General features: G+C 70.8%; 187 protein-coding genes, 4 tRNA genes and 5 pseudogenes (2 of these 196 only partly in view). 96 read left to right on the top strand and 100 right to left on the bottom strand.

The window, feature by feature from the left end:
- Positions 1-166, top strand: the final stretch of a protein-coding gene (locus tag ACH4DZ_RS07915) for a DUF1707 domain-containing protein (RefSeq protein ID WP_398286068.1). The gene continues 578 nt to the left of window position 1, outside the view; 166 of the gene's 744 nt are visible here — the last part of the coding sequence; the start codon falls outside the window, past its left edge; its stop codon occupies positions 164-166.
- 243 nt (positions 167-409) lie between these two features.
- Here ACH4DZ_RS07915 and ACH4DZ_RS07910 read toward each other — a convergent pair whose 3' ends face one another.
- Complete coding sequence (locus ACH4DZ_RS07910) at positions 410-1,732, bottom strand: SGNH/GDSL hydrolase family protein (protein WP_398286067.1); 1,323 nt, start codon at positions 1,730-1,732, stop codon at positions 410-412.
- A 196-nt stretch (positions 1,733-1,928) separates the two neighbouring features.
- Here ACH4DZ_RS07910 and ACH4DZ_RS07905 point away from each other — a divergent pair, with 196 nt between their 5' ends.
- The 3 genes from ACH4DZ_RS07905 to ACH4DZ_RS07895 all read left to right on the top strand — a co-directional run bounded on the left by ACH4DZ_RS07905 (position 1,929) and on the right by ACH4DZ_RS07895 (position 5,756).
- The gene (locus ACH4DZ_RS07905) at positions 1,929-3,380 is read left to right on the top strand and encodes a DUF445 domain-containing protein (RefSeq protein ID WP_398286065.1); all 1,452 of its coding nucleotides are present in this window, start codon (positions 1,929-1,931) and stop codon (positions 3,378-3,380) included.
- A 240-nt stretch (positions 3,381-3,620) separates the two neighbouring features.
- Positions 3,621-5,087 carry an MFS transporter gene (locus tag ACH4DZ_RS07900; RefSeq protein WP_398286064.1) on the top strand — a complete coding sequence of 489 codons (1,467 nt, stop codon included), beginning with the start codon at positions 3,621-3,623 and terminating at the stop codon, positions 5,085-5,087.
- 132 nt (positions 5,088-5,219) lie between these two features.
- Positions 5,220-5,756 carry a hypothetical protein gene (locus ACH4DZ_RS07895; RefSeq protein ID WP_398286063.1) on the top strand — a complete coding sequence of 179 codons (537 nt, stop codon included), beginning with the start codon at positions 5,220-5,222 and terminating at the stop codon, positions 5,754-5,756.
- 3 nt (positions 5,757-5,759) lie between these two features.
- Here the strand turns inward: ACH4DZ_RS07895 and ACH4DZ_RS07890 are convergent, their stop codons facing one another.
- Entirely contained in the window at positions 5,760-6,269 is a 510-nt protein-coding gene (locus tag ACH4DZ_RS07890) for a protease (protein WP_398286062.1), read from the bottom strand.
- 165 nt (positions 6,270-6,434) lie between these two features.
- On the opposite strand from ACH4DZ_RS07890, the gene ACH4DZ_RS07885 reads away from it, so the two are divergent.
- From ACH4DZ_RS07885 to ACH4DZ_RS07865, 5 genes are all read left to right on the top strand, one after another.
- Positions 6,435-7,478, top strand: coding sequence for a GlxA family transcriptional regulator (locus ACH4DZ_RS07885; RefSeq protein WP_398286061.1), 1,044 nt, complete (start codon positions 6,435-6,437; stop codon positions 7,476-7,478).
- 447 nt (positions 7,479-7,925) lie between these two features.
- Positions 7,926-8,219 carry a lactococcin 972 family bacteriocin gene (locus ACH4DZ_RS07880; protein ID WP_398286060.1) on the top strand — a complete coding sequence of 98 codons (294 nt, stop codon included), beginning with the start codon at positions 7,926-7,928 and terminating at the stop codon, positions 8,217-8,219.
- 151 nt (positions 8,220-8,370) lie between these two features.
- Positions 8,371-10,461 carry a bacteriocin-associated integral membrane family protein gene (locus ACH4DZ_RS07875; RefSeq protein WP_398286059.1) on the top strand — a complete coding sequence of 697 codons (2,091 nt, stop codon included), beginning with the start codon at positions 8,371-8,373 and terminating at the stop codon, positions 10,459-10,461.
- The gene (locus tag ACH4DZ_RS07870; RefSeq protein WP_398286058.1) at positions 10,458-11,129 is read left to right on the top strand and encodes an ABC transporter ATP-binding protein; all 672 of its coding nucleotides are present in this window, start codon (positions 10,458-10,460) and stop codon (positions 11,127-11,129) included. Before ACH4DZ_RS07875 ends, ACH4DZ_RS07870 begins: the two co-directional genes overlap by 4 nt.
- Positions 11,126-11,254, top strand: coding sequence for a hypothetical protein (locus ACH4DZ_RS07865; RefSeq protein ID WP_398286057.1), 129 nt, complete (start codon positions 11,126-11,128; stop codon positions 11,252-11,254). Before ACH4DZ_RS07870 ends, ACH4DZ_RS07865 begins: the two co-directional genes overlap by 4 nt.
- A 58-nt stretch (positions 11,255-11,312) precedes the next feature.
- Here ACH4DZ_RS07865 and ACH4DZ_RS07860 read toward each other — a convergent pair whose 3' ends face one another.
- Positions 11,313-12,176, bottom strand: a complete 864-nt coding sequence (locus ACH4DZ_RS07860; RefSeq protein WP_398286056.1) for a rhamnogalacturonan acetylesterase — start codon at positions 12,174-12,176, stop codon at positions 11,313-11,315.
- Positions 12,177-12,266: 90 nt separating this feature from the next.
- A complete protein-coding gene (locus tag ACH4DZ_RS07855) occupies positions 12,267-12,983 on the bottom strand; it encodes a hypothetical protein (protein ID WP_398286055.1) in 717 nt (238 codons plus the stop codon).
- 191 nt (positions 12,984-13,174) lie between these two features.
- On the opposite strand from ACH4DZ_RS07855, the gene ACH4DZ_RS07850 reads away from it, so the two are divergent.
- Together ACH4DZ_RS07850 and ACH4DZ_RS07845 are read left to right on the top strand one after the other, a co-directional pair.
- Positions 13,175-14,593, top strand: coding sequence for an RICIN domain-containing protein (locus ACH4DZ_RS07850; protein WP_398286053.1), 1,419 nt, complete (start codon positions 13,175-13,177; stop codon positions 14,591-14,593).
- Between the two features lie 813 nt (positions 14,594-15,406).
- Positions 15,407-15,688: pseudogene (locus tag ACH4DZ_RS07845) on the top strand (SAM-dependent methyltransferase); the annotation flags it as partial.
- 394 nt (positions 15,689-16,082) lie between these two features.
- On the opposite strand, the gene ACH4DZ_RS07840 reads toward ACH4DZ_RS07845, so the two are convergent.
- Positions 16,083-16,292, bottom strand: coding sequence for a DUF397 domain-containing protein (locus ACH4DZ_RS07840; protein WP_398286052.1), 210 nt, complete (start codon positions 16,290-16,292; stop codon positions 16,083-16,085).
- Positions 16,292-17,137: a helix-turn-helix domain-containing protein gene (locus ACH4DZ_RS07835; RefSeq protein ID WP_398286051.1), complete on the bottom strand. Its 846-nt coding sequence runs from the start codon at positions 17,135-17,137 to the stop codon at positions 16,292-16,294. Before ACH4DZ_RS07835 ends, ACH4DZ_RS07840 begins: the two co-directional genes overlap by 1 nt.
- A 213-nt stretch (positions 17,138-17,350) precedes the next feature.
- Here ACH4DZ_RS07835 and ACH4DZ_RS07830 point away from each other — a divergent pair, with 213 nt between their 5' ends.
- Positions 17,351-17,968, top strand: coding sequence for an ATP-binding protein (locus ACH4DZ_RS07830; RefSeq protein WP_398286050.1), 618 nt, complete (start codon positions 17,351-17,353; stop codon positions 17,966-17,968).
- A 23-nt stretch (positions 17,969-17,991) separates the two neighbouring features.
- Here the strand turns inward: ACH4DZ_RS07830 and ACH4DZ_RS07825 are convergent, their stop codons facing one another.
- Positions 17,992-18,726 (bottom strand): hypothetical protein, encoded by a 735-nt coding sequence (locus tag ACH4DZ_RS07825; RefSeq protein ID WP_398286049.1) that lies wholly within the window; start codon positions 18,724-18,726, stop codon positions 17,992-17,994.
- Positions 18,727-18,962: 236 nt separating this feature from the next.
- On the opposite strand from ACH4DZ_RS07825, the gene ACH4DZ_RS07820 reads away from it, so the two are divergent.
- The 4 genes and pseudogenes from ACH4DZ_RS07820 to ACH4DZ_RS07805 all read left to right on the top strand — a co-directional run.
- Entirely contained in the window at positions 18,963-19,643 is a 681-nt protein-coding gene (locus ACH4DZ_RS07820) for a hypothetical protein (RefSeq protein ID WP_398286048.1), read from the top strand.
- 97 nt (positions 19,644-19,740) lie between these two features.
- A complete protein-coding gene (locus tag ACH4DZ_RS07815) occupies positions 19,741-21,162 on the top strand; it encodes a transcriptional regulator (RefSeq protein WP_398286047.1) in 1,422 nt (473 codons plus the stop codon).
- Positions 21,159-22,982 (top strand): DEAD/DEAH box helicase, encoded by a 1,824-nt coding sequence (locus tag ACH4DZ_RS07810; RefSeq protein WP_398286046.1) that lies wholly within the window; start codon positions 21,159-21,161, stop codon positions 22,980-22,982. The genes ACH4DZ_RS07815 and ACH4DZ_RS07810 overlap by 4 nt, the downstream gene beginning before the upstream one ends.
- Positions 22,969-23,496, top strand: a pseudogene (locus tag ACH4DZ_RS07805) (DUF3883 domain-containing protein); the annotation flags it as partial. The gene ACH4DZ_RS07810 and the pseudogene ACH4DZ_RS07805, both read left to right, overlap by 14 nt.
- Before the next feature lie 113 nt (positions 23,497-23,609).
- Here ACH4DZ_RS07805 and ACH4DZ_RS07800 read toward each other — a convergent pair.
- Complete coding sequence (locus ACH4DZ_RS07800) at positions 23,610-24,701, bottom strand: DNA cytosine methyltransferase (RefSeq protein ID WP_398286045.1); 1,092 nt, start codon at positions 24,699-24,701, stop codon at positions 23,610-23,612.
- 145 nt (positions 24,702-24,846) lie between these two features.
- On the opposite strand from ACH4DZ_RS07800, the gene ACH4DZ_RS07795 reads away from it, so the two are divergent.
- On the top strand, positions 24,847-25,554 hold the full coding sequence (locus ACH4DZ_RS07795) for an HNH endonuclease (protein ID WP_398286044.1): 708 nt from the start codon (positions 24,847-24,849) through the stop codon (positions 25,552-25,554).
- Positions 25,555-25,648: 94 nt separating this feature from the next.
- Positions 25,649-26,896 carry a DNA cytosine methyltransferase gene (locus ACH4DZ_RS07790; RefSeq protein ID WP_398286043.1) on the top strand — a complete coding sequence of 416 codons (1,248 nt, stop codon included), beginning with the start codon at positions 25,649-25,651 and terminating at the stop codon, positions 26,894-26,896.
- Here the strand turns inward: ACH4DZ_RS07790 and ACH4DZ_RS07785 are convergent.
- From ACH4DZ_RS07785 to ACH4DZ_RS07770, 4 genes and pseudogenes are all read right to left on the bottom strand, one after another.
- Complete coding sequence (locus tag ACH4DZ_RS07785) at positions 26,807-27,286, bottom strand: very short patch repair endonuclease (protein WP_398286042.1); 480 nt, start codon at positions 27,284-27,286, stop codon at positions 26,807-26,809. The genes ACH4DZ_RS07790 and ACH4DZ_RS07785 overlap by 90 nt on opposite strands.
- 135 nt (positions 27,287-27,421) lie before the next feature.
- Positions 27,422-30,325: a Z1 domain-containing protein gene (locus tag ACH4DZ_RS07780; protein ID WP_398286236.1), complete on the bottom strand. Its 2,904-nt coding sequence runs from the start codon at positions 30,323-30,325 to the stop codon at positions 27,422-27,424.
- A 92-nt stretch (positions 30,326-30,417) separates the two neighbouring features.
- The gene (locus ACH4DZ_RS07775) at positions 30,418-31,965 is read right to left on the bottom strand and encodes an ATP-binding protein (protein WP_398286041.1); all 1,548 of its coding nucleotides are present in this window, start codon (positions 31,963-31,965) and stop codon (positions 30,418-30,420) included.
- Positions 31,966-32,171: 206 nt separating this feature from the next.
- Positions 32,172-32,558: pseudogene (locus tag ACH4DZ_RS07770) on the bottom strand (SEC-C domain-containing protein); the annotation flags it as partial.
- Between ACH4DZ_RS07770 and ACH4DZ_RS07765 the strand changes: the two are divergent.
- Positions 32,474-32,824: an HD domain-containing protein gene (locus ACH4DZ_RS07765; RefSeq protein ID WP_398286040.1), complete on the top strand. Its 351-nt coding sequence runs from the start codon at positions 32,474-32,476 to the stop codon at positions 32,822-32,824. The pseudogene ACH4DZ_RS07770 and the gene ACH4DZ_RS07765 sit on opposite strands and share 85 nt — an antisense overlap.
- Here ACH4DZ_RS07765 and ACH4DZ_RS07760 read toward each other — a convergent pair.
- Positions 32,756-33,667, bottom strand: coding sequence for a formylglycine-generating enzyme family protein (locus tag ACH4DZ_RS07760; RefSeq protein ID WP_398286039.1), 912 nt, complete (start codon positions 33,665-33,667; stop codon positions 32,756-32,758). The genes ACH4DZ_RS07765 and ACH4DZ_RS07760 overlap by 69 nt on opposite strands.
- A gap of 12 nt (positions 33,668-33,679) precedes the next feature.
- Complete coding sequence (locus tag ACH4DZ_RS07755) at positions 33,680-34,462, bottom strand: aminotransferase class IV (protein ID WP_398286037.1); 783 nt, start codon at positions 34,460-34,462, stop codon at positions 33,680-33,682.
- 251 nt (positions 34,463-34,713) lie between these two features.
- Between ACH4DZ_RS07755 and fxlM (ACH4DZ_RS07750) the strand changes: the two genes are divergently transcribed.
- From fxlM (ACH4DZ_RS07750) to ACH4DZ_RS07720, 7 genes and pseudogenes are all read left to right on the top strand, one after another.
- On the top strand, positions 34,714-35,922 hold the full coding sequence (fxlM, locus tag ACH4DZ_RS07750) for a methyltransferase, FxLD system (protein ID WP_398286036.1): 1,209 nt from the start codon (positions 34,714-34,716) through the stop codon (positions 35,920-35,922).
- A 64-nt stretch (positions 35,923-35,986) separates the two neighbouring features.
- Positions 35,987-36,169 carry an FxLD family lanthipeptide gene (locus tag ACH4DZ_RS07745; protein ID WP_398286035.1) on the top strand — a complete coding sequence of 61 codons (183 nt, stop codon included), beginning with the start codon at positions 35,987-35,989 and terminating at the stop codon, positions 36,167-36,169.
- Positions 36,170-36,252: 83 nt separating this feature from the next.
- Positions 36,253-39,156, top strand: a complete 2,904-nt coding sequence (locus tag ACH4DZ_RS07740) for a lantibiotic dehydratase (RefSeq protein ID WP_398286034.1) — start codon at positions 36,253-36,255, stop codon at positions 39,154-39,156.
- Positions 39,153-40,436 (top strand): lanthionine synthetase C family protein, encoded by a 1,284-nt coding sequence (locus tag ACH4DZ_RS07735; RefSeq protein ID WP_398286033.1) that lies wholly within the window; start codon positions 39,153-39,155, stop codon positions 40,434-40,436. Before ACH4DZ_RS07740 ends, ACH4DZ_RS07735 begins: the two co-directional genes overlap by 4 nt.
- A 21-nt stretch (positions 40,437-40,457) precedes the next feature.
- Positions 40,458-41,291, top strand: coding sequence for a thiopeptide-type bacteriocin biosynthesis protein (locus ACH4DZ_RS07730; protein ID WP_398286032.1), 834 nt, complete (start codon positions 40,458-40,460; stop codon positions 41,289-41,291).
- The gene (locus ACH4DZ_RS07725; RefSeq protein WP_398286031.1) at positions 41,275-42,462 is read left to right on the top strand and encodes a hypothetical protein; all 1,188 of its coding nucleotides are present in this window, start codon (positions 41,275-41,277) and stop codon (positions 42,460-42,462) included. The genes ACH4DZ_RS07730 and ACH4DZ_RS07725 overlap by 17 nt, the downstream gene beginning before the upstream one ends.
- Positions 42,416-42,820, top strand: a pseudogene (locus ACH4DZ_RS07720) (adenylyl cyclase); the annotation flags it as partial. The gene ACH4DZ_RS07725 and the pseudogene ACH4DZ_RS07720, both read left to right, overlap by 47 nt.
- A gap of 71 nt (positions 42,821-42,891) precedes the next feature.
- Here ACH4DZ_RS07720 and ACH4DZ_RS07715 read toward each other — a convergent pair.
- A complete protein-coding gene (locus ACH4DZ_RS07715; protein ID WP_398286030.1) occupies positions 42,892-43,908 on the bottom strand; it encodes an SEC-C domain-containing protein in 1,017 nt (338 codons plus the stop codon).
- Between the two features lie 177 nt (positions 43,909-44,085).
- On the opposite strand from ACH4DZ_RS07715, the gene ACH4DZ_RS07710 reads away from it, so the two are divergent.
- Positions 44,086-44,889, top strand: coding sequence for a class E sortase (locus ACH4DZ_RS07710; RefSeq protein WP_398286028.1), 804 nt, complete (start codon positions 44,086-44,088; stop codon positions 44,887-44,889).
- Positions 44,890-44,896: 7 nt separating this feature from the next.
- On the opposite strand, the gene ACH4DZ_RS07705 is transcribed toward ACH4DZ_RS07710, so the two are convergent.
- The 3 genes from ACH4DZ_RS07705 to ACH4DZ_RS07695 are packed head-to-tail and all read right to left on the bottom strand — an operon-like array spanning position 44,897 to position 50,423.
- The gene (locus ACH4DZ_RS07705; protein ID WP_398286235.1) at positions 44,897-47,221 is read right to left on the bottom strand and encodes a bifunctional serine/threonine-protein kinase/ABC transporter substrate-binding protein; all 2,325 of its coding nucleotides are present in this window, start codon (positions 47,219-47,221) and stop codon (positions 44,897-44,899) included.
- A 35-nt stretch (positions 47,222-47,256) separates the two neighbouring features.
- Positions 47,257-49,551 (bottom strand): bifunctional serine/threonine-protein kinase/ABC transporter substrate-binding protein, encoded by a 2,295-nt coding sequence (locus ACH4DZ_RS07700; protein WP_398286026.1) that lies wholly within the window; start codon positions 49,549-49,551, stop codon positions 47,257-47,259.
- Entirely contained in the window at positions 49,548-50,423 is an 876-nt protein-coding gene (locus ACH4DZ_RS07695) for a hypothetical protein (RefSeq protein ID WP_398286025.1), read from the bottom strand. Before ACH4DZ_RS07695 ends, ACH4DZ_RS07700 begins: the two co-directional genes overlap by 4 nt.
- A gap of 228 nt (positions 50,424-50,651) precedes the next feature.
- Between ACH4DZ_RS07695 and ACH4DZ_RS07690 the strand changes: the two genes are divergently transcribed.
- From ACH4DZ_RS07690 to ACH4DZ_RS07680, 3 genes are all read left to right on the top strand, one after another.
- Positions 50,652-50,966, top strand: a complete 315-nt coding sequence (locus ACH4DZ_RS07690; protein WP_385838299.1) for a DUF6412 domain-containing protein — start codon at positions 50,652-50,654, stop codon at positions 50,964-50,966.
- Between the two features lie 213 nt (positions 50,967-51,179).
- Positions 51,180-51,974, top strand: a complete 795-nt coding sequence (locus ACH4DZ_RS07685) for a YidC/Oxa1 family membrane protein insertase (RefSeq protein ID WP_398286234.1) — start codon at positions 51,180-51,182, stop codon at positions 51,972-51,974.
- 178 nt (positions 51,975-52,152) lie between these two features.
- A complete protein-coding gene (locus tag ACH4DZ_RS07680; protein ID WP_398286024.1) occupies positions 52,153-53,010 on the top strand; it encodes a fumarylacetoacetate hydrolase family protein in 858 nt (285 codons plus the stop codon).
- Between the two features lie 159 nt (positions 53,011-53,169).
- On the opposite strand, the gene ACH4DZ_RS07675 is transcribed toward ACH4DZ_RS07680, so the two are convergent.
- Both ACH4DZ_RS07675 and ACH4DZ_RS07670 read right to left on the bottom strand, forming a co-directional pair.
- Positions 53,170-53,652: a heme-degrading domain-containing protein gene (locus tag ACH4DZ_RS07675; protein ID WP_398286023.1), complete on the bottom strand. Its 483-nt coding sequence runs from the start codon at positions 53,650-53,652 to the stop codon at positions 53,170-53,172.
- Complete coding sequence (locus ACH4DZ_RS07670; protein WP_398286022.1) at positions 53,649-54,785, bottom strand: Gfo/Idh/MocA family oxidoreductase; 1,137 nt, start codon at positions 54,783-54,785, stop codon at positions 53,649-53,651. The genes ACH4DZ_RS07675 and ACH4DZ_RS07670 overlap by 4 nt, the downstream gene beginning before the upstream one ends.
- Positions 54,786-54,912: 127 nt before the next feature.
- Here ACH4DZ_RS07670 and ACH4DZ_RS07665 point away from each other — a divergent pair, with 127 nt between their 5' ends.
- From ACH4DZ_RS07665 to ACH4DZ_RS07640, 6 genes are all read left to right on the top strand, one after another.
- Complete coding sequence (locus tag ACH4DZ_RS07665; RefSeq protein WP_398286021.1) at positions 54,913-56,028, top strand: ROK family protein; 1,116 nt, start codon at positions 54,913-54,915, stop codon at positions 56,026-56,028.
- Positions 56,029-56,654: 626 nt separating this feature from the next.
- Positions 56,655-57,497: a hypothetical protein gene (locus tag ACH4DZ_RS07660; protein ID WP_398286019.1), complete on the top strand. Its 843-nt coding sequence runs from the start codon at positions 56,655-56,657 to the stop codon at positions 57,495-57,497.
- Between the two features lie 172 nt (positions 57,498-57,669).
- Positions 57,670-58,449 carry an HAD-IIA family hydrolase gene (locus tag ACH4DZ_RS07655; protein WP_107016032.1) on the top strand — a complete coding sequence of 260 codons (780 nt, stop codon included), beginning with the start codon at positions 57,670-57,672 and terminating at the stop codon, positions 58,447-58,449.
- A 133-nt stretch (positions 58,450-58,582) separates the two neighbouring features.
- Entirely contained in the window at positions 58,583-59,224 is a 642-nt protein-coding gene (locus ACH4DZ_RS07650; protein WP_398286018.1) for a hypothetical protein, read from the top strand.
- Positions 59,225-59,230: 6 nt separating this feature from the next.
- Positions 59,231-59,950, top strand: coding sequence for a class F sortase (locus ACH4DZ_RS07645; protein WP_398286017.1), 720 nt, complete (start codon positions 59,231-59,233; stop codon positions 59,948-59,950).
- Between the two features lie 428 nt (positions 59,951-60,378).
- Positions 60,379-61,398: a glycoside hydrolase family 6 protein gene (locus ACH4DZ_RS07640; protein WP_398286016.1), complete on the top strand. Its 1,020-nt coding sequence runs from the start codon at positions 60,379-60,381 to the stop codon at positions 61,396-61,398.
- A gap of 116 nt (positions 61,399-61,514) precedes the next feature.
- Here the strand turns inward: ACH4DZ_RS07640 and ACH4DZ_RS07635 are convergent, their stop codons facing one another.
- The 4 genes from ACH4DZ_RS07635 to ACH4DZ_RS07620 all read right to left on the bottom strand — a co-directional run bounded on the left by ACH4DZ_RS07635 (position 61,515) and on the right by ACH4DZ_RS07620 (position 66,785).
- Positions 61,515-63,452 (bottom strand): galactose oxidase-like domain-containing protein, encoded by a 1,938-nt coding sequence (locus tag ACH4DZ_RS07635; protein WP_398286015.1) that lies wholly within the window; start codon positions 63,450-63,452, stop codon positions 61,515-61,517.
- Between the two features lie 100 nt (positions 63,453-63,552).
- On the bottom strand, positions 63,553-65,580 hold the full coding sequence (locus ACH4DZ_RS07630) for a glycosyltransferase family 2 protein (RefSeq protein WP_398286014.1): 2,028 nt from the start codon (positions 65,578-65,580) through the stop codon (positions 63,553-63,555).
- A gap of 312 nt (positions 65,581-65,892) precedes the next feature.
- A complete protein-coding gene (locus tag ACH4DZ_RS07625) occupies positions 65,893-66,603 on the bottom strand; it encodes a FadR/GntR family transcriptional regulator (protein ID WP_398286013.1) in 711 nt (236 codons plus the stop codon).
- A gap of 108 nt (positions 66,604-66,711) precedes the next feature.
- Positions 66,712-66,785: transfer RNA gene (locus ACH4DZ_RS07620), tRNA-Lys, on the bottom strand.
- Positions 66,786-67,095: 310 nt separating this feature from the next.
- Between ACH4DZ_RS07620 and ACH4DZ_RS07615 the strand changes: the two genes are divergently transcribed.
- From ACH4DZ_RS07615 to ACH4DZ_RS07595, 5 genes are all read left to right on the top strand, one after another.
- Positions 67,096-68,505: a peptidoglycan-binding protein gene (locus ACH4DZ_RS07615; RefSeq protein ID WP_398286233.1), complete on the top strand. Its 1,410-nt coding sequence runs from the start codon at positions 67,096-67,098 to the stop codon at positions 68,503-68,505.
- A gap of 75 nt (positions 68,506-68,580) precedes the next feature.
- A complete protein-coding gene (locus ACH4DZ_RS07610) occupies positions 68,581-69,804 on the top strand; it encodes an SPFH domain-containing protein (protein WP_398286012.1) in 1,224 nt (407 codons plus the stop codon).
- Entirely contained in the window at positions 69,791-70,498 is a 708-nt protein-coding gene (locus tag ACH4DZ_RS07605) for a nucleoside/nucleotide kinase family protein (protein WP_398286011.1), read from the top strand. The genes ACH4DZ_RS07610 and ACH4DZ_RS07605 overlap by 14 nt, the downstream gene beginning before the upstream one ends.
- A gap of 159 nt (positions 70,499-70,657) precedes the next feature.
- Positions 70,658-71,278 carry a lytic polysaccharide monooxygenase gene (locus ACH4DZ_RS07600; protein WP_398286010.1) on the top strand — a complete coding sequence of 207 codons (621 nt, stop codon included), beginning with the start codon at positions 70,658-70,660 and terminating at the stop codon, positions 71,276-71,278.
- 124 nt (positions 71,279-71,402) lie between these two features.
- Positions 71,403-73,079: an AMP-binding protein gene (locus ACH4DZ_RS07595; protein WP_398286009.1), complete on the top strand. Its 1,677-nt coding sequence runs from the start codon at positions 71,403-71,405 to the stop codon at positions 73,077-73,079.
- Positions 73,080-73,135: 56 nt separating this feature from the next.
- Here the strand turns inward: ACH4DZ_RS07595 and ACH4DZ_RS07590 are convergent.
- From ACH4DZ_RS07590 to ehuB, 6 genes are all read right to left on the bottom strand, one after another.
- A tRNA-Lys gene (locus tag ACH4DZ_RS07590) sits at positions 73,136-73,209 on the bottom strand.
- A 98-nt stretch (positions 73,210-73,307) separates the two neighbouring features.
- Positions 73,308-74,066, bottom strand: coding sequence for an IclR family transcriptional regulator (locus ACH4DZ_RS07585; RefSeq protein WP_398286008.1), 759 nt, complete (start codon positions 74,064-74,066; stop codon positions 73,308-73,310).
- Positions 74,067-74,339: 273 nt separating this feature from the next.
- A complete protein-coding gene (gene ehuA, locus ACH4DZ_RS07580; RefSeq protein ID WP_398286007.1) occupies positions 74,340-75,158 on the bottom strand; it encodes an ectoine/hydroxyectoine ABC transporter ATP-binding protein EhuA in 819 nt (272 codons plus the stop codon).
- Positions 75,148-75,798 carry an ectoine/hydroxyectoine ABC transporter permease subunit EhuD gene (gene ehuD / locus ACH4DZ_RS07575; protein WP_267028919.1) on the bottom strand — a complete coding sequence of 217 codons (651 nt, stop codon included), beginning with the start codon at positions 75,796-75,798 and terminating at the stop codon, positions 75,148-75,150. The genes ehuA and ehuD overlap by 11 nt, the downstream gene beginning before the upstream one ends.
- A complete protein-coding gene (ehuC, locus tag ACH4DZ_RS07570; RefSeq protein ID WP_398286006.1) occupies positions 75,795-76,514 on the bottom strand; it encodes an ectoine/hydroxyectoine ABC transporter permease subunit EhuC in 720 nt (239 codons plus the stop codon). The genes ehuD and ehuC overlap by 4 nt, the downstream gene beginning before the upstream one ends.
- Positions 76,511-77,464, bottom strand: a complete 954-nt coding sequence (ehuB, locus tag ACH4DZ_RS07565; RefSeq protein ID WP_398286005.1) for an ectoine/hydroxyectoine ABC transporter substrate-binding protein EhuB — start codon at positions 77,462-77,464, stop codon at positions 76,511-76,513. Before ehuB ends, ehuC begins: the two co-directional genes overlap by 4 nt.
- 97 nt (positions 77,465-77,561) lie before the next feature.
- On the opposite strand from ehuB, the gene ACH4DZ_RS07560 reads away from it, so the two are divergent.
- Positions 77,562-78,062, top strand: a complete 501-nt coding sequence (locus ACH4DZ_RS07560) for a DUF3830 family protein (protein ID WP_398286004.1) — start codon at positions 77,562-77,564, stop codon at positions 78,060-78,062.
- Positions 78,063-78,266: 204 nt separating this feature from the next.
- Here the strand turns inward: ACH4DZ_RS07560 and ACH4DZ_RS07555 are convergent, their stop codons facing one another.
- Both ACH4DZ_RS07555 and ACH4DZ_RS07550 read right to left on the bottom strand, forming a co-directional pair.
- A complete protein-coding gene (locus ACH4DZ_RS07555; protein WP_398286003.1) occupies positions 78,267-79,673 on the bottom strand; it encodes an amidase in 1,407 nt (468 codons plus the stop codon).
- Positions 79,674-79,725: 52 nt separating this feature from the next.
- Positions 79,726-80,712, bottom strand: coding sequence for a D-2-hydroxyacid dehydrogenase (locus ACH4DZ_RS07550; RefSeq protein ID WP_398286002.1), 987 nt, complete (start codon positions 80,710-80,712; stop codon positions 79,726-79,728).
- A gap of 283 nt (positions 80,713-80,995) precedes the next feature.
- On the opposite strand from ACH4DZ_RS07550, the gene ACH4DZ_RS07545 reads away from it, so the two are divergent.
- The 3 genes from ACH4DZ_RS07545 (at position 80,996) to ACH4DZ_RS07535 (ending at position 83,936) form a co-directional block, all read left to right on the top strand.
- The gene (locus ACH4DZ_RS07545; protein ID WP_398286001.1) at positions 80,996-81,817 is read left to right on the top strand and encodes a decarboxylase; all 822 of its coding nucleotides are present in this window, start codon (positions 80,996-80,998) and stop codon (positions 81,815-81,817) included.
- On the top strand, positions 81,814-82,545 hold the full coding sequence (locus tag ACH4DZ_RS07540) for a decarboxylase (protein WP_398286000.1): 732 nt from the start codon (positions 81,814-81,816) through the stop codon (positions 82,543-82,545). Before ACH4DZ_RS07545 ends, ACH4DZ_RS07540 begins: the two co-directional genes overlap by 4 nt.
- Before the next feature lie 275 nt (positions 82,546-82,820).
- Positions 82,821-83,936, top strand: a complete 1,116-nt coding sequence (locus ACH4DZ_RS07535; protein WP_398285999.1) for an LLM class flavin-dependent oxidoreductase — start codon at positions 82,821-82,823, stop codon at positions 83,934-83,936.
- Positions 83,937-83,946: 10 nt separating this feature from the next.
- On the opposite strand, the gene ACH4DZ_RS07530 is transcribed toward ACH4DZ_RS07535, so the two are convergent.
- Entirely contained in the window at positions 83,947-86,004 is a 2,058-nt protein-coding gene (locus tag ACH4DZ_RS07530) for a putative bifunctional diguanylate cyclase/phosphodiesterase (RefSeq protein ID WP_398285998.1), read from the bottom strand.
- Positions 86,005-86,400: 396 nt separating this feature from the next.
- On the opposite strand from ACH4DZ_RS07530, the gene ACH4DZ_RS07525 reads away from it, so the two are divergent.
- Positions 86,401-87,807: a M6 family metalloprotease domain-containing protein gene (locus ACH4DZ_RS07525; RefSeq protein ID WP_398285997.1), complete on the top strand. Its 1,407-nt coding sequence runs from the start codon at positions 86,401-86,403 to the stop codon at positions 87,805-87,807.
- 79 nt (positions 87,808-87,886) lie between these two features.
- On the opposite strand, the gene ACH4DZ_RS07520 is transcribed toward ACH4DZ_RS07525, so the two are convergent.
- From ACH4DZ_RS07520 to ACH4DZ_RS07490, 7 genes are all read right to left on the bottom strand, one after another.
- Positions 87,887-87,960: transfer RNA gene (locus ACH4DZ_RS07520), tRNA-Lys, on the bottom strand.
- A complete protein-coding gene (locus ACH4DZ_RS07515; RefSeq protein ID WP_398285996.1) occupies positions 87,951-88,601 on the bottom strand; it encodes a bifunctional DNA primase/polymerase in 651 nt (216 codons plus the stop codon). The genes ACH4DZ_RS07520 and ACH4DZ_RS07515 overlap by 10 nt, the downstream gene beginning before the upstream one ends.
- A gap of 289 nt (positions 88,602-88,890) precedes the next feature.
- The gene (locus tag ACH4DZ_RS07510; protein WP_398285995.1) at positions 88,891-89,256 is read right to left on the bottom strand and encodes a hypothetical protein; all 366 of its coding nucleotides are present in this window, start codon (positions 89,254-89,256) and stop codon (positions 88,891-88,893) included.
- Between the two features lie 145 nt (positions 89,257-89,401).
- Complete coding sequence (locus ACH4DZ_RS07505) at positions 89,402-90,736, bottom strand: AAA domain-containing protein (RefSeq protein ID WP_398285994.1); 1,335 nt, start codon at positions 90,734-90,736, stop codon at positions 89,402-89,404.
- Entirely contained in the window at positions 90,733-92,358 is a 1,626-nt protein-coding gene (locus ACH4DZ_RS07500) for a hypothetical protein (protein WP_398285993.1), read from the bottom strand. The genes ACH4DZ_RS07505 and ACH4DZ_RS07500 overlap by 4 nt, the downstream gene beginning before the upstream one ends.
- Positions 92,355-93,704 carry a hypothetical protein gene (locus ACH4DZ_RS07495; RefSeq protein WP_398286232.1) on the bottom strand — a complete coding sequence of 450 codons (1,350 nt, stop codon included), beginning with the start codon at positions 93,702-93,704 and terminating at the stop codon, positions 92,355-92,357. Before ACH4DZ_RS07495 ends, ACH4DZ_RS07500 begins: the two co-directional genes overlap by 4 nt.
- Positions 93,628-94,623, bottom strand: coding sequence for a phosphatase PAP2 family protein (locus ACH4DZ_RS07490; protein WP_398285992.1), 996 nt, complete (start codon positions 94,621-94,623; stop codon positions 93,628-93,630). The genes ACH4DZ_RS07495 and ACH4DZ_RS07490 overlap by 77 nt, the downstream gene beginning before the upstream one ends.
- Before the next feature lie 207 nt (positions 94,624-94,830).
- Between ACH4DZ_RS07490 and ACH4DZ_RS07485 the strand changes: the two genes are divergently transcribed.
- Positions 94,831-95,427 (top strand): histidine phosphatase family protein, encoded by a 597-nt coding sequence (locus ACH4DZ_RS07485; RefSeq protein WP_398285991.1) that lies wholly within the window; start codon positions 94,831-94,833, stop codon positions 95,425-95,427.
- Positions 95,428-95,434: 7 nt separating this feature from the next.
- On the opposite strand, the gene ACH4DZ_RS07480 is transcribed toward ACH4DZ_RS07485, so the two are convergent.
- Positions 95,435-96,922, bottom strand: coding sequence for a hypothetical protein (locus ACH4DZ_RS07480; protein WP_398286231.1), 1,488 nt, complete (start codon positions 96,920-96,922; stop codon positions 95,435-95,437).
- A 247-nt stretch (positions 96,923-97,169) separates the two neighbouring features.
- Between ACH4DZ_RS07480 and ACH4DZ_RS07475 the strand changes: the two genes are divergently transcribed.
- Positions 97,170-97,580, top strand: a complete 411-nt coding sequence (locus ACH4DZ_RS07475; protein ID WP_398285990.1) for a hypothetical protein — start codon at positions 97,170-97,172, stop codon at positions 97,578-97,580.
- A gap of 274 nt (positions 97,581-97,854) precedes the next feature.
- The gene (locus ACH4DZ_RS07470) at positions 97,855-98,715 is read left to right on the top strand and encodes a spermidine synthase (protein WP_398285989.1); all 861 of its coding nucleotides are present in this window, start codon (positions 97,855-97,857) and stop codon (positions 98,713-98,715) included.
- 80 nt (positions 98,716-98,795) lie between these two features.
- Here the strand turns inward: ACH4DZ_RS07470 and ACH4DZ_RS07465 are convergent, their stop codons facing one another.
- On the bottom strand, positions 98,796-99,353 hold the full coding sequence (locus ACH4DZ_RS07465; RefSeq protein ID WP_398285988.1) for a hypothetical protein: 558 nt from the start codon (positions 99,351-99,353) through the stop codon (positions 98,796-98,798).
- A 110-nt stretch (positions 99,354-99,463) separates the two neighbouring features.
- Between ACH4DZ_RS07465 and ACH4DZ_RS07460 the strand changes: the two genes are divergently transcribed.
- The 3 genes from ACH4DZ_RS07460 to ACH4DZ_RS07450 all read left to right on the top strand — a co-directional run bounded on the left by ACH4DZ_RS07460 (position 99,464) and on the right by ACH4DZ_RS07450 (position 103,258).
- On the top strand, positions 99,464-100,195 hold the full coding sequence (locus ACH4DZ_RS07460; RefSeq protein WP_248778995.1) for a response regulator transcription factor: 732 nt from the start codon (positions 99,464-99,466) through the stop codon (positions 100,193-100,195).
- The gene (locus ACH4DZ_RS07455; protein WP_398285987.1) at positions 100,192-101,634 is read left to right on the top strand and encodes a sensor histidine kinase; all 1,443 of its coding nucleotides are present in this window, start codon (positions 100,192-100,194) and stop codon (positions 101,632-101,634) included. Before ACH4DZ_RS07460 ends, ACH4DZ_RS07455 begins: the two co-directional genes overlap by 4 nt.
- A gap of 136 nt (positions 101,635-101,770) precedes the next feature.
- Positions 101,771-103,258 (top strand): cellulose binding domain-containing protein, encoded by a 1,488-nt coding sequence (locus ACH4DZ_RS07450; RefSeq protein WP_398285986.1) that lies wholly within the window; start codon positions 101,771-101,773, stop codon positions 103,256-103,258.
- Between the two features lie 212 nt (positions 103,259-103,470).
- Here ACH4DZ_RS07450 and ACH4DZ_RS07445 read toward each other — a convergent pair whose 3' ends face one another.
- From ACH4DZ_RS07445 to ACH4DZ_RS07430, 4 genes are all read right to left on the bottom strand, one after another.
- Positions 103,471-104,901: a GH1 family beta-glucosidase gene (locus ACH4DZ_RS07445; RefSeq protein ID WP_398285985.1), complete on the bottom strand. Its 1,431-nt coding sequence runs from the start codon at positions 104,899-104,901 to the stop codon at positions 103,471-103,473.
- Positions 104,902-105,126: 225 nt separating this feature from the next.
- A complete protein-coding gene (locus ACH4DZ_RS07440) occupies positions 105,127-106,044 on the bottom strand; it encodes a carbohydrate ABC transporter permease (protein WP_398285984.1) in 918 nt (305 codons plus the stop codon).
- Positions 106,041-107,069: a carbohydrate ABC transporter permease gene (locus ACH4DZ_RS07435; RefSeq protein WP_398285983.1), complete on the bottom strand. Its 1,029-nt coding sequence runs from the start codon at positions 107,067-107,069 to the stop codon at positions 106,041-106,043. The genes ACH4DZ_RS07440 and ACH4DZ_RS07435 overlap by 4 nt, the downstream gene beginning before the upstream one ends.
- Positions 107,066-108,388 (bottom strand): ABC transporter substrate-binding protein, encoded by a 1,323-nt coding sequence (locus ACH4DZ_RS07430; RefSeq protein WP_398285982.1) that lies wholly within the window; start codon positions 108,386-108,388, stop codon positions 107,066-107,068. Before ACH4DZ_RS07430 ends, ACH4DZ_RS07435 begins: the two co-directional genes overlap by 4 nt.
- Before the next feature lie 424 nt (positions 108,389-108,812).
- Between ACH4DZ_RS07430 and ACH4DZ_RS07425 the strand changes: the two genes are divergently transcribed.
- On the top strand, positions 108,813-109,868 hold the full coding sequence (locus tag ACH4DZ_RS07425) for a LacI family DNA-binding transcriptional regulator (RefSeq protein ID WP_398285981.1): 1,056 nt from the start codon (positions 108,813-108,815) through the stop codon (positions 109,866-109,868).
- Positions 109,869-109,960: 92 nt separating this feature from the next.
- Here the strand turns inward: ACH4DZ_RS07425 and ACH4DZ_RS07420 are convergent.
- From ACH4DZ_RS07420 to ACH4DZ_RS07405, 4 genes are all read right to left on the bottom strand, one after another.
- A tRNA-His gene (locus tag ACH4DZ_RS07420) sits at positions 109,961-110,033 on the bottom strand.
- Between the two features lie 107 nt (positions 110,034-110,140).
- Positions 110,141-110,743, bottom strand: a complete 603-nt coding sequence (orn, locus tag ACH4DZ_RS07415) for an oligoribonuclease (protein ID WP_398285980.1) — start codon at positions 110,741-110,743, stop codon at positions 110,141-110,143.
- A 246-nt stretch (positions 110,744-110,989) separates the two neighbouring features.
- Positions 110,990-112,222 (bottom strand): helix-turn-helix domain-containing protein, encoded by a 1,233-nt coding sequence (locus ACH4DZ_RS07410; RefSeq protein WP_398285979.1) that lies wholly within the window; start codon positions 112,220-112,222, stop codon positions 110,990-110,992.
- Positions 112,223-112,599: 377 nt separating this feature from the next.
- A complete protein-coding gene (locus ACH4DZ_RS07405; protein WP_398286230.1) occupies positions 112,600-112,875 on the bottom strand; it encodes a hypothetical protein in 276 nt (91 codons plus the stop codon).
- Between the two features lie 652 nt (positions 112,876-113,527).
- On the opposite strand from ACH4DZ_RS07405, the gene ACH4DZ_RS07400 reads away from it, so the two are divergent.
- Positions 113,528-114,052, top strand: coding sequence for a universal stress protein (locus ACH4DZ_RS07400; RefSeq protein WP_107016076.1), 525 nt, complete (start codon positions 113,528-113,530; stop codon positions 114,050-114,052).
- A 432-nt stretch (positions 114,053-114,484) separates the two neighbouring features.
- Here the strand turns inward: ACH4DZ_RS07400 and glmS are convergent, their stop codons facing one another.
- Both glmS and ACH4DZ_RS07390 read right to left on the bottom strand, forming a co-directional pair.
- Positions 114,485-116,302, bottom strand: coding sequence for a glutamine--fructose-6-phosphate transaminase (isomerizing) (gene glmS / locus ACH4DZ_RS07395; RefSeq protein ID WP_398285978.1), 1,818 nt, complete (start codon positions 116,300-116,302; stop codon positions 114,485-114,487).
- Positions 116,303-116,314: 12 nt separating this feature from the next.
- Positions 116,315-116,572 carry a hypothetical protein gene (locus ACH4DZ_RS07390; protein ID WP_398285977.1) on the bottom strand — a complete coding sequence of 86 codons (258 nt, stop codon included), beginning with the start codon at positions 116,570-116,572 and terminating at the stop codon, positions 116,315-116,317.
- A gap of 163 nt (positions 116,573-116,735) precedes the next feature.
- On the opposite strand from ACH4DZ_RS07390, the gene ACH4DZ_RS07385 reads away from it, so the two are divergent.
- Complete coding sequence (locus tag ACH4DZ_RS07385; protein WP_398286229.1) at positions 116,736-118,322, top strand: fibronectin type III domain-containing protein; 1,587 nt, start codon at positions 116,736-116,738, stop codon at positions 118,320-118,322.
- Positions 118,323-118,700: 378 nt separating this feature from the next.
- Here the strand turns inward: ACH4DZ_RS07385 and ACH4DZ_RS07380 are convergent, their stop codons facing one another.
- Positions 118,701-119,558, bottom strand: a complete 858-nt coding sequence (locus ACH4DZ_RS07380; RefSeq protein ID WP_398285976.1) for a DUF4429 domain-containing protein — start codon at positions 119,556-119,558, stop codon at positions 118,701-118,703.
- A 62-nt stretch (positions 119,559-119,620) separates the two neighbouring features.
- Between ACH4DZ_RS07380 and ACH4DZ_RS07375 the strand changes: the two genes are divergently transcribed.
- Positions 119,621-121,222: a beta-N-acetylhexosaminidase gene (locus ACH4DZ_RS07375; protein WP_398285975.1), complete on the top strand. Its 1,602-nt coding sequence runs from the start codon at positions 119,621-119,623 to the stop codon at positions 121,220-121,222.
- 103 nt (positions 121,223-121,325) lie between these two features.
- On the opposite strand, the gene ACH4DZ_RS07370 is transcribed toward ACH4DZ_RS07375, so the two are convergent.
- The 8 genes from ACH4DZ_RS07370 to ACH4DZ_RS07335 form a co-directional block, all read right to left on the bottom strand.
- Entirely contained in the window at positions 121,326-123,140 is a 1,815-nt protein-coding gene (locus tag ACH4DZ_RS07370) for an IucA/IucC family protein (protein ID WP_398285974.1), read from the bottom strand.
- Complete coding sequence (locus ACH4DZ_RS07365) at positions 123,137-123,712, bottom strand: GNAT family N-acetyltransferase (RefSeq protein ID WP_398285973.1); 576 nt, start codon at positions 123,710-123,712, stop codon at positions 123,137-123,139. The genes ACH4DZ_RS07370 and ACH4DZ_RS07365 overlap by 4 nt, the downstream gene beginning before the upstream one ends.
- Positions 123,709-125,010 (bottom strand): lysine N(6)-hydroxylase/L-ornithine N(5)-oxygenase family protein, encoded by a 1,302-nt coding sequence (locus tag ACH4DZ_RS07360; protein ID WP_398285972.1) that lies wholly within the window; start codon positions 125,008-125,010, stop codon positions 123,709-123,711. Before ACH4DZ_RS07360 ends, ACH4DZ_RS07365 begins: the two co-directional genes overlap by 4 nt.
- Positions 124,994-126,460: a lysine decarboxylase DesA gene (desA, locus tag ACH4DZ_RS07355; RefSeq protein WP_398285971.1), complete on the bottom strand. Its 1,467-nt coding sequence runs from the start codon at positions 126,458-126,460 to the stop codon at positions 124,994-124,996. Before desA ends, ACH4DZ_RS07360 begins: the two co-directional genes overlap by 17 nt.
- A 197-nt stretch (positions 126,461-126,657) precedes the next feature.
- Positions 126,658-127,704, bottom strand: coding sequence for an ABC transporter substrate-binding protein (locus tag ACH4DZ_RS07350; protein WP_398285970.1), 1,047 nt, complete (start codon positions 127,702-127,704; stop codon positions 126,658-126,660).
- Between the two features lie 252 nt (positions 127,705-127,956).
- Positions 127,957-128,310, bottom strand: a complete 354-nt coding sequence (locus tag ACH4DZ_RS07345) for a hypothetical protein (protein WP_398285969.1) — start codon at positions 128,308-128,310, stop codon at positions 127,957-127,959.
- Positions 128,311-128,347: 37 nt separating this feature from the next.
- Positions 128,348-128,554 (bottom strand): DUF397 domain-containing protein, encoded by a 207-nt coding sequence (locus ACH4DZ_RS07340; protein ID WP_398285968.1) that lies wholly within the window; start codon positions 128,552-128,554, stop codon positions 128,348-128,350.
- 10 nt (positions 128,555-128,564) lie between these two features.
- A complete protein-coding gene (locus tag ACH4DZ_RS07335) occupies positions 128,565-129,416 on the bottom strand; it encodes a helix-turn-helix transcriptional regulator (protein WP_398285967.1) in 852 nt (283 codons plus the stop codon).
- A 236-nt stretch (positions 129,417-129,652) separates the two neighbouring features.
- Between ACH4DZ_RS07335 and ACH4DZ_RS07330 the strand changes: the two genes are divergently transcribed.
- On the top strand, positions 129,653-130,156 hold the full coding sequence (locus ACH4DZ_RS07330) for an ATP-binding protein (RefSeq protein WP_398285965.1): 504 nt from the start codon (positions 129,653-129,655) through the stop codon (positions 130,154-130,156).
- Between the two features lie 13 nt (positions 130,157-130,169).
- Here ACH4DZ_RS07330 and ACH4DZ_RS07325 read toward each other — a convergent pair whose 3' ends face one another.
- Genes ACH4DZ_RS07325 through ACH4DZ_RS07310 form a run of 4 tightly spaced genes read right to left on the bottom strand, consistent with a single transcriptional unit; the run spans position 130,170 to position 136,016 of the window.
- Complete coding sequence (locus ACH4DZ_RS07325) at positions 130,170-131,330, bottom strand: acyl-CoA dehydrogenase family protein (protein WP_398286228.1); 1,161 nt, start codon at positions 131,328-131,330, stop codon at positions 130,170-130,172.
- An 11-nt stretch (positions 131,331-131,341) separates the two neighbouring features.
- Positions 131,342-132,301 (bottom strand): hydroxymethylglutaryl-CoA lyase, encoded by a 960-nt coding sequence (locus ACH4DZ_RS07320; protein WP_398285964.1) that lies wholly within the window; start codon positions 132,299-132,301, stop codon positions 131,342-131,344.
- On the bottom strand, positions 132,298-134,385 hold the full coding sequence (locus ACH4DZ_RS07315) for an acetyl/propionyl/methylcrotonyl-CoA carboxylase subunit alpha (RefSeq protein ID WP_398285963.1): 2,088 nt from the start codon (positions 134,383-134,385) through the stop codon (positions 132,298-132,300). The genes ACH4DZ_RS07320 and ACH4DZ_RS07315 overlap by 4 nt, the downstream gene beginning before the upstream one ends.
- Positions 134,386-134,399: 14 nt before the next feature.
- Positions 134,400-136,016 (bottom strand): carboxyl transferase domain-containing protein, encoded by a 1,617-nt coding sequence (locus ACH4DZ_RS07310; protein WP_398285962.1) that lies wholly within the window; start codon positions 136,014-136,016, stop codon positions 134,400-134,402.
- A 108-nt stretch (positions 136,017-136,124) separates the two neighbouring features.
- Here ACH4DZ_RS07310 and ACH4DZ_RS07305 point away from each other — a divergent pair, with 108 nt between their 5' ends.
- The 3 genes from ACH4DZ_RS07305 (at position 136,125) to ACH4DZ_RS07295 (ending at position 138,986) form a co-directional block, all read left to right on the top strand.
- Entirely contained in the window at positions 136,125-136,769 is a 645-nt protein-coding gene (locus ACH4DZ_RS07305; RefSeq protein ID WP_398285960.1) for a TetR/AcrR family transcriptional regulator, read from the top strand.
- A 128-nt stretch (positions 136,770-136,897) separates the two neighbouring features.
- Complete coding sequence (locus ACH4DZ_RS07300) at positions 136,898-138,055, top strand: acyl-CoA dehydrogenase family protein (protein WP_398286227.1); 1,158 nt, start codon at positions 136,898-136,900, stop codon at positions 138,053-138,055.
- A 46-nt stretch (positions 138,056-138,101) separates the two neighbouring features.
- Positions 138,102-138,986 carry an acyl-CoA thioesterase gene (locus tag ACH4DZ_RS07295; protein ID WP_398285959.1) on the top strand — a complete coding sequence of 295 codons (885 nt, stop codon included), beginning with the start codon at positions 138,102-138,104 and terminating at the stop codon, positions 138,984-138,986.
- Positions 138,987-138,990: 4 nt separating this feature from the next.
- On the opposite strand, the gene ACH4DZ_RS07290 is transcribed toward ACH4DZ_RS07295, so the two are convergent.
- Positions 138,991-139,788, bottom strand: a complete 798-nt coding sequence (locus ACH4DZ_RS07290; RefSeq protein ID WP_398285958.1) for a phosphatase — start codon at positions 139,786-139,788, stop codon at positions 138,991-138,993.
- Between the two features lie 351 nt (positions 139,789-140,139).
- A complete protein-coding gene (locus ACH4DZ_RS07285; RefSeq protein ID WP_398285956.1) occupies positions 140,140-141,648 on the bottom strand; it encodes a PucR family transcriptional regulator in 1,509 nt (502 codons plus the stop codon).
- 112 nt (positions 141,649-141,760) lie between these two features.
- Here ACH4DZ_RS07285 and ACH4DZ_RS07280 point away from each other — a divergent pair, with 112 nt between their 5' ends.
- From ACH4DZ_RS07280 to ACH4DZ_RS07270, 3 genes are read left to right on the top strand one after another with little or no spacing between them, the layout of a single operon-like run.
- Positions 141,761-143,236 carry a sodium:solute symporter gene (locus tag ACH4DZ_RS07280; RefSeq protein ID WP_398285955.1) on the top strand — a complete coding sequence of 492 codons (1,476 nt, stop codon included), beginning with the start codon at positions 141,761-141,763 and terminating at the stop codon, positions 143,234-143,236.
- On the top strand, positions 143,233-144,201 hold the full coding sequence (speB, locus tag ACH4DZ_RS07275) for an agmatinase (protein ID WP_398285954.1): 969 nt from the start codon (positions 143,233-143,235) through the stop codon (positions 144,199-144,201). Before ACH4DZ_RS07280 ends, speB begins: the two co-directional genes overlap by 4 nt.
- Positions 144,198-145,886 (top strand): thiamine pyrophosphate-binding protein, encoded by a 1,689-nt coding sequence (locus ACH4DZ_RS07270; protein WP_398285953.1) that lies wholly within the window; start codon positions 144,198-144,200, stop codon positions 145,884-145,886. The genes speB and ACH4DZ_RS07270 overlap by 4 nt, the downstream gene beginning before the upstream one ends.
- Positions 145,887-145,967: 81 nt before the next feature.
- On the opposite strand, the gene ACH4DZ_RS07265 is transcribed toward ACH4DZ_RS07270, so the two are convergent.
- The 6 genes from ACH4DZ_RS07265 to ACH4DZ_RS07240 all read right to left on the bottom strand — a co-directional run bounded on the left by ACH4DZ_RS07265 (position 145,968) and on the right by ACH4DZ_RS07240 (position 152,213).
- Positions 145,968-147,386 carry an FG-GAP and VCBS repeat-containing protein gene (locus ACH4DZ_RS07265; RefSeq protein WP_398285952.1) on the bottom strand — a complete coding sequence of 473 codons (1,419 nt, stop codon included), beginning with the start codon at positions 147,384-147,386 and terminating at the stop codon, positions 145,968-145,970.
- Between the two features lie 220 nt (positions 147,387-147,606).
- Entirely contained in the window at positions 147,607-148,410 is an 804-nt protein-coding gene (locus tag ACH4DZ_RS07260; protein ID WP_398285950.1) for an endonuclease I family protein, read from the bottom strand.
- Positions 148,411-148,647: 237 nt separating this feature from the next.
- The gene (locus tag ACH4DZ_RS07255) at positions 148,648-150,933 is read right to left on the bottom strand and encodes an ArnT family glycosyltransferase (RefSeq protein ID WP_398285949.1); all 2,286 of its coding nucleotides are present in this window, start codon (positions 150,931-150,933) and stop codon (positions 148,648-148,650) included.
- Positions 150,934-150,984: 51 nt separating this feature from the next.
- Positions 150,985-151,206 carry a DUF397 domain-containing protein gene (locus ACH4DZ_RS07250; RefSeq protein ID WP_398285948.1) on the bottom strand — a complete coding sequence of 74 codons (222 nt, stop codon included), beginning with the start codon at positions 151,204-151,206 and terminating at the stop codon, positions 150,985-150,987.
- Positions 151,199-151,426, bottom strand: a complete 228-nt coding sequence (locus ACH4DZ_RS07245; protein WP_398285947.1) for a DUF397 domain-containing protein — start codon at positions 151,424-151,426, stop codon at positions 151,199-151,201. The genes ACH4DZ_RS07250 and ACH4DZ_RS07245 overlap by 8 nt, the downstream gene beginning before the upstream one ends.
- Positions 151,419-152,213 carry a Scr1 family TA system antitoxin-like transcriptional regulator gene (locus ACH4DZ_RS07240; protein WP_398285945.1) on the bottom strand — a complete coding sequence of 265 codons (795 nt, stop codon included), beginning with the start codon at positions 152,211-152,213 and terminating at the stop codon, positions 151,419-151,421. Before ACH4DZ_RS07240 ends, ACH4DZ_RS07245 begins: the two co-directional genes overlap by 8 nt.
- Positions 152,214-152,375: 162 nt before the next feature.
- Here ACH4DZ_RS07240 and ACH4DZ_RS07235 point away from each other — a divergent pair, with 162 nt between their 5' ends.
- Entirely contained in the window at positions 152,376-152,702 is a 327-nt protein-coding gene (locus tag ACH4DZ_RS07235; RefSeq protein ID WP_398285944.1) for a hypothetical protein, read from the top strand.
- A pseudogene (locus ACH4DZ_RS07230) lies at positions 152,699-152,986 on the top strand (hypothetical protein); the annotation flags it as partial. The gene ACH4DZ_RS07235 and the pseudogene ACH4DZ_RS07230, both read left to right, overlap by 4 nt.
- A 202-nt stretch (positions 152,987-153,188) precedes the next feature.
- Here ACH4DZ_RS07230 and fxlM (ACH4DZ_RS07225) read toward each other — a convergent pair.
- From fxlM (ACH4DZ_RS07225) to ACH4DZ_RS07205, 5 genes are all read right to left on the bottom strand, one after another.
- Complete coding sequence (fxlM, locus tag ACH4DZ_RS07225; protein ID WP_398285943.1) at positions 153,189-154,400, bottom strand: methyltransferase, FxLD system; 1,212 nt, start codon at positions 154,398-154,400, stop codon at positions 153,189-153,191.
- A 332-nt stretch (positions 154,401-154,732) separates the two neighbouring features.
- Complete coding sequence (locus ACH4DZ_RS07220; protein ID WP_398285942.1) at positions 154,733-155,563, bottom strand: lanthionine synthetase LanC family protein; 831 nt, start codon at positions 155,561-155,563, stop codon at positions 154,733-154,735.
- On the bottom strand, positions 155,560-158,571 hold the full coding sequence (locus ACH4DZ_RS07215) for a lantibiotic dehydratase (RefSeq protein ID WP_398285941.1): 3,012 nt from the start codon (positions 158,569-158,571) through the stop codon (positions 155,560-155,562). Before ACH4DZ_RS07215 ends, ACH4DZ_RS07220 begins: the two co-directional genes overlap by 4 nt.
- A 73-nt stretch (positions 158,572-158,644) precedes the next feature.
- Positions 158,645-158,794 (bottom strand): FxLD family lanthipeptide, encoded by a 150-nt coding sequence (fxlA, locus tag ACH4DZ_RS07210; RefSeq protein WP_327326638.1) that lies wholly within the window; start codon positions 158,792-158,794, stop codon positions 158,645-158,647.
- Between the two features lie 146 nt (positions 158,795-158,940).
- Positions 158,941-159,366 carry an ATP-binding protein gene (locus ACH4DZ_RS07205; protein ID WP_398285940.1) on the bottom strand — a complete coding sequence of 142 codons (426 nt, stop codon included), beginning with the start codon at positions 159,364-159,366 and terminating at the stop codon, positions 158,941-158,943.
- Between the two features lie 334 nt (positions 159,367-159,700).
- On the opposite strand from ACH4DZ_RS07205, the gene ACH4DZ_RS07200 reads away from it, so the two are divergent.
- The 6 genes from ACH4DZ_RS07200 (at position 159,701) to ACH4DZ_RS07175 (ending at position 168,749) form a co-directional block, all read left to right on the top strand.
- Positions 159,701-160,960 carry an XRE family transcriptional regulator gene (locus tag ACH4DZ_RS07200; protein WP_398285939.1) on the top strand — a complete coding sequence of 420 codons (1,260 nt, stop codon included), beginning with the start codon at positions 159,701-159,703 and terminating at the stop codon, positions 160,958-160,960.
- Positions 160,957-161,469, top strand: a complete 513-nt coding sequence (locus ACH4DZ_RS07195; RefSeq protein ID WP_398285938.1) for an NUDIX domain-containing protein — start codon at positions 160,957-160,959, stop codon at positions 161,467-161,469. Before ACH4DZ_RS07200 ends, ACH4DZ_RS07195 begins: the two co-directional genes overlap by 4 nt.
- Before the next feature lie 202 nt (positions 161,470-161,671).
- Complete coding sequence (locus ACH4DZ_RS07190) at positions 161,672-162,727, top strand: esterase-like activity of phytase family protein (protein ID WP_398285937.1); 1,056 nt, start codon at positions 161,672-161,674, stop codon at positions 162,725-162,727.
- Positions 162,728-162,841: 114 nt separating this feature from the next.
- On the top strand, positions 162,842-166,606 hold the full coding sequence (locus tag ACH4DZ_RS07185; RefSeq protein WP_398285936.1) for an ABC transporter ATP-binding protein: 3,765 nt from the start codon (positions 162,842-162,844) through the stop codon (positions 166,604-166,606).
- A 147-nt stretch (positions 166,607-166,753) separates the two neighbouring features.
- Positions 166,754-167,137, top strand: a complete 384-nt coding sequence (locus ACH4DZ_RS07180) for a hypothetical protein (RefSeq protein ID WP_398285935.1) — start codon at positions 166,754-166,756, stop codon at positions 167,135-167,137.
- 160 nt (positions 167,138-167,297) lie between these two features.
- Positions 167,298-168,749, top strand: coding sequence for a S28 family serine protease (locus ACH4DZ_RS07175; protein ID WP_398285934.1), 1,452 nt, complete (start codon positions 167,298-167,300; stop codon positions 168,747-168,749).
- Positions 168,750-168,813: 64 nt separating this feature from the next.
- On the opposite strand, the gene ACH4DZ_RS07170 is transcribed toward ACH4DZ_RS07175, so the two are convergent.
- The 4 genes from ACH4DZ_RS07170 to ACH4DZ_RS07155 all read right to left on the bottom strand — a co-directional run bounded on the left by ACH4DZ_RS07170 (position 168,814) and on the right by ACH4DZ_RS07155 (position 173,943).
- Positions 168,814-169,443 (bottom strand): hypothetical protein, encoded by a 630-nt coding sequence (locus ACH4DZ_RS07170; protein ID WP_398286226.1) that lies wholly within the window; start codon positions 169,441-169,443, stop codon positions 168,814-168,816.
- Positions 169,444-169,732: 289 nt separating this feature from the next.
- Positions 169,733-171,541 carry a glycoside hydrolase family 3 protein gene (locus ACH4DZ_RS07165; protein ID WP_398285933.1) on the bottom strand — a complete coding sequence of 603 codons (1,809 nt, stop codon included), beginning with the start codon at positions 171,539-171,541 and terminating at the stop codon, positions 169,733-169,735.
- Between the two features lie 432 nt (positions 171,542-171,973).
- A complete protein-coding gene (locus tag ACH4DZ_RS07160) occupies positions 171,974-172,774 on the bottom strand; it encodes a sugar phosphate isomerase/epimerase family protein (RefSeq protein ID WP_398285932.1) in 801 nt (266 codons plus the stop codon).
- A gap of 230 nt (positions 172,775-173,004) precedes the next feature.
- Positions 173,005-173,943, bottom strand: coding sequence for a GNAT family N-acetyltransferase (locus tag ACH4DZ_RS07155; protein ID WP_398285931.1), 939 nt, complete (start codon positions 173,941-173,943; stop codon positions 173,005-173,007).
- 132 nt (positions 173,944-174,075) lie between these two features.
- On the opposite strand from ACH4DZ_RS07155, the gene ACH4DZ_RS07150 reads away from it, so the two are divergent.
- Positions 174,076-175,578, top strand: a complete 1,503-nt coding sequence (locus ACH4DZ_RS07150) for an oxidoreductase (RefSeq protein ID WP_398285930.1) — start codon at positions 174,076-174,078, stop codon at positions 175,576-175,578.
- 33 nt (positions 175,579-175,611) lie between these two features.
- On the top strand, positions 175,612-176,448 hold the full coding sequence (locus ACH4DZ_RS07145; RefSeq protein ID WP_398286225.1) for an aldo/keto reductase: 837 nt from the start codon (positions 175,612-175,614) through the stop codon (positions 176,446-176,448).
- 390 nt (positions 176,449-176,838) lie between these two features.
- Here ACH4DZ_RS07145 and ACH4DZ_RS07140 read toward each other — a convergent pair whose 3' ends face one another.
- Entirely contained in the window at positions 176,839-177,891 is a 1,053-nt protein-coding gene (locus tag ACH4DZ_RS07140) for a LacI family DNA-binding transcriptional regulator (RefSeq protein WP_398285929.1), read from the bottom strand.
- Positions 177,892-178,372: 481 nt separating this feature from the next.
- Between ACH4DZ_RS07140 and ACH4DZ_RS07135 the strand changes: the two genes are divergently transcribed.
- The 3 genes from ACH4DZ_RS07135 to ACH4DZ_RS07125 are packed head-to-tail and all read left to right on the top strand — an operon-like array spanning position 178,373 to position 181,550.
- Entirely contained in the window at positions 178,373-179,524 is a 1,152-nt protein-coding gene (locus tag ACH4DZ_RS07135) for a Gfo/Idh/MocA family protein (RefSeq protein ID WP_398285928.1), read from the top strand.
- On the top strand, positions 179,521-180,699 hold the full coding sequence (locus tag ACH4DZ_RS07130; RefSeq protein WP_398285927.1) for a dihydrodipicolinate synthase family protein: 1,179 nt from the start codon (positions 179,521-179,523) through the stop codon (positions 180,697-180,699). The genes ACH4DZ_RS07135 and ACH4DZ_RS07130 overlap by 4 nt, the downstream gene beginning before the upstream one ends.
- A gap of 53 nt (positions 180,700-180,752) precedes the next feature.
- Complete coding sequence (locus ACH4DZ_RS07125) at positions 180,753-181,550, top strand: sugar phosphate isomerase/epimerase family protein (RefSeq protein ID WP_398286224.1); 798 nt, start codon at positions 180,753-180,755, stop codon at positions 181,548-181,550.
- An 89-nt stretch (positions 181,551-181,639) separates the two neighbouring features.
- On the opposite strand, the gene ACH4DZ_RS07120 is transcribed toward ACH4DZ_RS07125, so the two are convergent.
- The 6 genes from ACH4DZ_RS07120 to ACH4DZ_RS07095 all read right to left on the bottom strand — a co-directional run bounded on the left by ACH4DZ_RS07120 (position 181,640) and on the right by ACH4DZ_RS07095 (position 188,500).
- Positions 181,640-182,350: an AAA family ATPase gene (locus ACH4DZ_RS07120; protein ID WP_398285926.1), complete on the bottom strand. Its 711-nt coding sequence runs from the start codon at positions 182,348-182,350 to the stop codon at positions 181,640-181,642.
- Positions 182,351-182,628: 278 nt separating this feature from the next.
- The gene (gene rbsD, locus ACH4DZ_RS07115; RefSeq protein WP_398285925.1) at positions 182,629-183,021 is read right to left on the bottom strand and encodes a D-ribose pyranase; all 393 of its coding nucleotides are present in this window, start codon (positions 183,019-183,021) and stop codon (positions 182,629-182,631) included.
- Positions 183,018-183,917, bottom strand: coding sequence for a ribokinase (locus tag ACH4DZ_RS07110; protein WP_398285924.1), 900 nt, complete (start codon positions 183,915-183,917; stop codon positions 183,018-183,020). The genes rbsD and ACH4DZ_RS07110 overlap by 4 nt, the downstream gene beginning before the upstream one ends.
- A gap of 38 nt (positions 183,918-183,955) precedes the next feature.
- A complete protein-coding gene (locus ACH4DZ_RS07105) occupies positions 183,956-185,914 on the bottom strand; it encodes a substrate-binding domain-containing protein (protein ID WP_398285923.1) in 1,959 nt (652 codons plus the stop codon).
- Positions 185,904-187,463 carry a sugar ABC transporter ATP-binding protein gene (locus ACH4DZ_RS07100; RefSeq protein WP_398285922.1) on the bottom strand — a complete coding sequence of 520 codons (1,560 nt, stop codon included), beginning with the start codon at positions 187,461-187,463 and terminating at the stop codon, positions 185,904-185,906. The genes ACH4DZ_RS07105 and ACH4DZ_RS07100 overlap by 11 nt, the downstream gene beginning before the upstream one ends.
- Positions 187,460-188,500, bottom strand: a complete 1,041-nt coding sequence (locus ACH4DZ_RS07095) for a LacI family DNA-binding transcriptional regulator (RefSeq protein ID WP_398285921.1) — start codon at positions 188,498-188,500, stop codon at positions 187,460-187,462. The genes ACH4DZ_RS07100 and ACH4DZ_RS07095 overlap by 4 nt, the downstream gene beginning before the upstream one ends.
- A 374-nt stretch (positions 188,501-188,874) precedes the next feature.
- Here ACH4DZ_RS07095 and ACH4DZ_RS07090 point away from each other — a divergent pair, with 374 nt between their 5' ends.
- From ACH4DZ_RS07090 to ACH4DZ_RS07075, 4 genes are all read left to right on the top strand, one after another.
- Positions 188,875-189,672, top strand: coding sequence for an SAM-dependent methyltransferase (locus ACH4DZ_RS07090; RefSeq protein ID WP_398285920.1), 798 nt, complete (start codon positions 188,875-188,877; stop codon positions 189,670-189,672).
- 138 nt (positions 189,673-189,810) lie between these two features.
- Positions 189,811-190,986, top strand: coding sequence for a DUF4765 family protein (locus ACH4DZ_RS07085; RefSeq protein ID WP_398285919.1), 1,176 nt, complete (start codon positions 189,811-189,813; stop codon positions 190,984-190,986).
- Positions 190,987-191,077: 91 nt separating this feature from the next.
- Entirely contained in the window at positions 191,078-193,348 is a 2,271-nt protein-coding gene (locus ACH4DZ_RS07080; protein ID WP_398285918.1) for an ATP-dependent RecD-like DNA helicase, read from the top strand.
- 249 nt (positions 193,349-193,597) lie between these two features.
- Positions 193,598-194,887 (top strand): citrate synthase, encoded by a 1,290-nt coding sequence (locus ACH4DZ_RS07075; RefSeq protein ID WP_398285917.1) that lies wholly within the window; start codon positions 193,598-193,600, stop codon positions 194,885-194,887.
- Positions 194,888-195,527: 640 nt separating this feature from the next.
- On the opposite strand, the gene ACH4DZ_RS07070 is transcribed toward ACH4DZ_RS07075, so the two are convergent.
- Both ACH4DZ_RS07070 and ACH4DZ_RS07065 read right to left on the bottom strand, forming a co-directional pair.
- Complete coding sequence (locus ACH4DZ_RS07070; protein WP_398285916.1) at positions 195,528-197,864, bottom strand: heavy metal translocating P-type ATPase; 2,337 nt, start codon at positions 197,862-197,864, stop codon at positions 195,528-195,530.
- A gap of 87 nt (positions 197,865-197,951) precedes the next feature.
- Positions 197,952-198,191, bottom strand: coding sequence for a heavy-metal-associated domain-containing protein (locus ACH4DZ_RS07065; RefSeq protein ID WP_398285915.1), 240 nt, complete (start codon positions 198,189-198,191; stop codon positions 197,952-197,954).
- A gap of 142 nt (positions 198,192-198,333) precedes the next feature.
- Between ACH4DZ_RS07065 and ACH4DZ_RS07060 the strand changes: the two genes are divergently transcribed.
- A complete protein-coding gene (locus ACH4DZ_RS07060; protein ID WP_398285914.1) occupies positions 198,334-199,368 on the top strand; it encodes a zinc-dependent alcohol dehydrogenase family protein in 1,035 nt (344 codons plus the stop codon).
- 144 nt (positions 199,369-199,512) lie between these two features.
- Here ACH4DZ_RS07060 and ACH4DZ_RS07055 read toward each other — a convergent pair whose 3' ends face one another.
- Positions 199,513-199,713 (bottom strand): helix-turn-helix transcriptional regulator, encoded by a 201-nt coding sequence (locus ACH4DZ_RS07055; protein ID WP_398285913.1) that lies wholly within the window; start codon positions 199,711-199,713, stop codon positions 199,513-199,515.
- Positions 199,714-200,038: 325 nt separating this feature from the next.
- On the opposite strand from ACH4DZ_RS07055, the gene ACH4DZ_RS07050 reads away from it, so the two are divergent.
- The 3 genes from ACH4DZ_RS07050 to ACH4DZ_RS07040 all read left to right on the top strand — a co-directional run bounded on the left by ACH4DZ_RS07050 (position 200,039) and on the right by ACH4DZ_RS07040 (position 202,651).
- Positions 200,039-200,707: a TetR/AcrR family transcriptional regulator gene (locus ACH4DZ_RS07050; protein ID WP_398286223.1), complete on the top strand. Its 669-nt coding sequence runs from the start codon at positions 200,039-200,041 to the stop codon at positions 200,705-200,707.
- A gap of 7 nt (positions 200,708-200,714) precedes the next feature.
- A complete protein-coding gene (locus tag ACH4DZ_RS07045) occupies positions 200,715-201,536 on the top strand; it encodes an SDR family NAD(P)-dependent oxidoreductase (protein WP_398285912.1) in 822 nt (273 codons plus the stop codon).
- Positions 201,537-201,610: 74 nt separating this feature from the next.
- A complete protein-coding gene (locus ACH4DZ_RS07040) occupies positions 201,611-202,651 on the top strand; it encodes an NAD(P)-dependent alcohol dehydrogenase (protein WP_398285911.1) in 1,041 nt (346 codons plus the stop codon).
- 54 nt (positions 202,652-202,705) lie between these two features.
- Here ACH4DZ_RS07040 and ACH4DZ_RS07035 read toward each other — a convergent pair whose 3' ends face one another.
- Positions 202,706-203,221, bottom strand: a complete 516-nt coding sequence (locus ACH4DZ_RS07035) for a putative immunity protein (RefSeq protein WP_398285910.1) — start codon at positions 203,219-203,221, stop codon at positions 202,706-202,708.
- A 52-nt stretch (positions 203,222-203,273) separates the two neighbouring features.
- The gene (locus ACH4DZ_RS07030; RefSeq protein ID WP_398285908.1) at positions 203,274-203,882 is read right to left on the bottom strand and encodes a TetR/AcrR family transcriptional regulator; all 609 of its coding nucleotides are present in this window, start codon (positions 203,880-203,882) and stop codon (positions 203,274-203,276) included.
- A gap of 180 nt (positions 203,883-204,062) precedes the next feature.
- Between ACH4DZ_RS07030 and ACH4DZ_RS07025 the strand changes: the two genes are divergently transcribed.
- On the top strand, positions 204,063-204,833 hold the full coding sequence (locus ACH4DZ_RS07025) for an SDR family NAD(P)-dependent oxidoreductase (protein ID WP_398285907.1): 771 nt from the start codon (positions 204,063-204,065) through the stop codon (positions 204,831-204,833).
- Between the two features lie 36 nt (positions 204,834-204,869).
- On the opposite strand, the gene ACH4DZ_RS07020 is transcribed toward ACH4DZ_RS07025, so the two are convergent.
- On the bottom strand, positions 204,870-206,225 hold the full coding sequence (locus ACH4DZ_RS07020; protein ID WP_398285906.1) for a family 43 glycosylhydrolase: 1,356 nt from the start codon (positions 206,223-206,225) through the stop codon (positions 204,870-204,872).
- 279 nt (positions 206,226-206,504) lie between these two features.
- On the opposite strand from ACH4DZ_RS07020, the gene iolC reads away from it, so the two are divergent.
- The 6 genes from iolC to ACH4DZ_RS06990 all read left to right on the top strand — a co-directional run bounded on the left by iolC (position 206,505) and on the right by ACH4DZ_RS06990 (position 217,367).
- Positions 206,505-207,494, top strand: a complete 990-nt coding sequence (iolC, locus tag ACH4DZ_RS07015) for a 5-dehydro-2-deoxygluconokinase (RefSeq protein ID WP_398285904.1) — start codon at positions 206,505-206,507, stop codon at positions 207,492-207,494.
- A gap of 373 nt (positions 207,495-207,867) precedes the next feature.
- Positions 207,868-209,763 carry a 3D-(3,5/4)-trihydroxycyclohexane-1,2-dione acylhydrolase (decyclizing) gene (gene iolD / locus ACH4DZ_RS07010; protein WP_398285903.1) on the top strand — a complete coding sequence of 632 codons (1,896 nt, stop codon included), beginning with the start codon at positions 207,868-207,870 and terminating at the stop codon, positions 209,761-209,763.
- A gap of 34 nt (positions 209,764-209,797) precedes the next feature.
- Positions 209,798-211,318: a CoA-acylating methylmalonate-semialdehyde dehydrogenase gene (gene mmsA, locus ACH4DZ_RS07005; RefSeq protein WP_398285901.1), complete on the top strand. Its 1,521-nt coding sequence runs from the start codon at positions 209,798-209,800 to the stop codon at positions 211,316-211,318.
- 423 nt (positions 211,319-211,741) lie between these two features.
- Positions 211,742-214,570, top strand: a complete 2,829-nt coding sequence (locus ACH4DZ_RS07000) for an alpha/beta fold hydrolase (protein ID WP_398285900.1) — start codon at positions 211,742-211,744, stop codon at positions 214,568-214,570.
- Complete coding sequence (locus ACH4DZ_RS06995; RefSeq protein ID WP_398285899.1) at positions 214,567-215,430, top strand: ABC transporter permease; 864 nt, start codon at positions 214,567-214,569, stop codon at positions 215,428-215,430. The genes ACH4DZ_RS07000 and ACH4DZ_RS06995 overlap by 4 nt, the downstream gene beginning before the upstream one ends.
- A gap of 212 nt (positions 215,431-215,642) precedes the next feature.
- The gene (locus tag ACH4DZ_RS06990) at positions 215,643-217,367 is read left to right on the top strand and encodes a von Willebrand factor type A domain-containing protein (protein WP_398285898.1); all 1,725 of its coding nucleotides are present in this window, start codon (positions 215,643-215,645) and stop codon (positions 217,365-217,367) included.
- A 499-nt stretch (positions 217,368-217,866) separates the two neighbouring features.
- Here ACH4DZ_RS06990 and ACH4DZ_RS06985 read toward each other — a convergent pair whose 3' ends face one another.
- Positions 217,867-219,627 (bottom strand): hypothetical protein, encoded by a 1,761-nt coding sequence (locus ACH4DZ_RS06985; RefSeq protein WP_398285897.1) that lies wholly within the window; start codon positions 219,625-219,627, stop codon positions 217,867-217,869.
- A gap of 143 nt (positions 219,628-219,770) precedes the next feature.
- Between ACH4DZ_RS06985 and ACH4DZ_RS06980 the strand changes: the two genes are divergently transcribed.
- Positions 219,771-221,798, top strand: coding sequence for an AMP-dependent synthetase/ligase (locus ACH4DZ_RS06980; RefSeq protein WP_398285896.1), 2,028 nt, complete (start codon positions 219,771-219,773; stop codon positions 221,796-221,798).
- Between the two features lie 35 nt (positions 221,799-221,833).
- On the opposite strand, the gene ACH4DZ_RS06975 is transcribed toward ACH4DZ_RS06980, so the two are convergent.
- Positions 221,834-222,244: a rodlin gene (locus ACH4DZ_RS06975; RefSeq protein ID WP_398285895.1), complete on the bottom strand. Its 411-nt coding sequence runs from the start codon at positions 222,242-222,244 to the stop codon at positions 221,834-221,836.
- Positions 222,245-222,439: 195 nt separating this feature from the next.
- Positions 222,440-222,853, bottom strand: a complete 414-nt coding sequence (locus ACH4DZ_RS06970; RefSeq protein WP_189775724.1) for a rodlin — start codon at positions 222,851-222,853, stop codon at positions 222,440-222,442.
- Positions 222,854-223,105: 252 nt separating this feature from the next.
- Between ACH4DZ_RS06970 and ACH4DZ_RS06965 the strand changes: the two genes are divergently transcribed.
- The 3 genes from ACH4DZ_RS06965 (at position 223,106) to ACH4DZ_RS06955 (ending at position 225,083) form a co-directional block, all read left to right on the top strand.
- Positions 223,106-223,522 carry a rodlin gene (locus tag ACH4DZ_RS06965; protein ID WP_398285894.1) on the top strand — a complete coding sequence of 139 codons (417 nt, stop codon included), beginning with the start codon at positions 223,106-223,108 and terminating at the stop codon, positions 223,520-223,522.
- Between the two features lie 263 nt (positions 223,523-223,785).
- Positions 223,786-224,043, top strand: coding sequence for a chaplin (locus tag ACH4DZ_RS06960; protein WP_398285893.1), 258 nt, complete (start codon positions 223,786-223,788; stop codon positions 224,041-224,043).
- Between the two features lie 104 nt (positions 224,044-224,147).
- Positions 224,148-225,083 carry a chaplin family protein gene (locus tag ACH4DZ_RS06955; RefSeq protein WP_398285892.1) on the top strand — a complete coding sequence of 312 codons (936 nt, stop codon included), beginning with the start codon at positions 224,148-224,150 and terminating at the stop codon, positions 225,081-225,083.
- Between the two features lie 86 nt (positions 225,084-225,169).
- On the opposite strand, the gene ACH4DZ_RS06950 is transcribed toward ACH4DZ_RS06955, so the two are convergent.
- Both ACH4DZ_RS06950 and ACH4DZ_RS06945 read right to left on the bottom strand, forming a co-directional pair.
- Positions 225,170-226,429 carry an NAD(P)-binding domain-containing protein gene (locus ACH4DZ_RS06950; protein ID WP_398285891.1) on the bottom strand — a complete coding sequence of 420 codons (1,260 nt, stop codon included), beginning with the start codon at positions 226,427-226,429 and terminating at the stop codon, positions 225,170-225,172.
- A complete protein-coding gene (locus ACH4DZ_RS06945) occupies positions 226,429-227,751 on the bottom strand; it encodes an ATP-grasp domain-containing protein (RefSeq protein ID WP_398285890.1) in 1,323 nt (440 codons plus the stop codon). Before ACH4DZ_RS06945 ends, ACH4DZ_RS06950 begins: the two co-directional genes overlap by 1 nt.
- A 158-nt stretch (positions 227,752-227,909) precedes the next feature.
- On the opposite strand from ACH4DZ_RS06945, the gene ACH4DZ_RS06940 reads away from it, so the two are divergent.
- Positions 227,910-229,156: the 5' portion of a glycoside hydrolase family 26 protein gene (locus ACH4DZ_RS06940; RefSeq protein ID WP_398285889.1), read on the top strand. It continues 49 nt past the right edge of the window; the window shows 1,247 of its 1,296 coding nt (coding positions 1-1,247); the start codon lies at positions 227,910-227,912; its stop codon lies off the right edge, out of view.

Genomic DNA, 229,156 nt, shown 5'->3' with positions numbered 1-229,156 from the left:
GGGGGCTCCGCGGGTCGTGGTCACCGGGTTCGCGTTCTGGGGCGGGGTGGGGGTGGAGCGGAAGATCTCGAAGGCGGAGCGGGTCCGTATGCGGGAGGAGCGGAAGCGGGAGAAGCTGGAACGCAAGGCCGCACGGCGGGAGGAGCTGGAAGCGGGGCTCGATTGAGGGGGGGTGCCCCCTCATGGCCCCCTGTGCTCCCGCGGGTTGTGCGTCGCCTGCGGGCGCGTCGTGGCCGGCCGCGCAGTTCCCCGCGCCCCTAGGGGCCTGGGGCCCCTTTAGGGGCGCGGGGAACTGCGCGATCAGCCCCCACCGGGGCGCGGTCGAAGTACGAGCTTTAAGGGGCGCGGGGAACTGCGCGAGCAACCCCCACCGGGGCGCGGTCGACGTGCGAGCTCCGGCCGGGGAGGGCTAGAGCTGGGCCGGGGCTGAGCCCTTCAGGTCGGGCAGGTCGAAGATCTCCGCCATGCGCTTGTAGCCCTTGTCGCTCGGGTGCAGATGATCCCCCGAGTCGTAGTCGGACCGCAGCCGCCGAGGGTTGTAAGGATCGCGGAGCGCCTTGTCGAAGTCGGCGTAGTCGTCGAAGACCTTCCCCGCACGGATCTGCGCGTTGACGGCCTGCCGGGTGTCCTCCAGATACGGCCGGTATCCCCGATGCCCCTGGAACGGCATGAGCGTGGCCCCCACCACCCGCAGCCCCCGCGCATGCGCCAGCCGCTTCAGCTCACGCAACCCCGCGGTGATCCGGTTCGCGTCGGTCTGGTTCGGCGTCCGCAGGATGTCGTTGACGCCGAGGGCGATCACGACCGCCTTGACGTTGGTGCGGCCGAGCACGTCACGGTCGAAGCGGATCAGCCCGCTCGGATTCTCGGCGGGCCGGCCGAGCCCGCTGGCCAGGACGCGGTTGCCGCTGATGCCCTGGTTGACCACGCTGTAGCGGGGCCCGTCGGAGCCGGCCGCGTGCAGCCGTTCGCCGAGGACGTCCGTCCAGCGCCGGTTCTCGCCCACGGTCGAGGTCACACCGTCGGTGAGCGAGTCGCCGATGACGACGACCGTGCCCTGCGACTCGTTGCTCAGCACGTCCAGCGCGGTCAGATACCGCCAGTAGGGCGTCTGCCCGGTGTACGCGACCCCGCTGACGTCCTCCGTGCGGTCGCCCTCCGCGGTGTACGAGATCTGCCGTGCCTGCGGGTGGTAGGTGACGGGCCCCGACGGCGTCGGCGAGTACGTCGTCACCAGCACGTCGCTGCCGTGCGGGACCAGCAGCCGTACGGCGTCGCTGACGACCTGCTGCCCGGCGGGCACCACCACCGAGGGACGGCCGCCGAAGGTGAGGCGCCGCATCGTGTCCGCTGTCGCGGCGGCGTTGTTCGCGGTGGCCGCGACGGCGACCGAGGCGTGCGTGATGCTGAGCGGCTGCTGCCCGTACAGGTTGGACAGGGTGATCCGGGCCGCGGTACCGCCTACGCCGACGTGCACCACGTTGCGTACCGAACGGCCCGCCATGCCGTTCGTCTCGGTGCCCGGCTCCGATCCGGCCGGGGACGCCGACCAGGCGCCCACCCAGGTGCCGACGGACGCGGGGGCCGCCGAGTTGTGCGGGGTCCGGCCGCCGACCACGGCGGTGGTCTCCCCGCCGTCGTCGGCGGCGACTCCGACGTATATGGCGGTCGAAATGGCGACGATCACAGCGACGATCGCGGCCAGCAAGGCATAACCGTGACGCTTGGTCATGCGGTGCGTATCTCCTCGGAAAAATGGGAGCCCGGAGCTCCGGTGTGATGACCCCATGATGAGGCATGGCGCGGGAGGAACCCCTCATGACCCCTCGGCCCCGTGAAATCCCCCGCCCGGACAGACGCGGGGAACTCCTGTTCCGTTCCAGGAGCCGGTCAGGTTGGAACAATGCGTTACGGGGGACGGGGAACGGATGGAGCGGATGGAACGAACGAAAGAGGATGAAGCGGGGGAAACCGGCCCGGAAGGGCAGTCTTCCCGCCCCGGCGGTGTGGCGAACCCCACGAGCGGCACCCGGGCCATCGGAGCCGGCGGGTCCAGCAGGGCCGGCGGGGCGGCTCCGGGCGCCGCGGGGGCCGACCGCGCCGCGCCGAACCGGGCGATGAACTCGTTCAGCCCTGCCGACGAGGAGAAGTTCCGCGCTGTCCGCCGCATGAAGCTCATGGCGACCGGACTGCTGCTGTTCGTCGCCGTCGTCTACGTACTCGCCAAGTGGGCCGGGAACTCCGGCGCGGGCGCCTGGACGGGTTACGTGGCCGCCGCCGCCGAGGCCGGCATGGTCGGCGCGCTCGCCGACTGGTTCGCCGTCACCGCCCTGTTCCGGCGGCCGATGGGCCTGCCCATCCCGCACACCGCGATCATCCCGACCAAGAAGGACCAGCTCGGCGTGTCGCTGGGCGAGTTCGTCGGAGAGAACTTCCTCTCGCAGGACGTCGTACGGCAGCGGCTGCGCGCCGTCGGCATCGGCAGCCGGCTCGGCACCTGGCTGGCCCTGCCCGAGCACGCCGACCGGGTGACCGACGAGCTGGCCACCGCGCTCAGGGGAGCCCTCGCGGTGCTCCGCGACTCGGACGTGCAGGCCGTCGTCGGCGAGGCCATCAACCGGCGGGCCGACGCCCAGGAGATCGCCCCCGGCATAGGGAAGACGCTGGAGAGGGTCGTCGCGGACGGCGGCCACCGGCGGGTCGTCGACCTGATCTGCGTACGCGCCCACGACTGGCTCGTCCTCCACAACGAGCAGGTGATGGACGCCGTACAGGGCGGCGCCCCCGGGTGGACCCCGCGGTTCGTCGACAAGCGGGTCGGTGAGCGCGTCTACAAGGAGCTGCTGCGTTTCGTCACCGAGATGCGCGACATGCCCGCCCACCCGGCGCGTGGCGCCCTCGACCGTTTCCTCACCGACTTCGCCTCCGACCTGCAGTCCGACACCGACACCCGGGCGCGGGTGGAGAACCTCAAGCGCGAGGTCCTCGGCCGGGGCGAGGTCCAGGACCTGATCGCGTCCGCCTGGTCCTCCGTACGGCAGATGATCGTGTCCGCGGCGGAGGACGAGCGCAGTGAGCTGCGGTTGCGTGTGCGGGCGTCGCTGCTGTCCCTCGGGACGCGGATGGCCACCGACGCGCGGCTGCAGGGCAAGGTCGACGGGTGGGTCGAGGGGGCCGCGGTGTACGTCGTGACGACGTACCGGGACGAGATCACCTCGCTCATCACCGAGACCGTCGCGGGGTGGGACGCGGAGCACACGTCGCGGAAGATCGAGGCGCATATCGGGCGTGATCTGCAGTTCATCCGGATCAACGGCACGGTTGTCGGCTCGCTGGCGGGCCTTCTCATCTATGCGGTGTCGCAGGCTTTCGGGGCGTGACTCCGGCGGGTTCGCTTCCGCGGGCTGTGCGGTCGCCTGCGGGCGCGTCGTGGCTGGCCGCGCAGTTCCCCGCGCCCCTAGGTACCTAGGGGCGCGGGGAACTGCGCAATCTGTTGGGCGCGCCCCCACCGGCCCGCAGCCAACCGCACAACCCGCAGACCGCCCCCCCCACCGGCCAGGTGAGAGCGCGGCGGATCGGGGCACTCGGGGAGATGTTCCCGAACCGCAAGGAGGGGTGCCATGGCCGTCACCGATGCCGGGTCCGCGGAGACCGGAGCCGTCACCACCGCCGTGCCCGCCCGACTCGACCGGCTGCCCTGGTCGCGCTGGCACTGGACCATCGTCATCGGGCTCGGCACGGTCTGGATCCTGGACGGCCTCGAAGTCACCGTCGTCGGCAACATCGCCGGCCGGCTCTCCGAGGAGGGCAGCGGGCTGCCCATCTCGGCCGCGCAGGTCACCGGTATCGCCGCCGCCCTGTACGTGGCCGGAGCCTGCTCGGGCGCCCTGTTCTTCGGCCGGCTCACGGACAAGTTCGGCCGCCGCAAGCTGTTCATGGTCACCCTGGCCGTCTATCTCGCGGCGACCGCCATGACGGCGCTCTCCTTCTCCACCTGGTGGTTCCTCCTCTTCCGCTTCCTCACCGGCTTCGGCATCGGCGGCGAGTACGCGGCCATCAACTCGGCGATCGACGAACTGATCCCCTCGAAGTACCGCGGACGCGTCGACCTGATCATCAACGGCAGTTTCTGGCTGGGCGCGATCGCCGGCTCGCTCCTGTCGATCGTCGCGCTGAACACCGACCTCTTCGCGATGAACGTCGGCTGGCGGCTCACCTTCGTCCTCGGTGTCGTCCTCGGCCTGGTGATCCTGCTCGTACGCCGCAACGTCCCCGAGAGCCCGCGGTGGCTGTTCATCCACGGCAAGGGGGAGGAGGCGGAACGCCTGGTCACCGAGGCCGAGCGGCAGATCGAGGAGGAGACCGGCCGCGACCTCCCACCGCCCGCCGGTGAGATCACCATCCACCAGCGCAAGAGCATCGGCTTCGGCATCATCGCCCGCACGGTCTTCACGACGTACCGCAAGCGCGCCGTCCTCGGCCTCTCCCTCTTCATCGGGCAGGCGTTCCTCTACAACGCGATCACCTTCGGCTTCGGCGCGATCCTCACCAAGTTCTTCGACGTACCGACCGGCAGCACCGGTTACTACTTCGCCGTCATCGCGGTCGGCAACTTCCTCGGCCCGCTGCTCCTCGGCAAGTTCTTCGACACCGTGGGCCGCCGGATCATGATCTCGTCCACGTACCTGCTCTCCGGCATCCTGCTCTTCGGCACGGCCTGGCTCTTCGACCGGGGCTCGCTGACCGCGACCACCCTGACCGCCTGCTGGTGCGTGGTCCTGTTCTTCGCCTCGGCGGGCGCGAGCAGCGCGTATCTGACGGTCTCCGAGATCTTCCCGATGGAGACCCGCGCGATGGCCATCGCCTTCTTCTACGCCATCGGCACGGCGGCGGGCGGCATCAGCGGCCCGCTGATCTTCTCGGAGCTCACCAGCACGGGTGTCGTCGGCGACACGGTCCTCGCCTTCCAGATCGGCGCCGGCCTGATGTGCGCGGCGGGCCTCGTCGCGGCACTGCTCGCGGTGAAGGCGGAGGGCCGCTCCCTGGAGGACATCGCCAGCCCCCTGTCGACGGCGGAAGCTTCCTAGGGCCTCCTGGCCGAACCGCCGAACCGCCGAACCGCCGAACCGCCGAACCGCCGAACCGGCGACCTGGCGGCCGGGCGAACTGAGTACGCGTACTCTGTCGGCCGCGTGTGCGGCAGAGGCACCTTTGTTCTCATGACCGAGAAGCTGCTGGGCCCGCTGTCGAAGCGCCCCTGGACGGAACGCTGGGCGACCCGCCTGCTGGGTGCCGCCCTGGCCTCGGCGGCGTACCTCCTCTGCCTTCCCCGGGACCTGCACGACCACCCCGCGTCACCCGGTTCGACCACGGAGGCGACGCCGGTGACCGTCCTCGGCGTCACGGCCCTGGCCGTGCTGCTGCTCCTGCTGGCCGTCTACTTCGGCCACCGTGACGCCCTCGCCTGGCCCCTGCTGCTGGTGGCGGCGCCCCCGGCCGCGCTCATGTACCTCTCGTTCCACACGTACCGCGAGCCGTCCGGGGTGCCCGGGTGGCCCTGGCAGCTGATCTGGGCGTCCTCCACCCTCGTCATCGCCGCGGGCGTGCTCGTCGCGACGTCCGTGGGCCGACGGCTCAGGGCGGACGCGGAGGAATCACTGGACGGATTGGTGGTCGCCCACCAGCCTCAGCCCCAGTCCCAGACCCAGCCCCGGCAACAGCTCCAGCCCCAGTCCCGGTACCAGCAGCGGGTGTGAGTGTCAGGCGCCCGTCGTGGAACCGGGCCGCACGATCATGAGGATCGTGACAGTGGCCCAGAGCAGGTTGAAGATGCCGGTGAACATGGCGAGTCGAACGGTCACCCGGGGGTTCACGGCGACCTCGGCGACCTCGGCGACCTCGGGGGAGGCGGTGGATGTGGCGGACGCGGACCCCACCGCTTCGATGATCTCCTCCTGGCGCGGCAGCACCAGCGCCAGCAGGACGGCCGCCGCGATCCCGGTCAGGACCATCGAGACGATCAGCCAGGTGTCGTGGAGCACGCCCATGCTGAGAGCCGTGGCCATGCCGAGTACGGGAACGGCGATGCCCAGGGCCGCGTACACCCGGCAGATCCGGTGCAGCAGGCGCACGGTCTCCGTGGCCCGTGGATTGTCCGGTTCGGCGAGGGCCCGCCGGGCGCTGGGCGGGAACATGCTCGCCGCGACGGTGACGGGACCGACGGCGACGATCGCGACGAGGACGTGGAGGACGAGGAGGAACTTGGTCACGAGGGGACGGTAGGCGGCGTACCGGATCTCTCGGAAGTGGCGCTATCGCCAGCCTTCAACGGATTCTCGCCAGCCGCGAAAGGGGCGGTCAATCCTCACCGAACAGGCCTCATGCCCCGATGAACACCGCTTGGCCGGAATCCGTGGCCTGCCTATGCTTTTGCCATGCACACCGTGGCCGTACTGGCGCTCGACCAGGTCATCCCGTTCGATCTCTCCGCCCCGATCGACACCTTCAACTGGGCCCGGCTGCCCGACGGCCGCGCGCCCTACCGGATCAAGGTCTGCTCGCCGACCGAGGAGGTGAGCGCGGGGGCCTTCACCGTGCGGGCGCCGTACGGCCTGGAGGCGCTGGCCGAGGCGGACACGATCATCGTGCCCGGCACCACGGACCCGACCGTCCCGCTGCCGCCCGGGGTGGCCGAGGCCCTGCGCGCGGCGGCCGCGAACGGAACGCGCATCGCCTCGATCTGCGTCGGCGCGTTCATCTTCGCCGCCACCGGGCTGCTCGACGGACAGCGGGCGACCACGCACTGGATCGCCGCCGCGGACCTGGCGGCCATGCACCCGGCGGTGGCGGTCGACCCCAACGTCCTCTACGTCGACAACGGCCAGTTCCTCACCTCGGCGGGCGCCGCCGCGGCGATGGACATGTGCCTGCACATGATCCGCAAGGACTACGGCTCGGCCGTCGCCGCCCACGCGGCCCGGATGTCCGTCATGCCGCTCGAACGGGAGGGCGGGCAGGCCCAGTTCATCGTCCACACCCAGCCCCCGGCCCCGGCGGGCACGACGATGGAACCCCTGCTGAACTGGCTGGAGGAGAACGCCGGCCGTGACCTGACGCTGGACGACATCGCAGTCCGGGCCGGCACCAGTGCCCGTACGCTCAACCGCCGTTTCCGCGAGCAGACCGGTACGACACCCCTGCAGTGGCTGCACCGGGCGCGGGTGCGCAGGGCCCAGCACCTCCTGGAGAACACGTCCCACCCCGTCGAACGGATCGCGGTGCAGGCGGGGTTCGGCTCACCGACCGCCTTCCGGGACCGGTTCAAGAGGGTGGTGGGGACGAGCCCGCAGGCGTACCGGAGGGCGTTCCGGGGAGCGCCGGAGGGTGCGGACCCCGACGTCGCCCCGCCCGCGGACACCGACGTCGCCCCGCCCGCGGACCCCGACGTCGCCCGGCTGAGGGTGGCCCGGCGGAGCTGAACCGGGCGGCGCCGGGACCGGGCCTCATCCCTGCCGATCAGCCTCGCCGATCATCCCCGCCGGTCGGCCACGACCCCCGACGCCGGTGCCACGGCCCCGGCCGCCCCGAACACCGCGGGCCACGCCCCGACCTACCGACACCTTCGACCTGCCATGGGTCCGGCTGCCCCCGACCCCACCACCAGCTTCTCACCGACGGAGAGTGGTTCCGAGATGCGACCTGGACCGCCCCGCGCCCGCCGCCGGCCGTCGCGGCGCCGGTCCGTGATGACGGGCGGCCGGGTGCACCGCACGTGTCGGCGTGCACACGTCACGTGACGATCCAAGATCATTTCACGTCAGTGTCCGTCTTGATCTTTACTTACCCTTCCCTTCTGTCCACAGTGATCATTCTGTGTGTTCGACGTTCGTTGCCATCGCACATACCCACTAAACAAAGGTGAGTTGATGATGATGAGGCTCAAGCGCACAGCCAAGATCGCGCTCGTGTCCGGTGCACTGGTCATGGCGGCTGCCACTCCCGCGCTGGCGACGGTGATAAGCATCGGCGGCGGAACCTGGGACTACGGGGCCGGCACGTCCTACGTGTGGTCGGACTACTACCACGGGTCCAAGTGTCACGGCTCGACCTCGGTCGGTTCCAGCATCGACAGCGACGAGGCGTCCGCCGGGAACTGGTCCATCACGCAGGCCCCGGCCGCGCTGTCCGGCAACGAGACCTACTACAAGACCACCTGCTGACCGGTCAGCAGCACGCGTAACATGCCCCCGAAGGGGCCCGCGCACCGCGGCCCTTCGGGGGCATGCGTGCTTTCCGTCATGGCCGGTCGATCCTCCACGATCGAAGTCTTCACGGCCGGTCGATCCCCCCTCAAAGCCTTGTAGGACACGCATGCTGCATCGTGGCGTCAAGTTCGCCCACGCCGTCATCCTGGCGTTCTCCGCCTTGTTCTCCTTCCTGTTCCTCAAGAGTTTCGAAGACCAGTGGGTCCTGGGCCACGAGGCGGTCGCCCAGGTCACCGAGTCGCGGGACACCAGCTCCGGCCGAGTCATCGAGCAGGCCATCGAGGCGTTCGCCCGCGACCACGACGTCACCGTGGGCCGGCAGGAACTCGACCTGGAGCATCCCGACCGCAGCCGCGACCTCTACCTGACCCCGACCGGCCCCCGTGCGGACTGGCTCGAAGGCGGCTACCCGGCGTTCAGCCCCGGCCAGGCCACCACCACCCGACCGCTCGCCGACATCTCCGAGCGCGATCCCCGCGGTCTGTACTACCTCTTCGGCGATCCCGACGCCGTCGGTCCGTTCCTCGAACTCCTGGAACAGCACGGCCTCACCGCATGGCACGCCCAGCCGGCCTCCCCCGACCAGCTCTCCTACGCCTACGGCGGCAGCGCCCTGGCCGGTTCCCTCGTCGTCGTCGCGCTGGTCTGCGTCACCATGACCGGCGCCGGCGTGCTCCTCAGCGCCAAGTCCTACGGAGTGCTGCGCCTGCAGGGCATGTCCCTGCCCGCGATCCTCGCCCGTGACCTGCGCCGCCTCGCCCGCTTCTGGACGGTCGCCCTCGCCGTCGTGGCGGTCGCGGCAACCGGGCTGCTGGCCTGGTACAACCACCTCGCCTGGTTCGGCTTGTTCGCCCTGCTCACCACCGCGACGGCAGCCGCCTTCACTGCGCTCGTCCTCGCCGTCCACGCCGCCACGCTCGCCCTGACCGCGCGCACCGGCATCCTGGCCGCCCTCAAGGGGGAGATCCCCGCCCGCTCCACGGCCGTCGCGGCCTACCTCGTGCGAGTGCCCGCTCTCCTTCTCGCCCTGGGTATCGCCGCCGCGGTACTGCAGGCCGGACAGGACCTGGCCCGCCGCGAGGACTCGCTCGGCGTGTACGAGAAAGCGGGCAACGCCTCCTCCATCCGCCTCAACGGGAGCCTGGGAGCCCCGGACGCACTGAAGGAGCTGGAGGCGAAAGTCGGCCCCTGGCTCCGCGCGGCCGATGTCGACGGCCAGATCATCCTCGCCGGTCACAAGGACCTCGCACGCTCACGCGACGCCCGGGGCATCCCCGCCGACGACCTGATGGTCGCCAACGAGACCTTCCTCGAACAGCAGAAGATCCTTGCCCCGGACGGCCACCGCTACCCCGCCACCAGCGGCGGCGACGGCCGCATCCTGCTCCTGGTCCCCGAACACCTCGCCTCCTTCACCGACAGGCTCACGGCCCTGGTGCCGGGCCTGCTCAGCCCGTCCGACCCGGGCCGGATCACACCCGGGCAGATCGACGTGCGCCCCACCGCGGACGGCCAGAAGATCTTTACCTACAACGCCCGCGGCACCCGTGAGGCCGGACAGGACCAGCTCTCGGACGACTCCTTCTTCACCGACCCCGTCGTCATCGTCGTCCCCAACGGCACCGACCACATCAGCGACAAGGGCTACACCGCCTACGCCTCGCAGCGAGGCATCGTCTTCCCGGACCCCGCCGACATCACCGACGGCATCGAGGCCCGCGAGCTGCGCGACGAGGTCGTCGGCATCAGCCCCGTCGCCGCCGACGCCGCCCAGGCCATCCGCGACATCACCGCCGACTTCCGCCTGAGACTGTTCAACCTGGCCATCGCCCTCATGGTTCTGCTCGTCACCGGAATCGGCGTCGTCATCGTCCACACCCGCAAGAACGCGCAGCGGATCTTCGCCCGGCACCTTCACGGCTGGACCTTCACCACCACCCATCGCAGTCTCCTGGCCGTCGAAGCCGCGATCGTCGCCCTGCTCGTCTCCTGGCTCCCCTACCAGGTCCACCAGTACAACCAAGGCCTGGAACAGTACGAGGCCATGGGCATCCCGGCCCCCCGCGACCCCATGACCGTCACCGGCCAGGACCTGACCGTCATCGCCGGCCTCGTCGCGGTCGAGATTGCCACCACCCTGGCCGTCCTGGCCCTCTTCCACCGCCGCATCGTCAAGGAAGGATCGACCGAAGCGTGATCGACCTGACCGGGCTGTCCAAGTCCTTCGGCCCCCGCGCCCTGTGGCAGGACCTGACCTTCACCATCGAAGCCGGGCGGATGCTCGCCCTGACAGGCCCCAGCGGATCCGGCAAATCCACCCTTCTGAACTGTCTCGGCCTCCTCGACACCCCCACGGCCGGCACCATGCGCCACCACGATCAGGACATCACCGAGCTCAGCCCCCGCAAGGCGCGCCTCTACCGCCGCGACACCCTCGGCTACCTCTTCCAGAACTACGCGCTCATCGACAACGCCACCATCGCCGACAACCTCGGCGTCGCCGTCAAGCCCCTCCGCTCACGCCCCACACCCCGGCCCACCCCCGCCCAGGCATTGGAACAAGTCGGCCTGGCCGGCCGCGAGGACGACATCGTTCACCGTCTCTCGGGCGGTGAGCAGCAACGCGTCGCTCTCGCCCGCCTCATCGTCAAGCAGCCCGCCCTCGTGCTGGCCGACGAGCCCACCGGCGCCCTCGATCTCGACAACACCCACATGGTCATCGCCACCCTCCGCACCCTGGCCGACAGCGGCTGTGCCGTGGTCATCGCCACTCACGACCCCACCGTCAGGGACCTGTGCGACAGCGTTCTGCACGTGGGCACCTCCACCCGCCCCACCCTTGTCAAGGAGAGCACCACCGCATGAACATGCGTCTCACCTGGTCCCGCGTCACCGTCGCGATCGTCGTCGCCGTGGCCGCCGTCGTCCTCCTCGTCTACGGCACGCACGCGCTGACGATCATCCAGCGCATCGCCCTCAGGGTGTTCTGACAGCCCGGCTGCCGGAACGCGGACCAGGCCACGGGCGCGCCCCCTGCCCGGGCGCCCCTCACCCGGGCACCACCTCGCCCGAGACCGGCAGCCCCAGCCCGGCCACCGCGCGGGCGACGAGGCGGGCCATCTCGACGGCGCCGCGCTCCTGGAAGTGGGTGTTGTCCTGCACGCCGTTCGGGAAGTTCGGGTACTGCCCGGCGTTCAGCCACAGGAAGATCCCCTTGGAGCCCTCGACGCCGATCCCGTCGAGATAGGCCCGGCTGAGCACCGCGAGATCGACCAGCGGAGCGCCCTCCTCCTGCGCGACCGCCTTCGCGGCATCCACGTACGCGGGGAAGGAGACGTTGAACTTCCCGGTGGTCGCGTTGTAGGAGCGGCGCGAGACGGGCGTGACGACGACCGGTGTGGCGCCCCGCGCCCGGGTACCCCGGATGTAGTCGTTGCGCAGGTACTCCTTGTAGTCGGCGGGGGAGGTGTACCGCTCGGCGTTGCCCACGGTGGCGTCGTTGTGCCCGAACTGCACGAAGAGGTAGTCGCCGGCCTTGATCACCTGATGGATCGCGGCCAGCCGCCCCTGCTCGATGAAGGAACGCGAACTGCGCCCGCCGATGGCACGGTTGGCGACGGTGATGTTCGAGGTGAGGTACGTGGACAGCTTCTGGCCCCAGCCGGCCTGCGGGTAGTAGCCGGAACTGTAGGTCTGCGCGGTGGAGTCACTGGCGATGTAGAGGGTGCCGGTCGCCGCCGCGGCGGCACTGGCGGTACCGGGCAGACCCAGAGCACCGAGGGCCCCGGCACCGACCGCACCGGCGGAACCGACCAGAAACCGCCTGCGACTGCTCACCTGGCGGCTGTTGCTGTCACTGTTGCCGTTGCCGTTGCCGTTGCCGTCACTGTTGTTGTTGCTGTTGCGACTCATCTGACCTTCCCTTTACGGGAGTTGGGGGGTGTCAGAGAGGGGTGGCAGCAGCGGAGGGAAAGGTTGCCGCCGCTCTTCGCTCTTCGCCGCTCACTGCCGCGTGTCCGCCAGCCAGGTCCGCCAGACGAGACGGCTGTTGGGCACCTCGGGCCGGTCGAGAAGCCACAGCACGTACCCGGCGTGCAACTGGGCCCAGGGATTCTCCGAGCGCCGGGCCGCCTCCAGCCGCACGCGCAGCGGAGGCCCGTCGACGATGCGGGCGATGCGCACGTACTCGCGGTCCTTGCAGCGATAGGCCCGCCGCACGACGATCTCCACCAGGTCGATCAGCTTGGTCCGGGCCACCGGATCCCGCCCGACGGAGTCCACGGCCAGTTCCCGGATGAGCTTCTCCTTCGTCCCCCACTCCTTGGCGGCGAGGGTCCACTCATCCGGAAACCGGGCCTCCCATTCCAGGAAGAGCAGGGCGTAGGGCAGCCCCGGCCACTCGACGATGTCCTCGTGATCCAGGCTGTTCCACACACCGTCGGGCAGCGAACGGGCCCCGGCCCGCAGGCGTTCCTCCCAGGCCGACCGCAGAGCCGCAACCTCGTACGGCTCCTCCACCCCCTCTTCCTGCAGCGACATCAACGTCGTGTTGAAGCGCGCCACAGCCTCCGCCGTCGCCTTCTGCGCGGAGGCCAAGTGATCGAGTGCGACGGCCCGCTCGGCCGGATCCTTCGAGATCAGTCCGTACGCCCAGGCCAACCGCTCGTCCCACGCCAGGGCGTCGTCCATGTCCGCCCCGCGCCCTTTCTCATGTCCCATGTGCCCCATGGGACAGATCATCCCCGAGCGGACCGGACACCACCCCTCCGGGCACCGGTACCGGGAGGAAACGCAAGGGAAAGCCGGTGAATCAGGGGTGGATCACGGGCAACCAGCCCCTGCCCCTTCGGGCACCCGCTGTGCCCCGGTGCCTCCTGATCAGGCATCGGGCATACGTGTAGCGTCCGAGAGTGAGCCTTTGGACTTCCCTCGAACCCGCCTCCGCGACCGTGGATCCGGGTGGCAGTACGACGGTGCGGCTGCGTCTTCGCAACACCGGTGACGTCGTCGACGAATACCGTTTCGAGGCCGTCGGAGCTCTGGCGCCCTGGACGGCTGTCGAACCGCAGACGCTGCGGCTGTATCCGGGTACGACGGGTTCGGTGGACCTGACGTTCGCGCCGCCGCGTACGCCGGACGCGACGGCGGGGCCGAATCCGTACGCGGTGCGGATCACGCCGACCGAGCATCCCGAGGCGACGACGGTTCCCGAGGGGAACCTGACCATCACGCCGTTCACTGAGGTGCGGGCGGAGTTGGTGCCGCCCACGGTGAAGGGCCGTTTCCGTGGGCGTCCGAAGCTCGCTGTCGACAACCTGGGCAATACGAAGCTGACGGCGTCGGTGGCCGGCAGCGACAACGGTGATCACCTGTCGTACGACATCCATCCGTCGAACGTGCAGGTCGAGCCGGGGCGAGCGGCGTTCGTCAGGACGACGCTGAAGCCGAAGCAGATAATCTGGTTCGGCTCGAAGGAGGAGTGGCCCTACACCCTCGCGATTCAGCGGTCCGGTGCGAAGCCGCTGGACGTGGAAGGTAGGTACGTCCAGAAGGGCTTCCTGCCGCGCTGGCTCGCCACCTTCCTCGGCATCTTCATGGCACTCGCCATCACCTTCGTGATGCTGTGGATCGCCTACAGGCCCCAGGTCCGCAGCGCCGCCACGGAGAAACTGCAGGCAGCCGACATCAGCACGCTGGCGCCCTCCCCCTCACCGACCCCCGAGGCGCCGAAGGCCCCGTCCGTCGAGCCGGACGCCGGCTGGCCCGCCACGAGGAGTTCCGATGGCGCGGGTGACGGAGGGGCGCCTTCCGCGCAGCCGACGAAGACGGAAGCACCCAAGAGCGTGGTGCCCGCCCAGAACATCCTTCTGCGGAACACCAGCACCAAGAGATGCGCCGACGTCCCGGGGGAGGGGAAAGGCAAGAAGGACGGCCGGGTGCAGCAGTTCACGTGCGACGAGCGCACCGACGACAACCAGCTCTGGGACCTTGAGGTGCGTTATCCGAAGCTCGGCCCCGGTGACACCGCCCTTTTCCAGATCCGCAACGTCAAGGACCAGTTCTGCATGGATCTGCCGGGCACCGGGCCCCAGTCCATCCATGCGGCGATCTCCGAGGCCGACTGCGTCGGCACGACCGACGACAACCAGCTGTGGTGGGCCGACAAGCAGGACAACGGCTCGTACTGGATCCGCAACTTCGCCAGCAAGAACCTGTGCCTCGAAGTGGGCGGAAACAGCCCCAGCACCGACGAGGTACGCCTCCTGATCTTCCACTGCACCAACACGGACGACCAGGAGTGGCAGATCGTCCACCCCTCACAGAACTGACCGCTTCCAGGCCGACTTCCGGTGGTCGCCCCAATCGACCACGCCCCGCCCACTCTCCGGAAGCCGCTGAGCTGACCGGGCGTGCTTGCGAGCGGCGCCCGCGCCCCACGAACCCCGCCCCACAGCCCAACCAACCCGCCCGCATCCCACCCAGCGGGCCCCCGCGTTTCCGGGCCGTGCGCTCGCTTCTCACCCGTGCTGGAGCGGGCCGGGTCAAGGGTGAAGCGCAGCGCAATCGCCGCAGGCGACGGCCGCAGGCCGCCCTTTACACGGCCCGCGGAGGCACGACACTGCCAGGAAGCGTGCGGCCCCAACAGCACTGAAGAAGCAGGGCTCACCACTCCCACCCGCTCCTCCCTGAACTCCGGGTCCAGGGGAGCGCGGGTCAACGGCCGGCATGCGCAGGAGGGCTCTGCTCCCTCACCTCAGCCAAGCGCCGCTGATACAGGGGCCCGGCAGCGAACGTCCCTCTCGCCTCACTCGGCGTGGACAACTCCATGAGGTGATGGGCTACGGCCTTGAGGTGCGCGGACCAGGCCAACACATGCTGCTGAGCGGTCCGCCCGCATTCCCGCGGTTCACCGGGAAGACACAACGGAAGCTGGGGCCCCAGCTTGTTCGCCGCATGCCGGACGTAACGCGCGATCGAGGCCCATTCATCGTCTGTCCGCTGTACGGCGTGGTTGGTGCTCTCCGGACTCCACGGCCCGAAGTCGTCTCCGTGATCGTCCATGCGCGCGCTCCTGGTCATCGCAACGGACCGGCCGGTCCGCTGCGATCGTAGCCGCGCTGTCCGTTTCCTTGGGTTCCTGGGCACAGAGCGCGGTACCCGACGCGCAGTTGGTGAGCGTCGGCGAGACCGTGCAGCTGGTCGACGTCGTCACCGGATCCGCCGCCACCCTCACCCCGGCTGACAGAGGTTGGCGGGTGCGCGAGGGCGGCCCGGTGAAACTGTGGGAGCGCATCGAGCGCGTCCTGGACGCCTACGACTGGGCCGGCGCCCCGGGCCCGGAAACCTTCACCCTGCACGTCCAGGACGGCGGCCAGCACCTGCGACACGAGGAGATGCCCAGCCTGCTGCTGCCTGGGCCCTGACAGGGCCCGCGGGCTTCGGGCGCCAGGGTGGGAGTTCCTTGATCCCGCCCAGGGCGCCCGCCAGCTGGACCGTGCTTCCACCAGGCCCGGACGCCGAGCCGGGCACTTCGCCGATACCCGCGCCCGTGTACGACGCTGCCGGTGCCCTCTCGTCCTCCATAACTGAGCGCGTCATTTCCCTGGGGCCAGGCGCATCGCTTCGGGTTCTGCTCCAGCTGGGCCCGAAGCGACCGAGTGCGGTACGAACCCGGTCGAGACCTTCCCTCCGCCAGTGCTTTCGGTTGGGCATCTGGTCGTCCCTGCGCCAGCGCCAGGCCGAGAACATGGTCCAGTCCAGGGCACGGCAATGGCGGCGATCACCTTTGCGACGGGCGGCGGAACGTACCCATCGAGGCTACGGCGTACGCGTCTCCTGAGCGGCCCCGAGGAACGCGGTCCAGGCGGCAGGGGAGAGGGCGAGGCGCGGGCCGGTCGGCTGCTTGGAGTCACGTATGAGGATGCCGCAGGTGACGAAGGCGGCCTCTACGCACTCCGTCGTGTTGGCACCGCTGTAAGACGACTTGAACCAGGAGTAGTCGTCACAGGACTCGGGCGGGACGGGCATTACAGCTCCTTGCGGACATGGTGGATCAGAGAGGCGGACGCCTCCATGTCCAACGCTTGTGCGCGCAGGTAGTCGAACGCAAGCCGGTATCGCTCCAGCTCCTCTTCCTTCTCCAGGAAGAGGGAACCGGCGTGGTAGTCCACGTACACGACGTCCAGAGTGGCTTCGGTGCCGCCGAGGATGACGAAGCTGCCCATGGCGGCACCGTGCGCGCCCTTCGAGAAAGGCAGGACCTGAAGGGTGATGTGAGGCGACTCCGTCGTCTCCAGGAGACGGTCTAGCTGCTCCCTCATGGTGGCGGGGGAGCCGACGACGCGACGGACCACGGACTCATCGAGGATCGCCCACAGCCGGGGCGGAGCCGGCCGGGCGAGGATCTCCTGCCGCTTCATGCGGATGTCGACGAGACGCTCGATCTCCGCAGGCGCGAGACGGATCTCACTGGCCCGCTGCAAGGCGCTGCTGTAGGCGCGGGTCTGCAACAGCCCCGGCACGTACACACAGGAGAAATGGTCCTCGCGTACGGCTTCGTCCTCAAGTGTGAGCAGCAGGTTCATGCTCTCCGGGATGGAGTCGGCGAAGGAACTCCACCAGCCCTGCTGCTTGGCGTCCTTGGCGAGCGCCACAACGGCCCGCCGCTCAGCGCTGGTTGCGTCGTACTCCCGGCACAGCGCATCCACCACGAGCCACTTGACTGGTCCGGCCTGCGTCTCGTACCGGCTGACCGTGGCCTTGGAGACGCCGACCAAAATGCCGGCCGCCTCCAAGGTGAGGCCCTTGCGTGCGCGGAGCTTGCGCATCATCGCCCCGAGCTGCCGTCGGCGCGTAGTGGTCTGAACGGACATGCGGTTTCCTCCCCGCGCACCGGATTCCTGCCCGGCAACGCCCTGAAGGGTAGGCAGTCGGCGAGCGGCGGGGCCAGCGCGTTCACTCGATAGATACCCGTGAGAAGTTACATGGCGGGAATTCCCTGTGTCATTCTCGTAGTCGTACCGCTACGCAGTGCTGTCGTCCCATGGCGACAGGCGTAGGGCTGTGTGGCTAGGGAGGGAGTGAGCATGTCCTTCTGTGAAGCGCGCGAGCGGCGGCTGCACGAGGCTCTGCCGTTTACGGCCGCGCCGGCGCAAGTTGGTCTGCTGCGGAAGTCCGTGCGCCGCACCATGCGGCAGTGGGGTGCCGAAGCCATCACCGACCAGGTCGAACTGGCGGTCACGGAACTGGCGACCAACGTCCTGAAGCATGTCGGGGATGGCGCGCCGGCGATGGTGGTGCTGGAGCCGAGAGGCGACTGTCTGCGAGTGGAGGTGCACGACAGCAGCCGGAGCGCGCCCGTCCTGAGTGAGATGTGCGCCGAGGCGGAATGTGGCAGGGGCCTGCATCTGGTCGCGGCGATGAGTCAGGGCTGGGGGACCCTCTATACCGCCGAAGGCAAGGCTGTTTGGTGCGAGTTGTCCCTGGAGCCGGCTCGGCAGGGCATGAGTGTGCAGCGCGCGGCGATGGTGCTGGATGAGTACCGGCGTGTAGTGGGTGCGGCTCCGGTGCCGGCCCGTGCGACAGCGGAGGAATCCGTCTCCGATGTCATCGCTGATCTTCTGCACTGGCTGGTGGCCTCGGGCGGTGACGCAGTCGAAACGCTGGGCCGGGCGCGGATGCACTTCGACGCGGAGGCCGCATAAGTACGGCATGCCGAGGCTGTGTCCTACGCGTCGTCGCGCAGGACGTTCAACAGAACCCGCGCGTCAGCTAGATGACCTTCGTCAAGCAAGGCTGCGGCGATGTTGATAGATGCCTGCACGTCACGGTCAGCGGCTGCGTTGAGCATGGTCTCCACTGCCTCTTCCGCCCCGGTCCGCCGATAGGAGGCGACGGCGAGAGGGAACTCGTTTGAAGGCAGCCTGCTGCCCATCACCCAGGCATGAAAGTGGGCATCGCGAACCCTGCCTGCCGCAAGGTGGCGCCCATAAGCGGCGATGTCGGCGGCGTGTGGAGTGACACTGTTGCGCCGGTCCCCCTCGTGAGGGGTGACCGGCGCAACAGTCTGCTCCCCCGGTGGTGCCTCGACGAGATCGCGAATTACAGATTCCACTTCATGCAGCACTGTCGCGGTGGCCTCCGGGGCGCGTTTCTCCAGTTCGGCGCCTGCACGTAGATCAAGCAAGTCGGCCAGCGAGTACGGGAGATCGAATCCCTGATCGACTGCCTCTGCCTCAAGGGCCTTGTAGATGCTTTCGAGCTTCCCAAGTCTGGGTACACGCCTGCCCGTTACGTAACAGGACATACTGGATGTGGCGATGCCCGCTTTCTCGGCAACCCGCCCCTGAGTGCGGTCAGCTGCGGCCAGGGTCAGGCGCAAGGCGGCGGTGAACATTTCCTGGCGTGAGGAGAGGCTCCCGCCACCCTCGATCTCCGTGGCTGCTCTGTGCGCTTCCTTCATGGCCAGGCTTTCCCCTTCGGTATGAGCCACTGGGTGCGGATCTTTCATTGTGGTTCTGCCATGCGCTAGTTGAGAAGGCTTTTCGTGCAGTTGCGGAGCCGCAATTCTTTGCGCTGCCGCAATGTGCCGTCAGGGCTGGATTTGTTGCTGGCGTTCAGGCGAGAGTCGTTCCTGTCGCTCGCAGCCGCCAGGTGAAGGAGCGTCAGTTGACATTCGGACGGACGTAAGGGGAAGCGATGGGCACGCCGTCCTGGACGGACACGAAGCTCGGCACCATGAAGCGCGCGGCCCTGTGGCTCGTCGAGGTGGTGGGGGAGGGGCAGTTCTTCACGAAGGAGCAGGTGAAGGAAGCCTTTCCCGGCGTCAGCCAGGCGGACCGCCGGGTTCGGGACCTTCGTGACTTCGGCTGGCAGATCGATACGAACCGCGAAGACGCGTCGCTGGGCCCGCACGAGCAGCGCTTCGTCAAGCAGGGCGAGGCTGTGTGGGAGCCGGGCAAGGGCAGCCGGCCTGCTTCGTCCATCACCCAGACCCGGCGCCGGGAAGTGCTGGCGAGGGACGGCCACTTCTGCCGCTCATGTGGGATCGCCCCAGGCGAGACTTACGCCGGCACGTACGAGTCGGCGCAGATCGACATCGCCCGGCGTGTGGTGCGGCAGCCGGACGGCAGCAAGACGACGGAACTGGTGTCCGAGTGCAACCGCTGCCGTGTAGGTGGTAGGGGAGCGGAGACGGACCTCGGCTCCATGCTGTCCCGCGCGTCCGCGCTGAGCGCGCTTGAGCGCAGGATGCTTTCGGAGTGGATGGCGCATGACCGGCGTGAGTTCAGCGAGGCCGAGATCTTCTGGGCGGACTACCGGGCCCTGCCCGAGGAGTCACGTGCGAAGATCCGCGCAGCCTTGAACCCGCCGGCTTAGTAGACGGCCGCGGCATGGGCGGGGGCCCGGGACAAGCGGTCGCGGGCCCCCGCGCTTTGAGACACAGCAACGACGACAGACGACACGAGGAGATCTGGTGCGCAAGGAGTTCGGTCGGCCGCCGCTGGCAGAAGAGAACCGGTCGCTGGTTGAACAGCGTCTGAAGGAGCTTTCCGAGGGTGCCGGTGTCCGCGAAACACTGACCGTCGAGTGGCGGACGCAGCCCTTGCATGTGGAAGTCATCGACATGCCCGTCGAGATGCTCTACTACAACCCGGGAACGCATCGCATCCGGGCTCAGCGCAGCTACGACCCCGATCGCGACCAGCTGCTCGATGAATCGCCCTGGATCGGCGAGAGCCAGGATTACCTGCACCACCTGCTGATGGCTCTGCCAGCGGACCCGGGCAGGCCGGACCCCGATTTCACTGAGTTGCTCAACAGCCTGCGCGATTACCGGCAGAACGAGCCTGGGCTGATCACACGCGACGGCATCCTCGTGAACGGCAACACCCGGCGTGCGGCGCTGAAGGAACTCGGCGTCCCGAACATCCGGGTCGGTGTGCTCCCTGAGTCGTGCACCTGGGACGACATCAACGCCGTCGAGCTGGCGTTGCAGCTCCGTCCGGACCAGCGACGCGAGTACTCGTACATCAACGAGCTCATCACGATCGACGAACAGCTGGCTCTCAACCGTCCTCTGGCGGAGGTGGCCAAGTCCTTCCGCCGCCGGACCGACACGGTCGAAGCCGACATGTGGATCCTCGCGACGCTCAACGACCTCCGCGAGCGTTCCGTCGACGGCAAGGCGCAGCTCAAACTGGTGGACTTCGAGGGCGCCAAGGAAAGGCTGCGCGAACTGTGGCGCCGGTACCGGAAGGACCGGGCGGTCAGCGAGGAGAAGGCCGAGCTGGTGAAGGAGCTGCGGCTGGCCGCGATCGTCATGGACTTCTCGAAGACGGACGTCCGCCTCATTGAGGACGACTTCAGGGCCAGATACCTGGACCGGACGCTCCCTGAATCGCTGAAAGCCGAGGTCCGTCCCGAAGCGCCGGCCACGGTGCGGATTCCCGGCCTGAACCGAACGGTGAAGGCCGCATCTGCCTCGGTCGCTGAGGCCAAGGAGCTGACGAACGCCATCCTGAAGGCCAAGGCGGTGGAGAAGGCCGAAGGGGAGAGTGTCTCCGAGCGCGCTGTGACCGCCGCCCGGACCTACGCTGACGCGCGCAAGGCCGTGGAAGAGGCCCTGGAGCCCGCAGGCAAGGACGCCCGGGTACGCAAGCGGAAGCAGGCGGCCCCTGACCGCATCACCGACGCGTGCCAGGACATCGAGCAGTGCATCACCGATCTGACGCTCGCCAAGGCGTCCGGAAGTCTGGACGAGGAGGCGTTTGACGAGGCCATACTCGCCCTGCGGCAGTCGCTGACCAAGCTCGCCGTGGCCACTCAGCGCAGCATCAAGGCCCCGGGCGATGGCGTCTCGTGGCTGCACGACGCGGTCCGGCAGGAGGGCCCGTGACCGAGAGCCCGTCTCTCCGGATCGCCTTCGACGTCACGCGTACCCGGGCCGTCCTGCGGGCGTCCCAGGAACATGCTGGTGACTTCGGCAAGCTGGCCGCCCGCTTCCCGGCTGGCGGCCAGCGCACCTTGACGTCAGTCGAAGTCGATTTGGATGACTTCCTGACGGGTCTCGCTGCGCTGGGTGACTGGCCTGCCGCAGATACCGTGGAGTGGGAAGAAGAGCTCGCCGTGCTGGTGGGCGGTGTCCTGGATGACGCTGACCGTGCCGAGCAAGCGCTGCTCGACCCTTCCGCCGTCAGTTCTGTCGGCGCCAGCGAAGTCCAGGACCGGCTTGGTTCCGACTGGCGCGCTGACCTCACCGATTTCCAGCGGCGGGATATAGCGCGGCTCCTCTCGCTCCAGCACGGAGCCAACTTCTCTGTCCCCGGCGCTGGAAAGACGCGTGTCGGCCTCGCGATGTTCGCCGCGATGCGGGCGCAGGGAGAGGTGCGACGTCTGCTCGTAGTGAGTCCAAAATCGGCATACGAGTCGTGGACGTACGAGAGCGGAGTATGTTTCGCGGAGCCACTCACCGCCCGGGTGATGGAGAAGGGCCCCGAACCCGGCACGGAACTGCTGCTGATCAACTACGAGCGGCTTGACCGTTCGCTCCCCGTGCTGGCCGCGTGGCTCAGGGCGGCTCCCTCGATGATCATTCTGGACGAAGCACACCGCATGAAGCTCGGTGCCGAGGGCATCTACGGGAGTGCCTGCATGGCCCTTGGGCCCCTGGCCCGCCGGCGCCTCATTCTTACGGGCACCCCCGCGCCGAACGGGGCCAAGGACTTGGAGAACCTGCTGTCCTTCGTGTGGCCGGGGCACGGACGCCGGGTAGTGACCCAGGCCGTCGCGGGTGGCGACCTTGCCCACGCCAGCCAGGTGCTCCGCCCGCTGTTTACACGCACCACCAAGAGCGAGCTTGGCCTCCCTCCTTTCGAGACGCGTATCCGTTACGTGGAGCTGCCCGCTCTGCATCGCGAGGTCTATGACGCCCTCGTAGGCAAATACACAGCGCGGGCGGAGTCCGGTCGGGACAACTTCGACGCCCTGGGCAAGGCGATGCTGCGCCTGCTCATGGCGGCGACAAGTCCAGCCCTGCTCGTGGAAGGCGAAAGCCGGTACGCGCCCCTGGACTATCAGGTGCCGCCCCTGGAGGTGCCGCAGACGGACTCGCTGTACGGCCTGCTGGAAAGGCTGCCGGACTACGAGCTCTCACCGAAGTACAAAGAGGCACTGCGCATCGTCGCGGACAACGCGGCACAGGGGCGCAAGACGTTGGTATGGACGACGTTCGTCCGCAGCCTCACCACTCTGGAGCGGTTGTTCTCCGCCTACCAGCCGGCCGTAGTACACGGCGGGACGGTCGACCGGGCCGGTCAGCTCAAGCGCTTCAGAGAAGACCCGGACTGCCATGTGCTGCTCTCCAATCCCGCGACGCTGGGGGAGGGCATCAGCCTGCACCAGGTCTGTCACGACGCCGTCTACGTAGACCGGGACTTCATGGCGGGCCGCTTCCTGCAAAGCCTCGACCGCATTCACCGTCTGGGACTTGCACCTGGCACCGAGACACGGGTCACCGTCCTCGCGGCACAGGACACCATCGATGAAGTGGTGGCTCTGCGACTCGAAGACAAACTGGAGTTCATGGGGCGCATCCTCGACGATCCCTCCGTGCAGCAGCTCGCGGATCTGCAGGAGGAGCCGTCACTCGCGGCTGGGATGGACATGGCCGACATCCGCGCGCTACTGCGCCACATCGAGTCCCATGCCGCCGAGTGAGGGAGCACGCCGCGCGGCATTGCGGTGGCTGGACCTGCTGCCGGTCGCTGACGTGCCGCGTGCTCGCGCTGTGCTCACTCACCACCCGGATTACGCGGATCTCACCCCCGCCCAGTACGCGGAAGGGCTTGCCTGGCTCCGCCGCGTACATCTCCTCGACGGTGGTGATCGGCCGGTGCTGCGTGTCAGCGATCACGAAAGCTCCGACGAGTGGGCGGCTTCCCGTATCGCTCAGGGCCAGTGGAGCGAAGCGGCGGAGGCTGCGCGCCGGGCGACAGGAACGGCGGGGGAAGCGGCCGTAGCGGAGTTGCTGATGCATGGCGGGGCGAGGGAAGTGGTGCACGTAGCTCTTCTCACGGATGCCTGCGGATATGACATCAAGGCCATCTCGTTAACGGATGCGCCCGCGCATATCGAGGTGAAGACCACGACGAACCCCACCAGGCTGGTCATTCACCTCTCGCGGAACGAGTACGACGTGATGTGCCACGACCCGGATTGGCTGCTGGCCGCCGTTCTGCTCGGTAAGCAGGGTGAGGCTCTGAACGTGGTGACCGTGAACACCGAGTGGCTGCGCCAGCACGGCCCCGTGGACCGGGATCGGCGGGCCAGCTGGGAATCCGCTCGCTATCGGGTGCCGGGGCAGGCGCTCACGCTTGGGCTCCGACGAAGCGATGGCATGCATGTCATTCCGAAGAGGGTGTCCCCCGTACTGCCCATCTGGGGGGTGTCGCCCTCGTCGGCATGGTCGGCCTGAGCCAGGGCGTCCGCGATGGCTCGGCCCACGGCTCGTGCGACCGGGGGCGGGAAGGCATTGCCTACCTGCCTGTACACCGACGTCTTCCGCCCGGCGAACCGCCAGTCCGGGGGGAAGCCCTGGAGCAGCGCGAGCTGTTGGACGGTGAGCCGTACCGGCAGGGAGTCGCCGACGGAGGGAGGCTCGTCGGCGATGCTGGAACCGTTCACTCCCATCTCCGCCCAGGCACGCCGTGCGCGGGAGGGGCCCAGGTCGGCTCCGCCATGCTTCCTGGAGCCGCCGCAGACGGTGGGAGCGATGCCCTGAGCCTGAGCGGCCCAGGCGTCGGCCAGTTCCCAGCCGCGGGATGCCATAGAAGAGCGCAGCACGTCGCCCACGGTGCGGGACTCGGAAGCCGGGTGCGTCGCGGGCCAGGTGAACGCGTCGAACGCCTCTGCCTCCAGGGCGACGAGGACCGCGCGAGGGCGGAGCTGGGGAACTCCGAAATCCCGCGCGTAGAGCAGTCTCCATTCGGAGAAATAACCCAGAGAAGACAGGGTGGCGAGAATCTGCGCCCGATAGGTCGCGAACTTCTTCTGGAGGAGCCCTTTCACGTTCTCCAGCAGCACTGCTCGCGGGCAGAGTTCGGAGATCACGGCGAGTGCTGCCGGGAAAAGGTCCCGCTCGTCGTCGCTTCCCAGTTGTGCGCCGGCCAGCGAAAAGGGCGGACACGGTACTCCAGCGGCCAGGAGAGCGGGGCGGTCCCCACTCCACCCGAGAGCCGGGACCGTCTTCCTGATATCCGCTTGTGTGACGTTCCAGTCCGGCCGGTTCAGTCGCAGGGTGTCGCAAGCGTCAAGGTCGAATTCGACGAGCGCCTGATGACTGAAGCCCGCTTGTTCGAGGCCGAGGGCTTGGCCGCCCGCACCGGCGCACAGCTCGACACAGGTGTAGCGGTTGTCCTCTGTGGGCTTGCCAGTCACGTAGAGCCTCCTGGGGCGGATGCGCACGACTATGTCCGCACGCAGTGGGAGCAGCTTGCCGCCACTTGCCGCGGCAAGTGGCGGCAAACTAAGGTCTCCATTCCAAGGGGTTGGGTTGCGAACGTGTGAGCGGATTGGTGGAGCTGTGCAAGAGGAAGAACTGAGCTGGCGGAACACGGACCTGGGCACCCGGATCAGGGTCGCCCTGTGGCTGCGCGATGAAGTGGGCGAAGGCGGCACCTTCTCCAAGGCGCAGCTCCGGGAGGCCATTCAGGGAGCCGAGCAGGTGGACCGCCGGATGCGTGACCTCCGCCCCGCTGGCTGGGTGATCAAGACGTACCGCGACAAGCCCAGTCTTCAGCCGGACCAGCTCTACCTGGAGGCCATGGGGCGGCCGGTGTGGGAGCCGGAACACCGGGCCGCCGGCCTGCGCCAGATCAGCGCTAAGACGAGGCGGTTCGTGTATGAACGCGATCTGCACATGTGCCGCCGCTGCGGCATCGCGGCAGGCGAGGAATACGCGGATGACCCTGGTACGCGCGGGCGCCTCACGCTCGGCCACGTCAATCCGCACAAGTCCGGGAGCGCGGGGAACGCGGAAGACCTGATCACCGAGTGCGCCCGGTGCAATGAGACCGTGGGTCATCTCACCGGCGTGCAGATGACGAAGGAGCAGGTCTGGGACCGGGTGGCCGCCCTGCCCAACCGCGGCAAGCGGGACCTGTTGGAGTGGATGGAAGCCGACCATCGCACCCTGTCGCCGGCGGAGAAGGCGTGGGGCATGTACCGGCAGCTCCCCGCGGTGTTGCGTGAGGCGCTGCGCCAGGACCTTGAGGCGCTCCTGAAGAGCTGACCGCCTGATGTGGCCATCCGGCCATGCCGTGGCTCCTGGGTGCTAAGGGATGCGACACTTGCGTCTCTGCAATCGCCGCACCAGGAGGAGTCGAGTGGGTACCGCCGACGACCGCAAGCTGACCTCGATCGAGATCTGCGCGGGCGCTGGTGGCCAAGCTGTGGGGCTTCACCGTGCCGGCTTCCGGCACCTCGCGCTGGTGGAGATCGACAAGCACGCCGCCGCGACGCTGGAAGCCAACATCAAGGCCCGGCCTTCTTGGAGCTGGGAGAAGGACCACTGCCTCGTCCGTACGGCAGACGTAAAAGAGTTCAAGCCTCTGGAGGAAGTCCCGGATCCTAAGGCGCTGGCGAACGGGATCCCTGCCGACGAGGCCGACCGCATCAAGCCCCGGAAGCTTGACCTGCTGGCCGGCGGAGTTCCCTGCCCACCTTTCTCAGCGGCTGGCAAACAGCTCGGCCGTGACGATGAGCGCGACCTTTTCCCACGCATGCTCGAACTCGTCGAAGAGCTCAAGCCCCGCGCGGTCATGATTGAGAACGTGCGCGGTCTGGTCGAGCCGGAACTCAAGTTCAGGCCTTATCGGAACCACATCAAAAACAGGCTCCGCGACCTTGGATATGTGATCTGCGGTTGGCAGGTCCTTCAGGCACAGGATTATGGCGTTCCGCAACTGCGTCCGCGTGCCATCCTCGTGGCTATTCGTAAGGACGAGTACCGCGGTTTCGACTGGCCTGAGCCGCTGCCGAAGGTGCGCCGAGTGGTGGACGCGCTGGAGGAAACCATGAAGCGGCGGCTGGGCGATGGGTCACCGCGGTATGAGAAATGGTACGACGCGGCGAAGCTCGGGACCGTCGCACCGACCCTGGTAGGCGGCTCGAAGAAGCATGGCGGAGCTGACCTCGGGCCTACGCGGGCGAAGCGGGCCTGGGGCATGCTCGGCGTCGACGCTATGGGGGTGGCCAACGATGAAGACAAGATGGTCGACCCCAAGCGGGACTTGGGTAATCTGGAAAAAGGGCCGATGCTGACCGTTCAGCAGGCCGCGCTCATTCAGGGATTCCCGGACGAGAGGGACCCCGAGGGGGCCTGGGAGTTCGTTGGAGGCAAGACCGCCCGGTACCGTCAGGTGGGCAACGCGTTCCCGCCGCCCGTGGCGGCTGCCGTCGGTGAGCAAATCCGGGAGGCCCTGCTGCGTACGGGTCCTCTTCTGCCCGACCCCAGCCCTGAGCACGAGCCCGAGGACGATCCCTCACTCACCGCGCCCGGACTTTCTGAGCAGCAGAGCATCCCGACGCTTGAGGACGACGCGGAGAACAGTGCTCGCGCACTCCTCGGGTGACTCGTGCTCCCAGAAGCGGAGCACAGTCCAGTTGGCCGCTGACAAGCGCTGATCGGTGTCACGGTCGCGGGCGACATTGCCCGCGACCTTGTCCGACCAGTAACCGGGGTTGGTCTTCGGGGAGACGTAGTGCTCCGGGCAGCCGTGCCAGTAACAGCCGTCAACGAAGACAGCCACCTTAACGGGCCGGAACACGATGTCGGCCGTGCGGCGAAGGTCTGGGAGAGGCTTGGCCGCCACTCGATAGCGCAGTCCCTCAGCGTGCAGGAGACGACGCAGCGCTCGTTCCGGCTTTGTGTCTCTGCTGCGGATCGCCTGCATGTTGCGCCGTCGGGCCGCCGAGGAAGCCCATGACCCTGCGGGGGGAACCCAGTCCTCGGTGTCGGGCATTGCGGTGCCTTCCCTGTGCGCGATCGGTCCGACCGAGGTCGGGGAGGATCAGCTTGCCTTCGTCCATGTGGCCTGTCCCGTTCTCCGGACCGGGACAGGCCACACAGCGCCTCACTTCTCTCAGGGAGCAGGTTTTCAGTCCAGCGCGGGCATGGACGAATCGGCCGCGCGGAACCGTACGTAAGGGCGTGCTGAGCCCGCGCGGTGCACGGCGGGTACGAAGGCCGCGGCCAGTACAAGCTTGGTCGTGTTGACGGAGACGACCTTGGTCGGGCTGTTCGGGACGGACTCCGATTCCAGGACCGGGTACAGCAGGAGTGCCCCCCGGCGCGGCTGGTGGAACTGGGTCGCGAAGGGGTCATCCGGCGCCAGAGCGCGAGCACCGGCGATCCGTTCGGCTGACTGCCTGTGCGCCATACCGGAGATGCGGTTGAAGACTCCGTGAGCGTTCCGGCTTCGCTGGACGAGGCTGAGGGACTGGCTGCCGAGGATGCTGCCCGCCGTAGCAGTCCGGCCGCTGGTCTGCGGCAGGATCACCGCCCAGTCGTCGGTACCGCAACCGTTGTCGCTCGGGTCCCGCAGGTACTCAAGGTGAGGCGCGAAGAGGTCGGGGCGCCCCCAGGTGAGGCTTTCGAAGATACCGAGGAGTTGGGCGTGCGGGATGATCTGTGTTTTCGCGGCGTAGGACACGTAAGTGCCGCGGTCGTCGCTCGGGAGGTACACGAAGGGAACCGGCTCCTCGTCGAGCGAGGTGAGGACGGGTTTCCAGATTTCCGCGTTGTACTTGAGGTCCGCCGCGGCATCCGGGTAAGCCGTGGGCTCCACCCATTCGCCCGGTGAGCGGATCTCCACCAGCTCAGCGTTATACATCTTGTTCCGGGCGGCGGGCTTGAGCCAGGGAAGGTGCTGGGAGACCAGGGGCCGGACCTGCGAAGGCGTCACCTGCGGACGTCCGTCCACCAGCTGCGCGTACCGCGCCAACTGCTCGCGGAACAGTTCCTCGTCCCGGCACACCGCCTCGAACGCCTCGTACAGGTCCGCCGTCTGGCTGCGCCCGTACGCCTCCTCGCGGCCGATATAGAGGCGCACGAGGTCGCGGTAGCCAGGGCGGAAGCCGAACCAGCGGCCCATCTGCATCAGGGTGTCCGCCTGCTGGGTGGTGCGGCGGTAGTAGGTGACCGTCAGGCCCTCCACCGTGAAGCCGCGCGAGAGTTTCGCGCCGCCGACGAGGATCTTCCAGACGTGCGGCGTGCGGTCGAAGTCCAGGTCGAGCTGGTCGAAGTAGCGGTCCGAATCGCCGTTCACGACGATGACGGGACGGCTTCCGGAACCGATGAGCTGGCGGGCGCGGCTGACGTGCGGGCGCAGTTCCTCGTACGAGGCCGGCGAGGGCAGGCCTGCCGCGCGGGCCCCGCTGACCTTCGCGTAGTCCGACTCCCACAGTGCGGCGAGCCGCGTGTGGCCCGCTGTGGACGCGTAACCCGCCTCGTGCCACATGGAGTTGATGCGCAGCGCGAGCTCCGCGTGGTCGTCCTTCTTCACCGACTCGTGCACCAGCATCGTGTGGTGGCGGAACGGGCCTTCCGGCACGCCGTGCGCCGCCCGGTACAGCTTCAGCGCGCCGGACAGGACGAACGCGTCCATCGCCTCCTGGAGGCGGTCGCCCGTGGCGTCGTAGATGCCGCGGACGTGCGCCCTCTCCTGCGAGTTGGTGTACGTCCGCTCCTCGTGCGGCACCGCCGAGTCCAGGTCATGGAAGTCCTGTACGCCCATGTAACCGGCCGGGCGGGGGAGGGAGATGAGGAAGTCGGAGGGGAAGATGTCGTCGCCGTCGCTCGGGTCCACGAAGACGTTGGCGAACGGGGTCGCCGTGTAGCCGACGTACTGGGCGCGCGGCAGCAGGCCGAGAAGCTGGGATATGAGCTTGTTGATCGCGGTGCGATCGGTGCGGCCCTGCTCCCACTTCTTCGGGTTCGACGTGTTAACGGACGCCTGGTCGGACTCGTCGTCGATGATCAGGGCGGGCAGCTCGCCGAGGAGGCCGTGGATCTGCTTGAGGTCCTTGACCAGCTTCTCCAGGACGCTCTTGTTCTTCTTGACCACCATCACGCGGGCCGCCGTGTGGTGCAGGTTCGACGGGTCGTGCAGCGGGCGGGTCGGTTCGCGTTTCTCGAACTCCAGGGCGCGGATGCCCTGCGCGAGGCTCTTGTAGTCGTTGTCGCGCGTGGTGAGGCGTTCTATGTCGAACGCGCCACGGGTCGAGGGGCGCCCACCGTGCCGGACGAACTCCGGCCACTCCTCGTCGTCGCCCACGTAGTCCACGCCGACCAGGCTGTCCACGTCGTCGGGGTCCGCGCCGCGCAGGATGTTCTCCTGCCCGATCAGCTCCATGTCGAGGCGGCGCTGCGTCTGTGCACGCAGCATGTTCAGGGTGCCGCCGAGGACGATGACCAGGCGGTATCCCGCGTCGACGGCCTTCGCGGCCACACCGGTGAAGTTCGCGGTCTTGCCGGACTGCACGTAACCGACGACCAGGCCCTTCGCCTGGCGCGCGGCAGGCTGCTCCGGGTCGGCTAGGCGCTCGACCACCGCGCGGCTCGCCTCGTCGAGACCGGCGACCGCCTCCGGCGACCAGCCCTTGGCGCGCAGCTTGCGCTCGTACGCCCGCCAGTAGAACGAGCGGGCCTCCGCACGCTCCGGGGTGTACCAGGGGGTGAACTCCCGGGTAATGATCGTCGCGCCGGGCACCTCGGACACCCGTACCAGCTCGTCGAGCACCTTGCGCAGGTCCTCGCCGAGCCGCAGCCGGTCGTACGCGGCCGCGCGCCGCTCCGGGGTGCGCGGCGGGACGTCGGGGGCCCAGGGGGCGGACTTGGCGAAGTCCCAGTCGTTGAGGTGACGGCTCCACAGGACGAGGAGCGCCTCGTCGTTGGCGGCGAGCCGGGCGCGGAACGTCTCCTCGGTCAGGTCGGCGTCGGGGTGGTCCTCGTCGGCGGCCAGCGCCGCCCACTTGGCGAAGTGCTTCGGGCCGCTCGTCATGCCGGACAGGGCGGAGGTGTGGATGGCGAGGAGGGCGTCGTCGCTCACGGAGGTCCTTAGGCGATCGGGGTGCCGGTGGCGGGGGAGGGGGGTCAGGAGACGCCGCGTTCGCGGCGCTCGCGCTGGACCCGTACCGACGCCAGCAGGATCGTGTTCCAGTAGTCGACGCGGTCCTGGCGCGTCTTCTCCCAGCGGCCGAGGCCGAAGCAGTCCTCAAGGAGCAGATACAGGAGCGTCTTCGTGACCGGGGCGTCGTTCGTGCCGCCGCGCCGGCCGTCGTTGAAGTCCTCCCGGAACGACCTGTTGAGGAGGACGGCGTTCGCCTCGCGGTCGAGGTCGAAGAAGCGGTCGTCCGGCAGAGGGACCCAGCGGAACTCGATGGGCTCCTCGCCCGGCTTCTCCGGCACCTCCTCCTTGACGACCCGCTTGACCTTCGGATCGAGGCCCTTGCCGGGCGGCGTCACCGGCTTGCGGGTGATCTCGGCGCGCTTCGAGCCGTCGCGGTACGCCGCCTCCGCGTCCAGGAGGTAGGCGTGGAAGGTGTGGCCCGCCGCGTCCACCGCCTCCTCCACGCCGAGCGTGAAGGCGGGGGTCACGGTGACGCCCTCCTTTTTCACGTCGAGGCTGAAGACACCGTTCGGCGTGGCCGGCAGGTCCACCTCCACGCGGGCCAGGACGAGGTGGCCCTCCGGGCTGCGGAGGCCGTTCCAGCCGCCCGCCTGCACGAGCCGGTCGTTGCGGTAGAAGTAGAAGCCCTGCCGCTCGGCCAGGGCGCCGATCTGCCGGAAGCCCGCCTGCTTGGACTTGGCGGGCCAGACGTGCGCGGTGAGCGTCACCGGGCCGACGCCCTCGACCGGGGCCGTGAACGAACGGGGGTAACCCGCCCGCCCCGGCACCTTGTAGCCGAACGGGTCGAGGGGCTCGACGCTGATGTGGTCCAGCTCCTCCCACTGCCCGCCGTCGCCGACGTCCCACACGGCGATGTCCAGCTTCAGGCCCTTGCGCAGGAACCGGTGGAAGTGGAGGCCGAGGTGGGTCTCCAGGCGGGATATCGCCTTCGACAGGTACTGGTCGCTCTGTCCGCGCGCGACCGTCTCGAAGGTCCGCACCCGGTCCCAGCGGACCACCGTGCCCTGCCACTCGATGACGCCGTCGTAGCGGTCGACGAGGTCCTGCGCGTAGCGCGGGTCGACGGTGTCGCAGCGGAAGCCGTCCTCGATGCCCTCGGCCGTGAGGCGGCGGCCCGCGGCGCGGGTGCGCCGGGTGCGGCTGACGACGGTGAGCGAGGAGGCGTGGGAGAGGGAAGCGGCCTTCAGGCCCGTGCCGTACATGCCGAGGGAGTCGTCGTCGTAGTCACGGCGCTTGCCGACCGTCATCGCGGCGTCCAGGCAGGCGTCGTCCATGCCGCGGCCGTTGTCGATGATCAGGAGCGTCAGGATGCGCTCGGCGTCCCGCAGGAAGTGCACCACCATCTCGTCGGCGCCCGCGTCGAGGGAGTTGTCGATCAGGTCGGCGACGGCGACCTCGAAGCCGTACCCCTGGTTGGTGAGCGCCTTGCCGTAACCGGCGTCCGGGGGCAGGTGCGTACTGCCGGTGGTGGGGACGTCGTACTGCCAGGCTGCGCTTGATTCATAGGGCATGGGCTTCCTCGTGCGCACAGGTCGGAGCCTGCGTGGGGGAGGAGCGGCCCGACATACCGATCGATGGTGTGACGGTACTGCAAACGTCGGACACGGGAACCGTCAGTACCGAAATGAGGACGGAGAGTTCCTCCTGCTCTTGCCCGGTGCCGGGGGCTCCCGTCTGAGCCTCCAGCACCGGGGACGGGCGGACAGCGGAAGGCCGCCTACAGATCCGCCCCATGACAAGCCTCGTAAGCCCGCCCCGACCCGCACCAGCAAGCCGCCCCCCGCTCCGGCGGCCAAGCCACGGCCCTGCCCCGTGCCGCCAAGGTCGTCGCGTACTGCGGTAGTAGCGACGGGTCGCCCGGGGAAGCCAGTTCCGAGGCTGCGAAGGCCTCGTACGACGGGACCGTGCCTGTGACGATGCCCAGGTTCGGGGTGCCCGAGGTCGACAGTTCTCGTAGCGAGGCTTCTATCGTCGACAGGTGTTCCTCGTGGGACGGGTACTCCGTGGACAGGGACGGGTATGCCGTCAGGAGTTCGGTCAGTTCGGGGGCCGGCCAGTGGAGGACCGCCACCGGGAACGGGCGCGACAACGCCTCGCGGAACGTGCTCAGCCGTGAACGGACCACTGTCGATGTGGGCGCGCCAAGTGGCCGAAGCGGAGCTTCGTGATCTGCTTCCCCGTCGATGTGCCCACTCGCAAGGCGTCGCGCAGCGTGCGGCCGAATTGGTGGGAGTCCTGGGCGATGACAGTGACCTGCTGGCTTCTGCCGCCGTGCTTCACGATGTGGGCTACGCGCCGAGGCTAGGGAAGGCCCACACAGCGGAAGGATGTGTCGTTGTCCTGCATGTCGGCGTTCGCGGCGTTCCGTAAAAATGGTGCCGCTCGCTCGAACGGGCTGGTGAACGCTGAGCCCTTCAGCTCGTAGCGGCCGGTCTGCTCCTTCGTGGAGCACCACTCCCAGGTGTTCCCGCACAGGTCGAACACTCCGTACAGGCTCACGCCGGACTGGTAGCGAGAGGCGGGAGTCGTTCTCCCTATCTCCGCTTCCGCCACGTTGCACTTGGCGGCCGTGGGATGGTCCCCCCACGGATACACGCGTCCTTTCGTGCCGCGGGCGGCCTTCTCCCACTGCTGGGCGGTGGGGAGCTGTTTTCCGCACCAGCGGGCGTACGCGGTGGCGTCGTGCCACGTAACCCACACCACCGGGTGGTCGAACAGGTCGTCGGGGCAGCGGCCGTTCGGCCAGTGCTGCGGCGGCCGGTGGGCGGTGGCGCGTACGAATCGCGCGTAGTCGAGATTGGTCGTCGGGTAGACATCGATGTGGAAGCCGTTCAGCCAAGTCGGGGCGTTCGCAGGTCCGGACAGGTAAATGCCCTCCTCGACCGGGACCATGACCTTGCCGTCCACGGGGTGCTTGATGGTGCGCGGGTCGCGGCGCAGCAGTTCCTCGGCGCGCTCGTCATGTTCGACGGCGGCCCGTTCGGTGAGGAGCGTCGCGAATCGCTGCTGCGCGGCAGCCCCGGCGCGGGTGAGCAGAGTGTCCAGAGCTTCCTGGTTTCCAGGGCGCAGACGGATGCTTTCACCCCGCCCCTCCCAAGTCGCCAACTGGCGCTGACTCACGGGAACTAAGGCGGCGAAGTCCCGCCCGGTCATTCGCAGGGACGTGCGCAGGAGCAGGACCTCTCGGCCGGTCCACCTTGTGACCCCCGTCATTGCGGTCTCCTTCTAAAGCTCCTCGCCCGGGATGGACAGGTAGGTCTCGCGCAGCGCGCTCAGCACGGGGTGCTCGGTCTGCATGGGTGTGTCGTCGATCGCGGAGAGAGCGCGGAGGCCGATCGAGGTGTTGGTGGCGAAGGCCGCCGTCATGGCTTTGGCTTCATCGAGGGTGACGGGGGCGACCCTGTACTCCGTGCGCTCTTGGAGGAGAGCCGCGGTCACCCCAGGCAGCACCGGGCCCTTCGGCCAGACGATGGTGCCGTTCTCGTCGATGAAGCCCACGTTCCACGTTCCGCCCTCGGTCACGTGGTTGTCCGGGCCGAAGAAGAGGGCGTCATCGAAGCCCTTTAGCCGTGCCTCGCGGCGGGCGTGGAGTGCTCCGAAGAGTCCGCAGTGCTTGACCTCGGGGAGGTCGCGCTCGTACTGCACGCTCCACGCGGTCAGCGGCGGCGGAGGCAATGCGCCGGCTGAGCGCAGGGTCACCATGATCCGCGGTTGGACGGCTTCCTCGGGATGCCCCATGTCCACGGTCGGGTCGAAGTGTGTGACACGGACGACGCAGGCTCCGTCCTGGTCGTCCAGGGCCTTGCCGACCAGCTCTCGGACGTGGCCGGTGTCCACAGGCGTGCCGAACACGATTTCGCTGTCCCGCGCGAGTCGCTCCAGGTGGAGGGAGAGTCCCCGGATGCGGCGATCGGCGTCGACGCGCATGGAGGTGAAGTGCCCGTACGACGTCAGTGCGAGAGGGAGCAAGTCTTCGGCCGTTGCGAGCTGTTCATTCAGTGTCGCCATGTCGCCCAGCATGGCAGGAGGGAGTCGGCGGGCGTCACCCGAAAGCTAGTTACTGACGAGTCAACTTCATCGGGACTTCATTCCCTCTCTCTCCACTCATGGTGTTCGCTAGTAACCAACCGAACACGTGTGGTGACGTCCGGGATGGCGGGGCGTGATCGGTCCTGCCGAAGAGCGTCCAGCGCACCCGGCCATCAAGCCGAGCCCGACCACTGCCAAGTGCCAACCTGCAACAGAAGCCAGGTACCCCAATGACAGTCCCCGATGACTCGGAAGTTCGCGACCCCGGCGCGCTGCGCGCAAGCATGGTCCGGGCACTTCGGGACCAGGACGCGATCACGTCCGAGCGCGTCGCCGCCGCCTTCGCCACCGTGCCCCGGCACCGTTTCGCGCCCGGAGCGCCCCTGGAACTTGCCTATGACCTCCACAGCACCGTGCCGGTCAAGAAGGACGAGCACGGCCTGGACATCAGCGTCATGTCCGCGGCGCACCTCCAGGGCGTGATGCTGGAGCAGGCCGACATCAGGGCCGGTATGAAGGTCCTGGAGATCGGCTCCGGCGGTTATAACGCCGCGCTTGTCCAGGAACTCGTAGGCGGCGAAGGAGCGGTCACCACCGTCGACATCGACCGGGACGTCATCGACCGCGCCCGCCGGTGCCTGGACGATGCCGGGTACGGGCAGGTGAGGACGGTTCTCGCCGACGGCGAGAGCGGTGTCCCTGACGGCGCGCCGTACGACCGGATCATCGTGACCGTGGCCGCGTGGGACATTCCCGCACCGTGGATCGGCGGGCTCACCGGGAACGGCCGGCTCGTCGTCCCGCTCACTGTGCGCTGCACCACCCGCTCGATCGCGTTCGACCGCGACGGCGAGGGTCTGCTGAGCCGCTCCTACCGGCTGGCGCGCTTCGTTCCCATGCAGGGCGAGGGCGCCCCCAAGGAAGAGCGGAAAGTACTGCTGCGGGACGGAGTTGCCCTGCAGACCGACGACGTGCGGGTACGCCTCGACGCGGAGGCGCTGAATCGCGCGCTGGACGAGCCCAGGCTGGTGCGCTGGTCGGGGGCGGCCTACGAGCTGCCTGACGAGCTGGAGCTGTATCTCACGCTGAATCTGTCGAGCGCGGCCCGGCTCCACTCGTCCAAGGATGTCGTCGAGAGCGGGCTCGTGGAGGCGTCAGCCCTGCTTGGTGTGCCGACCCTGGTCAGCGAGGACAGCATCGCGTACCGCACCCGGCGCGAGAACGAGAACACCGGCGGCTTCGAGAGCGGAGTGGTCGCGCACGGCCCGCAGGCCGAGGCCCTCGCGGACCAGTACGTGGAACTGCTCCGACGCTGGGCCCGGAACCACCGCCGTCGGGGCACGGCGACGATCCGGTACCTGCCGGGCCCCGCCGCGTCACCTCTCCCCCAGGTCACCGTGCCGAAGCGGCACGGCGTCGTCGCGGTGACCTGGCACTAAGACTCCGGGGCCCGCTCCCGGGTCCTGGCACCTCGCACCATCACTCACTGCCATGGAGGCACGCATGACCGTTCAGCTGGAGCACGGACTTGTTCAGTCGGTTGTCGAGCAGGAGGAGCCGGGACAAGACGACTTCGAACTGGACATCACGATCGTCGAGGGCGGTCCCGCCGCGGACCAGCTCATCCGCCTCACGAACGACGGCTGCGGCTCAACGTGCGCGTCCGCGTGCACGAGCTGTCCGTAACCGCATCCGATCGCGTCTATCGCGGTGCCTGGCCATGCCTGCTCCCGGGGCGTGGCCAGGCACCGCGGCAACTGGAGGGGTGCGTGTATCACTACATCGATGCAGCGGTGGTACGGGCAGCTGCGCTGTGCTTCGACCGGCCGGTGGTCTGGCCGGAGCTGACAGGTCCGGCCGCCAACATCTCGTCGTGGCGCGCGTGGCTGCAACAGATCTGGCAGGAGGCCGACTTCGCGAACGCCGTCACCGCCGCAAGCCCGGACCTCGCGAGCCGAGTGGAACAGGTCTGTGCCGGCCGGGCGCTGCCGGAACCCGCTGCACGCCGCACGGTGCTTTCCGTACTGCGGTACCTGTTGCGGGCCCGCACACGCGCCACCCCTTTCGGACTCTTCGCCGGAGTCGCAGCAGCGCGGATCGGCACCGTCCCGGCGCTACGCACAGGGACCGGGCACCGGACAGCCGCCAGACCCGACGCGGCATGGACCACGGCAGTCGTCGGCCGCTTCGAGGAACACCGTGGGCTGCGGCCCCGTCTGCTGCTGCTCACCTCCAGCCTCGTCGTTGAGCGCGACGGGTACGTGGTCATTGAGCACCGCCCCAGCGGCACGCGCGATGTGGCTCCCGAACACGTACAGGTACGCCTGACCGGACCGGTCCGCGAAGCACTGGACAGTGCGCGGACTCCCATTCTGTGGAGCGATATCAGCGGCAAGCTGTCCGTCAGTTTCCCGACCGTGCCGCTCGCCACGATCGAGACGCTGCTCGCCGGCCTGGTGAGCCAACGAGTTCTGATCACCAGCCTCCGCGAGCCGATGACAGCCACCGAGCCGCTTGCCGCCCTCGTCACCCGCACACGGTGCCTCGCCCCTAGTGAGACAGCAGAACTTCGGATGGCTCCCAAGACGGCGCTCGACCTGGGAGTGGACTGGGACCTGGTCGTTCCGGAGGCAGTGGCCCAGGAGGCAGCGGACGCGGCCAAGGCGCTCACCCGTCTCGCTCCCCGCGCCGCTCTGACCGGTTGGACTGAGTGGCACGGCCGGTTCCTTGAGCGGTACGGGCCACGGGCGGTCGTCCCCGTCCTGGACGCCGTGGAGGTGCTCGGATATCCACCGGGCTACCTCGGCTCCTCCTCGACGTCGGCACCCTCCCCGCTGCCCGACCGAGACAGTCGACTCATCAGGCTCGCCCACTCCGCCGCATTGCAGCGCCGTCTTACGGTAGAGCTCGACGATGCCGCGATCGAGGAGCTGTCCACCACAGCCCCTGGCCACCCCGTCCAGCCGAGCACCGAGATGACCGTCCGCATTGACGCGGTGAGCGTTCCGGCGCTAGAGCAGGGCGAGTTCACGCTCCACGTCGTCGGGGTCGCCCGCTCGGCCGGAACGACCACTGGCCGCTTCCTGGGCCTCCTGGACGACGAAGACCGCCGTCGCATGACCGAGGTGTACGCCGGTCTGCCGGGTGTGCACCAAGGGGCGCTCATCGCACAGATCAGCTCTACCCCGTTGTCCGTAAGTGCCGAGAACGTCGCGCGTGCCCCGCAGGTGACCGATCTGGTGATCTCGCTCGGCGACTACCACGGACCGGACACCAGCCTCATTCCCCTGACGGACCTCGCGGTGACCGCTGACGCCGAACGGCTGCACCTGGTCTCGCTCTCCCGCCGGCGCCCGGTACACACGCTGCTGCTGAACGCCGTAGACCTGAGCCACCACTCTCATCCGCTGGCCCGCTTCCTGGCCGAGGCACCTGTCGCACTGGCCGTCCCCTGCACCGGGTTCATGTGGGGTACCGCCGCCCACAACCTGCCCTTCCTGCCCGCGCTGCGCTACGGGCGCACGATCCTGTCCCCGGCTCGCTGGCTCCTGAGCAGGGACGACCTCCCCGCCGCATCGGCACCGTGGCCGCTGTGGGACGAGGCCCTGACCGGATGGAGCCGCGACATGCAGTTGCCCGAGCGGATGTATCTGAGCGAGGCAGACCAGAGCATGGCCCTGGACCTGTCGGAGCCCTCGCACCGGGCTCTGCTGCGCACCCACCTGGACCGCGATGGCACGGTGACGCTGCGCCCCGCACCGACACCCCAGGATCTGGGCTGGACCGGCGGTCGCGCGCACGAAGTCGTCATCCCTCTGGCCGCAGAGCAGAAGGTCACTCCTGTCCGGGCAGGTGGCCACGTCGTCAGCCGGGAGCACGGTCACCTGCCTGGTCACGGCGACCGCATCTACCTTCAGCTTTATGGACACCGCGACCGGCAGAACTCTCTCCTGACCAGGCACCTGTCGACAGTACTGAAAGAACTGAGCGGCCCCCGATGGTGGTTCGTCCGCTACCGAACCCCCGTCGACCATCTCCGCCTCCGACTCACCTGCGCACCCGGCACACTGGGTTCCGCCGTCGAGCAGATCGGCGAGTGGACCCGGCAGCTCCAGCAGAGCGGCCTGATCACCGACGTCGGCATGGAGACCTATTACCCGGAGACCGCGCGGTTCGGCGGGCCAGCGGCGATCGACGCAGGCGAGCAGTATTTCGCTGCCGACTCCGAGGCCGTCCTTGCCCAACTCGTCGCCCAGAGCGGGAAGAACGCGCCGGACGACCGCGCGGTCACCGCCGCAAGCATGGTGGACATCGTCACCGGCTTGCTCGGTGACGACGCCGCGGCAATGCGCTGGCTCATCGAGCACACCCGCACCGACCAGGCCGCTCCGCCCCGCACGGTCTACCGACAAGCCGTCGACCTGGCGGACGCCGGGCCGTCAGGCCTGGACGAGCGCGTCACCACGGCCTGGTCCGCTCGCCGCGTGGCGCTGGCTGCCTATGCCCGCGCACTCAAAAGCGCGGGCACGCAACCTCACGACCTACTGCCGGACCTGCTGCATCTCCACCACGTCCGAATGCGCGGGCCAGGACTGCCCGAGGAGCGCACACACCTGCACTTGGCCCGAGCTGCCGCCCTGAGCAGGACGGCCCGCGCGAGGAGGACATCGTGACCACGACAGCCCCCGTTCGGGCCGCGCTGCCGACCGTCGACCGGCTGGCCCGGACCCTGACCGACCCCGGCGCCGTGTGGTCCGGAAACCGGCCCGACGGGGTTCGCGCCTGGCCGCAGTCGCTTGCCGGAGGAGCTACGGGTATCGCCCTGTTGCACATCGAGCGCGCCCGGACGGGACGCGGAGACTGGGACACCGCACACACCTGGCTCGCTACGGCACTGCACGGCGACATCAGCGCGGCGGCCAACGCCAATCTGTACTTCGGCGCTCCCGCCCTCGCATACATCACGCACCGCGCGGCCAGTGCGTCGAGCCGGTACCCGCGCGTCCTGAAACGGCTGGACGCGGCAACTCTCACCGTCACCCGTAACCGTCTGGCCGAGGCCCACCGGCGCATCGACCAAGCCGAGCGGCCTCCCATGGAAGAGGCCGACTTGATTCAGGGCCTGTCAGGGCTGGGCGCCTACCACCTGAGCCGCCACCCCCACCATGAGATCACGCGGGACGTGCTGGCCTACTTTGTGCGCCTGACCGAGCCGCTGACCGAGCCGCTGACCGAGCCTGTGCCTGAGCCCCTGTCTGAGGCGGCCGAACTGCCGCCATGGTGGATGAACGTCGCGCCCACGGGTGCTCCGCACGCCGGCTACCCCGGCGGGCACGGGAACTTCGGGCTCGCCCACGGCATCGGCTCCGCCCTGTCCTTACTGTCCCTGGCCCTGCTGTACGACCTGGACGTGCCCGGTACGGTCGACGCGATCGAGCGAATCTGCGCCTGGACCGACCAATGGCGTCAAGGTGATCAGACCACCCCATGGTGGCCGGGCCACATCTCGATACAGCAGGCAACCAGCAGCCAGTTCCACTCTGCTCCTCGCGCCCGTCCTTCCTGGTGCTACGGAGTCAGCGGCAGCGCCCGCGCACAGCAACTGGCCGGACTCGCCCTACGAGACCCGGTACGCGTACAGGCCGCCGAGAACGCGATCCTCGCGACCTTGCGGGATCCGCTGCAACTGAGCCAGCTTCCTGAGATCGGGCTGTGCCACGGAATGGCCGGACTGCTGCACGCCGCATGGCGGATGGCTACTGAGACAGGCAACGCCGAGATCACTGCGGAGCTGCCCCACCTGACCGACCGCCTGATCACTGCGCTCGACCAGAACGGTGACGACAACCCCGAACTCCTCGACGGAGCAGCCGGAGTAGCCCTCGTCCTTCACACCGTGGGCACGGGCAACGCGCCCACACCGCACTGGGACACCTTCCTCGCTCTGGCGTAAGCGCCCACGGAGGCCCGTCGCATGAAATCGCCCGCCTGGTGCCAGGCCAACGTCGAATTCCCTGACTGGGAGCGCGCCGAGACCATCGCCTTGGCCCGACTCGCCCCGCTCCTACGCACCTCAGAGGATGAAGGCGCCCTCACCGCGTGGTTCATCGTCCGCAAACGCCCCTGCTGGCGGGTGCGCTACCTGGCCGCCGCCGATGGGCAGGCCCGAATGAGCCAGGGCCTTGAAGCGCTGACCGCCGAGGGGCACATCACAGCGTGGACGGAGATCACCTACGAACCGGAGGTCCACGCTTTCGGCGGCACCGAAGCCATGACATCAGCGCACCGGCTCTTCCACCGCGACAGCCGCAACATCGTCGGCTTCCTCCGCAGCGACGTCGGCAGACACCGGCGTGAGACGTCCCTCATGCTGTGCAGCCTCATGCTGCGGTCCGCTGGGCTGGACTGGTACGAGCAGGGACACGTCTGGGCATGCGTCAGCGCCCACCGTGCCTTACCCGCCGCCGGTGTCGAGCAGGCCGGCAACGACCGGCTGCTCGCCGCCGTACACCGGCTAGTCGCCGTGAACGGAGAGGACCTGATGCACGCGGGCGGACCACTGGGCCACGCTGCTGAATGGGCCGGTGCCTACGCCGACGCCGGAAGGGAACTGGCCCACCTCGCCGGCTCCGGACAGCTTCACCGTGGCCTGCGTGACGTCCTGGCCCATCACGTGCTCTTCGCCTGGAACCGGATCGGCCTGCCCTACGCCACACAGGCCACTCTCGCGGCCACCGCGAAGACCGTCATCTTCGGCCCGGACCCCACCGCCGAGAGGAGCACCGCGAACCGTGTGGAGACTTCCTGACGCCATAGCCCAGCGTTTCCCGCTCGTTGCTCGCCCCCGCCCCGCCTGCCTTCCTCTGCCCCAGCGCGTGCACAAGCTGACCGAACTCGCAGACAGCGCGGCGAAGCTGGACGATGCGAGTGTGGCCTCCACGGTGTACAACCAGGCCGCTTTGACCGCCTCCGACGTGGGCGCCTTGGACGTCGCGCGCGAAATGTGCCACCAGCACGCTGCCGCGTACCTGCACGCGACCCCGCTGCCCGCGAGGGCCGCGATCCGCGCTCTCGAACCCGTCGTCAACCTCGCGCGCCTGCAACTCAGCGCCGGACAATCCGACAAAGGCCGCCAATCCCTCCTGGCTCTGTTCGACGCCGTCACCACCGGGAGCGCCATCCGCGTCGAGGGCATCGCTGTGCCCTCGGATCTCGTCGCGAACGCTGCCGACCGCCAAGAGCTCCGCGCCAGGCTGTGGAGCGTCATCCTCGCCGACGGCACGCGGGCCCTGACCGCTGCCGGGCGGTGGGCCGAAGCACTCGCCCACGTCGAGGCGCACCACGGCGTCGGTCACCGCATGCTCGACGGCCGCCAGGTCGCCGTCCTTGCCGCCCTCACCGCAGGCAACAGCCAGGCTGCCGACCAGCTCATAGCTACTACAACGCCTGGTGAGACATGGGAGCGGAGCGTCACCGACGTCCTGGCCGCCCTGTGCCACCGCGTGTCGGGGCGCCCAGGACGAGGCTCGCTACGCGACCTGGCCAACACTTACCTTGAACGCTCCCACCAGGAAGACCTGACCGTCTTCGATACGAGACTCGGACTCGCGGTGCTGGACGTAATCGACTCGGCCGACGCCCCAGCCGCGCGCACGGTGGTCGCGGAGTTGCATCGCCGGACGATGCGGACAACCAACGGCCATGCTGCGCGAGAGACCATCAATCACCCGCTGTTCGCCGCCCTTGCCACCAACCGGCAGACCAAGGACTGCCGTGCGCTCGTTCAGGCTTGCGCACTCGGAAACGGGATGTTTCCGGAAGAAGTGGGCCGCCGACTTTCAGCCGCCGTGCGCATCAGCGACCGCGTCATTCGCCAGAGCGTCGACCACCCGAAGCAAGCAGCGTCGTTGCGTACTGCCGTAGGAGCGACGCGCCACGCAAGAGTTCCCGCGGCTCCTCCTGACGCGCAAGATCTTTGAGAACGACGCACTCGAAGGCGGTGCACGGGCGCGGCTCCGGGACGAGGGCACCCGATCGACGCTCACGATCAAGCAGGTCACGGACGCCACCACGAGCAACGGCACCACCGAGGTCGAGACCGAGGTGACGGATCTGCATGCCATGGCCGACATCGCCTTCGTCGAGATCGAGGGCCCGGATGAGGCATCGGTCCGCCAGGAGGTCGTGCTGGTTGACCTCGACTATTCCGAAGCGCGTTTCGGCAGTGTTGATGAGATCTACAAGAGCGAGGCCGGCAGGGACATCCTGGCCGAACCTACTCTTCTCTTTGCCGACGTCGACGAGCAGGCTTCCCGCAGCGCCTCACGTGCTTCTTGAACCTGGCGGCCCGCAGGCCGAGCAACTCGCGGAGCAGGGCGTCCGTGACCGGCAGGTGCCCATCGCCCCCTTCAGGCCGTGCCCCCATGGCACCCCTCGTAAGCCCGCCCCGACCCACACCAACAACCCGCCCCCCGCTCCGGCGGCCAAGCCACAGCCCGGCCCCTCGCCGCCAGCGTCGTCGCGTACTGCGGTAGTAGCGACGCGTCGCCCGGGGAAGCCAGTTCCGAGGCTGCGAAAGCCTCGTACGACGGGACCGTGCCTGTGACGATGCCCAGGTTCGGGGTGCCCGAGGTCGACAGTTCTCGTAGCGAGGCTTCTATCGTCGACAGGTGTTCCTCGTGGGACGGGTACTCCGTGGACAGGGACGGGTACGCCGTCAGGAGTTCGGCCAGTTCGGGGGCCGGCCAGTGGAGGACCGCCACCGGGAACGGGCGCGACAACGCCTCGCGGAACGTGCCCAGTTCGGCGCGCAGCCGGGAGATCTCCGCCTGCAGTTCCGCCGGGTTGTCGGAGCCCAGCGACCACACGCGCTTCGGGTCGTGCAGCTCGTCCAGGGTGACCGGGGAGGAGTTGAGGGTGTCCGCGAGGGAGTCCCAGTCGTCGTGGGGCAGGCCCAGCATGCGGCGTACGCGATGGCGGCCGAAGAGGACCGGGTGGGTCGCGTACGGAGGCTCCGGGACGTCCGTCAGGAGGTGGACCGCCGCCTCCGTGAACGTCTCCTGCGCCGCCTCCAGCTCGTCGTGGGACTCCAGGGACTCGGCGACGATCACCCATGGGGCCGGGTCTCGCGGTGCCGCCGCGCGGACGCCCTCGATGATCGCCCTGGCCTCCGCCTCGTGGCCGTACTCCCAGAGGTTGGCCGCCTTCAGGGCCCGTACCAGGAACGGGTTCTCCAGCGGGGTCGTGCTGGAGAGCAGGCGGTCGTAGAGAGAGGTGGCTCGCGGGCGGTCGTCGGCCAGTTCGAGGTGGGCCGCTGCCTGCACCAGCAGGTGTTCGGCGTCCTCGGGATACAGGCCGGCTGTCCGCTCCAGGCGTGCTGCTTCGGCGTTGTGGTCGACGTACTCGGCAGACGTGTCGGGGCGCATGAGTGACACCGTACTGCCGACCGCCGACAGAGGTGAGGTAGGTGCAGGCCAGGGGTCAGATCGGCGTGCGGTGTTCGGCTGCGTGTTCAGCTGAGTGTTCATGGGGGTGGTGAGTTGAGGGCTCAGCCCTTATCGTGCGGCCCCGGCTCGGCCCAGCCTCGGAGAGGAGGCGTGCGCGTGCGGGTTCCCATCGTTCATCAGCGGGGTCGACGGCGGCGTGCGCGGTACGCCCGGTTTCTCCGGAACGGTGCCGAAGTTCTCGTGACCCTCGGTGTCGTCCTCCTGCTCCTCGTCGCCCATCAGCTGTGGTGGACCAACCGGCAGGCCAGGGAGGGCGCCGAGCGCAAGGTCCAGGCCCTGGAACAAGAGTGGGGAGAAGAGGGGGAGGGGGAGGAAGAGGGGGAAGGGGGTGGAGAGGGTGGTGGGGCTCGGGCCGCCGCGCCGCGTTTTGGTGCCGGTTCCGGTGCCGGTTCCGGCGAGGGTCGGCCCGGGACCGGCTCCCGGGCCCAGCCCCGGCCCCGGCCCCGTTGGGAGCAGGCCTACGCCGTCCTCGGCATTCCCCGTCTCCGGCTCCGCGTGCCCGTCGCGGAAGGCGTCGGCAAGTCCGGTGTGCTCGACAAGGGGTACGTCGGGCACTACCCGGACACCGCCCAGCCCGGCCGCGTCGGGAACTTCGCTCTCGCCGGGCACCGGAACACCCATGGCGAGCCCTTCCGGTACCTCGACCGGCTGCGGCGCGGAGACCGGGTCGAGGTCGAGACCCGGGACGCCGTCTACACGTACGTCGTCGACCGGACGCTGCCGCGGACTTCGCCCGGGGACGGCGGGACGATCCGTGCGATCCCTCGCAGCACGGTCAGGCCCGCGTACGGGTACACCGACCCCGCGCACTATCTGACGCTCACCACCTGCACACCCCAGTACACCTCCAAGTACCGCCTGGTCGTCTGGGGGAAGCTCCGTTCCGTACGGCTTCGCTAGCCCGCGATCAGGGTTTCCGCACCTTGTCGTAGTGGCCCAGGAAGACCGGAGCGCCGTTCCGCACGCGGTGCAGGAACAGGCTGTTGACCCAGCGGAACTCGTGGGTCACCGGGTCGAACTCGATGGTCTTGGCGAGGCCCCTGTGGGTGGTCTCGCGGAGTCTGCGCACCATGGCACCCCGTTCGGGCTCGACGCTGCCCAGCTCGCGCATGGCCCGGGCGACGAAGAGCAGCGCGTCGTACGCCTCCACCGCGTAGCGCTCGACCGTGCGTACCCCGAAGCGTTTCCGGTACGTCTCCACGAAGCGCGCCGCGGCCGGCAGCTCGGCCGGGTCCACGTAGGTCGTGCTGATCACCCAGCCCTCGGCCGCCGGGCCCGCCTCCTTGAGGAACGCGGTCGTCAGTACGGGTTCCGGGGCCATGCGCGTGCCCCGGAAACCGGCCCGTGCCAGGGCGCGGGCGCAGCGGGCGGCCCGGTGCGGTGAGGTGCCGGCGTAGACGACGGCCTGGGCGTCCGCGGCGAGCACGGCGGCGGCGACCGGGTCGAAGTCCTCGCTGTCGGCGGGGACGGTGTGGGTCGTGGTCGTGCCCTGGGAGGGCGGGTACGCGCTCACGTCCCTGACGATCTGCCAACTGGTCCGGCCTGCCGCCCGGTCGTCGATCAGGGCGGTCCTGCGGCTCTTCTCGGCGTGGGTGAGGTAGTGGATGAAGGGCGTCGACAAGGCGTACTCGTCGGGTCTGAGCTGGAAGTACGCGCGGGTGGTGGTCGTGGAGTACAGAGCGGCGCCGGAGGAGACGGACACGAGGGGCAGCAGGGCCTTCTCGTAGCGGGACACGGCGACCTCGGCCGCGGCGGCGCCGGTCGCGGCGAGGACGGCGTACACGTCGTGGTCCGCGACGAACCCGCCGGCCACCTCCTCGGACCGCTTCGCCTTCCCGGCGTCGTCCAGGACCTTCAGTGCGAGAGCGAAGGGGCGGCCGTCACGCAAACCGCCGTCACGAGAACCGCCGCCATGAGAAAGGGCCCCACGGGAGCCGGAGCCGCTGGACACGGAGTCACGGGAGCCGGAGCCGCTGGATGTGGCGCCACGGGATGCGGAGTCACCGGCGCCCGAGTTGAAGTCCGCCACGGCGATCCGCGCGCCCCGTTCCTGCGCCCGGCCCGTCGCCCTGTCCGGTCCCGACAGGTCCGCGTGCAGGCCGATGACGTACCGGGGGAGTGGTCCCGAGCCTGCCGAGCCGTCGCGGCCGGCCGTGGACCGGGTGGCGGCCCAGGCGGCGAGGCCGCCGCCGGTCAGGACGACCCCGGCCGCCGAGCCCAGCGTCAGGACGCGGCGCCGGGAGAGGGTGGGGCGGGCTGCCTCCGGTACGCCATCGGGCTGTACGAGCGTGACGGGACCGGAGCCCGGTCCCGGTCCTGGGGCGGGGTCGGGGTCGGGGTCCGGCAGGGACAGCGCGGCCGACGAGCGTTCCGCGATCAGCCGGGGGAGCGAGGGCGGCAGCCAGTCGGGCTCCGGGCCGCCCTCGTCGGTCAGCGCGTCCCGTACCTCCTGCGCGGTGGGTCTGGCCTCCGGGTCCTTGGCGAGGCAGCCGGCCAGCAGCGGGACCAGGGTCCACGGCACGGCGTCCAGGTCCGGCTCCTCGTGGACCGTACGGAAGATGACGGCGGCCACGGTGCCGGTGCCGAACGGACGGCGGCCGGTCGCCGCGTACGCGAGGACGCAGCCCAGCGAGAAGACGTCGCTCGGCGGGCCGACGCCGCCGCCACCGGCCCGTACCCGCGCCTGCTCCGGCGAGAGATAGCCGGGCGAACCGATCACCACGTCGCTCGCGGTCAGCGCGGTGGCACCGGTGGACCGCGCGATGCCGAAATCGATCAACCGGGGTCCGTCGAGGGCGAGCAGGACGTTGCCCGGCTTGACGTCCCGGTGCACCAGGCCCGCCGCGTGCACCTCGGTGAGCGCCTCGGCCAGCCGCGCGCCCAGGGCACGTACCGTACGGTCCGGCAGCGGCCCGTGCAGCGCGACGGCCTCGGCCAGCGACGGGCCCGGTACGAAGGCGGTCGCCAGCCAGGGTTCGCGGGCCGCCGGTTCCGCCGCGGTGACCGGTACGACCCACCGCCCGGTGAGCCCGCCCGCCGCCTCGGCCTCGCGGCGGAAACGGGTCCGGAAGTCGTGGTCGGCCGCGTACTCGGCGCGGATCACCTTCAGGGCGACCAGCGTCCCGCCCGCCGAACGGGCCAGGTAGACCACGCCCATACCGCCCGCGCCGAGCCGGCCGAGCAGCCGGTGACCGCCGACGGAGAGCGGGTCGCCGGGTCTGAGCGGGCGCAGTCCCCCGAACCCCTCCACGTGTGGTCCGCTCACCGCTACAGCTCGGAGGGGGCTTCGCCGCGGTAACGGAACCTGCCGCCCTCGACCTGGTGCAGGAAGATGCCCCAGCCGGCGAACGTGCCGTCCTCCGGCTTGAAGGAGAACTCCTTGGTGATGCCCTTGTAGTGGCTCGCGCGCAGCAGCTTCACGAGTTTCTTGCGGCTCGGGGGACGGGCGGAAACCCGGGTGCTCTTGGCGTTCGTGGCCTTCAGCAGCTCCTGGATGACGAGGTTGACGGTGTCGTACGCCTCGGCTGCGTAGTAGCCGGGCGCGGCGTCGTAGCGCTTGCGGAAGGCCGCGGTGAAGGCCTTCGCGGCCGGTACGGCGGCGGGGTCGACGAAGGACGCGGTCATCAACCAGCCCTCGGCGGCCTCCCCGGCCCGCTCCAGGAACTCCGGGTCGATCACGGCCTGCGAGGCGAACCGCGGTCCGTCGAAACCGGCCGCCGCCAGTTCGCGGGCCACCCGGGCCGCGCCCGGCGTGTACCCGGCGTAGACGAACGAGCCGATCCCGGCCCGCAGCATGTCGGCGACGACGGGCCCCATGTCCTCCGTGCCCGCCGGGACCACCCGGGGGTAGGCCGGGCGGCCCAGACTGCGCATCATGGTGGCGTTGATCCCGGCGGACTCCTGGGCGTACGTCTGCGCGGTGCGGTCCTGGAGCAGGCCGGGGCGCAGCGCCGGTGCCCGCTCCGTGGCCTTCGTGGCCTTCGTGTGCTTCTTGAGATAGACGCTCATGGGGAGGGAGAGGGCCGCGTCGCTGGGGCGGCAGTGCACGAAGGACCGGTACTCCTTCGAGGTCAGGAGCAGTCCGCCGGCCGAGACCGACAGCAACGGCAGCAGGGCCTCGTCGTACGTGCCGAGGACCGCGCGGGCCGCCTCGTCGCTGGTGGGGCCGAGCACGGCGAGCACCTCGGTGTCCCCGATCAGCTTCTTGGCCGCGCCCGGCGCCCGCCCCGCGCTGCCACCGTCGTCCACGGTCCGCAGGGCGAGCGGGAAGGGCTTGTTCTTACGGGAGTTGTACTGCTCGACCGCCAGCCGGGCGCCCCGCACCTGCGCCTCGCCCGCCGTCCGGGAGGAACCGCTCAGATCCGCCTGTACGCCGATGGCCCAGCGGCGGGTCCCCGACGTACCCGGGTTCTCGTCGCGCAGGGCCGCCCAGGCCGCCGCTCCGCCCGCGGCCATGAGCACCGCCGCGCCGGAGGCGAGGAGCAGCCGTCGGCGGCCGGGCGACGCCGGTTCCGCGTCCTCGGAGCCTGTGCCTGCGCCCACGCCCGTGCCGCCCGTGTCCGGAGCCGTGTCCGTGTCCGGCGTTCCGGCGGCCGTCGGCTCGATGTCGGGGAGCGCCAGCATCTCGGCGGAGCGGTCGGCGATACCCCGTACGACGTCCTCGGGCAGCCAGGCGATCTGCTCGCCCCGGGGGATCGCGTCCTCGACCAGCAGGACCGTGTCGATCTGTTCGGCGGTCGGACGGTCCGCCGGGTCCTTCGCCAGGCACAGGCGCAGCAGCGTCAGCAGGCCGACACCACCGACACCACCGGCGGGACCGGTTGAGTCGGCGGAGTCGGTGGAGTCGTCAGGGACGCCGGACAGGTCGGGTTCGTCGTGGACCGTGCGGTAGAGCAGGGCGTCCGCCGTACCGGTGCCGAACGGCGGGCCGCCGCTCGCCGCGTACGCCAGCAGACAGCCCAGCGAGAAGATGTCGCTCGCCGGGCCCACCGCCGCACCGCGCGCCTCGGCCTGCTCGGGGGAGAGGAAACCGGGCGTCCCGACGACCAGGTCGGTCGAGGTGATCGCGGTCCCGTCGGTCGCCCGGGCTATCCCGAAGTCGATGAGGCGGGGGCCGTCCATGGCGAGCAGGACGTTGGCGGGCTTGACGTCGCGGTGGACCAGCCCGGCCGCGTGCACCTCGCGCAGCGCGGCGGCGAGCATCCTGGCCAGGGCGAGCACGCTGCGGGTGGGCAGCGGGCCGTGGCGGGCGACCGACTCCTCAAGCGAGGGGCCCGGTACGAAGGCGGTGGCCAGCCACGGCTCGTCCGCGTCCGGGTCCGCGCCGGTGACCGGCACCGCCCACGGGCTGCTCACCCGGCGGGCCGTCTCGACCTCACGGCGGAACCGGGCGCGGAAGTCGGGCTCGTCCGCGTACTCGGACCGGACGACCTTGACGGCGGCCAGGGCGCCGGCCTCGGTGCGGCCGAGGTAGACCACGCCCATGCCGCCCGCGCCGAGCCGGGCCAGCAGCCGGTGACCGCCGATCCGTGCGGGGTCGGTGGGGAGCAGCGGACCGCTCATCGCGGCGCCTCCAGTTCGGTCTCGACCCGGCTCAGCATCTGGCCCGCTCCCTGGCGCAGCGCGGCGTCGATGTCGTCCTGGGAGCGCCCCTTGGCACCCCGGCCGACGACGGCCACGGTGACCTGGCCCAGACGGCTCTGCACCCAGTAGTAGTAGTGGGGGCCGCCGAGTTCGTCGCTGTAGTACTTGCCGCCCTCCGTGAGCGAGTCCTCGGAGGTGAAGTTGGCCAGCAGACCGTAGGCCGCGCCCTGCGAGAGCAGTCCGGCGATCCGCTCGCCCTGGCGGAGCTGCTGGTCGGGACAGCGCAGCGCTTCCTCCAGCATGCCGGCCATCTCCCAGTCGGCGTCCTTGACGGTCCGGTGCACGCTGACGACGGCGGTGACGCGGATCGGGCCCTTGCCGCCTTCGGCGGGCAGTTCACTGTTGCGGGTGAGGCTGGCGAGCACCGTCGCGGGCAACGACTCGCGCTCCCACACACAGTCGGAGTCGAGTACGGGCCAGGAGCCGGGGTCGCTCTCGTACGGGCTGCGTCGTACGAAGTCGGGGCCCCAGTTGGTGGGCGTCGCCGCGACCGCGCGGGCCAGACGCAGGCCCTCCGCGCGGGTCTTCGGCACACGGCCGGGATCGGGGGTGAACCCCAGGGACGTGGCGCTCGCGCTCGCGCCGGGGGCGGGACCGGTGGTGTTGGTGTCGGTGCCGCTGTTGGTGTCGGCGTTGGTGCTGGTGCTGGGGGCCGGGCTCGGGGGTGAGCCGGAGCGGGTGGGTTCGGCGGAACCGTCACCTCCGGTCCCCGAACAACCTCCCAGGCCCCCCAGTAACAGCCCGGTGGCCAAGACACCCGTGAACAACCGCACGGGTCTCCGGTATCCCATCAGCGCCCCCATCCGCACGCGCGTTCCCCGCGCTCCCCGCTGGGAGGGTACCGACTATGCCCCCGGGGTACCACGGGCGTGCTGGAGTCCGTATGGCGGCTCCTGGGGGCGGATCCTGTATAACGGCAGGAGGCCATGGGGCGCGGAGAATCCGCGGATCATGGCGGATCGTGCAGAACAGAGCGGATCATGGCGGGCCGTAGCGGAACAGCGGGGAGGGAGCAGTCGATGACACGGACCTGGGCGCAGTTGAAGCCCGCCGTCCTGCTGCTCGTCCTCCTTCTGCAGGTGGCGCTCCTGGACACCGGCAGCCTCTCCGGAGCCGTCGCCGTCACGTTCGCGGCGACCGCCGCGGCCGGGTCCGCGCTCGCCGCCTGTTCCCTGATCTCCTCGCGCCTCGCGCCCGCCGTGCCCCGGACCCGGGTCCGTACGGCCATGCGCGACCGTGAGCAGCGCACGGCGTTCCTGCCGCAGCGCGATCCCGACGCCCGGGGGCGTAGGCGTCCCCGAGCCCCGGGCCGGTCCCTCCCGACGGCCGCGTAGGGATTTCTCCAGCCGCTTCTCAGCTGCTTCCCAGCCGCTTCTCAGCTGTTCGTCAGCTGTTTCGCCGTGCCCTTCGCGGGTCGTCATGCCGACGCACGTCACGTCTCACCTCGACGCACGTCACGTCACGTCTCATCACCTCGGCATCGACGCACCACGAGACCCACGGAGGGCTCACCCATGTCCGGCTTCTCCTCTCTGTTCTCCCCCTTCATGTCCGCCTTCGCGAGCCTCGTCGAAGGGCTCGCGGATCTGCTCGGCCCGCTCTTCCACGACTCGGCGACGGCCGCCGCGATCGTCCTGTTCACCGCGTTCGTACGCCTCCTCGTGCATCCCCTGTCGCGGGCCTCGGCGCGCGGGCAGCGGGCGCGGGCGGCGCTGCAGCCGCGGATCGCCGAGCTGCGCGAGAAGCACGGCAAGAACCCCGAGAAGCTGCAGAAGGCGGTGCTGGAACTGCACGCCGCGGAGAAGGTGTCCCCGCTGTCCGGGTGCCTGCCGAGCCTCTTCCAGCTGCCGGCCTTCTTCCTCCTCTACCACCTGTTCTCCAACTCCCGGATCGGCGACGAGGCGAACTCCCTGCTCGACCATCAGCTCCTCGCGGCGCCGCTGGGGGAGCGGTGGGCGGACGCGCTGGGCGACGGCGGGGTCTTCGGGGCGCAGGGGCTGGTGTACGTGGGACTGTTCGTGATCGTCGCCGTCGTCGCGACCTTCAACTACCGCCGGACGAAGCGGATGATGGCGGCTGGGGCGGCCACCGGGGCGGTCGGGGCCGCGAACGGCGCTGGCGCGGGTGGCGGGTTCCAGGACGGGCAGCAGCAGGTGCCGGGGCTCGGGGCGATCACCAGGATCATGCCGCTGATGTCCTTCTTCACGCTGCTCACCGTCGCGTTCGTGCCGCTGGCCGCCGCGTTGTACGTGGTGACCAGCACGACGTGGAGCGCGGTCGAGCGGGCGGTGCTGTACCGGGACATGCCGGGGGCTGTGCCGGCCGCCGCGGTGATGGGCTGACGGGCGCGGGCGCCTTGTGGTTCCTTAAGGTTCCTTACGGTTCCTTACGGTTCCTTGTGGTTACGGTCCAGTCCGTGAACCGGGTATTGCGGAGTGGACGCCGACCTTGGAGGATCGACCAGTCCTCCGATGGCTGCACCCATCGGTCGGCTGCCCGCGATCAAGGGAGACACTGCTCATGAAGCTGCTGCGAGTCGGTACGGCGGGGGACGAGCGTCCCGCGCTGCTCGATGCCGACGGAGTCCTGCGGGACCTCTCGGACGTCGTGCCGGACATCGACGGGGCGCTGCTCGCCGACGACGAGGCGCTCGGCCGGATCCGTACCGCCGCCGAGGCCGGGGAACTGCCCGCGCTCGACGCGGACGGGCTGCGGGTCGGGCCGCCGGTCGCCCGGATAGGCAAGGTCGTCTGCATCGGCCTCAACTACCACGACCACGCCAGGGAGACGGGGGCCGAGCCGCCTGCCGAGCCGGTCATCTTCTTCAAGGCCGCGGACACGGTGGTCGGGCCGCACGACACGGTGCTGGTGCCGCGCGGCTCGGTCAAGACCGACTGGGAGGTCGAGCTGGCCGTCGTCATCGGGCGTACGGCGCGGTACCTGGGCTCGCGCGAGGAGGCGCTCGCGCATGTCGCCGGGTACGCGGTGGCGCACGACGTGTCCGAGCGGGAGTTCCAGATCGAGCGCGGTGGGACCTGGGACAAGGGGAAGAACTGCGAGACGTTCAATCCGCTGGGGCCGTGGCTGGTGACGGCGGACGAGGTGCCGGATCCGCAGGCGCTCGGGCTGAAGCTGTGGGTGAACGGGGAGTTGCGGCAGGACGGCAGTACGGGCGATCAGATCTTCTCCGTGGCGGAAGTGGTCCGGTACGTGAGTCAGTTCATGACTCTCTATCCCGGGGATGTCATCAATACCGGGACGCCTGCGGGGGTTGCGCTCGGGATGCCCGAGCCCAAGCCGTTCCTGCGGGCGGGGGATGTTGTGGAGTTGGAGATCGAGGGGTTGGGGCGGCAGCGGCAGGTTCTTGCCCCGGCGTAGTCGTCCACGAGGGCGTTTCACTTGGGGGCGGGGAAATGGGTGCGTTGTCGGCTGCGGCGGCGTCGTGGCTGGTCGCGCCGTTCCCCGCGCCCCTTGGGGGCTGCGCCCCCTCAAGGCAAAAGATTGCGCCGTTCCCCGCGCCCCTGGGGCTGCGCCCCCTTACGCGGTCAGGAAACGTGTCAGGGCCTCTACCACCATGGCGTGGTCCTCCAGTTGGGGGAGGCCCGAGACCACCACCGTGCCGATTACGCCCGCTCCCTGGACCGTGATCGGGAAGGCTCCGCCGTGGGCCGCGTACGTGTCGGGGTCCAGGCGGGAGGAGGCCTCGAACGTGGTGTCCTTGGCTCGGAAACGGGTGCCGACCAGGAGGGACGAGGCGGCGTAGCGTTCGACGACCCGGCGCTTGCGGTCGATCCAGGCGTCGTTGTCCTGGGTCGAGCCGGGGAGCGCGGCGTGGAAGAGCTGCTGGCCGCCGCGGCGGATGTCGATGGCGACGGGCGCGTCGCGCTCGCGGGCCAGCTCGACGAGGAGTGAGCCCAGGGCCCACGCGTCCTCGTGGGTGAAGCGGGGGAGCGTCAGCCGACGCTCCTGCTCCTCCAGTTCGGCGATGGTCGGGGCCGTGGCGGGCGTGGAAGTGCTCACAGGGTCACCGTCACGTTCTCGTGGGCCGAGCGGTACGCGGCCTCCAGGACGTCCAGCGCGGCGGCGGCCTCCAGCGCGGTGACCGGGTTCTCGCCGGTGCCGCGCAGGGCCTCGGCGACAGCGGCGTAGTACGCGGGGTACGCGCCCGGCACGGTCGGGACCGGGGTGCCGCCGCCGGTCAGCGGGGACTCGCCCGAGCCGACCCGGCCCCACAGCTCCTCCGGCTCCACGCCCCACTCCTTCTCGCCGCCCGCGACCGGGCGTCCGCCGTCGCGCAGGGTGGCTTCCTGGGGATCCAGGCCGTACTTCACGTAACCGGCCTTCGAGCCCAGCGCGCGGAAGCGCGGGCCGAGTTGGGCCGTCGTCGCGGAGGCGTACAGGTGGGAACGGACACCGTTCGTGTGCGTGATCGCGATGAACGTGTCGTCGTCGGCCTCGGCGCCGGCGCGGCGGACGACCGACTCCGCGTACACCGTGGCCGCCGGGCCGAAGAGGACCAGCGCCTGGTCGACCACGTGACTGCCGAGGTCGTACAGCAGACCTCCGATCTCTGCGGGATCGCCGGACTCGCGCCAGCCGCCCTTGAGTTCGGGCCGCCAGCGCTCGAAGCGGGACTCGAAGCGGTGGACATCGCCGAGTTCGCCCTCGGTGATCAGCTTCCGGAGTGTCAGGAAGTCGTTGTCCCAGCGGCGGTTCTGGAAGACGGAGAGCAGCAGACCGCGTTCGTCGGCCAGGGCGGCCAGCTCGCGGGCCTCCGCAGCCGCGCCCGCGATCGGCTTGTCGACGACCACCGGCAGACCCGCTTCGAGGGCGGCCCTGGCGATCGGGACGTGCGTCTTGTTCGGGGACGCGATGACGATCAGGTCCAGCTCGTCCGCGCGCTGCCAGAGCTCGTCGGGGGTCGCCGCGAACCGGACGCCGGGGAACTCGTCCCCCGCCTGCCGCCGCCGGTCCGGGTTCGCCGTGACGACCGTGTCGAGGACGAGGCCCTCGGTGGCGGTGATCAGCGGGGCGTGGAAGACGGAGCCCGCGAGGCCGTAGCCGACGAGACCCACGCGGAAGGGGCCCTCCCGGTGGGAGTCCGGTCGGCGGGAGTCCGGGCGGAGAGAGGTGTCAGAACCTGTGCCAGTCATGCCCTCCACTTAAACAACGCTGTTGCCAAAGTGCAAGCGCGGGGGACAATGGGGTGTGGGACGCGACGGGCGCACCAGCGCGGGGAGCGGCGTGGCGAGCAGTGTGTCGAGTGCGGAGGAGTACCGGGTGGCTGGGATCAGGGCCGCGGGATCGAGCGGTGCGGTCAGCGGGGTGAATCTGCTCTCGCTGCGCAGCCACAACGCCGCGCTGCTGCTCGATCTGCTGCGCGGGGCCGGGCGGGCCGGGATGAGCCGTCTCGAACTCGCCGAGCGCACGGGGCTGACCCCGCAGGCCGTCAGCAAGATCACCGCCCGGTTGCGCGAGGACGGTCTGATCGCCGAGGCGGGACGGCAGGCCTCCACGGGGGGCAAGCCCCGGACCGCGCTGCGGCTGGTGCCGGAGGCCGGGCACGCGGTGGGACTCCAGGTCGACCGCGACGAACTGCGCGCCGTCCTCGTCGACCTCACGGGCGAGGTCGTGGCGGAGCGCCGGGCCGCACTCGACCTGGGAGCCGGGTCGGAGGCCGTGCTGGACGTGCTCGTGGACGAGGCCCAGGTGCTGGTGGAGGGGCCCTCCGGCGCCGCCGTCCTCGGTGTCGGTGTCGCCATGCCGGGGCCGCTCGACCACACGCACGGCGTGCTGCACCGGGTGACCGGGTTCCCCGAGTGGGACGGGTTCCCGCTGCGGGACGCCCTGACGCGGCGGCTCGGGGTGCCCGTGGTGCTGGACAAGGACACGAACGCCGCTGCGCTCGGGCTGGCCGTCGGGGGCGAGGCCGGAGCTTTCGCGTATCTGCATCTCGGTACGGGGCTGGGGGCGGGGCTCGTCCTGGGCGGGGCCGTGCACCGCGGGGCCCGTACCGGGGCGGGGGAGTTCGGGCATCAGGTCGTCCAGCTGGACGGGCCGCCCTGCCCGTGCGGCAACCGGGGCTGTGTCGAGGTGCTCTGCCTCGCGGCGGTGGCCCGGGGCGACATCGACGAGGCGGCCCGTGTCCTCGGCGAGGGCGCCGCGAACCTCGTCGGGCTGCTCGACATCGACCTCGTCCTGCTCGGCGGACGTACGGTCACCGCGGAGCCCGAACGCTTCGTACGCGGTGTCGGCGCCGTCCTGGACACCCGTGCCCGGCGCGAGGGCGCGAGCAGCCCCGTACCGGTGCGGATCGCGCCCGGCGGCGCGCGGGCGGTGGCGGAGGGAGCGGCCCAACTGCTGCTGGCCCCGCTGTTCGGCCGGACACAGGACTGACCGCCGGTGCGGAAGCCCCCGCGCTCACCGGCCGGACACGGTGCTGACCGGCGCCGGGTGAGCCCCCGGTCCACCGGCCGGACACAGAACCGACCGCCGGTGCGGGAGCCGTCGCGTTCACCGGCCGGACACGGTGCTGACCGGCGGCGGGTGAGCCCCCGGTCCACCGGCCGGACACAGAACCGACCGCTGGTGCGGGAGCCTCCGCGCCCACCGGCCGGACACGGGGCTGACCGGCGGCGGGTGAGCCCCCGGTCCACCGGCCGGGCACAGAACCGACCGCTGGTGCGGGAGCCGTCGCGCTCACCGGCCGGACACGGGGCTGACCGGCGGCGGGTGAGCCCCCGGTCCACCGGCCAGGCACAGAACCGACCGCCGGTGCGGGAGCCCCAGCGCTCACCGGCCGGACACAGAACCGACCGCTGGTGCGGGAGCCCCCGCGCTCACCGACCGGGCACGGGGCCGGTCGGAAGCTCTCCGGTCCCCCGACCGGACGCACCTCCACCCTCCGACCGGACGAACACCCGCCCCCGAACGGCCCCCGCCCCGCGCGTCGGAGCCGGCACCCCGCAGCCCCGTGGCAGGCTCCCGTGTCCATGCGACTGAGCAAGCCCCTGTCTCTCGCCGTGACCGCTGCAGCCGCCCTCACCTCCGTGCCCGCCGCGCAGGTCTCCGCCCAGGCCCTGCCCGAGGCGGGGCCCACCTGTGCCGCGTCCGGGAAGCGGGAGTTCCCCGTCCGTACCCGGATCCACGGCGGGCCCGACGCCTACGAGGCCGGCGGCGGATTCCGGGTCTGGTACATCGACCTCACCAACACCACCGACGCCGTCTGCGAGAACGTCCACCCGGTCGTCGTCCTGGTGGACAAGAAGCGGGCGTTGCGGCCTGAGCAGCCGCGCCTGGAGTTCTACGACGGGGACCGGCCCCGCCCCGTGGTCTTCGAGCGGACCGACGAGGACGAGCACATCGGCGTGCTCGGTTCCGCCGGACCCCGTTCCGCCGGGCCCCGTTCCCCCGGGCCCGGCTCCTCGGCGCCCGGTTCCGCCGAGGAGGACGACTTCCCGGGGTTCACCGTGGCGCCCGGCAGGACCCTCTCCGTCAAGGTGCGGCTCGCGGTCACCTCGGACGCGGTGGCCAACGACATCGTCGCCAACGCGGCCGTCGTGCAGCGGCACCAGGACGACGGCGCCTGGGTGGGCCAGTCGAACGACTACCGGTTCCGCATCGTCGGGGGCGTGGCCGGGGGCAAGGAGACGGGCGAGACGGGCGAGACGCGCGGTGACACGGGCGTCCGGGAGCGGGACCGGCGGGGTGCCGCCGACGGCGTACCGGACGGGCTGCCGTTCGCCGACGAACTGGCCGGTACGGGGCTTTCCACGCCCCGCGCCCTCCTCGCCGCGGCCGGCGGCGCGCTGCTGCTCCTGGCCGCCGGGGCCGCCGCCCTGCTCGCGGCCCGCCGCAGACGCTGAGCCCACGACGCGCCCCCGCGCCCTCCCCGTCGCCCCCTCCCTCGTCCTCCCGCCCGCCCCTCCTCCAAGATCCAGCGGATGGCTAGGCTGGGGGCGTCGGCACACGGTGGTGACCGGCGACGCCGGCGCACCCGCACGGCTCACGCAGAACGCGTACGGCAGGAGACGGCACATGGCAGAGCGCAAGCCCATCGAATCGTGGCTCACCGACATGGACGGGGTGCTCATCCACGAGGGCGTGCCCATCCCCGGCGCCGACGCCTTCATAAGGAAGCTCAGGGACTCCGGGAAGCCTTTCCTGGTCCTCACCAACAACTCCATCTACACGGCCCGCGACCTGCACGCACGCCTGCGGCGGATGGGCCTGGACGTGCCCGTCGAGAACATCTGGACGTCCGCCCTGGCCACCGCCCAGTTCCTGGAGGACCAGCGCCCCGAGGGCTCCGCGTACGTCATCGGCGAGGCCGGTCTGACCACCGCGCTGCACGACATCGGGTACGTGCTGACCGACCACGACCCCGACTACGTGGTCCTCGGCGAGACCCGTACGTACTCCTTCGAGGCGATGACCAAGGCGGTGCGGCTGATCAACGACGGCGCCCGTTTCATCGCCACGAACCCCGACGAGACCGGCCCGTCCGCCGAGGGCGCGCTGCCCGCCACCGGCGCGGTCGCCGCGCTGATCACCAAGGCGACCGGCAAGCAGCCTTACTTCGCGGGCAAGCCGAACCCGCTGATGATGCGGACGGGGCTCAACACCATCGGCGCGCACTCCGAGACCAGCGCGATGATCGGCGACCGCATGGACACCGACGTCCTGGCCGGTCTGGAGGCGGGCATGGAGACCTTCCTCGTCCTCACCGGTCTCACCACGAAGGCGGAGATCGAGAAGTACCCGTACCGCCCGTCCACGATCGTCGACTCCATCGCGGACCTCGTCGACCGCGTCTGAGCCGCCCGCACGGCCACGCGTACGAGCCCCCGTACGAGCCACGTACGAGCCACCCGTACGGAGCAGTGGGCCCCCCTCCCCGGATGCGCCCGCCCGGCCCGCGGAGGACGCTCCAGATGTCTGGAGGTTCACGATGGGTTCACTGCGACTCGCTCTCTGTGCCGGTGCGGCGGCTGCCGCCGCACTCGTCCCCACGGCGTACGCCCCCTCTGTGTTCGCGGCCGACGGAGGTGTCCGGGTGACTCCGGGGTCCCCGGCTCCCGGCAGCGACATCCGGCTGCGGGTGCGGGGGTGCACCGGCATGACCGGCACCGCCGCGTCCGCGGCGTTCGTCGCCGACGCGCAGCTCACCGGGGCCCAGGGGGACCTCACCGGCGAGACCCGCGTCCGCTCGACGCTCGACCCCGGCACGTACGACATCAAGGTCACGTGTGACGGCTTCGAGCACAAGCTCAAGGGCACCGTCACCGTCGCCGACAAGAAGCACCGCGAGAAGCAGGAACAGCAGGAGAAGCAGAAACAGCAGGAGAAGCAGGAGAAGCAGGAGAAGCAGAGGCAGCCGGACCGTTCGGCCGCCGCTTCGCCCGCCGCGCCCGCGTCCCCCGTCGCCCCCGTGCACGCGGGCGGTGGCGGTACCTCCCGGCTCGCCGCCGCCGAGGCCAGGTCGGAGGGGCCCGGCACCCGGCACGCGGTCGTCGGTCTCGTCCTGGCCGGAGTCGCCGCCGTCGCCGTGGCCGTCAGCAGCGCCCGGCGGGGCCGCCGCCGTACGGACTGAGCGGCCATGTCACCACGCACGCACCCGGACCACCGGGAACACGTGGCGAGCGGCGGCCGGCTCCTGATGGGAGTCGCCTGGGCGCTGCTGCTGCTCGGACTGTGGCTGTGGGGCCGTGAGTTCACCGACGTACGGCAGGGCATATCCTCGCCGACCACCGGAGACGTGGCGGCGGTCGGACGCCCGCTCGGCGTCGAACTGCCGCCCGCCCTCCGGCCGCTGGGCAACGCGCGCCCCCAGCGCGTGGACGTGCCCGCACTGGGCGTACGGGCCCCCGTGGTCAGCCGCGGCCTCGACCCGGGCGGGGCGATCGATCCGCCGCCGTACGGGCGGCCGGGGACGGTCGGCTGGTACGAGGACGGGGTGCGGCCCGGGGCGGCCGGGACCGCGCTGCTCGTCGGGCACGTGGACACCGAGACCCGGCCCGCGGTCTTCTACCACCTCAGCGAGATACGGCCGGGCGCGGTGGTCCGGGTGGTCCGGGACGACGGCACGGTCGCCGAGTTCACCGTCGAGGACGTACAGGTCTTCGCCCGCGACCGCTTCGACGCCCGGAAGGTGTACGGGGTACGGCAGACCGGGCGCGCCGAGCTGCGGCTCATCACGTGCGGCGGCTCCTTCGACCGCGCCAGCCGCACCTACACGGCGAACGTGGTCGTCTCCGCGTACCTCAGCGGCACCGGTCACCACACCGGTCACCACACCGTTCACGGCAGCGCCCGTTGAGCGGTGGCAGGCGGTGGCAGCACCGGCCCGGTCGACGACCCGCTCCCCCCGGAGCCGTCGACCGGGCTGGTCCTCGACCGTGCGCGCACGGGCTGCGGGAGTAACCCGGCGACCGGCACGGGAGGTTCAGGGTCCCATCCGCGGGCAGGCGGACGGCCGGACAGCCGGGGGCCCGGGCCGTCTGAGACGACTCTAGAACGGATGAGCGTTCCGGCCTAGGGGCTGAATGACGCCAAGTCCCGCCGCGGTGGCACTGTGTTATCCGTGCAGGTGGCCGCAGCGTCCGGACAGGTTCCCGGGACCCCGCGGCCACCCGGTCGTTCAGCGCTGTAACAGCTGGCCGACAAGGCGTGACTGTGCTCGTGGGTGGCCCGACACGTATGTCAGGATTGGTGCTTCGGACGGGGCACCCGAGGGGGAGTTTTTCGATGTACGGGAGCAGGGGGGCCGGGGCAAGGGCGTCCGTGGCGGTGGCCGGAGCTGTGCTGCTGCTCGGGGCGTGTTCGTCCTCGGGCGACGGCGGCGACAAGGACAAGTCGGGCGCCAAGGTGAGCCAGCAGCCCAAGGAGAAGGACCCGTTCTGGGTCAACCCGGACGGGAACGCGGCCGAACAGGTCGCCACCTATGTGAAGGACGGCAAGGACGAGGACGCCGAACTGATCCGTACGATCGCCGAGCAGCCCACCGGTCAGTGGCTGACTCCGGAGAACGCAGAGCAGGAGGCGCGCGGCTTCACCGAGGCCGCTGCGGAGGCCGACCGGGACGCGCTCCTCGTCGTCTACAACATCCCGCACCGCGACTGCGGCCAGTTCTCCAGTGGCGGCGCCGCCGACGGCAACGCGTACCGGACCTTCATCGACCAGGTCGCCAAGGGCATCGGCGACCGGGCGACCACGGTGATCCTGGAGCCGGACGCCGTGCTGCACATGGTGGACGGCTGCACGCCGGACGAGTTCCACGAGGAGCGCTACGACCTGCTCCGGGGCGCGGTGGAGAAGTTCAAGTCGCTGAAGAACACGAAGGTCTACCTGGACGCGGGCAACGCGGGCTGGGGCAAGTCCGACGACATCGCCGAGCCGCTGAAACTGGCGGGCGTCGAGAACGCCGACGGATTCGCGGTCAACGTGTCCAACTTCTACAAGACGCCCGACAGCACGAAGTACGGCAAGGAGCTGTCGTCGAAGGTCGGCGGCAAACCGTTCGTGATCGACACCAGCCGCAACGGCAACGGCCCCTACACCGGCGGCGACCCGGAGGAGAACTGGTGCAACCCGCCGGGGCGCGCACTGGGCGAGTCACCCACCACGAAGACCGACGACGACCTCGTCGACGCCTATCTGTGGGTCAAGCGGCCCGGCGAGTCCGACGGCACGTGCAAGGACGGACCGAAGGCGGGCCAGTGGTGGCCGGAGTACGCGCTGAAGCTCGCGAAGGCGAGCAAGCAGTGACTGCTCGCAGGTGACGTGTACGCGGCTTGTGCATGGCTCGTAGGCGGCTTGTTACGTGACTGGGGGCGCCCTCCTCAAGCGGAGGGCGCCCCCAGTCACGTAACAAGCCGCCTACGTCAGGGGATCTTCACCCACTGGGCCTCGCTCGGGGTGCCCTGGCCGTCCGTCACGAACAGCATGTACCAGCCGGACTCGACGAGGTTGCGGCTCTTCGGGACGGTGACCTCGATGCCGTCCTTCGTCTTCTCGAAGTCCAGCGCGATCGACCGCTGGTCGACGTCGGTGACGTGCGTCGAGGCGCTCGGCCTGATCAGCCGGGCCGACTTGATCGACGAGGAGTGCTTCGACGTGAACGTCGCCGTCCCGCCGCGCTCGATGGTCTTGGGGCCGCCGGAGAGCGTCGGCCGCGCACCCTGGAAGAGGTACGGCGGCGTGTAGATCTCCACGCGCTGCTCGAACTTGCCCGGCTTGGTGTTGGCCTTGTCGGCGTAGAGCGAGTCCGAGCCGAAGAACATCACGCGGCCGTCGGGCAGCAGGATCGAGCCCGAGTGGTAGTTGCGGCCCACCAGCGGGTCGGCGACCCGCTGGAACTCGTTGGTCTTCGAGTCGTACATCCGCGCCTGCAGGATGTTGGTGTCGCCGCGCCCGCGGTAGTCCTCCGAGCCGCCCGAGACCAGCACGTCGTCGTCCGGGAGGATCGAGTACTGCGGATAGCGCGTGCCCTTCTCCATCTCGGGACCGTCGACGAACTTCGGGTCGTCGGCCAGCAGGTCGATGATGCGGGTCTTCTTGCTGGACAGCTTGGACTCGCCGACCCCGCCGCCGCCGATCACCATGTACTTCTCGTCCTGCGCGGGCGGCAGCAGCACCGTGCCCGCGGTCTCCAGGCGCTTCGGGTCGGACATGCCCTTGAGCTTCTTGAACTTGTTCGTCTCCAGGTCCCAGACGCCCGGGTCACGGCCGACGTCGTCGGGTCCGTAGCCGGCGTTCGCGCCCGAGTAGAACAGCTTGCCGTTCTGCATGAGCGAGATCGCCGGGTAGGTCGGGAACTGCCGGACGCCGTCGGTGTACGTCCACTTCTTGGTCTTCGGGTCGTACACCTCGTTCTTGCCCGGCACCAGCTGGCCGATCTCGTCCAGGCCGGAGAGGCTGAGGATCTTGCCGTCGGAGAGCGTGGTGAGCGTCGGGTACCAGCGCGCCTCGTTCATCGGGTCGACCTTGATGTACTTCTCGGCGACCGGGTCGAACTCGTAGGCGTCCCTGATGCCCTGGAAGTCCTTCTTGTCCAGGGCGAGCTTCTGCGCGATGCCGTACGTGTTGCGCGCGGCCGTGCCCGACAGGCCCTGCACGCGGTAGTTGTCCTGCGTGCCCGTCTCGTACTTGGAGCCGCTCTTCTGCGCCTCGACGTAGATCCGGCCGAGACCCGGTTCGTTGCGCAGGAACCTGCCGGTCGCCTTGTCGAAGACCTTCTTGGCGCGCTCGACGACGACCGGGTCCTTCGACACGAACGTCTTGCCGTTCTCCTTGCCCGAGAAGCGGGTGCCCGCGGGCAGGGTGATCGGCTCGTCCGGGTTCTCGTTGTGGACGACCATCAGACCGCCGGCCTTGGTGATGTCGCCCTTGAGCTTCTCGTAGCGCTTGGTGCCGCCGGCGATCAGCAGATTGCCGTTGGGCAACTGCGTGTGGCCCGTGCAGAACAGGTCCGCGGGCGTCGGGACCTTCTTGATCGTCTTCTTGACCGGGTCCCAGATACGGGTGTCGAACTTCTTCGCGTCGAAGTTGTCCTGGTTGTTTCCCGAACCGGCGATCAGCAGGATCTTGCCGGTGTGCAGCAGCGCGGCGTGAATGGTGTTCAGCCGGTACTTCTCGGGGAACTCGACTATGTCCCACTTGCCGTTCTCGGCCTTGTACTCAGGTCTGTTGATCTTGTACTCGTGGTACTGCTCCGACCCGAAGCGGTAGAGCGCGGGTCCGTTCATCCCGGCCAGCGCAAGCACCACCGCCGCACCTATCGCGATGCGGCGGGCACGGCGGCGGCTGGAACCGTCTTTCACTTCATTTCCCGTCTAACTCGACTGACTTGGCCGGCTCGGACCAGGCCTCGTCCCTGATCCGGCCCCCGGGGTGGGATACGCGGCGCGGCAGCCGCGTGTCTCAGTTCCCGGACGAACGGTGCTGTCCCCCGAGGGAGATCTGCGCGGTCTGGTCGTTGCCCCCGCCCGACGCCCAGCTCGGCTTGTGCTGGGGCGCGTGCTGCGGCGGGTGCTGCTGCCCGTGCGGGGCGGCGTGCTGAGGCGCCGGGGACTGCTGCGGCTGAAGGGGGATCCGGCTGTCGTACACGGGCGCCGGGGCGGCCGGGGGCTCCTGGGGGGAGCCGTGGCGGTGCTTTCTCCCCTTCTTGTCCTGCCGCATCATCCAGCGCCAGGCGAACATCGGGGAGGCCGTGATGAGCAGCGCGAACGTCGCCCAGATGATCATCGCCGGGTGGGCGTGACCGTAGACGAAGCCCGCGGTGATCGAACCGCTGAAGATCGCTATGAAGTACCAGTGGTAGCGGAACGTCCCGAACCAGGTGTCCGGGCTCGCGGAGTCGCCCTTCGGGGTCACCACGAACTTGCTCTTGCGGCGCAGCATCGAGTCGATGAGGGCCTTCGCGTACAGCGGCGCCGACAGCGCGGACATGATCATGCCCGCCACACCGCCGGAGCCCTCGGGCTCGTGCGGCGAGACGTTGTGGCGGCGGTTCCAGACGTAGAGGCCGATCTGCAGCGCCGAGGCGTTGCCGTAGAGCATCAGCCAGATCGCCGGGTCGATGTTCACACCCGAGGCGCCCAGGCCCAGGAACAGGGCGCAGCTCAGCGCGGCCAGGATCCAGTTGAGCGCCGACATCGGGTAGAAGATGATCATCATCGTGTAGTTGAAGAACTTACTCGGCGGCAGCGAGTAGGCGCCCTTCCAGTACTGCTTGAGGATCGTCTCGTACGTACCCCGTGACCAGCGCATCTGCTGGGTGAAGAAGTCCGTCCAGGCGTTCGGTCCCTCGCCGACCGCGAGGACGTCCGGGGTGTAGACCGAGCGCCACTTCTTGCCCGTCACCGGGTTCTTGTGGCGGTGGATCTCGAAGCCGGTCGCCATGTCCTCGGTGATCGAGTCGTACAGGCCGCCGATCTGCTTCAGCGTCCTGATGCGCACGGCGTTCGAGGTGCCCACGAACATCGGCGAACCGTAGGCGTTGCCCGCCCGCTGGATCAGCGCGTGGAACAGGAACTGCTGCGACTCGGCGGCCTTGGTGATGGGGTTGTCGTAGTTGCCGTAGACCTGCGGGCCGATCACGAAGCCGACGTCCGGGTCGCGGAAGAAGCCCAGCATCCGCTCCAGGTAGTTCGGCAGCGGTACGTGGTCGGTGTCGACGGAGGCGAAGAAGTCGTAGTGGTCGCCGTGCGCGTCGAGCCAGGCGTTGTAGTTGCCGTGCTTGGTCCTGGCGCGGTGCGGGCCCTTCTTCTGGTTCCACTTCGCGACGCCCTTGCGGGAGAAGTGGTGCACACCGAGGCGCTCGCAGACCGCCTTCACCTCGGGGTCGTCGCCCTCGTCGAGCAGCCAGACGTGCATGAGGCCGCGGTGGCGGATCCGCACCGCGGCTTCCAGGGTCTTCGTCACCATCTCCAGCGGTTCCTTGCCGGGCACGAAGGAGGTGAGGAAGGCCACTCTCGTGCCGGTCTCGGGCACCACCGGGATCGGGTCGCGGGCGACCAGCGTGGCGTGCGCGTTCGACAGCACGTTCATGCAGCGGAACAGCTCGATCAGACCGATCGAGACGAGCATCACCATGTCGAGCGCGGGCAGGAAGTCGTACGCGGGATAGTCCCGTTCGGTCCAGTGCGTGGGCTGCAGCAGCCAGGCCAGCAGCACGAGCGAAAGCAGCGGGGCCGCGCCCAGCATCAGGGCGGCGCGCAGCCGGTGCGGCTCCTGCGAGAGGAGCGTGCGGTACTGCACCTTGTACGGCTTGGTCGGGTCCGGCTGTGTGAGAGGGCCCGCGAGCCTGCTGTAGTGCTCGTAGTCGTATCTCGGCAGGTTCTTCTTGATTCTGCGGAAAGTGCCGGTCCGCGTCTGTGACGGCACCCTCAGCTGGGTGGTCTCGGACGGGTCGGAGTTCTGCCGGGCGCCCGTCGGCGTCGACGTCATGAGTCATCCCCCCACACGCGAGTTTCCACGTGCTCGTTGTTCCCTTCGCCGGCCGGTCCCCCTGAACCCGCACTGGCGTATCAACAGCAGGCCCCCGTCACCACATCATCCACACACCTTATAGACATGGCGGAGCGGCCTTCCGGTTGCATGATGCCCCCCTCGACATCCGTTCATTGACAGGGCCCCGATCCCCGCCTTCGCGCGCAACCGCTTTCATGCCCCCAACCGCTCTGTAACCGCAGCCTCTTCTTGCCCAGGGTTCTATGCGGTTCGTCATGATCGCAAGGCGCGAAACACGGTGTTTACCGGTCATACGCGCTCATTGGGGAGCCTGCTGGTCTCGCTCGGGACCGTTGCTGTCAACCGCGTGCGAATGTTGCCGAAGTGTTCTCTTATTGCGCCCTCGGCCCGTCCCGAGTCGCCGGAGCGCACCGCGTCGAGGATCTCCCGGTGCTGCCGGCAGGTGATCCTCGGATCCTGCGGAAGTTCCACGAGATCCGTGCGTACGCGGTGGAAGGCGTCCCAGAACGCCTCCAGGAGCTCGCTCAGGAGCAGGTTGCCCAGCCCCCGGTAGAGGGTCGCGTGAAAGGCGCGGTCGGTCTCGGCGAGACCCGCGCCGGCGGTGGCCTCGGCCTCCATGCGCTCGACGAGTGCGTCCAGAGCGGCCAGGTCGTCCGGCGGGACGTTGCCCGCCACCCGGGAGACCAGGCCGGTCTCCATCGCCTCGCGCAGCTGAAGGAGCTGCAGGAGGCTGTCCTCGCCGCGGTAGTGCCCGGCGACCGTGCGGAAGGCCAGGCCCTCGATCATCGGTGCCATGGACATCGGCCCGACGTAGGTGCCGAAGCCGTGCCGGATCTCGACGATGCCCATCGCCTGGAGAGCCTTGAGGGCCTCGCGCACGGAGTTCCGGCTGGCGCCGAGCAGCTCCATGAGGTCGGGCTCGGTCGGCAGTACGGCGCCCGAGGGCAGCCGACGGTCGATGATGAGCTTCTTGATCTGCTCCTGGAGGTCGCGCGCCATGGCGAGAGGGTAGCGGGCCGTAAGGGTTCGGCCCTACGCGAAGAGGCTCCCCGCTTCTCGCGGGGAGCCTCTTCGCTGCTTCTCTTGCTCTGCTTGTGCCTCTGCTTGTGCGCCGCCAGGGACTCGAACCCCGGACCCGCTGATTAAGAGTCAGCTGCTCTAACCAACTGAGCTAGCGGCGCGTGCCTCGTCAGGAATCCTAGCGGAACCCTGCGGGGGCTTTGACCGTGGTGTTGTCTGCGGGCCGGTGGGGGCCGGCCGCGCAGTTCCCCGCGCCCCTAAGGGCGAAAGGCAGGGGCGCAGCCCCTCCTTTCAGGGGCGCGGGGAACTGCGCGAGCAACCCCCACCGGCCCGCAGCCGAAATCGAACCCGCTCGCCGGAGGCGGTCGATACATCATTCGGACCGTCAACATGCGGCACGAGCGACAAGTTGCGAAACTGACGAACGTGCAGAAGCGCGGAAATCTCCAGCAGGACGACGACGGGAAAAGCATGGCCGTTCCGGCATTCGAGGAATTCGATCCCGAGAGCGACTGCGACTGCCCCGGATGTACACACTGGCGGCGCGTGCTGCCGCATTCCAGGACCGGCGGATTCGGCGGCCACCCGGCGGCCCTCGCCCCGACCCACGCCCCCGCCCACGCCCTCGCCCGGGCGGGGCGGACCCCCATGGCGTTGGCCCTCGCCGCGGCCACCGGCACGGTGCTCGGCGCGGCGGGCGCCGCCCCCGCCGTCGCCGCCGCACACGCCCCGCACCGGCCCGGCGCCCCCGCGGCCGACGACCCCGGCACACCGCAGGGCGGCACGGCCCCGCTGCACGGCCCCGGCGGCGTGCCGGCCAGGATCAAGGCGCCCCCGACGACCCGGGCCGAGATCATCAACCGGGCCAGGGAGTGGGTCGTCGCGCAGGTGCCCTACAACATGGGCGCGTACTGGTCCGACGGCTACCGCCAGGACTGTTCCGGCTTCGTCTCGATGGCCTGGAACCTCGGTGGGAACGAATGGACGGGCAGCCTCGACAAGTACGGCGTCAGAGTCGCCCAGGGCGATCTCCAGCCGGGGGACATGCTGCTCTTCCACAATCCGTCCGACCCCGAGAAAGGGTCGCACGTCGTGATCTTCGGCGGCTGGACGGATTACACGCAGAGCCATTACATCGCGTACGAGCTGACGCGCCCGCACGCCCGCAGGCAGGCCACGCCTTACGCCTACTGGAGCAATTCGGACCGCTATCTCGGCTATCGCTACAAGGGCCTCAAGCCGGAGCCCGGCAAGGGCGGCACGGGCACGGGCGCCGGGACCGGTAGCGGCACGCCCGTCACCTCGCCCGCCACGGCCCGCTATCCCGGCGCGTCCGCCTTCGGGCCCGGTGCGAACAACGCGTACGTCACCCGGCTGGGGCGGATGCTCGTCGCACGGGGCGCGGGGAGCTTCTACACCTCGGGGCCCGGGCCGCGCTGGTCGGACGCGGACCGGCGGGCGACCCGGGCGTTCCAGCAGGCGCAGGGCTGGAGCGGGGCCGACGCCGACGGGCTGCCGGGGCCGGCGACCTGGTCGTACCTCGTGAACGGGAAGGGCCGGGACGTCCGGGCCGCGAGCGGCGGCGGCCCCGGCACCCCCGTGAGGCCCCCGGCCGGCGGTGTCGCCTCGCACGGCGTCCCCGGCTATCCCGGCCGGGCGGTGTTCCGGCCCGGCGCCGACAACGACCACGTCACCCGGCTGGGGAGGCAACTGGTGAAGAAGGGATTCGGCAAGTACTACACGCGGGGCCCGGGACCGCGCTGGGGCGAGGGCGACCGGCGCAACGTCGAGGCGTTCCAGCGCGCGCAGGGGTGGCGCGGCGGGGCGGCGGACGGTTACCCGGGTCCGGAGACCTGGCGACGGCTCTTCGACACGCCCTAGCGCCCGTCTCTCACGGCGGTTCGTTCTGCACGGCGGTTCTTCCTGGCGCGGAGGCGCGGAGGCACGGAGGCACGTATGAGTACGACGACCACTTCACACTCCCCGGAGTCCGAGGGACCGGCCCAAGCGAGCGGACGCGACACCGGCGGACGCGACACCGGCGGACGAGAGGCGGGTGGCCGCGGAGCGCGGGTCATCCACAACGAGGCGACCACCGAGATCCCGGTCCACCTGCTCTTCCGCGACGAGCCCGAACCGGTCTCCGTGGCACTGGCGCCCGCGGTGGTGAGCCGTCGGCGCGGTACGGGCGAGCAGCCGCGGATCGCGCGGCGCGCTCCCGCCCCGCTGCGGCCGAGGCCCACGCCGGAGGTCGACCCCGAACTCGTCGAGCGGCCCGCGCGCGTACTGCCGGGCATGGCCGGAGTGCTGGCCGGCGCCGTCGGTGCGAGCGGTTGCGTCCTGGCGTCGTGGTGGGCGGGCGTCCTGCCGCCGCTCGCCGTGGACGCGCTGGGCCTGCCGGCGCACACCGGTGCCGGGCTCGGCGGACCGCAGTGGGCGGCGCTCGCGGGATGCGGGGCGCTCGCGCTGTTCGGGTTCGGCGGGCTGGCCCGCGGCCGTACCGGACGCGCCTGGGTGCTCGGCCTCTTCGGCCGCTACCGGGGCACGGTCCGGCGCACCGGGCTCATGTGGGTGAACCCGCTGGTGCTGCGCCGCCGTATCGATGTACGGCTGCGGCACTGGCGGAGCGAGGCGATGCCCGCGGTCGACGCGAACGGGGTCGCGCTGCGGGTCGTCGTGCTCGTCGTCTGGCGGGTGCGGGACACCGCCCGCGCCGCGCTCGGCGTCGAGGACCACCAGCTGTATCTGCGCGAGTGCGTGGAGGCGGCGCTCGCCCGGGTGCTCGCACAACTGCCGGCCGATCTCTCACCGAACACGCCCTACGGGCCGAACCCGTCGGGCGCGGCGGACTCGGCGACCCTGCGCAACACGGAGGCCGTCAGCGACTCGCTGACCCGGCTGGTGGCGGCGGAGGCGGCGGCGGTCGGTCTGCAGGTGTACTCGGCGCAGCCGCTCGGGGTGGAGTACGCGCCCGAGATCGCCGCCGTGATGCAGCGCCGCCGGATCGCGGCCCTGGACGCCCAGCACCGCGACAAGGTGCTCACCTCGGTCGTCGACTCGGTCGAGGACACGGTGACCCGGCTGACCGTGCGCGGTCTCGTCGAGCTGGACGACTACGAGCGCAAGGCCCTGGTGAAGGACCTGACGGTGGCGTTCTATACGGGTCATGGAGATCGATGACCCCCGCACCCCCGTCCCGGCCGCCGGCCCCGAAGCCTCCGCCACCGACCCCCGCACCCGCACCGTCGCCGGCCTCGCCGCGGACGCCTGGAGCCTGACCGAGGGCACCCCGCGTGCCGTGCTGGGCCTGGCGGGGCCGCCCGGTGCCGGCAAGTCCACCCTCGCCCGCGCCTTGGTCGCGCACCTCGGGGAGGGCGCCGCCTATCTGCCGCTCGACGGCTTCCACCTCTCCAACGCCCAGCTGGAACGCCTCGGCCTGACCGCCCGCAAGGGCTCCGAGCCGAGCTTCGACGTGTGGGGGTACGTCGATCTGCTGCGCAGGGTCCTCGACGAGACCGTCCGCGACATCTACGTACCGGACTACGACCGCACGCTCCACGAGCCCGTCGCCGCGCGGCATCTGGTGCCGCCGGCCGCCCGGCTCGTCGTCACCGAGGGGAACTATCTCGCCTGCGATCTGCCGGGGTGGCGGGACGCGTACGTGCTCATGGGGGAGTGCTGGTACGTGGAGGCGCCCGGGGACGTGCGGCACAAGAGGCTGGTGGAGCGGCAGTTGGCGGGTGGGAGGGACGAGGCGCAGGCGCGCGACTGGGTGGCCACCAACGACGACCCGAACGGCCGGCTGGTGGAGGAGTCGCGGGACCGGTGCCACCGGGTCCTCTCCACGATTGGTATGGACCCCTCTCGCTTTTGACGTGGACTTGATATGGACACAGCCAAGTCGTGGCAATAATCTGGTACTTGGTCTAGACCTGAATCATCGCCTCAACTTCAGTTTCGTCTTCACCTTCACGCATCGCGATGCGCACGCACGGCTCACGGAACTTCCCCCACGTTCTCCAGGAGCGGCAGCATGCGAGAAACTTCCCCACCCCGAAAGCGGCTCAAGTGGTACGCCGCCGCCGTCGGACTCGCCACCACCGGAGCGATCGTCCTCTCCAGTGGCGGGGCCACCGGCCACGGCTACACCGATCTCCCCGTCAGCCGGCAGAAGCTCTGCCAGAACGGCGCCGTGGCCAACTGCGGTGCCATCCAGTGGGAGCCCCAGAGCGTCGAGGGCTCCAAGGGCTTCCCGGCGGCCGGGCCCTCGGACGGGCAGATCTGCTCCGCGAACCACACCGAGTTCGGCGCGCTCGACAAGGCGACGACGCCCTCGGGCGGTGCCTGGCCGACGACGAAGGTCAGCGGCGGGCAGAGCTACACCTTCCGCTGGCAGTTCACGGCACGGCACTCGACGACCGACTTCAAGTACTACCTCACCAAGAGCGGCTGGAACCAGAACGCTCCGCTGACCCGGTCCGCGCTGGACACCACCCCGTTCCTGACCGTCCCCTACAGCGGTCAGCCCCCGGCGACGCTCTCGCACAGCGGCACCCTGCCGTCGGGCCGGAGCGGACACCACGTGATCCTCGCGGTGTGGACCATCGCCGACACCGGGAACGCGTTCTACGCCTGCTCGGACGTCACCTTCTGAGGGACCGCAGGGCCACCCCCCACGGGTAGGTTCCACGCACGTCGGCATGGAGTGACGGCGTGCGTGGAGCTGTACCGCTGTCGCCTCTCGTCATCTGACGCTCCGTCAATTATGGTGCGCTGCCATGGGAGCCAGGAGCGTGGGTGCCACAGGCGCGGGGGCGGACAGGCGTACCGTCGCCGAACTCGTACAGGAGCGGTGGGGTGACCACCGGCCGGGGCTGTGGTTCGAGGAACGGACCCTGACGCACCACGAGGTGGCCGCCGGCGCGGCGGCGCGAGCCGCGCTGTTCACCGACCTGCTGCCGCCCCGCGCGCAGCCGCATGTGGGCGTGCTGCTCGACAACACCCCCGAGTTCCCACTCTGGTTGAGCGCCGCGGCACTCGCCGGCGCGGCCGTCGCGGGGATCAACCCCACCCGCCGAGGCCCCGAACTCGCCCGAGACATCCTCCACACCGAATGCCGTGTCCTGGTCACCGAGCGGACCCACCTCCCCCTCCTCGACGGCCTCGAACTCCCGGGCGTACGCATCCTGGTGACCGACACGCAGGCGTACGAGGACCTGCTCGCGCCCTACGCGCACGCGCGCCCGGAGCCGGGACCGGCGACCCCGCGCAGCCGCTTCCTCCTCTACTTCACCTCCGGCTCGACCGGTGCGCCCAAGGCGGCGATCCGCTCGCAGGGGCGGCTCGCGGCGGCCGGGCGGTCGCTGGTCGGCCATTTCGGGGTGCGCGCGGACGACGTGCACTACATCTGTATGCCGATGTTCCACGGCAACGCCGTGCTCGCCGACTGGGCACCCGCCCTCGCGGCCGGCGCGGGCGTGGCCCTGCGGCGCCGCTTCTCCGCCTCGGGCTTCCTGACGGACGTACGGGCCTACGGGGCCACGTACTTCACGTATGTGGGACGCGCCGTCCAGTACATCCTGCAGACCCCGGCCCGTGCCGACGACCGCGACAACCCGCTGCGCACGGGCTTCGGGACGGAGGCGGGGGCGGTGGACGCCGCGGCCTTCGAGGAGCGGTTCGGGGTCCGCCTGGTGGAGGGCTACGGATCGTCGGAGGGCGGGGCGGCGATCCAGTGGTCGCCCGGGACGCCGAAGGGCGCCACCGGACGGGCGGCACCCGGCGACGACCTCGCGGTGCTGGATCCGGAGACCCGCGCCGAGTGCCCCGCGGCGGTCTTCGGCCCCGACGGTCTGCTGCTCAACGGACACGAGGCCGTGGGCGAGCTGGTGAACCGCGGCCCCAACCCCTTCGAGGGCTACTGGCGCAACCCGGCGGCGGACGCGGCGCGGGGCAGGGACGGCTGGTACTGGACCGGCGACCTCTTCTACCGGGACGCCGACGGATTCCTGTACTTCGCGGGCCGCACCGACGACAGGCTCCGCGTCGACAGCGAGAACCTGGCCGCCGCGGTGATCGAGAACATCCTCGCCCGCTACGAGGGCGCGGACGCCGTGGCCGTGTACGCCGTCCCCGACCCCGTGGCCGGCGACCAGGTCATGGCCACCGTGGCCGGCACCTTCGACCCGCTCGCCTTCGAGGCGTTCCTGCGCGCACAGCCGGACCTGGGCACCAAGATGGCCCCCCGTTTCGTACGGGTCCTCGACCGTATGCCGGTCACCGCCACCAACAAGATCCACCGGGCCGGGCTGCGCCGCGAGGGCTTCCGGTGCGCGGACCCGGTGTGGTGGCGGCCGGCGGGGGAGGCGCGGTACCGCCTGCTGGGCGGGGCCGACGTCGAGGGGTTGGTGGCGCGGTACCGGGCGCGGGGGCGCGAGGAGCTGCTGCCGAAGTGAGGTGGGCAACGCGAGAAGCCTCCGCTCTCGCGGAGGCTTCTGCTGTGTTCCTCTTGTGCGCCGCCAGGGACTCGAACCCCGGACCCGCTGATTAAGAGTCAGCTGCTCTAACCAACTGAGCTAGCGGCGCGTGACTCTCGCCGACCGCTCTTCGCGGCTGGCGACAGGGAAAATACTACCCGGTCCTCAGGGGTGCTCCGGACCACCGGCGGGGCTGAGGGGTGCTGCTCAGATGGCCAGCGAGAGGAGTACCGGCGCCGCGCCCCGGTTGAGGGTGTCCGCGGCCTCGCGCAGCCGGTGGGCGTGCTCCACCGGGAGGGAGAGGGCGAGGCAGCCCACCGCCGAACCGGCCGTGATGGGGACCGCCGCGCAGACCGTGCCGATCGCGTACTCCTGGAGGTCGAGCACCGGCACGGTGGGTGCCTGGGCGTCGAGCCGGGACAGCAGCACCCGCTCGTTCGTGATGGTGCGCGAGGTGAGCCGGGCCATCCGGTGCCGGGAGAGGTGGTCGCGCCGGCCGTTCAGGTCCAGCTGGCCGAGCAGGCTCTTGCCGATGGCGCTGGCGTGGGCCGCGGAGCGGAAGTCCACCCACTCGTTGACCGCCGGGGTGGCCGGGCCCTCCGCGCACTGGGTGACGCGGATCTCACCGTCCACGTAGCGGCTCATGTAGACGGCGGCGCCGACCGAGTCGCGCAGCCGGTCGAGGTTCCGCTGGAGCCGGCCGCGCAGTGCCTCGTCCCGGTCGCGCACGGAGCCGAGCCGGCCGAAGGCCTCCCCGGTCACGTACGCCCCGTCCGCGAGCTGCTCCACGTACCCCTCGCGGCGCAGCATGCGCAGCAGGGCGGTGAGGCGTTCGGTGCCGAGGCCGGTGTGCCGGGCGAGCTCGACGTCGGTGATGCCGGTGGTGTGCCGTGCCACGGTCTCCAGGACACGCAGGGCGTCCTGGGCCGAGTGGTACGGAGCGGTCGACTCGCGCTTCAGCGCCACGGTGATCCCCCTGCGCTTTTCGGCCCGGCGCGCGGGTCGACGTCACGCGTATCGACCCGCACATCAACGCAGCCCGGACGGCCGGGCCCCCTCCACGATAGCCGTCGGGCCGGGGGCGTGGAGGGGCTGTTGGCGGGATTGGTGGCGTGATCCGATCCCCTCGACAGGGGCGCACGACCTTGGCGTATGCCAAGGGCATGCGCCGCCGGCCCGGCCCCGGGCGCGGCCCACAACCGCGTCACGGCGTCATGGCGTCACGTCGTCGTCACCGCGTCACAGCACCGCGCCGAGGAACTCCCTGGTCCTGTCGTGCTCCGGGTCGCCGAAGATCTTCTCCGGCGGTCCCGACTCCAGGACCCGCCCGGAGTCGAACATCAGGACCTGGTCGGAGATGTCCCGGGCGAAGCTCATCTCGTGGGTCACGCACAGCATCGTGATGTCGGTGCTGCGGGCGATGTCCCGCAGCACGTCGAGGACGCCCACGACCAGCTCGGGGTCGAGCGCGGACGTCACCTCGTCGAGGAGCAGCACCTGCGGCCGCATGGCCAGCGCCCGCGCGATCGCGACGCGCTGCTGCTGCCCGCCGGAGAGCTGGCTCGGGTACTTGTCGATGTGCTCGGCCAGTCCCACCAGGTCGAGCAGCTCGCGGGCCCGCTCCTCGGCGGCGTCCTTGGACATGCCGAGCACGGTGACCGGCGCCTCGGTGATGTTGCGCAGCACCTTCATGTTGGGGAAGAGGTTGAACTGCTGGAAGACCATCCCGATGTTCTTGCGGACCTCGCGGATGTGCTTCTCGCCGGCCGGGACCAGCTTGCCGTTCTTCTCCTCGTGGGTGAGGTAGTCGCCGCCCACCTTGATCGTGCCCTCGTCGGGCTTGAGCAGGGTCATCAGCAGCCGCAGGATCGTCGTCTTGCCGGAGCCGGACGGGCCGATCAGGGTGACGTGCTTGCCGGACGCGACGGAGAAGTCGAGGTCGTCGAGGACGACGTTGTCGCCGAAGCGCTTGGTGACCTTGTCGAACCGGATCAGCTCGCTGCCGTCCACGGCCGGGTTGGCGGCGGAGTCTTCTGTCAGGGGGGTGTCAGCGGACAAGACGTCGCTCCAGGGCTCGCATGAGGAGGGAAGCCGGATAGGAAATGAGGATGAAGGCCACGCCGATGACCGTCAGCGGCTCGGTGAACTGGAAGTTCTGCTGCGAGAACAGCCGTGCCTCACCGAGCATGTCGAGGACGGTGATCGCCATCAGCAGCGGCGTGTCCTTGAGCATCGAGATGACGTAGTTGCCCAGTGCGGGCACCACCCGGCGGATCGCCTGCGGCAGGATCACCGCGGTCCACGTCCGGGTCATGGGCAGGTTCAGTGCCGTGGCCGCTTCCCATTGGCCGGCCGGCACACCCTCGATACCGGCCCGGTAGACCTGCATCGTGTACGTCGAGTAGTGCAGCCCGATGGCGACGACACCGGTGGTCATCGCGGAGAACGTGATGTTCCACTCGGGCAGCACGTAGAAGAGGAAGAACAGCTGCACCAGCAGCGGGGTGTTGCGGATGAACTCGGTGACGACCCCGACCGGCCAGCGCACCCAGCGGGTCGGCGTGCGCATCAGCAGCGCCCACACGAGCCCGAGGACGAAGGAGATCAGCGAGCCGAGCACCAGGGCCTGCAGGGTGACCAGCAGTCCGTCCCAGAAGTGCGGCATGAAGTCGCCGACGGCACTCCAGTCCCATGTCATACGGCACCTCCGCCGACTCCGGTGGTCTCCGGGCGGTGCAGCTCGGCCTGGGACACACCCTTCTCAGGAACCTCTCCGACTCCGGCCTTCAACCGCTTCTCCAGTCCGCGCATGAGCCGCGTGAGCAGGAAGGCGATCACGAAGTAGATCAGCAGGATGTACGTGTAGATCTCCGCGCTCTCCTGCAGCGCGAGCCGCACGAGGTTCCCGCTGAAGGTCAGGTCGCCCATGCCCATCACGGACACCAGGGCGGTGCCCTTGAGCAGCTCGATCAGCAGGTTGGAGAAGGGCGGGACCATCTCCGGCACGGCCTGCGGCAGCAGGATCAGCCGCAGCCGCTGCCAGGGCGTGAAGCTGAGCGCGATACCGCCCTCGACCTGTGCCTTGTCCACGGAGTTCAGGGCGCCACGCACGATCTCGGAACCGTACGCCCCGTACGTCAGACCCAGTGCCAGGGTGCCCGCCCACATCGGGACCAGCTGCCAGCCGAAGGCGATCGGCAGCACGAAGAACACCCAGAAGATCATGATCAGTGCCGAGGTGCCCCGGAACACCTCGGTGTAGAAGCCCGCGAGGAAGCGGACGATCCACAGCCGGTGGACGCGCGCGATGCCCACCACGAAGGAGACGGCCCCGGCCAGCAGCGAGCTGAACACCAGCAGCTGGACCGTGACCCAGATCCCCTTGAGTACGAGTTCCCAGAGTCCCGATGTCATCCGCCGCACAACTCCTTCGCGGTCAGATCGGTCATCTCGTTCTTGGTGAAGCCGAAGGGCCGCAGGATCCGCAGCAGCTCACCGCTGTCCTTCATCTTCTTCAGCTCCACGTTGAAGGCGTCCCGCAGCTTCGTCTCCGTCGGGCGGAACGCGAAGCCGCCGCCGTCCGTGTGCGGCTTGCCGTCCACAAGTGGCGCGAACGGATCGGTCGACTCCACCTTGCTGGACTTCTTGACGACCTCGCGGGTGGTCAGCGCCGTCCCGGCGAAGACGTCGACACGGCCCGCCTCGACGGCGTTCATGCCCGCGACCTGGTCCTGGACGATCAGGATGTCGCTCTCCTTGTACCCGGCCTCGACCGCGTACTGGATCTCCGCGTAGCCCGTTCCGGTCGCGAACTTCGCCCCCGACTTCACGACGTCCTTGTAGTCGCGCAGGTTCTTCGGGTTGCCCTTGCGGACGATGAAAGCGTCGAGCATCTGGTAGTCGGGGTCGGAGAAGATCACCTGGGCGCAGCGCTCGGCGTTGATGTACATCCCGGCGGCGACCACGTCGAACTGCTGGGACTTCAGACCGGGAATGAGCGAGCCGAACTCGGTCGGCACGGGCTGTACGCGGTCCACCCCCAGCCGCTTGAAGATGACCCTCGCGAGTTCCGGGGCCTCGCCCGTGAGCTCGCCGTCCTTGTCGATGTAACCGAAGGGGATCTCACCTGCGATACCGAGGCGTACGACGCCCTGGGCCTTCAGCCGGCCCAGGAGGTCACCGCCGTTCTCGCCCGACGCCGTGGCCACACGGCTGCAGCCGGTGGCACCGAGCGCGCCGAACGCGCCGAGTGCCGTGACACCCGCCAGCAGTGACCTGCGGCTCGTGCCGCGCTCACCGCGCGTGCCGCGGTTCCCGACGTCCGGCGAAGCTTCCTTAGAGTCGTTCCCAATTGGTGGAGCCATGGGCGCGCGGCTACCCCGAGCGATGCAAATTATTCGGATTAATTTGCGCCCCGATCCTCCCGGCGGCGGTATTGACCCCGGGTGGACCATGGAACCCATGGCTGACCGCTACATCGACGTGTCCCTGTCCAAGCGCGGAGTCCACTGCACGGCGAAGCTCCTCGACGACCGCGCACCGATCACCTGCGAAGCCGTCTGGAACGCGTTGCCGCTCGGCGGTGACGTCTACCACGCCAAGTACGCCCGCAACGAGATCTACGCCCTGCTCCCGGCCTTCGCGCCGGCCGAGCCGCCCCTGGAGAACCCGACCGTCACGCCCATCCCGGGCGACCTCTGCTACTTCTCGTTCTCCGGCACGCAGCTGGGTTCCCAGGCGTACGGGTACGGGGGCGCGTCCGGCGTCCGGGCGGGCACACCGGTGATCGACCTGGCCCTGTTCTACGAACGCAACAACCTGCTGCTCAACGGTGACGTGGGGTGGGTGCCGGGGATCGTGTGGGGCCAGGTGGTGGAGGGCCTCGACGCGATGGCGGAGGCGTGCAACGACCTGTGGCGGGCGGGGGCGCTGGGGGAGTCCCTGAACTTCCACCGCTCCTAGCCCTGCCGCGGCCGCGACCCGGCCCCAGGGACCGACGGGTGGTGAGCCCCTGCGGGCCGGTGGGGGTTGCTCGCGCAGTTCCCCGCGCCCCTGACGGGGCGCAGCCCCGCTTTCAGGGGCGCGGGGAACTGCGCAGTCTTTTGTCTTTCAGGGGCGCGGGGAACTGCGCGGCCGGCCCCCACCGGGCCGCACGATGCAGGTGGCCTAGAGGGAAGGCCGCGCGATCCCGGCGATTCCGGCCGCGTACAACGCGTGCGCCGTCCGCAGGACCAGCGCGTCCTGGTGGCGGGCGCCGATGATTTGCAACCCCACCGGCAGCCCGGCCCCGTCCACCCCCACAGGCACGGTCGCCGCCGGCTGCTGCGTCATGTTGAAGGGATACGTGAACGGCGTCCACCCCGTCCACCTGCGCTGCCCCGACCCACCCGGCACCTCCACCCCCACCCCCGCCTCGAACGCGGTGATCGGCATCGTCGGCGTCACCAGCACGTCGTACGTGTCGTGGAAGCGCCCCATCCGCCGCCCCAGCTCCATCCGGACGTCCACCGCCGCGAGATAGTCCAGCGCGCTGAACCGCTCACCCAGCCCGACGATCTCCCGCAGCCCCGGATCGAGCAGCTCCCGTTGCCGCGGCCCGAGCCGCTGCGTCACCCGCGCCGCCCCGCTGAACCACAGCACGTGGAACGCCTCGACGGGATCCGTGAAATCGGGGTCCGCCTCCTCGACGTACGCGCCGAGCGCCGCCAGCCCCTCCACCCCGCGCCGCACGGCCGCCGCGACCCCGGGCCGTACCGCGACCTGCCCGCCGAGGGAGGGCGAGTACGCCACCCGCAGGCCGCGCACACCACCGCCCAGACCGTCCAGGTACGAGCCCGCCGCCGGTCCCAGCCCCGACCAGTCGCGGGTGTCCGGGCCGCTGATGACGTCCATCATCAGCGCCGCGTCCGCCGCGTCGCGCGCCATGGGCCCCACGTGCGCGAGTGTCCCGAACGCGCTCGCGGGATACAGCGGCACCCTCCCGTACGTCGGCTTCAGCGCGAAGATCCCGCAGAAGGAGCCGGGGATACGGACGCTGCCGCCCCCGTCCGTGCCCAGGGACAGCGGACCCGCGCCCAGCGCCACCGCCGCCGCGCTCCCGCCGCTCGACCCGCCCGAGGTGCGGGAGCGGTCGTACGGGTTGCGCGTCACCCCGGACACCGGCGAGTCGGTGACGCCCTTCCAGCCGAACTCCGGGGTGGTCGTCCGGCCCAGGAACACCGCCCCGTGCTCGCGCAGCCGCGCCACGGACGGCGCGTCCTCGTCCCAGGCACCGGCCTCGGACACGGTCCGCGAACCCCGCAGGGTCGGCCCGCCCCGCATCAGCAGGATGTCCTTCACCGAGACCGGCACGCCGTCCACGAGCCCGGCCGGCTCACCGCGCCGCCATCGACCGGTGGACTCCGCGGCCCGCGCGAGGGCCGCCTCCTCGTCGAGACGTACGAACGCGTTCACCGCGGGCTGGATCTCCTCGGCCCTGCGCAGCGCGGCCCGCACCGCGTCCACGGGGCTGAATTCACCCTTGCGGTACCCCTCGACGAGTCGTACGGCCGTCAGTTCGGTGAGCTCGGTCATCCGGTCATCCGCCCCTCCAACGTGTGCCCCAGACATGCGCCCCCGACGGGTGTCAGGGGCCGGGTACGTATCCGCGCCGCTTGTCGACCACGTTCGGCAGGGGTTCACCCGCCTCCCACACCTCGTACAACTCCACGAACTGCGTACCCAGTTCGTCCCGCCAGCCCACCGTGTCACCGCTCATGTGCGGTGACACGATCAGACCGGGGACCTCCCACAACGGGCTGTCGGGGCCCAGCGGTTCGTGCTCGAAGACATCGAGCGCCGCCCCCGCGATCCACCGCTCCCGCAGGGCGCGGACAAGCGCGTCCTCCACGACGAGCTGTCCGCGGCCGACGTTCACGAAGCAGGCCGACGGCTGCAGCAGAGCCAGCCGCCGCGCGTCGAACATCCCGTACGTCTCCTCGGTGAGCGGCGCCGCGGACACCACCCAGTCGGCCCGCGCCATCAGCCGGTCCAGCTCCTCCGGACCGTGCACGCCGTCGCGCGCGGTGCGCCCCACGAGCGCCGTCGTGATGCCGAGCGCCCCCAGAGTCCGCTCGATGGCCCGCCCGATCGGCCCGGAACCCACCACACACGCCCGTGTACCTGCGACGCGTCGCGATTCGCGGTGCCGCCACTCGCGCGCCCCCTGCAGCTCCAGAGTGCGCGGCAGATCCTTCGCCAGGGCGAGGACGAGCGCGGCCACGTACTCGGCGATCGGCTGGTCGAAGACGCCGCGCGCGTTCGTCACCAGCGTCTCGGAGGCGGCCAGTTCGGGGCACATCAAGTGATCCACACCCGCGCTCGCCGTGTGCACCCAGCGCGGCCGAGGGCCCTCGCCCGGCCAGGCCCCGCGCAGCGCGCGCGAGGCGAAGTCCCAGATCAGGAGCGCGTCGGCGGTGGGCAACAGCGCGGCCAGCGTCGTGTCGTCCGCGTACTCGACGCGGACCCGCCCGGCCAGCCGGCCGAGCCGTGGCGGCGGATCGGAGCCCAGCACCAGCAACACCGGCTTTTCGGCCATGTTGGGGAACGGAGGAGTGGTCGGGGAAGTGGTCATCGGGGAGAAACCGTTTCGCAACGAGGGTCCGCTTCTCTGAGTCCGAAGCACTGCTCCGAAGCACTGCCGCGGGACCTGGGGCACGTCGTCTGAGATGGGCGGATTGACCACGCTCGCACCCGAACCTACCTTCGTCAACACGGGCTTGTCTCCCAGGGGTTCCGGGGGCCGTCCGTCTCTGTCCCGACGTCCCGGCACGCGCCGGCTTCCGTCCTCCCCCGGCTGCCAGGCAGGCCTCGCGGCCGATCTCCACCACTCGCTCGATCCGAGTTTGGGGCTGCTCATGGACGTCTCCTTCCTTGGTGGACCTCCCCCACTGCCCGAAGGGCGTGGGAGGGGCCCCCATCCGCAACGGGGTGTCGGCGTCGTCGCTCCCTTCGACTTCGCCCTCGACCGCGAACTGTGGCGATGGGTGCCCGACGAGGTGTCGCTGCACCTCACCCGTACACCGTTCGTGCCCGTCGAGGTCAGCCTCGACCTGGCGCGCCTGGTCAGCGAGCACGAGACGCTCGGCGACGCGGTGCGCGCGCTGAACGCCGTCCAGCCCGAGATCGTCGCCTACGCCTGCACGTCCGGCAGTTTCGTCGGCGGGATCGCCGGGGAGCGCGCCATGTGCGAGGCCATGACCCGGGCCGGCGAGCTGCCGTCCGTGACCACGTCCGGCGCCCTCCTGGAGGCGCTGGAGGAACTGGGCGTGCGCCGGATCGCGCTCGTCACGCCGTACACCGTCTCCGTCACCCAGTCACTGGAGGAGTACGTCGCCGAGGCGGGCATCACCGTCACCGGGCGCGCCTACATGGGTCTGACCAGGCACATCTGGAAGGTCCCGTACCGCGATGTCGTCGACATGGCCCGCGGCGCGGTGTGCGGGGCCGCCGACGCGCTCTTCATCAGCTGCACCAACCTCCCGACCTACGACGTCATCCCGCAGCTGGAGGCCGAGCTGCGCATCCCGGTGATCTCGGCCAACCAGGTCACGATGTGGGCCGCACTGCGTCACCTGGGTACTCGGGCGGTAGGGCCGTACCAGGCGCTGATCGACGCATCGGCGCGAGCGCGGCCCGTACCGCCCGCACTACCGGAAGAACAGGAAGGTTGGGCATGACGGCTCTCGGATTCCTCTACCCGGGCCATTCGGCCGAGGACGACTACCCGCGCGTCGAGCAGCTCCTCGGCAGCGACATCCGCCTCCAGATCGTCCACACGGACATCGGCGAGGACGCCCACCGCGTGGACGCGCTCATGGAGATGGGCTCGGCCGCCCGTCTCGCCGCCGGGGTCGAGGAGCTGCGGCTGTCCGGGGCCGAGGCGGTGGTCTGGGCCTGCACCAGCGGCAGCTTCGTGTACGGCTGGCAGGGCGCCCACGACCAGGTCCGCGCCCTGGCCCTGGCGGCGGGGCTGCCGGCCTCCTCCACGTCCTTCGCGTTCGCCCACGCGGTGGCGGAGCTGGGGGTGAAGCGGGTCGCGATCGGGGCGACGTATCCGGACGACGTGGCCGTGCTGTTCTCGTCGTTCCTGACGGACGGGGGCTTCGAGGTCGTCTCGGTGCGCGGCTCCGGGATCATCACGGCGGCGGAGGTCGGGACCTGGGGGGAGGCGGAGGTGCTCGCGCTGGCGCGCGCGGCCGATCACTCCGAGGCGGAGGTGGTGCTGCTGCCGGACACCGCGTTGCATACGGCGGGCTGTCTGCCCGCGCTGGAGGCGGCGCTGGGGAAGCCGGTGCTGACCGCCAACCAGGTCACCGTGTGGGAGGCCCTGCGGCTCGCCGACCGGCGGGTGAACGCGCCGGAACTGGGCGCACTCTTCACGAGGCAGCGCCCTGTGCAGGCGTAGGAGGTTTCCCTCGCCCCCGCGGCCCCTACCCGTTCCCGTCCACGCAGGGGGGCTGCGCCCCCTCGCCCCCCTTTGTCCTCAAACGCCGGACGGGCTGAGATGTCCCCGGACCGGCGGACATCTCAGCCCGTCCGGCGTTTGAGGACCGGGGGTTCGGGGGCAGCGCCCCCGAGTACGTGACGGGAACGGGTAGGGGCGGCGGGGGCGAGGGAATAAGCGGAGCCAACCTCCTGTTAGGGACTCGCGGACATCGCGAGCAACAACAGGAGGCCCCCGTGGCGGACCACACGCCCACCGAGACCAGCGACATCCGAGCGGAAGCGAAGGGCGCCGCCCCCACCCCCCTCTCCGTCCTGGACCTGGTCACAGTCGGCGCAGGCCACACCGCGACCGAGTCCCTGCGGACCGCGGTCGAGCTGTCCCGCCTCGCGGAGGCCCGCGGATTCCACCGCTACTGGGTGGCCGAGCACCACTCCATGCCGGGCGTCGCCTCCTCCTCACCGGCCGTGATCCTCGCCCACCTGGCCGCCCACACGAGCCGCATCCGCCTGGGCTCCGGCGGCGTGATGCTGCCGAACCACGCCCCTCTGGTCATCGCGGAGCAGTTCGGCACGCTCGAAGCGATGGCCCCGGGCCGTATCGACCTCGGCCTCGGCCGGGCCCCGGGCACGGACGGCGCCACGGCCGCGGCCCTGCGCCGTTCGGACCGGCTGAACGAGGGCGCCGACGATTTCCCCCAGCAGCTCGCGGAACTGACCCGCTTCCTGGACGACGACTTCCCGGACGGCCACCCGTACGCCCGTATCCACGCGGTCCCGGGACCGGTCCAGGCGACCTCGCCCGGCGGTGTCCAGTCCCCGCACCGCCCGCCCGTGTGGCTCCTCGGCTCCTCCGGCTTCAGCGCCCGCCTCGCCGGCACCCTCGGTCTGCCCTTCGCCTTCGCGCACCACTTCTCGGCGCAGAACACCGTCCCGGCGCTCGACCTCTACCGGGAGTCCTTCCGGCCGTCGGCCGTGCTCGACGAGCCCTACGCCCTCATCGGCGTCTCCGCCCTCGCGACGGACGACGAGAAGGAGGCCCGCCGGCAGGTCGAGGCCGCCGCGCTGAACATGGTCCGCCTGCGCACCGGCCGCCCGGGCCTGGTCCCCACCCCGGAGGAGGCGGAGGCGTACGACTTCAGTCCGATGGAGCGGGAGTTCGTCGACTCCTGGAACGCGAACGTCGTCCACGGCAGCGCCAACGAGGTCCGCTCCGGTCTCGACGACCTGCAGAAGCGCACCGGCGCCGACGAGCTGATGCTCACCGCCAACGCCCACAGCGGCGCCGTACGCCTGCGCTCGTACGAACTGATCGCGGACGCGTACGGGCTGCCCGCCCAGGACGTGTCCTAGGCTCCGGGCCCTACGGGACGGCCGCCGCCGACAGGAGCGCGGAGATACGATCCGGCGCCACCGGCCGGGAGTACAGCCATCCCTGGCCGGTGTCGCAGCCGATGCGCCGCAGCCGGGTGGCCTGGCCCGCCGTCTCCACGCACTCGGCGGTGACGGTGAGGCCGAGCCGGTGCGCGAGCTGGATCATCGCCTCGACGACGACCTCGTCGGCGGGGTTGGGCGGCGCTCCCGCGCCGTCCGCGCCCTCGTACTCCCCGCTCTCGTACTGGAAGCCCCGGACGAACGACCCGTCGAGCTTCAGCACCGAGACCGGCAGCCGGCTCAGGTAGGCGAGGTTCGAGTAGCCCGTGCCGAAGTCGTCGATGGCGATGCCCACGCCCATGTCGCTGAGCGCCTGGAGCGCTTGCAGGGGCCGGCCCGCGGAGCCCATCACCGCCGACTCGGTCAGCTCCAGCTGGAGCAGATGCGGGGCGAGGCCGGTCTCCGCGAGGATCGCCGCCACGTCGGACACCAGGTCGGAGTCCCAGACCTGCCGTACCGCCACGTTCACGCTGACGAAGATCGGCTCCGCGTCCGGGCGCTCCAGCTGCCAGCGGCGGGCCTGCCGGCAGGCGGTGGCCAGCACCCAGCGGCCCAGCTGCACGATCGACCCGTCCTCCTCGGCCAGTCCGATGAACCGATTCGGCGTCAGTGTGCCGAACTGAGGATGGTTCCATCGCACCAGCGCCTCGACGCCGCGCACCACGCCGTCCTCCATGCAGACCAGCGGCTGGTACTCCAGGGCGAACTCCCCGCGCTCGACCGCGGGACGCAGCGTGGAGGAGAGCGCCTGGCGGGTCATGCGGTGGGCGTTGCGCTCCGGGTCGAAGAGCGTCCAGCGGGCCTTGCCGTCGGCCTTCGCCCAGTACAGCGTGGTGTCGGCGGCCTGCATCAGACCGGTCGCGGTGGTGCCGGCCGCGTGCCGCTCCACCACACCGATCGAGGCCGAGACCGACAGCCGCTGCCCGGACAGGTCGAAGGGCACCTGCAAGGACTTGAGCACGGAATCGGCCAGGTCCGCGAGTTGTTCCGTGCCCGTCGAGTCCTCGACCAGCAGCGCGAACTCGTCGCCGCCGAGCCGGGCGACCAGCGGGGTGGCGGTTCTCGCGTACCCGGCCTCGTTCGCGCAGCGGGTCAGCCGTTCGGCGACGGCCGCCAGCAGCCGGTCGCCGACGCGATGACCGAGCGTGTCGTTGACGGCCTTGAATCCGTCCAGGTCCAGGTAGCACAGCCCGATCCGGCCGGTGCCGGACTCCTCGTACGCCTCGGCCTCCAGCGCGGCCGAGAGGCGCTCGAAGAACAGGGTGCGGTTGGGCAGCCGGGTCACCGGGTCGTGCATCTGCAGATGCCGCAGCCGGGCCTGGAGCTCCCGGCGGCCGCTGATGTCGGAGACCGAGATCAGCACCGCCCGCTCCTCCTCGGGCAGCGGACTGACCGTCACCTGAGCCCAGAGGGAGTGGCCGTCGGGGTGTTTGAGGCGTCGGGTGCAGCGGAGCCGGGCCTGCCGGCCGCGGAGCACCTCGCGGTACGCGTGCCAGGTACGGGCGTCGGAGGCGAGGTCCACCAGGTCGGCGGCGATCCGGCCGGTGAGGCCGTTCCCGTCGGAACCCGTGCCGAGCAGCGCGGCCAGCGTGTCGTTGGCCGTGACGACCCGGCCCTCGCGGTCCACGACGGCCATCGCGAGGGGCGCGGCGGCGAAGGTGGCTCGAAACGTACGGCCGTCGACGCCCGTACCGGCCCCGGACCCGCCCTCCGGGTGCGACGGGAGTCCGGCCGGGGCGGCGGCCGACAGCCTCGCCGGAAGCCCCGCGGCCAGACCGACCGGGAACTTGGACGAGAGGCCGACCGGAAGTGCGGCCGACAGATCGACGGGGGCGTCGATCAGGGGCTCTACCAGGGGCTCGACACGTCGAGCCCGTTCCTCATGAGAAAGGGTCCCGGCACGAAGAGAGCTCGTTGTGCGACTCTCTGTGACGGCCGACCGCACGAGGTCTGCCGTGGGCGCCGGTCCATCGGACGTTCCGCTCACCGTTCGCTCCCGCTGTGCACTCGTTCGTCGTACAGGTCTCGTCGGGGGTCGGCCGGTGGTGGACGGCCGCTCCAGCCGTGTCCGCGCAGGAAAGTGTGCCGATCATAGAGGCTGGCCGTTAGGCCTTCCAGCTACCGTCCAGTGTCCCGGAAGGGCACCCCTTTCTGACAGATCGTTTCTGCCCGCACCTGGACAGGTTCCATCACTGGTCGATCACTTGTGACGTTCCGTGAGTGCTCGGGGTGTCGGCGCGTCCTGGCGCCCCCCTGATGCTCCCCCCAAGTTCTCGGTCGGGTGTCGGCCCTCTCACTCCTTTGGATCAGATAAACAGGGCGTAGAAGAACAAATCGTCACAGGCTGGTTGCGGTATCCCGAATTCCGCATCCGGAGGTCGACGTGCCGCGTCTGCTCCCCCTCAAGGGGCTCACCCGTGGCGGGGGCCGACCCCGTTGGCGCGGGCAGGTGTGGACCGGTCACGGCTGGCGCGTGCCCGCGGCCGTGTGCACCTCCATGGCGGCGCTCGCGGCCACCTCCCTGGCGGTCCCCACGGCCGCCGTGCCGCTCTCGATGCCGTGCGCGCTGAAACGGACCGCGGCCCACCACTCCGAGGGTGTGGACACCTGGAACGCGGCCTATCCGCGGCCCGCACGCCGCCTGGACGCGGTGATGGTCTTCCTTTCCTTCCCGGACGCCGCACCGCTGACCAGGCCCGCCGAACTGACGGCCGACTACTTCCCGGCCACCAGCCGCTTCTTCGAACGGGCCTCGTACGGAAAGTTCCAGCTGCGCCCGCACCCGCTGCGCGAATGGATCCGGATGCCGCGGCCGTCGACCGCGTACGCCATACAGCGGGACTGGAACGCGGCCTCGCGCTCCGCGTATCTGCGGGACGCCCTCGCGGTGGCGGACAGCCGGGTCGACTTCTCCCGCTACGACGTCGTCTACTTCGTCGCCGATCCCGATGCTCCCGGAGTCGACTCGGACGCGACGAAGGTGGTGAACATGGACGTGCCGCTGCGGGCCGACGGGACGGACATCCGCCGGGTCGTCACGGTGTTCGAGAAGCACCCGCCGGACCGGCTGGTCCTGGCCCACGAGACCGGCCACGTCTTCGATCTGCCCGACCTCTACCACCGGCCCGTCGACGGCAAGGGCGACTGGGACACGTACGTCGGCGACTGGGACCTCATGGGCAGCCAGTTCGGACTCGCCCCCGACCTCTTCGGCTGGCACAAATGGAAGCTCGGGTGGCTGGAACCACGTCAGGTGGCGTGCGTACGGGACGCGGGCGCGCGGGGTACGCGACTGACGCTGGAGCCGCTGGCGGCGGGGTCCGGGGTGGCTGCGGCGGGCGGCATCGCGGCGGGCGCGCCGATGTCCGAGCCGGGCTCCGAGTCGATGTCCGAGCCGATGTCCGAGCCGGGGTGGGCGGGGTTCGGGACGGCGGGCGGGACGAAGCTGGCGGTGGTGCGGACCGCACGGGACAGCGCCCTCGCCTTCGAGGTGCGGGGACCGGCCGGCAACGACGAGGAGGCCTGCTCGCAGGGCGTGCTCGTCTACCGCGTGCGCGGCGGGGCGGAGTCCGGTCGCGGGCCGATCGAGGTGGTCGACGCGCACCCCGGTTCCGGGACCTGCTGGGCCGACTCGGTCTACGCCCCCCTGGCGGACGCCCCGGTCGGCCTCGGGGAGAGCTTCACCGTGCCCGGGGAGGACGTCCGGGTCGAGGTGGTGGACCGGACGGCGTCGGGGGCGTGGACGGTGACGATCTCGACCGGTCGGGACGACGACCGGGACAGCCTTTAGGCGGCGCTGGCATGCGAGCGGGCGTGCGGGCGGGCATGCGAAAAGCCCCCCGCTTCCGCGAGGGGCTTCCCACCGTCTGTGCGCCGCCAGGGACTCGAACCCCGGACCCGCTGATTAAGAGTCAGCTGCTCTAACCAACTGAGCTAGCGGCGCCTGCTGACGTCGTAGACCTTAGCATCCTGATCGGCGGGAGGAAAAATCGATATCGGCGCCGTGGGGGAGGGCTCCGACAGCAGTCGCCGGGCCGCTGACCGGGCCGCTCGTACCGCCGCCCACAGCATGATCTCCGGCCCCGGCAGCCAGGGAGTGCGGGTGTCGGGGGCGACCAGCCAGCGGGAGCCGAGGCGGGTGGCGGCGGCCGGCACCGGCGGGGCGAGGGGGGCCGGGGCGGGGACGGTCACCGCGTCGCCGGTGCCGTGACACAGGAGCGGTGGGATGGCCCGGCCCCGCTCCGAGGCGCCGCCCGATCCCCACTCCTCCCACTCCAGCAGCGAGGGCAGGCGCTGCGCCGTGCCGGGGGCGGCGAACAGGAGCATCCGGCCCCGGTGGGCGGCCACGGGGCCCGAGCCCGGCCCCTCGTCCCACAGCCGGTCCAGCATGTGGCGCCCGAACAGGGCGGGGGCGTTGACGACGTCGAAGGCGGATCCGCAGGCGAGGACCACCGGGGCGGTGGGCCGGTCGTCCCAGAGGACGCGGGTACTACGCGGATACGTTCCTGCCGAGGCGAGCCAGGCCGCGCCCTCGGGGGTGACTCCGGTGACCTCGGACCCGGCGTGGTTCCCAAAGATGCTCATGCCACCCAGGTCTACCCGCCGTGATCACCCACATCCACAGAGTTGCGAAAACCCAGGACAGGAGAGAAAGAAGTGCAGTATCTTGCCCACCTGGCATATGCCAGCCCCGGCCAGGGGCGAGGGAACGGCGCCATCTTGTGTCGTTCAAGGGGCGCGGGGAACGGCGCAGTCTTTCGTCTTTCGAGGGGCGCGGGGAACGGCGCAATCCTGCGGCCTTCAAGGGGCGCGGGGAACGGCGCGACCGGCCACAACGGACCCGCACCCGACGAACACCCCCCGCCGGAGGCGATCAGACGGGATCCGCATACCCCTCCGCATCCGCCCCACGCAACAACTCCCGCCCGAACTCCACCATCTTCCTCGCATAGTCCTCGGTCCACTCGGCCCGCGCAGCGACCTCCGCCGGGGTGAGCCGGTCGAACCGACGAGGATCCGCAAGCTGCGCCGCGGCCATCGCCTGGAACTCCACGGCCCGATCGGTCGCCGCGCGAAACGCGAGCGCCAACTCCGTGGAGCGGGCCAGCAACGCCCGCGGATCGTCGATCGACTCCAGGTCGAAGAAGTGCTCCGGATCGGTCGCCGCCGCCGCGGGCTCGAAGAGCAGCGGCGCGGGGCGAAGCCGCGGCTCGTTCCGACGCGGCGTGGGCTCCGCCATGACTTCTCCTCCTCGTACAGCGGTCGGCCCGTCCTCGTGGGCGGGCCAGCGTCCATTGTCCCTTGACCGCGCAAGAGGGCCACCGGCCCCGACGCACGCCCCTGAACCCCCGAACCCCCGAACACGCTTACGCGTACACGCTCCCTTACGACTGCCACGCCACCCGGTGTTCAGACAGATGCGAGAACACCGCGTGGTTCGCCTCCCAGCCGTCCGGGAACTTCACCGTGACGCCCAGTTGCACCGGCTCCGTCGACGGGTGGTCGTCCAGGAGGTCGGTGACACCGGCGCGGCACACGACGATGCAGGCATGCCGGTGGCGCGAGGCCAGCACGCACAGGCGGCCCGTCTCCAGATGGAAGGCCGTCGCGTCGGGGCGCCCCGACAGGGGGTGCAGGACGACGGTCACGTCGAACTCGCGCCCCTGCAGCCGGTTCGCCGTGTCGACCGTCACCTCCGGGACACCCAGCTCGGCCAGCGCCGCCCGGACGGCCGCCGCCTGGTCGCGATGGGCCGTGCCGACGGCGATGCGGTCGGCCGTCAGCGGCGCCGCGTCGGGAGACCGCTCCGAGGTCGCGGCGCCGCCCCGGTCCAGCAGTCGGCGTACGACCAGGGCGAGGGCCCGGACCGCCTCCGGGTCCGTACGCGGGGTGTGCCGGGCCGGGAGTTCCAGCAGGCCCCAGCCCGACTCGGCCGCCTCGTCGATGACGCGGTCGGGGCCCGAACCGTCCGACGGCACCGCGAAAGTGAGCAGCCGGTCGCCGTGGCCCGTACCGCTGCGGAACGGTGTGAAGGGGTAGAACGCGGCCGAGACCAGCGGCGCCGCGGAGGCGGGAAGCCGCCAGGAGACCGGCAGCCGGTGCTGCGGCAGCTCCGGATTGTGGGCGAGGAGGGTCGTCACGGCCGAGGCCGAGGGGTCGTACGACAGGCCCGCCCACTGCTCCGAGCCGACGATCGCGAACGGGTCCAACTGGCCCGGGTCGCCCACGAACAGCGCCCGCTCGAACAGCCCGGCCACGGCGAGCAGCGCGTCCGAACGCATCTGGTACGCCTCGTCGACGATCGCGTGCCGCCACGGCTCGACCCCCTTGACGTGCGCCCACTTCGCGGCCGTCGAGATGACCACGTCGAGCCCGGCGAGGTCGCCCGCCTTCGCGGACTTGCGTACGTTCGGCAGGTCGTCGAGTGCCTTGTCGTACGGGTCGGAGTCGCTGCTGTGCAGGCGGCCGACGGGCAGCTCCGGGTTCTTCTCGGCGAGCCGCAGCACCAGGTCGTCCACCTGCGCGTTCGTCTGGGCGATGACCATCAGCGGGCGCCCCGCCTCGGCCAGTTCCAGCGCGGCCCGTACGACGAGCGTGGACTTGCCCGCGCCGGGAGGCGAGTCGACCACGACCCCGCGGTGCGCCCCGTGCAGGGTGTCGCGCAGGATCGCGTCGGTGGCGCGGGCGGCCTCGGCCCCCGGGTCGAACACGGTGGTCACAGAACGTCCTCCGGGGTCACGGCGTCGGGCGGCGGGGCGGCGTCGGTCTCTCCCGGCGGCCCGCCATGCGTCCACGGCGTGTCCTCCGGCTCGGGCAGCTTCGCGCCGCCCCGCTGCTCGTGCTCGAAGAGCGTGAAGCAGAGCGGATCGCCCTTCTCCGGTACGGAACCGGGCTCGGGCTCCTTGCCGCGGCCCATCTTGTCCAGGATCCGCAGCACGACGAGGGTGCCGCCGTCCTCCCGGGCGGGGTCGTGCCCCTCGTCCCGCTCGTACCCGACGAACTCGGCCGACTGAGGCTTCCCGCCGAGCGAGCGGTAGACCTTCGCGCGCTCGCCGAGATGCGGCCGGTCGTCCGTCCGCACGGTCACCAGGGGGCGCGGGGCGGCCCGCTTCCCCTCGCTGTACGCCATCACCACATCGGTGACCTCACCCGCGAAGGCCTCACCCCCGAGCCGGCGCCCGGCCATGACAAGCGGGTCGTCGAGGGCCTCCTGCGCCTCCAGCCTGGCCTGTTCGCGCTCGCGCGTGGCGAGCTTGTTCGCCGCCGTGACCGCGTCGTCGCGGCGCGGCTGCGGTGGCTCGCCGGCGAGGACCCGGTCCCGGTGGCCGGTGAACGACCAGCGGTCGCGGGTCCAGCGGTCGGCCGCGCGCGGGCCTTCGGGCAGGGCCCGCAGCAGATCGAGGCCGTGCCACACCGCGTCCCAGGTGGGACGGGTGCGGCTGGCCACCAGCTCGTGGATGTGCCGCTCGGCCGCGGTGAGTTCACCGAGCCGGTCGTCCGCCTCGACACCGTCCTCGGCGGCCGCGAGCGCCGTACGCGCGCGGTCGTAGCGCTCGATGGCGGGGGCGAGCAGCTTGTTGTCGAAGGCCGGGTCGGTGGCCGGCCCGGCGGGCGGGCAGACGAGCTGGCCCTGGGCGTCCCGCAGCAGCTCGGCCCGCACCGCCGCCTCGGCGCCGGACTCGCCCCGCGGCGGGTCGATCCACCCGAGCAGCGCGCCGAGGTGCTGGTCCTCCAGGGAGGACTGGCCGGTGGCCCAGTGCCGGGACAGGGCGTCGGTGAGAGCCGTGAGGAGCGACGAACCCGGCACCCGGGCCCGCTCCCCGTAGTGCGTGAGCCACCTCCCGAGCAGCGGCACGCGCGGCGGCGCCGGATACGGGGTCTCCGGGTCCTGCTCGGCGGTGCGCCTGAACCGCATGGAACGCCCCAGCAGTCGTACGAGTTCGATGCCGGCCCGGCCCGGGACGATCAGCTGCGGTGCGTCCGCGCACAGTTCGACCTCCACCTTGACCCGCTTGCCGGTCTCCGGGTCGGTCTCGTTGCGCTCGGCGGCCTCGACGTCGTCCGCGTAGGCGTCGATGTAGGGCAGGACGATGTCCGCGAGCTCGGCGAGGAACGCGAAGCGGAGGTCGCGGTCGCGGGGCTGCGGCACGACGAGGAGGCGCGGGGCGTCGCGGTCCGTGCCGACCAGTGCGCCGAGCGGGGCGCCGGCCTCTCCCGCGGTGGTGAGCGGGACGAGAACCAGGGGATGGTCGGTGAGGTGGCGGTGGCGGACGGTGGCGAGGGGCTGGGCTCGGCCGGTGTTCACGGCTTCCAGCCGTGCGAGTGTGGTGATCAGGGTCATGACGGCCCCGATCGCCCGGGTTGCGGCAGGGCGCTCCGCTGAGTGGTTCGCTGCGTGGTTCGCTGCGCGGGCGGTGGTGTGTCGCCTGCGGCGCCGTCGTGGCTGGTCGCGCAGTTCCCCGCGCCCCTTTGGGGCGGGGGCTGGGGTTGGTCGTCGGGTGCTGCGGCGTTGTGGCTGGTCGCGCCGTTCCCCGCGCCCCTTGCGGGGCTTGGTGTGGCCAGGGCCTCTGCTCGGAGGGTTGCCGCTCTGCGCAGGGTCTCCACCGTCGGGTCCGTGGGGTCGCCGGTGTGGCCGTGGGCCGCCGAGAGGACGTCGGTGACCGTGCTCAGGGCGCCGAGTTCCGCACGTAGGGAGCGGCCCAGGGAAGTGACCGCGCCCTCGGCGCGGGAGTGGGCGCGGCAGTGGAAGGCCAGTTCGCAGGCGGCGAGGCACTCGGGGGCGTAGGTCGCCGGGACCGACTCCACCGCGGCCGTCAGCTCGGCGGCGGGGAGGTCGGGGGAGAAGCAGGTGCCCTCGGGGAGCGCGTCGGCGATGTCCTCGACACGGGTGAGGCGGTCCAGCTGGCGGCGGGTCACCGAGCACTGCTTGCGGACGTCCACGGCCGACGCGGTGGGCAGGTTGGAGAAGTCCTTCGGGCAGACCAGCAGCACCGTGTGGTGGACCTCGGGCGCGGGGTCGAGCCGGGCCGCGACCTGCTCCAGCGCCAGGACGTACACCGCGGACTGGCGGGCCGCCGCGCCGACCTTGGCCGCGTCCGCCGAACCGTCCAGCATCGGGAAGGACTTGATCTCGACGACCGTCCAGCCGCCGCCGGGGTGCACGACCACCGCGTCCGGCTCCAGGAAGGCGGGGGAGCCCGCCACCTCCAGGGCGAGCAGCGGGTGGTCGAGCAGCGTCCAGCCGCCCGCCGCGGTGGCCTCGCGCAGCGCCAGCGCCGTACGGGCCGTGCGCCCCTCGGGGCCGACGGCGCCGAGGTCGGGAACCGTGCCGCCGGCAGGCGGTTCGGCCCCCGCGTCCAGCTTCTCGTGCACCAGCCGCAGCAGCTCCGCGCCCCCGTCGGCCTTGACCCGCGCCTCGAAGGCGTTGCCCCGCATGAACGCGAACTGCGACTGCCCGAAGGCCGACGGCGAGCCGAGCGCGCTCGCCAGCACCGCCTTGTTCACGCCCGCGCCGTCGAGGATCGCGCGCCGGCGGCACCCCGGGTTCGCCGCGAGCGCCGCGAGGGCGCGCGCGTCCAGCGGCTGCGGTGGGACGGCCGGGCCGCGCAGCTCAGCGAGCCGCTGCCGGAGTCTCGTCCTCCGAGTCGACGGGACTGACTGCCGGTTCGGCTCCCGGCTCGGCGGCACCCGGGGTGGCTGGGACCTTGCGCTGTCGGGGAAGTCGCTCACCCGGCGAAGTCTGGCACCCCGCACTGACAATTGAGGAACCTGTGTCGTGCGCGGCGGCCGGGGGAGCGGCGGGGGAACCCCCGGGGGCCGGTGCGAAGGGGCTGAATCCGAACCGCGTCCGGAACGTGTCCGCGAGCCGCAGCACCGGCCGGACGAGCAGGAATCCGACGCCCATGACCGCGAAGCCCGCGACCGCGTCCAGGAAGTAGTGGTTGGCGGTGCCCATCACCACGATCGTCGTGATCAGCGGGTACAGGACGCCCGCGATCTTGGTGAGCCGCGTGCCGCCGTACATCCAGAGCATCACGCCGCACCACAGGGCCCAGCCGCAGTGCAGGCTCGGCATCGCCGCGTACTGGTTCGTCATGCCGCCGAGTCCGCGGGGTGCGCTCGCCTCGCCGCCCCACCAGCCGTAGTCGCTGTACTGGGCCATCGTGTCGACGAATCCGTGGCTCGCCGACAGCAGCCGCGGCGGGCAGGTCGGCAGCAGGGTGAAACCGATCAGGCCCATGAACGTGGACGTCATCAGCCAGGTCCGGGCGGCCCGGTAGCGCACCGCGCGGGAGCGGAACAGCCAGATGAGGACGGCGGGCGTCACCATGTAGTGCAGCGACGCGTACCAGAAGTCCGCCGGGATGCCGAGCCAGGGTTCGCGGGTGAACAGGCGGTTCAGCGGGTGCTCGGCGTTCAGGAAGAAGAACTTCTCCACCCGCAGGATCGCCAGGCCGTGGTCGACGGCATGGGTCACGTCTCCGCGCGCGAGGAGCCGTCCCGCCGAGTACGCCCCGTACACCAGCAGGATCAGGGGCAGCTCGGTCCACCAGCGGAGGCGGATTCGTGATGCCGCCTCGCTGACTGGTTCATCGGTCCGCAGCATCCGATTCCTCCGCCTCCTGCTCCCCCGCCCGCAGTGCCGCGGACCAATGTACGGTCTGTGCGCTTCCCCTGTGGGGGCGCCCCCGGTGCTCAAAGACGCGGAGATCGGCCCCCGGGTTGCTTCTCGCGCACGTGCGCGATGATGGGAAGTGATCCATCCCTCGTTCTTCCGCGGTTCACCGCCCGAGTTTCCCCGAAAGGCCCTTTCATGGCACCGCGCATCCTGCTGGCCCGGCACGGACAGACGCAATGGTCGCTGTCCGGCAAGCACACCGGCAGGACCGACATCCCGCTGCTGGACGAGGGCAGACGCGGCGCGAAACTGCTCGGCGAGCGCCTGCACCGGGCACCGCTGGACGGGCTCCCCGGTGCGGAGGTCCTCACCAGCCCGCTGGCACGCGCGCGCGAGACGTGCGAGATCGCCGGCTTCGCGGACCGGGCGACCCCCTGGGACGCGCTCATGGAGTGGGACTACGGGGCGTACGAGGGCCTGACCCCCGACGAGATCCGTGCCGACCGTGCCGACTGGCTGATCTGGCGGGACGGTGTGCCCCGGGGCGAGACCCTCGCCGAGGTCTCCGCGCGTGCGGACGAGGTCGTGGAGCGGGTCCGCGCCGGGGAACGTGACGTGCTGGTCTTCGCCCACGGCCACATCCTGCGTTCGATCGGCGCCCGCTGGCTCGGCCTGGACATCGACTTCGCGGCCCGCGTCCGCCTCAACCCCACGTCCCTCTCGGTCCTTGGCTGGGCCTACGGAGAGCCCGCGATCGAGACCTGGAACGACTGCGGCCACCTGATCCCGTAGGCCCGGCCTAGGCCGGTCGCGGCAGGGCCCCGTGCCGTTCCAGGAAGTCCGCCACACCCGACGCGCGGCGGTGCGGCAGCAGGACCCTGGCCGTCCCCGCCAGCATGGTCCGCACCCGGGACGACTGGACCTCGTCCAGCAGGTCCAGGACACGCAGCCCGGCCGCGGCGGCCTCGTCGGGGTGTCCGGCGCGGGCCAGGTCGTCGGCGAGTTCGGCCGTGTACAGCGCGAGGTTGCGGGTGAAGTGCGGGTCCTGGAGCCGGGTCGCCCGGCGTGCCTGGTGGGCGGCGCGCTGCCAGTCGCCGAGCGTCGACCAGCACTGCGCCTCAAGGCCCGCCAGTTCGGCGTCCCCGTAGAAGCTCATCCACTCCGGGTCGGCGTCACAGGAGCCCCGCCCGTACAGGGCCTGCGCCCGGGTCAGTGCCTGCTCGCAGCCCGTCCGGTCGGCCAGCCCCGCCCAGCCGCCCGCCTCGCGCAGCGCGAGCAGCGACAGGAGCCGGGCCGAGCCCAGGGGGCGCGCCGCGTACTGCGCGGCCTGGGCCGCCCGTACCGCCTCGCGGGGCCGTCCCGCGTCCCGGGCGAGGAAGGACGTGTTGCAGAAGGCGTGCGCCTCCAGGGCCGGGTCCCTGGCCACCCGGGCCGTCGCGAGCGCCTCCGCGTAGTGCGAGCGGGCGTCGTCGAACCGCCCCGAGTCGTGTGCCAGCCAGCCGACCGAGATGGCCAGTTCACCGGCCCCCGTGTGCAGCCGCTCGGTGGTCGCCCGCCGTGCGGCGCCGGCGTCCAGCAGGGCGTAGGCGGCCCGCAGCGGAGCCGCCGCCCTCCGGTACAGGCCGTCGGCGCCGTGCCGGTCGTCCAGCACGCGGATCTTGCGGACGGCCTCTTCCAGCGCCCCCGCCTCGGCCTCGCCGGCCCGGCGCACGGAACGTGGCGCGGCCTCGGCGGTGCCGCCGAACACGAGCCCCCAGGGGCCCAGCGAGGCGGCCGTCACCGTGGCGGTGCCGCCGCTCATGAATGCGCGACGTTGCACGTCGCTCTCCTCGTGGTTCTGATCGTCGATCTCGTGCGGGTCGTGAGGGTCGTGCGGGTCGTGCGGCGCATACGAGTCGTGTGTCGTCACATACGGCTCGTACGCCCCGTCCGTCTCATGCGGGGCGGACAGCGGGCTCGTGGTGCGCGGAGCGGGCGCCACCTCGGCGGTGCGCGCCCCCCGTCCACGTACCGCCGAACGGGGCACGAACCCCAGGTCGGTCAGTGTCCGGCCGGGGAACATGTGCAGGAAAACCCGTTCGTACGCGTAGTTGGGACAGCGGATCTCGCCCGCCTCGACGCGCCCGATGTAGCGCGCGTCGCAGCTGACCCGTTCGTCGATCTCCCGGGCCGCCCGCCGCACGGCGGCGGCGAACTCGCCCGGCGAGCGCTGCCCGCGCAGGCGCCGGAAGGCGAGATTCGGCCGAAGTGGGCGTGGCGGCTGAGGTGACTGGGACGACGAGGTCATCGGTGACGACGCCATGGCCGGGCCCTCTCTCGCGAACCGTCGAACCAGGCCGGGATCGGAGCGGGTTGATCATGTGGGCGATCGAGCCGCACCCGCTGTTTCCGGCGGGCACGAACGTACCCGCTGTGACGAGTCCACCACACGGGGTTTGGCTACAAAACGGATATCTCATCCCTGATCCGCCATGAACTGCCATCCTTTGCGGCCGAGTTTCGCCGTAGCCGTTGAGGCTGTGCAGCGTTGAACAATGTGGCGTGCTCGATCGAGGAGGGGTTCCGTGGTGGAGACCAGGCAGAGCGAAGGCCGCGGGGGCCCTTGTGACCTCGTCACCGTGCCCGCCCGGCAGGGGCTGGAGGCCGTCGACATCCTGCGGCGGGGCGCTCCCGCCGAGGCGGTCGGGCCCGTACTGCACGACGACAACTGCGACACCCTGGGGTTTCTGGTGCCGCCCGGTACGGCTTCCGCCTGGGACGTCCCGGGCAGTACGTGTACGCGGACCGACGGGCGGGGGGTCCGGCCGGCGCCCGAGCCGCCCGTCGAGGGGTCGGACTGGCTGCTGCCGCCGGGGGAGGCGGAGCCGGCCACGGATCCTGCGGTGCTGCGGGCGGCGTTGGGGGAGGCGGCTCGGTTGATCGAGGCCGCGGACAACTGCCGTTGAGGGTGGCAGGGGGTTCGGGGGGCTTGGTGTCTCGGGGTCGGGTGCGGGTGCGTCGTGGCTGGTCGCGCCGTTCCCCGCGCCCCTGAAGGCCAAAGATTGCGCCGTTCCCCGCGCCCCCGAAAAGCAAAGATTGCGCCGTTCCCCGCGCCCCTGAAAGACAAAAGATTGCGCCGTTCCCTGCGCCCCTGGGAGCCGAAGGTTGTGCCGTTCTCCGCGTTCCTTGGGTGGGCTGGTGTGCTGGGGTGGGTTCTTTCGCTTGGCCGATAATGGGGGGATGGGTAAGGGGAAGAGTCGGCGTGTGGCGAGTGCGGCCGTTGTCGAAGAGGTCGATGGGGGGCTGGCCGAACTGCTGCCCGATCGGGAGCGGGCCCGGGGGTGGACGCTGCTCATCGACGGGGCTCCGCAGTCGCATGTCGACCTCGACGATCCGGCGTATCTGAGTTTCGAGTACCAGCGCCGCCTCGGGCACGTCATCGACCTCGTCGCCCCGCCCGGCCGGCCCGTGCACGCCGTGCACCTCGGCGGTGGCGCCCTCACCCTCGCCCGGTACGTGGCCGCCACCCGCCCCCGCTCCACCCAGCAGGTCGTCGAACGGGACGCGGCCCTCGTCCAACTGGTCCGGCGTGCGCTGCCGTTGGACCCGAACGCCCGGATCCGGGTGCGGTCCGTCGACGCACGTGAAGGGCTCGCCAAGGTGCCGGACGGCTGGGCCGACCTGGTCATCGCGGACGTGTTCAGCGGGGCGCGAACGCCCGCGCATCTGACGTCCGGAGAGTTCCTCACCGAGGTGCGCAGGGTCGTGAAGGCCGGTGGTCTGTACGCCGCCAACCTCGCCGACGGTCCGCCCCTGGCGCATCTGCGCGGCCAGATCGCCACCGCGGCCGGCGTCTTCCCCGAACTCGCGCTCGTCGCCGACCCCACGGTCCTGCGCGGCAAACGCTTCGGCAACGCGGTCCTGGTCGCCTCCGACCGGCCACTGCCCGTAGCGGAACTGACCCGCCGCGCGGCCTCCGACCCCCACCCGGCCAGAGTCGAACACGGCAGGGCACTACGGGACTTCACCGGCGGAGCGACCCCCGTGACGGACGCGTCGGCAGTGGCGTCCCCGGCACCCCCGCCGTCAGTTTTCCGGTAAGGCGCAACAGTCGGCCCCGTAAAGGGCGCGGGGAGCTTCGCGACCAGCCCCCACCGGGCCGGCAGACAAGACCAGAACCCTCAGTAATCGTTGACTTCGACGCGCGGCGCCGAGTCGTGCCACGTACAGAACACCGACACCCGGTCCGCCCCGGACGAGAACTCCACCCGGATCCACGTCTCCGTCTTCCACACCTGCATCGACCACCCCGACGCGGGCGTCGCGGACACCAGCGACGCCGACGACGTCCCGAGGGCGAAGACGGCCCGCCCCCCGTCGGTGTCGTAACTCTTCACCTCGCCGGAGACCCCCGCGCTCGGCGGAGCGGCACTCACCGGCTTCGAACGCGACGGCGACGGTGACGGCGAAGCCGAGGGCGCGGCCGAGGCCGAACCGCTGGCGCGCGGCGACCGGCTCCTCGACGGCGAGGCCGCCGGCCCCGCCGGGGACTCCGGCCGACTCGTCGAGGACGACAGCGGCTTCGCCCCCTGCGTGGTCCCGTCCGCCGTGATCGGCAGCGCCCGCGGGGGATCGTAGGCCGTCCCGGTCATGACCGTGTGCACACCCCACCACGAGAGCGTGACCGCCGCGCCCGTGGCGAGCGACCAAGCCAGTACGTGTATGAGTCCTCTGCGCATCGCGGGCCATCCTGCCCCACGAGCCCCGTCCGTGTCCCGTGTGTCCACAGGCTTGGAAGTTGTCCACAGGCCCCGGACCGGCCCTCCCCGTATGGCGTACGGTGCCGCTCATGGCAAGTGTGCTCGTGGTCGAGGACGACCAGTTCGTACGCTCCGCCCTCATCCGGCATCTGACCGAGGCCACGCACACGGTGCGCAGTGTCGGTACGGCCCTTGAGGCGTTGCGCGAGGTCGCCCATTTCCGTTTCGACGTCGTGATCCTGGATCTCGGCCTGCCCGACCTGGACGGGTCGGAGGCGCTGAAGATGCTGCGCGGCATCACCGACGTGCCCGTGATCGTGGCGACCGCGCGGGACGACGAGACGGAGATCGTCCGCCTGTTGAACGACGGCGCGGACGACTACCTGACCAAGCCGTTCTCGGTGGAGCACCTGTCGGCGAGGATGGCGGCGGTCCTGCGCCGGGCCCGGTCCTCTGCCTCGGAGCCGCCGCCCTCGCCGCAGCTCAGGGTCGGCGGTCTCGCCATCGACCCGCTGCGCCGCCAGGCCGAACTGGACGGCGTACGACTGGATCTGACCCGGCGCGAGTTCGACCTGCTGGCCTTCCTCGCGGGGCGGCCCGGTGTCGTCGTGGCGCGCAAGGAGCTGCTGGCCGAGGTGTGGCAGCAGTCCTACGGGGACGACCAGACCATCGACGTCCATCTGTCCTGGCTGCGGCGGAAGCTGGGCGAGACGGCGGCCAGGCCGCGCTATCTGCACACCCTGCGCGGGGTCGGCGTGAAGCTGGAGCCGCCGGGCCAGGGCGGGCTGCGCGGACCGGCGGGCACGGAGCCGGCGCGATGAGGTGGGCGCTGGTCAAGGTCTGTGTGGCCGTCACCACGATGGTCGTGGTGGCCTTCGCGGTCCCGCTGGGCCTGGTGATCAGGGAGATGGCGAGGGACCGCGCGTTCTCGAACGCCGAGCGGGAGGCGGCGGCCATCGCCCCCGCGCTCTCGATCACCACCGACCGGGCCGAGTTGGAGCGGGTCGTCGCCTCGGCCGCCTCGGACGCGGGCATGGCCGTGCACATACCGGCCGGCGGGGACAGCGGTGGCTCCGGTGCCACCGGCGGTGCCGGTGGCAGGCAGCAGGCCGTCGACATCGGGCGGCAGCGTGCCGCCGACAAGGACATCGCCATGACCCGGAAGCTGGGCCGGGCCTCCACCACCGAAGTGCCCGGCGGCTCCACGCTGCTGCAGCCCGTCGCGCTCAGCTCGGGCGAGATCGCGGTCGTCGAGGTGTACGTCCCCGAGGCGGAGGTCACCAACGGCCTGGGCACGGCCTGGGCCGTCCTCGCCGGGGTCGGGGTCGCGCTCATCGTCGGCTCGGTCGCGGTGGCCGACCGGCTCGGCGTACGGATGGTGCAGCCCGCTCAGCGCCTGGTGGAGAGCGCGCACGAGCTGGGGGAGGGGAAGCTGGGCGCGCGGGTGCCCGAGGAGGGGCCGACCGAGCTGAGGCTCGCGGCGGTCGCCTTCAACTCCATGGCCGACCAGGTCGTTCAACTCCTGGCCAACGAGCGGGAGCTGGCGGCCGACCTCTCCCACCGGCTGCGTACGCCGCTCACCGTGCTGCGGCTGAACGCGGCCTCGCTCGGTGACGGGCCGGCCGCCGAGCAGACCCGGGCCGCCGTCGCCCAGCTGGAGCGCGAGGTCGACACGATCATCCGCACGGCCCGGGACGCCAAGCCGCAGACCGCCGCGGTCGGCGTCGGTGTCGGATGCGACGCGGCCGAGGTCGTCCGGGAGCGCATGGACTTCTGGTCGGCGCTCGCCGAGGACGAGGGCCGCAAGGTCCGGGTGGCCGGGGTCGACCGGCCCGTACGGATACCCGTGGCCCGCGCCGATCTGGTCGCCGCGCTCGACGCGCTGCTGGGGAACGTGTTCCGGCACACGGCCGAGGGCACCGCCTTCGCGGTCGACGTGCACAACGGCGAGGACGCGGTGATCGTCCTCGTCTCGGACGCGGGCCCGGGGATAGCCGACCCGCGGGCCGCGATGGCGCGCGGTCGCGGCTCCGGCGCCGACGGCTCGACCGGACTCGGCCTGGACATCGTGAGCCGGCTCGCGGAGTCGACCGGCGGGGACGTGCGGATCGGCCGTTCCGTCCTGGGCGGCACCGAGGTCAGGATCTGGATCCAGCTGGACGGGCGCGAGCCCGAACGGCGCGGCCACCGGGGTGCGGTGCGACGCCGTCGGCCCGCCACATTGGTCTCGACCTTTAACCGTTCCCGATCCCTCCCTTAAGCGCACCCTAAGAACCACAAGTCCCGTCCGGATCAGGCGTTTTGCCGGTTTCCGGCTCGCTAGCGTGCTGCCGCACCCCCACCCTCGGTCCCGTTCACGGGAAACCGGGGCCCCGTACAGCGAAGGCAGGCACGCGATGAGCACGCACCGGCGCATGGCCAGTGGCAGGAACAAGGCGATAGGGGGCGTGGTCGCCGCGGCCGTGGTCGGCGGCGGAGCGCTCATGTTCTCCGGCACGGCACAGGCCGCGGGCGTCGGTGCCGCGTACACGAAGACCAGCGACTGGTCGACGGGCTACACCGCGCAGTACGTCGTGGCCAACGACAGCGCCGGTGCGAAGACGGACTGGACACTGGAGTTCGACCTGCCGTCCGGCGCCACGCTCAGCTCGCTGTGGAACGCCGAGTCCAAGGTGAGCGGCCGGCACGTCACCGTGAAGCCCCCGTCCTGGGACGAGGACGGGCTCGCCAAGGGCGAGACGGTGACCGTCGGCTTCGTGGTGCGGGGCTCCGGCGACCCGACCGGCTGTCTCGTCGACGGCGCCAAGTGCTCGGTGGACGACGGCGCGACACCGGAGCCCACCGGCCGCCCGACGCAGACCTCGTCCCCGTCACCGGAACCGACGAAGGCCACCGCGACCCCGACGGCCACGCCGACCGCCACGGCCACCGCGACCAGGAGCCCGAGCGCCACCCCCACGCCCTCCGGGACCACCGGCAGCGGCACGGCCGCCACCGCCGGCTTCGCGCCCTACGTCGACACCTCGCTCTACCCCGCCTTCGACCTGCTGGCCCACTCCGCGGCCACCGGGGTGAAGGAGTACAACCTCGCCTTCGTCACGGACGGCGGCGGCTGCACCCCCAAGTGGGGCGGGGTGACGGACCTCGGCGGCGACGCGGTCGCCGCGCAGATCGGCGCGCTCCGGGCCAAGGGCGGCGACGTCCGGGTCTCCTTCGGCGGCGCGTCCGGCTCCGAACTGGCGCTGAACTGCTCGTCGGCGGACGCCCTCGCGGCGGCGTACGGCAAGGCCGTGGACGCGTACGACCTGACGAAGGTCGACTTCGACGTGGAGGGCGGCGCGCTCCCGGACAAGGCGGCCAACACCCGCCGGGCGCAGGCGATCGCGAAGCTGCAGGCCGAGCACCCGGGCCTGGACGTCTCGTTCACCCTGCCCGTCATGCCGGAGGGCCTCACCCAGGACGGGGTGAGCCTGCTCGCCGACGCCAAGGCGAACGGCGTCGGCATCGCCACGGTCAACATCATGGCGATGGACTACGGACCGGCCTACAGCGACGACATGGGCACCTACGCCGAGCAGGCCGCCACCGCGACCCAGGCGCAGATCAAGGGAGTCCTCGGCCTCTCCGACTCCGCCGCCTGGAAGGCGGTCGCCGTCACCCCGATGATCGGCGTCAACGACGTCGCGTCGGAGGTCTTCAAGGTCGAGGACGCCACCCAGCTCGTGAACTTCGCCGAGTCGAAGGGGCTCGGCTGGCTCTCCCTGTGGTCCGCCACGCGCGACAAGCAGTGCGCGGGCGGCACCAAGCCCTCCGCCGACGCCACCTGCAGCTCGATCCTCCAGGACGCGAACGCCTTCTCGAAGGCCTTCGCCGCCTACAAGTAGCCCACCTGGGAACAGCCCCACAAGCAGCCCCCGAGCTGCGAACCCGAACGCCCCCGCAGGAGGTCATGCCCGCGCGGGGGCCGCGCGCCCCGGCCGGCCTTCCCCCCACCCGGCCGGGGCGCGCGTACACGCGTACGCGGGGCGCGGCACTCCCCTCGACATGTGCCGCGCCCCGCCCCCGCCCGCTTCCCCCAGGAAGGGCGTCTACTCGGTCACTCGACCGGGCTCACCGGCGGCAGCTCCCCGCTGCGGGCCGCCTCGCGGTACCACAGGGCGCTCGACTTCGGTGTGCGCGCCTGCGTCGCGTAGTCCACGTACACCGCGCCGAAGCGCTTGCCGTAGCCGTACGCCCACTCGAAGTTGTCCATCAGGGACCAGAGGTAGTAGCCGCGTACGTCCGCGCCCTCGGTGATCGCGCGGCGGACCGCGCGCAGGTGCCCGTGCAGATACGCGATGCGCTCCGGGTCGTGGACGCGGCCGTCCGGGTCCGGCTTGTCGTCGTAGGCGGCGCCGTTCTCCGTGATGTACAGCGGCAGCCCCGGCACCTCCCGGGTGTAGCGCATGATCAGGTCCTGGAGGCCCGACGGGTCGATCGTCCAGCCCATCTCGGTGCGCTCACCGGGAGTCTGGTGGAAGGCCACGTCGTCCGCGCCCGGCCAGGGGGAGGACGAACTCGCCCCGTGGCCGTCCGCGCGCGGGCCGGACGCGTCCGGGCGCACCGCACCCACCAGTGTCGGCGTGTAGTAGTTCAGGCCGAGCGCGTCCAACGGCTGCTTGATCAGGGCGAGATCGCCGTCCCGCACGTACGACCAGTCCGTCAGCGGGGCCGTCGCCGCGAGCAGGGTCTCCGGGTACGCGCCGTGCAGCATCGGGCCGTGGAAGATGCCGTTGGCCAGGTCGTCGATGCGCTGCACCGCCGCCAGGTCGGCCGGGTCCCGGGTCAGCGGCCTGACCACCGAGGAGTTGAGGCTCACCGCGATGGTGTTGCGCGCGGGCATCGCGGTGCGCAGGGCCTTGGTGCCCAGGCCGTGCGCCAGGTTGAGGTGGTGCGCCGCGCGCAGGGACGCCTCCGGGTCGGTGCGGCCGGGGGCGTGCACACCGGACGCGTACCCGAGGAACGCGCTGCACCAGGGCTCGTTGAGCGTGATCCACTGCTCGACGCGGTCTCCGAGCGCCTCGCCCACGATCTGCGCGTACTCGGCGAAGCGCAGCGCGGTGTCGCGCTCGGGCCAGCCGCCCGCGTCCTCCAGCTCCTGCGGGAGATCCCAGTGGTAGAGGGTGACGGCGGGCTTGATGCCGTGGGAGAGCAGCTCGTCGACCAGGCGGCGGTAGAAGTCGAGACCGCGCTGGACCGCGGGCCCGCGGCCCGTCGGCTGCACCCGGGACCAGGACACCGAGAAGCGGTACGCGGTCAGGCCCAGGTCCGCCATCATCGCCACGTCGTCGCGGTAGCGGTGGTAGTGGTCGTTGGCGATGTCGCCGTTCTCACCGCCCGCCGTCTTGCCGGGCGTATGGCTGAAGGTGTCCCAGATCGAGGGCGTACGGCCGTCCTCCCGCACCGCCCCCTCGATCTGGTACGCGGAGGTCGCCGCGCCCCAGAGGAAGGCGGCCGGGAAGGTCACGGGCGTTTCGGGCTCGGGCATGGAAGCGCTCCCATGGGAGGAAGGTCGTAGGAGACCAGGGTGATGTGACCAGGCATGTGAGGTACCGGAGGGTCATGAGGTACTGGGGTGCTGGGTACCGGGAGGTGCGAGGTACCGGGCGTACGGGGTGCGGGACGGGGGCGAGGCGGCGGCTCGGCCCCCGTCGGGCGTGCGTGTCGGTGTGGGGGCGGGTACGGGTGCGGGCGCCGGTTCGGGCGCGGCGGGTCAGCCCTTGATCGCGCCCTGCATGATCCCGCCCACGATCTGCTTGCCGAACAGCAGGAAGGCGATGAGCAGCGGCAGGGTGCCGAGGAGCGCGCCCGCCATGATCACCGCCTGGTCGGGGACGTAACCCGTGCCGAGCGAGTTGAGGGCGACCTGCACGGTGGGGTTCTGCTGGTTGAGCGCGATGATCGGCCACAGGAAGTCGTTCCAGGCCATCACGAACGTCAGCAGTCCGAGCACGGCCATCGCCGGCCGCGCCGCCGGGAAGACGACGTGCCACACGATGCGCAGACTGCTCGCCCCGTCGACCCGCGCCGCCTCGATCAGCTCACTGGGCAGCGCCTGGATCAGGTACTGCCGCATGAAGAACGTACCGAAGGCGCTGACCAGGGTCGGCAGGATGACCGTCTGCAGCTGGTTCGACCAGCCCAGCTCGCTCATCCACAGATACAGCGGTACGACGGCCAGCTGCGGCGGGATCATCATCGTGCCGATGGTCAGCAGCAGCAGGACGTTCGAGAACCTGAACCGCAGTTTGGCGAAGGCGAAACCGGCGAGCGTGGAGAACAGGACCGTACCGACGGTGATGGTGCCGGCGACGATCGTGCTGTTGACCATCGCGGTGCCGAGGCCCCCCTCCTCCCACGCGCTCTGGAGGTTCTTGAAGAGGTTCCCGCCGATCCACAGCGGTGGCGGCGTCTCGGCGAGCCGCTGATTGGTGCGCGAGGCCGCGACCACGGTCCACAGCAGCGGCGCCAGCGAGACGAGGGCGAAGACCGCGAGCACGACATAGGTGACGGGACCCGCGTGCATCTGCTTGCCCGCGCCCATCAGCCGGCGCCGTCCGGAACCGTCCCGGGCAGCCTTCTCGGCCGCGTCCATCGGCGCCTGAGATGGCGTCAATTCGCTTGTGGTCATTGGGTCTTCCTCAGCCGTCGGGTGACCAGCAGGTTGATCGCGGCGACGATCAGCAGGATCAGGAACATCGTCCAGGCGATCGCGGACGCCTTGCCGAGGTTGCCGATGATCCAGCCCTGGTCGTACATGTACAGGCCGAGCGTCTGGTACTGGTGCTCGGAGCCGCCCTTGGAGCCGCTGACCCCGCCGAACAGGAGCGGTTCACCGAACAGCTGCGTCGCGCCGATCGTGGAGACGACCACGGTGAACAGGATGGTGGGCCGCAGCATCGGGATCGTCACATGGCGGAACTGCTGCCAGCGGCCCGCGCCGTCCAGGGCCGCCGACTCGTACAGGTCGGCGGGGATCGCCTGCATCGCGGCGAGGTAGATCAGCGCGTTGTAGCCGGTCCACCGCCAGATCACGATCGAGGAGACCGCGAACTGCGAACCCCACGTGGACTCACGCCAGTTGATCGCGTCCACCCCGACGAAGTGCAGCAGCCAGTTGATCATGCCGCCGTCCCACGAGTAGAGCAGGACGAACACCAGGGTCGCCGCCGCCACCGAGGTGGCGTACGGGGTGAGCATCACGACCCGCCACAGGGTCGAGCCCCGCAGCTTGTAGTTGAGCAGGTGCGCGATGCCGAGCGCCATGAGCAGCTGCGGCACGGTCGAGATCACACCGATGGTGAAGGTGTTCTGCAGCGCCCCCCAGAAGAAGTCCGAGGACATCAGGTTCTGGTAGTTGTCCAGGCCGACCCAGGTCTGCTGGTCCAGGTTGGACAGCTGCACGTTGTGCAGCGAGTACCAGGCCGTGTACAGCAGCGGGATGAGCCCGAAGGCACCGAAGAAGATGAAGAAGGGGGCGATGAACGCGTACGGCGACGCCTTCATGTCCCAGCGGTACAGCCGGCTGCGCCAGGAGCCGGGGCCCGGGGGCGGTGTACCGCGACCGTGAGCACGGCGCGCCGCGCCCGGCTGGGAGCCGGGCGCGGCGTCGGCGCTCGGCGCTGATCGCGCGAGAGCCTGCTTGGAGCTGGTCACTGGCCGAGCACGTCCTTGATCTCCTTGGAAGCCGCGTCCCAGCCCTGGTCCGGGGTCTTGCCCTTCTGCTCGACCTGCAGGATGCCGATGTCCGAGATGGCGGTGTTGATCGGCTGGTCCTTGACGCCGAAGATCTGCGTCGGGATGGTCTTCGCCGAGTCCGAGAAGATCTGCGTGATCGGCGCGTCCGAGAAGAACGTCGTGGTGGCGGCCTGCGGCTTCAGGCTCGCGTACGCCGACGGGGTGGACGGGAAGCTCGCCTGCTTGCCGAAGACCTTCGCCTGCTGCTCGGGGGCGGTCAGCCACTTCGCCAGCGCGACGGCCTCCTTCTGGTGCTTGCCCGCCGTGGGCACACCGATGAACGAGCCGCCCCAGTTGGCCGCGGTGGGCGCCGCCGCCACGTCCCACTTGCCCTTGCCGGAGTCACCCGACTTCTCCTGGATGTAGCCCAGCATCCACGCGGGGCAGGCCACGGTCGCGAAGCCGCCGTTGGCGAAGCCCTGGTCCCACGGCTTGTCGAACTGCTTCAGCTTCGCCGACATGTTGCTGGTCGCCACCTCCATCGAGGCGTCCCAGGCCTTCTTCACCCCCGCGGACTTGTCCCAGACGACGTTCCCGTCCTTGTCGTAGTACCGCTCGCTCTCGCCACCGAGCGCCGCGTTGTAGACCGAGGAGGCGGAGTCCACGAACTTGGTGCCCTTGGGCGCCTTCTTCATGTAGTCCTTGCCGACGTCGACGTACTTCGACCAGTCGCCCTTCCACTGCTCGGCGAGCTTGACGCGGTCCGTCTCCAGGCCCGCCGCCTTGAAGAGGTCCTTGCGGTAGCAGACCGCCATCGGACCGATGTCGGTGCCGAGCCCGATGGTCTTGCCGTCCTTGGTGGTGGCCTGCGCCGTCTTCCAGTCCAGCCACTGGGACTTGTCGACGTCCTTGCCCAGGTCGACGAACTTGTCGCCCTGCGTCTGGACGGCCTCGGCGACGTTGCCGACCTCGATGGCCTGGATGTCGTCGGTGCCGGCACCGGCCTGCAGACGGGTGAGCGTCTTCGGCCAGTACACGTCCGTACGAGTGGTGACGTTCTCCTTGATCGTGATGTCGGGGTTCTGCTTCATGTACTCGTCGTAGAGGTCGGCCTGCTTGTAGCCGAAGACCCCGAACGTGCCGATGGTCAGCGTGGTCTTGCCACCGCCGCTGCCACCGTCAGAGTCCGACGACCCGTCGTCCGAGTCCTCGGCGCAGCCGGCGAGCAGCCCCGTCGTCAGCGCGGCCACGGCCGCGAGGGCCATCAGCCTGCGGGACCCGCGGGTACTCGTGCGCATTGCGTCCTCCTGTTGCCTGACGTGCCGACCCCCCGGCCAACTGCGTTGTTGGGCCCGTTTGTTCATGCTGCGGCTCGGGCGGGGAACGTGCGGGATGTGTATGTGTCAGGTACTGTGGGAGCGCTCCCACAGGTGATGTGTTGAAGGTTCGTCGCTCGGCGCGGGGGTGTCAAGGGAGAGGACGCAGTGACGTGTCTTCAGTTATCGGGCTGTTAGCTAACGTGGGCGGAGACGGCGAGAGTAGGTCTCCGACGGTTGCGGCACGGCCTCGGGAAGGCTCCGGATCGGCTTCGGAGTGGTCCCGGGGGCGCCGGGGGAGGGCGTCCGGAAAGTGGAGGCACCGTCTCCGCGGGCCCGGTCCCGATCACGGCTGTTAGATTCCAGGCCAAGCGCGGTGTCAACCGTGTCGGACGGGAGGCGGACCATGGCAGTCCACGGAGCGCGGAGCCGGAGCGGCGGGAGGCCGACCCTCGAAGAGGTCGCCGCGCGCGCCGGGGTGGGCCGCGGCACGGTCTCCCGAGTGATCAACGGCTCCCCGCGGGTCAGTGACGCCACCCGGGCGGCCGTGGAGGCGGCGGTCGCGGAACTGGGTTACGTGCCGAACACGGCCGCCCGGGCCCTGGCGGCCAACCGCACCGACGCGATCGCCCTGGTCGTCCCCGAGCCCGAGACCCGCTTCTTCGCGGAGCCGTACTTCTCCGACATGCTGCGGGGTGTGGGCGCGGCCCTCTCCGACACCGAGATGCAGCTGCTGCTGATCTTCGCGGGCAGCGACCGGGAGCGGGCCCGGCTGGCCCAGTACCTGGCGGCGCACCGCGTGGACGGGGTCCTGCTGGTCTCGGTCCACGCGGACGACCCGCTGCCCGACCTGCTGGCCCAGCTGGAGATCCCGGCCGTGATCAGCGGTCGCAGGTCGGCGGAGGAGACGCTGCCGTCCGTGGACTCGGACAACTTCGGCGGTGGCCGGTTCGCCGTCGAGCACCTCCTGGCCCAGGGGCGGCGCACCATAGCCCACCTCGCGGGCCGCCTCGACGTGTTCGGTGCCCAGCGCCGCGTCGACGGCTACCGCGCCGCGCTGCGCGACGCGGGATACGAGGTCGACGAACGCCTCATCGTGCCGGGGGACTTCACCGAGGAGGGCGGCCGTCGCGCGATGACGGAACTGCTCTCCGTCTGCCCGACCCTGGACGCGGTCTTCGCCGGGTCGGACGTGATGGCGGCCGGCGCCCGGCAGGTCCTGCGCGAGGTGGGGCGCCGCATACCCGACGACGTGGCCCTCGTCGGCTACGACGACTCGGCGATCGCCCGCCACATGGACCCGCCCCTGACGAGTGTGCGCCAGCCGATCGAGGACATGGGCCGCGCGATGCTCGGCCTGCTGATGGACGAGATCGCGGACCGCCGCCCGGCGGTCTCCCGGGGCCTGGAGCGACGGCAGCTGGTGCTTCCCACGGAGCTGGTGGCGCGGCACTCGTCGTAGACGCGGGCGGGGGTGGCGGTCGGCGCCCCTGAAAAGGGTCGGGAACGCCAGAGGGCCGAACCGCTTTCGCGGTTCGGCCCTCTGGTCATCAGGGTGAGTGACGGGACTTGAACCCGCGGCATCCTGGACCACAACCAGGTGCTCTACCAGCTGAGCTACACCCACCATGACCGGCAATCCTGCGTGTGGTTCACCTGATGTGGTTCACCGACCGGCCGAGAAAAAGTGTACAGGGTCCGAAGGGGTGCTCGCTCCCGCCTTTACGGCGGGGGCTACCGGGCGGGCAGGACGTGCTTCGAGGCGATCGAACGGGCCGTGTCCGAGTCCGGTCCGGGCTGCGGGACGAAGATCGCCTCGCGGTAGTAGCGCAGCTCGGCGATCGACTCGCGGATGTCGGCCAGCGCCCGGTGGTTGCCGTTCTTGTCGGGACTGTTGAAGTACGCCCGGGGGTACCAGCGGCGGGCCAGCTCCTTCACGGAGGAGACGTCCACGATGCGGTAGTGGAGGTACGCCTCCAGGGTCGCCATGTCCCTCAGCAGGAAGCCGCGGTCCGTGCCCACCGAGTTCCCGCACAGCGGGGCCTTGCCCGGTTCCTTGACGTGCTCACGGATGTAGGAGAGGACCTCCTCCTCCGCGGCGGCCAGGGTCGTGCCCGCGGCCAGCTCGTCGAGGAGACCGGAGGACGTGTGCATGGTGCGCACCACCTCCGGCATCGTCTCCAGCGCGGCGTCCGGCGGACGGATCACGATGTCCACCCCCTCGCCGAGCACGTTGAGCTCCGAGTCGGTCACCAGCGCGGCCACCTCGATGAGCGCGTCCTCCGACAGCGAGAGACCGGTCATCTCGCAGTCGATCCACACCATGCGATCGTTCATGGGCTCACCCTACGGCCCGCTCACCCGCCCGGGCAGGCCCGGGACCTCGGCAGTCACGACCGGTGGGGCGGCGGACCGGCGGGGCGGGGGGCCGCGAACGGCGCCGGCTCCGGGCGGCAGAGGGTTCGTGGCCGGCGTCGCGGCTCCGGCGGCCCTGACCGGCGGGGGCGTGGCGATGGGTGGTCGCGAACGGCGCCGGCCCCGGACCGTAGGGGTCCGGGGCCGGTGTACGGCGTTGCCGATCGGCTAGGGCGCGCTCCGCTGGCCCGGCAGGCTGTGCCGCCCTGCCGCGTACAGCTCAGCGCCCGGGCGGCCCGCGTCCGTGGAGAGGGACGAGGCAGCCGCGCCGACCGCGTGAGCGGCCGCTGTGCGACGGGTCTGGAACGGCACGGGCGCCTCCTGCTGGAGCACCGGCGGCGCCGGTGGTGGCGGCCCGTCCGGGTCGCTCTGCTTCTCACCCTGCGGGCGGCGCGCCCGGTACGCGGCGCGGTACGCCGCCGGGGAGGAGCCGAGCTGGCGGCGGAAGTGCCCGCGCAGCGCCACCGGCGAACGGAAGCCGCAACGGCCCGCGACCTCGTCCACCGAGTAGTCGGACGTCTCCAGGAGCCGCTGCGCCTGGAGCACCCGCTGCGTGATCAGCCACTGCAGGGGAGCGCTCCCGGTGAGCGAGCGGAACCGGCGGTCGAACGTACGCCTGCTCATGTACGCGCGTGCCGCCAGCGTCTCCACGTCGAACTGTTCGTGGAGGTGCTCCAGTGCCCAGGCGACGACCTCCGCGAGCGGGTCGGCGCCGATCTCCTCCGGTAAAGACCGATCGAGATAGCGCTCCTGGCCGCCACTGCGCCGGGGCGGGACCACCAGTCGGCGGGCCAGTGCCCCGGCCGCCTCGTTCCCGTGGTCCGTCCGCACTATGTGCAGACAGAGGTCGATCCCCGCCGCGGTGCCCGCCGACGTCAGCACGTCGCCGTCGTCCACGAACAGCTCGCGGGGATCGACATGCACCGACGGATAGCGCTTGGCCAGCGTCGGCGCGTACATCCAGTGTGTGGTCGCCGGACGGCCGTCCAGCAGTCCGGCCGCGGCGAGCACGAAGGCGCCGGTGCACAGCCCGACTATGCGGGCGCCCTCCTCATGTGCCCGGCGCAGCGCGTCGAGCGCCTCCTCCGGTGGCGGTGAGGTGATCGACCGCCAGGCGGGCACGACAACGGTGCCCGCACGGGAGATCGCCTCCAGCCCGTTGGGCGCGGTGAGTTCCAGGCCTCCTGTGGTCCGCAGTGGGCCATCCTCACCGGCGCACACCAGTAGTCGATACCGCGGTACGCCGGCGTCCTGGCGGTCGATGCCGAACACCGACAGCGGTATGGAACTCTCGAAGATGGGGCCGCCGCTGAACAGCAGCACCGCGACGATCTCCTTGCGGCGTCGCCCGGAAAGTTTCCGGGCCGCGGCTTCCGGCGCGGCAGTGGAGTCGTGGCTCATCCTGCTAAGCCCCCCTCGGTGGTCGCGGCTCCTCGGTTGTGTCGCTCCTGCACGTTTCCCCTCGGTCCTGCACGAGTCCCCCGCCGTAAGACGTCAAGATCGAATCTACTGTGTCGTGTGGTGCCGAGGTGGCCAGTTCAGCACTCGGCAGATTGTCGACATGGCAACTTGGCGTGAAGCATTCGATCACGAAGCGTTGCACTCGTGGGCCGCACAGGGAAGTGCGCCTCGTCCCCGTGGCCGGTCCCAGTAGGGTGCGGGCACCCTACTGGACCCTTTCGGTGCAGGTCGAACGGGGGTTGGGGGGTGGTTCGGCCAAGGGGTACGCAGGGTATGGAAGTTGGCTGAAAAGCAGCGGGCGCGTGCGCACAAACCGGTCAGTCAACCGGCGTATTTCCACCGGCGTGACGGCCTCCGTGGCGGTCGCCGTGACAGTCGCCGGTGTCGGCCCTGCCGTGCTGCACATGATGCGGTGTCCGCTCCGCCGCGCGCAGTTGCGCCGCGCCGCGCTCGGAGCGGCGCAGCAGTACCCGGCAGGCGCCCGTCACCGCGGCGAGGCCCAGGGCCGTGCCGGTCGCGCCCGCCAGTGAGGTCCCGTACCCGACGAGGACGACCGGAACCAGGACGCAGCTGAAGGCCGCCCAGCGGACCACGTCCGTGGCCGTGTCCTGTGCGGTGCCTTTTCCGCTGCTGCTGCTGCCTCTGCCTCTGCCGCTGCCGACGGGAGGGTGGGGTGCGGTCGTGTTGCGGCCGGGCACGGTGGGCTCCTCCCTGGGGGGTGGGGTACCTGGGTTCAACGCTTGTTCGAGCGGGCGGTCACGGGGAGCGTTTCGGTTCCCCTGGGGGGCCGGGCTCCGGGCTTCGGGCTGCGTCTCTGGGGGTGGGTGGCGGGTGCGGGTGCGGTGGGGGCGTTCGCGCAGTTCCCCGCGCCCCTCAAGGGCTCCGGGCCGGGGTGCGGGGCGCGGGGGTCGGGGGGCGGGTGCCGGTCCGGTGGGGGCTGGGCGCGCCGTTCCTCGCGCCCCTTGGGGGCTGTCCCCCTTGAGGATTGCGCCGTTCGCCGTGGTCCTTCCTTGGTGGGCCGGCTGGGGGGACGCTGTGTAAAACGGCTGTACGGGGCAGCAACCATTGCGTTACGGGCATCCTCTCGGGCATGCTCCGGGGAACCCTCCCGCGGCGAGAGCGGGATCTGGGCAGAGGAGGCGTCGCGCCGTACCCTTGGGGGTATGGGGTTGGGAAGATGATTCCCGGACACAGCTCCGCAGCTCCTGTCGGCCCACCCAAGAGGATCCGAACGCCGAGACACCCATGGCCGGTCACGAATTCGAACCCGCGGACCGCAAGCGCCCCGTCGCCGATCACACGGCGGCCGAGCCCTTGGCGGCGGAAGAGACACGCCAGTCCTGCGACCCAGCCTTCAAGCACGGTGTCGTCGTGGGCTTCGACGGCTCGACATCCAGCGAGCGCGCCCTCGCGTACGCGATCGGCATGGCCTGCCGCTCCGGATCCGGCCTGATCATCGTGCACGTCGCGAACCGGCTGCCCACCACGGTGTGGGCCGGCTGCGAGCCGCCCGTCTTCGTCGACGTGCCGGACCACCGCACCGAGGTGCTCGGGCTGGAACTGGCCTGTGCGGAGTATCTGGCCGAGGTTCCGTGGATCCTCGTCGAGCGCGGTGGCGACATCTGCCACGAACTCGAAGAGGTGGGGCGGGAGTACGAGGCCGACGCGATCGTGGTGGGGTCGACCCACGGGATCGTCGGGCGCATCTTCGGGTCGGTCGCGGGGCGGCTCGCCAAGCGGGCGCAGCGGCCTGTGGTCGTCATTCCGTAACTCGGTTCCGTACCAGGTGACATGCGTCCCCGGGGCGCGGCAACTCCCTTTCGTGGCGCGGCAAAACTACTCATGCGTAGATGTGTTTGTGTGCTTGTGAAGGGCATATAGGCAGCAGGTTTGCCGTCGTTGTGCGGCGTGCTGCCGGCCGGAGCGTGACGGTTACCGGTGGTGGGCAGCCGGCCGGGGTTTTGGGCGGCCCCGGCGCGTGAACGGACCCCCGCGTGTCTGGTGGCGACGCGTGGGGGTCCGTTCGGTTGTGCCGCTTCTGTGGGCCCCGGTGGGGGATTGTCGCGCAGTTCCCCGCGCCCCTTAAAAGATTGCGCAGTTCCCCGCGCCCCTGACAAGCGAAAGACTGCGCCGTTCCCCGCGCCCCTTCACGGCGAAAGATTGCGCCGTTCCCCGCGCCCCTATGGGGGCGTCCCTTGTGGGTTATTCCACCGTTACCGACTTTGCCAGGTTGCGGGGCTTGTCGATGTCTCTGCCCAGGGCCAGGGCCGTGTGGTAGGCGAGGAGTTGGAGGGGGATGCCCATCAGGATCGGGTCCAGTTCGTCCTCGTTCTTCGGGACGAGGATCGTCTGGTCGGCCTTCTCCTGGATGTCGTGGGCCACGGCGAGGATCTTGCCGCTGCGGGCCTTGATCTCCTCCAGGGCCGCGCGGTTCTTCTCCAGCAGGTCGTCGTTCGGGACGATGGCGACCGTCGGCAGCGCGGGCTCGATCAGTGCGAGCGGGCCGTGCTTCAGCTCCGAGGCGGGGTAGGCCTCGGCGTGGATGTACGAGACCTCCTTCAGCTTCAGCGAGGCCTCGCGGGCCACCGGATAGCCGCGTACGCGACCGATGAAGAGCATCGAGCGGGCCTCGGCGTACTGCTCGGCCAGCTTCTTGATCTCGTCCTCCTGGCCGAGGATCTCCGTGATCTGGCCGGGCAGCTTGCGCAGGCCCTCGATGATCCGCTTGCCGTCGGAGACCGACAGGTCACGGGTGCGGCCCAGGTGCAGGGCGAGCAGCGCGAAGGCGACCGTGGTGTTGGTGAAGCACTTGGTGGAGACGACGCAGACCTCGGGACCGGCGTGCACGTACATGCCGCCGTCGGCCTCGCGGGCGATCGCGGAACCGACCACGTTCACGATGCCGAGGACCCGGGCGCCCTTGCGCTTCAGCTCCTGCACGGCGGCCAGGACGTCGTACGTCTCACCGGACTGGGACACCGCCACGTACAGCGTGTCGGGGTCGACGACCGCGTTGCGGTAGCGGAACTCCGAGGCGGGCTCGGCGTCCGCGGGGATACGGGCCAGTTCCTCTATCATCTGGGCGCCGATCATGCCCGCGTGGTACGAGGTGCCGCAGCCCAGGATCTTCACGCGGCGGATCTTGCGCGCCTCGCGGGCGTCGAGGTTCAGCCCGCCCAGGTGCACGGTCGAGAACCGGTCGTCGATCCGGCCGCGCAGCACCCGGTCCACGGCCTCGGCCTGCTCGTGGATCTCCTTGTGCATGTACGTGTCGTGGCCGCCCATGTCGTACGAGGCGGCCTCCCACTCCACGGTGGTCGGCTCGGCCGTCGTACGGGTGCCCTCGGTGGTGTACGTACGGAAGTCGTCGGCCTTCAGCGTCGCCATCTCGCCGTCGTCGAGGGTGACGATCTGACGGGTGTGGGTGACCAGCGCGGCGATGTCCGAGGCGACGAACATCTCCTTCTCGCCGATGCCCAGGACGACCGGGGAGCCGTTGCGGGCCACCACGATGCGGTCCGCGTGGTCGGCGTGCATCACGGCGATCCCGTACGTGCCCTCGATCAGCCGGAGGGTCTCGCGGACCTTGTCCTCCAGCTTCTCGGCCTGGGAGCGGGCGATGAGGTGCGTGAGGACCTCGGTGTCGGTCTCCGAGAGGAACTCGACGCCCTCCGCCTCCAGCTTCTTGCGCAGTTCGGAGGCGTTGTCGATGATCCCGTTGTGGACGACCGCGACCTTGTTGTCCGCCGACATGTGCGGGTGCGCGTTCTCGTCCGAGGGGGCGCCGTGCGTGGCCCAGCGGGTGTGGGCGATGCCCGTGGTGCCGGCGAAGCGCTTGGGGACGCGGGCCTCCAGGTCACGGACGCGGCCCTTGGCCTTGACCATCTTCAGACCGGCCGTCTTCGGTGACGTCACGACGAGACCGGCCGAGTCGTAGCCCCGGTACTCCAGGCGCTGCAGGCCTTCCAGGAGAAGCGGCGCCACGTCGCGCCTGCCGATGTAACCCACGATTCCGCACATACAGAGAAGTTCCTAGCCGTAGACGATGCGGCGCACCTGCCGGAGCGTGAGCTCGGGCGGTGCGACCGCGCGGTATTCGAGGTCCGCCGTGATCCGTTCGAAGATCGCCGAGTTGACCAGGCCCTGTGCCTGGAGCTCCCGGTGGCGGCGACGGACGTAGTCCTCCGTCGTCTCGTCGAAGTAGGCGAGCACGTCCTGGATCACCCGCAGCGCCTCGCCCCGGCTGAGGGCCGAGGAGCGCGTCAGGTGATCTACAAGGTCGTCGTGCACCCGTTGATCCTGAGGTAAAGCGCGGGCAATCGCAAGAATCCTGCCCGATTTCGGGCAAGAGGCTGTTGAAACTCTTATGGGAGCCTGTTCGGGGCCTGTTCACCCTGTGGTCCGCGGACAGATGGTTGCCGGGAGCACCTTTCAAGCCATGGACATTCCACGTATGGGGATCCCCGAGCAGCTCGCCGAGAAGATGAGCATGGCCGAGCAGCACGAGTATCTGCACTCCAGATTCTCCCGGCGCACGATGATCAGAGGCGGGGCCGTCACCATGGGCGCCGTCGTGGGTGGCGCGTTTCTGCCGGGGGTGAGCGCGCAAGCGGCCGTGCCGGGGGCCGCCCGCGGGGTCGGAACCGCGTCGGCCTCCGCTGCCGAGAGGGTCGACGGGGCTCTCGTCGCGCCCTTCGGCCGGCACCTCGCGTACGGGGCCGACGCGCGGACCGAGATGACCGTCTCCTGGCAGGTTCCGGTCGCCGTGCGCAAGCCGTACATCCGGGTCGGTGCCCATCCGTGGGACCTCTCCCGGAAGATCGAGGCCGAGGTCCGCACCCTCTTCACCCCCGCCGGGGTGGGGGCGAGCGGCGACCACACGCAGTACTACCTGCACGCCGAGCTGAGCCGGCTGCGGCCCGGGCGCACGTATTACTACGGCGTTGGGCACGAGGGCTTCGATCCGGCGGAGCCGCGGTTCGCGGGCACGATCGGGACCTTCACCACCGCGCCCGCGCACGCCGAGCCGTTCACCTTCACCGCCTTCGGTGACCAGGGCGTCAGCTACCACGGGCTCGCCAACGACAGCCTGATCCTGGCGCAGGGTCCGGCGTTCCACCTGCACGCCGGTGACATCGCGTACGCGGATCCGTCCGGCATGGGCAAGAAGGAGGACACCGGGTACGACTCGCGGACCTGGGACCAGTTCCTCGCGCAGACCGAGTCGGTGGCCAAGCAGGTGCCGTGGATGGTGTCGTACGGCAACCACGACATGGAGGCCTGGTACTCCCCGAACGGCTACGGCGGTGAGGAGGCCCGCTGGCGGCTTCCCGGGAACGGGCCCGACAAGAAGAACCTGCCCGGCGTCTACACCTTCGTGCACGGCAACACGGCGGTCATCTCGCTCGACGCCAACGACATCTCCTTCGAGATCCCGGCCAACCTCGGGATCTCCGGCGGTACGCAGACCAAGTGGCTGGAGGCGCAGCTCAAGAAGTACCGGGCCGCGAAGGGGATCGACTTCGTCGTCGTCTTCTTCCACCACTGCGCGTACTGCACGTCCACCGCGCATGCCTCCGAGGGCGGGGTGCGGCAGGAGTGGGTGCCGCTGTTCGAGAAGTACACCGTCGATCTGGTGATCAACGGGCACAACCATGTGTACGAGCGGACCGATGTCCTCAAGGGGAACGCGGTCGCCAAGGAGTTGCCGATCGGGGGGACCGCGTATCCCGAGACGGACGGGGTCGTGTACGTGACCGCGGGGGCGGCGGGGCGGAGTCTGTACGCGTTCAGTGCGGACGAGTCGTACGAGGGGCATGTGAAGGAGAACGACTCGGTGTCGTCGTTCGTGTGCCTCGCGGACGGTGGGCGGGAGAAGGAGACCGTCGCGTGGTCGCGGGTGCGGTATCTGGACTACTCGTTCTTGCGGGTGGATGTCGCTCCGGCTGCGCGGGGGCGGCTTGCGACGCTGAGGGTTACGGGGATCGCCGAGACCGGGGAGGAAGTGGACCGGTTCACTGTGGCGCGGCGCGTGCGGTGACGGTTCGCTCCGCTGGGTGAGGCTGTTTGTTGGCTGCGGGTGGGTGGGGGCCGGCCGCGCAGTTCCCCGCGCCCCTCGGGGCGGGCTGCGCCCTGCCCTCCGGTGTGTGGCGGGTGCGGGCCGGTGGGGGCTTGTCGCGCAGTTCCCCGCGCCCCTGGGGGGGGTGGGGGGCGGGGGTGTGACGTCGTCCGCGACCCCACGATCATCCGCGGCCCCCGCCCCCAAAGCAGGGGCGCAGCCCCGCTTTAAGGGGCGCGGGGAACGGCGCGGCCGACCCCCACCGGCCCGCACCCGGCCCGCGACATGGGCAGGGGCGCAGCCCTGCTTTAAGGGGCGCGGGGAACTGCGCGGTCGGGCCCCGCCGGGGCCGCAGGTGGGTTACATTCCGCGTAGGATCGCTCGTTTGGCCAAGGTGAATTCCTCCTCCGTCAGGACGCCCGCGCTGCGCAGGTCGCCCAGTTCGCGGAGGCGGCGCAGGAGGGCGTCGTGGTCGACCTCCGTCGGGGTGAGTTGCTTCGCGGGAGCGGACACCGGAGCCGCCGGGTGGGGGAGGCGGGCCTGGACCGCCGCCGCGACCAGCGCCATCAGGGGGTCCTTCTTGAAGCCCCACAGTTCGACGGAGTTGGGGTCGTACTTCGGCGGGGCCTTCGTAGGGGCGCCCCGCACGGTGAAGCGGAGATGCCCGTTCTCCAGGCCGACAGAGGGCTGCCACTCCACGGCCTGGATGTCGGCGAGGGCGAGGGCACGGGCACCCGCGGCCGACTTCGCCTCCTCCGTCTTCCAGTTCCACTCCAGCCGGACCTGCTCCCCGTCGAAGCTCGCGGTGCCGTCACCGGCGGAGACCGACAGCGGCACGGCCGGGCCAGGCAGCAGATAGCGGTCGACGGCGGTGGCCGGCACCTCGTCCAGAAGCAGCGCGTTGCGGATCTCGTCCACGAAGTACTCGGCGACGCCGTAGCGGTCCGAGTCGACGGTCAACTGGTAGGGGTCGGAGGCATCCGTGAGTCTGCCCCCGGTCGCGTGCAGCAGCGGGTCCGCGCCGTCCCGCAGCCGCAGCCTGAGCCGGCCGGACTTCTTGCCGTGCTCGAACGAGATCCCCGCCAACGCGCCCAGCGGTACCGCCAGTTCACCCAGGGACTTGCGCAGCACGCCCACGTTCCTGTCGCGGCCCGGCACCAGTCGCAGGGCGTCGCCGTCGAAGGTCCACGTGCCGTCCCGCTGGATGATTTCCGCCATGAGGGGGATTGTTTCACCGGCTCTGCGGGAGAGTGGTCTATACCCATTCGAAGGGAGCGCATGTGAGACAGCACAGAACGCCCCGCCTGCTCGGTACGCTGCTGCTCGTGGCAGCCGCCGGTATCTCCGTGGTCGGCGCGGCACCCTCCGCGCCCGACCGCACAGTCACTCCGCTCGGCCGGGTCGTCCCGGCGCCCGCCTCGGTCGACCCGGGCGGCTCCCCGTACCGGATCACGAGCGGTACGCGCATCCGCGTGGACCGCTCGAAGAAGGTCCATGACGTCGGCTCGTATCTCGCCGGTGTGCTGCGGCCGTCGACCGGCTACCGGCTTCCCGTCACCGACGACCCGGGCGGCGACGGCATCCGGCTCCGGATCAGCCGGAAGGGCACCGCCGGGCTCGGCACCGAGGGCTACCGGCTGACGAGCGGCAAGGGTGCTGTCACGATCACCGCCCGCGCACCCGCCGGGCTGTTCCACGGCGTGCAGACCCTGCGGCAACTCCTGCCCGCCGCCGTCGAGAGGGACTCGAAGCAGCCGGGTCCCTGGGCCGTCGCCGGCGGCACGATCACGGACACCCCCCGCTACGGCTACCGCGGCGCGATGCTGGACGTCTCCCGGCACTTCTTCACCGTGGACCAGGTCAAGCGCTACATCGACCAGCTGGCCCTCTACAAGATCAACACACTGCACCTGCACCTCAGCGACGACCAGGGCTGGCGCATCGCCGTCGACTCCTGGCCGCGGCTCGCCACGTACGGCGGCTCCACGCAGGTCGGTGGCGGCGGGCCCGGCGGGCACTACACGAAGGCCCAGTACACGGACCTCGTGCGGTACGCCGCCTCGCGGCATCTGGAGGTCGTTCCCGAGATCGACATGCCCGGACACACCAACGCGGCGCTCGCCTCGTACGCCGAGCTGAACTGCGACGGTGTCGCCCCGCCGCTCTACACCGGTACCGAGGTCGGCTTCAGTTCGCTGTGCGTCGACAAGCCGGTGACGTACGACTTCGTGGACGACGTCATTCGCGAACTGGCCGCGCTCACACCGGGCAAGTACCTCCACATAGGCGGTGACGAGGCGCACTCCACCAGCCACGAGGACTATGTGGCCTTCATGGAGAAGGTCCAGCCGATCGTCGCCAAGTACGGGAAGTCCGTGATGGGCTGGCACCAGCTGACCGGGGCGGGTCCGGCGAAGGGCGCGCTGGCCCAGTACTGGGGTCTCGACGGCACGAGCGCCGCCGAGAAGGAGCAGGTCGCGGCAGCCGCGCGCGGCGGTACGGGGATCGTCCTCTCGCCCGCCGACCGCGTGTATCTCGACATGAAGTACACCGCCGACACGCCTCTCGGCCAGGCCTGGGCCGGGCTCGTGGAAGTGCGGCGGTCGTACGACTGGGATCCGGGCAACTACCTCCCGGGCGTGCCCGGTTCGGCCGTCCGGGGGGTCGAGGCGCCGCTGTGGACGGAGACCCTGTCGACCTCGAAGCACATCGAGTACATGGCGTTCCCGCGCCTGCCGGGCGTGGCCGAGCTGGGCTGGTCGCCCGCCTCGACGCACGACTGGGACGCCTACAAGGTGCGGCTCGCGGCCCAGGCACCGAGGTGGGACGCGCTGGGCATCGACTACTACCGGTCACCGCAAGTGCCCTGGCCCGCAGGCTAGTGCCGCGGCACTAGGTGACCGGGTACGACGGTGGGCGCCCCCTGGGACCGTACGTGGGGGCGCCCGCCTGCTTGTGGGGGCCGCGGACGGACGTCGTGGCCGTCTACAGCCCGGCTATGGGGTTCTTCAGGGTGCCGACGAGCTGGAGGGCCCCGGCCGGGTCGGAGAGGTCCACCATCTGCTCGTTGTCGCGCAGCTGCAGCCGGTTGAGGCAGGACAGCGCGAACTCGGGCGCGAACATGTCGTACTGCCGGAACTTGTCCGCGAGTTCGGGCGCGGACGCCTGGTAGTCGCGTACGCAGTCGGCGACGGTCCGCCAGAAGTCGTCCTCCTCGATGACGCCCTCGCCCGCGAGGTTCGCCGCCAGGAAGCGGAAGAAGCAGTCGAAGACGTCCGTGAAGATCGACAGGAGTTTCTTGTCCTCGGGGACGTCCACCCGCAGCCGCTCGACCGTCGGCGGGAGCACCGCGTCCGGATCCATGACGGCGATCTCCTCGGCGATGTCCTTGTAGATCGCCCGCTCGACCACCCCGTCCCCGAGGACGAGGATGACGTTCTCGCCGTGCGGCATGAACACCAGGTCGTACGCGTAGAAACTGTGCAGCAGCGGGGTGAGGTACGCCCGGAGGTAGCGGCGCAGCCACTCCACCGGGGTCAGCCCCGAGCGTTCGATCAGCGCGGCGGCGATCGAGGAGCCGTCGTGGTCCACGTGGACGAGCGAGGCCATGGTGGCCAGCGACTCGCCGTCCCCGAGCGAGGAGACCGGGCTCTCGCGCCACAGGGCGGCGAGCATTTTCCGGTACGGGGAGTAGCGGTCGGTGGCGGCCTCGTACTCCAGGTGCCGGTACCCGACGGCCGCGCGCTCGCGGATGATCGACAGACCGGTCGACCTCAGCACCGGGTCGTTGTCGATGAGCTGCGCCAGCCAGTCGTTGATGGCCGGCGTCGCCTCCATGTACGCGGCGGACAGGCCGCGCATGAAGCCCATGTTGATGACCGACAGGGCGGTCTTCACATAGTGCTTCTCGGGCTCGCTCCTGTTGAAGAACGTCCGGATCGACTGCTGGGCCAGGTACTCGTCGTCGCCCTCGCCCAGGCACACCAGGTGCCGCTGGGCGACCTCGGCGGCGAAGGTGACCGTCAGTTTGTTCCACCACTGCCAGGGGTGGACCGGGATGAAGAGGTAGTCGGCCGGGTCGAGGTCCTGGTCGCGGAGCGTGCCGTGGAAGCGGTCCACGGTCTCCTCGCCCAGTTCGGCCCGCAGGAACGACTCGTACTCGATGCCCACGCCCGCCGTGAACGCGGCCCGAGAGCGGTGTGCGGCCAGCCAGACCAGCCGTACGGGGCTCGCGGTCTCGGGCGCGTACGACAGGTACTCGTGGATTCCGAAGCCGAGCCGGCCGTTGTTGGCGACGAAGCAGGGGTGGCCCTCGGTCATCCCCGTCTCGATCTCCTGGAAGCCGCTGTTCGCGAGCTCGCGGGAGGTGAGCCGGGGCTTGGTGAGCTTGTAGCAGGTGCCGGAGAGGGTGGAGGAGATCTCCTCCAGGTAGACCGGCAGCACCTCGTCGCTCAGGCCGAGTGATTTCTTCAGCTCGATGAAGAAGTCCAGGGCGGCGAGGGGGAGTTCGCCGCCGTCGCGGCTGCGGGTGATCGACTCGGCGTCGACCTGCCAGTGGTCGAGGGCGCGACGGGTGGCGGTGAAGCGGTAGCGGGTCAGACCGTCGTCGCTGCGGACGGCGTACTCGCCTTTTTTGCCGCTGAGGCCGGCGTTGCCGTTCTGACCGTCGGCGCCGTCGACCGGCTCGGGGGTGATCAGCCGCTCGTGGGCGAACTCGGCGAGGGCTTTGCGGATGAGGAGGCGATTGGCCCGGGCCCAGCGGTGGGGGGACAGATGCGCCACGGCGTCGGACAGGGTCACAGGGAAACTCCTCGGCTGGCGGGGCTGCGCCGGTTCAGGAACCGTTCACGCGTGCAGAAGGACAGCAGCGCGCGCTTCTCCGGCTTCTCGATCTCGCGCTCCGGGACGAAGCCGACGGCCTCGTTGAGCGCGTGGACCGCCTTGTTGGTGACATCGGGCTCGACGACGACCCGGCGGGTGCGGGGGTCGGCGAACAGCTCGTCCAGCACGGCGGTGATGACGGCCCGGGTGAAGCCGTGCACGGGCCGGTCGGTGGGGGCGACCAGGAAGTGCATACCGACGTCACCGGGCTCGGGCTCGTACAGCCCGACGAGTTCGATGTACCGGGGGTCGTACTTCTCCATCAGGAACGCGGGCCGGCCGTCGTGCAGGCCGAGATACGCGTGGTGGTGCTCGTTGGCCGCGATGGCCATGTACTCGCGCTCCACGTCCTGGAGTTTCGCGTCCTGCATCATCCAGAACGCGGCCTTGGGGTCGGTCACCCAGGAGTGCAGCAGCTCGGCGTCTTCGAGGGGGTCCAGGGGGCGTAGGCTCAGCGCGCCCACGGTGTGGCCGGTCCCGGCGGCGCTCATACGGCGAACTCCTGGAACGCGATGGACTTCTCCACCGGGTAGTACTCGGTGCCGAGCAGCTCCCGGATGATGTACGCGTTGCGGTACGCGCCCATGCCGAGGTCGGGTGAGGTGACCGAGTGGGTGTGGACGCCGGCGTTCTGCAGGAAGATGCCGCGGCCCGTCGTGTCGATGGCGTAGTTGCGCGCCACGTCGTGGTTGCCGTGCTCGTCGTAACGGATGCGGTCGCGCACGGGCCGGAGGAACGCGGGCTCCACGTACTTGTAGCCGGTCGCCAGGATCAGGCCCTCGGACTGCAGCTCGTAGTCCGTCTCCTGCTCCTCCTGGCGCAGCCCCAGGGTGTACGTGCCGTTCTCGTGACTCGCCTGCTTCAGCGCCGAGTTGGTGAGCAGGCGGGTGGGGACCGGGCCGCTGAGGTTCTTCTGGTAGAGCAGGTCGAAGATCGAGTCGATCAGCTCCCCGTCGATGCCCTTGAACAGGCCCTTCTGCTCGGCCTGGAGGCGGTAGCGGGTCCGCTCGGGCAGCGCGTGGAAGTAGTCGATGTACTCCGGGGAGGTCATCTCCAGCGTGAGCTTGGTGTACTCCAGCGGGAAGAACCGCGGGGAGCGCGTGACCCAGTTCAGCCGGTAGCCGTGGACGTCGATCTCGCTCAGCAGGTCGTAGTAGATCTCGGCGGCGGACTGACCGCTGCCGACCAGCGTGATCGACTTCTTGGCCTGCAGCTCCCGCTTGTGCTGCCGGTAGCGGGAGTTGTGGATGAAGTCCCCGCCGAGTTCCGCGCAGGCCTCCGGGATGTACGGGGGAGTGCCGGTGCCGAGGACGAGATGCCGGGCGCGGTACTCGTCACCGGCGGTGGTCCGGACGGCGTACACCTCGTTCTCGTCCTCGTACGTCACCTCCGCGACCGTCGTGCCGAAGCGGACGCGGGAGAGTTTCGAGGCGGCCCAGCGGCAGTAGTCGTCGTACTCGACCCGCAGCGGGTAGAAGTTCTCGCGTATGTAGAACGAGTACAGACGGCCCGAGTCCTTCAGGTAGTTGAGGAAGGAGTACGGGGAGGTCGGGTCGGCCAGGGTGACCAGGTCCGACATGAACGGGGTCTGGAGGTGCGCGCCCTCCAGGAACATCCCGGAGTGCCACTCGAAGTCCGGCTTGGACTCCAGGAAGACACCGTCGAGTTCGTCGATCGGCTCGGTGAGGCAGGCGAGGCCGAGGTTGAAGGGGCCCAGCCCGATGCCGATGAAATCGTGTGTCCGCGAGGGGGATCCGGCGGACTCAGCGGGTTCAGGAAGCGCGGTCAAGGGACTCTCCAAGGTACTGCTCGGCGTGGCCGGCGATCAGGTCGAGTACGGCGGAGATGTCGTCCGTCGTGGTCTCGGGGTTGAGCAGGGTGAACTTCAGGAAGTGACGGCCGCCGACCTTCGTACCCGCGACGACCGCGTCACCGGAGGCGAACAGGGCCTTGCGGGCGTACAGGTTGGCGCGGTCGATCTCGGCGGGGTCGGTGACGGCGGCCGGGATGTAGCGGAAGACGAGGGTGGAGAGGGAGGGGGCGACCACGACGTCGTAGCGCGGGTCGGCGGCCAGCAGCCGCCAGCCCTGCTCCGCCAGGTCGCAGACCTCGTCGAAGAGCTGGCCGATGCCGTCGGCGCCCATCACGCGCAGCGTCATCCACAGTTTGAGGGCGTCGAAACGGCGGGTGGTCTGCAGGGACTTGTCGACCTGGTTGGGGATGCGCTCGTGCACCATGCGCTGCGGGTTGAGGTATTCCGCGTGGTAGGTGGCGTGGCGCAGGGTGGCCGCGTCGCGGACGAGGACGGCGGACGAACTCACCGGCTGGAAGAAGGACTTGTGGTAGTCCACGGTCACGGAGTCGGCGCGCTCGATGCCGTCGATGCGGTGCCGGTTCTTGAGCGAGGCGAGCAGTCCGCAGCCGTACGCGGCGTCCACGTGCAGCCAGGCACCGAACTGCTCGCACAGTTCGGCGATCTCGGGCAGCGGGTCGATGGAGCCGAAGTCGGTGGTGCCGGCGGTGGCGACGACGGCCATGGGGACCAGGCCGTCGCGCCTGCAGCGCTCCAGCTCGTGGGCGAGCGCGACGGTCTGCATGCGCTTGTCGTTGCCGGTGGGGACGGTGACCACGGAGTCCTGGCTCAGACCGAGCAGTTTGGCGGACTTCTTGACGCTGAAGTGACTCGCCTCGGAGGCGAAGATCCGCAGTTTGGCGTACGAGGGCGTCTCCTCCCACCCTGCCTGCTCCGGCTTGGCCTCCTCGCGGGCGAGCAGCAGCGCCTGGAGGTTGGACTGGGAGCCGCCGGAGGTGAACACGCCGTCGGCGGATCGGCCGAACCCGATGCGCTCGTTGGTCCAGTCGATGAGCCTGCGCTCGATCAGGGTGCCGCCGGCCGACTGGTCCCAGGTGTCCAGGGAGGAGTTGACGGCGGAGAGGACCGCCTCGCCGACCACCGCGGGGATGACCACCGGGCAGTTGAGGTGGGCGAGGTAGCGGGGGTGGTGGAAGTAGACGGCGTCCCGGAGGTAGACGTCCTCCAGCTCGTCGAGCACCGCGGTGGTGTCGTGCAGCGGCTTGTCGAGGTCGATCCGGTCGATGCGGGGGGCGAGGGTGTCGACCGTGACACCCGTGAACGGTCGTTCGGTGGTGGCGAGTTTGGCCGCCACCCGCTCTATTCCTTCGGTCACGGAACGGCGGTACCGATCCGCGGTCGTGTCATTGAGCAGGTGCGAGCGCATGGGGGAGTCCTCCGGGGGGCGGGAGAGGGACGGGCGCAGGTAGGAGCCGTGGGGGGCGGCGCTAACTTAGGTTAGCCTAACCTAAGTTCCTGTGCTTGGGGGTGCCCCTTGCTGCTCCTGTGACGCACGACTCTCGACTGGCTTGTCTGCGGGCCCGGTGGGGGCGGGCCGCGCAGTTCCCCGCGCCCCTGAAGGGGCTAGGCGACCTTCTTGGCCTTTTCGATGGCCTCGGCGAGGTTGTTAAGCATGGGGGTGCACTTGGCGTAGGAGAGGATCGGCTCGGGGGTGCGGCCGATGACCTGGCCGGCCTTCACGGCGGGCAGCTTCTTCCAGGTCGCCTCGGTGATGTCGGCGGGCTGGATGGTCGCGGTGCGGTCGTCCATGATGATGACGTCGGCCGGGTACTTGTCGACGTTCTCCCAGCTCAGGTTCTCGAACCAGCCGCCGCTGGCCTTGAGGACCTTGGCCGGCGGCTCGACGAGGTTCACGCCGAGGGCCTTGAAGTACTCCAGGTCGATGGAGAGGTTCGAGCCGGACACGTAGAAGATGTCCTGGCTGGCGGAACCGGCCAGGACCTTGATCTCCGGGCGGGCCTTGGCGGCGGCGCGCAGGCGCTCGGCGGCCTTCTCGAAGTTCTTCTTCGCCTCGACGGTCTTGGCGGCCTTCACGTCCGCGCCCAGCGACTCGGCGAGCGCGAGCATGCGCTCCAACGGCTTGGGCAGCTGACGGTCGTACACGGAGATGCCGACGCTCGGGGCGAGCTTGGCGATCTTGTCCTTGGACTCCGCGGGGACGTACCAGAGGGTGCCGGCGTCGTCGAACATCGTGGAGATCAGCACGTCGGGGGCGAGCGTCGCATACTTCTCGACGTTGAACTGGCCGTACACGTTGCCGAGGACCGTCACCTTGCTGACGTCCATGTCGCCGGCCTGCACATCGGCCTTGCCGTCCTTCGTCTTGGTCGGGCCGAAGACGCCCTTGACCTCGATGCCGTAGTCGAAGAGGGCGGCGGCGACACCGGTGAACGCGACGATGTTCGCCGGGACCTTGTCGAGCTTCACGGTCTCGTCGCGGTCGTCCTTGAACGTCCAGGGACCGGACTCGGCGGCCTTCGTCCCGTCCGCCGAGCCACCGCTTTTCGGGTCGTCGTCACCGCAGGCGGCCAGCACGGCACCGAGGCCGACGGCCCCGCCGGCGGCGAGGATGCCGCGTCGGGTGAGGTGGGTGGCACGGGCGTTGAACATGGCGTGACTGCTTTCGAACAGGGCGGGAGACCCACCGGACAGACAGATGCGAAGGTAGGTTAGCCTAACCTCAGCTTGTGTCCAGGAGGCGGGTTCCACCTGCTGAAACGCCTGATGCGGCCGGTTGAGTCGCAGTGAGCGGGCTGTGCGGCTACAGCTGCTCCTGAGGCGAAGAAGGCCAGGCCTCCACGCCTCACCGCTTCCGGTCGCCGCGGTACGGCCGGCCGTGCGCGGGCCCACGCCGGTGGCTCACTACGGCGTGAACAACTCCTCCACGCCGGCGGCCGTCACGGCCCGGTCGAACCAGACGCCGAGGGTCTCCAGATCGGTGCAGCCGGTGATGCGCTCCCGGGCGGCTTCGGGGACGTTGATCTCACGGAGGGCGAGGAGGCGGAGGATGTCCTGGGCCCGGCCCCTAGCCTGTCCCAGCGCTTGTCCCTTGATGAGGGTTTCCTCGATGAGGGTGCCGCTGCCGGGGAAGCGACTGGTGTACGTGGTCATCAAGTTCCTCCAGAGTGCGCGCGTCCGGGGGTCGCCCAGACCGATCTCGGTGAATTCCGCCCAGCCCTTCGCGATCTCGCCGCCGGTGTCGACGAGTGCCGTCAATCGCTCGCTGTAGGTGGACTTCCGTCAGGTGGATTGGTCATGGCTGGACCTTCGGATGACTGACCGGTGTGCGCAGGGTGGATATCAGGGCCGCGAGCTGGGGTGGGCTCGTGGTGAGGATGGTTTCCGGGTCGTCGCTCTCGCGGAGGAGGATCGTTCCGGCGGAGGGGGTGGCGACATAGACGCACGAGGAGGCCTCCTCGCTGTAGGTGGACTTCTGCCAGGTGGGTTCCGTCTGCGGCATGGCTCGGCCTTTAGGTGTCTCGGGTGACGTGGTGGATCAGGTCGCGGGAGGCGTCGGGGTCCAGGGCGGCTTCCTCCATGTGGTCCAGGATCAGCCGGTATTTCGACAACTGCGCCGCCGCGTGGATGAGTTCGCTGCCGTGTGCGGCATCGAGCTGCGCCGTGTCGAGTGCGGGGACCGGCCCGTAGGCGTAGTCCAGGCCGTGGCCGACGGTGGGGAACACGGTGCCGTCGAAGGGGATGACCCGGAGTGTGATGTGCGGCTGCTCGCTCATCTTGGACAGGTGCTCCAGCTGGGACCGGGCGACATCGTGGCCGCCGAAACGCATGCGCAGCGCGGCCTCGTGGATGATCGCCGTGTACTGCGGCGGCTGTGCGCGGTACAGGATGCCCTGACGCTTGATGCGGTGGGAGATGCGGTACTCGATCTCGTGCGGGTGGAGCGCCGGAACCGCCAGGCGGAAGAGGGTGCGGGCGTGCTCGGGGGTCTGGAGCAGGCCCGGGATGTTGATGACCTGGGCCATGCGCAGGGCCCGCGCGTGGTGCTCCATCTCCGCGACATCGAGGAAGCGCGACGGCAGTGTGTCCCTGTACTCCTCCCACCAGCCGCGTTCGCGGTATGCCGCCATGGCCACGAGGGCGTCGACCAAGGGCTCGTTGGTGCAGGCGTAGTTGTGGGCGAGTGTGCGGATGCGCTGTTCGCTGAGGCCGAACCGGCCGGTCTCGATGTTGCTGATGCGTGCCTGGTTCGCGCTGATCATCTCGCCGGCCTCGCGGGCGGTCAGTCCCGCCTGCTCGCGTAGCTTGCGCAGTTCAAGGCCCAAACGCAGCTGGCGTGCCGTTGGTGTCTGCCGTGGGGGCATGTTTCCGCTCCTCGCTCTACCTTCCGTGCGGTCACCCACACGAGTGGAGCGTCGGATGTATCCGCAGATTGCGTAGAAACCATTCTACTGCTGCCGCTACGGTGAGACCCGAACCGCTCAACCACCCCCGCCGGTAAGCCGGTAAGCCGGAAGTGCACCGCGTACGTGCTTGTACGCGCCACTGCCACCGCCCGGCCGGGGCAGCGAACCAAGTTCCCCCACCGCAGGCGGCGTTCATGGTCACCGTATCCCCATCGCCGTCGCTCCCGCCGGAGTACGAGGCGTACCTCTCTTGGGTGTACGCCCTCCAACTCCCGCACGATCCTCGCGCGGCGCGCATCGCCCGCGTCACCCTGCGGGCCGTGCTCGCCGGGCACGGGCTGACGCAACTCGTCGACGTCGCCGAACTGTTGGCGTCCGAGCTCGTCACCAACGCCTACCGCCATTCCTCCGGCCCCGCCGCCCTCCGCCTGCGAGGGCTGGCCGGACGCGGGCTGCGGCTGAGCGTCTGGGATACGAACCCGCACATCCCGCCCCCTTTCGACAGGCGGTCGCGGCCCTCTCGGCCCGCACCCGCGCCGGTGGAGGACGACGGAGGGCGCGGGCTCTTCCTCGTATGCCATTACGCGGACGCGTGGGGCGGCTACCGGCTCGGGGACGATCTCTTCGGGGCGAACGGGAAGCTGTTGTGGTGCGAGCTGGGGGAGTCTGCGGCAGGTCGGGCGGGGACTGCCGCGTGAGGGGGCGGGCGGGTCAGCCCGTCAGGCCCAACTCCCGGGCGATCAGCATGCGCTGGACCTCGCTCGTGCCCTCTCCGATTTCCAGGATCTTGGAGTCTCGCCACATGCGGGCCACCGGGTACTCGTTCATGAAGCCGTAGCCGCCGTGGATCTGGGTGGCGTCGCGGGCGTTGTCGACGGCGATCGTGGAGGAGTGGAGTTTCGCCAGGGCCGCCTCCTTCTTGAACGGTTCCCCCGCCACCAGGCGGGAGGCCGCGTCGCGCCAGGCCAGGCGGGCCGTGTACGCCCGCATCTCCATGTCCGCGATCTTGAACTGGATCGCCTGGTTCGCGCCGATCGGGCGGCCGAAGGCGCGCCGTTCCTTCGCGTACTTCACCGACTCGTCCACGCAGCCCTGGGCCAGGCCCGTCGCCAGGGCCGCGATGGCGATACGGCCCTCGTCCAGGATGCGGAGGAACTGCGCGTAACCGCGGCCCTCGGCGCCGAGCAGGTTCGCGGCCGGGACGCGGACGTCCGCGAAGGACAGCTCGCGGGTGTCCGAGGCGTTCCAGCCGACCTTCGAGTAGGGGGCGGCGACCGTGAAGCCCGGGGTGCCGGACGGGACGATGATCGAGGAGATCAGCGGCCCCCCGTCGGGCTTGCGGCCCGTGACCGCGGTGACCGTCACCAGGCCCGTGATGTCCGTGCCCGAGTTGGTGATGAAGCACTTGCTGCCGTTGATCACCCATTCGTTCGTCGCCTCGTCCAGGCGGGCCGTCGTGCGGGTCGCGCCCGCGTCCGAGCCGCCGTCCGGCTCGGTGAGGCCGAACGCGCCGAGCAGCTCGCCCGAGCACAGGCGGGGCAGCCACTCCGCCTTCTGCTCCGGGGTTCCGAAGAGGTGGATCGGCATCGCGCCGAGCGAGACGCCGGCCTCCAGGGTGATCGCCACCGACGAGTCCACGCGCGCCAGTTCTTCGAGGACGATGCCCAGCGCCAGGTAGTCGCCGCCCATGCCCCCGTACTCCTCCGGGAACGGCAGCCCGAACAGGCCCATGCGGCCCATCTCGCGGACGATCTCGTACGGGAACTCGTGCCGTTCGTAGAAGTCACCGATCTTCGGGGCCACGACGTCGTGGGCGAAGTCCGCGACCGTACGCCGCAGTTCGTCGAGCTCGGGGGAGAGGCGGTGGTCCAGGGGCATGAGGGTCACTCCTTGTGGGAGAGGGCGCGGACGGTGCGGGACGGGCTGGGTCGGCCCAGTTGTCCGGCCATCCACACGCTTGTGGCGGTGAGGAGGCCGAGGTCGACCCCGGTGTCGATGCCGAGGCCCGTCAGCATCCACACGAGGTCTTCGGTGGCGAGGTTGCCGGTGGCGCTCTTCGCGTACGGGCAGCCGCCGAGGCCGCCCGCGGACGCGTCCACGGTCGTCACGCCGTGCTGGAGCGCGGCCAGGGTGTTGGAGAGGGCCTGGCCGTACGTGTCGTGGAAGTGCACGCCGAGGGAGGGAGTGGGGACTCCCTCGGCGTTGAGGGCGGTGAGGAGCGCTTGGACGTGGCCCGGGGTCGCCACGCCGATCGTGTCGCCCAGGCTCAACTCGTCGCAGCCCATGTCGAGCAGGGCCCGGCAGACCCGTACGACCTGGGGGACCGGGACCGGGCCCTCCCACGGGTCCCCGAAGCACATGGAGAGGTAGCCGCGCACGTGGGCGTCCTGCGCCCTGGCCCGCGCGACCACCGGCTCGAACATGGCCAGGGCCTCGTCCACCGTCCGGTTGAGGTTGGCCTTGGCGAAGGACTCGGTGGCGCTGGCGAACACCGCGATACGGGTCGCGCCGAGGGCCAGGGCGCGGTCCAGGCCGCGTTCGTTCGGTACGAGGACGGGGAGGGCCGTGCCGGACCGGTCCGCCAGTTCCCGTACGCGGGGGAACAGCTGCTCCGCGTCCGCCAGTTGGGGCACCCACCTGGGGTGGACGAAGCTCGTCGCCTCGATGGTGGTGAGGCCCGCGGCGGCCAGGCGGTGGATGAACTCCGCCTTCGTCTCCGTCGGGACGGTCGTCTTCTCGTTCTGCAGGCCGTCCCGCGCGCCGACCTCGTGGATACGGACCCTCGCGGGGAGGCCTTCGGCGGCTGGTACGGCCATGGGCAGGCCGAGTTCGGGGGTCGTCATGCCTGCTCCTCCGGCGGTTGTTCCTGCGGCGCGATCACGGCCAGGATCTGGTCCATGGCGACCGTCGAGCCCGGGGTGACGTCCAGTTCGGTGACGGTGCCGGCGTGCGGGGCGGAGATGACGTGCTCCATCTTCATCGCCTCCACGACCAGCAGGCTCTGCCCGGCGGTCACCTCGTCCCCCACGGCGACCTTCACGACGGTCACCGTGCCGGGCATGGGGGCGGTGAGGGAGTCCGCACCCGCGTGCGCCGCGCCGGTGAGGGAGGCGGCGACGGGGTCGTGGTCCATGACGTTCCACGCGTCGCCGTCGCGGCCGAGCCAGGTGCCGGAGTGCTGGAAGGTGTGGGTCCGGCCATCCAGGTGGAGGGTGAGGGTGGAGGGGCTTTCTTCTTCCCCAGCCCCGCCCCTTCCCGAAACCGGGGGCAGGCCCCCGGACCCCCACATAATGATGGCCTCCTCGTTCAACCTGACCTCAGTGCCCCGCACCCGGACGGTCACGGGGTCGTGGCCCGGGACCCGTACGTGGTGCACCGTCCAAGCCGTCTCGCCGCCCAGGCGCCAGCCGCTCGGGACCGAGAACGGGTCCGTCCATCCGCCCAGCCCGTCCGGCGTTTGAGGACGAGGCCGTTCAGGCCGATCGGGGGTCTGGGGGCGAAGCCCCCAGGGGGTGAGGGCCGTCTGGCGCAGGATGCCCGCCGCCACGTACACCTCCGGTGGAACCTCCCCCGGGACCAGCCCCTCCACCTCCCGCTCCACCAGCCCGGTGTCCAGCTCGCCCGCGACTACCGCCGGATGCGCCAGCAAGTTCCGGAGGAACCCCGCGTTCGTCTGCACGCCCAGCGTCACCGTCCGGGCGAGGGCTCCGCGCAGGCGGCGCAGGGCCGTCGGGCGGTCGGGGCCGTACGCGATCACCTTCGACAGCATCGGGTCGTACAGCGAGCCGACCTCCGTCCCCTCGCTGAGGCCCGAGTCCGTGCGGATGCCGTCGCCCTGGGGCTCGTACAGGCGCAGGACCGTGCCACCGGACGGCAGGAAGCCGCGCGCGGGGTCCTCCGCGCAGATGCGGGCCTCCACCGCGTGCCCGGTGAGGGTGACGTCGGACTGGGCGAAGCCCAGCGGTTCGCCCGCCGCCACCCGCAACTGCCACTCCACCAGGTCCAGGCCCGTGATCAGCTCGGTCACCGGGTGCTCCACCTGGAGGCGGGTGTTCATCTCCATGAAGTAGTACGAGGCCGGGTCGTCGCCCGGGACGATGAACTCGACCGTGCCCGCGCCCGAGTAGCCGCAGGAACGGGCCGCCTGGACCGCCGCCTCACCCATCGCGGCCCGCGTCCCCTCGTCGAGGAACACGCTCGGCGCCTCCTCGATGATCTTCTGGTGCCGGCGCTGGAGGGAGCACTCGCGCTCGCCGAGGTGCACCACGTTCCCGTGGCCGTCCGCCAGGACCTGGATCTCGATGTGCCGGGGGCGGTCGACCCACCGCTCCACGAGGAGGGTGTCGTCGCCGAAGGAGGCGCGGGCCTCGCGGCGCGCGGCGGCGATCTCGTCCGCCAGCATCGCCGCGTCCCGTACCAGGCGCATACCCTTGCCGCCGCCGCCCGCCGAAGGTTTGAGGAGTACCGGCATGCCGATCTCCCGGGCCGAGGCGGCCAGTTGCGTGTCGGTCAGGCCGCTGCCCGCCGAGCCCGGTACCACCGGGACCCCGGCCGCCTGCACCGTCTCCTTGGCGCGGATCTTGTCGCCCATCAGGGAGATCGCGTCCGCCGGCGGGCCGATGAAGACCAGGCCCGCGTCCGTGCACGCTCGCGCGAAGTCCGCGTTCTCCGCCAGGAAGCCGTAGCCCGGGTGGACCGCCTGGGCGCCGGTCCGGGCGGCGGCCTCCAGCAGGCGCTCCGCCGAGAGGTAGCTCTCGGTCGCCGGGGCCGGACCGATCCGTACCGCCGTGTCCGCCTCGCGCACGTGCCGGGCGTCGGCGTCCGCGTCGGAGTACACGGCCACCGAGCGCACGCCCAGCGACCGCAGTGTCCGGATGACCCGGACGGCGATCTCGCCCCGGTTGGCCACCAATACCGTGTCGAACATCGTTGTGGGTTCCCTTACATCCGGAAGACGCCGAACTGGGGGTCGCCCAGCGGCGCGTTCGCACAGGCGGTCAGGGCCAGACCCAGTACCTGCCGGGTCTCCATCGGGTCGATCACTCCGTCGTCCCAGAGCCGGGCCGTGGCGTAGTACGCGTTCCCCTGGGTCTCGTACTGAGCGCGGATCGGGGCCTTGAAGGCCTCCTCCTCGTCCGTCGGCCAGGACTCGCCGCGGCCCTCCAGCTGGTCGCGCTTGACGGTCGCGAGGACCGACGCGGCCTGTTCGCCGCCCATCACGGAGATCTTGGCGTTCGGCCACATCCACAGGAAGCGCGGGGAGTACGCCCGGCCGCACATCGAGTAGTTCCCCGCGCCGTACGACCCGCCGACCACGACCGTCAGCTTCGGTACGCGGGTGCAGGCCACCGCGGTCACCATCTTGGCGCCGTGCTTGGCGATGCCCCCGGCCTCGTACTGGCGGCCCACCATGAAGCCCGAGATGTTCTGCAGGAAGACGAGGGGGATGCCGCGCTGGTCGCACAGTTCGATGAAGTGGGCGCCCTTCTGGGCCGACTCGGAGAACAGGATGCCGTTGTTGGCGACGACACCCACCGGGTGGCCGTGGATGTGGGCGAAGCCGGTGACGAGCGTCTGGCCGAACTCCGCCTTGAACTCCGCGAAGCGTGAGCCGTCCACCACGCGCGCGATGACCTCGCGTACGTCGTAGGGGGTGCGGGAGTCGACCGGTACCGCGCCGTACAGCCCGGCGGGGTCCACCTTCGGCTCGACGCCCTGCGTGACCGACCAGGGCAGGGGGGCGCGGTCGGGGAGCGTCGAGACGATCGTGCGGACGATCCGCAGGGCGTGCGCGTCGTCCTCGGCGAGGTGGTCGGTGACTCCGGAGATCCTGGAGTGGACCTCTCCGCCGCCCAGTTCCTCCGCCGTCACCACCTCGCCCGTCGCGGCCTTCACCAGGGGCGGGCCGCCGAGGAAGATCGTGCCCTGGCCCCGCACGATGACGGCCTCGTCGCTCATCGCCGGGACGTACGCCCCGCCGGCCGTGCAGGAGCCGAGGACCGCCGCGATCTGGGGGATCCCCGCACCCGACATCCGGGCCTGGTTGTAGAAGATCCGGCCGAAGTGGTCCCGGTCGGGGAACACCTCGTCCTGCATCGGCAGGAACGCGCCGCCCGAGTCCACCAGGTAGACGCAGGGGAGACGGTTCTCCAGCGCCACCTCCTGGGCGCGCAGGTGCTTCTTCACCGTCATCGGGTAGTACGTGCCGCCCTTGACCGTGGCGTCGTTGGCGACCACCACGCACTCGCGGCCCGCGACCCGGCCGATGCCCGCGATGACGCCGGCCGCCGGAGCCTGTCCCTCGTACAGCCCGTCGGCCGCCAGCGGGGCCAGCTCCAGGAACGGTGAGCCGGGGTCCAGCAGCGTGTCCACGCGGTCGCGCGGCAGCAGCTTGCCGCGGGCGGTGTGCCGGGCGCGGGCCCGCTCGCCGCCGCCGAGGCGCGCCGCGGCGAGCTTGCCCCGCAGTTCCTCGACGAGGGCGCGGTGTGCCGCCTCGTTGGTCCGCCAGGCCTCCGACGCGGGATCGGCCGCGCTGTGGAGCTCCGGTGCCTCGTGCATCCTGCGGTCCCCTCACCCGGTGTGCCCGGTCAATGAACCAAGTTAATGAGCGTTAACGCGTTTCGCTCAGGTTAACGAGCGCTAACCATCCTGTCTAGAATTGCGTCCATGGCCACCAGAACCGACGCCCCCACCCGCCGCGAGCAGATCCTCCGTGCAGCCGCCCGCCTCTTCGCCGAACGCGGCTTCCACGGGGTCGGTGTCGACGAGATAGGTGCGGCGGTCGGCATCAGCGGGCCCGGCCTGTACCGCCACTTCGCCGGCAAGGACGCGATGCTCGCCGAGCTGCTGGTGGGGATCAGCGAGCAGTTGCTGACCGGCGGCAAGCTCCGCGTGGCGGAGTCCCACGGGAGCCCGGAGGCGCTTCTCGACTCGCTGATCGAGGGGCACATCGACTTCGCGCTCGACGACCGCCCGCTGATCACCCTGCACGACCGCGAGCTGGACCGCCTCCGGGACACCGACCGCAAGCTCGTACGGCAGCTGCAGCGCCAGTACGTGGAGCTGTGGGTCGAGGTCGTGCGGGAGATCCATCCCGCGCTGGCCGAGCCGGGTGCCCGTTCTGCGGTGCACTCGGTCTTCGGGCTGCTGAACTCCACGCCGCATCTGGGGCGGCCCGGATCGCTGCCCGGACGGGCGGGCACGGCGGAACTGTTGCACCGTATGGCGAGGGGCGCCTTCGCTGCCGCGGGGGCGCCCGGCGCGGCCGGGGCGACCGGGTCCGCCGGAGCGGGCGGAGTCGCCGGGGCGTGACGAGCGTCTCGGGGAGCCTGGGGGTCCTGGTCTGGACGATGGTCGTGACCGGCCGGTAACGTAGACCTGAGCAAGCGCTTAGGTGTGCGCTCGGACATGGAAACTTGAGCCAGGCGGAGGTGGCGGCGGTGCGCCGTACGGTGTTCAGCGAGGATCACGAGGCGTTCCGGGAGACCCTGCGCGCCTTCATCGAGGCCGAGGTCGTACCGGTCTACGACGAGTGGTTCGCGGCGGGCCAGGTGCCCCGCGACTTCTACTACAAGCTCGCCGAGCTGGGCGTCTTCGGCATCCGCGTGGACGAGGAGTTCGGCGGCGCCGGCATCGACTCGTACAGGTTCGAGGCCGTGATGTACGAGGAGACCGCCCGCGCGGGTGTCTCCTTCGGCGGCTCCGGTGTGCACGTGCTGCTGGGCCTGCCCTACATCAAGGCGCTCGCCACCGACGAGCAGAAGAAGCGCTTCCTGCCGAAGTTCGTCTCCGGTGAGGAGATGTGGGCCCTCGCGATGACCGAGCCGGGCACCGGCTCCGACCTCGCGGGCATGAAGACCACCGCGAAGCTCTCCGAGGACGGCACGCACTACGTCCTCAACGGCGCCAAGACCTTCATCACCGGTGGCGTGCACGCCGACCGCGTGATCGTCTGCGCCCGCACCTCCCCGTCCACGACCGAGGACCGCCGCTTCGGCATCTCCCTCTTCGCCGTCGACACCAAGGCCGAGGGCTACTCGGTGGGCCGCAAGCTCGACAAGCTCGGCCTGAAGACCTCCGACACCGCCGAGCTGGCGTTCGTCGACGTGAAGGTGCCCGTCGAGGACCTGCTCGGCGAGGAGAACAAGGGCTTCTACTACCTCGGCGGCAACCTGCCCTCCGAGCGCTGGGGCATCGCCTTCGGCGCGTACGCCCAGGCCGCGGCGGCCGTCCGCTTCGCCAAGGAGTACGTGCTTGAGCGCACGGTCTTCGGCAAGCCGGTCTCGCACTTCCAGAACACCAAGTTCGAGCTGGCCGCCTGCCAGGCCGAGGTGGACGCCGCGCAGGCGGTCGCCGACCGCGCCCTGGAGGCCCTCGACCAGGGCGAACTGTCGGCGGCCGAGGCCGCGTCCGCGAAGCTCTTCTGCACCGAGGTCGCGCACCGCGTCATCGACCGCTGCCTCCAGCTGCACGGCGGCTACGGCTTCATGAACGAGTACCCGATCGCCCGCCTGTACGCGGACAACCGCGTCAACCGCATCTACGGCGGCACCAGCGAGATCATGAAGTCGATCATCGCCAAGAACATGGGCCTGTAGGGCTCGCGAAAACATCCGGGAAACGACTGCACGGTACAACTGACGCATGAGTGAGGCACTTGAGGGACTGCTCGATCTGCTCGACCTTGAGCGGATCGAGCAGGACATCTTCCGCGGCCAGTCGCGCTTCGCCGTCGTCCCGCGCGTCTTCGGCGGGCAGGTCGCGGCGCAGGCACTGGTCGCCGCGGGGCGTACGGTCCCCGCGGACCGGCTCGCCCACTCGCTGCACGCCTACTTCCTGCGTGCCGGAGACCCCGGCGCGCCCATCGTCTACACCGTCGACCGCATCCGCGACGGCCGGTCCTTCACGACCCGCCGGGTGGTCGCCGTCCAGCACGGGCAGCCGATCTTCCACCTCTCCGCGTCGTTCCAGACGTACGAGGAGGGCATGGACCACCAGGCCGACATGCCGCCCGCGCCCGACCCGGAGACGCTGGAGACCACGGCCGAGATGCTGCCGCGGTACCTGGAGGCGTACGGGGACCGGGGTGTCGCCCAGCGGATGCTGGAGGCCCGGGCCGCCGTCGACCTGCGCTATGTCGACGCGCCGCCGTTCGCCAGCGTCGGCAGGCCGCGCGAACCGCGTTCGCAGGTCTGGTTCCGCACCAACGGCAAGCTCGACGGCGCGATCGACGAGCCGTTGCTGCACGTCTGCCTCGCCACGTACGTCTCCGACATGACGCTCCTCGACTCCGTGCTGCTCGCCCACGGGCGCGGCGGCTGGGTCACCGGGGACGTCGTCGGGGCCTCCCTGGACCACGCGATGTGGTTCCACCGGCCGTTCCGCGCCGACGAATGGCTCCTGTACGACCAGGAGTCGCCGTCCGCGTCCGGGGGGCGGGGCCTGGGGCAGGCCCGTATCTACACGCGGGACGGGCGCTTGGCGATCACGGTGATCCAGGAGGGGGTGGTCCGGATCCCACGGGACTAGTCGCCTACTTGTCTGCGCTCAGGCCCGCCGCGTCCAGCAGGTACGCCGTCATCGGGTCGTAGTGGCGGGGGCTCGTGACGTGGTCGTCCATGGGGACGGTCACCTGGACCGTGCCCTCGGCCTCGGCGAGGAACAGGGCCGGGTCGTTGCAGTCCGCGTAGCCCACGGAGTCCACGCCCAGCTGGCCCGCGCAGCCCGCCCAGCCGTGGTCCGCGACGACCAGGTCGGGCAGGGGGCGGCCCTCGCCCTCCAGACCCTTCAGGATCGCCCGCATCGGCTCGCCCGAGTGGGTGTGCCACAGGGTCGCGCCGTGCTCCAGGACCGCGACGTCGGCGAACTGGAAGACGTACCCCTCGTCCGTGGTCAGCCCGTCCGGGATGACGACGATCTCGCAGCCGGCGGCACGCAGGGCGGCGGCGGTGGCGCGGTGCACGTCGAGCAGGCCGCCCGGGTGGCCCGTCGCGAACAGCACGCGCTGTCTGCCGTCGGCTGCCTTGCGCAGGCGGCCCGCCATGCGCTCCAGCGCGTCGACGGTCAGCTCCGGGTCGATGGTGTCCTGGCCGTACCGGTACTCCGGGTCGTCGTTCACACCGCACCGCTCGGCCATCACCGCGAGGACGTCCTGCTCGTCGGTCCAGCGGTCGCCGAGCTCCAGCCCGAGCCAGTAGTTGCGGTCGCCGTTGGCCAGCTTGCGGTAGTGGGAGAGGTTGTTCTCGCGGGGGGTGGCCACATTGCCCGCGATACGCGTCTGTACGAGGTGGTCGAGGAGGTCGGCGCGGTGGGGGGTCACGGGTATCGGCATACCCCCATTCTGCCGGTGCGCTCCGCCGGGTGGTGCCGGGTATCGAACCGTGGGATTTGAGTCACTCGGGGGTTTGGGGGTGGGGTGGGGTGTTTGCCGGCTGCGGGCCGGTGGGGGCCGGCCGCGCAGTTCCCCGCGCCCCTGAGGGGCGGGGCTTCGCCCCGGGCCCCGAGACCGGACGGTTGTCGGCCGCGGGCCGGATGTGGCCGATCGCGCAGTTCCCCGCGCCCCTGGAAAGCGGGGCTGCGCCCCTGCTGGTTTTCAGCCGTCCGGCGTTTGAGGACCGGGGGGCCGGGGGCGGAGCCCCCAGGTGGTGACGGGACGGGTAGGGGCGGCGGGGGCGGAGAACGGTTACAGCTGACTCAGGGCGAACCACAGGTTCATGCGGACGTCCGGGTCGTCCAGGTCTGTGTCCAGGAGGGCCGCCGCGCGAGCGACCCGCTGGCGGACCGTGTTGCGGTGGACCGAGAGCGCCACCGCCGTACGGTCCCAACTGCCGTGCAGGGAGAGCCAGGTGCGGAGGGTCTCCGTGAGGGCGGGGTTCCCGGCGATCGGCGCCAGGACCGCACGGGCGTGCGCGGCGGCCTCGGCCGGCGGGACGAGCCCGGCCAGCCCCGGCAGGTCACCGTGGCGGACCAGGTCCGCGCGGGTGGCCCGCGCCCGCGACAGGGCCCGCGCCGCCTGGACGTCGCCGGTCCGCCACTCGCCCGGGACGACGGCCGCGCTCGCACCGCACGTCCAGCCGGGCTGGGCGACGGGTTCGCGCCGGCCGGCGGGCACGAGGACCCGTACGACGTCACCGTCCACGTCGACCAGCGGAGACCCGAGCGCCGCCCCGAGCGCCGACGCGGCGACGGCGTCCGGCGCGGCCCCGGCGTCCGGCCGCGCGTGCACGACGACCCACCGCCCGCCGGCGTCCAGCAGCGGCGCGACCTCCTCCGGCGCGGCCCCCAGCAGCACGCGTACGAGCGCCGAGGAGCGGGCCGCTCCCGTACCGCTCTGGTGCTCCCCGGTGAGGAGGGAGAGCAGGACCGCGCCGACGGAGGCGATCGTGTGGTCACCCGGATCGCGGCGGGCGGCGGCCACGCCCAGGACGAAGCCCTGGCCGGTGCCGAGGGCGTACGCGGCGAGATGGACACCGGCCACGGTGTCACTCGCGGAGGACGGCGTCGGTCCGCCGGAGCCACCCTCGGTGGCGGGCCGCACCACCGCCGCCAGCCCCGCCAACGCCGCACCCACCTCCGCCCCGGCCCCGGCGCCCGGCAACCGCCCCGCCGAAGCCACCTCGCCGCCGTCCGGGGCGTACAGCGCGGCGCGGCCCCCCACCCGCTGGGCGAGCTGCCGGAGCACCGACGGAACCGGGTCCGGGCGCGCCGCGGCGGCGGCCAGGCTCTGCTGGGCCTCCGTGACGCGGCGCAGCTCGGTGTGCCGGGCCTGGGCCATGAGCTGCCAGACCGCCCGTGCCACCCCCGAGAAGGTCGTACGGGGCGGCACCTCCACGAGCGGCAGCCCGTAGTGGTCGCAGGCCTCGACCAGGGCCCGCGGAACCGTGTCGTGCACCGGCGCCACCCCGAAGCCGAGCGCGGCGCCCCCCGCCTCGACGATCCGCGACACGTACGCGTCGAAGTAGGTGCCGGAACCCGCCGCCTCCGGAATGTGCACCCCCGCCGTCAGCAGCAGCTCCCCGCCGAGCAGATACGGGTACGGGTCCGCCATCTCCGAGGTGTGCGCCCAGTGGATCACCGTGGCCGGCTCGCTCGGGCCCGCGATCTGCCGCAGCCCGAGATCCTCCCGGGCCAGCAGGGCGGCGAGCGCGACCGGCGGGGTGGGCGGGACTGCGGGAACCGCGGAGTCCGGCATGGTGGACGTTTCCTCCATCCGATCCGGTGACAGTGGATGAAACGTACACTTCAGTGCCGCTTTCCGGCCACCTAACGTCATGGTGGCCACCGAGAGAGCGAGGGAGGGCCCCATGGCCGTCGACTACACAGTGATCGTCGTCTATCTCGCCGGGATGCTGGCCATGGGCTGGTGGGGCATGCGCCGTGCCAAGTCCAAGAGCGACTTCCTGGTCGCCGGACGGCGGCTCGGCCCGACGATGTACTCCGGCACGATGGCCGCGATCGTCCTCGGCGGCGCGTCCACCATCGGCGGCGTCGGCCTCGGCTACCAGTACGGGCTCTCCGGCGCCTGGATGGTCTTCACCATCGGCCTCGGACTCCTCGCCCTGTCCCTCTTCTTCTCGGCGCGCATCGCCCGCCTGAAGGTCTACACCGTCTCCGAGATGCTCGACCTGCGCTACGGCGGCCGGGCCGGCGTGATCTCGGGCCTGGTCATGTGGGCGTACACCCTCATGCTCGCGGTCACGTCGACCATCGCGTACGCCACGATCTTCGACGTCCTCTTCGACATGAACCGGACGGTCGCGATCATCCTCGGCGGCTCGATCGTCGTCGCGTACTCGACCCTCGGCGGCATGTGGTCGATCACCCTCACCGACATGGTCCAGTTCGTCGTGAAGACCATCGGCGTGCTGCTGCTCCTGCTGCCCATCGCCGTCGTCAAGGCCGGCGGGTTCAGCGAGATGAAGGCGCAGCTGCCCACCGGCTACTTCGACCCGCTGGGCATCGGCGGCGAGACGATCTTCACGTACGTGCTCATCTACACGTTCGGCATGCTGATCGGGCAGGACATCTGGCAGCGCGTCTTCACCGCGGGCAGCGACCGCACCGCCAAGTGGGGCGGCACCGTCGCGGGCACCTACTGCCTGGTGTACGCGCTCGCCGGCGCCGTCATCGGCACGGCGGCCAAGGTCCTCTACCCGAAGCTGGCCAGCCCGGACGACGCCTTCGCGACCATCGTGAAGGACGAACTGCCCGTCGGCGTACGGGGACTGGTGCTCGCCGCCGCCCTCGCGGCCGTGATGTCCACGTCCTCCGGCGCCCTCATCGCCTGCGCGACCGTCGCCAACAACGACATCTGGTCGCGGCTGCGCGGAGCCGTCCGGCCCGGCGGCGAGGAGGGCGGAGAGCGCGACGAGGTCCGGGGCAACCGGGTCTTCATCCTCGTCATGGGCATCGCGGTGATCTGTACGGCCATCGCGCTGAACAACGTCGTCGAGGCCCTGACCGTCGCCTACAACCTCCTCGTCGGCGGCCTCCTCGTGCCCATCCTGGGCGGTCTGCTCTGGAAGCGCGGCACCGCCCAGGGCGCTCTCGCCGCCGTCGCGGTCGGCGGTCTCGCGGTCGTCGGCCTGATGGCCGCGTACGGGATCCTCGCGAACGAACCCGTCTACTACGGGCTCCTCGCCTCCCTCGCCGTGTACGTGATCGTCTCCCTCGTCACGCCCGCCACCGACGCGGCGGTGCTCGCCGCCTGGCGCGAACGCCTCGCGGGCCGGGGCTCCGAGCCCGCCGCCGAACTCAAGGAAGAGAGTGTCACCCGATGAACAGCAACGAGACGCCCCGCGGGCCCGTCGACTCGTCCCGCGTACCGCGCTACGCGGGACCGGCGACCTTCGCCCGGCTGCCCCGCCTCGACGAGGTCACCACCACCGATGTCGCCGTGGTCGGTGTGCCGTTCGACGCGGGCGTCTCGTACCGGCCGGGGGCCCGCTTCGGCGGGAACGCGATCCGTGAGGCGAGCCGGCTGCTGCGGCCGTACAACCCGGCGCAGGACGCCTCGCCGTTCGCCCTCGCGCAGGTCGCGGACGCCGGTGACATCGCCGCGAACCCGTTCGACATCAACGAGGCCGTGGAGACCATCGAGGGCGCCGCCGACGAACTCCTCGGCACCGGCGCCCGGCTGATGACCCTCGGTGGCGACCACACCATCGCGCTGCCGCTGCTGCGCGCGGTCGCCCGCAGGCACGGCCCGGTCGCGCTGCTGCACTTCGACGCGCACCTCGACACCTGGGACACCTACTTCGGCGCCGAGTACACGCACGGCACCCCGTTCCGGCGGGCCGTCGAGGAGGGCATCCTCGACACCGAGGCGCTCTCCCACGTCGGCACCCGGGGCCCGCTGTACGGCCGGCAGGACCTCACCGACGACGAGAAGATGGGCTTCGGCATCGTCACCTCCGCCGACATCTACCGGCGCGGCGCCGACGAGGTGGCCGACCAGCTCCGGCAGCGCATCGGCGACCGCCCGCTCTACATATCCATCGACATCGACTGCCTCGACCCGGCCCACGCGCCCGGCACCGGCACCCCCGAGGCCGGCGGCATGACCTCCCGCGAACTGCTGGAGATCCTGCGGGGCCTCGCCTCCTGCCACCTGGTCTCCGCGGACGTCGTCGAGGTCGCCCCCGCGTACGATCACGCCGAGATCACCTCGGTCGCCGCGTCCCACACGGCGTACGAGCTCACGACCATCATGTCCCGCCAGATTGCAGAGGCCCGAGCGCAGTGACCCACGACCACGACCTGGTGCTCCGTCCGACCGCGGCGCAGACGGAGGCCGCGCTCGATCCGCCGCCCGGCCGCAACGGCGGAGACCTGGTCGTGGAGACCCTCACCGGTCTCGGCGCGACCACCGTCTTCGGGCTGCCGGGACAGCACGCGCTCGGCATGTTCGACGCGCTGCGCCGCTCCGACCTCGCGTACATCGGCCTGCGGGTCGAGAACAACGCCGGGTTCGCGGCGGACGCGTACGGCCGGATCACCGGCGAGGCCGCCCCGCTGCTCCTCTCGACCGGCCCCGGCGCGCTGACCTCGCTGGCCGCGCTCCAGGAGGCGGCAGCCGCGAGCGCCCCCGTCCTCGCCATCAGCAGCCAGATCCCGGGCGCGGGACTCGGCGGCGGCCGGCACGGCTACCTCCACGAACTCCCCGACCAGCAGGCCTCGTTCAGGGGTGTGGTGAAGTCCGTCCACACGGTCCGTACGCAGTCGCAGATCCCCTCCGCGATCGCCGAGGCCTGGGAATCGGCGCTCACCGCCCCGCACGGGCCCGTATGGGTGGAGATCCCGCAGGACGTGCTGCTCGCCGAGACGGCCCTGCCCGCCGTCACCGCCGTGGACGCGGCGCCCCACGACCTGCCCCCGCGCCCCGAACTGACCGCCGTGGCCGCCGACCTGCTCGCCAACGCGGCCCGCCCGGTGATCATCGCGGGCGGCGGAGTCGTACGCGCCGACGCGTCGGGCAAGCTGCGGCAGCTCGCCGAGCGGCTGAACGCGCCCGTCGTCACCACCTTCGGGGGCAAGGGCGCCTTCCCCTGGAACCATCCGCTCTCGCTGCAGTCCTGGCTGGAGGACCGGCACACCACGGACTTCCTGGAGGACGCCGACGTACTCCTCGTGGTCGGCTCCGGGCTCGGCGAACTCTCCTCGAACTACTACACGTTCAAGCCTCGCGGCCGGGTGATCCAGATCGAGGCCGACCTCGGGAAACTGGAGTCCAACCACCCGGCCCTCGGCATCCACGCGGACGCCCGCCTCGCCCTGTCGGCGCTGCTCGAAACCCTCACGGGGAAGCGGCAGGACGCGACGGCCACGGACCGCGTACGGGCCGTGCTCGACCTCGTCCGCGAGCGGATCGACGCGCAGGAACTCACCCTGGAACAGCGGGTGCTGGCGGCCGTACGGGAAGCCCTGCCGGACCGGTCGGCCAGCTTCTGGGACATGACGATCCTCGCCTACTGGGCCTGGTCGGCCTTCGACGCCCGGCGCCCCAACACCATGCACTCCGCCCAGGGCGCGGGCGGCCTCGGCTACGCCTTCCCGGCGGCCATCGGCGGCGCGGTCGCCGACCCCACCCACCCGGTCCTCGCGGTCTCCGGCGACGGCGGCGCGCTCTACTCCATCGCCGAACTGGCCACCGCCAGGCAGCACGACCTCGACGTGACCTGGCTCATCGTCGACGACGGCGGCTACGGCATCCTGCGCGAGTACATGACGGACGCCTTCGGGCAGTCCACGGCGACCGAGCTGACCCGCCCGGACTACGTGGCGCTCGCGGAGTCCTTCGGCGTCCCCGGCGTACGGACCAGCGCGGAGACCCTCGCCGCCGACCTCGCCAAGGCCCTCGCCACCCCCGGCCCCTCGGTGGTCGTGCTGCCTGCCCTGCTGCGGATGTTCGCGCCGACGCACCTGGGCTGAGCGAATCCCCTTTTCCGGGGCCGGACATGACGGTGGGGCGGCACGGGGCCGCCCCACCGTTGGTGCCCGCGGGCCGACCGGTCAGCGCAGGTACGCGCCGAAGTGCGCCGCGGTGGCGGGGGCGCCGAGGGTGCCCGCGCCGAACGCGAAGGACCCGGTGGCGGTGAGGCCGCTCGCCGTGCCGTTCAGGATCCAGACCGCGCCGTTCTGCTCGTTCTCGGCGGTGGAGCCGGCCGCGAGGTCGCGGTGGCCGTCGCCGTTGAGGTCCAGCAGGGCGGTGCTCACACCGAACTCGTCGCTGTTCTCGGCGACTCCGGGGACACCGGCGGTGTTCTGGTGGAAGACCTGCGTCCCGGCGCCGGTGGCACCGGCGGCGCTGCCGGGGACCAGGGCGACCGAGCCGGTGTCGTAGATGTCGCCGACGTCCTCGCCCGGGATGCCGAGCGCGATGTCGGCGTAGCCGTCACCGTTGACGTCCCCGACCGAGACCGACCCGCCGATCTCGTCCTCCTCTTCCTCGGCTCCGGGGAACCCGGGCGAGTCCTGGTTGAAGGTCTGGACGCGGTCCTCGGACAGGCCGGCGGCCGAGCCCAGAGCGACCTTGACGTTGCCGCCGCCCCAGTCGTTGCCGACCACGACGTCGTCGAACCCGTCCTTGTTGACGTCACCGATGCCGGTGCCCATCTTGTTGCCCGCGGCCTCACCGGGGACCCAGGCGCCCTTGAAGCCCGCGCTGCCGCCGCCGAGGAGCAGACGGTTGCCCCAGACGCCGTCGCCCTCGTAGTGGTAGGCAACGATGTCGTCCTTGCCGTCACCGTTGACGTCGCCGGACTCGGTGGTGCTGACAGGGCCGCTGAGCGTCTCGCCGGCCTTCAGGAGAGGCAAGGTGGCGGCGGGCGTTCCGGCACGCGAGACGGGGCCCTTCCACACGGTCCCGGCGGCGTTCGAGGGGTCGTCGCCCTCGACGTTCTGGTAGGCGAACAGGGTGAGGTCCGTCTTGCCGTCGCCGTCGAAGTCGCCGGTCCTGGGGGAGTCGTGGCCGGCTATGGCCGTGCCACCGGTGAGTCCGGAGGCGGAGCCCCACAGGATGACGGAGCCGGCCTTGCCGCCCGAAATCACCAGGTCGCTGAAGCCGTCACCGTCCAGGTCACCCTTGGTGAAGGTGGACCCGAAGTACTGGTTCGCGGTCGCGGAGCCGGGAACGCCGCTGGTGGAGCGGCTGATGAGCTTCTTGTTGGTGGTGGAGACACCACTGGCGGAGCCGTACGTGACGGCCACATAGCCCGCCTTGGCCTTGCTGGAGATCGTGGCGTTCGGGGCTCCCACGACCAGGTCGGCGTAGCCGTCGCCGTTGAAGTCGTCCTGCGCGTCCGCCGCCGCGGTGGCCGCCTGGGCCGAGGCCCCGGTGAGGGCCATCGCGCCGAATCCTCCGGCGAGCAGCACGGCCGCTGCCAGGGGCGCGCTGAGCGCGGTACGAGTTCGGCGGTGTGCTCGGGACATACGTGAGCCTTTCGAGTCGGTCGTCAGTCTTCGGTCGTCGGATTCCGCTTCTGCGTGCGGAATGCCGCGTTCACTGAGTTCGACTCGATCGGGGCGCCACCGGTTGTGCGCTTCGATGTCATGGATTCGTAACCGAGGAGACAGATGTGGCACCGAACTCCCTTTTCGTGACCGGGAGTTCAGTGCCACTCACTGTCGGTTCAGTACTGCCCGTGCCGGTCTACCAGATCGCCTCGACCCACTCCGGGTGGTCGATGAACGGGTTCCGGTTGTGCTGGTAGTTGCTGTAGATCAGTTCGTTCCGGCGTGTCTCGGAGGCGCTGGGCGGGTCCTGCTCGTTCCACTGCTTCAGGATGGAGAGGCGGCCGTGGTACGGGACGCTGCCGTTGGTGACGGTGTCGTTGGGCTCCAGGTCGGGCCAGGAGTCGTCGCCCTCGTAGCGGACGGCCATGTAGAGGATCATCCGGGCCACGTCGCCCTTGACGGCGGCGCGGGGCTGGAAGGAGTTCGAGTCGGTGAGGCTGCCGCCGCTGTTGGTGAAGCTGCTGCCGCCGTTGTCGAAGTCCTTGTTGCCGCGGATGCTGTTGACCTGGACGTCCTCCGGCCGCAGGTGGTGCAGGTCCGTGCCGGGGCCCGCGGAGGTGCCGAAGTCGCCGTGGGACTGGGCCCAGGTGTGCTCGCGGTTCCAGTCGCCGACGTCACCGCCGTTGAGGGTCTTGCTGCGGGAGATGCCGGAGTAGAGCAGGACCACGTTGCTGCTGTTGTTCGGGTCCTGGTCGGTGACCTTCAGCGCCTCCCAGACCGCGGCGTACGAGATCTTCGTCTGGCTGCTGATGATCGTGTGGAGGGAGCCCTTCAGGGCGGTGCCGGTCTTGCCGATCGCGTTCGCGTAGTACGTGTCGTCGTACGCGGTGGTGGTGGCCGCGGCGGGGGTCGCGGCGACCGTCGGGAGGGTGAGGCCGACGAGGACGGCGGAGACGCCGGCTGCCAGCGCCTTCCACTTGCCTGCGTGCGTTACGGACATGGGGGTGCCCTTTCCCGAGAACGGCACGCGCGGGGACGCGGGGCCCGGATCAACGGGTCCGCGTTCTACGCGTGTTGACAGGTCGGTCAATCGGGAGAGTGGCATGGACATGAGGTCGGTTGCGTAACGGGGAGGAGTCGTTCGTGTGACGTTCTCGCATACGACGCAACCCCTGGCCGTTTCCGGTCCAGGGGTTGCGAAGTGCCAGGGTTTTCCCCAACTGGCCTAGGGGAGGCCCTAGTTGACGTCCTTGGCGTCGAGGCGGTAGAGGGACTGGGTGTTCTGGGAGTCGGCCGAGTCGGCGGTGTCGGCCGAGGAGCTGTCGGAGTCGGCCGAGGAGGCGCTGCTGTACTCGCTCGCCTTCACCGCCGTCGCGTGCTTCTGCACCCAGGTGGTCACCTCGGAGCTGACGTCGTCGGAGTCGCCGCCCATACCGCCGCCTCCGCCCATGCCTCCGCCGCCGAGCACGATGTAGTGCAGCTCGCCCTTCTTCACGAGCTCCTTCAGCTTGGCGAGCGTCATGGCCTTGTCGCTGCCGGACCAGCCCCACATCGAGATGACGGGCTGCTTCGTGCTGACGATCATCTGCGCGGCGGTCTGCGAACTGGACACCGCGACCAGCCACTTGGCGCCGTCGCGGTGCTTCTCCAGGTAGGAGGTCATGGCGCTGTCGGCGCCACCGCCCATACCGCCGCCGCCCATTCCGCCACCGCCGCCCGTGCCGCCGCCCGCGTCGGTCGGCGGGGTGCCGGTCTCGCCGTTCTGCTCCTGGCCGCCCTGCTCCTGGCCCTGCTGACCGTCGCCCTGCTGCTGGCCGGTCGGGGCTCCGCTGGGTGCGCCGTTGGGGGGCGTGCCCGGCTGGCCGCCGCCGCCCGGGGCTTCGCCACCGGCCTGCTGACCACCCTGCTGCTGACCGTCCTGCTGACCGCCGGGGGCCTGGCCGCCACCGCCGCCGGGGAATCCACCCCGGCCGCCGCCACCGCCGCCGGGTCCGCCGCCCATGCCGCCACCCGTGGTGGGGCCGGCCGTCGGGTTCGTACCGTTCATGCCGCCGCCCGAGCTCGCGGGCACGGAGGCGGCGTAGGCCGCGGGCCCGGCGAGGGAGGCGACGACGGCGGCGGCCACGGCACCGGTGAGGAAGCGCGCCCGGCGCCCGGACCGGAAGAGAAGGAGCCCGACGATCGCCAGGACCATCACCACCGCGACGGCAGGCCACAGCCAGGTGTTCCAGCCGGAGGCGCGCCGCAGCAGGACGACGGCCCAGATGCCGGTGGCGGCGAACGCCACGGGCAGCACCCAGGACCAGCGCTTGGCGTCACCGGTGCGGAAGGCGCGCAGGAGCATTGCCCCGCCGCCTCCGCACAGCGCCGCGATGCCGGGTGCGAGGGCGGTCGTGTAGTACGGGTGCATGGTGCCTTCGGCGAGGCTGAACGTGAAGTAGTGCAGTACGGTCCAGCCGCCCCACAGGATCAGTGCGGCGCGCGTGAGATCCGTACGGGGGGCGCGTCCGCGCAGGACGAGGCCGCCGGCGAGGGCGATCGCGGAGAAGGGGAGGAGCCAGGAGATCTGGCCGCCCAGCACGTCGTTGAACATCCGGCCGATCCCGGCGGTCCCGGAGAAGCCGCCTCCGCCGCCTCCGCCCCCACCGCCGCCGTTGCCCTCGCCGCCGAGGACCCGGCCGAGGCCGTTGTAGCCCATGATCAGGTCCCAGGCGGTGCCGTCCGTCGAGCCGCCGATGTACGGCCGCGACGAGGCGGGCACGAACGACACGGCGGCGGCCCACCAGAAGCTGGAGACCGCGAGGGCGACCGCGGCGACGGCGAGGTTGCGTACGCGACGGACCCAGCCGCCCCGGGCCGCGTACAGGTAGACGGCGAAGACGGCGGGCAGGGCGATGTAGCCCTGGAGCATCTTGGTGTTGAAGGCGAAGCCGAAGCACACGGCGGCGCCGACCAGCGGGAGCAGCTTGCCGTTGTGGACGGCGCGCAGGGCAAGGGCCGCGCCCCCGACCATCAGCAGGACGAGCAGGGTGTCGGGGTTGTTGTCGCGGTTGATGGCGACGGTGATCGGGGTGAGCGCGAGGACGAGCGCGGCGACGGCGGCCGGGGCGTGGCCCCAGACCCGCTTGACCGAGGAGTGCAGGATCCAGATCGTGCCGAGGGCGGCGGCGACCAGCGGCAGCATCATCTGCCAGGTGCCGTACCCGAAGACGCGGCAGGACAGGCCCATCACCATCAGTACGAAGGGTGGCTTGTCCACGGTCATGAAGTTCCCGGCGTCCAGCGAGCCGAAGAACCACGCCTTCCAGCTCTGCGTGCCGCTGAACACGGCGGCGCTGTAGAAGCTGTTCAGGCTGGAGGAGGAGAGGTTCCAGGAGTACAGCACGCCGGCCAGGACGAGGATCGCGGCCAGTACGGGCAGCGACCAGCGGGGCGCCTTGTCCGGCCGCGCGACCGGCTCGTCGGGCGGCGTCGAGGCGACGGCCTCGGGGGCGTGGGGGTACGGATCGGTGGCAGATGTCACGAGGTCATCGTGCGCGGCCGGTTTTGGCGCAGGCTGTGCTGAACCTGGGCCTCACCTGTGAGCGGGGAAGTCTCCGGCTTTGACGGCGGAGACGAACGAGGCCCAGCCCCTTGCCGGGATGAGGAGGGCGGGCCCGTGGGGATCTTTCGAGTCCCGCACGGGAACCCCGGCCGGGTGGCCGTCGAGCACTTCGAGGCAGCTGCCGGCCTCGGAGCCGCTGTACGAGGACTTGCGCCAGCCTCGCAGGGGGCCTGGGGTTGTCTGGTCAGTCATGGTGTCCAAGGTGTCCCTCCTTGACGGCGGTGACGAAGGCGCCCCAATGTGGCGCAGGGATGAGGACCGCGGGGCCGTGCGGGTTCTTGGAGTCCCGCACGGGGACTCCGGCCGGGTGGCCGTCGAGCACTTCCAGGCAACTGCCGCCCTGGTCGTTGCTGTAGGACGACTTGCGCCAGCCGCTCAACGAGGCCGCATCCAGGGTGGGTTGCTCAGCCATGGTGTCGGTAGTCCTCTGCTGTCGCTTTGAGTAGAGCCAGTGATTCCCTGACCGGCATTGCGTTGCCCAGTGCGAAATCGTAGCGATGCTGCAGGTCCTGAATCACCCCTGGGGCGTCGTGAATCTTCCCCATGTAGAGGCCTTCGCCGTACGCGACGGGCGGCTGGTCCTCGAACCACATCAGCGTGAGCATGTTGCTCAGCAGGGGATGGAGGCCCAGCGAGAACGGCATCACGTACAGCTGGATCCGCTTGCGCTCGGCAAGGCGTACGAGGTGGTCGATCTGTTCCGCCATGACGGCCGGACCGCCGATCTCGCGGCGTAGGACCGCCTCGTCCAGCAGGGCCCACACCACCGGCGTCACCGGATCGTCGAGGATCTTCGCCCGTTCAAGGCGTGTGACAAGGCGCCTGTCACATTCATCTTCACTCACCGGAGGGAACGACGTGCCCAGAACCGCACGTGCGTACCTTTCCGTCTGGAGGATGCCCGGGACGAACGACAGGGCGAACTCCCTGATCATCACCGCCTGTTGTTCGAGCAATCGGGCCGCCTCGAAGTAGTCGGCGACCGCCACGTCCTCGGCGGGCAGGAAGCTGCTCAGTACATTCCCCGTGTTCAAAACCCTGTCCAGGCGCCGCGCGTCCTCCTTCGACGGGATGCGGCGTCCCGCCTCGATGTGCGAGATGTGCGAACGCGTCATGACCGCCGCGTCCGCCAGCTCCTGCTGCGTCAGTCCCGCCGTCTCGCGCTGCTGCTTGATCCAGTCACCGTACGTGCTGGTCATGGCCACTCCTTTGTGACAAATGCCTGGTCACATCGCACCCCCTGGCGAGGCTAGCCGAGTTGGCGTCACGCTGTGACGGAGTCGCTACACACGGCGATACCCCCGCGACCGAGCGACCGGTCCGGGGGCGTGATCACCAACCAGCGCAAGGAAGTTGATGACATGAAGCACCGTATCGGCCGGGGCGTCGAGCCGCTGCTGCGATGGCTTTTTCCGGGCAAGGGGCGCCATCGACTGCCTGCGGTCGAGGCGGCGCCCGGACGCGGCCGTCACCGCGCTCCCGCAGGCGCGCAGGGGGCGACCGCCCACCGCGTCGGCTGCCGCCCCCTGCGGGGCGAGGACCACATGCTGGTCCGCCCCTACCTCGTGGAGCACGAGCAGCGCGAGCAGGCGCGGCAGCAACGGGCCCGCCGGCGCGCCCTGTGGCTCGCCACGCGCGGCGTCGACATCGGGCCGCGGCTGATTCACGGCGTGGAGGTGTCGGCGTGACCGAATACCGGGCAGGAACTGTCCGTTTGCTTCCGTGGGCCGGAGAAGGGGGCAAGCCCTGCTACCTCGTGGGGGATGGGACGGGCCACCTCTCCCGCGTGGCGGACCGCGTCGAGAGCGTGCAGCTCGGTATGTCCGCCGGACTCCTCGACCACGCCGCCGACATGCTCGACGACCATAGAGCCACCGCCGCGCAACTCCGCTATCTGGTCGCACGGATGACAGAGGACCTGCGTGACGTCCACCGCATCGCGGAGAGCCGGGGCGAGCGGCTACCCGATCCCACGTACCACGACCTTGACGGGATCGACGACTCCGACGATCCCGACGGCGCCGAGAACCCCGAACCGGGGGGCCTGATCCGCCCGCGCCGACTCGACACTCCGCACACCCCTACCGGGGGCGTACTCCGCGTACTCCCTGACCAAAGCGAGGAGGCCCCGAATCTGCCCTGACCTGCGGCCTTCTGCCTACGGTGGTCCGACGTCATTCAGGTTTCTGCTCGTAGGCGAGAACGATGCGACTGTCCTCCTTGAGGATGTCGTGTCCTGTGGGCAGGTCGTCGAGGAGCGTGGCTGCCGGGTGAATGGCCATGCCCGGTACGGCGGTACGGTCGGTGCTCCAGGCGGAGATGTGGGCGACCAGGCTGCGGGCCAGGTCCGACCCGTCGGGGCCGTAGCCGGCCGCTCCGAGTCGTGCGGGCTGCACGGGGTCGGCGTTGTCGCGTTCGGCGATCAGGTAGGCGAGGGAGTTGCCGGAGACGAGGGCGGGGCTGCGGCCGGGAATCGCGGGGCGTCGTACGCCGTCCTCCAGGGCTTGCCCGGTGACTTCGATGCGGCAGACAGTGTCGTCTGAGGCGGTGGCGCGTAGCCAGATCCCGTCGAACGTCTCCTGGCTGCCAACGCGGGCGTCCGACCACAGTTCGGTGAGCGGCGTGGAGAACACGTCACCGAGGAGATCGGGGTCAACGGGCTGGTCCCGGTCATGGTGGAGGCGGACGGTGCCGTTGGCCAGCTCGATGGTCCGTTCTCCTTCCTGGCCGACGATGGGAACGAATCCGCACAGCTCCATGTCGTCGGAGACGAGCGTGTTGCTGTGGCGGGTCAGCGCGACGGAGCGGGTCTGCCCGCGCCAGCGCAGCGGGAGCACGAGTCGGCCACCGTCGTCGAGCTGCTGCCACCAGGTGGCAGGTACGTCCCAGACGCCCACCGTCGCAACGATCCGGTCGTAAGGAGCGTGCTCGGGTGCTCCCTTCAGGCCGTCGCGTTCCATCACCCTGACGTGCTCGTAGCCCGCCCGGTTCAGTGCGTCGCGGGCGTGCAGGGCGACATCGGAGTCAATGTCGATCGTGGTGACCTGCCCGTCTGGTCCGACGAGTTCGGAGAGGAGCGCGGCGTTGTAGCCGGTGCCGGCGCCGATCTCCAGGACGTGGTCACCGGGCTGCACGTCGAGCTGGGCGAGCATCATCGCGACGGTGGTCGGCACGGACGCGCAGGAGAGGGGGAGGGGTCCGTTGGGGTTCTCCTTGATCGAGACAGCCTTGTCCGCGTACGCGTCAGCTGGGTCGAGCCCCGGTAGGTGGAGTTCACGGCGGACGGTACGCAAGGCCCGCTCGACCGCAGCCGGCAGCGGCCTCTCAGCAACGATCTGGTCGACGAGCTGGTTGCGTAGGTCGTCGACGGCGGGGGTGCTGTTCACAGAAGTCTCTTTCAGTTGAGAAGGAGGCAGGTCTCCCACCCTGATGCAACAGGGCGGGCGGGGTTGAGGGTGTGCAGTGTGAGCAGGATGCCGTCCGCCCCGGTGAGTAGTCCGGGGGCATCGGGTGGCGGCTGCTGTGCCAGGTGGGTGGCGAAGCGGGACTGCAGGGACGGCAGAAGGCCGGGGAGCGCGCTCCCGGGAGCGGCGTCGGCCGCCGCCCGGTCGACAGCCAGACAGAGGCCCGCCCAGCCATGGCAGACCGTCGCGTCGGTGATACGCGCCAGTTGTTCGGAGTCGGCGGCACATGATGTGAGGACGTCTTCGGTGTGGCGCTAGGTACCCGTGCGGTTGCAGGCGAGCGCGGCGAGTTGAAGCGCGCGGGCGATACCGGGGGTGCCATAGCACCATGAGGGCCTGCCCGGGTGTGCCAGCGGTCGCGGTCCGCTGAGCCACCTGTCCAAGGTGACGGTTTCCGGCCAGGCGGTACCGCCGCCGGGAGGGCGTTGCGACCACTCCTCCAGCAGGCTGCAAGTGTGTTCCAAGGTTTCGCGCTGGCCTTGCACCGTGTGTCCTGCGCGGGCGCACAGGGCGAGGAGCGCGATGGGCCCGGCAACGCCGTGCGCCGTGCTGAAGTTGCCGTGCCCGTCCGGCCAGGCGGTATCGGGTCGGCCGGACGGGCTGTCCGCAGTCCACCAGCCCGGCACCTGTTCGCCGTGGACGGTGACGGGCTGCTGGAAGAGCTGCACCAAGTAGTGCAGGACGCCGTCGAGTAAGTCGGGGCGGGTCCCGCGGCGCAGGAGATACGCGCCGAGCCCGGTCAGACCGCCGATCAGGTCGTACTCCTGCATGCGCGGTGGCAGACCGCCATCCATGCGGCGGTGGGCGTCCGAGAGTCGCGCGGTCACGAGCGTGGCGAGCGCATCGTCCAGGCCGTCGAGCGCGGAACTGTAGGCGCGGTGGCCAGCTGTGTGCAGCGCGTAGGCCATGGCAGGTGCCCCGCGGTACAAGCTCGCGCTCGCGGGATGCGCGGCGGCCGGCTGCTCGGCCATGGTTCTCGCAGCGGTGTGCACGCCTTCCCACTTGCCGTTGCCCTGGGCGAGAACAGCCTGGTAGACGACGGTTCCGGCGAGTCCTCGGCCCAAGTCGTGTGTGAGGTCGTTCACTGGCTTGCCGCCCGTGCCCGGGAGGAGCGGCATGCCTGCCGGGCCGCGTGCCAGCATGCCGCCTCGGATTCCCGGTCCGGGCCCATCACCCGGTTGTGGTGCATGTGGAGCAGCGACTCCAGCACCGGATCAGTCTGCTCGTCGCCGAGGTGGGTCCGGTAAACGGCCAGGGCCGCGCGGCGCCGCGCGTACGCGTCGCCGAGCCGGGACGTCCAGCCAGGGTGTTGCGGCAGGGCGTCGGTGCGGGCGTGCTGGAGTGTCTGGCGGGTGATGTCGAGCAGACCTCTGCCGCGGGCGGGAGTGCTGGCCAGCCAGCGTGTGCCGTCCTCGTCGCCCATGAGCCCGCGGGCAATGTCGATCATGTTGAGTGCGCATAGGACTCGTCGGTCCACGCCCGCCAGGTCGGTGAGTGCGTACCGGGCGGTGTCGCTGTCGGCGGCGAACACGTTCTCGGCGGCTTCCAGAACGGGCCCGGTACCGTAGCGGCCGAATTCGGGCCGGTAGCCGTCGAGAACGAGCCGGGAGGCGAGTGCGTCACCTTGCAGGTGCTCGACCCAGCGCGCGATGGCCTGCGTTACCGCGGCATGCCTGTCCGGGCCGTGCGCGGCGATCCGCACTCGCAGGTGATCCTCTTCCTGCGGGGTGCGGTAGCGGACAAACCAGTTGTCAGGGCCGCCGAGTTCATCGAGGAGGCCGGGCAGGCGGCGGGTGAGGATCTGGTCCATGGCGGCCGGGTGGGTGAACACTTTGGCCTGTACCCAGCGCTGCCGCCCGTTGCCGGGGTTCGGCAGCATCCGGTTGGTGACGACCGGGGCCGTCGCCACGTCGGGGTGGGGTAGGGGTGGCCGGGTGGAGGTGAGGAGCAGGGCGATCTCGTGCGCGTGCCCGATCCAGCCGAGTTCCCGCTCGTCTGGGGCTTCGAGCAGATCAGCGTCGCCGTGGCGCTGAAGGTGGGCATGCAGCAGCCGCGCGTGCAAGGGCTCGGCCAGGTCCAGACGCAGGGTGCGGTCGTCGTCGCGCAGCTCCAGGAACTGCGGGCACCTCCATTTCTGTGCCCAGTCCGCCAGGGTTTCGTGCCAGGAGGGCCGAAAGGACCCGGTGGGCAGCTCGGAACTGGTGAGGTGCCAGCGGGCCGGGGACAGAATGGCCTTGCGGTAGCGGACACGAGGCAGGTACGGCATCCCGGCTGCGAGCGGTCCCCAGTCGAATTGCGTCCACGCCGTCGCGAACCCGCGTCCGAGGAGCGCGAGGAACCGGGCGATCGGCGGAGCCTGTTTCTCCAAGGCGAGGGGATGAAGGACGACGGGCTCGACTACACGGCGCCGCGAAAGGCTGACGAGGTGCAGACGCGTGCTGGTGGACAGTACGGCGAGATCGTCGAGCGGAATGAGGTTGGCGGCCGGGGCCCGGTGCTCGTCGACGGGGATGACATGCGGCAAGAAGGCGGGGGTGCGCGCCACGTTCTCGGCGTGTGGATAGACCGGCATGAAGGAGAGTTGAGCTGACAGCGCGCCGTCGACCAGAGTGGGCAGCCTTTTGTACGCGTCGGCGAGAGCGCTGTTTCGGAGAGTGGCGGCGAACCGGCCTGTGAGGGTTCCAGTGCTCCAGGCGGGGCGGACGGACACCGTGAACTCGCCACGGTCCACGGCCTGCAGAGTCGGCGCGTACACCCGCACACCCATCTCTACGTGAGGAGCGGTCGCTGTGTCTTCGAGGTCCGGGCCAGTGCACAGTTCGTCGAGATCCGCGTCCGTGAGCCGGATCTCCTGGGCGCCGCTGACGGCTGCCTGCCACGCTTTGGAGATAAGCAGCTCGTCGCGCGGGAGGATCTTCGTGGGCGGTTCCTCCCACAAGGACGTCGGGAAATCGGCAGGCAGCCCGACCCCCGCGGCAAGGTCCGCGGCATCGCGAACGGGCACCAGACTGCCGGCGCCGTACCGTTCCCAGAAAAGGCTGTGGTAGGCGGCCCACACAGGTTTTTCGCCCAGGTTCCGTGTCAGGCGCAGCAGCGCATTGGCAGCGTGCTCGGCTTCCTTCAGGACCGGACCGGGAATGCGTACGGTGGCGTCGAAACGCAGGTCCACGCTGAGCCGCACTCGGCCTTGATCGGTGATGCCGCTCATGCGCTTCTCGGCCGTACGCCGGAGTTCCTGCGCCGCTGCCTGGCTCTCGGCCGCATCGTGGTCGGTGAGGAGCCGGTGCACGTCGGCCAGCTCGTCGAGACAGCCGACGGTTCCGGAATCCAGTTGGGCCGTGAGAGGCCGGAGGGTGCTCAGGATGTGGCCGAGGGGATCATGCTCGGTCATGGGAGCTGCCAGGCCACTTGTAAGAATGCCCGCCTCCAAAGCGCCGGTGAGAAACCGTGAAGCCTGCGCCGTGGTGGCACCCAGCGTGACGAGCCGGTCAGTGACCTCCTGGCATGGAATGGGGAGGGCGGCCATCCCAAGAATCGCAGCGAGCGGCCGGGTTGCGCGGACGCTTGCGGTACGGCCTCCGGGAAGCGGCCTCTCCAGCATGTCACCGCGCCGCACGGTCAAGTCACTGACCTGAAGGGTCAGATGGGGCAGAACGTCGTGGCGGCACTGGAGGTTCCGGCGAACGTGGTCGAGCCACAGGGTGTCGGGGCGGGCTACGGGACGGTGCTCGGTACCGATCTGTACGAGGGCAGGGCCGCACTCCGCACCGACCACTCCGGCGAACAGACCGAAAGGCGTGGGGCGTCCAGCAGCTCGCAAGAGATAGCGGGCGGTCGCCATTGTCGCCTTGCGCACCCGCTTGGGTGAGACGTCGTGGTCGTCGAGGGCCTGGGCGACGGTAGCGGCGAGCTGCGGAGAGGCGACGCATACCGCCTCGGCGAAGGCGGGATCGGCCCAGATATCGCTCAGCCACCGGAGACAGTCGACAGGGTCGTCCACCGATGGCCATCGGGTGTGCTGGGCATCCAGAGGGAGCACAGCGGCCCGCAGGAGGAGCACGCTGCCGCGCTGGAGAAGACTGGTCCGCGTCATCGTTGGTCCTGTTCTGCCGGCCCTGTGCCGGGCGGGGGACGTGCCCAGCCCGGCACAGGCTTCGGCGTGGAGGTCAGCTGATGCAGGAGGAAGCGCAGGAGGACTTGCACCCGTCGCTTGTGTCGCAGTTGCTGACCACCGGCCGCGGCGAGTCGGTGATGGAGATGTCGAGCTGCCACTCGTCGTCAGGGATCGGCGTCGTCTCGGTCGTCGGGATGGCCATCCCAGTACCTCCGAAGTAGTGATCGGTACCGTCCGCGCTACGCGGACGTGGGGAGCGCGGGACCCCCGCATTCGGCTGCCACTTGGGCTGTGCAGCCGAATGCGCGGACACCGCGGGCTAACTGTTCGCCGCTTGCCGACCCGCGCTCACAGTCCGGGTGCCAAGGCGAAGCGCTCCGGCATGACGTGGACAAATGCCTGCGGGGCTGCGGCCCGTAGGCGCTGGTGAAGTAGTCCACCGCGTGCGGCCGGCACCGACACGGGTACGACAAACTCGGCCCAGACCTTCTTGCCGTGGCACGTCGGCTCCCAGCCGTGCCGTGCGGAAAGGAACTCCACGAGGACCAGGCCGCGCCCCCCTTCGTCGTCCTCCGTGGTGATCTGACGACTGGGCGGCTCGGGGCTGCTGTCGTGGACGACCAGGAGCAGCCGGGCTTCATCGAGGTAGAGGCCGATGGTGATCAAGCCCTTGGCGTGCACCACGGCGTTCGTGATCAGCTCCGAGGCGACGAGCCTGACCGCGTTCAGGTTGTCCTCGCCGAGTCGTACACCCCACGCATGAATCTGCGTCATGACACGGTCTCTTGCGAAGGCGACAGCGGACGGGGCACCGGCTACGGCAATCCGGGCTCGGCGGGTCATGAGGAGTGCTCCTCTGCGATGGGAATGGCGGCCCCGTCCCCGACGGGGGACACGGGGACCGAGCCGCCGGTCTGTCGGCGCCGCGCGAGGCTGTTGTTCCCGAGGAGGACGCAGAACTGATGCGTCCCTAATCCGATTCCTGGGCGACTGGTGATCAGTCAACGGCACCCCCTCGTAGTAGGGAGACTCCAAGGGGTGACTCCAACATGGAGTCAGGGGTGTGTGCGGTCGTAGCATCGGAGGACACAAGCCGGGGGAGCCGCCGATGAGTCGTCAGCCACCAGATCCGCGCGATGTCGTTGCCGGACTGCTTGGCGATGAACGACTGCTCAATGCCTGCGCCGAGCGGGACATGGGAGCCGTGTTCCGGCTGTTCAATACGCGAGGTATCAGTACGCGTCGGATCGCCGCAGCCGTGGACATCACCCAAGGGCGGCTCTACGACTACATGAACGGCAAGAGCCGGGTAGAGAAACTGGCCTTGTTCGAGCAGATCGCGGACGCGTTCCACATCCCCGGCCATTTGCTCGGCCTTGCCCGCCGCACGTGGGAGCCTGCTGCGGCGGAACCGACCGACCGCGAGACAGAGTTGCCACCGGACGGTGACGACCTGGCGGCCATGGATGCCTTCCGCTCGGCAGACCGACAGACCGGTGGAGGACGTCTGTATGGCGCTGTCGTACGGCATCTCGCGGACCGAGTTGCCCCGCGTCTGGTCGACACCGGGAGTGGCGCACAAGTATTCGCCGTCGCTTCGGCCTTGACGGAGATGGCCGGGTGGATGGCCCATGACTCCGGTCAAGACGATCTCGCCGCCCGTCACTTCAGCCGGGCTTTGCCGCTGGCCCGCACCTCGGGGGACTTACCGCTCGCCGCGAACGTCGCTGCGAGCAATAGCCACCTTGCCCTCCAGACGGGTGACGCAGCGGGTGCCGCCCGCTGGGCCCAGATGGGGCTCGATCTCGCCGGCCGCGGTCCGCGAATTCCTTTGCTCACTGCACGGCTCCAAACGATGCAGGCCCGAGCTTTGGCCGCAGGGGCACAGCGCACGCCAGCGGTGCGCGCTCTCGAAGCGGCTCAGGACGGGCTCGATGGATCGACAGCTGCCGCGCATCCCTGGCTGAGTCCCTTTGACGCCGCAGCGCTTGCGAGTGAATCCGCGCTGATCCTGCGCGACCTGGAGCAGCATGGTCAGGCGCTGACGCAGGCCGAGCAGGCGGTGACACTTCGGGAGTCGGGGCGAACGAGGTCCCTTGCACTGAGCCGCATTGTCCTTGTGGACATCCATGTCCGGCGTGGAGACCTCGATGCCGCGGTGAGCGTCGGCCACGAGTTGCTCAGCACGAGCCCAACGCTCGGATCGATCCGTGTTGTGCACCAGCTTGACGACCTGCGTCGCCTCCTGAACTGCCACAAAGGCTACGGTCCACTGCGGGAGTACCTGGTGAGATTCGATGACGCCCGTAGGGCCAGAATGCTGCTACTGGCCGACATCATCACGCCCAGGGGAGGCACCCCCACATGAGGCCCACACCCGCCGACCCGGAAGCATGGAACGCCTATCTCGCCGAGGGCAACGCCACGCAGGCCCGCAAGCGTGTCGCGGCCGACGTGCTGCTGCGCGACGCGGCTGGACGCGTGCTCCTGGTGAACCCGACGTACAAACCGGGCTGGGATCTGCCAGGCGGAATGGCCGAAGCGAACGAGCCACCGGAGAAGGCGGTAGTTCGGGAGCTGGGTGAGGAGCTGGGACTGGACATCACCCTGCGTGGCCTGTTGGTGGTCGACTGGGTTCCCCCGCACGGGCCGTGGGACGACCAGATGGCGTTCATCTTCGACGGCGGCACACTCGACGCCGATGAGACGCGGGAAATGCGCCCCCGGGACGACGAGCTGTCCGAAGCGGTGTTCGTCCCCTTGGACAAGACGCGGGAGCTGCTGAGGGAACGGCTCCGGAACCGGCTCGACGCCGCCTTCCGGGCCTTTGACGAAGGAAAGCCGCTGTACCTGCACGATGGCTGTCCGGTCTGGTAGGGGAGTCCTGTGCCCTGCTGCACCCCTCAGGCCAGATCAGATCAGGACACACGGTCCGGCCGTTCGTGCAACTTCCAGCCATCCCTGTGAGTCAAGGGTTGCGAGTGTCGGCCGACGCCCACCGAGGGGGACGGAGAAGCCGCTGGCCGGAATTCACGGGCCGTACCCTCCCCCTCAACCACCCCCGTCCTACCGTGACGCCATGCGTCTGAGATCCGTACTCGCTCCCCTCGCCGCCACCCTCACCGCCGGCCTGGCGGCGGCCACATGCGTCGCCGTCGCCGGGCCCGCCGCCGCCGAAAACGCCCCTGCCAGCAAGGCCCCTACCCGCAACGCCTGTTCGCCCGCCGTCTCCGTCGAGCGCTTCTCCGACGCCCTCGACAAGACGACGTACGAGGGCACGTTCGTCGGCAACTTCTCCGCGCTGGCCGTGGACCGCGACGGGGCGATCGCCGCGCTGTCCGACCGGTCCGCCCTGTTCACCCTGGACCCGCGGACGCTGAAGCCGCGCTCCGTCGTGCCGCTGGCCGACGAGAACGGTGCCGCGCTGGACTCCGAGGGGCTCGTCGTCGACCGCGACGGCACCCGGCTCGTGTCGTCCGAGACCGAGCCGTCGGTACGCCGCTACGGCCGGGACGGCACCGTCCTCGGCCGCCTCCCCGTGCCGGACGCCCTGCGCGTCGCCCCGGCCGGCCGTGCCACCGCGAACCAGACCTTCGAGGCGCTGACCCTCCTGTCCGGCGGGCGCACCCTACTGGCCGGCATGGAGGGCTCCCTGTCCGGCGACACCCCCGGCGTCGTACGCCTCCAGACCTGGCAGCGCGACGGTCACCGCGACTTCCGGCTCGCCGCCCAGTACGGCTACCGCACCGACACCGGCCTCGGTGTCGTCGAGAGCGCCGCGACCCCGGACGGCCGCCTCCTCGTCCTGGAACGCGGTTTCACCGCCGGGGTCGGCAACACCGTCCGCCTCTACCTGGCCGACCTCCGCCACGCCACGGACACCTCCCGCGTCGACACCCTGACCGGCCAGGACGGCGTGCGCCTCGTCCGCAAGACCCTCCTCGCCGACATCGCGGACTGCCCCTCCCTCGGCGCGACCGCCAAGCAGCCGCAGCCCAATCCGCTGCTCGACAACATCGAGGGCATGACCATCACCGGCGGCAGCCGAGGCGACCTCAAGGTCCTCCTCGTCAGCGACGACAACCAGGGCGCCACCCAGACCACCCGCTTCTACTCCCTTCGCGTCCGCCTCTGACGGAGCCCAGAGGGAGTCCTGCGCGAGCACCGATTGTTGCGGAGGGATGAAATCCGCTTCGATCCGTGTTGGTGCCTTCCGGACGATCGGGCCGGACGAGGGAAGGCATCAGGAGTGACAACGCAGCGGGGATGGGCACGACGGCTGGCCGGGTACGCGTGGCGGTACCCGAAGGACGTCGTGCTCTCGCTGGGCGCCTCGCTCGCCGGCATGGCCGTCATGGCCGTCGTGCCGCTCATCACCAAGGTGATCATCGACGACGTCGTAGGGAACCACACCCGCGACATGGCCCCCTGGGCGGGCGCGCTGCTCGGCGCCGGCGTCGTCGTCTACGTCCTCACCTACATCCGCCGCTACTACGGCGGCCGGCTCGCGCTCGACGTCCAGCACGACCTGCGTACGGACATGTACGAGACGATCGTGCGCCTCGACGGCAGGCGCCAGGACGAGCTGTCGACCGGCCAGGTGGTGGGCCGCGCGACCAGCGACCTCCAGCTCATCCAGGGCCTGCTCTTCATGCTCCCGATGACGGTCGGCAACGTCCTGCTCTTCCTGATCTCGCTGGGGATCATGGCCTGGCTGTCGCTCCCGCTCACCCTGGTCGCCCTGGCCGTCGCCCCCGCCCTGTGGTTCATCGCCCGGCGCAGCCGCTCCAAGCTGCACCCGGCGACCTGGTACGCGCAGGCGCAGGCCGCCGCGGTGGCCGGTGTCGTCGACGGCGCCGTCAGCGGCGTACGGGTGGTGAAGGGCTTCGGGCAGGAGGACCAGGAGACCGGGAAGCTGCGGGAGATCGGCCGCCGGCTCTTCGCGGGGCGGTTGCGCACGATCCGGCTCAATTCCAAGTACACCCCGGCCCTCCAGGCCGTCCCGGCGCTCGGGCAGGTCGCCATGCTGGCCCTCGGCGGCTGGCTGGCGGTGAAGGGCGAGGTCACCCTCGGTACGTTCGTCGCCTTCTCCTCCTATCTCGCCCAGCTCGTGGGGCCCGTGCGCATGCTCGCCATGGTCCTCACCGTCGGCCAGCAGGCGCGGGCCGGTGCCGAACGCGTCCTGGAGCTGATCGACACCCGGCCGTCGATGGAGGACGGCACGAAGGACCTCCCGGCCGACGCGCCCGCGACCGTCGAGTTCGACGGCGTGTCCTTCGCCTACGACGACGACCGCCCGGTCCTGGACGGCCTCAGCTTCGAGATCCGCTCCGGCGAGACCCTCGCGGTCGTCGGCTCCTCCGGCTCCGGCAAGTCCACGGTCTCCCTGCTGCTGCCCCGCTTCTACGACGTGAGCGGCGGCGCGGTCCTCATCGGCGGCCTCGACGTGCGCGAGCTGACCCTCGACTCGCTGCGGGCCGCCGTCGGACTCGTCCCCGAGGACTCCTTCCTCTTCTCGGACACGGTCGGGTCCAACATCGCGTACGGCCGTCCCGAGGCCACCCGGGAGGAGATCGAGACCGCCGCCCGGGCCGCCCAGGCGCACGGCTTCGTCTCCGCGCTGCCCGACGGCTACGACACCAAGGTCGGCGAGCACGGACTCACCCTCTCCGGCGGCCAGCGCCAGCGCGTGGCCCTGGCCCGCGCGATCCTCACCGACCCGCGTCTGCTGGTCCTCGACGACGCCACCTCCGCGGTCGACGCCCGCGTCGAGCACGAGATCCACGAGGCCCTGCGCGGAGTCATGGCGGGCCGCACCACCCTCCTCATCGCCCACCGCCGCTCCACCCTCAACCTCGCCGACCGCATCGCCGTCCTCGACGACGGCCGCCTCGCCGACATCGGTACGCACGAGGAACTGACCGGGCGCTCGCCGCTCTACCGCCGCCTGCTCACCGACCCGGACGAACTGGGCGGCACCTCGCCCGGCCACACCGGGCGGTCCCATCCGCTGTCCTGCCCGCCGTCCTGTCCGCCCGAGGACACCTCCGTACGGGACGAGCTGGACGCGGAGTTCGACGCCGAGCGCGGTGTCACCCCGCATCTGTGGACCGGTGACCGCGAACCCAAGGACACCGCGCTGGCCGGGATGCCCGCGACCCCCGACCTCCTCGCCCAGGTCGACGCCCTGCCGCCCGCCACCGACACCCCCGCCGTCGACGAGGCACGCGCGGTCACCCCGGAGGAGTCGTACGGGCTGCGACGCCTGCTGCGGGGCTTCGGACTGCCCCTTCTCGTCAGCCTCGGCCTGGTCGCCGTGGACGCCGGCATGGGTCTGCTGCTGCCGGTCCTGATCCGGCACGGCATCGACGAGGGTGTCTCCGAGATGGCGCTCGGCGGGGTGTGGGCGGCCTCGGTGATCGCTTTGGTCAGCGTGTTCGTCCAGTGGGCGGCGCAGATCGGCGAGACCCGGATGACCGGCCGCACCGGCGAACGGGTCCTGTACTCGCTGCGGCTGAAGATCTTCGCGCAGCTCCAGCGGCTCGGGCTCGACTACTACGAGCGGGAGCTGACCGGCCGGATCATGACCCGGATGACGACGGACGTGGACGCGCTGTCCACGTTCCTGCAGACCGGCCTGGTCACCGCCTTCGTCTCGGTCGTCACCTTCTTCGGCATCATGGCCGCCCTGCTCGTGATCGACGTACAGCTCGCGCTGGTCGTCTTCCTGACGCTGCCGCCGCTGATCATCGGCACGTTCTTCTTCCGCCGGTCCAGCGTGAAGGCGTACGAACTGGCCCGTGAGCGGGTGTCCGTGGTCAACGCGGACCTGCAGGAGTCGGTGGCGGGACTGCGGATCCTCCAGGCGTTCCGCCGCGAGGGCTCGGGCGGCCGGCGCTTCGCGGGGGGCAGCGACAGCTACCGCCAGGCGCGTATCCGCGGACAGTGGCTGATCTCGATCTACTTCCCGTTCGTGCAGCTGCTGTCCTCGGTGGCCGCCGCCGCCGTGCTCGTCGTGGGCGCGGGGCGCGTCGAGGCGGGCACCCTCACCACCGGCGCGCTGGTGGCGTACCTGCTCTACATCGACCTGTTCTTCGCCCCCGTGCAGCAGCTCTCGCAGGTCTTCGACGGCTACCAGCAGGCGACCGTCTCCCTCGGCCGGATCCAGGAACTGCTCCAGGAGCCGACCTCGACGAAGGCCGCCGCCGAGCCGCTGGAGGTGCTGTCCCTGCGGGGCGAGATCGCCTTCGAGGACGTGGACTTCGCGTACGGCAGGCTCGGTGGCACGCAGGCCGGGGCGGGGGAGCCGGAGGACGCGCTCAGCGGGGTGCGGCTGAGCATCCCCGCCGGGCAGACCGTCGCGTTCGTCGGCGAGACCGGCGCGGGCAAGTCGACGCTGGTCAAACTGGTGGCCCGGTTCTACGACCCCACCGGCGGCCGGGTCACGGTCGACGGCACGGACCTGCGCTCGCTCGACCTGACCTCGTACCGGCACCGGCTCGGCGTCGTCCCGCAGGAGGCGTACCTCTTCCAGGGCACCGTCCGGGACGCCATCGCGTACGGCCGCCCCGACGCCACGGACGCCGAGGTGGAGGCGGCGGCCCGCGCGGTCGGCGCGCACGACATGATCGCCACGCTGGACGGCGGCTACCTCCACGAGGTCGCCGAGCGCGGCCGCAACCTCTCGGCCGGCCAGCGCCAGCTGATCGCACTGGCCCGCGCCGAACTGGTCGACCCGGACATCCTGCTCCTCGACGAGGCCACCGCCGCGCTCGACCTGGCCACCGAGGCCCAGGTCAACCAGGCCACCGACCGCATCGCGGGCCGCCGCACGACACTGGTCGTCGCCCACCGGCTGACCACGGCCGCGCGGGCGGACCGGGTCGTGGTGATGGCCGACGGCCGGGTCGCGGAGGACGGCACGCACGACGAACTGCTCGCCCGGGACGGCCGGTACGCGCGACTCTGGCGGACGTTCGTGGGGGAGCCGGACCCGGTCGCCACCGCCGGCTGACCGCGAACACGCAGAGCTGACCGCGAACACGCAGAAAAGCCGCAACCGACGGGTAGGGCAACCGTTCGCCGTACGCCATGCGTCCGTACAGCAGTACGTCGAAGCGGTGCATCAGTCGCCGGGGGCCGTGGAGGGACACCAGTGGACATGGGCGCGATACGCCGACGCCTCACGCTCGGTACCGCCGTGCTGACGACGTCCGGGCTGCTGGCACTCGCGGGCCCCGTGGGCGAGGTCGCGGCGGCGTCACCGTGCGCCGGGCGGAAGGTGCGCACGCTGTCCTTCTCCACCGGCCATGTGGACGTCCACAAGAAGCGCGGTTACGTGTGCGCGGTGACCTACCCCAAGAGGGTGGGCGCCCGCCGCTACATGATGGTGAGCGTGCAGGCCCGGGGGAGCGAGCGGGTGCCGAACGCGGGCCGGTTCGTACGGTACGCGGGTCCGGTGCGGGTGCACGCGGGCCACCGCTGCGTACGGATCAAGGGGGCCGTCGGCTCGGGCTCGGTCAGCACGGGCTGGATCCTCTGCTGACCTCTCGGCCCGGTCCCGGCCGAGTCCCCCGCGGAGTTGTCCGGAGAGTTGTCCAGCGACCTTTTCGCTGACTTGTTCTGAATGCCCTGAACATCCCCTGGTGTGGCAGCTGTTGCTGAGCTAAGTTCCGGCGGACATCTGCGTATTCAGGGGAGAACGCATGCGCAAGACGCTCAGATGGCTGTTGTCTCTCGTGGTGCTCATAGGCACCGCGAGCACGGCCGGGGCGGCCACCGCCGCCCAGCCGGACGCCGCCACCGCAACCAACCTCGTCACGGACGAGTCGGCGGACATCAAGGACCGCCTCCTCGCGATACCGGGCATGAGCCTGATCGAGGAGAAGCCCTACACGGGATACCGCTTCTTCGTCCTCAACTACACCCAGCCGGTCGACCACCGGCACCCGTCCAAGGGCACCTTCCAGCAGCGCATCACCGTGCTGCACAAGGACACCGCCCGCCCGACGGTCTTCTACACCGGCGGCTACAACGTCTCCACGACGCCGAGCCGCCGCGAGCCGACCCAGATCGTGGACGGCAACCAGGTCTCGATGGAGTACCGCTACTTCACTCCGTCCCGGCCCGCGCCGGCCGACTGGTCGAAGCTCGACATCTGGCAGGCGGCCAGCGACCAGCACCGCATCTTCAAGGCCCTCAAGCCCGTCTACGACAAGAAGTGGGTCTCCACCGGCGGTTCGAAGGGCGGCATGACCGCCACCTACTTCGAGCGCTTCTACCCGCGTGACATGGACGGCGTCGTCGCGTACGTCGCTCCCAACGACGTGGTGAACAAGGAGGACTCGGCGTACGACCGGTTCTTCGCGAAGGTCGGCACCAAGGAGTGCCGCACCCGGCTGAACGCGGTGCAGCGCGAGGCGCTCGTCCGCCGTACGGCGCTGGAGAAGAAGTACAAGGACGTGGCCGCCGCCGAGGGCTACACCTTCAACACCATCGGCAGCCTGGACCGGGCGTACGAGGCGGTCGTCCTCGACTACGTGTGGGGCTTCTGGCAGTACAGCCTGCTCGCCGACTGCGACACGATCCCGGCGAACGCGAAGAACGCCACGGACGACGAGATCTGGACGTCGATCGACACGATCTCCGGCTTCTCGTTCTACACGGACCAGGGCCTGTCGCCCTACACGCCGTACTACTACCAGGCGGGCACGCAGCTCGGTGCGCCGACGATCGTCTTCCCGCACATCGAGAAGAAGTACATCCGCTACGGCTACCAGCCGCCGCGGAACTTCGTGCCGCGCGACATCACGATGAAGTTCCAGCCCGGCGTGATGCGCAGCGTCGACTCCTGGGTCAAGCACAACGCGAACCGGATGCTGTTCGTGTACGGGCAGAACGACCCGTGGGGCGCCGAGCCGTTCCGCCTCGGCAAGGGCGCCCGTGACTCGTACGTCTTCACGGCCCCGGGCCTGAACCACGGCGCCAACGTCGCGGGTCTCGTCCCCGACCAGAAGGCGCTCGCCACGGCCCGCATCCTCAAGTGGGCGGGTGTCGCCACGGCCGCGGTCCAGGCGGACCCGGAGAAGGCGAAGCCGCTGGCCAAGTACGACTCGAAGCTGGACAAGCGCACGGTCGAGCGCCAGCTCCGCCCGTAGCGGTTCCGTTCGCGGATTCGGTGCCGCGTCCGCCCGTCCGGCCCCGGGACACGGAGTCCCCGGGCTACGACGGGCGGGCGCAGCCCACCGGCTCCGGTCCGCCGAGCTGGACGTACAGCTCGGTGGACGCGGGGCAGTCGGAGCGTCGCTCCACGGCCTCGGTCACCTTGTACTCGGGGGCCCTGCCGCCGCTCGTGCCTTCGTTCGTGCCGCCGCTCGTGCCGTCGCACGAGGTCTCGCGGACCTCGGCCGCCCCCGCGCTGTAGACGCAGTCGCCGACGATCGTGCGGGGGCCTCCGCCGCCGCCCGGGTCACCCGGGTGCGGGGGCTCCAGGTTGCGCATACAGGCGTACCCCTGCGGGACCGCGCCGTCGCCGTCCTCGTCGGCGGAGGGCCTCCGCTCGCTGATGTGCAGCACGAAGTCCGTGGTGGCGGGGCAGGGCCGGCCCGCGCCCGCCCTGTCGTCGTGCCGCGCGATCACGCGCGCCGCCGCCCTCTCGCCGGTGCACGGCACCTCGGTGAACGACTCGCGCCCGAACGAACTGCACTCGTCGGTCCCGAGGAACACCACCCCGTACCCCGAGGCCCGGGTCGGGACCGGAGCGGGAGTCGTCCGCCGCGCGTCACCGTCGCCGTCGCCGTCGGCCCCGGACAGCTGCCGGCACCCCGCGAGAGCCACCGCCGCCACGAGCATCAGCAGCGCGCACAGCAGCCGTGTGAGTGGCAGTCGTGTGCGTGTCAGCCGTGTGTCTCTCAGCTGTGTGACTCTCAGCGCCGTCGTGCCGACGGGTCCCGCGCGGTGTGCGCCCGCGCCCCGCGCGTCGCGCATGGCACCTCCCCCGATCATCCCCGGCCCAGCGTGACCCGCCGGGGCGGGCCCCGCCAGGCGTACGGGGCGCATTGCGTCACTTGGGGATGCGGGGAGGGGCGCACGTCGTAGGCCGGGTACGCCTGGCCGGGGCGCGCGCCCCTGTGCGGGGACCTCAGTACGTCAGGCCGTGTCCCACGGGATAGAGCACCACCGCCGGATCGTCCGCGCGCTGCACCGGGACCGGCAGCCTGCCGCGCGGACCGACCCGCCCGGCGAGCACCCGTACCGCGGCGCGCAGCTCGACGTCGGTCCACGAGTACGACGCCAAGTAGGCCCTGACGTCGGGCAGTTGAGCCACGTCGTACGGGTTGCGGATGGCGAGCGCGACCACCGGGCGGCCCGTGGCGAGCAGTTGGTTCACGAGGGCGCGCTGACCGGAGGCGGCGGTGACGTTGTACGTCCCCACCAGGACAGCGTCCGCGTCCTGGGCCGCCGCGACGGCCTTCGCGATGGTCGCGGCCGAGGGCGCCGTGCCCGTGGACAGCACGGTCGGGGTGAACCCCAGCTCGGTGAGCGCGTTCGCCAGGACGGTCGTGGGCGGGCCCGTGGTGCCGGACGGCGAGGCCGGATCGGCGCCGACGACGAGCACCTTCGTGTGCGTACGCCGTGACAGCGGCAGCAGCCCGCCGGAGTTGACGAGCAGAGTCGTCGTCCGCTCGGCGATACGGTCGGCGGCCTTGAGATGGGAAGGGATCCCGACCGTACGATCGACCCCCCGCCCCGTGACGTACGGGTCCTTCAGCAGCCCGAGCTTCGCCTTCAGCCGCAGGACGCGCAGGATCGATTCGTCGAGGCGGGCCTCCGTCAGCTCGCCGCCGCGGACCGCCTGGAGGACCGCGTTCCAGGCGATGTCCAGCTTCGGGGGGTTGAGGAGCTGGTCGACACCGGCCTGCAGGGCGAGTACGGGCACCCGGTCGTCGCCGTACTTCGTGCGCACGCCCTCCATGCCGAGCGAGTCCGTCACCACGACCCCGTCGTAGCCGAGCCGTTCGCGCAGGATGCCGGTGAGGATCGGGCGCGAGAGGGTGGCCGGGTCACCGGCCGGGTCGAGCGCCGGGACCATGATGTGCGCGGTCATGATCGAGTCGATGCCGGCGGCGATCGCGGCCTTGAACGGGGGCGCGTCCAGCTCGGCCCACTGCGCCTCGGTGTGCTCGATGACCGGGAAGCCGTAGTGGCTGTCGGTCTCGGTGTCGCCGTGCCCCGGGAAGTGCTTGGAGGTGGCCGCGACCCCGGCCCCCTGATAGCCCTTCACCTGGGCGGCGACCAGGCCCGCCACGGCTTGGGGGTCGGCGCCGAAGGAGCGTACGCCGATGACCGGGTTGGCCGGGTTCACGTTCACGTCGGCGACCGGGGCGTAGTCTTGGAGGATGCCCATCGCGCGCAGTTCGGCGCCGCCGATGCGCCCGGCGGTGCGGGCGTCGGTACGCGAACCACCCGCGCCCAGGGCCATCGCGCCGGGGAAGAGCGTCGCGGGCGTGCCCACCCGTGCCACTATTCCGTGCTCCTGGTCGGTGGAGATGAGCACGGGCAGGCCGCGGGGCTGTGCGAGCGAGGCCTTCTGGATGCCGTTGCTCAGGTCCGCGATCTGGTGCGGTTCGCGGGTGTTGTGCGCCCACCCGAAGTAGATGATCCCGCCGACCCGGTACTTCGCGATCAGCTCGGCGGCCGTCCGTACGCCGATCTCCGCGAGGTTGGCGTCGATGTCGGCCTGGTCGGGCGCGGTCGCGGAGTGCCCGTACACCCGCATCACGAAGAGCTGCCCGACCTTCTCTTCGAGTGTCATACGGGAGACGAGGGCGCGCAGCCGCTTGTCGTCGGGTTTCGCGGTCGTGGCGTCGGCCTGCGCGGAGGTGCCGGCGGCGACGGCCGCCGCCGCGCCCGCGGTGGCCGCGAGCAGCGTACGTCTGGAGGTGTGCACGTGCGCTCCTTCCGGAGAGGGCCCGGGGGCCCGTGGAGGGGCGAGCAGGAACGAATCCTTGCGGGGATCCTTGAAGAAAACTGCCAAGGAGTCACGGATATCCGGGAAATAACTGCCAGTCAAGAGCGCGGACAGGCGCGGCGCGGGTGGGTGCCGGACGAGGGGCCGCCACCGGCAGCGAGGCCGACACCGCCCTGCGGCCCGGCGGGGGCGGGCGTAAAAGATCGCGCAGTTCCCCGCGCCCCTAAAAGGGGGCGCGGGGAACTGCGCGAGCAACCACAACGGACCCGCACCCGACGACGGACGCTTTCAGGGGCGCGGGGAACGGCGCAATCTTTTGGGGGCGCGGGGAACTGCGCGATCGGCCATGGCGGACCCGCACCCGGCCACCGGCAGAGCCGTCCCGGCTCAAACCCGCGGCCCGCGGCCCCGCTACGCCGCGTCGTTGAGCAGCCGGGAGAGATAGTCGTGGCCCGCCCCCAACAACCCCTCCAGCGGCGCAGCCGACTCGTACCACCGCTTCTCGTACTCCCAGCACAGCCACCCGTCCCACCCCTCGCGCGAGAGCAGATCGACGCACTCGGTGAGCGGCAGCACCCCCGCCCCGAGCGCCAGCGGAGTCGTGTCGTCCGCGGACGCGATGTCCTTGACCTGGACATAGCCGAGGAACGGCGACAGCGCCGCATAACTGGCCGAGGGCTGCTCGCCGCCGAGCCAGGTGTGCATGACGTCCCAGAGGACCCCCGCCTGCCGGTGCCCGACGGGCCCGAGGACGCGGATCGCGTCGGCGCCGGTGCGGTGCGAGTCGTGGGTCTCCAGCAGGATCCGTACACCGAGGTCGGCCGCGTACTCGGCCGCCGTGCCCAGTCGGCGGGCGGCCGTCGCGTCGGCCTCCTCGGGGGCCTGCTCGGAGCCGCCGCCGGGGAAGACCCGGACGAAGGGGGCGCCCAGGTCCCGCGCCAGGCCGAGAAGTTCGCGGATCTCCGCGAGCACGGGCTCGTCGTCGCCCGGCGCCGCCACCCGCGCGTACCCGGCCAGGCCCAGGATCTCGACGCCCGCCGTCTTGAACTCGGCGGCCATGTCGGCCCGTGCGGTGAGGTCGAGACCGGTGTGCACGGGCTCCTCGGGATGCGTACGCAACTCGACGCCGTGATAGCCGTGGGTGGTGGCGAGCCGCACCACGTCGCTGATCGGGAGTCCGGGTACACCGAGGGTGGAGAAGGCCAGTTTCACGAGATCGCACCTTCGCTGTCGATCGAGTCGGGCGAGTCAGGACCACGGGCGCGGGGATGTCCGCGGGTCGTTCCGGCCGGGAGTCCCGGGAGGCCCCGGGACAGCACGGCACAGCACGAAACGGACCCTACCCGCCGCTCGCGTTCTCTCACTTCCGCGTGACTTCCGCGTCACTTCCGGCCGTGTCACTTCCGTCCGCGTCTCTCCCGTCCGCGTCTCTCCCGTCCGTGTCACTCCTGTGTGCCGAGCAGGTCCAGCCGCCAGTCCTGGCCGACGAGATCGGCGCCGAAGGAGCGGTGCGGTCTCTCGTCGACGAGGACGAAACCGTGCCGCTGGTAGATGCGGCGGGCGGAGGACAGGACGTCGTTCGTCCACAGGACCATCTCCCGGTAGCCGACGCCCCGGGCGAACTCGACGCAGGCGCCCACCAGCCGGTCGCCGATGCCGAGGCCGCGCGCGTCCGGCTCGACGAGCAGCAGGCGCAGCCGGGCGGCGCCGGGTGCCTCGTCCCGTACGCACATCACGCTGCCCACCTGGCGGCCGTCCAGCTCCGCGATCCAGACCCGCTCCAGGTGCGGGTCGTGGTCCTCGGCGAAGTCGGCGACGATCCGGGCGACCAGCCCTTCGTAGTCCGCGTTCCAGCCGTACTCGGCGGTGTAGAGCGCCGCGTTGCGCTGCACGATCCAGCCGAGGTCGCCCGGGCGGGGCTCGCGCAGCAGGACGTCCTCGCGGCGCGGGGGCCGGCGCCGCGAGGCGGAGAAGATCTCGCGGATGTCCCGCATCGCCTCGGCGAGCCGGGTCCGGTCCTCGGGCGGCACGGTCGCCAGCAGCGAGCCGACCGAGTCCCGTGAGCGCTCGTCCAGCAGGTCGGCGGTTCCTCGTCCACGGGCCGTGAGCGTGACCCTGCGGCGCCGGGTGTCCTTCTCGGAAGGCGCCCGCTCGACCAGTCCGTCCTTCTCGAAGTTCGCCAGCAGTCTGCTCAAGTAGCCGGAGTCCAGGGAGAGTTCGGTACGGAGGTCGGCGGTGTCCGTATGGGGGGACCGGGCCAGTTCGTACAGCACGCGGGACTCCGTGAGCGTGTACGGCGCGTGGAGTCGGCGGCTGTAGTCCAGTGCGCCGATGAGGTTGGTGTAGAAGCGGTTGAAGGCGCGGATCTCCTGAACGGTCATGGCACGTGGCACCTGTCTCACAGCGACGGCACGGAGAGATTGCTGACTCAGTCAGAGGTTACGCCTTCCGGTGGCGGTTTTCGACACCGCTTTCGCCGGTTTCCGGCAGCACGGCCCGGATAGCCTTCCGAGGTGCTGCAGTACGACGATCTGACGCCTCCGGAACGTGCCGTCTGGGATGCCTTTCCCGAGGGCCGGCTCGTGGACCTGCGCAGCGGGGCTCCCGAGGAGGACGACGCCGTCGGCGGGCGGGCGTGGGGCCCGGAGCGCACGGTCAGGGCCGAGGTCCTGGCCGCCCTGCTGCTGGGGGCGAACTCCGTCCGGCCGGGAGCCGTCGCGGCCCTGAACCTCGCGGGCGCGCGCGTCGTCGGCCGGCTGGACCTGGCGGGCGGGGACATCGCCCACACGGTCCACCTCGCGTTGTGCAGGCTGGAGGAGGCCGTGAACCTGCGGGGCAGCGCCACCCGGACGATCCGGATGACGCACTGCCACGTGCTGGACATCAACGCGCAGATGGCCCGTATCGAAGGCCGCTTCGACCTGCGCGGAACGACCCTGCGCGGCGGCCGGCTCGCGCTCACCAACGCCCATGTCTCCGGGGAGCTGGTGCTCACCGGGGCGACGCTGGAGGCCGACGGCAAGTGGGCCCTGTTCGCCGGCGGGCTCGTCGCGGAGGGCGCGGTCTTCTGCCGCGGAGGGTTCACCGCGAGGGGAGGGCTGCGGCTGCTGGGGGCCCAGCTGTCCGGCGGCCTGTTCCTCGACGGGGCGCGGCTGGAGAACCCGGAGGGCGAGGCGCTGATCGCCGACACCGCCACCGTCACGAACCTGGAGCTGACCGACGGGTTCAGCACCTCCGGTACCGTCCGGCTGCGCGGCGCGCACATCACCAACCGGCTGTCACTGCGGGGCGCGGCCCTCGGTGAACCGGGCGCCGCCCTGGACCTCGCCCGGCTGCAGGTGGCCGAGCTCGATCTCACGCCCGCGACCGCCCCGCCCGGCGGCATCGACCTGCGCAGCGCACGCGTCGAGGTCCTGCGCGACAACGAGACCGGCCGGACCGCACGCCTGCGGCTGGAGGGCCTCGCCTACACCTCCCTGCACGCGGACGACGCGCCGCCCGCCGGACCCGGCGAACGCGTCGGGGCGGCCCGCAGGGTCGAGTGGATCCGCCGCTCGCCCGGCTACAGCCCGCAGCCGTACGAGCAACTCGCCGGCTGGTACCGCCTCATCGGCCATGACGACGACGCCCGCCTCGTGCTGCTGCAGAAGCAGCGGCACCGGCGCGGCACCCTCCACCCCGTCGCCCGGATCTGGGGCCGCGTCTTCGACGCCACGGTCGGCTACGGCTACCGCCCCTGGCGGGCGGGCGGCTGGCTGATCCTGCTGTCACTGATCGGGACGCTGGTCTTCAGGGCCCACACCCCCACCCCGAACAAGGAGGGCGAGGGACCGCCGTTCAGCGCCCTGGCCTACACACTGGACCTGCTAATCCCGATCGGCGGGTTCGGCCAGCGCGGCGCCTGGCACTGGGACGATCCGGGCGTCATGGGACTCTCGTACGCGCTGATCGCCGCGGGCTGGCTGCTGACCACGGCGGTGGTCGCGGGCGTCACCCGCTCCCTGAGCAAGAGTTGAGTGAGACCGTCGAGAGGGGCCGTAGTGACGACTGTGCCGGGCACGTTCCGTATCGGAGGGGATCTGGAGGTGCGCCGCCTCGGGTTCGGGGCCATGCATCTGCCCACAGAGCCCGCCACGGCACGCGAGGGGGCCGTCGCCGTCGCCCGGCGGGCGGTCGAGCTGGGCGTGACGCTGATCGACACCGCGCACATGTACGGAGGGGGAGCCAACGAGGAACTGCTCGCCGAGGCCCTTCACCCCTACGCGGAGGGGCTGCTCGTCACCACCAAGGTCGGGGTCGTGCGCTCCGAGTCCTCGGGGGAGTGGGAGCTGAACGGCCGCCCCGAGGTCCTGCGGGCGCAGGTCGAGCAGGCCCTGCGCAGGCTCCGGGTCGAACGGGTCGAGCTGCTCCAGTTGCACCGCGTCGACCCCGCGATCCCGCTCGCCGAGCAACTCGGCGTACTGCGGGAGCTGGTGGAGGCGGGCAAGGTGGGCCGGGTCGGGCTGTCCGAGGTCACCGTCGGCGAACTGGGTCTGGCCAGGGAGGTCGTCGACATCGCGAGCGTACAGAACCGGTACAACCTGCTCGACCGTGAGCACGAGCCCGTGCTGGAGGCGTGCGCGGCGGCGGGCATCGCGTTCCTGCCGTGGCGGCCGGTGGCGTGGGGTGCGTCGGGCGACGAGGCCGTGGTCGCCGAGGTGGCGGCGGAACTCGGGGCGACGCCCACGCAGGTGGCGCTCGCCTGGCTGCTCGGCCGTGCGCCGGTCGTGCTGCCGATCCCGGGCACGGCCGGGATCGCCCACCTGGAGGAGAACGTGGCGGCTGCTGCCCTCACGCTGACCCCGTCCCAGCGCGCCCGCTTGAACGCCCTCTCCGAACACCACTGACACCCGACGCTCCTCGCGCCCGGGGGAGGGCGCCTCCTCCCGGCCGGGTTCACATCCGCGGGCCCGTCGTGGCTGGCCGCGCAGTTCCCCGCGCCCCTGCCGGGTCCCGCCCCACTGGAGGTAGTGGCATCGAGCGAGCACCGGGTTCGCCTTCCAGAAGCGCGAAAAACAGCCCGCTCACCCCCACGCACGCCCCGCAGCCAACGAACCGCCCGAACCCCCCACCTACCCAGGGGCGCGGGGAACGGCGCGCTCAGGCACGCACGTCCCGCAGCCGACGAACCGCCCGAACCCCCACTCACCCAGGGGCGCGGGGAACGGCGCGACCAGCCCCCACCGGCCCGCAGCCGGAGCACCCCCTCAACCCCCACCCCCCTCAACCCCCACCCCCTAACCCCCCTTCGGCACCCCCGTAGACCCCCGCACCATCAACTCCCCCCGAATCATCGCGATCCCCCCAGGCGGAACCTCCTCCCGCCCCATGGCGATCCGCCCCGCCCGCGCCCCCGCGTCAGCCAGCGGCAACCGCACGGTCGTCAGCGCAGGCACCGCGTCGATGCTGAACGGCAGGTCGTCGAAGCCGACGACCGACACGTCGTCCGGAATGCGCAGACCCGAGTCCCGCAGCGCCGCACACGCCCCCAGCGCCACCGTGTCATTGGCGGCCACGACAGCCGTCAAGTCCGGTTCGCGGCGGAGGAGTTCGATCGTCGCCTCGTACCCCGCCCGCCGGTCGTACCGCCCAAGAACCGTCCGCGCGGGATCGTCCGCGATGCCGTGCGCGGCGAGCGCGTCCCGGTGCCCCTCCAGACGGTGCCGCGTGGTCGTCCGCTCCTCCGGCCCCGCGATGTACCCCATACGCCGGTGCCCGAGTCCGATCAGATGTTCGGTCAGCTGCCGGCCACCACCCCGGTTGTCGAAGGTGAGGGCCACCGCGTCGGTGTCCGCCGGCGCGGGCGGCCGTCCGCACAGCACCACCCGCGTCCCCGCCTCACCGAGCTTGCGCAGCTTCGTCGCCACGGCCGTCGCGTGCGCGGTGTTCTCCACGGCCCCACCGGTCAGCACCACCGCGGCGGCGCGCTGCCGCTGCAGGAGCGTGAGGTAGGTGAGTTCGCGCTCCGGAGAGCCGCCGGTGTTGCACACGACGGCGAGCCGCTCCCCGCCCGCCCGGCCCCCGGGACCCCCGATCTCGGACTGGATCGCCCCCGCCATGATCCCGAAGAACGGGTCGGCGATGTCGTTGACCAGGATCCCGACCAGGTCGGAGGTGGCCGCGGCGAGCGCGCTCGCGGGGCCGTTCAGTACGTAGTCCAAGTCGTCCACGGCCCGCAGCACCCGTTCACGGGTGGAGGCCGCCACGGGGTAGTTCCCGTTCAGCACGCGCGACACCGTCGCGGGCGAGACCTGCGCGCGGGCCGCCACGTCCGCCAGGGTCACCGTCATCTCGAAGTCCTCCGGTCGCGCATCTCGTCATCGTCCTCAGAGCCGCACTGCTCCAGTGCCGGCCCGCTGTCGCCGTCGAAGCCATCGCCATCGCCATCGCCGCTGCCGCCGCTGCCAACCGCCGCCACTGCCACCGTCCGGTACGAAGCCCAGCCCCGACAGCCCCGACAGCCCCGACAGCCCAGGCAGCCCTCACAGCCCCGACAGCCCTGGCCGAAAGTCACCCGAATCGTGCGGACGAGTGGTGCAGACCTTACGTCCGGCCAGGACGCCGCACGACCCTACGGCCCGCGCCACGCACCCCTACGGCCCCGCCACACACCCCCCGCGTTCGCCCCCTCGAACAACTCACCACCCCCGCGGTCTTGTCCGATCCGCTGCACAGAGGCTAGCTTCTTCTTACATAGAAAGCGCTTGCTGCGACGTTCGCCAGTTCGTACGCGGCTCGTACACGGCGCGGAATGCGTACGAAAGGAATGACGTGACACGCAAGACGGTGCGCATCGCCATGAACGGCGTGACGGGACGCATGGGCTACCGCCAGCACCTCGTCCGCTCGATCCTCGCTCTGCGCGAACAGGGCGGCCTCGACCTCGGCGACGGTGACGTCCTGTGGCCCGAACCGGTCCTCGTCGGCCGCCGCGAGCACGCCCTGAAGGCGCTCGCCGACCAGCACGGCATCGAGCACTGGTCCACCGACCTCGACGCCGTCCTCGCCGACCCGACCATCGACATCTACTTCGACGCGCAGGTCACCTCGGCCCGCGAGGAGGCGCTCACGAAGGCGATCGCGGCCGGCAAGCACATCTACACGGAGAAGCCGACCGCGACCGGCCTCGACGGAGCCCTCGCACTGGCCCGGCAGGCCGGCGAGGCCGGCATCAAGCACGGCGTCGTCCAGGACAAGCTCTTCCTCCCCGGACTGCTCAAGCTGAAGCGGCTCATCGACGGCGGCTTCTTCGGCCGCGTCCTGTCCATCCGCGGCGAGTTCGGCTACTGGGTCTTCGAGGGCGACTGGCAGTCCGCCCAGCGCCCCTCGTGGAACTACCGGACCGAGGACGGCGGCGGCATCGTCGTCGACATGTTCCCGCACTGGGAGTACGTGCTGCACGAGCTGTTCGGCCGCGTGAAGTCGGTCCAGGCGCTCACCGCCACGCACATCCCGCAGCGCTGGGACGAGCAGAACAAGCCCTACGACGCCACCGCCGACGACGCCGCCTACGGTGTCTTCGAACTCGACGGCGGCGCGATCGCCCAGATCAACTCCTCCTGGGCGGTCCGCGTCAACCGCGACGAACTCGTCGAGTTCCAGGTCGACGGCACCGAGGGCTCGGCCGTCGCCGGACTGCGCAACTGCCGTGTCCAGCACCGGTCCGCGACCCCCAAGCCGGTCTGGAACCCGGACATCCCCGCCACCGAGGTCTTCCGCGACCAGTGGCAGGAGGTGCCCGACAACGCCGAGTTCGACAACGGCTTCAAGGCCCAGTGGGAGCTGTTCCTGCGGCACGTCTACGCCGACGCCCCCTACCACTGGGACCTCCTGGCCGGCGCCCGCGGCGTCCAGCTCGCCGAGCTGGGCCTGAAGTCCTCCGCCGAGGGCCGCCGCTTCGACGTCCCGGAGATCTCCCTGTGACGCACGGAAGAATCCAACTCCCGGGCGCCGACGGCAGGTTGCGCACCTACACCCCCCGCGCCGAGCCCCTCCCCGTCACCACCGGCGCCCCCTTCGTCGCTCGTACGGTCTTCTCGGCGGCGCACGTGGTCGCCGACCCGTACGCCGATGTGTCGCCCGACTCGCCCGCCGCCGTCGACTGGGACGCCACCCTCGCCTTCCGCCGCCATCTGTGGTCCCACGGACTCGGTGTCGCCGAGGCGATGGACACCGCACAACGGGGCATGGGCCTCGACTGGGCGGGGGCGGCCGAGCTGATCCGCCGCTCGTCGGCCGAGGCGAAGTCGGTCGGCGGCCTGATCGCCTGCGGTGTCGGCACCGACCAACTGGCCGGCACCGAGGCCGGCTACCCGTACGGCCTGGACGAGGTGCGGGCGGCGTACGAGGAGCAGCTGGCCCTTGTCGAGGAGTCCGGCTCGCAGGCCATCCTGATGGCCTCCCGCGCGCTGGCCGCCGTCGCCAAGGGCCCCGAGGACTATCTGGAGGTCTACGGCCACCTGCTGCGCCAGGCCGCCGAACCGGTGGTCCTGCACTGGCTGGGCCCGATGTTCGACCCGGCCCTTGAGGGCTACTGGGGCAGCACCGACCTGGACGCGGCCACCAGCACCTTCCTGGAGGTCATCGCCGCCCACCCGGACAAGATCGACGGCATCAAGGTCTCGCTCCTGGACGCCCGGCGGGAGATCGACCTGCGCCGCAAGCTCCCCGACGGGGTGCGCTGCTACACCGGCGACGACTTCAACTACCCCGAGCTGATCGCGGGCGACGACCAGGGCTTCAGCCACGCCCTGCTCGGCATCTTCGACCCGCTGGGTCCGCTGGCGGCCGAGGCGGTACGCGTCCTGGACACAGGTGACGTACGCGGCTTCCGCTCGCTCCTCGACCCCACCGTCGAACTCTCCCGCCACCTCTTCCAGACCCCGACCCGCTTCTACAAGACGGGTGTGGTGTTCCTGGCCTGGCTCGCGGGCCACCAGTCCCACTTCACGATGGTCGGCGGCCTCCAGTCGGCCCGCTCACTGCCGCACCTCGCCCGCGCGTACGAACTCGCCGACGGCCTGGGCCTGTTCCCCGACCCGGCACTGGCCGAGACCCGCATGAAGAACCTGCTCTCCCTGTACGGAGTGAACCAGTGACCCCGAGCGCCCCGACGGCCGCGGCGGACCTCTCCCGCTTCAGCATCAACCAGATGACGGTCAAGCAGCTGTCGATGCCGGAACTGGTCGACGCCTGCGCCGAGTTGGGCGTCCCGGGCGTGGGCCTGTGGCGGGCACCCGTCCAGTCGTACGGCCTGGAGGAGACGGCCAAGCTGGTCCGCGAGGCAGGCCTGGCCGTCACCACTCTCTGCAGGGGCGGCTTCCTCACGGCGATCGACCCGGCCGAGCGCGCGAAGGCTCTCGACGACAACCGCCTGGCGGTCGACGAGGCGGCCACCCTCGGCACGGACACGCTCGTCCTGGTCTCGGGCGGTCTCCCGGCGGGCTCCAAGGACCTGCACGGCGCCCGGGAGCGGATCGCGGACGCACTGGGCGAACTGGGCCCGTACGCCGAGGAGCGCGGGGTGCGGCTCGCCATCGAACCGCTGCACCCGATGTACGCCGCCGACCGCTGCGTGGTCTCCACACTCACCCAGGCCCTGGACCTCGCGGAACGCTTCCCCGCCAACCAGGTCGGCGTGACGGTCGACACGTACCACATCTGGTGGGACGACCGGGCCCCCGAGCAGATCGCGCGCGCGGGCGCCGGCGGACGCATCCACACCTTCCAGCTCGCCGACTGGACGACCCCGCTGCCCGAGGGCGTCCTCAACGGCCGCGGTCAGCTCGGCGACGGCTCGGTCGACATGCGCGAGTGGAGGGCGTACGTCGAGGCGGCGGGCTACACGGGCCCCATCGAGGTCGAGCTGTTCAACGACGGCCTGTGGGCCCGCGACGGCCGCGAGGTCCTCGCGGAGACGGCGGCACGTTTCGTGGCACACGCGGCCTGAGGGGTCCGGCGGGAACACCTCACGACGCTCGCGGGCCCGCGCCACCGTACGGCGCGGGCCCGGCGCAGGTCTCCGGTCCGTGTCCGTCCCTACGATTCGACGATGTGCCGCAGATAGGCGTGCGGGTCGGCGAGATAGCGGCGCCAGTGATCCACGACGCCGAGCTCCCGCCAGGCGACCCTCCGCAGGCCGTGCTCGCCGACCTCGACGATGTCCGCGCCCGGCAGGGCGGTCAGCAGGGGTGAGTGCGTGGCACAGATGACCTGGCCGCCCTCCTTGGCCAACCGGTCGATGTGCCCGATCAGTTCGAGGCACGAGGAGAAGGAGAGCGCGGCCTCCGGCTCGTCGAGGACATACAGCCCGGTGTGCAGGAACTTTCCGCGGAACGCGGCGAGAAAGCCCTCGCCGTGGCTGACCGAGTCCGGCGACAGCCCCTCCCTGCCCAGGGCGTCCAGCGCCGTCTCGGCCCGCAGGAAGAAGCCCTTGCGGGCCGCCCAGCTGGTGGCCATACGGCGCCCGCGCGGGGCCGCGTCGAACCGCATCCGCTCGCCGAGCGCCGACTTGCCCCGCGGGGAGGCGTAGCGCCAGTCGTGGGAGCCGCCGTAGGAGTCCAGCCCGAAGCCTTCCGCCAGCGCCTCGACCAGGGTCGACTTCCCCGAGCCGTTCTCCCCGACCAGAAAGGTCACCGGCGCGGTGAACCGCAGCCCCTCCTCGATCAGCTGCCGGACGCAGGGCACGGACCAGGGCCAGACGTCCTCGTCGTACGAGGCGAGGTGGGCATACGCGCGTTCGACAATCACCGGACAAGTGTCGCCCAGGACCCGGACGGCGTACGTGCCCCAAGGGCATCCGCCCCGGCCCGAAAAAAGCTCAGAAATATCTCAAGCAACCGTGCAACCCTCCCCCCACTTCGCGGGTCGTACGTGGCATCAGAACCTTTGGAGGGGGATCCGGGGGGATCGCGGGGGTTCTGATCTGGGGGAGGGGAACCGAGGGGCCCGGTCGACGGACCGGGCCCCTCGAAATATGTCCGGCACGAGATATGTCCGGCACGAAGTGTTCCGGGAACGGCTCGTCGCTAGAAGAACACCCCGCACCGCAGCAGCACGTTCGCGTACGGGCGGGCCTCGCCCGTTCGTACGATCAGGTGGGCGTCCGCCGAGAGGGTCTTCAGGTCCTCGTGGGAGACGTGGGTCAGCGTGGTCGGGAAGTGGGCGGTCAGGAGGGCTGAGGCCGCCGGGTTCGACTCCCGTACCTCCGTCGCCGCCGTCGCGCCTTCCACCATCAGCTCCTCCAGGAGCCCCTCCAGGACCTCCTGGAAGGACGGCACCCCGGCGCGGAACGCCAGGTCCACCACCCGCGGACCGGCCGGGATCGGCATGCCCGCGTCGCAGATCAGGACGCCGTCGCCGTGGCCCAGTTCGGCCGTCGCGCCCGCGAGGTGGCGGTTCAGGATTCCGGACTTCTTCATACGGCCGCGACCTCCTCGGCGGTGGGGAAGGACGCCTGCGCGCCCTGGCGGGTGACGGCGACGGCGCCCACGCGGGCCGCGTACGCCGCCGAGTCCGCGAGGGACTCCCCGGCGCCGAGGCGCCAGGCCAGCGCCGCGGTGAAGGAGTCGCCCGCGCCGGTCGTGTCCACGGCGCTCACCTCGACGGCCGGGACCCGGGTGGTGCCCGACGCGTCGGCGACCAGCGCGCCCTCCTCGCCGAGGGTGACGACCACCGAACGCGGGCCGAGCGCGAGCAGCGCCCCGGCCCACTCCTCGGGCGTCGCGCCCGCGTCCGCGCCGAGCACCACCCGCGCCTCGTGCTCGTTCACGATCAGCGGGTCGCAGGCGGAGAGGACCGCCGCGGGCAACTCCCGCGGCGGGGACGGGTTCAGGACGAAGCGGGCGCCGGGGCGCAGACCTCGTACGACCTCCTCGACCGTCTCCAGCGGGATCTCCAACTGTGTCGAGACGACCTTGGAGGCGGCGAGGAGGGCCGATGCCTCGCGGATGTCGTCCGGGGTGAGACGGCCGTTCGCGCCCGGCGACACCACGATGCTGTTGTCGCCGGACGGGTCCACCGTGATGAGCGCGACCCCGGTGGGCGCGCCGCCGACGAGGACCCCGGACGTGTCGACCCCGGCCGCCCGCTGCGAGTCGAGCAGCAGCCGGCCGTGCGCGTCGTCGCCGACCCGGGCGAGGAGCGCCGTACGCGCCCCCAGCCGGGCGGCGGCGACAGCCTGGTTGGCGCCCTTCCCGCCGGGGTGCAGGGCCAGGTCGGAGCCGAGCACGGTCTCCCCGGCGCCCGGCCGCCGCTCGACACCGATGACCAGATCGGCGTTGGCCGACCCGACGACCAGCAGGTCGTACTCGAACATGAACTGACTCCTAGGGATGCGCGGTAGGGCGTTCGGTGTCAGCCGGTGAAGTCGGCCACGTTCTTCGACGTGACCACCTTCACCGGGACCTTCACCGTCTGCTCGGTCTTCTTGCCGTCGGCCGCCCGCAGCGCGTTCTCCACGGCGATCCTGCCGAGTTCCTTCGGCTGCTGTGCCACGGAGGCGTACATCGTGCCGTCCGCGACGGCCTTCAGCCCGTCCGGCGTGCCGTCGAAGCCGATGACCTGAACCGACTTCCCGGCCTTGGAGCCGAGCGCCTTGATCGCGCCGAGCGCCATCTCGTCGTTCTCGGCGAAGACGCCCTGCACGTCCGGGTGGGCCTGGAGCAGGTTCGTCATCACGTCGAGCCCCTTCGTACGGTCGAAGTCGGCGGGCTGCTTGGCGACGACCTGGATGCCCGGGTAGGCCTTCAGACCCTCGGCGAAGCCCGCGCCGCGCTCACGGCTGGCGGAGGTGCCGGCCTGGCCCTGCAGGATGACGATCTTCCCCTTGCCGCCCAGCTTCTCGGCGAGCGCCTTGGCGCCGAGCTTGCCGCCCGCGATGTTGTCGGAGGCCACGAGCGCGGCGGTCTTCGCCTTGTTGACGCCGCGGTCGACGCCGACGACGGGGATGTCGGACTTGTTCGCGGAGCGCACCGAGGGGCCCGCCGCGTCCGAGTCCACCGGGTTGACGATGATCGAGTCGACGCCCTCGCTGGTGAAGTTCTGCAGCTGGTTGGCCTGCTGCGAGGCGTCGTTCTGCGCGTCCGTGACGGTCAGATCGGCCCCGAGCCTCTTCGCCTCGGCCTGCGCACCCGCCTTGATCTGTACGAAGAAGGGGTTGTTCAGGGTGGAGAGGGACAGGCCGACCTTCGGCTTCTCGGAAGACGACGAGCCGTTGTTGAAGATGCTCAGGCCTCCCACGACCGCCGCCACCAGGACGACGGCGAGCCCGTACTTGACCACCTGGGGGCCCTTCCTGCCCGCCGCGCCCCCGGCACCGGACGTCACCGGGGTCGCCCCGGCCTTGCGGCGCACGGTGTCGAGCAGCACCGCCAGCGCGATGACCACACCGATGACGACCTGCTGCCAGAACGCCGACACGGAGAGGAGGTTGAGGCCGTTGCGCAGCACCGCGAGGATCAGCGCGCCGATCAGCGTCCCGGACGCCTTGCCGGTGCCGCCCGCGAGGGAGGCGCCGCCGATGACGACCGCGGCGATCGCGTCCAGCTCGTACCCCTGCGCGGCCTGGGGCTGTGCGGAGGACAGCCGGGAGGCGAGCACGATGCCCGCGGCGGCGGCGAAGAGTCCGGAGAGCGCGTAGATGGCGAGCTTCTGCCGCCTCACCCGCAGCCCGGACAGGCGCGCCGCCTCCTCGTTGCCGCCGATCGCGTACATGGAGCGCCCGATGTACGTACGCCCGAGGATCACGGCCGTGACCAGGCCCAGGACGATCATCACGAGGACCGGGACCGGCAGCCAGCCGCCGAGCGTGTCGCCCAGGTGGGAGACCGACTCGGGGAAGGCGATCGGGGAGCCCTGCGAGATCACCAGGGACAGACCGCGGCCCACCGACAGCATGGCGAGCGTCGCGATGAACGGCGGCAGCTTCCCGTACGAGATCAGGACGCCGTTGACCAGTCCGCAGGCTATGCCGGTGGCGATCGCGAGGATCACCGCGATCCAGACCGGTACGCCCTCCGAAGTCGCCGTCCAGGCGAGGACGGTGGCCGACAGGGCGGCGACGGAACCGACGGACAGGTCGATGCCCGCCGAGACGATCACGAAGGTCACACCGAAGGCGAGGATGGCGGTCACGGCCGCCTGGACGCCGATGTTGAGCAGGTTGTCCGTCGTCAGGAAGTCGCCGGACAGGGCCGACATCGCGATGACGAGGATGATGAGCGCGGTGAGCGCGCCGTTGTCGAGCAGGAGCCGGCGCAGGCCGCCCGGGGCGCCACCGGCGCCCGTTGTGCTCTTGAGCGTGTCAGTGGCCACGGGAGCCCTCCCCGGAGGTAGCAGAGTCGGTGTCGGTGTTGCTCGTCATGGGTGTTGTGGGTGTGCTGACGGCGAGGGCCATCACGGAGTCCTGGGTCGCCTCGTCGGCGGAGAGTTCGCCGGCGATCCGCCCCTGGGCCATCACCAGCACCCGGTCGCTCATACCGAGCACCTCGGGCAGATCACTGGAGATCATCAGGACGGCGTGCCCGGCGGCTGTCAGTTCATTGACCAGCTGGTAGATCTCGACCTTGGCGCCCACGTCGATGCCGCGGGTCGGCTCGTCGAGGATCAGCACCTTGGTGTCGGCGAGCAGCCACTTGCCGATGACGACCTTCTGCTGGTTGCCGCCGGAGAGCGTGCGCACGTGCTGGCCGAGCCCGGCCATCCGTACGCCCAGCTGCTCGGCGATCCTCGCGGCGGCCGTCCGCTGCCCCTTGAGATCGACGAGCCCGCCGTGGGTCGCCGCCCGCAGGGTGACGAGCCCGAGGTTCTCCTCCACGGAGGCGTCGAGCAGCAGGCCCTGGCCCTTGCGGTCCTCGGGGACGAGCCCGATCCCGGCGGTCATCGCCGCGTTGACGTCGTGCCGCGGCAGCCGTTCACCGGCGACCGCGACGGAGCCCTTGTCGTACGGGTCGGCCCCGAAGACCGCCCGGACGACCTCGGTGCGGCCCGCTCCCACGAGGCCCGCGATACCGACGACCTCACCGGCCCGCACCTCGAAGCTGACGTCGTGGAAGACACCGTTCCTGGTGAGCCCTTCCACGGTGAGCAACGCGGTGCCGGCGTCGGTCCGTTCGCGCGGATACTGCAGCTCGATGGAGCGGCCCACCATCATGCGTACGAGATCGTCCTCGGGCGTGGACGCGGGGACCTGGCCGACGCTCCGGCCGTCCCGGATGACGGTGACCCGGTCGCCGAGGTCGGCGATCTCCTCCAGGTGGTGGGTGATGAAGACGATGCCCACGCCGTCCTCGCGCAGCTTGCGCACGATGGCGAAGAGCTTCTCCACCTCTCCGGAGGTGAGCACCGCGGTCGGCTCGTCCATGATCAGCACGCGGGCGTCCAGACTCAGCGCCTTCGCGATCTCGACCATCTGGAGCCGGGCGATGCCGAGTTCGCGGACCCGCGCGCGGGGCGAGACGTCGACGCCGACCCGCTCCAGGAGCACGGCGGCGTCGGCCTCCATCCTCTTCCGGTCGATCATCCCGAGGCGGCGCGGCTGGCGGCCCAGGAAGATGTTCTCGGCGACGGTGAGGTCGGGGACCAGGTTGAACTCCTGGTAGATGGTCGCGATCCCGAGGCGCGCGGCGTCCTGCGCGCCGTGGATGCGGACCTTCTCGCCGTCGACCACGATCTTCCCGGCGTCGGGCCGGTAGGCGCCGGACAGCATCTTGATGAGGGTGCTCTTGCCGGCACCGTTCTCACCGAGCAGTACGTGCACCTCGCCGCGGCGCAGGTCGAAGTCGACGCTGTCGAGCGCGACCACACCGGGGAAGGTCTTGCGTATCCCTTCGATACGCAGCAACTCGTCCGGGCTGCTGCTCACGGGTTGCTCCTTTGAATGACGTTCACGGGCGTGCTGTCCATGGCGGGCGGTTCGCCGCACGAGCGGCGGACGACGAGAGTGGCGGGGAGGGTCACCGACTGCGGGGGCCGTCCCTCGATCCGGTCGACCACGGCGCGTACGGCGGCCCGGCCCAGCTCGGGGGTCGGCTGGGCGATCGCCGTGATCGGCGGATCGGTGTGCACGAACCACGCGATGTCGTCGAACGCGGCGAGCGCGATGTCGTCGGGCACGCGCAGTCCACGCGCCCGTACGGCGTCCAGGGCGCCCAGGGCCATCAGGTTGTCGGCCGCGAAGACGACCTCGGGCGGCTCGGCGAGGTCGAGGAACTCCTCGGTGGCCCGCCGTCCGCTGGCGGCCTGGAAGTCGCCCTGCCCTATGTACGCGTCGGGCAGCGGCAGCCCGTACTCGCGCAGGGCGTCCCGGAAGGCGTCGACGCGCTCGCTGCCGGTGGTGGTGGCGGCCGGGCCCGCGATGATCGCGAGCCTGCGGTGACCGAGGCCGTGCAGGTGGGCGACGAGATCGCGTACGGCGGCGCGTCCGTCGGCCCGCACCACGGGCACCTCCACGCCCGGTATCCACCGGTCGACGAAGACCATCGGGGTCCCCGAGCGGGCGGCGTCCAGCATCAGCGGGGAGCCGCCGTCCGTGGGGGACACGAGGAGGCCGTCGATACGGCGGTCGAGGAGCGTACGGACGTGATGGTCCTGCAGGTCGGGCCGCTCGTCGGCGTTGCCGATGATGACGCTGTAGCCGAGGGCGCGGGCCTCCTCCTCGACGGAGCGGGCCAGCTCGGTGAAGTAGGGGTTCAGTACGTCGCTGATGACCAGGCCGAGGGTGTGGGTCTGGTCGGTGCGCAGGGAACGGGCGACGGCGTTCGGGCGGTAGCCCAGCGCGTCGACGGCGGCCAGTACGCGGGTACGGGCGTCCGCGCTCACCGAGGGGTGGTCGTTCAGGACCCGCGACACCGTGGCGACGGAGACACCCGCCTCGGCGGCGACGTCCTTGATGCTCGCCATCGACGCTCCACCTCCTTGTGGATCATCTTGTGGAAACGATTACATGCGTGATGCTGATGCGATTGGAATCGATTACATCGAAGTAGACAACCCCTTGAGACCGGATCGTGATGAAGGGGGTGGGTGGAGGGGGTGCAGGTGCGGGTGCCGTCTGTGGGGCGGTGGGGGCGGGCGACAGGACGGTGGACCGGCTGCTCGCGGGGCGCGAGTCGCTGCGTCCGGCCTACGCGGCCTTCCTCGAAGCGCTGAAGACGGCTTCCTAGCCGGGCCGGCCGGGCAACTGGGTTCGTACACAACGGAGTTGGTGTGGAAGGCTGGCGTCAACCGTACGCAGGCAACGCGCCTTGGTGGTCGGCGGTCGAGAGGAGCGCAGCGTGAGTCAGGACGGCTTCCGTGCCGAGGAGATCGACACCAGCAGGCCGCACCCCGCGCGGATCTACGACTACCTGCTGGGCGGCAAGGACAACTACGAGGTGGACCAGCGGGCCGGCGACGCGCTCGCCGCCGTCGCACCCGAGGTGCGGATCGGGCTGCGGGCCAACCGCGCCTTCCTGCGGCGTGCCGTCCGGTACGTCGTCGGCAGTGGCGTCCGCCAGATACTCGACATCGGCACCGGGCTGCCCACCTCGCCGAACGTGCACGAGATCGCCCGCGAGCTGACGCCGGACGTGCGGGTCGCCTACGTCGACAACGATCCGATCGTGAGCGCACACGCCGGAGCGCTGCTCAGCGGTTCCGGCGTGAACAGCATCGTGCTCGCGGACCTGCGCGACCCGCGGGCCGTCGTGGACCACCCCGACGTCCGCCGGGTCATCGACTTCGACGAGCCCGTCGCCGTACTCCTCGTCGCCATCATCCACTTCCTCACCGACGCGGAGGAGCCCGGGCGGATCGTCGCCACGCTGCGCGACGCGCTGCCGGCCGGGAGCTTCCTGGTGCTCTCGCACGCCACGGGCGACTTCGCCGATCGCAGCGACGCACAGGCCGTCTACAGCAAGGCCACCGCCACACTGAATCTGCGGTCCCGAGCCGAGATCGAGCGCCTCTTCGACGGCTTCGAACTGGTCGAACCCGGCCTGGCCCAGGCCCCGTTCTGGCGGCCGGACACCTCGCCGCCGCCCAGATCGGGCGAGATCGGCTTCTACGGGGGCGTGGCACGCAAGACAGGCTGAACCACCGTGCTCCGCCGGGGCCCGTGAGTGCCTGCAGAGGCAAGAACCCTGTACGGGAGTGCAGAGTTCGGGCCAGGTGGTTTCACACCCCCGCCGAGCATGGTTGAGTACCGCGAAAATTGCCGAGAGGGCTCAGCGATGCGTCACAGCGAACAGACCGATACACAGCACGCCCACGGGAACCCGTCGAAGCCGCGGCCCAAGGCGGCGTCCCGGACGCCACTCGCCGCCGGTGCGGCGGGCCACCGGTCCGCCGCCGACATCCCAGCCCTGCAGCGCGCCGTGGGCAACGCCGCCGTGGTGCAGATGCTGGCGGCGGAGCGCTCCGCGGAGAAGCACGAGCACGGCGACGGCTGCGGGCACCAGTCGGTGCAGCGTTCCATGGCCGACGAGGTCCTGCGTTCCGCCGGAACTCCGCTCGAATCCGGCAAGCGGGTGGAGATGGAAGCCCGGCTGGGAGCCGACTTCTCGAACGTCCGGGTGCACTCCGACACGGTGGCCCAGCGTTCCACCGCCGAACTCGGCGCCACGGCCTGGACCTCGGGCAATCACGTCGTCGTCGGGCAGGGCGGTGTCGACGACACGACCCTGGCCCATGAGCTCACGCACGTGATCCAGCAGCGCTCGGGCCCGGTCGACGGAACCGTCGGGGCCGATGGCGTGAAGGTCAGCGACCCGAGCGACCGTTTCGAGAAGGCCGCCGAGGCCAACGCCGCCCGCGTCATGTCCCAGCCCGTCCCCAGCGTCCAGCGGGCGCGGTCGGACGAGGCGACCACGACGTCGGCCGGCGGGGAGACGTCCGTGCAGCGGGCTCAGTACGCGACCACCAAAACGGATCGGGACCCGGACAGCGACAACTACGACTCGGACGAAGACAACTTCGACACCGTGGCGCAGAACCTGACGTATCCCACGTCCTACAGCACCGTCGCCTCCATGGTGGAGCAGCAGTCCGAAAGCGGTGTCTATCTCTGGCGCGGTACCACGGCGTCCAAGGCCAACCAAATGATGAGCAAGGGGAGCGCGGGAGGCAGGACGGCCGACAGCAGTGTCGCGGCCCCGGACCATGAGAGCAGCCAGTCCCAGGTGGGCCATGGAGGTCAGCTCCCGGAGTTCACGACGAATCCGGGGGTCGCCGAAGGCTTCAGTTACAAGAACGTGCTGGTGGTCGTGTACATCGCGGCGAAGTACCTCTCGAAGGGCAGTACCAGCGAGGAGGGCTGGATCGCGAACCCCAAGGCGCCGCTCACGGTGGTGGACGTCGTCGACCGCACGCGTGGAAGGTCTCCCAGGCGCCACGGGAACGCGTCTTGAACCGACGGCCCGTCCGTCGTCCTCGGTGAACGGGCAGCGCCGACGACCGGCCCGTACCCGCGCTGTCAGTCCCGAGCGGTAGCGTCTGATCATGCCCAATCAGGCGGGGACGCAGGCGGAGAGCGGGGCGCGGAATCTCGCGGTCCTCGAAGGTGTCCTGGAGCGGATCACGTACGCCAACGAGGAGAACGGGTACACGGTCGCGCGTGTCGACACCGGTCGCGGCGGTGGTGATCTCCTCACGGTCGTCGGCGCGCTGCTCGGCGCCCAGGTGGGGGAGTCCCTGCGGATGGAGGGCCGTTGGGGCTCCCATCAGCAGTACGGGAAGCAGTTCACCGTCGAGAACTACACGACCGTGCTGCCCGCCACCGTCCAGGGCATCCGCCGCTATCTCGGGTCCGGCCTGGTCAAGGGCATCGGGCCGGTCTTCGCCGACCGCATCACCACGCACTTCGGCCTGGACACGCTCCAGATCATCGAGGAGGAGCCGAAGCGGCTCATCGAGGTGCCGGGGCTCGGCCCCAAGCGCACCAAGAAGATCGCCGAGGCCTGGGAGGAACAGAAGGCGATCAAGGAGGTCATGCTCTTCCTCCAGACCGTCGAGGTGTCCACGTCCATCGCGGTGCGCATCTACAAGAAGTACGGCGACGCGTCGATCTCGGTCGTGAAGAACCAGCCCTACCGCCTGGCGTCCGACGTCTGGGGCATCGGCTTCCTCACCGCCGACAAGATCGCCCAGTCCGTGGGCATCCCGCACGACAGCCCGGAGCGGGTGAAGGCGGGTCTGCAGTACGCCCTTTCGCAGTCCAGCGACCAGGGCCACTGCTTCCTCCCGGAGGAGCGGCTGATCGCGGACGCGGTGAAGCTGCTCCAGGTGGACACGGGCCTGGTCATCGAGTGCCTGGCAGAGCTGGCGGCCCCGGCCGAGGAGGGCGAGGACCCGGGGGTCGTACGGGAGCGGGTGCCGGGCCTGGACGGCGGGGAACCGGTGACGGCCGTCTACCTCGTCCCCTTCCACCGGGCCGAACTGTCCCTGTCGGCGCAGTTGTTGAGGCTCCTGCGCACCGGGGAGGACCGGATGCCGGGGTTCGGGGACGTGGTCTGGGACAAGGCCCTGGCGTGGCTCAAGGGGCGTACGGGGACGGAGTTGGCGCCCGAGCAGGAGCAGGCCGTGCGGCTCGCGCTCACCGAGAAGGTCGCGGTGCTCACGGGCGGGCCCGGCTGCGGCAAGTCCTTCACGGTCCGGTCGATCGTGGAGCTGGCCCGCGCGAAGAAGGCGAAGGTGGTCCTCGCGGCCCCGACCGGCCGGGCCGCCAAGCGGCTCGCCGAACTCACCGGGGCGGAGGCCTCGACCGTGCACCGCCTCCTGGAGCTGCGGCCCGGGGGCGACGCGGCCTACGACAGGGACCGTCCGCTGGACGCCGACCTGGTCGTCGTGGACGAGGCGTCGATGCTGGACCTGCTGCTGGCCAACAAGCTGGTGAAGGCGGTACCGCCGGGTGCGCACCTGCTGTTCGTGGGGGACGTGGACCAGTTGCCGAGCGTCGGGGCGGGCGAGGTGCTGCGGGATCTGCTGGCGGAGGGCGGCCCGGTGCCGGCGGTCCGTCTGACGCGGGTCTTCCGGCAGGCCCAGCAGTCGGGTGTGGTGATGAACGCCCACCGGATCAACGCGGGACAGCAGCCGGTCACCGAGAACCTCAAGGACTTCTTCCTCTTCGTGGAGGACGAGACGGAGGAGGCGGGGCGGCTCACGGTGGATGTGGCGGCGCGGCGCATTCCGGCGAAGTTCGGGCTCGATCCGCGGCGTGACGTGCAGGTGCTGGCGCCGATGCACCGGGGGCCCGCGGGGGCCGCCGCGCTCAACGGACTGCTCCAGCAGGCCGTCACGCCGGCCCGCCCCGACCTCCCCGAGAAGCGGTTCGGCGGGCGGGTCTTCCGGGTCGGCGACAAGGTCACGCAGATCCGCAACAACTACGAGAAGGGCGAGAACGGGGTCTTCAACGGCACGGTGGGGGTGGTGACTTCCCTCAACCTCGACGATCAGCGGCTGACGGTGCTGACGGACGAGGACGAGGAGGTGCCGTACGAGTTCGACGAGCTGGATGAGCTGGCGCACGCGTACGCGGTGACGATCCACCGCTCGCAGGGCAGTGAGTACCCCGCCGTTGTCATTCCGGTGACGACGGGGGCGTGGATGATGCTGCAGCGCAACCTCCTCTACACGGCGGTCACGCGCGCGAAGCGGCTGGTGGTGCTGGTGGGGTCGCGGAAGGCCCTGGGGCAGGCGGTCCGCACGGTGTCGGCCGGCCGCCGCTGCACGGCTCTGGCGTTCCGCCTGGCCGGCACACGCCTCCCCGTATGAGCCCGGCCGCACCCGACGTGGGGGCGTCACGACCGGCAGCGGGTAAAAATGATCGATCAAACGAGTCGGAAACGTCACACGGCACTTTCGGAAGGCCGGGTAAGCGGGCAGGATGAACAGGTTGGCGGCACTCAGTGCCGCCAATAGGCCCAATGGTCGACCCCGAGTGCACTCTCCTGCGCCAAATGGGGGATGGTAGAGACAGTCAGGGCACCTCGAAGAAGAGGCACAACGTCGGTGAGGGATGACGTGAGCGACAACTCTGTAGTACTGCGGTACGGCGACGGCGAGTACACCTACCCGGTGATCGACAGCACCGTCGGCGACAAGGGCTTCGACATCGGGAAGCTCCGCGCCCAGACCGGTCTGGTGACGCTGGACAGCGGTTACGGGAACACCGCCGCATATAAATCCGCCATCACCTATCTCGACGGCGAGCAGGGCATCCTCCGCTACCGCGGGTACCCGATCGAGCAGCTCGCCGAGAGCTCCACCTTCCTCGAAGTGGCCTCGCTGCTGATCAACGGCGAGCTGCCCACGGTCGACGAGCTCTCCACCTTCCAGAACGAGATCACGCAGCACACCCTGCTGCACGAGGACGTCAAGCGGTTCTTCCAGGGCTTCCCCCGTGACGCCCACCCGATGGCGATGCTGTCGTCGGTGGTCTCCGCGCTGTCGACGTTCTACCAGGACAGCCACAACCCGTTCGACGAGCAGCAGCGCCACCTCTCGACGATCCGGCTGCTCGCGAAGCTTCCGACCATCGCGGCGTACGCGTACAAGAAGTCGATCGGTCACCCCTTCGTCTATCCGCGCAACGACCTGGGCTACGTCGAGAACTTCCTGCGCATGACCTTCTCGGTCCCCGCCCAGGAGTACGAGCTGGACCCGGTCGTCGTCTCCGCGCTCGACAAGCTGCTCATCCTGCACGCGGACCACGAGCAGAACTGTTCGACCTCCACCGTCCGTCTGGTGGGCTCGTCGCAGGCGAACATGTTCGCCTCGATCTCCGCCGGCATCAGCGCCCTCTGGGGTCCCCTGCACGGCGGCGCCAACCAGTCCGTGCTGGAGATGCTCGAAGGCATCAAGGCCAACGGCGGCGATGTCGACTCCTTCATCCGCAAGGTGAAGAACAAGGAGGACGGCGTCCGCCTGATGGGCTTCGGCCACCGGGTGTACAAGTCCTTCGACCCGCGCGCGAAGATCATCAAGGCTGCCGCGCACGACGTCCTCTCGGCCCTCGGCAAGTCCGACGAGCTGCTGGACATCGCGCTCAAGCTGGAGGAGCACGCGCTCTCCGACGACTACTTCGTCTCGCGCAACCTCTACCCGAACGTCGACTTCTACACCGGTCTGATCTACCGGGCCATGGGCTTCCCGACCGAGATGTTCACGGTCCTGTTCGCCCTCGGCCGGCTGCCGGGCTGGATCGCCCAGTGGCACGAGATGATCAAGGAGCCCGGTTCCCGGATCGGGCGTCCGCGGCAGATCTACACGGGCGTCGTCGAGCGGGACTTCACTCCCGTCGAGGAGCGTTAGCCCGCCGCTTGCCCGCGGATGTCGTCCGCGGATCCGGTGGGGGCTGGTCGCAGGCGCCCCGTGAGGGGCGCGGGGAACTGCGCGACCAGCCCCCACCGTCATGCGTACGAGGCAATAAAGAAGGCGCCCCGCTGCCGGTCCCCCCACGGGCCGGAGTCGGGGCGCCTTCCCATGTCCCGGTGCGGATTCCCCCCACGGGATCCGGCCGGGCGTCTGAAGGCAGCGCCTGAATCGCTGCGAGCAAAACGAGCAGAATGAACAAGAACTCTGCCTACTGCGTACTACCTACCGCGTACTGCTTCCTGCGTGTGCGGTCTGCCGGGACCCGTACGTACGGGAGGGCCGCTCAAAGCTCCCCGCCGCACGTGCCCCGGCAACGCATTTCCGGGAACGTCCCCCAAGACATCCCCAGATGCCAGAAACGCCCCCCAAGACGTGTCTGACATCGTCAATCTAGACTCACGAACCCCTTCGATGGTTACGTACACAGCACTGTGACCTGCGTCTCTTGCGTATGTCCTGAAGATACGCAAGAGCCCCGATATGACTATCGGAGCCCTAGCGTAAGGATGATGCGCGAGCCTTGTGAAGAGCTTATGTGAAGACGTGTGCCGGACTCTAGGGGACTCCTACCTCTTCGTCATGAAAATGCCCTGAGACGCAGGCTGTTCGTCACCACGAACACCGAGGAGAACGCCATGGCGGCCCCCGCGATCATCGGGTTGAGCAGCCCGGCCGCGGCGAGCGGCAGCGCCGCGACGTTGTATCCGAAGGCCCACACGAGGTTTCCCTTGATCGTGGAGAGGGTCCTGCGGGACAGCCGGATCGCGTCCGCCGCCGCCCGCAGGTCCCCGCGGACGAGCGTCAGATCGCTCGCCTCGATCGCGGCGTCCGTGCCCGTGCCCATCGCCAGCCCCAGATCGGCGGTGGCGAGCGCGGCCGCGTCGTTGACGCCGTCGCCCACCATCGCCACCGCCCGCCCCTCGGCCTGAAGCCGCCTGATCACGTCGACCTTGCCCTCGGGCAGCACCTCGGCGATCACCTCGGCGGGGTCGATGCCCACGGAACGGGCCACGGACTCGGCGACGGTCCGGTTGTCCCCGGTCAGCAGCACCGGGGTGAGCCCCAGGGCGCGCAGCGCGCGGACCGCCTCCGCGCTGGTCTCCCTGACCGCGTCGGCCACGGTCACGACACCGTGCGCCACGCCGTCCCAGGCGACGGCCACCGCGGTACGCCCCTCCTCCTCGGCCCGCGTCCGGAGAGCGGCGAGCGAGTCGGGCAGCGTGATCCCGGCCTCTTCGAGGAGGCGGGCGCGGCCCACGAGCAGCGCGTGGCCCTCGACCGTGCCGCGGACGCCGAGCCCGGGCACGTTCTCGAAGCCGTCCACGGCCGGCAGGGGCCCGGTCCGCTCCTCGGCGCCCGCCGCGACCGCCCGGGCGATCGGGTGCTCCGAGGCGTGCTCCAGGGCGCCCGCGAGCCGCAGTACCCGTGTCTCGTCGGTGCCGTCGGCCGCGTACACCTCCTGGAGGGTCATGCGGCCGGTCGTGACCGTGCCGGTCTTGTCCAGGACGATCGTGTCGACGCGGCGGGTGGACTCCAGGACCTCGGGGCCCTTGATGAGGACGCCGAGCTGGGCGCCGCGGCCCGTGCCGACCATCAGGGCGGTCGGGGTGGCCAGTCCCAGGGCGCACGGGCAGGCGATGATCAGCACGGCGACGGCCGCGGTGAACGCGGCGGCCGTGTCGCCGGTGACACCGAGCCAGACCCCGAAGGTGGCGACCGCGATCAGCAGCACCACGGGCACGAAGATCCCGGAGATCCGGTCGGCGAGGCGCTGCACCTGCGCCTTGCCGTGCTGGGCGTCCTCCACGAGCCGCGCCATCCGGGCGAGCTGGGTGTCGGTGCCGACCCGGGTCGTCTCGACGAGCAGCCGCCCGCCGGCGTTCACGGTCGCCCCGGTGACGGCCGAACCCACGGTCACGTCCACCGGCACGGACTCGCCCGTCAGCATCGACGCGTCGACGGCCGAGGTCCCCTCGACGACCGTGCCGTCGGTGGCGACCTTCTCACCGGGCCGTACGACGAAACGGTCGCCCACCGCCAGCGCGCTCACCGGGACACGGACCTCACGGCCGTCCCGTACGACGGACACGTCCTTCGCGCCCAGTTCCATCAGGGAGCGCAGGGCGGCGCCCGCCCGGCGCTTGGAGCGGGCCTCCAGATAGCGGCCGAGGAGGATGAGGGCCACGACCCCGGCGGCGACTTCGAGGTAGATCGCCGAGGCGCCCTGCTCGCGGGAGACGGTGAGCGAGAAGCCCTCGTCCCGCATGCCCTCCATACCCGCGTCGCCCCGGAAGAGTGCCCACAGGGACCAGCCGAACGCGGCCAGCGTGCCGGTCGAGACGAGGGTGTCCATGGTGGCGGCGCCGTGCCGGGCGTTCGTGTACGCGGCCCGGTGGAAGGGCAGCCCGCCCCAGACGACGACCGGCGAGGCGAGCGTCAGCGCGAGCCACTGCCAGTTGTCGAACTGGAGCGCCGGAATCATCGACAGCAGGACGACGGGGGCGGCGAGGAGCGCGGAGACGACGAGGCGTTCGCGCAGCGCGGCCAGTTCGGGGTCACGCTTCGGCGCCGGGTCCTCGTCGGCGGCGGCATCCCGGTCCGCCGAGGGTTCTGTGAGCTCGGGGGGCCGCGGCGGCGGGGGTTCCTCGGCCGTGTAGCCCGTTCCGGCCACGGTGGCGATCAGGTCGGCGACCTGGACCCCGTCCGCGTACGCGACCTTCGCCTTCTCCGTCGCGTAGTTGACCGTGGCGGTCACGCCGTCCATGCGGTTGAGCTTCTTCTCGACGCGGGCCGCGCAGGAGGCGCAGGTCATCCCGCCGATGGTCAGCTCGACCTGCGAGGCGGCCTGAGACGCCGGGTCGGCCGGAGGGGCCGCGGTGGTGCTGGTGCTGGTGCTGGTACCGGTACTGCTCATGTCCTGCTCCAGGGAACGAACCGGGGCCCTACGGAGCCAGTATCAGCTGGTCGGTACGGCCCGGTGCGGAGTGGTGGAAGGCGCGCCTCAGGCCTGGCGGGCGAGCTCGAAGCCCGCCTCGTCGACAGCGGCGCGCACGGCCTTCTCGTCGAGCGGGGCCGCGGAGATCACGGTCACCTCGCCGGTGGAGGCGACGGCCTTCACCGAGGTGACACCCGTGATCCGGGAGATCTCGCCGGAGACCGAGCCTTCACAGTGTCCGCAGCTCATCCCGCTCACCCGGTAGACGGTGGTGACGGAGCCGGGGGTGTCGGTGTGGGCGGTCATGTCGTTCTCCTCGTCGAGACGTATGGGGCGTGTGCGGCGTGGGATACATGAGGCGTGTGCGGCCCACGGGCTTTCACGGTACTCACAGTATACCCCTAGGGGGTACTTTCAAAGGGCTGGCGACAGCGGAGGGGCGACGGGTATGCGGGCAGTGGTGTTCGAGCGGTTCGGAGAACCGGCCGAGGTACGGGAGGTGCCGGATCCGGTGCCCGCGCCGCACGGGGTGGTGGTGCGCGTCGAGGCCACCGGGCTCTGCCGCAGCGACTGGCACGGCTGGCAGGGCCACGACCCGGGCATCGAGCTGCCGCACGTGCCCGGTCACGAACTCGCCGGGACCGTCGAGGCCGTGGGTGCCCTGGTGACCCGCCACCGCCCCGGCGACCGCGTCACCGTGCCCTTCGTCTGCGCCTGCGGAAGCTGCGCCTCCTGCGCGGCGGGCGACCAGCAGGTGTGCGAGCGGCAGACCCAGCCCGGATTCACGCACTGGGGGTCCTTCGCCGAGTACGTCGCCCTGGACCACGCCGATGTGAACCTCGTCGCCGTGGCGGAGGAACTGTCCTTCGGGACGGCGGCCTCGCTCGGCTGCCGGTTCGCCACGGCGTTCCGCGCGGTCGTCGCGCAGGGGCGGGTGGCGCCGGGGGAGTGGGTGGCCGTGCACGGCTGCGGAGGGGTCGGGCTGTCCGCGGTGATGATCGCCGCGGCGGCCGGGGCGCGGGTCGTCGCGGTCGATCTCTCGCCCCGGGCGCTGGACCTGGCACGGCGGTTCGGCGCCGCGCACTGCGTGGACGCGTCCCGGACCGGCGACACGGGGGAGGCGGTCCGCGACCTGACCGGCGGCGGCGCCCATCTCTCCCTCGACGCCCTCGGCTCCCCGGTCACCTGCGCGGCCTCGGTCGCCGGCCTGCGCCGCCGCGGCCGGCACGTCCAGGTGGGGCTGCTGCCCGAGGACCCGAAGGTGCCGATGTCCCGGGTGATCGGCCTCGAACTCGAACTCCTCGGCAGCCACGGGATGCCCGCGCACGCCTACCCGCCGATGCTGGAGTCCGTACGGGCCGGACTGCTGCGCCCCGACCTCCTGGTGACGTCCACGATCCCCCTGGCGGCGGCCCCCGCGGCGCTGGCGGCGATGGGGGCGGCGCCGGGGGCGGGTGTCACGGTGGTGGAGCCCTGGGCGTGAGCGCCGCGGTCCGCGCATCGGCGCGGACGGGAACGAGGGGGTCCCGCACGGTGGACGTGCGGGACCCCCTCGTGTGCCGGGTTCCGTGCGGAGCGTGCTGCCGGGCGGCGTGCTGAGCGTGCTGCCGTACGTCGTGGCGGGCGGTCAGCCGCCCTTGCGGCCTCTGTTGCCCGGCCGGGAGGCGACCCACGCGCGGACGGTGTCCGCGTACCAGTACGGTTTGCCGCCCTCCACATGGTCGGGCGCGGGCAGCAGCCCGTGTTTGCGGTAGGACCGCACAGTGTCCGGCTGCACCCTGATGTGCGCCGCGATCTCCTTGTACGACCAGAGCCTTCGGTCGGTCATCCGTAGCACCTCCCTGCGCGCGCCGCAGCGGCGGCCGAGGGGCGGCCGTCGGGGGAGCCGGGCACTGCGCTGGCGATCACAAGCCTGTGCTCGGTGAACGACGCAGAGTGACAACGCGGCAGGGGCTGTCGCGCGGGTGTGACACAAGACCCGCGTATGCGTGACATGTGTGACAGGAAGGGGTCTTTTGTGACACGGGTGACGCATTGGGCCCCATCTGGAACATGGCCGCATCGAGGCCGGTCTCCGTCGGGACCGACCTCATCGTGAAGATGTCTCACTGGGAAATATGTCCCAATGAGACATGAAGGAGTATTCTGAGGGCATGGAGGCAACGGAGCCCAGCACCACCACCGAGGACCGCCGGCAGCGCAAGGCCCGGCAGACCCGCAACGCCCTGGCGACCGCAGCCGTCGACTTGATCCTGGAGCGCGGACTCGCCGCCACCACGGTCGAGGCGATCGCGGAGCGGGCGGACGTCACACGCCGCACCTTCAGCCGGCTCTTCGTCGGCAAGGAGGACGCGGCCCTCGACTTCGTACGAGGTGACGGCGACCGCATCAACGCGCTGCTGCGCGAGCGGCCCGCCGCCGAACCGCCGCTGCTCGCCTACCGCCGGGCCGTGCGCGACTGGCTCGCCGACCGGGACGACCCGGCCTGGCACCTGCGCCCCCGGATGCGGCGGCTGCTGGCCCTGCTCGACAGCGAGCCGGCCCTGTTCGCGGCGTACGAACGCATCCGGGTCGACGCCCAGGACGAGTCGATCCGCATCCTCGCCGACCGGCTCGGCACCGACGACGTGCTGGACGTGCGTCCCGCCGTCGTGGTCGACGCCGCCGCCGGGGTCCTCACCGCCGCGCTGCGCATCTGGGCGCGCGGCGCGGCCGGCCACGACTCGGCGGCCGAGGACCTCGCTGCCCTGGTGGAGCGGGCCTACGACGCCCTGACCCACGAGGCCGCGTCCGCGGTCTCGTACGACACCCCCGAAAAGTGAGAGCACCATGAGCACCACCGGCACCACCCCTGTCACCGGCACCACTCCTGTCACCGGCAACGCTTCCGTCACCGACTACGCCACCGAGTTCGCCGGGAAGACCGCGCTCGTCACCGGTGCCGCCTCCGGCATCGGACTGGCCACCGCACGCCGCCTCGGTGCCGGCGGGGCCAACGTCGTGATCGCCGACTACAACGCCGAGGGCGCCGAGAAGGCCGCGACCGACCTGCGCGCGGAAGGCATCGAGGCCGCCGCGGTCGAGGTGGATGTGACGAGCCCCGACTCCGTGGCGGCGGCCGTCGCCTTCGCCGTCGACACCTTCGGCGGGCTGCAACTGGCCGTGAACAACGCCGGCATCGGCGGCCCGAGCGCGCCGACCGGCGAGTACGACATCGAGGCCTACGACCGCGTGGTGCTCACCAACCTCAACGGCGTCTTCTACTGCCTGCGCCACGAGCTGCCCGCCATCGAGGCGGCCGGCGGCGGCGCCGTGGTGAACGTCGCCTCCATCCTCGGCTCGGTCGGCTTCGCGGGCTCCTCCGCGTACGTGGCCGCCAAGCACGGCGTGGTCGGACTCACCAAGACCACCGCTGCCGAGTACGCCGCCAAGGGCATCCGCGTCAACGTGGTCGGCCCCGGCTTCATCGAGACCCCGCTGCTGCGGACCATGGACAAGGAGGCCTACGACGGCCTGGTCGCGCTGCACCCCGCCGGCCGGCTCGGCAGCCCCGACGAGGTCGCCGAACTGATCGCCTTCCTGCTGTCCGAGCGCGCCTCGTTCGTGACCGGCGGCTACCACCTGGTCGACGGCGCCTACACCGCCGTCTGAGCACCGAGGACGCACAGGAAGCAGCCGAGCAGCAGAGCAGCAGCAGAGCGAAACAGAGAGAAAGAAGCCTGGCCATGAAGGCACTGCAGTACCGCTCCATCGGCGCCGCTCCCGAGGTCGTGGTCGTCCCCGACCCCGAACCCGGCCCCGGACAGGTCCTGTTGAAGGTCACCGCCGCCGGCGTGTGCCACTCCGACATCGCCGTGATGAGCTGGCCCGCCGAGGGATTCCCGTACGAGCTGCCGCTCATCCTCGGCCACGAGGGCGTGGGCACGGTCGCCGCGCTCGGCGCGGGGGTGACCGGTGTGCGCGAGGGCGACGCGGTCGCGGTGTACGGCCCCTGGGGCTGCGGCGGCTGCGCCAAGTGCGCGGAGGGCAAGGAGAACTACTGCCTGCGCGCCGACGAGCTCGGTATCCGTCCGCCGGGGCTCGGGGCGCCGGGTTCGATGGCCGAGTACCTGCTGGTGGACGACCCCCGGCACCTGGTGCCGCTGGACGGGCTCGACCCGGCCGCGGCGGTCTCACTGACGGACGCGGGACTGACGCCGTACCACGCGATCAAGCGGTCGCTGCCGAAGCTGGTACCGGGTTCGACCGCGGTGGTCATCGGCACGGGCGGGCTCGGGCATGTCGCCATCCAGCTGCTGCGGGCCATGACCCCGGCCCGGGTGGTCGCCCTCGACGTGAACGAGGAGAAGCTGCGGCTGGCCCGCGAGGTCGGTGCCCACGAGGCGATCCTGTCCGACGCGCGGGCGGCCGACACGGTGCGTGCACTCACCGGCGGTGTCGGGGCGGAGGCGGTCTTCGACTTCGTCGGGGCGCAGCCCACCCTGGCCACGGCGGGAGCGGTCGCGGCGGTCGAGGGCGACATCACGATCGTCGGCATCGGCGGCGGAACGCTCCCCGTCGGCTTCGGACAGCTGCCCTTCGAGGTGTCGGTCAGCGCCCCCTACTGGGGCACCCGCGGCGAACTCGTCGAGGTCCTCGCACTGGCCCGCTCCGGCGCGGTGTCGGTGCACACCGAGACCTTCTCCCTGGACGAGGCACCGCTGGCCTACGAGCGCCTGCACGCAGGCAGGATCAACGGCCGAGCGGTGATCCTCCCGCACGGCTGAACGGACCGAACGGACCGAACGGACCGAGTGGGGTTGCCTGCGCGGGGAGGCCGGTCAGGGTGTGAACACCGACCAGCAGATGCCGTTGCGCAGCCGCTGGTCGTCGAGTACGAGCTCGCGGATCTCCGCCGGGAGCCGCTCGCGCTGCCACTGGCACTCAAGTCGGCCCGCGGTCTCGCTCCCGCCCTCCGGGGCGGCGGCGCGGGCGGCCTTGATCGCGTAGGCGGCGGCGCCGAGTTCGTGGGCGGCGACATGGGCGACGGCCCCGGCCTGCCCGGCGGCGTACGCGGCATGGCGTGCCGCCCCGCGCAGGTCTCTGGCCGCCCCCATCGCATGGCCGCCCGCCGCCCGCGCCCGCATCATCCGGACCTCGCCGCGGACCCAGGCCCGGGCGTGTGCGATCGCCTCGCGCGGTCGCGGGTCCGCGGGCCGGGCCGCCTCGAAGAGGTGGAGGACGTGCTCCGCGCACGCGGCGGCCCAGAGGGCCAGGCGACGGTGATCCGCGTCGGTGAGAGTCCCACCCCGGCGGATCGTCACGAAGCGGGGGTCCCGGACCTTCGGAAGGATCATGACCGCACCTCCACAGGCAGCATCGGACGACATCGAGCGGCATGAGACGACATCAGGCGGCCTCGGGCGGCGCCGCCCGCAGATGCTCGATCCCGGTGTCGAGCGCCGCCTTCAGATGGGTCGAGTCGCCCGTGGACATCATGATGGCCACGCCTCCCTGGATGCCCGCCAGCAGCGCGGCGGCCACCCTGTCCACATCGAGGACCGGCGACACCAGACCGTTCGCCTGCAGGGCCCGCACACCGCGGGCGAGTTGCCGCTGCCACTGACGCATCAGCTCCGTCACGATCGCCCGGGCGCCGGGCCGGTCCCGCCCCACCTGAAGGAACAGGGACGCCAACGGGCAGTGGTCGCCCTGTCGTTCGTACCGTTCCACCACCACGTCCCGCCACCGCTGCCAGGACTCCCACGAGTCCAGGCGTCCCAGGTGCGGCTGCTGGTCCGCCAGGACGCGGTCCGCCTCGAACCGGGCCACCGCCAGCAGCAGTTCGTCCTTGCCGGCGGGGAAGTAGTGGAAGAGCTGGCTCTTGCTCGTGCCGGTGCGGCCACGGATGTCGTCGAGCGTCGTGAACGCGACACCCTGTTCGCGCAGCACCTCGGCCGCCCCTTCGACGATACGGGCCCGGGTGGCCCGGCCCTTCACGGTCGCCGCTTCCGGCATCCCGGCCTCCTCGTGTCCGTGTTTCCTGTTCCCCGCCCACCGTCCGAACGGCCCCTACCGACCGTACCGCCGTTCTGGACTTGCTGGTCCATTTTCTGCGGCGCACAGTGGTCCGCGCACGTCGGAGAACGCGACGAAGAACACGACCAAGAGCACGTCGGAGACAAGGGAGATCACGTCATGAGTGAGCGGCTGCGGAACAGGACAGCGCTGGTCACGGGCTCGACCAGCAACATCGGCCAGGCGATCGCCGAGACGTTCGCCGCCGAGGGGGCGCACGTCATCGTGTCCGGGCGCAACGCGGATCGGGGAGCGCGGGTGATCGAAGGGATCCGCGCGTCGGGCGGCCGGGCCGACTTCCTGGCGGCGGACCTCGACGGCAGCGCGGAGGCTTCGCGGAGCCTGGCCGAGCGGGCCCGGGAGACCCTGGGCGGGCGGATCGACATCCTGGTCAACAACGCCGGGATCTACCCGTCCCCCGGTACCGCCGACACCGACGAGGTGACGTTCGACCAGGTCTACGGCGTGAACGTGAAGGCGCCTTTCTTCCTCACCGCCGCCGTCGTCCCGGCCATGGCGGACTCCGGCGGAGGGGTGATCGTCAACCTCGGCTCGTGGATCGCACGTCTGGGCGTCCCCCGCGGGGCGCTCTACAGCTCCACCAAGGGGGCCGTGGAGACGCTCACGCGGGCGTGGGCCGCGGAGTTCGCCCCGCTGGGCGTACGGGTCAACGCCGTGTCGCCGGGCGTGGTCCTGCCCCCGACCCCGGCGGGCGCCGAGCCGAACCCGGGCGAGCTCATGATGAAGGGCACCCCGGCCGGCGGCGTCGGCACGCCCGAGGCCATCGCGTCCGCCGTGCTCTGGCTGGCCAGCGACGAGGCGGCCTTCGTGCACGGAACCGTGGTGGACGTCGACGGAGGCAGGACCGGGGTCGCCGTCATCGCCGCGTAGAAGCCGTGCGGGGCGGGCGCGCTCGCGGCAGGGGCCTCAGTCGCGGCGCCGGACGTACAGGCGGTTGCCCTTCGGGCCGGTCCACTCCACCCGTACGACACCGGGCACCGCGGCCTCGGCGAGACGCGAGGCGTTGGACCAGTAACCGAAGTTCGGGTTGTTGAAGAACGTCGCCCACAACTGCCCGCGGTGGTCCTCGAAGAAGTTGTTGTGGCCGGCGCCGACGCCGGCGGTCCAGCGCTGCGAGTAAGGCCCCTCGAAGGTGTCGGAGACGGCGACGACGGCGTCGTACTGGTACTGGACCCGGCCGGCCGTGGCGGTGTCGTAGGCCTGGCGGGTGGTGCCGTCGGCGTTGACCGAGGTCCGGTCCCACGCGGCGTGGAGCAGGTAGTACTTGCCGCCGTACTTGAACACGTACGCGCCTTCGAGGTACGGCTCGGGCGAGTAGGGCGTCTGCCGGAACGCCGGGAGGTCCGTCGTGGGGACGATGTCCTCCATGTCGTCCCGGAACCTGGCGTAGAGGTTGTTGTGCAGCACCAGCCAGGCGTCGTCGCCCTCGGAGTACAGGCTGCCGTCGATGTGGTGGTAGGCGCCCGGCTCGATGAAGGCGGGGCCGCCGATGAACGAGTCCCCGAAGGGTTTGTCGAGGTTGCCCTCGACCAGCCGGTACGGGCCCTCGACGCCGCCCTCGCTGACGAGCATGAACGAGCCGACCTTCTTGGAATGGTCGCCCATGCACGCGACGATGTACCACTTGTCGCGGAAGCGGTGCAGTTCAGGGGCCCAGGCCTGACCGCGCTTGCCGAAGCGGTCGTCGTACCAGTACTCCTGCCAGGGGGCGACGACCGTGCGGCCGGGCCGGTTCTCGCCGACGAACTCGGGCGACCACACCTTGCCCTTCTCCGCACCGGGCCGGATGCCGGTCGTATCCGCCAGTCTCCAGGGGCCCTTGAGGGAGCGCGCGGTCCACACGAAGAGGCCGTCGTTCCACGGTCCGGCCGCGTCGAGTCCGGGCACCCGCGTGGTGCCGGTGGCGACGTAGAGGGGGCGGCCGTCGACGACGAAGCAGTTGACGTACGTGTCGCGCATCCAGACCACCCCGCGCTCCTCGTCGCGCGGGCGCAACTCCAGTGGCAGTACGAAGGAGTTGTCGTCCCTCGGCCAGAGGTCGGGGCGGGTGTCGGCGAGACCGTAGGGGGCGGGATCGGGCCAGTTCGCCGGATGCCGCCGCCCCGACGCGGACGCCGACGCGGACGCCGACGCGGATGCCGGCGTGGACGCGGCTGCCGCAGGCCGCGCGGGCAGGGCCGCCGCCGCCGCGCCCAGACCGGCGGCGGCCCCGGCCAGCAGGGACCTGCGTCCGACGGGCGATCGGTTCTCATGACTGGTCATCGGTCAACTCGCATGCCGCCAGCATGAAAAGCCCGGATGATCTACGTCAAGACACCGGTGATTTAATCCGCCGCGACCTCGCTGCCAAGGGCCCCGGGGAACCGCGCGACCAGCCCCACGCGCCCGCACCCGACCCCACTCGCGGCCCCCTCCCGACCCCACCCCCGCGCCCGGTCCGCCGGGTCCGGCCCCTCGCTTGGTAAGAATGTCCGGACAACCAATTGACAGGGCTCTATCGGCGCCGCTAGACCTGGGGTCCACCGATGCGGAGGGAACTCGATGGTCGAGTCAGCGGAGTCCTGTGCGTACGACCTCATCACCATGGGGCGCGTCGGCGTGGACCTCTATCCGCTGCAGACCGGCGTGCCCCTCCCGCGGGTGACGTCCTTCGGGAAGTTCCTCGGCGGCTCGGCGGCCAACGTGGCGGTCGCGGCGGCCCGGCTCGGACGGCGTACGGCCGTGGTGTCGCGGACCGGGGACGATCCCTTCGGCACGTATCTGCACGAGGCGCTGCGGGACTTCGGCGTCGACGACCGCTGGGTGACCCCGGTCCCCGGACTGCCCACGCCGGTCACCTTCTGCGAGGTGTTTCCGCCGGACGACTTCCCGCTGTACTCCTACCGGCAGCCGAAGGCCCCCGACCTGGAGATCGACGCCCACGAACTGGACCTGGACGCCATCCGGGACGCCCGGATCTTCTGGGTCACGGGTACGGGCCTGAGCGAGGAGCCCAGCCGTACGGCGACGCTCGCGGCGCTGGCCCACCGCGCCAGGTCGGGCCCGACGGTCTTCGACCTGGACCGGCGGCCGGCCTTCTGGAGGGACACGGCCCGCAAGGACGCCTCGGCCGCCCGCCCCTTCTACGCCGAGGCCCTGCGCCACACCACGGTCGTCGTCGGCAACCTCGACGAGGTGGAGGTCGCGACGGGCCTGCGCGAACCGCACGCGGCGGCCCGCGCCCTGCTCGACGCGGGCGTGGAACTGGCCGTGGTCAGGCAGGGCCCCAAGGGCGTCCTGGCCGTGCACCGCGACGGCGACTTCGCGGAGGTCCCCCCGCTCCCGGTCACGGTCCTCAACGGCCTCGGGGCCGGTGACGCCTTCGGCGGCGCCCTCTGCCACGGCCTGCTGGCCGGCTGGGACCTGGAGCGCGTCATGCGCCACGCCAACGCCGCGGGCGCCATCGTCGCCTCCCGGCTGGAGTGCTCCGCCGCCATGCCGACGCCCACCGAGGTCGAACAGGCCCTCGCGGCGGGGGCGGTGCCGCGGTGAGCCCCAGTGCCGTGCTTCCACCGGGCGGTGGTTGTACGGTGCGCACAGAGGGGAATAAAGAGGGCAAAGTGTTTGAACACCTGGGCGAGGAGCGCGTGTTCGCCGAAGCCACCGGCTTCGGTCACGCCCCCGTGGTGCCCGGGCACAGATCGCCTCCGGCGCGGAAGTCCGCTTCGCCCTGGCAGGAGCGAAGTGCGAGCGACGACTCCCCGCCCGCTACGGCTCCGCGCCGGAGGTTCCCGATTCCCCTGTACGCGGTGCGGATCGGCGGGCCCGCCGTAGAGACGTAGGGCCCGTTCAGACGTATGACGTGGCGGATCAGCTTCCATCCGTGATTCCACCCGTGACACGCAGAGAGCACAGAGGGCCACCGATGACAGAGCCGCGGTCAACGACGACAAGGCTGACGGTCGCACAGGCGCTGGTGCGGTTCCTCGCCGTCCAGTACACCGAGCGCGACGGTGTGCGGCGCCGCCTGATCGACTCCACCTGGGGCATTCTCGGCCACGGCAACGTCGCCGGACTGGGCCAGGCGCTCGTGGAGTACAGCGCCGACATGCCGTACCACCAGGGCCGCAACGAACAGTCCATGGTGCACGCGGCGGTGGGCTACGCGCGTCAGTCCAACCGCCTCTCCGCCCAGGCCGTCACCACATCCGTCGGCCCCGGCGCCACCAACCTCGTCACGGGCGCCGCCCTCGCCACGATCAACCGCCTCCCGGTGCTCCTGCTGCCCGGTGACGTCTTCGCCACCCGCCCCGCCGACCCGGTCCTCCAGCAGCTCGAAGTCCCCTACGCGGGCGATGTGTCGGTCAACGACTGTCTGCGCCCGGTCTCGAAGTACTTCGACCGGATCACCCGCCCCGAGGCCCTGGTCCCGGCCGCCCTCCAGGCGATGCGCGTGCTGGCCGACCCGCTGGACACGGGCGCCGTCACCCTCGCGCTGCCGCAGGACGTCCAGGCGGAGGCCTTCGACTGGCCCGACGAGTTCTTCGCCGAACGCGTGTGGACCGTACGCCGTCCGGTCGCCGACCCCGCACACCTGGCCGCCGCGGTACGGGCCGTACGGACGGCCAGGCGCCCCCTGGTCGTCGCGGGCGGCGGGGTCCACCACAGCGAGGCCGAGGACGCGCTGCGGGAGTTCGCCGACCTCACCCGTGTCCCGGTCGCCTCCACCCAGGCGGGCAAGGGCTCGCTCGCCTGGGACCATCCGGCGGACGTCGGCGGCATCGGGCACACGGGCACGGCGACCGCCTGCGAACTCGCCCGCACCGCCGACCTGGTGATCGGGATCGGCACCCGCTACACCGACTTCACCACCGCCTCCGGCACCCTCTTCGCCGCCCCGGGCGTGCGTTTCCTGAACATCAACATCGCCTCCTTCGACGGCCACAAGATGGCCGGACAGCCGCTGGTCGCCGACGCGCGCGCCGCGCTGGAGGCCCTCACCGCGGCCCTCGCCCCGCACGGCCACCGCGCCGGGCCCGCGTACGTCACCGAGTACACGGACGACAAGGAGCGCTGGGAGCACCGCGTCGACGCCGCCTTCGAGGCGGAGGACCCCTACGCGCGGCCGACCCAGCCGCAGGTCCTCGGCGCGCTCGACGACCTGGTCACCGGCGACGACATCATCGTCAGCGCGGCCGGCTCCCTCCCCGGCGACCTGCACAAACTGTGGCGCGCCCGGTCCCGCGACCAGTACCACGTCGAGTACGGCTACTCCTGCATGGGCTACGAGATCCCGGCCGCGATCGGCGTCCGCCTCGCGGCCCCGGACCGGCCCGTGTGGGCACTGGTCGGCGACGGCACGTACCTGATGATGCCCACCGAGATCGTCACCGCCGTCCAGGAGGGCATCGCCATCACGGTGGTCATCCTGCAGAACCACGGGTACGCGTCCATCGGCGGCCTCTCCCAGACGGTGGGCGGCGAACGGTTCGGCACCGCCTACCGCCACCGCGCCGAGGACGGGACGTACACCGGGCGCCCGCTCCCCGTCGACCTGGCCGCCAACGCGGCGAGCCTCGGCATGCGGGTGCTGCGCGCCAAGACCGTGGACGACCTGCGGAGCGCCCTCGCCGAGGCACGGGCCGCCGACACTCCCACATGTGTCTACGTGGAGACCGAAACGGCAGACACAGTGTCGGGCGCGCCCCCGGCGCAGGCCTGGTGGGATGTTCCTGTGGCCGAGACCGCGACCCGACCGTCGGCGGTCAAGGCACGCGCGCTGTACGAACGGCTGGCCTCCACCCGGCGCCGCCATCTGTGACGTAGTTCCTGGGCATGACAAGGAGTTCTCGGGCATGACGAAGATCGTCAACCACTGGATCGGCGGCAAGCCCGTCGAAAACGCTGCGGGCGCGTCGGGTACGTACGGGTCGGTCACCGACCCCGCGACCGGCGCCGTCACCACCAAGGTCGCCTTCGCGATCGTCGAGGAGGTGGACGCCGCGGTCGCCGCCGCGAAGGACGCCTACGCGACCTGGGGCACCTCCTCGCTCGCCAAGCGGTCCGGCATCCTCTTCGCGTTCCGTGCGCTCCTCGACGCCCATCGCGACGAGATCGCCGAGCTGATCACCGCCGAGCACGGCAAGGTGCACTCGGACGCGCTCGGCGAGGTCGCGCGCGGCCTGGAGATCGTCGACCTGGCGTGCGGGATCACCGTCCAGCTGAAGGGCGAGCTGTCGACCGAGGTGGCCTCGCGGGTCGACGTGGCCTCGATCCGCCAGCCGCTCGGGGTCGTCGCGGGCATCACGCCGTTCAACTTCCCGGCGATGGTGCCGATGTGGATGTTCCCGCTGGCCGTCGCCTGCGGCAACACCTTCGTGCTCAAGCCGAGCGAGAAGGACCCGTCGGCGGCGGTCCGGCTCGCCGAGCTGTTCGCGGAGGCCGGACTGCCGGACGGCGTGCTGAACGTCGTCCACGGCGACAAGGTGGCCGTCGACCGCCTCCTGGAGCACCCGGACGTCAAGGCGGTCTCCTTCGTCGGCTCCACCCCGATCGCCCGGTACATCCACACCACCGCCTCCGCCAACGGCAAGCGCGTCCAGGCCCTCGGCGGGGCCAAGAACCACATGCTGGTCCTGCCGGACGCCGACCTGGACGCGGCGGCCGACGCGGCCGTCTCCGCCGCCTACGGTTCGGCGGGCGAGCGCTGCATGGCCATCTCGGCCGTCGTCGCGGTCGGCGCGATCGGCGACGAACTGGTCGCGAAGATCCGCGAGCGCGCCGAGAAGATCAAGATCGGCCCCGGCAACGACCCGGCCTCCGAGATGGGCCCGCTGATCACCGCGGCCCACCGCGACAAGGTCGCCTCGTACGTGACGGGCGCAGCCGCCCAGGGCTGCGAGGTCGTCCTCGACGGCACCGGGTACAGGGTCGAGGGACGCCCCGAGTACGCGGACGGCCACTGGATCGGGCTCTCGCTGCTCGACAAGGTGCCGACGGACTCGGACGCCTACCGGGACGAGATCTTCGGCCCGGTGCTGTGCGTGCTGCGCGTGGACACGTACGACGAGGGGGTGGCCCTCATCAACAACTCGCCCTTCGGCAACGGCACCGCGATCTTCACCCGGGACGGCGGCGCGGCCCGCCGCTTCCAGCTGGAGATCGAGGCGGGCATGGTCGGCGTGAACGTGCCGATCCCGGTCCCGGTGGGCTACCACTCCTTCGGCGGCTGGAAGGACTCCCTCTTCGGGGACCACCACATCTACGGCAACGACGGCACGCACTTCTACACCCGCGGCAAGGTCGTCACGACCCGCTGGCCGGACCCCTCGGAGGGCCCGGCGGGCGTGGACCTCGGGTTCCCGCGCAACCACTGAGTCCGCCCGGACCCCTCACCGACGGCCCGCCGTCCGCCTCACCGACGGCGGCGGGCCGCAGCCGTGTCCGGGACCGCCGGGACCTCCGGGATCGCGCCTGCCTCACCCCGGTGAACTCCGCAGTCCTTTGCCTTCAGGGGCGCGGGGAACGGCGCAGTCCTTTGTCTTTAGGGGCGCGGGGAACGGCGCAATCGGTTCGCTTTCAGGGGCGCGGGGAACGGCGCAATCTTTTGGCTTTGAGGGGCGCGGGGAACGGCGCGACAAGCCACAACGGGCCCGCATCCGGCCACGGACAGGCCCCCACCCCCTCCCCGCCGTACCGCAACCGCGGTACGCGGCAGGGTACGCGTACTCCTACGGGATACCGCAGAGCTCCGCCCACCGACCGCACCCCCGCCCCACAACGCCCCGTACCGTTGAAGCATGGATCTTCGAATGCCCGCAGCACCACGACGGTGGTTGCGAGGGCCGCGCCGGTTGACCGCCGCGGCCCTCGTCGTCGTGCTGGCCGGCGCCGGGACATGGACCGCGGTCGCCTCCGACGGCGCACCCGCGGTGCACCGCGCCGACCGCGTCATACCCACGGCGGACGGAGTGAAAATCGACACGTCGTACTTCACCTCCGGTGCCCCTGGTGCCTCCGGTTCCGCCGGCTCCGGCGACCGCCGCCCCGCCGTCCTCCTGACCCACGGCTTCGGCGGCGACAAGGAGGACGTACGCAAGCAGGCGGAGAACCTCGCCCGCGACGGATACGCGGTCCTGACCTGGTCCTCCCGCAGCTTCGGCAGATCCACCGGCAAGATCGGCCTGAACGACCCGAAGGGCGAGGTCGCCGACGTCTCCAAGCTCATCGACTGGCTCGCGAAGCGCCCCGAGGTCGAGCTGGACAAGGCCGGCGACCCCCGGGTCGGCGTCGCCGGAGCCTCGTACGGCGGCGCGGTCTCCCTCCTCGCGGCCGGTTACGACCAGCGGGTGGACGCCATCGCCCCGGCGATCACGTACTGGAACCTCGCGGACGCCCTGTTCCCGAATGGCGTCTTCAAGAAGCTCTGGGCCGGCATGTTCATCAACTCCGGCGGCGGCTGCACCAAGTTCGAGGCCCAGCTCTGCGAGATGTACGAGCGCGTCGCGGAGTCCGGGAAGCCCGACGCCGCGGCCGTGAAGCTTCTTGAGGAGCGCAGCCCCTCCGCCGTCGGCGACCGCATCAAGGTCCCCACGCTCATCATGCAGGGCCAGACCGACTCCCTCTTCCCGCTCGGCCAGGCCGACGAGATCGCCAAGGCCGTCAAGGCCAACGGCGCACCGGTGGACGTCGACTGGATCGCCGGCGGCCACGACGGCGGCGACATGGAGACGGACCGCGTGCAGGCGCGCGTGACGTCCTGGTTCGACCGCTACCTCAAGGACGACAAGAACGCCGACACGGGCCCCGCGTTCCGGGTCACCCGCACCGGAGGCATCGACTCGACCGACGGCGGGGCCCAACTGCGGGGCGCCGACGGGGACACCTACCCCGGCCTGACCGGCGGTGACCGGAAGGTGGCGCTGGGCGGACGCGAGCAGGAGTTCTCCAACCCCGCGGGCGCCAGCCCGCCGGGCATCTCGGCGCTGCCCGGTCTCGGCGGCGCCGGCGGCCTCTCCCAGCTGTCCTCGCTCGGCGTCGGGGTGTCGCTCGACTTCCCGGGCCAGTTCGCGCGCTTCGACTCCAAGGCCGTGACGAAGGACCTGCGGATCACCGGCTCGCCCACCGTCACGGTGAACGTGAAGTCGACGACCGGCGAGGCCGTCCTCTTCGCCAAGGTGTACGACGTGGGCCCCGGCGGCCGGCAACAGGTCCTGCCGTCCCAGCTGGTCACCCCGATCCGTGTCACGACCGGCCGGAGCGGTGAGAACGGCGGGAGTGGGAAGGACGTCCGGCTCGCCCTGCCCGCCATCGACCACGAGGTGCAGGAGGGCCACCACCTGCGCCTGGTCCTCGCCTCGACCGACCTCGGCTACGCGTCCCCGACGGCCCCGGCCACGTACACCGTCTCCCTGAAGAGCGACCTCGCCCTACCGACCGCGCCCGCCGTGACGACCGCGGCGGCCTCGCTGCCCGCCTGGGTGTGGTGGCTGCCGATCGCCGGCGCGCTGACCGCGCTGGCCCTGCTCCTCACGGGCCGCCGCCGGACCACCGCGACCCCGCCCGACCCGGCGCTCGCCGAAGTCCCCCTCCAGATCACGGACCTGAGCAAGCGGTACGCGAAGTCCTCGGACCGCTATGCCGTACGGGACCTGTCGTTCCGCGTGGAGAAGGGCCAGGTACTCGGTCTGCTCGGCCCGAACGGCGCGGGCAAGACCACCACCCTGCGCATGCTCATGGGCCTCATCAAGCCCGACGGCGGCGAGATCCGGGTCTTCGGCCACGCGATCCGGCCGGGCTCACCGGTCCTCTCCCGGGTCGGCGCCTTCGTGGAGGGCGCGGGCTTCCTCCCGCACCTCTCCGGCCGCGAGAACCTCGACCTGTACTGGCAGGCCACCGGACGGCCGCCCGAGGACGCCCACCTGGAGGAGGCGCTGGAGATCGCGGGCCTCGGAGACGCGCTGTCCCGCGCGGTCCGCACGTACTCCCAGGGCATGCGGCAGCGACTCGCCATCGCCCAGGCCATGCTCGGCCTCCCCGACCTGCTGATCCTCGACGAACCGACGAACGGCCTCGACCCGCCCCAGATCCGCGAGATGCGCGAGGTGATGATCCGTTACGCCGCCGCAGGACGCACGGTCATCGTGTCCAGCCACCTCCTCGCCGAGGTCGAGCAGTCCTGTACGCATCTGGTCGTCATGGACCGGGGCCGACTCGTCCAGGCGGGCCCGGTCCACGAGATCATCGGCTCCGGCGACACCCTCCTCGTCGGCCTCGCGACCGACATCGCGGACCCGCTGGTGGACAAGGTGGCGGCACTCCCGGGCATCGACTCGGCGGTCCGCACGGACGACGGCCTGCTGATACGGCTGACGGCGCGGGCCGCGGCGGCTGTGGACTCCGGAGCCGCGAGCTCTGGGGCGGCGGGCGCCGGGACGGCGGGCTCGGGAACGGCGGGTTCGGGAACGGTGAGTGCCGGAACGGCGAGTTCGGGAACGGCCGTCGACGACTCCGCGGCAGCCGCCCGGCTCCTCGTGGAGCTGGTCCGGCTGGAAGTACCGGTGGCCTCCCTCGGCCCCCACCGCCGCCTGGAGGACGCGTTCCTGACCCTGATCGGAGGCTCCGCGTGAGCACACTTGTAGAGCGTGCCGAAGTGGCGGACGGTTACCGGGCCGGGCGCACCCTGCCGTTGCGCGTCGAGCTGATGCGCCAGCTGAAGCGCCGCCGCACGCTGGTCATGGGGGCGATCCTCGCCGCCCTGCCGTTCGTACTGGCCGTGGCCTTCGCGATCGGCGGCCAGCCGGAGGGCCGCGAGGGCCGGGTCTCCCTCATGGACACGGCGACGGCGTCGGGCGCCAACTTCGCCGCGACGAACCTCTTCGTCTCGGCGGGCTTCCTGCTGGTCATCCCGGTCGCGCTGTTCTGCGGCGACACCATCGCCTCGGAGGCCAGCTGGTCCTCCCTGCGCTACCTGCTCGCCGCACCCGTGCCCAGGGCCCGCCTCCTGTGGTCCAAGCTCGTGGTCGCGCTCGGCCTCAGCCTCGCCGCGATGGTGCTGCTGCCGGTCGTCGCGCTGCTGGTGGGTTCGGTCGCGTACGGCTGGGGTCCGCTGGAGATCCCGACCGGCGGCGCCCTGTCCGCGGGCACGGCGGCCCAGCGCCTGGTGATCGTGATCGCGTTCATCTTCGCGTCCCAACTGGTCACCGCCGGGCTCGCGTTCTGGCTGTCGACGAAGACCGACGCCCCGCTGGGCGCGGTGGGAGGCGCCGTCGGCCTGACGATCGTCGGGAACGTACTGGACGCGGTCACCGCCCTCGGCGACTGGCGCCACTTCCTGCCCGCGCACTGGCAGTTCGCGTGGGCCGACGCGGTGCAGCCCAACCCCGAGTGGGGCGGCATGATCCAGGGCACGGCGGTCTCGGTCACGTACGCGCTGGTGCTGTTCGCGCTGGCGTTCCGCGGTTTCGCCCGCAAGGACGTGGTGTCGTAGAGGCCCCGTGACGCGGCTTCTGTCCTACCCTCCCGGTGCCCTTCGGACCCTCCGGTGACCCCCAGGTCTCCGGAGGGTCACCCACCGGTCTCGACCGCCGCCCACCGTGGCCGCATCGAGATCCATCCGCAATGCCTCGGGCCGCTCCTTCCGCCCGCTTCGGCCGTCACAGTCACAGACGTCGGCTCACAGCGGTCACCGAGGGGACACACATGAGGCGCACCGAACGGCATCGGACAGAGCGGCCGGACACGGCGGACACGGCGGAGACGTGGGGAGGGCCCCCGGGCTCGCGGCGACTGCGACTGCGACTGCCACGGCCACTGCGGCGGCAGCGTGCGCGCGGCGCGTTCGTCGCTGCGACCGTCGCCGCGACCGTCTCGCTCGGACTCCTGCTCACCGCCTGCGGCGGCGGGACCGGCGAGGACTCGGACAACCGGGGCAGCAGCGAGGCCCGCCAGGACAACGGCTTCCCGGCCCCCGCCCCGGGCCGGCCGACGGGCCCGCCGGACACGGGCGGGGAAACCGACCGGGGCGAGGGAGACGAAGGCAAGGGCGAACTCCGGGAGACCGCGCCCCCGGCCGACCACCTCTCCACGTTCGCCCTGGACGTCGACACCGCGTCGTACGGTTACGCGCGCCGGACTCTGCGGGAGGGCCGGCGGCCCGACCCGTCGACGGTCCGCCCCGAGGAGTTCATCAACAGCTTCCGCCAGAACTACGAGCGCCCCGACGGCAACGGCTTCACGGTCACGATGGACGGCGCCCGCACGGCGGCCCCTGAAGACGGCTTCGGCGAGGAGAACCGGGACTGGCGACTCCTTCGCGTCGGCCTCGCCACCCGGGGGGCCGAGGACAGCGGCGAACGACGGCCCGCCGCCCTGACCTTCGTCATCGACGTCTCCGGTTCCATGGCGGAACCGGGGCGACTCGATCTGGCCAAGGAATCCCTGGACGTGATGACGGACCGGCTGCGCGACGACGACGCGGTCGCGCTGGTCGCCTTCAGCGACGAGGCGAGGACCGTGCTGCCGATGACACGCCTGGGCGACCACCGGGGCCGCGTCCACGAGGCGATCGACACCCTCGAACCCACCGACTCGACCAACCTCGGCGCGGGCGTCACGACCGGCTACCGTACGGCCGTCGAGGGGCTGCGGGAGGGCGCCACCAACCGGGTCGTGCTGCTCTCCGACGCCCTGGCCAACACGGGTGAGACCGACGCCGACGCCATCCTCGACCGGATCGCGGACGCCCGCCGCGAGCACGGCATCACGCTCTTCGGGGTCGGCGTGGGCAGCGACTACGGCGACGCGCTGATGGAACGCCTCGCGGACAAGGGCGACGGCCACACCACGTACGTGTCCGGTGCGGAGGAGGCCCGCAAGGTCTTCTGCGACGAACTGCCGCGCAACATCGACCTCACGGCGCGGGACGCCAAGGCGCAGGTGGCCTTCGACCCCGAGACGGTCGACCAGTTCCGGCTGATCGGCTACGACAACCGTCAGGTCGCCGACGAGGACTTCCGAGACGACCGGGTGGACGGCGGCGAGACGGGTCCTGGCCATACGGTCACGGCGCTGTACGCGGTGCGGGTGGTGCCGGGCGCGCGGGGGCACGTGGCCACGGCGACCGTGCGGTGGCTGGACCCCGCGACCCGTGTCCCGCACGAGGAGACGGGCCGGGTGGAGGCGGACTCCCTCGACGGGCCGCTCTGGGGTCCGGCGACCGCGCGCAGCGGACTGCAGGTCACGGCGGTCGCCGCGTACTTCGCGGACGCGCTGCGCTCGGGTGACGGCCGGTGGAGTGCGCTGCCGGGAGCGCCGCCGTTGCGTGAACTCGCCCGCCACGCGTCGGATCTGGCCGCAACGACGGAGAGCCCCCCGATCCACGACCTCTCAGTCACGATCACCCAAGCGTCGACCCTGCCCACCTAGCCCCACCACGCAGTTCCCCGCGCCCCTGGGGGGAGAGCCTGAGCCCGAGGGAAAGGCCGCAGCCGGGCGGGGGCTGACCGCGCAGTTCCCCGCGCCCCTTTGGGGGTGGGCCTGAGGCCGAGGAAAGGGTGCGGCTGGGTGGGGGCTGGCCGCGCAGTTCCCCGCGCCCCTTGGGGGGGCTTGAGGCCGCCGGACAAGTGCGGCCCGCCGAGGGCTGGCCGCGCAGTTCCCCGCGCCCCCAAAAAAGACGGCCATCCGCGGCGACGCCACACCCCCGCCCCTCCAGGGGCGCGGGGAACGGCGCGCTCAGCCCCCACCCACCCGCACTCGAATCCCGACGGGAGGTCCCCCCACCGAAGGGGCGCGGGGAACGGCGCGCCCAGCCCCCACCCACCCGCACCTGAATCCCGACGGGAGGTCCCCCCACCCCAGGGGCGCGGGGAACGGCGCACCCAGCCCCCACGCACCCGCACCTGAATCCCGACCCCCCGACCGGAGGTCACCCGCACAGCTCCCCCTCCGCCCGCCCCGCATCATTCGGAAAGCGGAACGACGTCCGCTCCCACGCCCCCGCCACATTCCGCAGGAAACGCCCCGCCGTCAACGGCCCCCGCACAGCCGCGTCCAGCTCGGCCAGAGCCCCGCACCGCAGTGCCCGCCGCGCCGCGTCCACCTCGGCAGGGGAGACCCACGCAGGCGCCCCCACCCCCCGGTCGGCCGCCAGCCAGGCCGCCGGCAGGTGCTTGTCGTGGCCCACCCGCCCCGCCCCGACCCGCTCGGAATGCGCCGCCAGGGGATACGCGAGCCCGATCGGATCCAGCGCGGCCCCGTCCAGCGGCACGACCGAACCGTTGAACCCCAGGACCACATAACTCGCCGTCACCCCGCCCGAAGAGCCCTGCACCCACCCGTCCTTGCCCAGCACCAGCACAGGCGCCCCCGAGCGACCGGCCGCCGCCACCTGACGCGCGTACCGCAAGTGATGCGGCGCCCCCGCGAAGGTGTGCCGCACCGGATGCGGATCGGCGTTGTGCCGCACGTACACCCCGCGCTCGTCCGCGATACCGGCCGGCCCGATCTGCCCCCCGTACGGCATCCGCAGCCAGCCCGCGCAGACCACCGCCCACACGCCGACGCCGACCGCGGCCAACGCGCCCACCCGCGTCGCCGGAACAGCGAACACGGGCAGCAGCATCAACAGCAGCCCGGGCAACAGCATGCGCCCGTGCATGAAGTCACCGCCGACCTTCACCACGTACAGCCAGCACAGCAGCCCGGCGACGACGGGCGCGAGCGCGGGAACGAGCCGCACCACCCCGGACCCGCGCCGACCCCCGTACAGGCCTCCGCGCGTGGGCAGCACGGCCGCCGCCACGAACAGCGCGGGCACCCACAGCAGATAGGGATGCGCGAAGTCCCCCAGATAGACCAGCCCCCGCCCCCACAGGCTCTGCGAGGCCTCCTTCGTCACGGCGGGCAGCGGCACCAGATGCCCGTAGTACCCGGCCCTGAACACCTCGTACGCGACCGGCAGCGCCCCCGCCGCCCCCGCCCCCGCGAACACCCCCCGCCACGACGGCCGTACGAGCAGCCACTGGGCGCCCAGGAACACCACGGTCACCAGCCCCAGATCGGGCCGCACCAGGGGACCGAGCCCGATGACGAGAGACGTGACCGGCGATGCGGGCCTAGCCGTCAGCGCCAGCCACGCCCCGGCGATCCAGCACGTGGCGAGCCCCGTCTCCAGCCCCGAGGTCGCGAAGTCCCACACGGGCGGCAGCCCGAGCAGCACCAGCGACCCCAGCGGCACGGCCACCCGCCCGCCGTACGTCCGCAGCGCGCCGATCCCCGCCAGCGCGAACCCGGCCACGGTCAGCAGCAGCCCCCCGTACACCGCCGCCGTCGCCGGATCGACCCCCGCCGCCCCGGCCGCGACGAGCAGCCACTGCCACAGGGTGCCGGTGGACGACTCGACCCGCTCACCCGCGTTGAACACGGGCCCGTTCCCCGCGAGCACCTGCCGCACGGTCCGTACGTAGATGTAGGCGTCGTCGGACATCCACCGCCGCCGGAACCCCGCGTACGCGATCAGGAGCGCGGGCACGACCCACACGGCCACCCACACCGCCACCCGCAGCCGGTCCGCCCACGCGGTACCGGGGCCGGACCCGGGCGGCGGCGACAGGACGGACGACGAGGGCGGCCGGCCCCTGCCGTAGGAGAAGTACGAGGGGCGGGCGGGGGAGTGCGTCGACGTCATGATCCGTTCATCGGCCCACGTCCGGCCGAGCTTGACGGGCCTGTTGAAAATCCCCTACGCATGAGTAAGTTTACTCTGCAGTAAGTAAGCGTCACCGCAATGAGCAAGCCCCACCGCACCGCGAGCCGCCACCGGGAGCCTTCATGGGCGTACGCAGGGAACTGAAACAGGCGAAGAAGCGCACCGATCCGAGGGGCCGTGTCCAGGTCGACCTCACGAAGGACGGGAGCGGCGCGGTCCGTGAGGCGCGCATGCCCGTCCTCGCGCCGAGGACCACCACCGGCAGCATCGCCGACCTGCCCTTCACCAACGCGGCCGAGGCCCCCGACGCCGTGGTCCTGCGCCGCAGCGAACGCGGCACCTGGCAGCCGGTGACCGCCGCCGCCTTCGCCCGCGAAGTCACCGCCGTCGCCAAGGGGTTGATCGCGGCGGGCCTGGAACCGGGCGGCCGCGTCGCGGTGATGTCCCGTACCCGCTACGAGTGGACGCTGCTCGACTTCGCGATCTGGGCCGCGGGAGGTCTGTCCGTCCCGGTGTATCCCACCTCCTCGCCCCAGCAGATCGAGTGGATCGTCCGGGACTCCGCCACCCGTCTCGTCGTCGTCGAGACACCGCAGAACGCGGCGGCGGTCACCACCGGCACGGCCGACCACCCGGTGCCCCCGCACATCTGGCAGCTCGACGACGCGGCGGACGGGGCCGACGCCGGAGGAGCCGTCCGCCGCGGAGCCGTCGCCGAACTGACCACCCTGGGCCGCGACATACCCGACGAGGAGGTCACCAAGCGCCGCACCGCCCTGACCCCCGACACCGTCGCGACGATCTGCTACACCTCCGGCACCACCGGCCGCCCCAAGGGCTGCGTCCTCACCCACGCCAACCTGTACGCCGAGGCCGCCAACACCGTCGAACTCCTGCACCCCGTCTTCAAGGAGGTCACCGGCCAGCAGGCCTCGACCCTCCTCTTCCTCCCGCTCGCCCACATCCTGGGCCGCACCCTCCAGATCTCCTGCCTGATGGCACGGATCGAGCTGGGCCACTTCCCGAGCATCAAACCCGACGAACTCCGCCCGGCGCTCCGGGAGTTCCGGCCCACCTTCCTGGTCGGCGTGCCCTACCTCTTCGAGAAGATCCACGGCACCGGCCGCGCCACCGCCGAGCGCATCGGCCGCGGCGCCTCCTTCGACCGCGCCCACCGCGTCGCCGTCCGCTTCGGCGAGCAGCACCTGGACAAGTTCCTCGGGCGGGGGAAGGGGCCGGGACCCGGTCTCTACGCGGCCTGGGCCCTGTACGACCTGCTGGTCTACCGCCGTATCCGCAAGGAGATCGGCGGCCGTACGCGCTACGCCATCAGCGGCGGCTCCCCGCTCGACCGCGACCTCAGCCTCTTCTTCTACGCCGCCGGGATCCTCGTCTACGAGGGCTACGGACTGACGGAGACCACCGCCGCCGCGACGATCGTCCCGCCCCTGCGGCCCCGCCCCGGCACGGTGGGCCTCCCCGTACCGGGCACGGCCGTCCGTATCGCCGACGACGGCGAGGTGCTCATCAAGGGCGGCATCGTCTTCGGCGCCTACTGGAACGACCCGGCCGCCACCGACGCCGTCCTGACCGACGAGTGGTTCGCGACCGGCGACCTCGGCTCGCTCGACGAGGACGGCTACCTCACCATCACCGGCCGCAAGAAGGACATCCTCGTGACCTCGGGCGGCAAGAACGTCTCCCCGGCCGTCCTGGAGGACAGGCTGCGCAGCCGGCCCCCCGTCGGCCAATGCGTGGTCGTCGGCGACAACCGCTCCTACATCGCCGCCCTGATCACCCTGGACCGCGAGGACCTCGCCCACTGGCTGTACGTCCGCGGGATGCCGGCCGACACCCCGCTGTCCGAGCTGGTCGGCGACCCCCGGTTGCGTGCCGACGTCCAGAAGGTCGTGGACCACGCGAACCAGGCCGTCTCCAGGGCCGAGTCGATCCGCGACTTCGCCCTGGTGGAAGGCGAGTTCACCGAGGACAACGGCCTGCTGACCCCATCCCTGAAGATCAAGCGCCACGCGGTGACGGAGGCGTACGCACGGGACATCGACGCGCTCTACGACAACCCGCCACCCACACGGGAACATCCCGTACGGGAACAGCACACACGGGAACAGCGGGCCACCCCCGAGGGGTGACCCGCTGTTCGCGGAGCTTGGTGGAGCCAGGAAGGTCAGCTTCCGGCAGCGCCGTTGCCCGAGAGCACCGGGATGTTGTCCAGGATGTGCGACAGGGGCTCGTCGCCCTTCGCCTGGGTGGAGTTCTCGGTGCACTGCTGGTTCTGCGGGGCCGACAGGATCGGCACGTCCTGCAGGACGGTGATCGGCACCAGGCCGACGAGCGAGGCCAGGTTGGCCTTGACCGGCAGTCCGACACACGGCTTGTTCAGCGAGCCCTGCACGAGGGAGAGCTGGGGGCTCATCTTGCCGTGCGTGGCCTGGTTGCCGTACTTCTGGACGGAACCGTTGCCGTTGGCGGTGGTGACGCCGTCGTCGTTGCCGATGGCCAGCGCCTGGGGCGCGGCGGCGGCCGACAGACCGGCGACAGAGGCGGCAATGGCCGCGGTCGCCATCAGCTTCTTCATTTTCGTTCCCTTTCGGAGAGTGGCCCCCGTAACGGAGCCGCATATTCATCAACAGTGCGGTGGACGGTGCGGTTGCGGGGTTTGCCCCGATTGGCCCACAGTCTTTCCTCGGGACCGGAGCTACGCGCCGCCGCTGATGTGGCAGGGGTGGCGGGCCGCCGGGAAGACCGGCGGCCCGCTGGGTGATGCGGCAGATCAGCTGCCGGAAGCGCCGTTGCCCGAGAGCACCGGGATGTTGCTGAGGATGTGCGAGAGGGGCTCGTCGCCCTTCGCCTGCGTGGAGTTCTCGGTGCACTGCTGGTTCTGCGGGGCCGACAGGATCGGCACGTCCTGGGCGACCGTGATCGGCACCAGGCCGACGAGCGAGGCCAGGTTGGCCTTGGCGGGCAGGCCGATGCAGGGCTTGTTCAGCGAGCCCTGGATGAGCGCCATCTGCGGGCTCATGTCGCCGTACGTCGCCTGGTTGCCGTAGATCTGCGCGGCGTGGTTGCCGTTGGCGGTGGTGACGCCGTTGTCGTTGCCGATCGCCATCGCCTGGGGCGCGGCGGCAGCCGAAACACCGGCGACGGAAGCGGCGACCGCCGCGGCAGCCATAACCTTCTTGATCACTTGCTGGTCCCTTCTGGAGTAACCCCGTCCACCGGAGCGACCTGGACAACTCCGCCCGGCCCGCATAGTTGCTCCGATTCACTCCGATGGCCCATTCGGGAAGGTCGTTTGTACTACGCACGCGCGCGAGGCTTTCCGCGAATTACGGGCCGTCGAACGGGCCAACCGGGTGACACCTCGAAACCAATCGGCCCGCCTCCGGTTGATGCGGGAGCAGGAACACGCGTGTCTGCACATGAAAGGACCGGAGAAATGCTCAAGAAGGCAATGGCCACGGCGGCGGTCGCCGCTTCTGTCGTCGGTGTCTCGGCGGCGGGTGCCCCGCAGGCGCTTGCCATCGGCAACGACAGCGGCGTCACCACCGCCAACGGCAACCACGCCGAACAGGTGTACGGCAACGCCAAGGCCGAGGGCGACATGAGCCCCCAGGGCCAGCTCGTGCAGGGCTCGCTCAACAAGCTCTGCCTCGGGGTGCCCGTCAAGGCCAACCTGGCCTCGCTCGTGGGCGTCCTCGTGCCGGTCACCGTTCTGCAGGACGTGCCGATCCTGTCGGCCCCGCAGAACCAGCAGTGCGCCGAGAACTCCACCCAGGCGAAGGGTGACGAGCCGATCTCGCACGTTCTGGACAACATCCCGGTGCTCTCGGGCAACGGCGCCTCCGGCAGCTGATCGGCTGTCACGAAGACTGCCCGGGCCGCCCCGCCGCTCTGTGCGGCGGGACCGCCCGGGCTCTTCGGCGATATTTTCTGCTTTCCTTTTCTGTCTTTGTGAAGTGACGTTTCGCCACCCATTCCGCTCCGGGCGTTCGGGTGAAATACCGGAGAGTCGCACTTTCTGTAGTTTCTTCGTCCCCCGTCCTCTCGTTCAACAGCCCGCAGGTCATGGTGCGAGTCGTTCAGGCTGGGCTCGTCCGGTTTCGGCCGTCATTGGGCATGACCGCAGAGAAAGGGAAGTACGTGAAGCACAAGAAGAGTGCCGTCGTCATCGCCGGCGCGATCATGGCCATGGGCATGGGCGCCCCGGCCTTCGCCGACTCCGAGGCCGAGGGTGCGGCCGTCGGCTCGCCCGGCGTCCTCTCCGGCAACGTTCTCCAGGTGCCCGTGCACATTCCTGTCAACGTGTGCGGCAACTCGATCAACGTGATCGGCCTGCTGAACCCGGCGTTCGGCAACGAGTGCGAAAACGACTGACGTCGTAACGCACCAGCCGAACGGCTGAGTCACGCCGGCCTTGGACCGCATTCCGGTGCCAAGGCCGGCTTTTCCCACTTCTACCAGCAGAGAAGACAACAAAGTTGCGACAGACCCTGAGCAAGGGAATGGTCGCGGCCGCCGCCGCGACGAGCATCTTGTCCCTGTACGGCTCCCAGGCGTTCGCCGACTCGGACGTGCACGGGGTGGCGGCGGACTCGCCCGGAGTGCTGTCCGGCAACAACGTGCAGGCGCCGGTGGGCGTGCCCGTGAACGCGTGCGGCAACTCCGCGAACGCGGCCGCCGGCCTCAACCCGTCGTTCGGCAACTCCTGCGCCACCCCCACGGGCAAGCACCGCAAGCCGGACGGGCCCCGCCACGGAGCCCCGGCCGGATACGGCTCGGACCACGGCCACGGCTCCCACCAGGGATACGGCTCGGATCACGGTGGCGGCTCCGGTCACCACGGATCGGGCCACCACGGCGGCGGCCACCACGGCGACGGTTCCTCCACGCACGGCGGCACGCACCACGCGCCCGGCGTCGGGTCGGGCAACCTCGACGAGGCCCCGGTGCACGCTCCGGCGAACGCGTGCGGCGACGCCGCGGACGCGGGCGGCCTGCTGAACCCCGCGTTCGGCGCCAGGTGCGGGCACGACGGACCGAAGGGCTACGGCGACGACGACACCCCGCCGTCCGGGCCACCCTCCGAACCCCCGTCCGGCCCGCCGCACACCACACCTCCCTCCACCACCCCGCCGACGACCACGCCCCCCGAGACGGGCCCGCCGGGGACGGTGCCGCCCACCACGGGACCCCCGTCGTCGGTCCCGCCCACCACGGGACCCCCGTCGTCGGTCCCGCCCACCACGGGACCCGGAGCGCCGCATCCGTCGCCGCCCTCCTCGGGACAAGGCCCCTGGCCGGAGCTGGCGGCCACCGGCGTCGACGGGATGCTCGCGGCCTCCGCCGCCGGCGCGGGTCTGCTGCTCGGTGGAGCGATCCTGTACCGACGCAACCGGGCCGCGTCCCGCCGGTGACGACGCGCCGGGTGCCGGACGCCATACGTCCGGCACCCGGCGCCCTTCACCCGGCGCCCTTCACGTGACAGCCGGCGGCCGGGCGGTCAGCGGCCCGCCGCTCCCAGCACCCCGCGCCGCTCCCGCGCGCCGGGCACGGGCAGGAGGGCCGGTCCCGTACGGAGCCGGCGCCGCACTCCCCGTACGAGGGTCCGGGCCGTGAACGAGGCGCCGTGCACGAACCGCATGGCCGGGCCGAAACCGGCCGCCGTGACCAGGCCCGCCATGAAGAGCCCCGGCCAGGACGACTCGAACTCCCGCCCCACGTAAGGGGATCCGTCGGGTGACGCGGTCAGGCCCTCGTGCACGTCCGCCGTCAGGATCCCCAGGCGTTCCCTGGTCGGTCTGAACCCCGTGGCCGCGATGACGTGTTCGGTGTCCAGGGACGCCGGCCCACCGGTCGGGCCGAGCATCTCCAGGCGTACGCCGCCTCCGGACCCGTACGCCGTCGCGATCTCGTGGCCCAGCAGCAGCTCGACGGACGGCTCGACCCGGTCGCGGATCCACCAGGCGCCCGCGGGACCGAGGGCCGTGGTGGCGATCCGGGCGCGGGTGGGCTCGGGCAGGCGGCGGAACGCGCCGGGGCGTTCGGCGTAGAACCAGTTGCGCCAGCCGGGGCCGAGACCGCTGTGCGGGGCGCGGGCCGACTGCCACCACGGGCGCTCCCAGGGCGGCGGAACGTCGTTCCAGGAGAGGCCGGGGGCGCGGGCCACGATCCGGACGCGGGTGCCCTGTTCGGCGAGCAGGGCCGCCGTCTCCAGCGCGGCCTGGCCGCCGCCGACCACGGTGACGTCCTTGCCCGCGAAACGGTCCAGGTCGCTGTGGTGACTGCTGTGCGAGACGTGTTCGGGCGCCAGGCCGCGCAGAGCCGCCGGGACCTCGGTGAAGGGGAGCACGCCGACCGCCAGCGCGACCGTCCTCGCGCGCACGGATCCGCCGTCCTCGGTGACCGCCTCGAAACCGCCCGGGCAGGGGTGGACGTGCGCGATCGTGCGCTCGTCCACCTCAGGGACCGAGTGCCGCGCGAACCACAGCCCGTACGCGGCGAACACCTCGACCGGGATGGGCGCCCCGTGCCGGGCCTCCACCCCCTGCTCCGCGCAGTAGGCGGCCAGGCTCAGGCGGCCCTCCGGATCCGACAGGTTGGAGGCCCACGGTTCGGACTTGAGGAACATGCCGCGGGGCATGTGGTCGCGCCAGGAGGCCATGGGCCGCCCGAACACCCGAAGGCTCAGACCGGCCGCCGCGGCATGGGAGGCGATGGACAGGCCGTAGGGGCCGGCCCCCACCACCAGCAGGTCGTACATCAGTGACTGCTCGCTTTCTCGTCGTCGGACAGGGGACTCGCGGACTGGGGACTCGCGGACAGGGGATCCACGGGCAGGGGATTCACGCCGGAGGTCGCGGGCGGTCGTACCGGGTGCGCGTCGGTGACCGGTGCGCAGGCCGTCCGGCGGATGCCGTCCAGCACGCGCCGGGCCGCACGCCTGCCCACATGCCGGGACCACAACGCCCACAGGGCCGCACCGGGCGCGAGGTCGTCCCGGGCGTGCCAGGCCAGCTCGGTCCCGCGGCGGAACGCGGCCGACAGCGGCGCGTAGTTCTCCACCACGAAGGTCCGGCCCGGCAGGGGGACGGGCGACGGCGGCGGACGGTGGGTCAGGTCCAGGTGCAGGGCCCGCACCACGTCGAGCCCCGCCCCGTCGGCGAACAGCCGGAACTGCGCGCCGGGCCGCGGATTGAAGTCGAGCAGGTGATACGCGCCGGTCGAGCCGTCGCGGCGGAAGTCCAGGTCGAAGATGCCGCGGTAGCCGAGGTGCGAGACCAGCCGCTCGGCCGGCGCCCGCACGGCCGGGTTCACCGTCCAGCGGCCCACCGCGGTCAGGCCCGCGCCGCGCGGCCAGGCCAGCTGCTTGCGGCCCGCGCCGCCCCCGCGCACCGCCCCGGACCGGTCCGCGTACCCGTGGAAGAACCAGTCCCGGTCGGGACCCGGCGGCAGGAACGCCTGGAGCAGCAGCCGGCTGCCCGCCTCCTCGGCCCGCCGGCACAGGGCCCGCGCCTGGTGGGCGGAGGTCAGTACCGTCGTGCTGCGCAGGTCCGAACCGGCGGGCAGCAGCCAGGGACGGCTCCACTTCGCCACCACCGGCAGCCCCAGCCGCCAGGCCGCCGAGGCGGCCTGCGCGGGACCGTCCGGGACCAGCGTCACCGGGTGCGGGATGCCCGCGGACGCGCACACGGCGGCCAGCTCCGCCTTGTCCGCGACCCGCTCGGCGAGACCCGGGGGAGCGAGGGGCAGCAGGAAGCGGGGGGAGAGCTCGGCCCGCAGCCGGTCCACGGCCACGGCGCTCGCGTCATCCATGGGGATCAGTACGGCGGGCCGGCCGACCCGTGCCGCCACTCGGCGCAACGTCGAAGCGATCTCGGACGGCGGGGCCCCGGGAGCGGGCGGTGGATGCATCCGGCACACAAAACGGGAACCGCGCACCGGACTTCCGGCGGAATCCGCGACCAGGTGTACGTCGATTCCGGCCCGGCCGAGCGAGCGTACGGCTCCCAGCGTGCCGTGGTGAAAGGGATTTCGGTCGGTGCGCAGCAGTACGGCGGGCACGCGGGTGTCGAAGGACGGCATGGGTTTGTTTCCTTGGGATCGCTTCTGATTCTTCGCTTCTGGTTTCTCACCCGTGCGGGTGAGCGGGTATGTCCCCGGCGCCCGGCCTCGGTTGGCGCAACGCGCATTCATATGACTGAGTGTCAGTGGACGGTGGAAATGAAGCGCGAGGAGTGGACATGGCCCCACTGCAACGGACCCGAACCAGACGGCCGGCATACGTCGCCGCCGTACTCACCGCCGGACTCTTCGCCTCGGCCGCCCTCGCGTCCGGGACGGGGTACGCGACGGCCGCGAGGGCGGGGGAGCCGCCCGCCCCGCCGCCGACCGCGCCCACCGGTGTCGTGGCGCCGGTCACCGCGCCGGCCGTCCCCGGACAGGCGACCCCGCGGCCCGCGCCGCCGAAGGGCCCCGAGAACCCGGCCTTCGGCGCCTACCTGGACTACGGGCCCCGCGGGGTGGCCCGGATCGCCGAGCTCAGCCGCTGGCTGGGCGGGGCCGACCTGCGCGTGGCGCACACGTATCTGCCGGGCGACCGCTGGAGCAACATCGAGGGCCTGCCCGGATTCCTCGACGCCTGGGCCCACTGGCGGCGGGAGGAGACCGACCGGCTCTTCGTCCTCAACGTCCCCATGCTGGAGCGCAACGAGGAGGGCGTCTCCGACCGGGAGGTGCGCGGCCTGCTGCGGCGGGGCGCGGCCGGGGAGTTCGACCACCACTTCCGCAAGCTGGCCGAGCGGCTCGTCGAGCTGGAGGTGCCCGACACCGTCATCGTGCTCGGCTGGGAGATGAACGGCATCACGTACACCCATCGCTGCGGGCCGGACCCGGAGGCCTGGAAGAAGTACTGGGACAGGATCGTCACCGCCATGAGAGCGGTGCCGGGGCAGAAGTTCCGCTTCGACTTCACTCCGAACCGCGGCCGGGACGCCATTCCCTGGACCCAGTGCTATCCGGGCGACGAGACGGTCGACATCATCGGCATGGATTCGTACGACCAGCCGCACGGACAGTCATTCGACGAGGCCGTCTCGGAGCCCTACGGCCTCCAGGCACACGTCGACTTCGCGAAAGCGCACGGAAAGCCGATTTCCTATCCTGAATGGGGGCTCTTCCGAAACGGCGACAACGCGACCTACATGAAGCGGATGCTCGCCTGGCTGGACGAGCACAAGCCGCTGTACAACACGCTCACCGACTACTGCCCGCACGGTGTGTGGCAGTGCGACGACAACCCGGAAGCCTCGGAGATCTACCGGTCCGTGCTCTTCGGCCGCACCGATCCGACTCCGAAGCCGACGGCCCCGCCGCCCAGGCCGACCGATCCGCCCAAGCCCACCGAGCCGCCGAAGCCCACCGACCCGACGCCCGAGCGGCCGTCGAACTGCTCGCCGGTGGCCCTGGGCGACTGGGTGGAGTACTGGCT

Origin of the sequence: Streptomyces sp. NPDC017991, from assembly GCF_044328075.1 — a bacterium.
Classification (GTDB): domain Bacteria; phylum Actinomycetota; class Actinomycetes; order Streptomycetales; family Streptomycetaceae; genus Streptomyces.
This window is presented reverse-complemented; position numbering and strand designations above follow the sequence as displayed.

Coding starts and splice junctions, on each gene's coding strand:
- ACH4DZ_RS07910 (WP_398286067.1), bottom strand. CDS start 1,732: ATGACCAAGCGTCACGGTTATGCCTTGCTGGCCGCGATCGTCGCTGTG.
- ACH4DZ_RS07905 (WP_398286065.1), top strand. CDS start 1,929: ATGGAGCGGATGGAACGAACGAAAGAGGATGAAGCGGGGGAAACCGGC.
- ACH4DZ_RS07900 (WP_398286064.1), top strand. CDS start 3,621: ATGGCCGTCACCGATGCCGGGTCCGCGGAGACCGGAGCCGTCACCACC.
- ACH4DZ_RS07895 (WP_398286063.1), top strand. CDS start 5,220: ATGACCGAGAAGCTGCTGGGCCCGCTGTCGAAGCGCCCCTGGACGGAA.
- ACH4DZ_RS07885 (WP_398286061.1), top strand. CDS start 6,435: ATGCACACCGTGGCCGTACTGGCGCTCGACCAGGTCATCCCGTTCGAT.
- ACH4DZ_RS07880 (WP_398286060.1), top strand. CDS start 7,926: ATGATGATGAGGCTCAAGCGCACAGCCAAGATCGCGCTCGTGTCCGGT.
- ACH4DZ_RS07875 (WP_398286059.1), top strand. CDS start 8,371: ATGCTGCATCGTGGCGTCAAGTTCGCCCACGCCGTCATCCTGGCGTTC.
- ACH4DZ_RS07865 (WP_398286057.1), top strand. CDS start 11,126: ATGAACATGCGTCTCACCTGGTCCCGCGTCACCGTCGCGATCGTCGTC.
- ACH4DZ_RS07860 (WP_398286056.1), bottom strand. CDS start 12,176: ATGAGTCGCAACAGCAACAACAACAGTGACGGCAACGGCAACGGCAAC.
- ACH4DZ_RS07855 (WP_398286055.1), bottom strand. CDS start 12,983: ATGGGACATGAGAAAGGGCGCGGGGCGGACATGGACGACGCCCTGGCG.
- ACH4DZ_RS07840 (WP_398286052.1), bottom strand. CDS start 16,292: ATGCCCGTCCCGCCCGAGTCCTGTGACGACTACTCCTGGTTCAAGTCG.
- ACH4DZ_RS07835 (WP_398286051.1), bottom strand. CDS start 17,137: ATGTCCGTTCAGACCACTACGCGCCGACGGCAGCTCGGGGCGATGATG.
- ACH4DZ_RS07830 (WP_398286050.1), top strand. CDS start 17,351: ATGTCCTTCTGTGAAGCGCGCGAGCGGCGGCTGCACGAGGCTCTGCCG.
- ACH4DZ_RS07825 (WP_398286049.1), bottom strand. CDS start 18,726: ATGAAGGAAGCGCACAGAGCAGCCACGGAGATCGAGGGTGGCGGGAGC.
- ACH4DZ_RS07820 (WP_398286048.1), top strand. CDS start 18,963: ATGGGCACGCCGTCCTGGACGGACACGAAGCTCGGCACCATGAAGCGC.
- ACH4DZ_RS07785 (WP_398286042.1), bottom strand. CDS start 27,286: ATGCCCGACACCGAGGACTGGGTTCCCCCCGCAGGGTCATGGGCTTCC.
- ACH4DZ_RS07780 (WP_398286236.1), bottom strand. CDS start 30,325: ATGACGAGCGGCCCGAAGCACTTCGCCAAGTGGGCGGCGCTGGCCGCC.
- ACH4DZ_RS07775 (WP_398286041.1), bottom strand. CDS start 31,965: ATGCCCTATGAATCAAGCGCAGCCTGGCAGTACGACGTCCCCACCACC.
- ACH4DZ_RS07765 (WP_398286040.1), top strand. CDS start 32,474: ATGCCGTCAGGAGTTCGGTCAGTTCGGGGGCCGGCCAGTGGAGGACCG.
- ACH4DZ_RS07760 (WP_398286039.1), bottom strand. CDS start 33,667: ATGACGGGGGTCACAAGGTGGACCGGCCGAGAGGTCCTGCTCCTGCGC.
- ACH4DZ_RS07755 (WP_398286037.1), bottom strand. CDS start 34,462: ATGGCGACACTGAATGAACAGCTCGCAACGGCCGAAGACTTGCTCCCT.
- fxlM (WP_398286036.1), top strand. CDS start 34,714: ATGACAGTCCCCGATGACTCGGAAGTTCGCGACCCCGGCGCGCTGCGC.
- ACH4DZ_RS07745 (WP_398286035.1), top strand. CDS start 35,987: ATGACCGTTCAGCTGGAGCACGGACTTGTTCAGTCGGTTGTCGAGCAG.
- ACH4DZ_RS07730 (WP_398286032.1), top strand. CDS start 40,458: ATGAAATCGCCCGCCTGGTGCCAGGCCAACGTCGAATTCCCTGACTGG.
- ACH4DZ_RS07715 (WP_398286030.1), bottom strand. CDS start 43,908: ATGCGCCCCGACACGTCTGCCGAGTACGTCGACCACAACGCCGAAGCA.
- ACH4DZ_RS07700 (WP_398286026.1), bottom strand. CDS start 49,551: ATGAGCGGTCCGCTGCTCCCCACCGACCCCGCACGGATCGGCGGTCAC.
- ACH4DZ_RS07695 (WP_398286025.1), bottom strand. CDS start 50,423: ATGGGATACCGGAGACCCGTGCGGTTGTTCACGGGTGTCTTGGCCACC.
- ACH4DZ_RS07690 (WP_385838299.1), top strand. CDS start 50,652: ATGACACGGACCTGGGCGCAGTTGAAGCCCGCCGTCCTGCTGCTCGTC.
- ACH4DZ_RS07685 (WP_398286234.1), top strand. CDS start 51,180: ATGTCCGCCTTCGCGAGCCTCGTCGAAGGGCTCGCGGATCTGCTCGGC.
- ACH4DZ_RS07680 (WP_398286024.1), top strand. CDS start 52,153: ATGAAGCTGCTGCGAGTCGGTACGGCGGGGGACGAGCGTCCCGCGCTG.
- ACH4DZ_RS07670 (WP_398286022.1), bottom strand. CDS start 54,785: ATGACTGGCACAGGTTCTGACACCTCTCTCCGCCCGGACTCCCGCCGA.
- ACH4DZ_RS07655 (WP_107016032.1), top strand. CDS start 57,670: ATGGCAGAGCGCAAGCCCATCGAATCGTGGCTCACCGACATGGACGGG.
- ACH4DZ_RS07650 (WP_398286018.1), top strand. CDS start 58,583: ATGGGTTCACTGCGACTCGCTCTCTGTGCCGGTGCGGCGGCTGCCGCC.
- ACH4DZ_RS07645 (WP_398286017.1), top strand. CDS start 59,231: ATGTCACCACGCACGCACCCGGACCACCGGGAACACGTGGCGAGCGGC.
- ACH4DZ_RS07640 (WP_398286016.1), top strand. CDS start 60,379: ATGTACGGGAGCAGGGGGGCCGGGGCAAGGGCGTCCGTGGCGGTGGCC.
- ACH4DZ_RS07630 (WP_398286014.1), bottom strand. CDS start 65,580: ATGACGTCGACGCCGACGGGCGCCCGGCAGAACTCCGACCCGTCCGAG.
- ACH4DZ_RS07625 (WP_398286013.1), bottom strand. CDS start 66,603: ATGGCGCGCGACCTCCAGGAGCAGATCAAGAAGCTCATCATCGACCGT.
- ACH4DZ_RS07615 (WP_398286233.1), top strand. CDS start 67,096: ATGGCCGTTCCGGCATTCGAGGAATTCGATCCCGAGAGCGACTGCGAC.
- ACH4DZ_RS07610 (WP_398286012.1), top strand. CDS start 68,581: ATGAGTACGACGACCACTTCACACTCCCCGGAGTCCGAGGGACCGGCC.
- ACH4DZ_RS07605 (WP_398286011.1), top strand. CDS start 69,791: ATGGAGATCGATGACCCCCGCACCCCCGTCCCGGCCGCCGGCCCCGAA.
- ACH4DZ_RS07600 (WP_398286010.1), top strand. CDS start 70,658: ATGCGAGAAACTTCCCCACCCCGAAAGCGGCTCAAGTGGTACGCCGCC.
- ACH4DZ_RS07595 (WP_398286009.1), top strand. CDS start 71,403: ATGGGAGCCAGGAGCGTGGGTGCCACAGGCGCGGGGGCGGACAGGCGT.
- ehuD (WP_267028919.1), bottom strand. CDS start 75,798: ATGACATGGGACTGGAGTGCCGTCGGCGACTTCATGCCGCACTTCTGG.
- ehuC (WP_398286006.1), bottom strand. CDS start 76,514: ATGACATCGGGACTCTGGGAACTCGTACTCAAGGGGATCTGGGTCACG.
- ehuB (WP_398286005.1), bottom strand. CDS start 77,464: ATGGCTCCACCAATTGGGAACGACTCTAAGGAAGCTTCGCCGGACGTC.
- ACH4DZ_RS07560 (WP_398286004.1), top strand. CDS start 77,562: ATGGCTGACCGCTACATCGACGTGTCCCTGTCCAAGCGCGGAGTCCAC.
- ACH4DZ_RS07555 (WP_398286003.1), bottom strand. CDS start 79,673: ATGACCGAGCTCACCGAACTGACGGCCGTACGACTCGTCGAGGGGTAC.
- ACH4DZ_RS07550 (WP_398286002.1), bottom strand. CDS start 80,712: ATGACCACTTCCCCGACCACTCCTCCGTTCCCCAACATGGCCGAAAAG.
- ACH4DZ_RS07545 (WP_398286001.1), top strand. CDS start 80,996: ATGGACGTCTCCTTCCTTGGTGGACCTCCCCCACTGCCCGAAGGGCGT.
- ACH4DZ_RS07540 (WP_398286000.1), top strand. CDS start 81,814: ATGACGGCTCTCGGATTCCTCTACCCGGGCCATTCGGCCGAGGACGAC.
- ACH4DZ_RS07515 (WP_398285996.1), bottom strand. CDS start 88,601: ATGAGCATCTTTGGGAACCACGCCGGGTCCGAGGTCACCGGAGTCACC.
- ACH4DZ_RS07510 (WP_398285995.1), bottom strand. CDS start 89,256: ATGGCGGAGCCCACGCCGCGTCGGAACGAGCCGCGGCTTCGCCCCGCG.
- ACH4DZ_RS07500 (WP_398285993.1), bottom strand. CDS start 92,358: ATGACCCTGATCACCACACTCGCACGGCTGGAAGCCGTGAACACCGGC.
- ACH4DZ_RS07490 (WP_398285992.1), bottom strand. CDS start 94,623: ATGCTGCGGACCGATGAACCAGTCAGCGAGGCGGCATCACGAATCCGC.
- ACH4DZ_RS07485 (WP_398285991.1), top strand. CDS start 94,831: ATGGCACCGCGCATCCTGCTGGCCCGGCACGGACAGACGCAATGGTCG.
- ACH4DZ_RS07480 (WP_398286231.1), bottom strand. CDS start 96,922: ATGACCTCGTCGTCCCAGTCACCTCAGCCGCCACGCCCACTTCGGCCG.
- ACH4DZ_RS07475 (WP_398285990.1), top strand. CDS start 97,170: ATGTGGCGTGCTCGATCGAGGAGGGGTTCCGTGGTGGAGACCAGGCAG.
- ACH4DZ_RS07470 (WP_398285989.1), top strand. CDS start 97,855: ATGGGTAAGGGGAAGAGTCGGCGTGTGGCGAGTGCGGCCGTTGTCGAA.
- ACH4DZ_RS07465 (WP_398285988.1), bottom strand. CDS start 99,353: ATGCGCAGAGGACTCATACACGTACTGGCTTGGTCGCTCGCCACGGGC.
- ACH4DZ_RS07460 (WP_248778995.1), top strand. CDS start 99,464: ATGGCAAGTGTGCTCGTGGTCGAGGACGACCAGTTCGTACGCTCCGCC.
- ACH4DZ_RS07455 (WP_398285987.1), top strand. CDS start 100,192: ATGAGGTGGGCGCTGGTCAAGGTCTGTGTGGCCGTCACCACGATGGTC.
- ACH4DZ_RS07450 (WP_398285986.1), top strand. CDS start 101,771: ATGAGCACGCACCGGCGCATGGCCAGTGGCAGGAACAAGGCGATAGGG.
- ACH4DZ_RS07445 (WP_398285985.1), bottom strand. CDS start 104,901: ATGCCCGAGCCCGAAACGCCCGTGACCTTCCCGGCCGCCTTCCTCTGG.
- ACH4DZ_RS07440 (WP_398285984.1), bottom strand. CDS start 106,044: ATGACCACAAGCGAATTGACGCCATCTCAGGCGCCGATGGACGCGGCC.
- ACH4DZ_RS07430 (WP_398285982.1), bottom strand. CDS start 108,388: ATGCGCACGAGTACCCGCGGGTCCCGCAGGCTGATGGCCCTCGCGGCC.
- ACH4DZ_RS07425 (WP_398285981.1), top strand. CDS start 108,813: ATGGCAGTCCACGGAGCGCGGAGCCGGAGCGGCGGGAGGCCGACCCTC.
- orn (WP_398285980.1), bottom strand. CDS start 110,743: ATGAACGATCGCATGGTGTGGATCGACTGCGAGATGACCGGTCTCTCG.
- ACH4DZ_RS07410 (WP_398285979.1), bottom strand. CDS start 112,222: ATGAGCCACGACTCCACTGCCGCGCCGGAAGCCGCGGCCCGGAAACTT.
- ACH4DZ_RS07400 (WP_107016076.1), top strand. CDS start 113,528: ATGGCCGGTCACGAATTCGAACCCGCGGACCGCAAGCGCCCCGTCGCC.
- glmS (WP_398285978.1), bottom strand. CDS start 116,302: ATGTGCGGAATCGTGGGTTACATCGGCAGGCGCGACGTGGCGCCGCTT.
- ACH4DZ_RS07385 (WP_398286229.1), top strand. CDS start 116,736: ATGGGGATCCCCGAGCAGCTCGCCGAGAAGATGAGCATGGCCGAGCAG.
- ACH4DZ_RS07380 (WP_398285976.1), bottom strand. CDS start 119,558: ATGGCGGAAATCATCCAGCGGGACGGCACGTGGACCTTCGACGGCGAC.
- ACH4DZ_RS07365 (WP_398285973.1), bottom strand. CDS start 123,712: ATGAGCGCCGCCGGGACCGGCCACACCGTGGGCGCGCTGAGCCTACGC.
- desA (WP_398285971.1), bottom strand. CDS start 126,460: ATGCGCTCGCACCTGCTCAATGACACGACCGCGGATCGGTACCGCCGT.
- ACH4DZ_RS07350 (WP_398285970.1), bottom strand. CDS start 127,704: ATGTTCAACGCCCGTGCCACCCACCTCACCCGACGCGGCATCCTCGCC.
- ACH4DZ_RS07340 (WP_398285968.1), bottom strand. CDS start 128,554: ATGCCGCAGACGGAACCCACCTGGCAGAAGTCCACCTACAGCGAGGAG.
- ACH4DZ_RS07335 (WP_398285967.1), bottom strand. CDS start 129,416: ATGCCCCCACGGCAGACACCAACGGCACGCCAGCTGCGTTTGGGCCTT.
- ACH4DZ_RS07330 (WP_398285965.1), top strand. CDS start 129,653: ATGGTCACCGTATCCCCATCGCCGTCGCTCCCGCCGGAGTACGAGGCG.
- ACH4DZ_RS07320 (WP_398285964.1), bottom strand. CDS start 132,301: ATGACGACCCCCGAACTCGGCCTGCCCATGGCCGTACCAGCCGCCGAA.
- ACH4DZ_RS07315 (WP_398285963.1), bottom strand. CDS start 134,385: ATGTTCGACACGGTATTGGTGGCCAACCGGGGCGAGATCGCCGTCCGG.
- ACH4DZ_RS07310 (WP_398285962.1), bottom strand. CDS start 136,016: ATGCACGAGGCACCGGAGCTCCACAGCGCGGCCGATCCCGCGTCGGAG.
- ACH4DZ_RS07305 (WP_398285960.1), top strand. CDS start 136,125: ATGGCCACCAGAACCGACGCCCCCACCCGCCGCGAGCAGATCCTCCGT.
- ACH4DZ_RS07295 (WP_398285959.1), top strand. CDS start 138,102: ATGAGTGAGGCACTTGAGGGACTGCTCGATCTGCTCGACCTTGAGCGG.
- ACH4DZ_RS07290 (WP_398285958.1), bottom strand. CDS start 139,788: ATGCCGATACCCGTGACCCCCCACCGCGCCGACCTCCTCGACCACCTC.
- ACH4DZ_RS07285 (WP_398285956.1), bottom strand. CDS start 141,648: ATGCCGGACTCCGCGGTTCCCGCAGTCCCGCCCACCCCGCCGGTCGCG.
- ACH4DZ_RS07280 (WP_398285955.1), top strand. CDS start 141,761: ATGGCCGTCGACTACACAGTGATCGTCGTCTATCTCGCCGGGATGCTG.
- speB (WP_398285954.1), top strand. CDS start 143,233: ATGAACAGCAACGAGACGCCCCGCGGGCCCGTCGACTCGTCCCGCGTA.
- ACH4DZ_RS07265 (WP_398285952.1), bottom strand. CDS start 147,386: ATGTCCCGAGCACACCGCCGAACTCGTACCGCGCTCAGCGCGCCCCTG.
- ACH4DZ_RS07260 (WP_398285950.1), bottom strand. CDS start 148,410: ATGTCCGTAACGCACGCAGGCAAGTGGAAGGCGCTGGCAGCCGGCGTC.
- ACH4DZ_RS07250 (WP_398285948.1), bottom strand. CDS start 151,206: ATGACTGACCAGACAACCCCAGGCCCCCTGCGAGGCTGGCGCAAGTCC.
- ACH4DZ_RS07245 (WP_398285947.1), bottom strand. CDS start 151,426: ATGGCTGAGCAACCCACCCTGGATGCGGCCTCGTTGAGCGGCTGGCGC.
- ACH4DZ_RS07240 (WP_398285945.1), bottom strand. CDS start 152,213: ATGACCAGCACGTACGGTGACTGGATCAAGCAGCAGCGCGAGACGGCG.
- ACH4DZ_RS07235 (WP_398285944.1), top strand. CDS start 152,376: ATGAAGCACCGTATCGGCCGGGGCGTCGAGCCGCTGCTGCGATGGCTT.
- ACH4DZ_RS07215 (WP_398285941.1), bottom strand. CDS start 158,571: ATGACGCGGACCAGTCTTCTCCAGCGCGGCAGCGTGCTCCTCCTGCGG.
- fxlA (WP_327326638.1), bottom strand. CDS start 158,794: ATGGCCATCCCGACGACCGAGACGACGCCGATCCCTGACGACGAGTGG.
- ACH4DZ_RS07205 (WP_398285940.1), bottom strand. CDS start 159,366: ATGACGCAGATTCATGCGTGGGGTGTACGACTCGGCGAGGACAACCTG.
- ACH4DZ_RS07200 (WP_398285939.1), top strand. CDS start 159,701: ATGAGTCGTCAGCCACCAGATCCGCGCGATGTCGTTGCCGGACTGCTT.
- ACH4DZ_RS07195 (WP_398285938.1), top strand. CDS start 160,957: ATGAGGCCCACACCCGCCGACCCGGAAGCATGGAACGCCTATCTCGCC.
- ACH4DZ_RS07190 (WP_398285937.1), top strand. CDS start 161,672: ATGCGTCTGAGATCCGTACTCGCTCCCCTCGCCGCCACCCTCACCGCC.
- ACH4DZ_RS07180 (WP_398285935.1), top strand. CDS start 166,754: ATGGGCGCGATACGCCGACGCCTCACGCTCGGTACCGCCGTGCTGACG.
- ACH4DZ_RS07175 (WP_398285934.1), top strand. CDS start 167,298: ATGCGCAAGACGCTCAGATGGCTGTTGTCTCTCGTGGTGCTCATAGGC.
- ACH4DZ_RS07170 (WP_398286226.1), bottom strand. CDS start 169,443: ATGCTCGTGGCGGCGGTGGCTCTCGCGGGGTGCCGGCAGCTGTCCGGG.
- ACH4DZ_RS07155 (WP_398285931.1), bottom strand. CDS start 173,943: ATGACCGTTCAGGAGATCCGCGCCTTCAACCGCTTCTACACCAACCTC.
- ACH4DZ_RS07140 (WP_398285929.1), bottom strand. CDS start 177,891: ATGACGGTGACCCTGGCGGACGTGGCGGCCCGCGCGCAGGTCTCGCCC.
- ACH4DZ_RS07125 (WP_398286224.1), top strand. CDS start 180,753: ATGACGGTCAAGCAGCTGTCGATGCCGGAACTGGTCGACGCCTGCGCC.
- rbsD (WP_398285925.1), bottom strand. CDS start 183,021: ATGAAGAAGTCCGGAATCCTGAACCGCCACCTCGCGGGCGCGACGGCC.
- ACH4DZ_RS07110 (WP_398285924.1), bottom strand. CDS start 183,917: ATGTTCGAGTACGACCTGCTGGTCGTCGGGTCGGCCAACGCCGATCTG.
- ACH4DZ_RS07095 (WP_398285921.1), bottom strand. CDS start 188,500: ATGGCGAGCATCAAGGACGTCGCCGCCGAGGCGGGTGTCTCCGTCGCC.
- ACH4DZ_RS07085 (WP_398285919.1), top strand. CDS start 189,811: ATGCGTCACAGCGAACAGACCGATACACAGCACGCCCACGGGAACCCG.
- ACH4DZ_RS07080 (WP_398285918.1), top strand. CDS start 191,078: ATGCCCAATCAGGCGGGGACGCAGGCGGAGAGCGGGGCGCGGAATCTC.
- ACH4DZ_RS07070 (WP_398285916.1), bottom strand. CDS start 197,864: ATGAGCAGTACCGGTACCAGCACCAGCACCAGCACCACCGCGGCCCCT.
- ACH4DZ_RS07065 (WP_398285915.1), bottom strand. CDS start 198,191: ATGACCGCCCACACCGACACCCCCGGCTCCGTCACCACCGTCTACCGG.
- ACH4DZ_RS07060 (WP_398285914.1), top strand. CDS start 198,334: ATGCGGGCAGTGGTGTTCGAGCGGTTCGGAGAACCGGCCGAGGTACGG.
- ACH4DZ_RS07055 (WP_398285913.1), bottom strand. CDS start 199,713: ATGACCGACCGAAGGCTCTGGTCGTACAAGGAGATCGCGGCGCACATC.
- ACH4DZ_RS07050 (WP_398286223.1), top strand. CDS start 200,039: ATGGAGGCAACGGAGCCCAGCACCACCACCGAGGACCGCCGGCAGCGC.
- ACH4DZ_RS07045 (WP_398285912.1), top strand. CDS start 200,715: ATGAGCACCACCGGCACCACCCCTGTCACCGGCACCACTCCTGTCACC.
- ACH4DZ_RS07040 (WP_398285911.1), top strand. CDS start 201,611: ATGAAGGCACTGCAGTACCGCTCCATCGGCGCCGCTCCCGAGGTCGTG.
- ACH4DZ_RS07035 (WP_398285910.1), bottom strand. CDS start 203,221: ATGATCCTTCCGAAGGTCCGGGACCCCCGCTTCGTGACGATCCGCCGG.
- ACH4DZ_RS07030 (WP_398285908.1), bottom strand. CDS start 203,882: ATGCCGGAAGCGGCGACCGTGAAGGGCCGGGCCACCCGGGCCCGTATC.
- ACH4DZ_RS07025 (WP_398285907.1), top strand. CDS start 204,063: ATGAGTGAGCGGCTGCGGAACAGGACAGCGCTGGTCACGGGCTCGACC.
- ACH4DZ_RS07020 (WP_398285906.1), bottom strand. CDS start 206,225: ATGACCAGTCATGAGAACCGATCGCCCGTCGGACGCAGGTCCCTGCTG.
- iolC (WP_398285904.1), top strand. CDS start 206,505: ATGGTCGAGTCAGCGGAGTCCTGTGCGTACGACCTCATCACCATGGGG.
- iolD (WP_398285903.1), top strand. CDS start 207,868: ATGACAGAGCCGCGGTCAACGACGACAAGGCTGACGGTCGCACAGGCG.
- mmsA (WP_398285901.1), top strand. CDS start 209,798: ATGACGAAGATCGTCAACCACTGGATCGGCGGCAAGCCCGTCGAAAAC.
- ACH4DZ_RS07000 (WP_398285900.1), top strand. CDS start 211,742: ATGGATCTTCGAATGCCCGCAGCACCACGACGGTGGTTGCGAGGGCCG.
- ACH4DZ_RS06990 (WP_398285898.1), top strand. CDS start 215,643: ATGAGGCGCACCGAACGGCATCGGACAGAGCGGCCGGACACGGCGGAC.
- ACH4DZ_RS06985 (WP_398285897.1), bottom strand. CDS start 219,627: ATGACGTCGACGCACTCCCCCGCCCGCCCCTCGTACTTCTCCTACGGC.
- ACH4DZ_RS06980 (WP_398285896.1), top strand. CDS start 219,771: ATGGGCGTACGCAGGGAACTGAAACAGGCGAAGAAGCGCACCGATCCG.
- ACH4DZ_RS06975 (WP_398285895.1), bottom strand. CDS start 222,244: ATGAAGAAGCTGATGGCGACCGCGGCCATTGCCGCCTCTGTCGCCGGT.
- ACH4DZ_RS06965 (WP_398285894.1), top strand. CDS start 223,106: ATGCTCAAGAAGGCAATGGCCACGGCGGCGGTCGCCGCTTCTGTCGTC.
- ACH4DZ_RS06960 (WP_398285893.1), top strand. CDS start 223,786: ATGACCGCAGAGAAAGGGAAGTACGTGAAGCACAAGAAGAGTGCCGTC.
- ACH4DZ_RS06950 (WP_398285891.1), bottom strand. CDS start 226,429: ATGTACGACCTGCTGGTGGTGGGGGCCGGCCCCTACGGCCTGTCCATC.
- ACH4DZ_RS06945 (WP_398285890.1), bottom strand. CDS start 227,751: ATGCCGTCCTTCGACACCCGCGTGCCCGCCGTACTGCTGCGCACCGAC.